At 60.4% G+C, this 230,686-nt stretch carries 202 protein-coding genes, 1 tRNA gene and 2 pseudogenes (2 of these 205 only partly in view); 104 read left to right on the top strand and 101 right to left on the bottom strand.

All coding sequences use genetic code 11. From position 1 onward, the window contains the following. The 4 genes in view from ACODTD_RS11115 to ACODTD_RS11100 are tightly spaced (at most 8 nt apart) and all read right to left on the bottom strand, a layout consistent with a single transcriptional unit that may run on beyond the window. Positions 1–153, bottom strand: partial view of a heavy metal sensor histidine kinase gene (locus ACODTD_RS11115; protein ID WP_489104836.1) — the 5' portion only. Its footprint begins 1,212 nt before the window's first position; the window shows 153 of its 1,365 coding nt (coding positions 1–153); its start codon is at positions 151–153; its stop codon lies beyond the left edge, outside the window. Continuing rightward, on the bottom strand, positions 143–820 hold the full coding sequence (locus tag ACODTD_RS11110) for a heavy metal response regulator transcription factor (protein ID WP_011335857.1): 678 nt from the start codon (positions 818–820) through the stop codon (positions 143–145). Before ACODTD_RS11110 ends, ACODTD_RS11115 begins: the two co-directional genes overlap by 11 nt. 8 nt (positions 821–828) lie before the next feature. Continuing rightward, on the bottom strand, positions 829–3,930 hold the full coding sequence (locus ACODTD_RS11105) for a multidrug efflux RND transporter permease subunit (protein WP_489104835.1): 3,102 nt from the start codon (positions 3,928–3,930) through the stop codon (positions 829–831). Then, on the bottom strand, positions 3,927–5,087 hold the full coding sequence (locus tag ACODTD_RS11100; protein ID WP_489104834.1) for an efflux RND transporter periplasmic adaptor subunit: 1,161 nt from the start codon (positions 5,085–5,087) through the stop codon (positions 3,927–3,929). Before ACODTD_RS11100 ends, ACODTD_RS11105 begins: the two co-directional genes overlap by 4 nt. A gap of 983 nt (positions 5,088–6,070) precedes the next feature. Between ACODTD_RS11100 and ACODTD_RS11095 the strand changes: the two genes are divergently transcribed. The 4 genes and pseudogenes from ACODTD_RS11095 (at position 6,071) to ACODTD_RS11080 (ending at position 8,529) form a co-directional block, all read left to right on the top strand. Continuing rightward, the gene (locus ACODTD_RS11095; RefSeq protein WP_011335854.1) at positions 6,071–6,430 is read left to right on the top strand and encodes a DUF6124 family protein; all 360 of its coding nucleotides are present in this window, start codon (positions 6,071–6,073) and stop codon (positions 6,428–6,430) included. A 134-nt stretch (positions 6,431–6,564) separates the two neighbouring features. Next, a complete protein-coding gene (locus ACODTD_RS11090; RefSeq protein ID WP_039765632.1) occupies positions 6,565–6,792 on the top strand; it encodes a hypothetical protein in 228 nt (75 codons plus the stop codon). Positions 6,793–6,939: 147 nt separating this feature from the next. After that, positions 6,940–7,221, top strand: a pseudogene (locus ACODTD_RS11085) (PAS domain-containing protein); the annotation flags it as partial. A gap of 243 nt (positions 7,222–7,464) precedes the next feature. After that, positions 7,465–8,529, top strand: a complete 1,065-nt coding sequence (locus ACODTD_RS11080) for a methyl-accepting chemotaxis protein (RefSeq protein ID WP_371857950.1) — start codon at positions 7,465–7,467, stop codon at positions 8,527–8,529. On the opposite strand, the gene ACODTD_RS11075 is transcribed toward ACODTD_RS11080, so the two are convergent. From ACODTD_RS11075 to norR, 5 genes are all read right to left on the bottom strand, one after another. Further along, complete coding sequence (locus ACODTD_RS11075; RefSeq protein ID WP_011335851.1) at positions 8,526–9,275, bottom strand: YkgJ family cysteine cluster protein; 750 nt, start codon at positions 9,273–9,275, stop codon at positions 8,526–8,528. The genes ACODTD_RS11080 and ACODTD_RS11075 overlap by 4 nt on opposite strands. A gap of 87 nt (positions 9,276–9,362) precedes the next feature. Next, on the bottom strand, positions 9,363–9,680 hold the full coding sequence (locus ACODTD_RS11070) for a hypothetical protein (protein ID WP_011335850.1): 318 nt from the start codon (positions 9,678–9,680) through the stop codon (positions 9,363–9,365). Between the two features lie 61 nt (positions 9,681–9,741). Further along, on the bottom strand, positions 9,742–10,200 hold the full coding sequence (locus ACODTD_RS11065; RefSeq protein ID WP_011335849.1) for a GNAT family N-acetyltransferase: 459 nt from the start codon (positions 10,198–10,200) through the stop codon (positions 9,742–9,744). A 27-nt stretch (positions 10,201–10,227) separates the two neighbouring features. Continuing rightward, entirely contained in the window at positions 10,228–11,130 is a 903-nt protein-coding gene (locus tag ACODTD_RS11060; protein WP_011335848.1) for a chemotaxis protein CheV, read from the bottom strand. Positions 11,131–11,254: 124 nt separating this feature from the next. Beyond that, positions 11,255–12,808: a nitric oxide reductase transcriptional regulator NorR gene (gene norR / locus ACODTD_RS11055; protein WP_011335847.1), complete on the bottom strand. Its 1,554-nt coding sequence runs from the start codon at positions 12,806–12,808 to the stop codon at positions 11,255–11,257. Between the two features lie 163 nt (positions 12,809–12,971). Between norR and hmpA the strand changes: the two genes are divergently transcribed. The 9 genes from hmpA to ACODTD_RS11010 all read left to right on the top strand — a co-directional run bounded on the left by hmpA (position 12,972) and on the right by ACODTD_RS11010 (position 21,798). Next, a complete protein-coding gene (gene hmpA, locus ACODTD_RS11050) occupies positions 12,972–14,153 on the top strand; it encodes an NO-inducible flavohemoprotein (protein WP_011335846.1) in 1,182 nt (393 codons plus the stop codon). A 164-nt stretch (positions 14,154–14,317) separates the two neighbouring features. Then, positions 14,318–14,878: an ester cyclase gene (locus ACODTD_RS11045; RefSeq protein ID WP_011335845.1), complete on the top strand. Its 561-nt coding sequence runs from the start codon at positions 14,318–14,320 to the stop codon at positions 14,876–14,878. Positions 14,879–14,903: 25 nt separating this feature from the next. After that, positions 14,904–15,413 (top strand): disulfide bond formation protein B, encoded by a 510-nt coding sequence (locus tag ACODTD_RS11040; RefSeq protein WP_007956723.1) that lies wholly within the window; start codon positions 14,904–14,906, stop codon positions 15,411–15,413. 824 nt (positions 15,414–16,237) lie between these two features. Further along, positions 16,238–17,179, top strand: a complete 942-nt coding sequence (gene cyoA, locus ACODTD_RS11035) for a ubiquinol oxidase subunit II (RefSeq protein ID WP_221615265.1) — start codon at positions 16,238–16,240, stop codon at positions 17,177–17,179. Between the two features lie 3 nt (positions 17,180–17,182). Then, positions 17,183–19,213, top strand: coding sequence for a cytochrome o ubiquinol oxidase subunit I (gene cyoB, locus ACODTD_RS11030; protein ID WP_007956721.1), 2,031 nt, complete (start codon positions 17,183–17,185; stop codon positions 19,211–19,213). Positions 19,214–19,216: 3 nt separating this feature from the next. Beyond that, the gene (locus ACODTD_RS11025) at positions 19,217–19,843 is read left to right on the top strand and encodes a cytochrome o ubiquinol oxidase subunit III (RefSeq protein WP_007956720.1); all 627 of its coding nucleotides are present in this window, start codon (positions 19,217–19,219) and stop codon (positions 19,841–19,843) included. Then, positions 19,843–20,178, top strand: coding sequence for a cytochrome o ubiquinol oxidase subunit IV (gene cyoD / locus ACODTD_RS11020; RefSeq protein WP_011335842.1), 336 nt, complete (start codon positions 19,843–19,845; stop codon positions 20,176–20,178). Before ACODTD_RS11025 ends, cyoD begins: the two co-directional genes overlap by 1 nt. 10 nt (positions 20,179–20,188) lie before the next feature. Then, the gene (gene cyoE, locus ACODTD_RS11015) at positions 20,189–21,076 is read left to right on the top strand and encodes a heme o synthase (protein ID WP_007956716.1); all 888 of its coding nucleotides are present in this window, start codon (positions 20,189–20,191) and stop codon (positions 21,074–21,076) included. Between the two features lie 230 nt (positions 21,077–21,306). Further along, entirely contained in the window at positions 21,307–21,798 is a 492-nt protein-coding gene (locus ACODTD_RS11010) for a RidA family protein (RefSeq protein WP_011335841.1), read from the top strand. A gap of 69 nt (positions 21,799–21,867) precedes the next feature. On the opposite strand, the gene ACODTD_RS11005 is transcribed toward ACODTD_RS11010, so the two are convergent. The 6 genes from ACODTD_RS11005 to ACODTD_RS10980 all read right to left on the bottom strand — a co-directional run bounded on the left by ACODTD_RS11005 (position 21,868) and on the right by ACODTD_RS10980 (position 27,509). Further along, on the bottom strand, positions 21,868–22,572 hold the full coding sequence (locus tag ACODTD_RS11005; protein WP_011335840.1) for a hypothetical protein: 705 nt from the start codon (positions 22,570–22,572) through the stop codon (positions 21,868–21,870). 173 nt (positions 22,573–22,745) lie between these two features. Next, a complete protein-coding gene (locus tag ACODTD_RS11000) occupies positions 22,746–23,270 on the bottom strand; it encodes a DUF6622 family protein (RefSeq protein ID WP_011335839.1) in 525 nt (174 codons plus the stop codon). Between the two features lie 78 nt (positions 23,271–23,348). Further along, a complete protein-coding gene (locus tag ACODTD_RS10995) occupies positions 23,349–24,476 on the bottom strand; it encodes an alginate O-acetyltransferase AlgX-related protein (protein ID WP_011335838.1) in 1,128 nt (375 codons plus the stop codon). 10 nt (positions 24,477–24,486) lie between these two features. Then, complete coding sequence (locus ACODTD_RS10990) at positions 24,487–25,968, bottom strand: MBOAT family O-acyltransferase (RefSeq protein ID WP_489104833.1); 1,482 nt, start codon at positions 25,966–25,968, stop codon at positions 24,487–24,489. Positions 25,969–26,153: 185 nt separating this feature from the next. Beyond that, a complete protein-coding gene (locus ACODTD_RS10985; protein ID WP_011335836.1) occupies positions 26,154–26,558 on the bottom strand; it encodes a GNAT family N-acetyltransferase in 405 nt (134 codons plus the stop codon). A gap of 45 nt (positions 26,559–26,603) precedes the next feature. Next, positions 26,604–27,509 carry a LysR family transcriptional regulator gene (locus ACODTD_RS10980; protein WP_011335835.1) on the bottom strand — a complete coding sequence of 302 codons (906 nt, stop codon included), beginning with the start codon at positions 27,507–27,509 and terminating at the stop codon, positions 26,604–26,606. A gap of 102 nt (positions 27,510–27,611) precedes the next feature. Here ACODTD_RS10980 and ACODTD_RS10975 point away from each other — a divergent pair, with 102 nt between their 5' ends. After that, positions 27,612–28,799, top strand: a complete 1,188-nt coding sequence (locus ACODTD_RS10975; protein ID WP_489104832.1) for an aspartate aminotransferase family protein — start codon at positions 27,612–27,614, stop codon at positions 28,797–28,799. Here ACODTD_RS10975 and ACODTD_RS10970 read toward each other — a convergent pair. The 4 genes from ACODTD_RS10970 to ACODTD_RS10955 all read right to left on the bottom strand — a co-directional run bounded on the left by ACODTD_RS10970 (position 28,793) and on the right by ACODTD_RS10955 (position 32,235). Continuing rightward, on the bottom strand, positions 28,793–29,047 hold the full coding sequence (locus ACODTD_RS10970) for a Txe/YoeB family addiction module toxin (RefSeq protein ID WP_011335833.1): 255 nt from the start codon (positions 29,045–29,047) through the stop codon (positions 28,793–28,795). The two genes, ACODTD_RS10975 and ACODTD_RS10970, sit on opposite strands and share 7 nt — an antisense overlap. Then, on the bottom strand, positions 29,044–29,298 hold the full coding sequence (locus tag ACODTD_RS10965; RefSeq protein WP_039765667.1) for a type II toxin-antitoxin system Phd/YefM family antitoxin: 255 nt from the start codon (positions 29,296–29,298) through the stop codon (positions 29,044–29,046). Before ACODTD_RS10965 ends, ACODTD_RS10970 begins: the two co-directional genes overlap by 4 nt. Before the next feature lie 199 nt (positions 29,299–29,497). Next, entirely contained in the window at positions 29,498–31,417 is a 1,920-nt protein-coding gene (locus ACODTD_RS10960; protein ID WP_489104831.1) for an alkaline phosphatase D family protein, read from the bottom strand. 71 nt (positions 31,418–31,488) lie between these two features. Next, a complete protein-coding gene (locus ACODTD_RS10955) occupies positions 31,489–32,235 on the bottom strand; it encodes a hypothetical protein (RefSeq protein ID WP_285354165.1) in 747 nt (248 codons plus the stop codon). Positions 32,236–32,365: 130 nt separating this feature from the next. On the opposite strand from ACODTD_RS10955, the gene ACODTD_RS10950 reads away from it, so the two are divergent. Continuing rightward, positions 32,366–33,115 (top strand): hypothetical protein, encoded by a 750-nt coding sequence (locus ACODTD_RS10950; protein WP_221615433.1) that lies wholly within the window; start codon positions 32,366–32,368, stop codon positions 33,113–33,115. 24 nt (positions 33,116–33,139) lie between these two features. Here ACODTD_RS10950 and ACODTD_RS10945 read toward each other — a convergent pair whose 3' ends face one another. The 3 genes from ACODTD_RS10945 to ACODTD_RS10935 all read right to left on the bottom strand — a co-directional run bounded on the left by ACODTD_RS10945 (position 33,140) and on the right by ACODTD_RS10935 (position 34,123). After that, the gene (locus ACODTD_RS10945; RefSeq protein WP_221615270.1) at positions 33,140–33,505 is read right to left on the bottom strand and encodes a hypothetical protein; all 366 of its coding nucleotides are present in this window, start codon (positions 33,503–33,505) and stop codon (positions 33,140–33,142) included. Positions 33,506–33,615: 110 nt separating this feature from the next. Continuing rightward, on the bottom strand, positions 33,616–33,945 hold the full coding sequence (locus ACODTD_RS10940; RefSeq protein ID WP_007956700.1) for a hypothetical protein: 330 nt from the start codon (positions 33,943–33,945) through the stop codon (positions 33,616–33,618). A 93-nt stretch (positions 33,946–34,038) separates the two neighbouring features. Continuing rightward, positions 34,039–34,123, bottom strand: a tRNA-Leu gene (locus ACODTD_RS10935). A 108-nt stretch (positions 34,124–34,231) separates the two neighbouring features. Between ACODTD_RS10935 and queA the strand changes: the two genes are divergently transcribed. The 6 genes from queA (at position 34,232) to ACODTD_RS10905 (ending at position 40,320) form a co-directional block, all read left to right on the top strand. Then, positions 34,232–35,281: a tRNA preQ1(34) S-adenosylmethionine ribosyltransferase-isomerase QueA gene (gene queA / locus ACODTD_RS10930; protein WP_085610925.1), complete on the top strand. Its 1,050-nt coding sequence runs from the start codon at positions 34,232–34,234 to the stop codon at positions 35,279–35,281. A 14-nt stretch (positions 35,282–35,295) separates the two neighbouring features. Continuing rightward, positions 35,296–36,411: a tRNA guanosine(34) transglycosylase Tgt gene (gene tgt / locus ACODTD_RS10925; RefSeq protein WP_161794909.1), complete on the top strand. Its 1,116-nt coding sequence runs from the start codon at positions 35,296–35,298 to the stop codon at positions 36,409–36,411. A 43-nt stretch (positions 36,412–36,454) separates the two neighbouring features. Beyond that, positions 36,455–36,790, top strand: a complete 336-nt coding sequence (gene yajC / locus ACODTD_RS10920) for a preprotein translocase subunit YajC (RefSeq protein WP_007956696.1) — start codon at positions 36,455–36,457, stop codon at positions 36,788–36,790. A gap of 64 nt (positions 36,791–36,854) precedes the next feature. Beyond that, a complete protein-coding gene (secD, locus tag ACODTD_RS10915; RefSeq protein WP_011335820.1) occupies positions 36,855–38,726 on the top strand; it encodes a protein translocase subunit SecD in 1,872 nt (623 codons plus the stop codon). Positions 38,727–38,735: 9 nt separating this feature from the next. Continuing rightward, on the top strand, positions 38,736–39,650 hold the full coding sequence (gene secF / locus ACODTD_RS10910; RefSeq protein WP_064383915.1) for a protein translocase subunit SecF: 915 nt from the start codon (positions 38,736–38,738) through the stop codon (positions 39,648–39,650). Positions 39,651–39,771: 121 nt separating this feature from the next. Beyond that, on the top strand, positions 39,772–40,320 hold the full coding sequence (locus ACODTD_RS10905; RefSeq protein WP_011335818.1) for a glycine zipper 2TM domain-containing protein: 549 nt from the start codon (positions 39,772–39,774) through the stop codon (positions 40,318–40,320). 96 nt (positions 40,321–40,416) lie between these two features. On the opposite strand, the gene suhB is transcribed toward ACODTD_RS10905, so the two are convergent. Continuing rightward, entirely contained in the window at positions 40,417–41,235 is an 819-nt protein-coding gene (suhB, locus tag ACODTD_RS10900; RefSeq protein WP_007941397.1) for a type III secretion system regulator SuhB, read from the bottom strand. 145 nt (positions 41,236–41,380) lie between these two features. Here suhB and trmJ point away from each other — a divergent pair, with 145 nt between their 5' ends. The 21 genes from trmJ to ACODTD_RS10795 all read left to right on the top strand — a co-directional run bounded on the left by trmJ (position 41,381) and on the right by ACODTD_RS10795 (position 60,132). Further along, positions 41,381–42,151, top strand: a complete 771-nt coding sequence (gene trmJ, locus ACODTD_RS10895) for a tRNA (cytosine(32)/uridine(32)-2'-O)-methyltransferase TrmJ (protein WP_007956692.1) — start codon at positions 41,381–41,383, stop codon at positions 42,149–42,151. A gap of 2 nt (positions 42,152–42,153) precedes the next feature. Beyond that, entirely contained in the window at positions 42,154–42,930 is a 777-nt protein-coding gene (gene cysE, locus ACODTD_RS10890; protein WP_011335816.1) for a serine O-acetyltransferase, read from the top strand. Between the two features lie 168 nt (positions 42,931–43,098). Next, complete coding sequence (gene iscR / locus ACODTD_RS10885) at positions 43,099–43,590, top strand: Fe-S cluster assembly transcriptional regulator IscR (RefSeq protein WP_007956690.1); 492 nt, start codon at positions 43,099–43,101, stop codon at positions 43,588–43,590. A gap of 50 nt (positions 43,591–43,640) precedes the next feature. Further along, entirely contained in the window at positions 43,641–44,855 is a 1,215-nt protein-coding gene (locus ACODTD_RS10880) for an IscS subfamily cysteine desulfurase (protein WP_007956689.1), read from the top strand. 101 nt (positions 44,856–44,956) lie between these two features. Then, positions 44,957–45,343 (top strand): Fe-S cluster assembly scaffold IscU, encoded by a 387-nt coding sequence (gene iscU, locus ACODTD_RS10875; protein ID WP_003227907.1) that lies wholly within the window; start codon positions 44,957–44,959, stop codon positions 45,341–45,343. Positions 45,344–45,377: 34 nt separating this feature from the next. Then, entirely contained in the window at positions 45,378–45,701 is a 324-nt protein-coding gene (gene iscA / locus ACODTD_RS10870) for an iron-sulfur cluster assembly protein IscA (RefSeq protein WP_003227904.1), read from the top strand. Positions 45,702–45,709: 8 nt separating this feature from the next. Beyond that, positions 45,710–46,231: a co-chaperone HscB gene (gene hscB / locus ACODTD_RS10865; protein WP_011335815.1), complete on the top strand. Its 522-nt coding sequence runs from the start codon at positions 45,710–45,712 to the stop codon at positions 46,229–46,231. Between the two features lie 51 nt (positions 46,232–46,282). Further along, entirely contained in the window at positions 46,283–48,148 is a 1,866-nt protein-coding gene (gene hscA, locus ACODTD_RS10860) for a Fe-S protein assembly chaperone HscA (protein ID WP_221615272.1), read from the top strand. Further along, positions 48,148–48,489 carry an ISC system 2Fe-2S type ferredoxin gene (gene fdx, locus ACODTD_RS10855; protein WP_007956685.1) on the top strand — a complete coding sequence of 114 codons (342 nt, stop codon included), beginning with the start codon at positions 48,148–48,150 and terminating at the stop codon, positions 48,487–48,489. The genes hscA and fdx overlap by 1 nt, the downstream gene beginning before the upstream one ends. Before the next feature lie 14 nt (positions 48,490–48,503). Further along, the gene (iscX, locus tag ACODTD_RS10850) at positions 48,504–48,704 is read left to right on the top strand and encodes a Fe-S cluster assembly protein IscX (protein WP_011335813.1); all 201 of its coding nucleotides are present in this window, start codon (positions 48,504–48,506) and stop codon (positions 48,702–48,704) included. 88 nt (positions 48,705–48,792) lie between these two features. After that, positions 48,793–49,218: a nucleoside-diphosphate kinase gene (gene ndk / locus ACODTD_RS10845; protein ID WP_039765715.1), complete on the top strand. Its 426-nt coding sequence runs from the start codon at positions 48,793–48,795 to the stop codon at positions 49,216–49,218. A 28-nt stretch (positions 49,219–49,246) separates the two neighbouring features. Then, positions 49,247–50,395, top strand: a complete 1,149-nt coding sequence (gene rlmN / locus ACODTD_RS10840; protein ID WP_011335811.1) for a dual-specificity RNA methyltransferase RlmN — start codon at positions 49,247–49,249, stop codon at positions 50,393–50,395. A 12-nt stretch (positions 50,396–50,407) separates the two neighbouring features. Then, on the top strand, positions 50,408–51,166 hold the full coding sequence (gene pilW / locus ACODTD_RS10835) for a type IV pilus biogenesis/stability protein PilW (RefSeq protein ID WP_011335810.1): 759 nt from the start codon (positions 50,408–50,410) through the stop codon (positions 51,164–51,166). Beyond that, positions 51,166–52,224, top strand: coding sequence for a RodZ domain-containing protein (locus ACODTD_RS10830; protein ID WP_011335809.1), 1,059 nt, complete (start codon positions 51,166–51,168; stop codon positions 52,222–52,224). Before pilW ends, ACODTD_RS10830 begins: the two co-directional genes overlap by 1 nt. 3 nt (positions 52,225–52,227) lie before the next feature. Then, complete coding sequence (ispG, locus tag ACODTD_RS10825; protein WP_007956680.1) at positions 52,228–53,337, top strand: flavodoxin-dependent (E)-4-hydroxy-3-methylbut-2-enyl-diphosphate synthase; 1,110 nt, start codon at positions 52,228–52,230, stop codon at positions 53,335–53,337. Positions 53,338–53,359: 22 nt separating this feature from the next. Next, positions 53,360–54,649: a histidine--tRNA ligase gene (hisS, locus tag ACODTD_RS10820; protein WP_011335808.1), complete on the top strand. Its 1,290-nt coding sequence runs from the start codon at positions 53,360–53,362 to the stop codon at positions 54,647–54,649. Positions 54,650–54,690: 41 nt separating this feature from the next. Further along, complete coding sequence (locus ACODTD_RS10815; protein ID WP_011335807.1) at positions 54,691–55,332, top strand: tetratricopeptide repeat protein; 642 nt, start codon at positions 54,691–54,693, stop codon at positions 55,330–55,332. Beyond that, on the top strand, positions 55,325–56,476 hold the full coding sequence (gene bamB, locus ACODTD_RS10810; RefSeq protein WP_085610920.1) for an outer membrane protein assembly factor BamB: 1,152 nt from the start codon (positions 55,325–55,327) through the stop codon (positions 56,474–56,476). The genes ACODTD_RS10815 and bamB overlap by 8 nt, the downstream gene beginning before the upstream one ends. Positions 56,477–56,612: 136 nt before the next feature. After that, positions 56,613–58,085, top strand: coding sequence for a ribosome biogenesis GTPase Der (gene der / locus ACODTD_RS10805; protein WP_007956675.1), 1,473 nt, complete (start codon positions 56,613–56,615; stop codon positions 58,083–58,085). Positions 58,086–58,204: 119 nt separating this feature from the next. After that, a complete protein-coding gene (locus ACODTD_RS10800) occupies positions 58,205–59,353 on the top strand; it encodes a pyridoxal phosphate-dependent aminotransferase (protein WP_011335805.1) in 1,149 nt (382 codons plus the stop codon). After that, positions 59,341–60,132, top strand: a complete 792-nt coding sequence (locus ACODTD_RS10795) for an amidohydrolase (RefSeq protein ID WP_041475425.1) — start codon at positions 59,341–59,343, stop codon at positions 60,130–60,132. Before ACODTD_RS10800 ends, ACODTD_RS10795 begins: the two co-directional genes overlap by 13 nt. Before the next feature lie 110 nt (positions 60,133–60,242). On the opposite strand, the gene leuA is transcribed toward ACODTD_RS10795, so the two are convergent. Continuing rightward, positions 60,243–61,922: a 2-isopropylmalate synthase gene (gene leuA / locus ACODTD_RS10790; RefSeq protein ID WP_108563179.1), complete on the bottom strand. Its 1,680-nt coding sequence runs from the start codon at positions 61,920–61,922 to the stop codon at positions 60,243–60,245. Between the two features lie 165 nt (positions 61,923–62,087). Between leuA and ACODTD_RS10785 the strand changes: the two genes are divergently transcribed. After that, a complete protein-coding gene (locus tag ACODTD_RS10785; protein ID WP_201816550.1) occupies positions 62,088–62,288 on the top strand; it encodes a hypothetical protein in 201 nt (66 codons plus the stop codon). Here ACODTD_RS10785 and ACODTD_RS10780 read toward each other — a convergent pair. Genes ACODTD_RS10780 through ACODTD_RS10770 form a run of 3 tightly spaced genes read right to left on the bottom strand, consistent with a single transcriptional unit; the run spans position 62,266 to position 65,368 of the window. After that, positions 62,266–63,087, bottom strand: coding sequence for a peptidoglycan DD-metalloendopeptidase family protein (locus ACODTD_RS10780; protein ID WP_489104830.1), 822 nt, complete (start codon positions 63,085–63,087; stop codon positions 62,266–62,268). The genes ACODTD_RS10785 and ACODTD_RS10780 overlap by 23 nt on opposite strands. A gap of 3 nt (positions 63,088–63,090) precedes the next feature. Further along, the gene (gene xseA / locus ACODTD_RS10775; RefSeq protein WP_007956669.1) at positions 63,091–64,470 is read right to left on the bottom strand and encodes an exodeoxyribonuclease VII large subunit; all 1,380 of its coding nucleotides are present in this window, start codon (positions 64,468–64,470) and stop codon (positions 63,091–63,093) included. Between the two features lie 10 nt (positions 64,471–64,480). Next, positions 64,481–65,368, bottom strand: coding sequence for a LysR family transcriptional regulator (locus tag ACODTD_RS10770; RefSeq protein WP_011335801.1), 888 nt, complete (start codon positions 65,366–65,368; stop codon positions 64,481–64,483). Positions 65,369–65,468: 100 nt separating this feature from the next. On the opposite strand from ACODTD_RS10770, the gene ACODTD_RS10765 reads away from it, so the two are divergent. From ACODTD_RS10765 to guaA, 4 genes are all read left to right on the top strand, one after another. Continuing rightward, positions 65,469–66,236: a sulfite exporter TauE/SafE family protein gene (locus ACODTD_RS10765; RefSeq protein WP_011335800.1), complete on the top strand. Its 768-nt coding sequence runs from the start codon at positions 65,469–65,471 to the stop codon at positions 66,234–66,236. 73 nt (positions 66,237–66,309) lie between these two features. After that, positions 66,310–66,858, top strand: a complete 549-nt coding sequence (locus ACODTD_RS10760; RefSeq protein WP_011335799.1) for a hypothetical protein — start codon at positions 66,310–66,312, stop codon at positions 66,856–66,858. 115 nt (positions 66,859–66,973) lie between these two features. Further along, positions 66,974–68,443 (top strand): IMP dehydrogenase, encoded by a 1,470-nt coding sequence (gene guaB, locus ACODTD_RS10755; protein ID WP_011335798.1) that lies wholly within the window; start codon positions 66,974–66,976, stop codon positions 68,441–68,443. Between the two features lie 82 nt (positions 68,444–68,525). Further along, complete coding sequence (guaA, locus tag ACODTD_RS10750; protein WP_011335797.1) at positions 68,526–70,103, top strand: glutamine-hydrolyzing GMP synthase; 1,578 nt, start codon at positions 68,526–68,528, stop codon at positions 70,101–70,103. Between the two features lie 78 nt (positions 70,104–70,181). Here the strand turns inward: guaA and ACODTD_RS10745 are convergent, their stop codons facing one another. After that, positions 70,182–73,325, bottom strand: coding sequence for a membrane-targeted effector domain-containing toxin (locus tag ACODTD_RS10745; RefSeq protein ID WP_489104829.1), 3,144 nt, complete (start codon positions 73,323–73,325; stop codon positions 70,182–70,184). Between the two features lie 134 nt (positions 73,326–73,459). On the opposite strand from ACODTD_RS10745, the gene ACODTD_RS10740 reads away from it, so the two are divergent. Further along, on the top strand, positions 73,460–74,836 hold the full coding sequence (locus ACODTD_RS10740; protein ID WP_285354230.1) for a multicopper oxidase family protein: 1,377 nt from the start codon (positions 73,460–73,462) through the stop codon (positions 74,834–74,836). Further along, positions 74,836–75,333, top strand: coding sequence for a tRNA adenosine(34) deaminase TadA (tadA, locus tag ACODTD_RS10735; protein WP_011335794.1), 498 nt, complete (start codon positions 74,836–74,838; stop codon positions 75,331–75,333). Before ACODTD_RS10740 ends, tadA begins: the two co-directional genes overlap by 1 nt. Before the next feature lie 133 nt (positions 75,334–75,466). Here tadA and cmoB read toward each other — a convergent pair whose 3' ends face one another. From cmoB to ACODTD_RS10695, 8 genes are all read right to left on the bottom strand, one after another. Continuing rightward, on the bottom strand, positions 75,467–76,423 hold the full coding sequence (gene cmoB / locus ACODTD_RS10730; RefSeq protein ID WP_011335793.1) for a tRNA 5-methoxyuridine(34)/uridine 5-oxyacetic acid(34) synthase CmoB: 957 nt from the start codon (positions 76,421–76,423) through the stop codon (positions 75,467–75,469). Then, on the bottom strand, positions 76,420–77,127 hold the full coding sequence (cmoA, locus tag ACODTD_RS10725) for a carboxy-S-adenosyl-L-methionine synthase CmoA (protein WP_218888027.1): 708 nt from the start codon (positions 77,125–77,127) through the stop codon (positions 76,420–76,422). Before cmoA ends, cmoB begins: the two co-directional genes overlap by 4 nt. Positions 77,128–77,248: 121 nt before the next feature. Beyond that, positions 77,249–77,893 (bottom strand): lysoplasmalogenase, encoded by a 645-nt coding sequence (locus ACODTD_RS10720; RefSeq protein WP_011335792.1) that lies wholly within the window; start codon positions 77,891–77,893, stop codon positions 77,249–77,251. A gap of 2 nt (positions 77,894–77,895) precedes the next feature. Continuing rightward, positions 77,896–78,288, bottom strand: coding sequence for a protease inhibitor I42 family protein (locus tag ACODTD_RS10715; protein ID WP_011335791.1), 393 nt, complete (start codon positions 78,286–78,288; stop codon positions 77,896–77,898). A gap of 110 nt (positions 78,289–78,398) precedes the next feature. Further along, positions 78,399–80,822, bottom strand: a complete 2,424-nt coding sequence (gene lon, locus ACODTD_RS10710) for an endopeptidase La (RefSeq protein ID WP_011335790.1) — start codon at positions 80,820–80,822, stop codon at positions 78,399–78,401. 705 nt (positions 80,823–81,527) lie between these two features. After that, entirely contained in the window at positions 81,528–81,896 is a 369-nt protein-coding gene (locus ACODTD_RS10705) for a DUF6124 family protein (RefSeq protein WP_011335789.1), read from the bottom strand. A 406-nt stretch (positions 81,897–82,302) separates the two neighbouring features. Further along, positions 82,303–84,714: a glucose/quinate/shikimate family membrane-bound PQQ-dependent dehydrogenase gene (locus ACODTD_RS10700; protein WP_221615276.1), complete on the bottom strand. Its 2,412-nt coding sequence runs from the start codon at positions 84,712–84,714 to the stop codon at positions 82,303–82,305. Between the two features lie 136 nt (positions 84,715–84,850). Then, on the bottom strand, positions 84,851–86,212 hold the full coding sequence (locus ACODTD_RS10695; protein ID WP_011335787.1) for a carbohydrate porin: 1,362 nt from the start codon (positions 86,210–86,212) through the stop codon (positions 84,851–84,853). A 300-nt stretch (positions 86,213–86,512) separates the two neighbouring features. Between ACODTD_RS10695 and ACODTD_RS10690 the strand changes: the two genes are divergently transcribed. After that, complete coding sequence (locus ACODTD_RS10690; protein WP_007956650.1) at positions 86,513–86,743, top strand: VF530 family protein; 231 nt, start codon at positions 86,513–86,515, stop codon at positions 86,741–86,743. Position 86,744: 1 nt separating this feature from the next. Continuing rightward, positions 86,745–87,383, top strand: coding sequence for a Pr6Pr family membrane protein (locus ACODTD_RS10685; protein ID WP_011335786.1), 639 nt, complete (start codon positions 86,745–86,747; stop codon positions 87,381–87,383). Positions 87,384–87,401: 18 nt separating this feature from the next. On the opposite strand, the gene ACODTD_RS10680 is transcribed toward ACODTD_RS10685, so the two are convergent. Both ACODTD_RS10680 and ACODTD_RS10675 read right to left on the bottom strand, forming a co-directional pair. Then, entirely contained in the window at positions 87,402–88,187 is a 786-nt protein-coding gene (locus tag ACODTD_RS10680; RefSeq protein WP_011335785.1) for a siderophore-interacting protein, read from the bottom strand. After that, complete coding sequence (locus ACODTD_RS10675; RefSeq protein ID WP_011335784.1) at positions 88,184–88,759, bottom strand: PadR family transcriptional regulator; 576 nt, start codon at positions 88,757–88,759, stop codon at positions 88,184–88,186. Before ACODTD_RS10675 ends, ACODTD_RS10680 begins: the two co-directional genes overlap by 4 nt. A gap of 503 nt (positions 88,760–89,262) precedes the next feature. On the opposite strand from ACODTD_RS10675, the gene ACODTD_RS10670 reads away from it, so the two are divergent. From ACODTD_RS10670 to ACODTD_RS10645, 6 genes are all read left to right on the top strand, one after another. Beyond that, complete coding sequence (locus ACODTD_RS10670; RefSeq protein ID WP_011335783.1) at positions 89,263–89,757, top strand: CS1 type fimbrial major subunit; 495 nt, start codon at positions 89,263–89,265, stop codon at positions 89,755–89,757. An 83-nt stretch (positions 89,758–89,840) separates the two neighbouring features. Next, complete coding sequence (locus ACODTD_RS10665; RefSeq protein WP_489104828.1) at positions 89,841–92,363, top strand: CS1-pili formation C-terminal domain-containing protein; 2,523 nt, start codon at positions 89,841–89,843, stop codon at positions 92,361–92,363. A gap of 3 nt (positions 92,364–92,366) precedes the next feature. After that, the gene (locus tag ACODTD_RS10660) at positions 92,367–93,590 is read left to right on the top strand and encodes a hypothetical protein (RefSeq protein WP_011335781.1); all 1,224 of its coding nucleotides are present in this window, start codon (positions 92,367–92,369) and stop codon (positions 93,588–93,590) included. A gap of 33 nt (positions 93,591–93,623) precedes the next feature. Continuing rightward, positions 93,624–94,364 carry a molecular chaperone gene (locus ACODTD_RS10655; RefSeq protein WP_201816410.1) on the top strand — a complete coding sequence of 247 codons (741 nt, stop codon included), beginning with the start codon at positions 93,624–93,626 and terminating at the stop codon, positions 94,362–94,364. Between the two features lie 59 nt (positions 94,365–94,423). Next, on the top strand, positions 94,424–94,927 hold the full coding sequence (locus tag ACODTD_RS10650) for a CS1 type fimbrial major subunit (RefSeq protein WP_011335779.1): 504 nt from the start codon (positions 94,424–94,426) through the stop codon (positions 94,925–94,927). A 52-nt stretch (positions 94,928–94,979) separates the two neighbouring features. Further along, positions 94,980–96,242 (top strand): hypothetical protein, encoded by a 1,263-nt coding sequence (locus ACODTD_RS10645; protein ID WP_108563159.1) that lies wholly within the window; start codon positions 94,980–94,982, stop codon positions 96,240–96,242. Positions 96,243–96,294: 52 nt separating this feature from the next. Here ACODTD_RS10645 and ACODTD_RS10640 read toward each other — a convergent pair whose 3' ends face one another. Further along, positions 96,295–101,349: an NEL-type E3 ubiquitin ligase domain-containing protein gene (locus ACODTD_RS10640; protein WP_489104827.1), complete on the bottom strand. Its 5,055-nt coding sequence runs from the start codon at positions 101,347–101,349 to the stop codon at positions 96,295–96,297. A 151-nt stretch (positions 101,350–101,500) separates the two neighbouring features. After that, entirely contained in the window at positions 101,501–104,626 is a 3,126-nt protein-coding gene (locus ACODTD_RS10635) for a transglycosylase domain-containing protein (protein WP_041475421.1), read from the bottom strand. 313 nt (positions 104,627–104,939) lie between these two features. On the opposite strand from ACODTD_RS10635, the gene ACODTD_RS10630 reads away from it, so the two are divergent. The 3 genes from ACODTD_RS10630 (at position 104,940) to ACODTD_RS10620 (ending at position 111,517) form a co-directional block, all read left to right on the top strand. After that, entirely contained in the window at positions 104,940–108,119 is a 3,180-nt protein-coding gene (locus ACODTD_RS10630) for a dermonecrotic toxin domain-containing protein (RefSeq protein WP_489104826.1), read from the top strand. A gap of 301 nt (positions 108,120–108,420) precedes the next feature. Next, the gene (locus ACODTD_RS10625) at positions 108,421–109,842 is read left to right on the top strand and encodes an amino acid permease (RefSeq protein ID WP_011335773.1); all 1,422 of its coding nucleotides are present in this window, start codon (positions 108,421–108,423) and stop codon (positions 109,840–109,842) included. A gap of 169 nt (positions 109,843–110,011) precedes the next feature. Continuing rightward, complete coding sequence (locus tag ACODTD_RS10620) at positions 110,012–111,517, top strand: glucosyltransferase domain-containing protein (protein WP_011335772.1); 1,506 nt, start codon at positions 110,012–110,014, stop codon at positions 111,515–111,517. A 32-nt stretch (positions 111,518–111,549) separates the two neighbouring features. Here ACODTD_RS10620 and ACODTD_RS10615 read toward each other — a convergent pair whose 3' ends face one another. Then, a complete protein-coding gene (locus ACODTD_RS10615; RefSeq protein ID WP_011335771.1) occupies positions 111,550–113,169 on the bottom strand; it encodes an FMN-binding glutamate synthase family protein in 1,620 nt (539 codons plus the stop codon). Between the two features lie 36 nt (positions 113,170–113,205). Beyond that, a complete protein-coding gene (locus tag ACODTD_RS10610; protein ID WP_011335770.1) occupies positions 113,206–114,006 on the bottom strand; it encodes a helix-turn-helix transcriptional regulator in 801 nt (266 codons plus the stop codon). 125 nt (positions 114,007–114,131) lie between these two features. On the opposite strand from ACODTD_RS10610, the gene ACODTD_RS10605 reads away from it, so the two are divergent. Then, positions 114,132–114,953: a carbon-nitrogen hydrolase family protein gene (locus ACODTD_RS10605; RefSeq protein WP_489104825.1), complete on the top strand. Its 822-nt coding sequence runs from the start codon at positions 114,132–114,134 to the stop codon at positions 114,951–114,953. A 207-nt stretch (positions 114,954–115,160) separates the two neighbouring features. Further along, the gene (locus tag ACODTD_RS10600) at positions 115,161–116,486 is read left to right on the top strand and encodes an APC family permease (RefSeq protein ID WP_011335768.1); all 1,326 of its coding nucleotides are present in this window, start codon (positions 115,161–115,163) and stop codon (positions 116,484–116,486) included. 7 nt (positions 116,487–116,493) lie between these two features. On the opposite strand, the gene ACODTD_RS10595 is transcribed toward ACODTD_RS10600, so the two are convergent. Genes ACODTD_RS10595 through ACODTD_RS10575 form a run of 5 tightly spaced genes read right to left on the bottom strand, consistent with a single transcriptional unit; the run spans position 116,494 to position 124,790 of the window. After that, on the bottom strand, positions 116,494–117,897 hold the full coding sequence (locus tag ACODTD_RS10595; protein WP_011335767.1) for an ATP-binding protein: 1,404 nt from the start codon (positions 117,895–117,897) through the stop codon (positions 116,494–116,496). Continuing rightward, positions 117,894–119,708 (bottom strand): DAHL domain-containing protein, encoded by a 1,815-nt coding sequence (locus ACODTD_RS10590; protein ID WP_489104824.1) that lies wholly within the window; start codon positions 119,706–119,708, stop codon positions 117,894–117,896. The genes ACODTD_RS10595 and ACODTD_RS10590 overlap by 4 nt, the downstream gene beginning before the upstream one ends. After that, a complete protein-coding gene (locus ACODTD_RS10585; RefSeq protein WP_489104823.1) occupies positions 119,705–120,649 on the bottom strand; it encodes a cytochrome-c peroxidase in 945 nt (314 codons plus the stop codon). Before ACODTD_RS10585 ends, ACODTD_RS10590 begins: the two co-directional genes overlap by 4 nt. Further along, positions 120,646–122,520 carry a putative bifunctional diguanylate cyclase/phosphodiesterase gene (locus ACODTD_RS10580; RefSeq protein ID WP_489104822.1) on the bottom strand — a complete coding sequence of 625 codons (1,875 nt, stop codon included), beginning with the start codon at positions 122,518–122,520 and terminating at the stop codon, positions 120,646–120,648. The genes ACODTD_RS10585 and ACODTD_RS10580 overlap by 4 nt, the downstream gene beginning before the upstream one ends. Further along, positions 122,517–124,790, bottom strand: coding sequence for an EAL domain-containing protein (locus ACODTD_RS10575; protein ID WP_489104821.1), 2,274 nt, complete (start codon positions 124,788–124,790; stop codon positions 122,517–122,519). Before ACODTD_RS10575 ends, ACODTD_RS10580 begins: the two co-directional genes overlap by 4 nt. 255 nt (positions 124,791–125,045) lie before the next feature. Here ACODTD_RS10575 and nosR point away from each other — a divergent pair, with 255 nt between their 5' ends. From nosR to ACODTD_RS10555, 4 genes are read left to right on the top strand one after another with little or no spacing between them, the layout of a single operon-like run. After that, positions 125,046–126,401, top strand: coding sequence for a response regulator c-di-GMP phosphodiesterase, NosR family (gene nosR, locus ACODTD_RS10570; RefSeq protein ID WP_201816395.1), 1,356 nt, complete (start codon positions 125,046–125,048; stop codon positions 126,399–126,401). A gap of 60 nt (positions 126,402–126,461) precedes the next feature. Further along, on the top strand, positions 126,462–126,896 hold the full coding sequence (locus ACODTD_RS10565; protein ID WP_489104820.1) for an NUDIX hydrolase: 435 nt from the start codon (positions 126,462–126,464) through the stop codon (positions 126,894–126,896). Between the two features lie 23 nt (positions 126,897–126,919). After that, on the top strand, positions 126,920–127,558 hold the full coding sequence (locus ACODTD_RS10560; RefSeq protein WP_011335760.1) for a LysE family translocator: 639 nt from the start codon (positions 126,920–126,922) through the stop codon (positions 127,556–127,558). Between the two features lie 2 nt (positions 127,559–127,560). Beyond that, positions 127,561–128,091 (top strand): GNAT family N-acetyltransferase, encoded by a 531-nt coding sequence (locus ACODTD_RS10555; RefSeq protein WP_011335759.1) that lies wholly within the window; start codon positions 127,561–127,563, stop codon positions 128,089–128,091. Here the strand turns inward: ACODTD_RS10555 and metR are convergent. Further along, entirely contained in the window at positions 128,075–128,992 is a 918-nt protein-coding gene (metR, locus tag ACODTD_RS10550) for a transcriptional regulator MetR (RefSeq protein ID WP_007953158.1), read from the bottom strand. The genes ACODTD_RS10555 and metR overlap by 17 nt on opposite strands. A 111-nt stretch (positions 128,993–129,103) precedes the next feature. On the opposite strand from metR, the gene metE reads away from it, so the two are divergent. Continuing rightward, positions 129,104–131,416 (top strand): 5-methyltetrahydropteroyltriglutamate--homocysteine S-methyltransferase, encoded by a 2,313-nt coding sequence (gene metE, locus ACODTD_RS10545; RefSeq protein WP_489104819.1) that lies wholly within the window; start codon positions 129,104–129,106, stop codon positions 131,414–131,416. Positions 131,417–131,458: 42 nt separating this feature from the next. Here the strand turns inward: metE and ACODTD_RS10540 are convergent, their stop codons facing one another. After that, complete coding sequence (locus ACODTD_RS10540) at positions 131,459–136,993, bottom strand: dermonecrotic toxin domain-containing protein (protein ID WP_489104818.1); 5,535 nt, start codon at positions 136,991–136,993, stop codon at positions 131,459–131,461. A 205-nt stretch (positions 136,994–137,198) separates the two neighbouring features. Here ACODTD_RS10540 and ACODTD_RS10535 point away from each other — a divergent pair, with 205 nt between their 5' ends. Further along, positions 137,199–138,230: an alpha/beta fold hydrolase gene (locus ACODTD_RS10535; protein WP_489104817.1), complete on the top strand. Its 1,032-nt coding sequence runs from the start codon at positions 137,199–137,201 to the stop codon at positions 138,228–138,230. Between the two features lie 175 nt (positions 138,231–138,405). Continuing rightward, a complete protein-coding gene (locus ACODTD_RS10530; RefSeq protein WP_146615285.1) occupies positions 138,406–138,855 on the top strand; it encodes a hypothetical protein in 450 nt (149 codons plus the stop codon). 42 nt (positions 138,856–138,897) lie between these two features. Here the strand turns inward: ACODTD_RS10530 and ACODTD_RS10525 are convergent, their stop codons facing one another. From ACODTD_RS10525 to ACODTD_RS10475, 11 genes are all read right to left on the bottom strand, one after another. After that, positions 138,898–139,227, bottom strand: coding sequence for a GlpM family protein (locus ACODTD_RS10525; protein ID WP_162831789.1), 330 nt, complete (start codon positions 139,225–139,227; stop codon positions 138,898–138,900). 20 nt (positions 139,228–139,247) lie between these two features. Then, entirely contained in the window at positions 139,248–140,576 is a 1,329-nt protein-coding gene (gene aauR / locus ACODTD_RS10520; RefSeq protein WP_085606770.1) for a two-component response regulator AauR, read from the bottom strand. Next, the gene (aauS, locus tag ACODTD_RS10515) at positions 140,573–142,486 is read right to left on the bottom strand and encodes a two-component sensor histidine kinase AauS (RefSeq protein WP_489104816.1); all 1,914 of its coding nucleotides are present in this window, start codon (positions 142,484–142,486) and stop codon (positions 140,573–140,575) included. The genes aauR and aauS overlap by 4 nt, the downstream gene beginning before the upstream one ends. Positions 142,487–142,550: 64 nt before the next feature. Further along, positions 142,551–143,285 carry an amino acid ABC transporter ATP-binding protein gene (locus tag ACODTD_RS10510; protein WP_221615288.1) on the bottom strand — a complete coding sequence of 245 codons (735 nt, stop codon included), beginning with the start codon at positions 143,283–143,285 and terminating at the stop codon, positions 142,551–142,553. Next, positions 143,282–143,953 (bottom strand): amino acid ABC transporter permease, encoded by a 672-nt coding sequence (locus ACODTD_RS10505; RefSeq protein ID WP_007953172.1) that lies wholly within the window; start codon positions 143,951–143,953, stop codon positions 143,282–143,284. The genes ACODTD_RS10510 and ACODTD_RS10505 overlap by 4 nt, the downstream gene beginning before the upstream one ends. Then, a complete protein-coding gene (locus tag ACODTD_RS10500; RefSeq protein WP_007953174.1) occupies positions 143,953–144,699 on the bottom strand; it encodes an amino acid ABC transporter permease in 747 nt (248 codons plus the stop codon). Before ACODTD_RS10500 ends, ACODTD_RS10505 begins: the two co-directional genes overlap by 1 nt. Positions 144,700–144,893: 194 nt before the next feature. Beyond that, a complete protein-coding gene (locus ACODTD_RS10495; protein ID WP_011335750.1) occupies positions 144,894–145,808 on the bottom strand; it encodes a glutamate/aspartate ABC transporter substrate-binding protein in 915 nt (304 codons plus the stop codon). Positions 145,809–146,147: 339 nt separating this feature from the next. Continuing rightward, positions 146,148–147,686, bottom strand: coding sequence for a glycerol-3-phosphate dehydrogenase (gene glpD / locus ACODTD_RS10490; protein WP_011335749.1), 1,539 nt, complete (start codon positions 147,684–147,686; stop codon positions 146,148–146,150). 199 nt (positions 147,687–147,885) lie between these two features. Next, positions 147,886–148,641: a DeoR/GlpR family transcriptional regulator gene (locus ACODTD_RS10485; RefSeq protein WP_007953179.1), complete on the bottom strand. Its 756-nt coding sequence runs from the start codon at positions 148,639–148,641 to the stop codon at positions 147,886–147,888. Positions 148,642–148,736: 95 nt separating this feature from the next. Next, positions 148,737–150,239 (bottom strand): glycerol kinase GlpK, encoded by a 1,503-nt coding sequence (gene glpK, locus ACODTD_RS10480; RefSeq protein WP_011335748.1) that lies wholly within the window; start codon positions 150,237–150,239, stop codon positions 148,737–148,739. 78 nt (positions 150,240–150,317) lie between these two features. Further along, a complete protein-coding gene (locus ACODTD_RS10475; RefSeq protein WP_489104815.1) occupies positions 150,318–151,169 on the bottom strand; it encodes an MIP/aquaporin family protein in 852 nt (283 codons plus the stop codon). Positions 151,170–151,529: 360 nt separating this feature from the next. Between ACODTD_RS10475 and ybaK the strand changes: the two genes are divergently transcribed. Both ybaK and ACODTD_RS10465 read left to right on the top strand, forming a co-directional pair. Next, positions 151,530–152,000 carry a Cys-tRNA(Pro) deacylase gene (gene ybaK, locus ACODTD_RS10470; protein WP_011335746.1) on the top strand — a complete coding sequence of 157 codons (471 nt, stop codon included), beginning with the start codon at positions 151,530–151,532 and terminating at the stop codon, positions 151,998–152,000. Positions 152,001–152,089: 89 nt separating this feature from the next. After that, entirely contained in the window at positions 152,090–152,872 is a 783-nt protein-coding gene (locus ACODTD_RS10465; protein ID WP_011335745.1) for a PhzF family phenazine biosynthesis protein, read from the top strand. A 50-nt stretch (positions 152,873–152,922) separates the two neighbouring features. Here the strand turns inward: ACODTD_RS10465 and ACODTD_RS10460 are convergent, their stop codons facing one another. After that, positions 152,923–154,032: an ABC transporter ATP-binding protein gene (locus ACODTD_RS10460; RefSeq protein WP_011335744.1), complete on the bottom strand. Its 1,110-nt coding sequence runs from the start codon at positions 154,030–154,032 to the stop codon at positions 152,923–152,925. Then, positions 154,029–154,949 carry an ornithine carbamoyltransferase gene (argF, locus tag ACODTD_RS10455; protein ID WP_039765834.1) on the bottom strand — a complete coding sequence of 307 codons (921 nt, stop codon included), beginning with the start codon at positions 154,947–154,949 and terminating at the stop codon, positions 154,029–154,031. Before argF ends, ACODTD_RS10460 begins: the two co-directional genes overlap by 4 nt. Before the next feature lie 406 nt (positions 154,950–155,355). On the opposite strand from argF, the gene ACODTD_RS10450 reads away from it, so the two are divergent. The 3 genes from ACODTD_RS10450 to grxD all read left to right on the top strand — a co-directional run bounded on the left by ACODTD_RS10450 (position 155,356) and on the right by grxD (position 158,320). Further along, positions 155,356–155,646 carry a hypothetical protein gene (locus ACODTD_RS10450; protein ID WP_007963969.1) on the top strand — a complete coding sequence of 97 codons (291 nt, stop codon included), beginning with the start codon at positions 155,356–155,358 and terminating at the stop codon, positions 155,644–155,646. A 129-nt stretch (positions 155,647–155,775) separates the two neighbouring features. Beyond that, positions 155,776–157,881 carry a molybdopterin oxidoreductase family protein gene (locus ACODTD_RS10445; protein ID WP_489104814.1) on the top strand — a complete coding sequence of 702 codons (2,106 nt, stop codon included), beginning with the start codon at positions 155,776–155,778 and terminating at the stop codon, positions 157,879–157,881. A gap of 97 nt (positions 157,882–157,978) precedes the next feature. Continuing rightward, entirely contained in the window at positions 157,979–158,320 is a 342-nt protein-coding gene (gene grxD / locus ACODTD_RS10440) for a Grx4 family monothiol glutaredoxin (RefSeq protein ID WP_011335741.1), read from the top strand. Between the two features lie 105 nt (positions 158,321–158,425). Here the strand turns inward: grxD and bfr are convergent, their stop codons facing one another. Together bfr and ACODTD_RS10430 are read right to left on the bottom strand one after the other, a co-directional pair. Further along, positions 158,426–158,902 carry a bacterioferritin gene (gene bfr, locus ACODTD_RS10435; RefSeq protein ID WP_011335740.1) on the bottom strand — a complete coding sequence of 159 codons (477 nt, stop codon included), beginning with the start codon at positions 158,900–158,902 and terminating at the stop codon, positions 158,426–158,428. Positions 158,903–159,101: 199 nt separating this feature from the next. After that, on the bottom strand, positions 159,102–159,320 hold the full coding sequence (locus ACODTD_RS10430) for a bacterioferritin-associated ferredoxin (RefSeq protein WP_007953193.1): 219 nt from the start codon (positions 159,318–159,320) through the stop codon (positions 159,102–159,104). Between the two features lie 291 nt (positions 159,321–159,611). Here ACODTD_RS10430 and ACODTD_RS10425 point away from each other — a divergent pair, with 291 nt between their 5' ends. After that, a complete protein-coding gene (locus tag ACODTD_RS10425; RefSeq protein WP_007963972.1) occupies positions 159,612–160,214 on the top strand; it encodes a peroxiredoxin in 603 nt (200 codons plus the stop codon). Between the two features lie 74 nt (positions 160,215–160,288). Here ACODTD_RS10425 and rnt read toward each other — a convergent pair whose 3' ends face one another. Together rnt and pyrC are read right to left on the bottom strand one after the other, a co-directional pair. Continuing rightward, positions 160,289–160,963, bottom strand: coding sequence for a ribonuclease T (rnt, locus tag ACODTD_RS10420; RefSeq protein WP_011335739.1), 675 nt, complete (start codon positions 160,961–160,963; stop codon positions 160,289–160,291). Further along, entirely contained in the window at positions 160,960–162,006 is a 1,047-nt protein-coding gene (gene pyrC, locus ACODTD_RS10415; protein ID WP_011335738.1) for a dihydroorotase, read from the bottom strand. Before pyrC ends, rnt begins: the two co-directional genes overlap by 4 nt. 160 nt (positions 162,007–162,166) lie before the next feature. Between pyrC and ACODTD_RS10410 the strand changes: the two genes are divergently transcribed. Beyond that, positions 162,167–163,075, top strand: a complete 909-nt coding sequence (locus tag ACODTD_RS10410; protein ID WP_007953200.1) for a flagellar protein MotY — start codon at positions 162,167–162,169, stop codon at positions 163,073–163,075. A gap of 129 nt (positions 163,076–163,204) precedes the next feature. Continuing rightward, entirely contained in the window at positions 163,205–164,422 is a 1,218-nt protein-coding gene (locus ACODTD_RS10405) for an argininosuccinate synthase (RefSeq protein WP_011335737.1), read from the top strand. Between the two features lie 189 nt (positions 164,423–164,611). Here the strand turns inward: ACODTD_RS10405 and ACODTD_RS10400 are convergent, their stop codons facing one another. Continuing rightward, positions 164,612–165,169 (bottom strand): hypothetical protein, encoded by a 558-nt coding sequence (locus ACODTD_RS10400; protein WP_489104813.1) that lies wholly within the window; start codon positions 165,167–165,169, stop codon positions 164,612–164,614. Between the two features lie 398 nt (positions 165,170–165,567). Between ACODTD_RS10400 and ACODTD_RS10395 the strand changes: the two genes are divergently transcribed. After that, the gene (locus tag ACODTD_RS10395; protein ID WP_011335735.1) at positions 165,568–166,194 is read left to right on the top strand and encodes a response regulator transcription factor; all 627 of its coding nucleotides are present in this window, start codon (positions 165,568–165,570) and stop codon (positions 166,192–166,194) included. A gap of 88 nt (positions 166,195–166,282) precedes the next feature. On the opposite strand, the gene ACODTD_RS10390 is transcribed toward ACODTD_RS10395, so the two are convergent. From ACODTD_RS10390 to metG, 8 genes are all read right to left on the bottom strand, one after another. After that, a complete protein-coding gene (locus tag ACODTD_RS10390) occupies positions 166,283–166,462 on the bottom strand; it encodes a PA3496 family putative envelope integrity protein (RefSeq protein WP_011335734.1) in 180 nt (59 codons plus the stop codon). 107 nt (positions 166,463–166,569) lie between these two features. Continuing rightward, positions 166,570–167,208 (bottom strand): endonuclease III, encoded by a 639-nt coding sequence (gene nth / locus ACODTD_RS10385; protein ID WP_007953205.1) that lies wholly within the window; start codon positions 167,206–167,208, stop codon positions 166,570–166,572. Continuing rightward, on the bottom strand, positions 167,205–167,786 hold the full coding sequence (locus tag ACODTD_RS10380) for an Rnf-Nqr domain containing protein (RefSeq protein ID WP_011335733.1): 582 nt from the start codon (positions 167,784–167,786) through the stop codon (positions 167,205–167,207). The genes nth and ACODTD_RS10380 overlap by 4 nt, the downstream gene beginning before the upstream one ends. Continuing rightward, positions 167,783–168,388: an RnfABCDGE type electron transport complex subunit G gene (locus tag ACODTD_RS10375; RefSeq protein WP_011335732.1), complete on the bottom strand. Its 606-nt coding sequence runs from the start codon at positions 168,386–168,388 to the stop codon at positions 167,783–167,785. The genes ACODTD_RS10380 and ACODTD_RS10375 overlap by 4 nt, the downstream gene beginning before the upstream one ends. Further along, positions 168,385–169,368: an RnfABCDGE type electron transport complex subunit D gene (locus ACODTD_RS10370; protein ID WP_221615290.1), complete on the bottom strand. Its 984-nt coding sequence runs from the start codon at positions 169,366–169,368 to the stop codon at positions 168,385–168,387. Before ACODTD_RS10370 ends, ACODTD_RS10375 begins: the two co-directional genes overlap by 4 nt. Further along, positions 169,355–170,569, bottom strand: coding sequence for an electron transport complex subunit RsxB (gene rsxB / locus ACODTD_RS10365; protein WP_489104812.1), 1,215 nt, complete (start codon positions 170,567–170,569; stop codon positions 169,355–169,357). The genes ACODTD_RS10370 and rsxB overlap by 14 nt, the downstream gene beginning before the upstream one ends. Then, positions 170,566–171,135, bottom strand: coding sequence for an electron transport complex protein RnfA (locus tag ACODTD_RS10360; protein WP_285354180.1), 570 nt, complete (start codon positions 171,133–171,135; stop codon positions 170,566–170,568). The genes rsxB and ACODTD_RS10360 overlap by 4 nt, the downstream gene beginning before the upstream one ends. 131 nt (positions 171,136–171,266) lie before the next feature. Next, positions 171,267–173,318, bottom strand: coding sequence for a methionine--tRNA ligase (gene metG / locus ACODTD_RS10355; RefSeq protein ID WP_285354181.1), 2,052 nt, complete (start codon positions 173,316–173,318; stop codon positions 171,267–171,269). A gap of 155 nt (positions 173,319–173,473) precedes the next feature. Between metG and apbC the strand changes: the two genes are divergently transcribed. Beyond that, complete coding sequence (gene apbC, locus ACODTD_RS10350) at positions 173,474–174,568, top strand: iron-sulfur cluster carrier protein ApbC (protein ID WP_011335727.1); 1,095 nt, start codon at positions 173,474–173,476, stop codon at positions 174,566–174,568. A gap of 68 nt (positions 174,569–174,636) precedes the next feature. On the opposite strand, the gene ACODTD_RS10345 is transcribed toward apbC, so the two are convergent. Further along, positions 174,637–175,395, bottom strand: a complete 759-nt coding sequence (locus ACODTD_RS10345; protein ID WP_011335726.1) for an SDR family oxidoreductase — start codon at positions 175,393–175,395, stop codon at positions 174,637–174,639. Between the two features lie 160 nt (positions 175,396–175,555). Between ACODTD_RS10345 and ACODTD_RS10340 the strand changes: the two genes are divergently transcribed. From ACODTD_RS10340 to groL, 4 genes are all read left to right on the top strand, one after another. After that, entirely contained in the window at positions 175,556–176,287 is a 732-nt protein-coding gene (locus ACODTD_RS10340) for a HugZ family pyridoxamine 5'-phosphate oxidase (protein ID WP_201816371.1), read from the top strand. 65 nt (positions 176,288–176,352) lie between these two features. Then, positions 176,353–176,829: an FxsA family protein gene (locus ACODTD_RS10335; protein WP_007953217.1), complete on the top strand. Its 477-nt coding sequence runs from the start codon at positions 176,353–176,355 to the stop codon at positions 176,827–176,829. Positions 176,830–177,088: 259 nt separating this feature from the next. Next, positions 177,089–177,382, top strand: a complete 294-nt coding sequence (locus ACODTD_RS10330) for a co-chaperone GroES (protein WP_011335724.1) — start codon at positions 177,089–177,091, stop codon at positions 177,380–177,382. A 51-nt stretch (positions 177,383–177,433) separates the two neighbouring features. Then, on the top strand, positions 177,434–179,080 hold the full coding sequence (gene groL, locus ACODTD_RS10325) for a chaperonin GroEL (protein ID WP_011335723.1): 1,647 nt from the start codon (positions 177,434–177,436) through the stop codon (positions 179,078–179,080). A 75-nt stretch (positions 179,081–179,155) separates the two neighbouring features. On the opposite strand, the gene ACODTD_RS10320 is transcribed toward groL, so the two are convergent. Together ACODTD_RS10320 and ACODTD_RS10315 are read right to left on the bottom strand one after the other, a co-directional pair. Further along, a complete protein-coding gene (locus tag ACODTD_RS10320) occupies positions 179,156–179,899 on the bottom strand; it encodes a phosphatase PAP2 family protein (protein WP_201816368.1) in 744 nt (247 codons plus the stop codon). Positions 179,900–179,950: 51 nt separating this feature from the next. After that, positions 179,951–181,900: an LTA synthase family protein gene (locus ACODTD_RS10315; RefSeq protein ID WP_285354182.1), complete on the bottom strand. Its 1,950-nt coding sequence runs from the start codon at positions 181,898–181,900 to the stop codon at positions 179,951–179,953. A gap of 203 nt (positions 181,901–182,103) precedes the next feature. On the opposite strand from ACODTD_RS10315, the gene colR reads away from it, so the two are divergent. The 5 genes from colR to ACODTD_RS10290 all read left to right on the top strand — a co-directional run bounded on the left by colR (position 182,104) and on the right by ACODTD_RS10290 (position 185,829). Beyond that, entirely contained in the window at positions 182,104–182,787 is a 684-nt protein-coding gene (gene colR, locus ACODTD_RS10310; protein WP_007953224.1) for a two-component system response regulator ColR, read from the top strand. After that, entirely contained in the window at positions 182,777–184,051 is a 1,275-nt protein-coding gene (locus tag ACODTD_RS10305) for a sensor histidine kinase (protein WP_011335720.1), read from the top strand. The genes colR and ACODTD_RS10305 overlap by 11 nt, the downstream gene beginning before the upstream one ends. A 161-nt stretch (positions 184,052–184,212) precedes the next feature. Further along, positions 184,213–184,881 carry a class I SAM-dependent methyltransferase gene (locus ACODTD_RS10300; protein WP_011335719.1) on the top strand — a complete coding sequence of 223 codons (669 nt, stop codon included), beginning with the start codon at positions 184,213–184,215 and terminating at the stop codon, positions 184,879–184,881. A gap of 4 nt (positions 184,882–184,885) precedes the next feature. Then, entirely contained in the window at positions 184,886–185,599 is a 714-nt protein-coding gene (locus tag ACODTD_RS10295) for a lipopolysaccharide kinase InaA family protein (RefSeq protein ID WP_201816343.1), read from the top strand. A gap of 2 nt (positions 185,600–185,601) precedes the next feature. Further along, on the top strand, positions 185,602–185,829 hold the full coding sequence (locus ACODTD_RS10290; protein WP_011335717.1) for a hypothetical protein: 228 nt from the start codon (positions 185,602–185,604) through the stop codon (positions 185,827–185,829). A gap of 72 nt (positions 185,830–185,901) precedes the next feature. Here the strand turns inward: ACODTD_RS10290 and ACODTD_RS10285 are convergent, their stop codons facing one another. The 10 genes from ACODTD_RS10285 to ACODTD_RS10240 all read right to left on the bottom strand — a co-directional run bounded on the left by ACODTD_RS10285 (position 185,902) and on the right by ACODTD_RS10240 (position 199,769). Further along, positions 185,902–188,931, bottom strand: a complete 3,030-nt coding sequence (locus ACODTD_RS10285) for a multidrug efflux RND transporter permease subunit (protein ID WP_201816342.1) — start codon at positions 188,929–188,931, stop codon at positions 185,902–185,904. Positions 188,932–188,944: 13 nt separating this feature from the next. Further along, the gene (locus ACODTD_RS10280; protein ID WP_064383816.1) at positions 188,945–190,093 is read right to left on the bottom strand and encodes an efflux RND transporter periplasmic adaptor subunit; all 1,149 of its coding nucleotides are present in this window, start codon (positions 190,091–190,093) and stop codon (positions 188,945–188,947) included. A 146-nt stretch (positions 190,094–190,239) separates the two neighbouring features. After that, positions 190,240–191,340 carry a DUF1513 domain-containing protein gene (locus ACODTD_RS10275; RefSeq protein WP_201816339.1) on the bottom strand — a complete coding sequence of 367 codons (1,101 nt, stop codon included), beginning with the start codon at positions 191,338–191,340 and terminating at the stop codon, positions 190,240–190,242. Between the two features lie 14 nt (positions 191,341–191,354). Then, positions 191,355–192,419, bottom strand: coding sequence for an imelysin family protein (locus ACODTD_RS10270; protein ID WP_285354183.1), 1,065 nt, complete (start codon positions 192,417–192,419; stop codon positions 191,355–191,357). A gap of 26 nt (positions 192,420–192,445) precedes the next feature. Continuing rightward, on the bottom strand, positions 192,446–193,873 hold the full coding sequence (locus tag ACODTD_RS10265) for a di-heme oxidoreductase family protein (protein WP_489104811.1): 1,428 nt from the start codon (positions 193,871–193,873) through the stop codon (positions 192,446–192,448). 155 nt (positions 193,874–194,028) lie between these two features. Then, positions 194,029–195,384 (bottom strand): imelysin family protein, encoded by a 1,356-nt coding sequence (locus ACODTD_RS10260; protein WP_201816335.1) that lies wholly within the window; start codon positions 195,382–195,384, stop codon positions 194,029–194,031. A 197-nt stretch (positions 195,385–195,581) separates the two neighbouring features. Next, the gene (locus tag ACODTD_RS10255; RefSeq protein WP_064383811.1) at positions 195,582–197,633 is read right to left on the bottom strand and encodes a putative bifunctional diguanylate cyclase/phosphodiesterase; all 2,052 of its coding nucleotides are present in this window, start codon (positions 197,631–197,633) and stop codon (positions 195,582–195,584) included. A 354-nt stretch (positions 197,634–197,987) separates the two neighbouring features. Beyond that, complete coding sequence (locus ACODTD_RS10250) at positions 197,988–198,584, bottom strand: superoxide dismutase (protein ID WP_003227660.1); 597 nt, start codon at positions 198,582–198,584, stop codon at positions 197,988–197,990. Positions 198,585–198,759: 175 nt separating this feature from the next. Next, positions 198,760–199,362, bottom strand: a complete 603-nt coding sequence (locus ACODTD_RS10245) for a LysE/ArgO family amino acid transporter (RefSeq protein ID WP_011335710.1) — start codon at positions 199,360–199,362, stop codon at positions 198,760–198,762. Between the two features lie 5 nt (positions 199,363–199,367). Further along, complete coding sequence (locus ACODTD_RS10240; protein ID WP_011335709.1) at positions 199,368–199,769, bottom strand: ACT domain-containing protein; 402 nt, start codon at positions 199,767–199,769, stop codon at positions 199,368–199,370. A 96-nt stretch (positions 199,770–199,865) separates the two neighbouring features. Between ACODTD_RS10240 and ACODTD_RS10235 the strand changes: the two genes are divergently transcribed. The 4 genes from ACODTD_RS10235 to ACODTD_RS10220 all read left to right on the top strand — a co-directional run bounded on the left by ACODTD_RS10235 (position 199,866) and on the right by ACODTD_RS10220 (position 203,772). Further along, positions 199,866–200,759, top strand: a complete 894-nt coding sequence (locus tag ACODTD_RS10235; RefSeq protein ID WP_085606712.1) for a LysR family transcriptional regulator ArgP — start codon at positions 199,866–199,868, stop codon at positions 200,757–200,759. A gap of 54 nt (positions 200,760–200,813) precedes the next feature. Then, complete coding sequence (locus ACODTD_RS10230) at positions 200,814–201,806, top strand: NAD-dependent epimerase/dehydratase family protein (protein ID WP_489104810.1); 993 nt, start codon at positions 200,814–200,816, stop codon at positions 201,804–201,806. Between the two features lie 117 nt (positions 201,807–201,923). Continuing rightward, positions 201,924–202,799, top strand: a complete 876-nt coding sequence (locus ACODTD_RS10225) for an ATPase (protein WP_201816331.1) — start codon at positions 201,924–201,926, stop codon at positions 202,797–202,799. 124 nt (positions 202,800–202,923) lie between these two features. Further along, the gene (locus tag ACODTD_RS10220) at positions 202,924–203,772 is read left to right on the top strand and encodes a cache domain-containing protein (protein WP_011335705.1); all 849 of its coding nucleotides are present in this window, start codon (positions 202,924–202,926) and stop codon (positions 203,770–203,772) included. 44 nt (positions 203,773–203,816) lie between these two features. On the opposite strand, the gene ACODTD_RS10215 is transcribed toward ACODTD_RS10220, so the two are convergent. Both ACODTD_RS10215 and pobA read right to left on the bottom strand, forming a co-directional pair. After that, positions 203,817–205,334, bottom strand: coding sequence for an MDR family MFS transporter (locus tag ACODTD_RS10215; RefSeq protein WP_221615298.1), 1,518 nt, complete (start codon positions 205,332–205,334; stop codon positions 203,817–203,819). 79 nt (positions 205,335–205,413) lie between these two features. Further along, positions 205,414–206,607: a 4-hydroxybenzoate 3-monooxygenase gene (gene pobA / locus ACODTD_RS10210; protein WP_221615299.1), complete on the bottom strand. Its 1,194-nt coding sequence runs from the start codon at positions 206,605–206,607 to the stop codon at positions 205,414–205,416. Between the two features lie 178 nt (positions 206,608–206,785). Here pobA and ACODTD_RS10205 point away from each other — a divergent pair, with 178 nt between their 5' ends. Then, on the top strand, positions 206,786–207,682 hold the full coding sequence (locus tag ACODTD_RS10205) for a helix-turn-helix domain-containing protein (protein WP_011335702.1): 897 nt from the start codon (positions 206,786–206,788) through the stop codon (positions 207,680–207,682). A 9-nt stretch (positions 207,683–207,691) separates the two neighbouring features. Here ACODTD_RS10205 and ACODTD_RS10200 read toward each other — a convergent pair whose 3' ends face one another. Together ACODTD_RS10200 and ACODTD_RS10195 are read right to left on the bottom strand one after the other, a co-directional pair. Further along, on the bottom strand, positions 207,692–207,868 hold the full coding sequence (locus ACODTD_RS10200) for a hypothetical protein (RefSeq protein WP_007953274.1): 177 nt from the start codon (positions 207,866–207,868) through the stop codon (positions 207,692–207,694). A gap of 86 nt (positions 207,869–207,954) precedes the next feature. Then, positions 207,955–208,860: a LysR family transcriptional regulator gene (locus ACODTD_RS10195; protein WP_201816327.1), complete on the bottom strand. Its 906-nt coding sequence runs from the start codon at positions 208,858–208,860 to the stop codon at positions 207,955–207,957. A 115-nt stretch (positions 208,861–208,975) separates the two neighbouring features. Between ACODTD_RS10195 and ACODTD_RS10190 the strand changes: the two genes are divergently transcribed. Both ACODTD_RS10190 and ACODTD_RS10185 read left to right on the top strand, forming a co-directional pair. Then, positions 208,976–209,854, top strand: coding sequence for an MBL fold metallo-hydrolase (locus tag ACODTD_RS10190; RefSeq protein WP_201816325.1), 879 nt, complete (start codon positions 208,976–208,978; stop codon positions 209,852–209,854). A gap of 46 nt (positions 209,855–209,900) precedes the next feature. After that, positions 209,901–210,515: an NAD(P)-dependent oxidoreductase gene (locus ACODTD_RS10185; protein ID WP_285354186.1), complete on the top strand. Its 615-nt coding sequence runs from the start codon at positions 209,901–209,903 to the stop codon at positions 210,513–210,515. 227 nt (positions 210,516–210,742) lie between these two features. Here the strand turns inward: ACODTD_RS10185 and ACODTD_RS10180 are convergent, their stop codons facing one another. Beyond that, positions 210,743–211,621 carry a LysR substrate-binding domain-containing protein gene (locus ACODTD_RS10180; protein WP_201816323.1) on the bottom strand — a complete coding sequence of 293 codons (879 nt, stop codon included), beginning with the start codon at positions 211,619–211,621 and terminating at the stop codon, positions 210,743–210,745. Between the two features lie 139 nt (positions 211,622–211,760). Here ACODTD_RS10180 and ACODTD_RS10175 point away from each other — a divergent pair, with 139 nt between their 5' ends. The 6 genes from ACODTD_RS10175 (at position 211,761) to ACODTD_RS10150 (ending at position 219,063) form a co-directional block, all read left to right on the top strand. Continuing rightward, complete coding sequence (locus tag ACODTD_RS10175; RefSeq protein WP_201816320.1) at positions 211,761–213,398, top strand: 5-guanidino-2-oxopentanoate decarboxylase; 1,638 nt, start codon at positions 211,761–211,763, stop codon at positions 213,396–213,398. Next, positions 213,398–214,846, top strand: a complete 1,449-nt coding sequence (locus ACODTD_RS10170; RefSeq protein ID WP_201816318.1) for an aldehyde dehydrogenase family protein — start codon at positions 213,398–213,400, stop codon at positions 214,844–214,846. Before ACODTD_RS10175 ends, ACODTD_RS10170 begins: the two co-directional genes overlap by 1 nt. 216 nt (positions 214,847–215,062) lie before the next feature. Then, on the top strand, positions 215,063–216,166 hold the full coding sequence (locus ACODTD_RS10165; protein ID WP_011335694.1) for an ABC transporter substrate-binding protein: 1,104 nt from the start codon (positions 215,063–215,065) through the stop codon (positions 216,164–216,166). Between the two features lie 71 nt (positions 216,167–216,237). Then, positions 216,238–217,146: an ABC transporter permease gene (locus ACODTD_RS10160; RefSeq protein ID WP_201816315.1), complete on the top strand. Its 909-nt coding sequence runs from the start codon at positions 216,238–216,240 to the stop codon at positions 217,144–217,146. Beyond that, on the top strand, positions 217,143–217,991 hold the full coding sequence (locus ACODTD_RS10155) for an ABC transporter permease (protein WP_007960165.1): 849 nt from the start codon (positions 217,143–217,145) through the stop codon (positions 217,989–217,991). The genes ACODTD_RS10160 and ACODTD_RS10155 overlap by 4 nt, the downstream gene beginning before the upstream one ends. A 16-nt stretch (positions 217,992–218,007) precedes the next feature. Continuing rightward, on the top strand, positions 218,008–219,063 hold the full coding sequence (locus ACODTD_RS10150; protein WP_011335692.1) for an ABC transporter ATP-binding protein: 1,056 nt from the start codon (positions 218,008–218,010) through the stop codon (positions 219,061–219,063). Here ACODTD_RS10150 and ACODTD_RS10145 read toward each other — a convergent pair whose 3' ends face one another. Beyond that, positions 219,064–219,993: an AraC family transcriptional regulator gene (locus ACODTD_RS10145; RefSeq protein WP_011335691.1), complete on the bottom strand. Its 930-nt coding sequence runs from the start codon at positions 219,991–219,993 to the stop codon at positions 219,064–219,066. A 335-nt stretch (positions 219,994–220,328) separates the two neighbouring features. Between ACODTD_RS10145 and ACODTD_RS10140 the strand changes: the two genes are divergently transcribed. Both ACODTD_RS10140 and ACODTD_RS10135 read left to right on the top strand, forming a co-directional pair. Next, complete coding sequence (locus tag ACODTD_RS10140) at positions 220,329–220,682, top strand: putative quinol monooxygenase (RefSeq protein ID WP_201816313.1); 354 nt, start codon at positions 220,329–220,331, stop codon at positions 220,680–220,682. Positions 220,683–220,725: 43 nt separating this feature from the next. Beyond that, complete coding sequence (locus ACODTD_RS10135; RefSeq protein ID WP_007960172.1) at positions 220,726–220,968, top strand: hypothetical protein; 243 nt, start codon at positions 220,726–220,728, stop codon at positions 220,966–220,968. 17 nt (positions 220,969–220,985) lie between these two features. Here ACODTD_RS10135 and ACODTD_RS10130 read toward each other — a convergent pair. After that, a pseudogene (locus tag ACODTD_RS10130) lies at positions 220,986–221,603 on the bottom strand (flavin reductase family protein); the annotation flags it as partial. Positions 221,604–221,727: 124 nt separating this feature from the next. Continuing rightward, the gene (locus ACODTD_RS10125; protein WP_011335688.1) at positions 221,728–222,045 is read right to left on the bottom strand and encodes a hypothetical protein; all 318 of its coding nucleotides are present in this window, start codon (positions 222,043–222,045) and stop codon (positions 221,728–221,730) included. Between the two features lie 348 nt (positions 222,046–222,393). Here ACODTD_RS10125 and ACODTD_RS10120 point away from each other — a divergent pair, with 348 nt between their 5' ends. Then, positions 222,394–223,152 (top strand): COG4705 family protein, encoded by a 759-nt coding sequence (locus ACODTD_RS10120; protein WP_201816310.1) that lies wholly within the window; start codon positions 222,394–222,396, stop codon positions 223,150–223,152. A gap of 63 nt (positions 223,153–223,215) precedes the next feature. Here the strand turns inward: ACODTD_RS10120 and ACODTD_RS10115 are convergent, their stop codons facing one another. The 5 genes from ACODTD_RS10115 to ACODTD_RS10095 form a co-directional block, all read right to left on the bottom strand. Next, positions 223,216–224,535: an MFS transporter gene (locus ACODTD_RS10115; protein ID WP_011335686.1), complete on the bottom strand. Its 1,320-nt coding sequence runs from the start codon at positions 224,533–224,535 to the stop codon at positions 223,216–223,218. 214 nt (positions 224,536–224,749) lie between these two features. Then, a complete protein-coding gene (locus ACODTD_RS10110; protein WP_489104809.1) occupies positions 224,750–226,078 on the bottom strand; it encodes a sigma-54-dependent transcriptional regulator in 1,329 nt (442 codons plus the stop codon). Beyond that, positions 226,078–227,838, bottom strand: coding sequence for a sensor histidine kinase (locus ACODTD_RS10105; RefSeq protein ID WP_489104808.1), 1,761 nt, complete (start codon positions 227,836–227,838; stop codon positions 226,078–226,080). The genes ACODTD_RS10110 and ACODTD_RS10105 overlap by 1 nt, the downstream gene beginning before the upstream one ends. A 76-nt stretch (positions 227,839–227,914) precedes the next feature. After that, positions 227,915–230,590, bottom strand: a complete 2,676-nt coding sequence (locus ACODTD_RS10100) for an RHS repeat domain-containing protein (RefSeq protein ID WP_489104807.1) — start codon at positions 230,588–230,590, stop codon at positions 227,915–227,917. Between the two features lie 6 nt (positions 230,591–230,596). Further along, on the bottom strand, positions 230,597–230,686 hold the 3' end of the coding sequence (locus tag ACODTD_RS10095; RefSeq protein ID WP_489104806.1) for an RHS repeat domain-containing protein. It continues 2,745 nt past the right edge of the window; the window shows 90 of its 2,835 coding nt (coding positions 2,746–2,835); its start codon lies off the right edge, out of view — the gene reads right to left on this strand; the stop codon is at positions 230,597–230,599.

Raw genomic sequence — 230,686 nt, 5'->3', positions numbered from 1 at the left:
CACGCTGTAACGTGCATCGAGTTCCGCTTCCGGCAGCAGGCCCAGGCCTTTGTCCACTTGTTGATACAGCGCGCCGCCGATCAACAGGAACACCAGCAACGCCACCAGCGTGAACATCCCGCTCAGGCGCAGGGCGATGGAATTACTGGACACCACGGCTCTCCAGCACATAACCCATGCCCCGGATCGTGTGCAGCAGCTTCTCGTCGAACGGCCCGTCGAGCTTGGCTCGCAGGCGCTTGATCGCGACTTCGACCACATTGGCGTCGCTGTCGAAATTGATGTCCCAGACCATCTCGGCAATCGCGGTTTTCGAGAGGATTTCGCCCTGACGCCGGGCCAGCACGCTGAGCAGTGAAAACTCCTTCGCGGTCAGATCCAGGCGGGTGCCGGCGCGGGTGGCCTTGCGGCTGATCAGATCGATCCACAGGTCGGCGATGCTCACTTGCACCGGTTCGTGGCCGCCACTGCGCCGGGTCAGCGCTTGCAGGCGCGCCACGAGTTCGAGGAAGGAGAACGGTTTGCCGAGGTAATCGTCGGCGCCATCGCGCAGGCCGCGGATCCGGTCTTCGACCCGTTCGCGGGCGGTGAGCATGATCACCGGTGTCTGCTTGCGCGCACGCAACGCCCGCAATACGCCGAAGCCGTCGAGGCCCGGCAGCATCACGTCGAGGACGATCACCGCGTAGTCGCTTTCCAGCGCCAGGTGCAGGCCCTCGACGCCGTCGCGGGCCCGATCCACGGTGTAACCCTGTTCCGTCAGGCCGCGGTGCAGGTAGTCCGCGGTTTTCTCTTCGTCTTCGATAATCAGAACGCGCATGACCCGCCTCAGTCTGTCGTTGCCAGCGCCGCGACGGGCGCAGGTTTGGGCTTGTGGAACAGCCGCTCAAGCCACAAGTATATGACCGGCGTGGTGAACAGCGTCAGCATCTGGCTGACCAGCAGCCCACCCACCACTGCGATCCCCAGCGGCTGGCGCAGTTCGGCGCCGGTGCCGTAACCGAGCATCAGTGGCAGGGCGCCGAGCAGGGCGGCGAGGGTGGTCATGATGATCGGCCGGAACCGCGTGATACATGCCTCGAAAATCGCATCCTGCGGCGACAAGCCGCGATGACGCTGCGCTTCCAGGGCGAAGTCGATCATCAGAATACCGTTCTTCTTGACGATACCGATCAGCAGCACCAACCCGATCAACGCCATGATCGAAAAGTCCTGGCCACAGATCCACAGCATGATCACCGCACCCAGCCCCGCCGCCGGCAAGGTCGAAATGATCGTCAGCGGATGGACGAAGCTCTCGTAGAGCACGCCGAGAATGATGTACACCGCCACCAGCGCCGCGAGAATCAGCCACGGCTGACTTTTCAGCGAACTCTGGAACGCCTGCGCCGCACCCTGGAAGTTGCCGCTGATCGCGGTCGGCATGCCGATCTCGGCCTTGGCCTGATTGAGCAAAATCACCGCGTCGCCCAATGCCACGCCGGGCGCCAGGTTGAAGGACAGGTTGGCGGCCGGGAACATGCCGTCGTGGGCAATCGACAGTGGGCCGATGGTCGGCGCGTCGAATCGGGCCAGCGCCGACAGCGGCACCATCTCTCCGCTCAGCGGTGAGCGCAGGTAGAAATAGTTGAGGCTTTCGGCCTTGCCGCGCTGTCTGGTGTCCAGTTCCAGGATCACGTTGTACTGGTTGACCTGGGTCTGGAACTCGTTGATCTGCCGCTGGCCGAAGGCGTCGTACAGCGCCTCGTCGACATCACTCGCCGTCAGGCCGAAACGCGCGGCGGCGCTGCGGTCGATGCTGATGTGGGTGATGCTGCCGCCCAGTTGCAGGTCGTTGGAAATGTCACGGAACGCCGGGATGCTGCGTAGCTTTTCGGTGAGTTTCTGGGTCCAGGTGGCGAGGGTCGGCCCGTCGTTGCTCTTGAGCACGTATTGATACTGCGCACGGCTCGGGCCGGAACTGAGGTTGATGTCCTGGCCGGCGCGCAGGTAAAGCACGATGCCGGGGACTTTCATCAGTTGCGGACGAATACGGTCGATGAACTGGCTGGCTGAAACATCGCGGTCACCGCGTTTTTTCAGGGCGATCCAGAAGCGGCCGTTGGCGATGGTCTGGTTGCTGCCGGACACGCCCACCGAGTGGGAGAACGCCTGCACGGCCGGGTCGGCGGCGACGATTTCGGCCATCGCCAGGTGTTTTTTCACCATGTCGCTGTAGGAAATATCGGCGGCGGCTTCGGTGGTGCCGAGGACGAAACCGGTGTCCTGCACCGGGAAGAAACCCTTGGGGATAAACACGTAGCCGCCAATCGCCAGTGCGACGGAAATGCCGAACACGCCGATCATCAATTTCTGGTGAGCGAGGGCGCGGCGCAGGCCTTTTTCGTACCAGCCGAGCAGGCGTTCGCTGAAGCCCGGTTTGTCATGGGCGTGATGCACCGGTTTGCGCATGAACAGCGCCGCCAGCGTCGGCGCCAACGTCAGGGATACCACCACGGAAATCATGATGGTCGAGGTGGCCGTCAGGGCGAATTCCTTGAACAGCCGCCCGACCACGCCGCCCATGAACAGCAACGGAATGAACGCCGCCACCAGCGAGAAACTGATCGAGACCACGGTAAACCCGATCTCGCCGGCGCCCTTGATCGCGGCGTCGCGCATGCTGTCGCCGGCCTCCAGATGACGGTGGATGTTTTCCACCACCACGATGGCATCGTCGACCACGAATCCCACCGCCACCACGATGGCCACGAGGGTCAGATTGTTCAGGCTGAAACCGAGCAAATACATCAAGGCGAAACTGGCGGTCAGCGACACGCCGAGCACCGCCGAGACAATCATCGTCGCCGACAGCTGACGCAGGAACAGCGCCATGACCGCCACCACCAGCAGGATCGCGATCAGCAGGGTGATTTCCACCTCATGCAGCGAGGCGCGGATGGTCTGGGTGCGGTCGATCAGGGTTTTGACCTGCACCGAGGCCGGCAGCATGGCTTCGAGGCCGGGCAGGGCGGCTTGAATCCGGTCGACGGTTTCGACGATGTTGGCGCCGGGCTGGCGCGAGATCACCAGATTGACCCCCGGTCGATCGCCGGCCCAGGCTTGCACGTAGGCATCTTCTGAACCGTTGACGACTTTGGCGACATCCTTGAGGTGAACCGGGGCGCCGTCCTTGTAGGAAACGATGAGCTGGCTGTATTCCTCGGGGTGGAACAACTGGTCGTTGGTCGACAACGTGGAAATGCTCGAGTCGCCGTACAAGGCGCCCTTGGCGAGGTTGAGGCTGGTCTGCTGGATCGCCACACGAATGTCGGCGAGGGTCAGGCCGATGGCCGCCAGTTTGTCCGCCGAGGCCTGCACGCGGATTGCCGGACGTTGCTGACCGGTGATGTTGATCTGGCCTACACCGTCGATCTGACTGATCTGACGCGCAAGCAGGGTTTCCACCAGGTCGCTGAGTTCAGTGCCGGGCATTTGCGTGGAGCTGACGCTGAGGATCAGCACCGGGCTGTCGGCCGGGTTGACCTTCTTCCAGGTCGGCAGGGTCGGCATGTCTTTCGGCAGTTTGCCGGCGGCGGTGTTGATCGCGGCCTGCACTTCCTGGGCGGCGGTGTCGATGCTCTTGTCGAGGGTGAATTGCAAGGTCAGCAGGGTCGAGCCCAGCGCACTGCTGGAGGTCATCTGGGTCATGCCGGGGATGGCGCTGAATTGCACCTCCAGCGGCGTGGCCACGGAAGAAGCCATGGTGTCGGGGCTGGCGCCGGGCAGTTGGGCGGAGACCTGGATCGTCGGAAATTCCGCTTCCGGCAGCGGGGCAATCGGCAGGCGCGGGAAGGCAATCACCCCGACCAGCACCAGCGCGATGGTCAGCAGAATCGTCGCCACCGGGTGATCGATGCACCAGGTCGAAACGCCTTTGTGCTGCTTCATGGCTTGGGCTCCGCTTGCACCACCTGCGGCGGTTCGCTCATGACCTGCACGGTCGAACCGGGCTTGAGCCGCGACTGGCCGTCACTGACCAATACGTCGCCGGGTTTCACGCCTTTGATGATGTCCTGACCGCTGCCCTGATAAACCATTTGCACCTGCACCGCTTCAACCTTGTCGCCGTTGACCCGGTACACGAAGTGCTGATCGAGTCCGCGTTGTACGACAGTGGGCGGGACCACCAGTGCATCTTTATCCAGCGCTGTCTGAATCTTTACCGTCACCAGCAGGCCGGGCCAGAGCTTCTGGTTGGGATTGTCGAACTCAGCCTTGGCGCGGATGGTGCCGGTGTTGGCGTTGATCTGGTTGTCGATCAGGGTCAGGTGACCTTCGCCGAGCAGGTTGCCGGTTTCGCCATCGGTGTCGGCGCCGATGTAGGCCTTGACCTGCGCGCGCTGCGGGTCGCTGATCAGGCCTTGCAGGGTCAGCAGCATTTGCTGGGGCAGGGAAAACTCGACGGCGATCGGGTCGATCTGGGTCACGGTGAACAGACCCTGGGTGTCGGTCATGCGCAGGAAGTTGCCTTCGTCGACCGTGCGAATCCCGACGCGGCCGGTGACCGGGGAACGAATCTGGGTGTAGGAAAGTTGTACCTGTGCCGCGTCAATCGCGGCCTGATTGCCCTGGGCGGTGGCTTTGAGCTGGTTGACCAGTGCCTGCTGCTGGTCGTAGGTCTGCTTCGATACACCGTCGTCGACGCTGAGCAGTTTGTAGCGCTTGAGGTTGACCAAAGCGACTTGCAGTTGCGCCTGGCTTTCGCCCAGTTGCGCCCGGGCCTGGTCGAGGCTGGCGCGGATCGAGCGGTCGTCGATGGTGGCGAGCAGGTCGCCCTGTTTCACCAGCTGACCCTCTTTGACCAAGAGCTTGGTGAGGATGCCGTCGATCTGTGGGCGCACCACGACGCTGTGCAACGAGAGGACCGAGCCGATGCCGCTGGTGTAGCGGGGGACGTCTTTTTCGCTGACGGCGACGACCCTGACCGGGATCGCAGTCGGGGCGGCGAGTTTGGCCGGTGCGGGTTTTATCGCATACCACAGGCCGGCGGCTGCGAGGGCGATCAGCAGGGTGGCGAGCAGGGCTTTTTTCTTCTGGGTTTGCATGCTTGTGGGGCGCCAGGGGGACGGGGTTTGGGCAGGTTGGTTCTTTATAAACTTGTTTGGGGGTCAGGAGGGTGACGGCTAGCTGACGGCGCTGTCAGTTTCGGCTTTTGACTTGGCGGCCTTTGGGCCGACCATGCTGTTTTGGGTTTGGGTGAATATCCGTTTCTTCGGGTGTTGCGGATGGCGGTTTCGCTCTTACAGCGAGTCACTTTTGCAGACGCCCAAAAGTAACCAAAACGCTGGGCCCCGGCGTTCGGCGCCTCGCTGTGGCTCGGCGTTCCTTCGTTCCGGGATTTATCCGGGGGCATCGCCTACGGTTTGCTTCGCTGCACCTCCTCTCGATGCATGCGGCTGCGCCGCACGGTCGCTGCGCTCCCCCCCCGGATGAATCCCTCCACTCAGCCTTCCGATGGGGCCGGCACGTCAAGAGCGGTACTCGAGCTAACGCTCATCGTGCTGAGTGGTGAAGGGCGTGCGGTCGGCTTTTGGTTTTTGTTGGGTTTGCTCACCTCGGCCCTTTCTCGAGGGAGTGGAGGACAACACAGGAGCTTTTCAAAAGCTGAATTCACCTCGGTCTTTCACGTCGGCGTACCTCCTCCAAACACCTCGGTCAGTCCCCTCTCCCTCTGGGAGAGGGCTAGGGTGAGGGGGCTTTTGAGGTTGTTTAAATCTCAACAACCAAACCGGATACTTCCCACAATGTTTTCAGGTTGTCCGTCGGAAGCACGCTCTCTAGTCTTTGGCTGTCGCTGCCAATTCAGCGAACAGGCGTGGAAACCTGATTTCAAGTAGTTGCAAAGCATCTCCCCGTAATCGTTGCCGATGTCTTCTTTCGTCTGCAAACTGCGTCGCGGCGGCTGTGCGCAGGCAGACTTCGGTCTGGCCGGTTGCCTACTTATCGGTTTTCCACCCTGCGTACAGCTGCCACCTTTTGTCGTGTGGAAACGACAAGGGATGGCTCCATAGCCAAGTAGGAGCTTTTCATGGACAAACTGATACCCGACCCACCCCTCGAATCACCCACCCCTCTCGAAGAGGCCATGCGCGCCGAAGACCTCGCCCGTAACCGCGAAGCAATCAAACGCGCCCTCGACTACTACCTCTGCCCCAACCCCACCAAGCCGCGCCCGAGCACGATGTACATGGTCACTCCTAACGTCGACACCGAAAGCCTGCTGGCCAATGCCTGCGAGTCCCTGGCGTCGGCCAGTACCATCGCCAGCAATTTCGCCAATGAGCTTTCGGGCCCGCAGCGCAGTACGGCGCTGGGAATCCAGCAGATCATCATGCTGGCGGAGCTGGCGGTGAACAGAGCGCTGGATCGGGTTGATCCGCAAACGTGATCCGCTAGTCGAAGAGTCCCCAAAAGGGACCAGTCGTACCCTTTTGGGGGCTCTTTAAAGTCCGCTCACGCAGGTATACTGCGCGCTTTCGCGGCTCGTCCACCGGGCCGGACTTTTTGCTTCGCGGAGCTTTCATGACTTCCCCAATCGACAACGCTGTGAGCGATGTCCCGGCAGAGCTGGCCGAGGCCGGCGAATCCAAGCCGACCATTCCTGCGTTCAAGTTTCCGTTCAAGCCAGGTGAGCTGGCGGCTGCCAAAGCGGCGAAGCAGCCGCAGTTCAAGGGCAAGGACGGTGATCGTCATGCCAAGATTCCGGGTGTGGCGCCTTCGGGGACGCGTCGTTCGATGGGCAAGCGCTGATTCATTCCCGCCTCGGCCGTCGCTGTGATTTTCGGTCACAGTGATGGCTAATTGCTCAGTTCCTGAGCCAGATCAACGTTTCACCAGTGAGTGCGCTTAGAGTCAGCAGCCCTGCCGACTCTTTCCAATAAAACGAGCGCGCTTTCCATGAAGATCAATCTCCCGGTGACCGGGCGCAATGTCGATGTTGCGCCGGATGCGAACATTCTCTCGACCACCGATCTGACCAGCGCGATCACCTACGCCAACGACGACTTCATCAGGATCAGCGGTTACAGCCGCGACGAGCTGCTGGGTGCGCCGCACAATTTGCTGCGTCATCCGGACATGCCCGCGCAGGCGTTTGCCCATATGTGGCAGACGCTCAAGGGTGGGCGGTCGTGGATGGGGCTGGTCAAGAATCGTTGCAAGAACGGTGATCACTACTGGGTCAGTGCTTATGTCACGCCGGTCACGCAGAACGGTGCGGCGGTGGAGTATCAGTCGGTGCGCACGCGGCCGGATACGCGGCAGATTGCGGCAGCGGAGCGGGCGTATGCGCAGTTGCGCGAGGGGCGGGTGGCGCGGTGGCCGCGGCTGCCGAGCCTGAGTTTGCGGGCGAAGATCATGGCGTTGACCAGTTCGTTGCTGGCGCTGGTGCTGGGGATGGAAGCCTGGCTGCGGCCGGAGTCCATGGGCATCGAAGCCGCTGCGCTGGTGGCCGGCAGTGGCGCGTGTGCGCTGGGCGTGGGTTGGTTATTGCGGCCGCTGGAGCATTTGACCGAGCGTGCCCGGCTGATTGCCGATAACCCGTTGAGCCAGGGCATTTATACCGGGCGGCGGGATCAGTTCGGGCAGATCGAGTTTGCCTTGCAGATGCTTGAAGCGCAGGTCGGCGCGGTGGTGGGGCGGATCGGTGATGCATCGCAGCGGCTGGCCGGGCATGCGGCGCAATTGGTGGATCATCTGCACAGCAGTCACACCAGCACGTTGGCGCAGCAGGCGGAAACCGATCAGGTGGCGGCGGCGATTCATCAGATGGCGGCCAGTGTGGCCGAGGTGGCCAGCCATGCGCAGCAGGCGTCGGTGGCGGCGGACATGGCGGGTACGGAAACCCGTGAGGGGCATCTGCTGGTGGGCGAGAGTCGCAGTGCTGTGTTGCGGCTGGCCGAGGAGTTGGGGCGGGCGACCGAAGTGATTCATCAACTGGAAGGCCACAGCAGCGAAATTTCCGGGGTGCTGGAGGTGATTCGCAGCATCGCTGAGCAGACCAACCTGCTGGCGCTCAACGCGGCGATCGAAGCGGCGCGGGCCGGGGATGCCGGGCGTGGGTTTGCGGTGGTCGCCGATGAGGTGCGTGGTCTGGCTCAGCGTACTCAGCAGTCGACCAACGAGATTCAACGGATGATCAGCACCCTGCAAAACGGCGCGCGGGATGCGGTGCTGGTGATGCAGCAGAGCAGTGAGCATGTGGATAACAGCGTCGAACAGGCCCAGCGTGCGGCCCGGGCCCTGGACGGGATCAGCGGCCGGGTCGAGCAGATCACCGAGATGAGTCTGCAGATTGCGGCGGCGGTTGAAGAACAGAGCGCGGTGAGCGAGGACATCAACCGCAACATCGTCAGTATTCGCACGGCCTGTGAACTGACGGTGGATGAGGGGCGCCAGAGCCAGCTCAACTCACAGGATGTGGCGGGGCTGGCGGGGGATTTGCGTTCGCTGGCGCGGGAGTTCTGGGGGCGGCGGCAGGGCGCTTAGGCTGCTCGCAACGAGATGAACGCGTAGGTCTGCGGCGGTTCGGACACCACGTGTGCCCCGGCCGCCCGTACTTGCCCGGCGATGTCGTCGCCGGAGACATGGAACAGCCATTCACTGGAAACTTCGCTCAATGGCTGCGCCGTGACCTGATCGATCACCGAGGCGAACGCGCCCATGTCCGGCAGGTACGCGGTAAACCCGTCGCCCTTGAGCGCGGTGGTGCGGATGCCGAGCAGGCCGCAGATCGCGTCCTTGATCCGGATGTCGTCGCGATCGGCCTGACGGGAGCGCTGGATCAGCGTCACCAGTTCCTGATCCACCAGTTCACCGCCGACGATCAGGTCTGGCCCTTGCTCCCAGGACTCTGGCGGGCAGTCCTTGGCGGCGGGGTTGAGCGGGATGTGCGGATTGATTTCGGCGGGATAGATGCGGCACACAAGTGGCCGGCGCTCGTAGATGCGGCACAGCTTGTCTTCGTCAAGATTCCGGCAGGGGCCGACGTTGTAGGCGGCGAAAGTGATCGCCACATGGGCGTCGGACATTCCGCTGCGGACAACTGCAGAACGGCGTTGCGCATGCTCGCGCTGCTGCTCCGGCAGCCCAAGGCCGTTGGCAAGAAACGCCTCCACCAGCACGATCACCTGACCGCCGTCGGCCGCCCACATGCGGGCTTCCGCCAGGGTCAGGGGCACATGGTGATCGGTGCAGCATTTGCCGCAGCCTACGCAGGAAAAGGTCGTATTCATTGAGCGGGCAATCTTCAATCAGGGTGTGAATCGGCGACATAAGGCCGCCGTACAGGCCCGAAGTGAAGCAAGTTGTGCGCCATTCGCTCAGGGTTTGGCGGTGGGGCGGATCGAGTCCCATTCGGTGACGAACGCGGTTTTCGACTTTTTGTTGTACAGGCACAGCTCGGTGCCTTGCTGGCCCTTCATGTGCTTTTGCGGGTACTGGCCTTGCAGCAACAGCGCGGTGTAGCCGACGCGGTCATCGAATTGCGCGGCGTTGCCGACCGGTTTGGCGTTTTTCAGGCCGCTGGCCTTGGTGCAGCTGGTGAGCACGGCTTTGTCGTAGGCCGCCCAGGCGTCGGGGCTGGAGGCGTGGGCAAGCGGGGCGATGAGGCAAAGTACGGAGAGGGCGAGGCGTTTCATGGTTCGGGCATCCTTGGAAGTTGATCGCCAAGGTTGGAGTATGCCGCAGGATTTTAGTTTGTCAGTCCGGCACCAGTTCCCGGCGAACCACATACATTCCAGACATTTCGTACAAGCGCTGCGCTCGCTGATTGCTCTCCAGCACCTTCAGGTCGACAAATCCTTCACGCCGATCCTGAAACGTCTTGAACGCATGAAGCAGCAACGCCCGACCCAATCCCCGACCTTGCCCCCGAGGATGCACCACCAGATTCTTGATATAGGAACTGGTCCAGCACTGCGCCAGGCCAATGACGCCTTCGGCATCGCTGGCGATGAAACACAGTGCCGGATCGTATTCCGGATCGGTTTCGAACTGCTGTTGCCAGACGTCCGGCGCCGGCACCCGGCCACCGCCTTCGCGGTAGCCGATCTGCATCAGTTCATGCACGGCGGATGCGCGTTCGGCGCTGTAAGTCGTGAGTTCGATGCCGTTCGGCCATTCGATGGTCGGCACGTCCTGGCTCAGGTCGCGCCGCATCAGGAAGCAGAACGTCTCGCTCAAGACTCAGTGACCCTGAGCAGCGACATGCTTGGCCGCTTCGATCAGGCAGTGGGTCAGCTCCGGCGAGGAGAACTTGGTCAGCACGCCGTTGGCTCCGGCGAGGCGGGCCTTTTCGCTGTTCATCGCGCTGTCCAGCGAGGTGTGCAGCAGCACGTAGAGGTGGGCGAAGTCCGGGGTTTCGCGCAGGGTACGGGTGAAGGCGTAACCGTCCATCTCGGACATTTCAATGTCGGAGACGATCAGGTTGATCTGCTGCGCCGTGCCTTGCAGGTCCAGCAGGCAGTCGATGGCTTCCTTGGCGCTGCGCGCAGTGTGGCATTGCAGGCCGAGGTTGCGCAGGGTGTGCACCGATTGCTGCAACGCCACCTGACTGTCGTCGACCACCAGGATCCGCGCGTTGCCCAGCACTTCGGCGTCTTCCATGCTCAGCTCGGTCGGGGCCATTTCGATCTGTGCCGGGGCGATGCCGTGGATGACTTTTTCAATGTCCAGCACCTGCACCAGCGTGCCGTCCACCGAGGTCACGCCAGTGATGTAGGCGCGCGAACCGCCGGAACCGAACGGCGGCGGTTTGATGTCGGTGGTCAGGCAATGCACGATCTTGCTCACTGCCTGCACGTGCAGGCCCTGTTTCGAACGGCTGACGTCGGTGACGATCAGGCAGCCGCCGTTCGGGTCTTCCAGCGGCCGCTCGCCGATGGCGCGGCTCAGGTCGATCACCGACAGCGAAGCGCCGCGCAGGGTGGCGATTCCTTTGACGTGCGGGTGCGACTCCGGCAGCTTGGTCAGCGGCGGGCAGGGGATGATTTCACTGACCTTCAGCAGGTTGATCGCCATCAGCTTGCCGCTGCGCAAGGTAAACAGCAGAAGCGAAAGTGAATCTGCGCGGGCTTTGTTGGAAGACATAAAAACCTTCTGTGGAAAAAGGTGAGCGGCGATCGCACGGATCGCCAGCAGGTATCGATGCCGGGTTATCGACTTGTAACCGGCAGGCTTTAGGGATTCTGGCGCCAATCCGACGGCGGGACTTTTATTTCATCCCCAAGCGCTTGGCCATCCGCCCCAGATTCGCCCGGTCCAGCCCCAGTTCACGGGCGGCACTGGCCCAGTTGTCCTGATTGCGCTCAAGCGCTGCACTGATCAACTGCCGCTGATACTGCTCGGTGGCGGTGCGCAGATCGCCGCTGATCAAGGGCAGAGCGGCAGTCGCTTCGGACGGCATCGGCGAGTTATCCACAACCTCGCGCGGCAGATCGAGGTCCATCGCGCTCAGGCTGAGAATCTTCGGTCGCACCTTGCAGTTGCCCAGCGCCTTCAGCGCGCTGCGTCCGATCAAGTGCTCCAGTTCCCGCACGTTGCCTGGCCAGGTGTAGGTCAGCAGCGCCTCCTGGGCATCGCTGTTCAGGCGCAGGCTGTTGAGGCCCATGCGCGAGCGGTTCTGTTCCAGGAAATAGCCGCTGAGCAACAACACATCGCGCCCCCGGTCACGCAGCGCCGGCACTCGCAATGGGTAGACGCTGAGGCGATGGTAGAAGTCGGCGCGGTAGCGGCCGCTGCGCACTTCTTCGGCCAGGTCGCGGTTGGTCGCGGCGATCAGGCGCACGTCGACCTGATGCTCCTTGTCCGAACCCAGACGCTGCAACTGGCCGCTCTGCAAAACCCGCAACAGTTTGGCCTGGACGGTCAGCGACAACTCGCCGACTTCATCGAGAAAAAGCGTGCCGCCGTTGGCCAGTTCGAACTTGCCGCGCCGGTCGCTGGTGGCGCCGGTGAAGGCGCCGCGCACGTGGCCGAACAGTTCGCTTTCCACCAGCGTGTCCGGCAGGGCCGCGCAGTTGAGGCTGATGATCGGTTTGTCGGCGCGCTTGGAGGCGGCGTGGATCGCCTGGGCCACCAGTTCCTTGCCGACCCCGGTTTCGCCGGTGATCAGCACGGTCAGGTCGCTGCCGCCCACCAGATTGATTTCTTCGACCAGCCGTTTATGCGCTTTGCTCTGGCCGATCATTTCGCGATTCTGCTGACCGCTGGCCTGGCGATAGACCTCGGCGCGCTGGTGTTCGTCTTCGGCGCGGGTCGCCAGACGCTCGATGCGTTCGGCGGCGTTGACCGTGGCCGAAGCGAGGCTGGCGAAGGCTTGCAGGGCGTCGAGTTCGATCGGTTCGAAGCGCTCCGGATCGAGGGCGTCGAGGGTGATCAGCCCCCACAGCTTTTCATCGACGAACAACGGACAGCCGAGGCAATCGTGAACTTCAAGATGATCGTCGAGGCCGTCGACCAGTCCGTCGTACGGATCGGGCAGATCGCTGTCGGCGGCGAAACGGGTCGGCCCTTCGCCGGCCAACAGCACTTCAAAGCGCGGGTGTTCGCTGACCTTGAAACGGCGGCCGAGGGTGTCGGTACTCAAGCCGTCCACGGCCAGCGGCACCAGCCATTCACCGTCGAGGCGCAACAATGCGGCGGCATCGCAGGGCAGCAGGGCGCGCATGGCTTCGAGCAGGCGTCGGTAGCGCTCGCCTTCGGGCAATTCGCGGGACAGGTCGGAGACCAGTGGGAGCAGGGCGGTGAGCAATGATTTGGCGGACATAGGCTTGTAGTCAAAGAGACATGTTGTAGTCGAAGCGACTATAGAGGTGCTTGTGTCGATCTGACTACATAATTTTCAAGCTATTGATTTATATAGAAAAAATAGTTGGCACGAATACTGGAATGGATAAGGCACTTTTAGAGAAGGCTCAGGAGTCACCCTTATGCTTAGCGTCCAGGATCGTGCCATCGTCAAATCCACTGTGCCTCTGCTGGAAAGCGGCGGTGAAGCGCTGATCACCCATTTCTACCGGATGATGCTCTCCGAGTACCCGGAAGTCCGCCCGCTGTTCAACCAGGCCCACCAGGCCAGCGGTGACCAGCCTCGCGCCCTGGCCAACGGCGTGTTGATGTACGCCCGTCACATCGATCAACTCGACCAGTTGGGCGATCTGGTGGCCAAGATCATCAACAAGCACGTGGCGTTGCAGATTCTGCCGGAACACTACCCGATCGTCGGCACCTGCCTGCTGCGCGCCATCTCCGAAGTGCTCGGCGAAGAAATCGCCACGCCGGAGGTGATGAGCGCCTGGGGCGCGGCTTACGGTCAGTTGGCCGAGATTCTGATCGGTGCCGAAACCGCCATTTATGACCAGAAAGAGCAAGCCGTCGGCGGCTGGCGCGGGGCACGGGAGTTCATCGTCGCGGCCAAGGTCGAGGAGAGCGCGGAAATCATTTCGTTCTACTTTGAACCGGCGGACAAAGGCCCGATCCTCGCAGCCGAACCTGGCCAGTACATCGGCATGAAGCTGGTGCTCGACGGTGAGGAAATCCGCCGCAACTATTCGCTGTCGGCCCTGGCCAACAAAGGCCAATACCGCATCAGCGTCAAACGCGAACCGGGCGGCCGTGCCTCCAATTACCTGCATGATCAACTGCATGTCGGCGCCAGTATTCAGCTGTTCCCGCCATCGGGTGAGTTCACCCTGACTGCCAGCGACAAACCGCTGGTGCTGATCAGCGGCGGCGTCGGCATCACTCCGACACTGGCGATGCTGGAAGCGGCGCTGGAAACCGAGCGTCCGGTGTACTTCATCCACAGTGCGCGCAATGGCAGCGTGCATGCGTTCCGCGACTGGATCGACGGGCTGGCCGCGCGTCATCCGCAGCTCAAGCGCTTCTATTGCTACGCCGAAGATGATGGTGTGAGCCCGGCGGCGGACAAGGTCGGGTTGTTGAGCGAGGAGCAACTGGGCGAGTGGCTGCCGGCGGAGCGTGATGTGGACGCTTACTTCCTTGGGCCGAAAGGTTTCATGGGGGCGATCAAGCGTCATCTGAAGGCGCTGGGTGTGCCTGAGAAGCAGAGCCGGTATGAGTTCTTCGGACCGGCTGCTGCTTTGGAATGATCTGAAACCGGGTTGCCTTCATCGCGGGCTTGCCCGCGATGGGGGCATCGCTAACTTGATTCTTAAATTCTGTTTAAAGGTTAATCGTTTCTTAACCGGTTTATCGTTTATTCCCCGATGCTGATGATAGGCGCTCGTTCGTTTACATGATCAGGATCGCCCCCATGTCGCACTTCGCCTCTTCCCGTCGTTTCAGCCTGGCCACTTTGGGCCTGTCGGTTGCCTTGCTGTCCAGTCCGTTCGCGTTCGCCGAATCCGCCTTGATCGAACCCCAGACCCTGATCGTCGATCAGAGCCTGCCCAAGGCGCAGCGAGATGCAATGGAACTGGCGGCGCGGCGTTACGGCAGTTTCTGGAACACGGGCGAAGAGGCGCTGGCCACCGCCGCCCTGTCGCCGCAGTTCGTCGACAAGACCCCGCCGGAAGGCCGGGTGCAGGGGCCGACCGGGCCGCTGCTGGCGTCCAAGTTCTTTCGTACGGCGGTGCCGGACTTGAGTTGCGAGATCGAGCAAATGATCGTCGCCGGGGATCGCGTGGTGGTGCATCTGCACTTTCGCGGGCATTTCACCGGCACGTTCAAGGCTCTCAAAGGGCAGGGCCAGCGTGTAGACTTCCGGGCAACCGATATCTATCAGATCGACAACGGTCGCATCGCGGCCAATTGGCATATCGAAGACAACATCAGCCTGATGGCGCAACTGCAAGCGCAGCCGCCGGCCAGCTGAACCATGGACATGAAAGGGAAACGCGATGAGCGAGGAAACGATTCGATTGGGACGTGAGCGGCGCTATCTGGTGTTGCTGGGCATCATCTGCCTGGCACTGATCGGCGGCGCGCTGTACATGCAGATCGTGCTGGGCGAGGCGCCGTGCCCGCTGTGCATCCTGCAGCGTTATGCGTTGCTGCTGATCGCGCTGTTCGCGTTCATCGGCGCGGCCATGCGCACCCGGCGCAGCATCACGGTGTTCGAGGTGCTGGTGGTGATTTGCGCCATCGCCGGGGCCGGTGTCGCCGGGCATCACGTGTACACCCAGTTCTATCCGGCGGTGAGTTGCGGCATCGATGTGTTGCAGCCGATCGTCGATGACCTGCCGCTGGCGAAGATCTTCCCGCTGGGCTTTCAGGTCGATGGTTTCTGCTCGACGCCGTACCCGCCGATCCTCGGCCTGTCGCTGGCGCAATGGGCGCTGGTGGCCTTCGTGCTGGTGGTGATTCTGGTGCCGCTGCTGACCTCGCGTAACCGAAAAGCGTTGCGCTGAATCAACTTTTCGGCGCCTGCGCCGATAAAACAAACGCCTCGATTTGCGGTGATGCAAATCGAGGCGTTTTGCATTTCAGGGTCTGTGTGAAAACACCGTGACGAACGGCAAGGAAGGGTGCGACAGGTGTGCGACATGTTGTCACACACGCACTGTCGCAGCACGTTTCACAGGCCCGGATTGGAGTGCGGTTACAAAAAAGGATTGGTCTGTTTCAGCGTTTTTTGGTTTTTGCACGGGTGTGCCGGATCAGGCAGTTTTAACAGACTCTGGTAGATGGCCAAAAGCCTTGGCATATCGGGCTTTGCGCGGATCGCGCCGTGGGAAAAAGCTCTCGGAGCTGTCTGAACTGAGGCCGATAGACTTACATTTTTTGGTGTTTTTGTTGAGAATCGATTTCGATAACATGGGTCACTTTTGCAAAAACAGTGATGGATTGTTGCTCTGAGCGATAAAAATTATTTCGGGATAAGACATGGTGTATAGGGCGCTACCTATCTACAATCGCCCGCACTGAATTCCCGGCACTGTTCAGCCTTTATTAAGGAGGCGAGCAGGAAGTCGGGTGTCGAGCGGCCGAGAGGCTTGCGAGACACCCAGGTGTCGGTGCCTTCCAACTTTCCGCACCAAATGGAATTGGTCTGTAACAAGGCCTTTGACCACGAATTCGAATAAGAACTGACCGCTGTCCCAGGTTTTGTCGAGCGTCTGACGCGCGACGGGCAGCCCTTATTCAATCCAAAGAAAATGCCAACCCTTGGCAGGGTGAAGTGTTGGCGATCAAAACCCAACTGCATTGCGCAAGCTGCTTTAGAGGTCGTGAGATGAGTAAAAACAGGTACCCCAGATTACTAGGCCTAGTGCCGCTGCTCGGCACGTTGTTGCTGGGAGGCTGCAACATGACCTTGCTCAATCCAACGGGCCAGGTCGGCCTGGAACAGCGCAACCTGATCATCACCGCCACGCTGCTGATGCTGTTGGTTGTTGTGCCGGTCATCGTCATGACCTTCCTGTTCGCCTGGAAGTACCGCGCCTCGAACAAGAACGCCGTCTACACCCCGAAATGGTCGCACTCGACCAAGATCGAAGTGGCCGTCTGGACCATCCCGATCCTGATCATCATTGCCCTGGGTTACATCACCTACAAGTCGACCCACTCGCTGGATCCGTATCGTCCGATCGAATCCGACGTCAAGCCAGTGACTATCGAAGTGGTCGCGCTGGACTGGAAGTGGCTGTTCATCTACCCGGAACAAGGCATTGCCACGGTCAACAAGATCGTGTTCCCGGCGCACACGCCAGTTAACTTCCGGATCACTTCGGACGCGGTGATGAACTCGTTCTTCATCCCGGGCCTGGGCGGCCAGATCTATGCGATGGCGGGCATGACCACCAAGCTGCACCTGATCGCTGACCGCAACGCTGAAATGGACGGTATCTCCGCCAACTACAGCGGCGCTGGTTTCACCGGTATGAAATTCAAAGCGATCGCAACTTCTCAGGAAGATTTCGACGCCTGGGTAAGTGAAGTCAAAAAGGCACCTAAACAGCTTGAAGCCGCTGAATACGCAGCCCTTGCCAAGCCAAGCCAGAACAATCCAGTCGAGCTCTACTCCTCGGTCACGCCGAACCTGTTCCAGACCATCGTCGACAAGTACGAAGGCATGAAACCAGGCAAGCCGCTGAAGCACGAGAAGAAAGAGAAAGAAGTGGCGGCAACGGATATGGACTCGAATTCGCATTCAGCTGCCGGGGCAGAGGAGTAAACGATGTTTGGTAAATTAAGTTGGGAAGCGATCCCTTTCCACGAGCCGATCGTGATGGTCACCATCTCGATGATCGCGCTCGGTGGTCTGGCGTTGTTCGCTGCAATCACCTACTTCAAGAAGTGGACTTACCTGTGGACCGAGTGGCTGACGTCGGTCGACCACAAGAAAATCGGCGTGATGTACATCATCGTCGCCATGGTCATGCTGCTGCGCGGTTTTGCCGACGCCATCATGATGCGTACCCAGCTGGCCATGGCCACCGAGGGTTCGCCTGGCTATCTGCCACCTGAACACTATGACCAGATCTTCACCGCTCACGGTGTGATCATGATCATCTTCATGGCGATGCCATTCTTCACCGGCCTGATGAACCTTGCAGTGCCGCTGCAGATCGGCGCACGTGACGTTGCGTTCCCGTTCCTGAACTCCCTGAGCTTCTGGCTGCTGGTGTCCGGCGTCGTGCTGATCAACCTGTCCCTGGGCGTCGGCGAATTCGCCAAGACCGGCTGGGTTGCCTATCCACCGCTGTCGGGTCTGCAATACAGCCCTGGCGTGGGGATGGACTACTACATCTGGGCGCTACAGCTATCGGGTCTGGGTACAACGTTAACCGGGGTCAACTTCCTCGCGACCGTGCTGAAAATGCGTACCCCTGGCATGAAACTGATGGACATGCCGATCTTCACCTGGACCTGCACCTGGGCAAACGTTCTGATCGTGGCTTCGTTCCCGATCCTGACCGCTACCCTGGCACTGCTGACCCTTGACCGTTACATGGATTTCCACATTTTCACCAATGAACTTGGTGGCAATCCAATGATGTACGTCAACCTGTTCTGGGCATGGGGCCACCCTGAGGTTTACATCCTGATCCTGCCGGCATTCGGCATTTTCTCGGAAGTCATCTCGGCCTTCACCGGCAAGAAACTGTTCGGCCACCACTCGATGATCTACGCCTCGGGCGCGATCTCGGTACTGGGCTTCATGGTTTGGCTGCACCACTTCTTCACCATGGGTTCGGGTGCCAGCGTCAACGCCTTCTTCGGTCTGGCGACGATGCTGATTTCCATCCCGACGGGTGTGAAACTGTTCAACTGGCTGTTCACCATCTACCAGGGCCGTCTGCGCTTCACCAGCCAGGTTCTGTGGACCCTGGGCTTCATGGTGACCTTCGCCATCGGCGGCATGACCGGCGTACTGCTGGCCATCCCGGGTGCTGACTTCGTTCTGCACAACAGCCTGTTCGTGATCGCTCACTTCCACAACGTGATCATCGGCGGCGCGGTATTCGGCTACATCGCAGGTTTCGGCTTCTACTTCCCGAAAGCGTTCGGCTTCAAGCTGCACGAAGGCTGGGGTAAAGCAGCGTTCTGGTTCTGGATCTCGGGCTTCTTCGTCGCGTTCATGCCGCTCTACGCTCTGGGCTTCATGGGCATGACCCGTCGTCTGAACGCCACCACCAACCCTGAATGGGTACCGTACCTGTACGTTGCCATGTTCGGTGCGGTGATGATCGCTGTGGGTATCGCCTGCCAGCTGATCCAGCTGTACGTGTCGGTGCGTGACCGCAACAAGCCGGAAAACATGTGCGAACACGGTGACCCGTGGAATGCCCATACCCTGGAATGGTCGACCTCGTCGCCACCTCCGTTCTACAACTTCGCTGTACTGCCAAAAGCAGACTGCATCGATCCGTTCACCGAGGCCAAGGAAAACGGTACCGCGTACAAGGCACCAGCCAAGTACGAACCGATCCACATGCCGAACAACACCGCCACTGGCGTGGTGATGGGCGCACTGCTGACCGTGTTCGGTTTCGCGATGATCTGGCACATCTGGTGGTTGGCGATCGCCAGCCTGGCCGGCACTGTCATCTACTTCGTGATCCACGCAGCACGTGACGATCAGGGCTACATGGTGCCGGTTGAAACAATCGAGCGCATCGAAGCCGAGCAGCACAAGCGTCTGGTAGCGGCCGGGAAGATCCCTGCTTCCGCAACCCGTGTTGAAACCAAGTTGGAACAGGCTTAAACAATGTCGAACTTAGTGACCAATGCTGGACACGCCCATGGTCATGACCATGGGCACGATGACCATCACCACGACTCGGGCGAGATGACCGTATACGGTTTCTGGCTCTACCTGATGACCGACTGCATTCTGTTTGCGTCGATCTTCGCGGTGTACGCGGTACTGGTAAACAACGTCGCCGGTGGCCCGTCGGGCCACGACATCTTCGAACTGCCATACGTGCTGGGCGAAACCGCTCTGCTGTTGTTCAGTTCGATCACCTACGGCTTCGCCATGCTGGCGTTGTACAAGGGTAAAAAGCAGCAGGTTCTGGGCTGGTTGTTCATGACCTTCCTGCTCGGCGCAGGCTTCATCGCCATGGAGATCAACGAGTTCCACCTGCTGATCTCCGAGGGCTTCGGTCCTAGCCGTTCGGGCTTCCTGTCGGCGTTCTTCACGCTGGTCGGTACCCACGGTCTGCACGTGTCCGCCGGTCTGATCTGGATGGGCATCATGATGTACCAGGTCAACAAGCACGGCCTGACGGCGACCAACAAGACCCGTCTGAGCTGCCTGAGCCTGTTCTGGCACTTCCTGGACGTGGTGTGGATCTGCGTATTCACCGTTGTTTACCTGATGGGGACCCTGTAATGGCTAATGCACACTCCCATGACAGCCATGATGCTGGCCACGGCAGCGTAAAGTCGTACGCCATCGGCTTCATCCTGTCGGTAATCCTGACCGTCATCCCGTTCGGCCTGGTGATGTACCCGACCCTGCCGAAGTCGACGACGCTGGCAATCGTCCTGCTGTTCGCGGTGATCCAGGTGATCGTTCACCTGTATTACTTCCTGCACCTGGACCGTTCCATCGCTCAACGTAACAACGTGATTGCGTTCGTCTTTACGGCCATCGTGATCGTGCTGCTGGTCGGTCTGTCGCTGTGGATCATGTTCAGCATCCACACCTACATGATGGCGAAGTGAGGTAAACCCGATGTCGCTCAAGCACTTTATCCAAATCACCAAACCGGGGATCATTTTCGGTAACGTGCTTTCTGTGGCAGGCGGGTTCTTCCTGGCCTCGAAAGGGCATGTCGATCTGGCCGTGTTTCTGGCAGCCATGATCGGCACTTCCCTGGTTGTGGCCTCCGGTTGCGTGTTCAACAACTGCATCGACCGCGACATCGACCTGAAGATGGAACGCACCAAGAACCGGGTGCTGGTCCAGGGCTTGATCTCCCTGAAACTGGCCCTGGTCTATGCAACCGTCCTGGGTGTCGCCGGCGTAGCGTTGCTGTACAAGGTGGCCAACCCGTTGGCCGCATTGTTCGCCGTGATCGGCTTCATCATCTACGTCGGCTTCTACAGCCTGTACCTCAAGCGCAAGTCGGTTCACGGCACGCTGGTGGGCAGTCTGTCGGGCGCCATGCCGCCGGTGATCGGTTACGTGGCCGTGACCAATAGCTTCGACATGGCCGCGCTGACCCTGCTGGTGATGTTCAGTCTGTGGCAGATGCCGCATTCCTACGCCATCGCGATCTTCCGCTTCAACGATTACCTGGCCGCATCGATTCCGGTGCTGCCAGTGAAGCGCGGAATCCAGGTGGCCAAGAAGCACATCCTGATCTACATCCTGGCCTTCCTCGTGGCGACCTTGATGCTGACCTTCAGCGGTTACGCCGGCATGAGCTACCTCGCCGTCGCCGCGGCCATGGGCATGTACTGGCTGTACATGGCCTGGACCGGCTACAAGGCGGTGGATGACACGGTCTGGGCACGCAAGCTGTTCGTCTTCTCGATCTTCACCATCACCGCGTTGAGCGTCATGATGTCTCTGGACTTCAAGGTGCCGACCGAGCTGCTGCTGACGTACGCGCCGTAAGGTTCGAACGTTGTACGAGAAACCCCGTTCATCGAGAGATGAGCGGGGTTTTTTGTTGCTCGGATGATGGAGAAACGACGTCCTTTGTCGTTAACAGACTCTCTCCCAAAAGGGTGGGGTAATCAGCCATTCCATCGAAACGACTAGCTAGAAATCGACAGGTTGCGGTCGATAGGCAAAAGCCCTAGATTCGGATCCAACTACATGCATCGATCAAGAGGCTGGGCGAAATGACTGAGAGGATGACCTGCGACGAGCGCTTCATTGCCCTGGCAAAAGAGCTGAATTACGACATCAACGGTGAGAACACGGTGGGTGGCAATTACGCGCCATTGATCCGTCATCGCGATGAAATCTACATCAGCGGCATGGTGCCGCGCACCGAGGGCAAGATTCAGTATCCTGGGCGAGTGGGGCAGGAGTTGACGCTCAAGGATGCGCAGGCGGCGGCAAGCATCAGCGCGATGCGCTGTCTGGCCTTTATCGTCGATGCAGTCGGTTCGCTGGACAAGGTCAGGTCGTTGTTGCGGGTCACGGTGTACGTGAAGTCCACGCCGGATTTCGTTGACCTCAGCGAAGTCGCCAACGGCGCATCGGATGTATTCAGTTATGTGTTGGGCGATGTCGGGCGACACACCCGCACCACCGTCGGCGTCTATCAGTTGCCGAAAAACGCAGCCATCGAAGTCGATATGATCGCCGCAGTGCATCCTTCGGCGTAATCGCTGAAAGCCGCACAACAAAAAGCCCCGCCTGAATGTCAGAGCGGGGCTTTTTCGTCAGCGCCGGTATTACTGGGCGGCGATGCTGTAGCCATCAAACGCGGTCTGCTGTTGCAGCGCGGTGATGATGTTCTTGCGGTTGATTGCGTGCTCGGTGCCGGCGTTGTCGACGAAGGTTTCGCCTTCGATTTCCGCCTCGTCGCCTTCGCCGACGAAGGTGAAGCCGAGGAATTCCAGTGCCTCGCGATCCACGCTCAGGCGCGAACGCGGTGTGCGCATTGGCAGGGTCACGCTGATGCCGTCCTTGCTGATGCTGAACACTTCGACGTCTTTCTTGGCGCGTGCGGTCTTGCTCTTGCCGCCGCTCGGGTTGCTGATCGCTTGATGGGTCTGGTTCAGCACCTTGAGTGCCAGGCCATAGACGATTTCCTGGAACGCCGGATCGTCCTTGAAGCTGGACAGGATGCGGCTGATCGGGAACTTGCTGCTGAGGTCTTCGAGGGCGGCGATGTCGGCAGCCTCGGCGTCCTTCAGACGCTTGAGTTCGCCCATCAGCTCGTAAGCCTGGTCGTCATCGAAGCGGTCGTGGGCCTGACGGATCGCGGCGCGCAGTTCGCGGATCTGATCGCTCTCGCGGCTCGACTGGAACGCGTCCAGCACCATCTCGCTGATGATCTTCGCCTGTGGGATGTGTTGTGAAAGATTGATGGAGTTTTCGTATTCCGCTTTGGACGACAGAGTGACTACGGATTCAGCGGTGTTGAAATCGGACATTGAAATTTCACTACTTTTTTAACTTGAGATGAGACGAGAAAGCGCTGGGGGCTTTTTCAGGCCGACTAATTTAGGGGAGCGCGACGGCGTTGTCACGGAACAAGGGGCCGGTGGTGCCGATTATTTATCCGGATGATTTGTGATGAGCAACCAGACACCGCGCGTGCCTTGTCTCATTCATTGGCGACAGCGTTCTCGGGTAGTCGCCGGGACGTCAGGTCACGCAACGTCCAGTAGAGCTTCAGAGAACGGGTGCTGATCAGGCCGCACATGAAACCCGCAATGCCGGACTTGAGCAGCAGCATGTCCGGGGACGCGGAACGCTCCGGATTCACGTCATGCTGGTAACCGAAGTAGTAGTTCGCGGAAAAGAACATCAGGTACATGATCAGGATTTTTACCGTGCCCGGCATGATCAGCCCTGTCGCAGAGTCGTCGAGCACCACGCCCCGCCGAGAGAACACCAGCCATGCCGAGAGACCGCCCAGCAACAGCGCGGCGAGCCAGGTGCTGAAAAACAAGACCGGGTTGATCGACAGGTTCAGGGAATACAGCGACCACGCCAGAAACGCCGGGGGTGTTATCAGCATCGAGGCACGGCTCTCTCGGCGGGGAGAGAACGCCTTGATGCCGAAATAAACCAGCAGGAGAAAAATCAGGTAAACCCGTATCGGGGTGTTTTGCAGAATCGTGAGCATTGCGCAGCATCCATGCTGGAAAGAGAGAGACGAGCATAGCCGTTGCCGAGTTCAAGGCAAACGCATCTGCCTGTTGGGCTAGTTGATCACGGCTGCATCGACGTGGGTGACGGGAGGGCCCGACTGGAAAAAATCACCGCGAATATCGCGCTCGACACTGGTGATGAACACATAGTCCGGTTGAAACCGTTCAACGAGGGCGACAAGTGCTTCGGGTTTGAGCAGCAAGTAATACACATGCAGCGTCTCGGTGAAGGTCGCGGTCATCAAGGGAGTCATGGCTGTGCCAAACGAATCACGTAGCCAAAGCACTTTTTTCGAGTTCAAGGCTTGCGGGGAACTGACCAGAAGGGGCGACGCCGGGGATGCGATACCGATGTTCTGACCGGAGAAGGTCATTTCACCGGAGTTGAAGTCATGGTGTTCGACCGGCAGCGAGTACTCGTCGGGGAAGTTGAGTAGGACTTCATTGTCGCTCAGCGACTCCTGGATCCGTAGAAAGTGCGCGAGGTCGCCGCCAGCGCGCTTGTGAGTGGTCAGGGTCAGGGGTTCCCGGGCCTGTGGCCAGGTCAGCCGAGCCTGGGTTTTATCCAGGCTCTTGCGTAACTCATCGAAGGCTATCCAGGCTCCGGCGTTGTTCCAGTGCGTGTCGGTCTGGTAGTAGAGCGGATGAGCGAACTGTAGTTTGGCTTGTACCACCGCCTTTGTGGGGTCGACATAAATATTGCCCCGGGCGTGGCGCAGTAGCACGTCGGTTGGTCTGGGGCTTGTGTGTGACGACCATTCCGGAAGGTATTCCGGATATACGGAGTCTTTGTCCGGGCCTATGACAATGCGAAAGGCAGTTACGCCTTTGCTGCTTAGCCACTGATCCCAGGACTCCATGGATCGGGCGACGCTTTCGATGATTTGCGTTTCTTTCTGGTCAACACCTGCGCGTTTTACAGAAATCTTGTCGGCATATTCATCGCCGAGAAACAGCCAGCCTTCCTTTCCGATGATGACCTTGCCCGGATGAATCGATATCCCCATGGGATAGATCAACTTGCTGATGAGTCCATGAAACAGGTCCATGTTGTACAGCACCTTGGCCTTCCACCATTTCACGTCGCTCTGTGTCGTAAACACCTGGTACAGATTGACGGTTGGAACAGTGCACATGATCAATGCAGTCAGGGTGAGTGCCGCATATAACTGTCTTTTCACAGGCGAGCCCCTAGAAGTTGAAGTAGAGGAAAACGGGGCTTTTGCTTTGCACGCTGGCGTACAGCGAAAGACAAAACAGCGTGGACATGGCGAGCGTCTTCGCCTTGCCAAAATCAGTGTGAGAGGTGAGTTCGAAAGCGTTTTTACAGCGGATGATCAACAGCGCGACGGCAATCATCAATGTCGGAGCAAGATTGGCTGTCAGGCCTGTGGGAAGGGTCTCGAGCAAGCGATCGGATAGCGTCCCTCCCCAGGCAAGGTTGGCAGTCGGGACGGTGTTTACGGAGAGCTGATCGATAGAGTCGAAATCAATCATCCCGTGCAATATGCGCAGTGCGTCGTCAACGGAATCGGCTCTGAAAAACACCCATGTGATGTTCACGAACATGAACGTGACGAACCATCCGACAGGGTCGGGCAGCGACAGGCCCACTTGTTTCCAGATCCGGTGCATGACAATGGCGCCGCCATGCAATGCCCCCCAGATGATGAACATCCAGCTCGCACCATGCCAGAGCCCGCCGAGAACGAAAGTCACCATCAGATTGAAATACAAGCGCTGCCGGCCGCACCGGTTACCGCCCAGCGGTACGTATAGGTAGTCGCGAAGATAACGGCTCAACGTCATGTGCCAGCGCCGCCAGAAGTCCTGGATGTCCAGCGCCTTGTAAGGTGAGTTGAAGTTCAGCGGCAGCCATATGTTGAACAGCAACGCGGCGCCTATTGCCATGTCGCAGTAACCGCTGAAGTCGAAGTAGAGCTGAAAGGTGTAGGAAAGACTGGTCGTCCACGCGCTGAAAAAATCATGACTGACACCCTGAGCGAATCCGGCATCCGCCCAAATGGCAAAGGTGTCGGCAATCATCACTTTCTTGAACAGACCGATGCTGAAAATGAACAGGCCCATGACCACGTTTCTGTGGCGAATGACGAGCGTCCAGCGTGACTGGAACTGACTCATCATTTCTTTATGGTGAAGAATCGGCCCGGCGATCAGGTGAGGGAAGAACGTCACGAACAGCGCATAGTTGACGAAGCTGTACTCTTTCGCGAGGTTCTTGTAGCAGTCCACCAGAAAGGCGATTTGCGTAAACGTGTAGAAGCTGATGCCCAGAGGCAAAATGACCTGGTAGAAAAACAACTCGGTTCCGAGCACCGAGTTGATGTTGTTGACCAGGAAATTGGTGTATTTGAAATACCCGAGCAAGGTCAGGTCAGTGACTATTCCAATGCCCAGAATGGCCCTTTTCGACAGGCCTGACGGCAGGGTGTTGTCGGGGGCGGCGAGGGCTTTTCCGACAATGAAGTTGAAGCCGATGGAGAACATGAGCAAGGGAATGTAAGCGACGCTCCAGCGCCCATAGAAAATCAGACTGGCAATGACAAGCCAGACTTTTCCAGCTGTGACCAGCCGCTGACGATTCAGGAAGAAGTACACAAAAAAGACAATGGGCAGGTAGATCAGGAAGAACTTGGGTGAGCTGAAGGTCATGAGGGGCCTTGAATGCGTCCGCGCTTTCAGAAGTCGGCGGATTGTATTCAGGCTCGATGAGTGTGCGAATGCCGAAAATGCAGGTCGAGACGGTTCCTACGGACATCTCGGAAATGGCATTCAAGGTTGTTGAATAATTGAATAAACGCAGTGAACGATCAGTGTTTAAGCGTCGATTGTGCAGGCTATTTCAGCCGTAAACGCTCCATCGCGATCACCGACGTTTCAAACCCCAGGCTGGCAAAAAACGCCTCCGCACCTTCGCGCCCGGCACGCAAAACCCAGGTAATGTCGCTGTTATCCCCCATCACATGTTCGACCAGCGCCCGCCCGATGCCCGCGCGCCGATGTTGCCCGTCGACCACCACCATCGACAGGTAACCGTTGGACAAACCATCGGTGATGCCACGGGCGAAACCGACAATTTGCTGGCCGCTCAATGCCACGGCGGTGCGCTGAGAGTTCTGAACAAGCTGTGCGAAATGTTCGGCGGTACCGGTGCGATGAGCCCAGCCGTGCCGCTCAAGAAACTGCCTTGCCGCCTCCACTTCCGTGGGCAGGAGGTCGCGTATTGAAATGTCTTTGTTCATTCCTTGATCCCGTCCCTGGTGTACTTCCAACAGTAGTCGCGTTGCTTACGGTCTGCCCCACATCTGCAGGGCGAACTCGACGAAGCGACGCAGTTTAGGCAGCCGATAGCGATCCGGCGCATAGAGCAGATGCATCGGGCGGTTCGGCGGCTGGTAGTCAGGCATCACGACGACCAGCCTGCCATCGCGCAGGTCCTGTTCCACCAGCGCATCCGGCAGCATCACGATGCCCATACCGGTGCGTGCAGCCTGATGCAGACCGGCGGAGCTGTTGATCAGCATCGGACCTTTGACGTCGACCATGATTTCGCCGTCCGGGCCGCTGAGGCGCCACTGTTTTTCCACCGATTGCCAGTCATCGCCAGCGGGGTAGGCGAAGGACAGGCAATCGTGCTGACGCAGTTCCTCAGGGGTGAGCGGCATGCCGCGTCGGGCCACGTACTCCGGGGAGGCGCAGACCGTCAGGGTGTAGTCGATCAGGGGGCGGGCGATCAGGTTGGACTGGTCGAAGTGGCCCAGTCGGAAGGCCACGTCGAGACCGCTTTCCAGCAGATCCGGACGGCGGTTGGTCAGGATCACGTCGAGTTTGACCTGCGGACATTGCAGGGAAAACTCACTGAGTGCCGGGGCCAGGCGTTCGACACCAAAGGTCAGCGGCGCGGTCACCCGCAGGATGCCGCGCGGTTCATCCAGCGTCTGCTCGGCGAGGCGTTCGGAGTCGGCGACCAGGCCAAGTACTTCCAGACAGCGCTGGTAGTAAACGCTGCCGAACTCGGTCAGCCGCTGGCGGCGGGTGGTGCGTTGCAACAGTTGCACGCCGAGCCGTTGCTCCAGCGCCCGCAGGTGATTGCCCACCATGGTCGTGGACATTTCGCACTGCAGCGCGGCCGCCGTCATGCTGCCGGACTCCACAACCTTGACGTACACGCTCATCGACTGGAACAGATCCATTATCAAGCCCGGCTTTTAAATGATTGAAGTTTTGCCGAGTTTATCCAGTTCAGGTGGATAACCATACTGCCAGCACCTCTCACCTCGCTGGAGTTTGCCGACATGACCGCCGCCCTGATGAACACCTATCAACCGCTGGACTTGAGCTTCATCAAAGGCCTGGGCACCCGACTCTGGGATCTGTCGGGCCGCGAGTATCTGGACGCGGTGGCGGGCGTGGCGGTGACCAATGTCGGCCACTCGCACCCACGCATCGTGTCGGCGATCAGCGAGCAGGCGGGATTGCTGCTGCACACCTCCAACCTCTACAGCATCGACTGGCAACAGTCGCTGGCGCGGAAGCTGACGCAGCTGGCGGGGATGGAGCGGGCGTTCTTCAACAACTCCGGTGCCGAGGCCAATGAAACCGCGCTAAAACTGGCGCGTCTGTACGGCTGGCACAAAGGCATCAAGCAGCCGCTGGTGGTGGTGATGGCCAACGCGTTTCATGGCCGTACCCTTGGCACCTTGTCCGCCAGCGATGGCCCGGCGGTGCGCCTGGGTTTCAATGAGTTGCCCGGGGATTTTGTCAAGGTGCCGTTCGGCGATCTTGAGGCGCTGGAGCAAGTGCAGCGCAAGCATGGCCAGCGGATCGTGGCGATTCTGGTCGAGCCGATCCAGGGTGAAAGCGGCGTGCAACTGGCGCCTCCCGGCTACCTCAAGGCCCTGCGTGAATTGTGCAACCGCCACGCCTGGCTGTTGATGCTCGACGAAATTCAGACCGGCATCGGTCGCACCGGTCGCTGGTTCGCGTTTCAGCACGAAGGCATCGTTCCCGACGTCATGACCCTCGCCAAGGGCCTGGGTAATGGCGTGCCGATCGGTGCCTGCCTGGCACGGGGCCGGGCGGCCGATCTGTTCACCCCCGGCAGCCATGGCAGCACCTTCGGCGGTAATCCACTGGCGTGCCGGGTGGGTTGCACCGTGCTCGAGATCATCGAAGAACAGGGCCTGCTGGAAAATGCCAGGGTCCAGGGCGAGCGCCTGCTGACCCGCCTGCGTGCAGAGCTGGCGGACAATCCGAATGTGCTGGCGATTCGTGGGCAAGGGCTGATGATCGGCATCGAACTCAAGCAGCCGATCCGCGACCTGACACTGATTGCGGCACGGGATCATGGACTGCTGATCAACGTCACGCGCGGCAAGACGATCCGGCTGCTGCCGCCGCTGACGATTGATGAGCGGGAGGTGGGGATGATTGTCAGAGGTGTTGGCCGTTCCCTGAGCCATGTCTCATCCCTCGGTCAGTAGTGAAATCTGCAAGTTATGACGCAGATTTCGCCGTCTACGATCGCATAGACCAAGCGATGCTCGGCAGTTATCCGCCGTGACCAGAAGCCGCTCATGTTGTGCTTGAGCGGCTCCGGTTTGCCCAAGCCTTCAAAGGGTTGGCGCTGGATCGCTTTGATCAAAAGATTGATTCGTTTGAGACCGGCCTTATCGTTTTGTTGAAACCATAAGTAGTCTTCCCAGCCCGTTGGCGTGAACTGGATTTTCATTCTTCAATCAGTTGCCTGACTTTGGCTTTTCCAGCGCGCATTTCGCCAATTGATTTGATCAAGCGCTCGGCATTGGCCGGAGAACGCAGCAGATAAGCCGTTTCTTCCAGCGCGTTGTATTCGGCCAGAGACATCATCACTACAGGCTCGCCTTTTTGTCGGGTTACCAGAAGCGGGGCGCAGTCTTCATTCACGCGATCCATGGTTTCAGCCAAGTGCGCACGAGCTGTGGTGTAGTTGATAGTGTCCATGTTGTAGTCCTCGCTTGATGCAAAGAACGTACAGAAATGAGTACAGGATGACAAGGCGATACCTATCATTGGTTGTGCCACAGACGGGCTGCCTGCGGTGTGCTGAGTATCACCGAAGTCTCGTCGAGACGTTTCTGGGTCTTTTGTAAGCTGATTCCGACGCGCCTGCCATCCCTCTCACTCTCTACGTGAGATTTTTCTAATCAGGGTAGTCCGACAAATCCGGCGCCAGCATCCGGGTCTTCGGTGCGCCGTTCGCGTTGTGCTGGATGATGTCGCTCGGCTGTCCCTGATGATTGAAAAATACCTGGCCGATCCCCGCCGAATTCCACAGTCGCTCACCCGCTTCTGCGTGTTCCGGCACGTACGGGACGATGCGCATGCGGCGGCGTTTGGTCAGCCAGTTGAGCGGCGAGCGTGGTGAGTAGAGCCAGCGGTTGAGACGGTCGAACCATTCCAACAGGGTCGGGGGAAATTCGTTCTTGATGCCGCTGCTGGTGATTTGCCAGATGCGCGGGCCGGCCTTGCGGTGTCGGATCAAGACTTCGTAGACGAAGGAATAATGCACGTCGCCTGACAGCACCACGTAGCTGCCCGGTGTACGCGAGTGTCGGAAAATGTTCAGGATCACCTGGGCGGCGCCGCGATGGGCCATCCAGTTTTCTGCGTCCACCAGCAGTGGATAACCGCACCAGCTGAATACTCGCTGCACGGTTTCGATCAGCTTCACGCCGAAGATCGGTGCCGGCGAAACGATGATCGCCGAAGGATGGTCGAGCAGTTCCTGCTGCAGTTCGCTCAAGGCTTCCCAGTCCAGCAGGCCCGACGGCTGCTTGAGTGCCATTTCGCTGCGCCAGCGTCGGGTGCGGGTATCGAGCACCACCAGCGCCGGGCTGGTCGGCAATACGAAATGCCATTGCTGAAAGCGCAGCAATTCCTCAATCAATTCGTCCTGCACGGGAGCGTCGAGGTAGCGGTCGTCACCGTTGGCGCTCAGGCCGCGGGTTTTCTCCAGCACTGCGCTGAATGCATCCGGATTGTTGCCCCAACCCTGACACAGCATGTAGGCGATCAGCGCGTTGCCGATGATGCGTTTGGAGAACGGGTGGCCGTAGGCCGTTTCCTCCCATTGCGCGGAGAGGTTCCAGTCATCGGTGATGTCGTGGTCATCGAAGATCATCAGGCTCGGCAGATGCGCCAGTGCCCGGGCCACCTGGCCGAGGCCGGCCTTGAACCCGTCGATGCGGGTCTGTTCAAGGGCATAGCGCTTGAGGCGTTCAGGCGTCAGTGCCGGTGGCTGCGGATTGACCAGTGTCCAGGGTGTTGGCGACCACACCAGCAAATACATCGCCATGACTTCGGCAAACGTCACGAGGTGATTGTCGGCGCTGCTGCTGGTGAAAATCGGCTTGCGCGCACCGCCGAAGAAACGCTCGCGCAGTGTCTCGTTGCTTTCCAGTGCCGGCAGCAAATCCGCGCGATGGTAGTAACTGGCCGGGTGTTCGTAGAGTTTCGCGCTGTCGCTGACTACTGCGCCTTCGAGGTGTTCACCGAACAGACCGAGGCGCTCGATCAAGGCATGAATCGCCCGCAACATCGGACCGGCCACATCGTCGGCGTAAACCTGATCACCGCTCATCATCAACAGGGCGGGACGTTGCTGCGGATCGGTTTCGGCGGCCAGCAACCGGTCAACACAGAGCAAACCGTCGGCGGCCGGATGATGGGGCTTGCGGCAGGAACCGTGGAGCAACTGGTCGATGCGCGAGCGCAGGACGAAGTTCGGGCCGGTGGCGTCGTCGTAGAGCAGGTGCGGCGCCCAGTCGGCGATCGGCTGCTTGCCATCGATCAACAGGTCGTAGTCGATGCGGGTGTCGCAGGGCAGGGCGGTTTCGAGGGGGACATCGATGAGGTGAACAAACGCCCGGGTACCTACCGGAATGACGTTGCATTTCCCGCTATCGAGAGGAATGTTCCCTACGCCTTGCAGACGCAAGGTCAACGACAGCTCGCGGCTGCCGACCAGCCAAAGAACGATGCGCGTCGGTTCGAGCCGTCGCAGCAACGGCCCGGCCAGAACAGCGGGCAACGGGCTCAGGTCATCAGGTGTCGGAGGCATCGGGGGAAAAGCTCAAGGCGCACAGGCCGGCGATGATAGCGCAGCCGGCGCCTCGAACCCTTAAACCAGGCTTAAGAGCCCGTTTTTTCCAGCTTCAGCGCCAACAGGCGCCATTCGGCAGGTGTCGCGTCGACGCTTGGCTGTTCCTGTACGGAGCAGTCGAAGCGGTACGTCACATCGTCGCCATTCATGTTCCGCGCGGTGACGGTGTTGCTGAAGGTGTAGACCTGATCCTTGAAGCGTTGCGGCGTCAGGCTTTTGCTGTCGGCAAACCGGGCAGATGCGGGGAAGCGCAATGTGCTGGTCACGAACGGGCTGCACATGACATACGCGAGCATCGATTTGTCGCCCTGGGCGTCGGCGCGCAGTTTTTTGCTCAGCGCCGTCAGGGCCTTGCGCCCCTCATCGTCACTCTGGTCGATCACGGTTTGCACCGACATCGTCTTCGGCGCCCGACTGGCGTAGTTCGGCAGCAACGCGGAATCCGCTGGAGAGGGCTTGTTGTCCGGCACGATAGCGGCAAACACCGGCGCATCTTTCAGCGCAGCAGGGCTCGCAACCGCCTCGGCTTCCGGCAGCAACGAGGTCGGCTTGGCTTCCCGCTGCGCCACGACGTTTTCAGTCTGCGCGGCTTCGTAGCGATGCGCCGACGGGAACAGTGAAAAAGTGATCGCCAGCACCACCATCGAAACAATGAAACCGCCCGCGACACCGACCAGGTTGGCGTAAAACAGATTCCAGCTGCCGCGGTTTTTCACCACCCAGCGCCACATGAAACCCCAGGCCGCGACAAATGCCAGAAAACGCAGAAACTCCATTCGATCCTTTCCTTAATCCTGCAAAAAAACTGAAATCAGTGCGTCGCGCAGATTGACTACTGACGATGGACGGCAAGATAACAAAATAGTAGCTTCGCGCCACTTTCCTGATTCCTGTAATGGACTACTCATGTCAAAAGTCGCCCCTGTTTTGCGTCTGCTATGTGCAATCACTTTCGCCAGCGCCATGACCCCGGCATTCGCCGCCTGGAAAGAGCACCCGGAAAACAGCTGGAAGTATTACCTCGCCAACTGTCAGCGCATGCAGGAAAAAATGGCCGACGTCCAAAGCGGTCGCGTGCCCGGTGCCTTTGAGGTGATGGGCGATCTGGAGAACAGTCAGGGGAGCATGAATGAGCACCGCCCAAATCTGCCTCCCCAATACCTTGCCTCCGGGGAATTCGCTCAATGCGAAAACGTGGCGGCCGAGGCCGATGCGATGATTGCCCGTGGCAAAGCCGAGTTCGCCGACAGAATGAACCAGGCCGCCGAGCAAGGCCGCATTGCCCACCAGAACTCCCCCGAATACCAACGCGCCCGTTCACTCGGCTACAGCGATGTCGGCGAAATCTCCTTCCTCAAACTTCACGAAGACATGGACGGCGCAGCGCGCCTGAAAACCATGCTGATTACCGTCGATGAAGTCTGCGGCCAATACTTTCGCGCCACGCAGTATGTGAAGCCGTATGTGATCTACACCGTTCGGCCGTCGGATGGCGGGTGTGGTGAGGAAAAGCGCGTGGCGATCGTCGGTGGCAGGTCGGTGGAGAAGGGCGATTACATCGATGAGCGGGGCGAGTTTCAGTATGTGGGCTGGAAGAAAATTGTCGGTGCCGACGGATTTGCGACGGATATTCGGGTGTTGAAGGCTCGGCGCTGACTGCAAAACAGCCGCGCCGTCCACTCAGGTGTGGGGGAAAAAATTCACCGCCAGAAACACCAGGGTCGCCATGCCGGCGGCCAAGCCACACACCGCGCCGAGCAACTGACGTGCAACCGGATGTTCGGGTTGACGGCGATTGGCAATCCACAGCCATACCCCCGCCAGAACGCCCGCGCTGGTGATGAACACCACCAGACTGCGATTCAGGTTGGGTGTCGCCATCGACGTACCAATGACTGCGTCGTAAATCAGCGTGAACACAATGCCGGTAACCACGCCACTTCCGGCGCCGGCAAGGTTGGCCAGCAACAGGTTCCACTCACCCCGTTGCTTCACCACCCAGAGCCAGGTTCCAGCCATCACCAGCAAACACAACACAGCATCCATTTTGGTTTATTCCCGAGTGCGCGATAACAGAGGCGGTTGACAGGCCTCTAGCGAGTGGACGGCAAGATATCAAAATAGAAGCTTTGCGCCACTTTCTTCATCTGCGTAGCTTAAAGAATGTCCTTCAAATAACCCTTGAGCGCGAGGAGCGGCTGATCCAGCTGCTCCAGCGACTGCGCCTGACTGAAGTCGGTCGACAACTTGTGCAGTTCCCGCCCCAACGGTTTCTCGACGCCACCCAACGCATCCATCGCCAGCGCCAGACACTCGTTCATCTTGAACTGGATCGTCTCGACATCACCCCGGCGCACCAGCAGTTCGAATACGTCTTTCTGATAATCGCCCATGACCATGTCATCGCGCAGGATCGGGCTCAGGCCTTCTTCCTCGTACGCGAGTTTGAGGGAGAACAGGGCGACGGTTTCCAGTGACGTTTCCATGTTGTGAACCTGTGTGAGATTTCGCCGGAGGGCCGGCGACACTTTCCGACAGACGAAAAAAAAGGCCTTGCTAAGCAAGACCTTTTCTAATTTTGGTGCCCCGAGGGAGACTCGAACTCCCACTCCTTTCGAAAACGGATTTTGAATCCGCCGCGTCTACCAATTCCGCCATCAGGGCTCAATGGCGGCGAAGTATAGAGAGGTGCCTACCGTTGGTCAATCACGTTTCATGGTCAATTTTCGATATTTCCGCTAGACTTTCCGGCCCTGCTAGACGAACCCCATCATGCGCGTTGCTGACTTTACCTTCGAGCTTCCTGATTCGCTGATTGCCCGCCATCCTTTGGCCGAGCGTCGCGGTAGTCGCCTGTTGACCCTGGATGGGGTCAGCGGCGCCCTGGCACACCGTCAATTCACTGATCTGCTGGAGCATTTGCGCCCCGGCGATCTGATGGTGTTCAACAATACCCGGGTGATTCCGGCGCGCTTGTTCGGGCAGAAGGCGTCCGGCGGCAAGCTGGAAATCCTCATCGAACGCGTGCTCGATACCCACCGCGTGCTGGCCCATGTGCGTTCCAGCAAGTCGCCGAAACCGGGTTCGAAGATCCTGATCGACGGCGGCGGCGAAGCCGAGATGCTGGCGCGTCACGATGCGCTGTTCGAGCTGGGATTTGCCGAAGAAGTGCTGCCGCTGCTTGATCGCGTCGGGCACATGCCGTTGCCTCCTTATATAGATCGCCCGGACGAAGGTTCGGATCGCGAGCGCTATCAGACCGTGTATGCCGAGAAGCTCGGCGCGGTGGCGGCGCCGACCGCCGGGCTGCATTTCGATCAGACGCTGATGGAAGCGATCGCCGCCAAGGGCGTCGAGACTGCGTTCGTCACGCTGCACGTCGGCGCCGGCACGTTTCAGCCAGTGCGCGTCGAGAAGATCGAAGATCACCACATGCACTCCGAGTGGCTGGAAGTCGGTCAGGATGTGGTCGATGCCGTCGCCGCTTGCCGTGAGCGTGGCGGTCGCGTCATCGCTGTCGGCACCACCAGCGTGCGTTCGCTGGAAAGCGCCGCCCGCGATGGCGTACTCAAACCGTTCAGCGGCGACACCGACATCTTTATCTACCCGGGCCGGCCGTTCCATGTGGTCGACGCTCTGGTCACCAATTTCCATTTGCCCGAGTCCACGCTGTTGATGCTGGTTTCGGCGTTCGCCGGTTATCCGGAAACCATGGCCGCCTACAAAGCCGCCGTGGACAACGGATACCGCTTTTTCAGCTACGGTGATGCGATGTTCATCACCCGTAATCCCGCGCCGCGCGGCCCAGAGGAAACAGTATGAGTCGCACCTGTCGTATGTCGTTCGAGCTGCTTGCCACCGATGGCAAGGCCCGTCGTGGTCGTCTGACCTTCCCCCGTGGCACCGTCGAGACCCCGGCGTTCATGCCGGTGGGCACCTACGGCACGGTCAAGGGCATGTTGCCGCGTGACATCGTCGCCACGGGCGCGGAGATCATTCTGGGCAACACCTTCCACCTGTGGCTGCGCCCGGGTACCGAAGTGATCAAGGAGCACGGCGACCTGCACGATTTCATGCAGTGGAAAGGCCCGATCCTGACCGACTCCGGCGGTTTCCAGGTGTTCAGCCTTGGCGCCATGCGCAAGATCAAGGAGGAAGGCGTGACCTTCGCCTCCCCGGTCGACGGCTCGAAAGTGTTCATGGGCCCGGAAGAGTCGATGCAGGTCCAGCGCGACCTGGGCTCGGACATCGTGATGATCTTCGACGAATGCACCCCGTATCCGGCTGACGAAGACGTGGCCCGTGTGTCCATGGAACTGTCGCTGCGCTGGGCCCAGCGTTCGAAGAATGCCCATGGCGACAACACGGCGGCACTGTTCGGCATCGTTCAGGGCGGCATGCACCAGGACCTGCGCATGCGCTCGCTGGAAGGCCTGGACAAGATCGGTTTCGACGGCCTGGCCATCGGCGGTCTGTCGGTGGGCGAGCCCAAGCACGAAATGATCAAGGTGCTGGACTACCTGCCGGGCATGATGCCGGCTGACAAACCTCGTTACCTTATGGGCGTTGGCAAACCGGAAGATCTGGTTGAGGGTGTGCGCCGCGGTGTGGACATGTTCGATTGCGTGATGCCAACCCGTAATGCCCGCAACGGGCATCTGTTTATTGATACAGGCGTGCTGAAGATCCGTAACGCGTTCCATCGCCATGATGATTCGCCACTGGATCCGACCTGCGATTGCTATACCTGCCAGAACTTCTCCCGCGCTTATCTGCATCATCTGGACAAGTGCGGCGAAATGCTCGGCAGCATGCTCAATACCATCCACAATTTGCGCCATTATCAGGTGCTGATGGCTGGTTTGCGCGAGGCTATTCAACAGGGTACATTGGCCGCCTTTGTCGATGCCTTCTACGCCAAACGCGGGCTTCCCGTTCCGCCTTTGGACTGAGTTTTCTGACCCCAAGATTCAACATTTGCAACTGGAGTGCTAAATGAGCTTTTTTATCTCTAATGCCATGGCTGACGCGGCTGCACCGGCTGCAGCGCCTATGGGCGGCGGCTTCGAGTGGATTTTCCTGGTCGGCTTCCTGGTCATCTTCTACCTGATGATCTGGCGTCCACAGGCCAAGCGCGCCAAAGAGCAGAAGAACCTGCTGAGCAGCCTGCAGAAGGGCGACGAAGTGGTCACCACCGGCGGCATCGCCGGCAAGATCACAAAAGTGGCCGATGACTTCGTGGTTCTGGAAGTTTCCGACACCGTGGAAATGAAGTTCCAGAAGGGCGCCATCGCCGCCACGCTGCCAAAAGGCACGCTGAAAGCGATCTAAGGTTCCAACTTCTACTCAATCGACGGGGCGCGCAAGGCGCCCCGCGTTCATAACGGGCGGCGTGATGCTGAACAAATATCCTCTGTGGAAATACATTCTGATCCTGGCGGTGCTGGCGATCGGTCTGATTTATTCCGCTCCGAATCTATACCCCGATGACCCGGCCATTCAGATCAGCGGCGCCAGCACGGCCCTGCAGGTCAATCAGGCCGATCTGGATCGCGTGAGCACCGCGCTCAAGGAATCCGGGATCAACGTCAAGGCTTCGAGCCTGGCAGCGAACGGCAAAGGCGGTCTGATCCGTCTGACCAAGGCTGAAGACCAGCTGCCGGCCAAGGACGTTGTCCGCAAGGCATTGGGTGATGACTACGTCGTCGCGCTGAACCTGGCACAAACCACCCCGCAATGGTTGCGCAACCTGGCCGCGCACCCGATGAAGCTGGGGCTGGACTTGTCCGGTGGTGTGCACTTCCTGCTGGAAGTGGACATGGACAAAGCCCTCGACGCCCGCCTGAAAGTCTACGAAGGCGACGTCAAGAGCCTGCTGCGCAAAGAGAAACTGCGTTATCGCAGCCTGCCGCAACTCAATGGCGCCATTCAGCTGGGCTTCAGCGATGCTGATTCCCGCGAACAGGCCCGTGCGCTGATCCGCAAGAATTTCAACGATTTCGACATTGTTCCGGCCGACCTCAACGGTCAACCGGTGCTGCGTCTGGCGATGACCCCGGCCAAGCTGGCGGAAATCCGTGAATACTCCATCAAGCAGAACCTGACCACGGTCCGTAACCGCGTCAACGAGTTGGGTGTAGCCGAACCGATCGTCCAGCGTCAGGGCGCCAACCGTATCGTGGTTGAGCTGCCGGGCGTGCAGGACACTGCCGAAGCCAAGCGTATCCTCGGCAAGACGGCCAACCTGGAATTCCGTCTGGCTGCAGAGCCGGGCGCTTCGAAAGCCACTTCCGAGACCTTCGAGTTCCGTGAAGGCAAGCGTCCTCCTGCGCAGATCGAGCGTGGCCTGATCATCACCGGTGACCAGGTGACTGACGCCAAGGCCGGTTTCGATTCGCAGCACGGTACGCCTGAAGTGAACATCCGCCTGGATGGTCACGGTGGCGATCTGATGAACCGCGCGACCCGCAGCAACGTCGGTCGCAGCATGGCGGTGATCTTCATCGAACAGCGCCCGGTCACGACTTACGTCAAGCAAGTGGTCGACGGCGTCGAAAAAGACGTGCCGGTGCAGACCTTCAAGGAAGAGAAGAAGATCATCAGCCTGGCGACCATTCAGTCGCCGCTGGGTGCGCAGTTCCGTATCACCGGCCTGAACGGCCAGGGCGAGTCGTCCGAACTGGCGCTGTTGCTGCGTGCCGGTGGTCTGGCTGCTCCGATGTACTTTGCTGAAGAACGCACCATCGGCCCGAGCCTGGGTGCGGACAACATCACCAAGGGTATCGATGCTTCGCTGTGGGGCATGTTGTTCGTCTCGCTGTTCATCATCGCCATCTACCGCTTCTTCGGCCTGATCGCCACCGTTGCACTGGCGGTGAACATGGTGTTGCTGCTGGCGCTGATGTCGCTGCTGGGGGCTACGCTGACCCTGCCGGGTATCGCCGGTATCGTGTTGACCATGGGTATGGCGGTCGACGCCAACGTGCTGATCTTCTCGCGGATTCGTGAAGAGATCGCCGCCGGCATGACCGTGCAACGTGCAATCAACGAAGGCTTCGGCCGGGCATTCACTGCGATTCTCGACGCCAACCTGACCACCTTGCTGGTCGGCGGCATCCTGTTCGCCATGGGCACCGGCCCGGTGAAAGGCTTTGCAGTGACCATGTCCCTCGGGATCTTTACCTCGATGTTCACGGCCATCATGGTGACCCGCGCAATGGTCAACCTGATCTTTGGCGGACGTGACTTCAAGAAGTTGTGGATTTAAGGGGCTGCCATGTTACGTACAATCAACTTCATGGGCGTCCGCAACTTTGCGTTCGGCGTCACCGTATTTCTGACCTTGCTGGCAATCTTCAGTGTGTTCCACAAGGGCATGAACTGGGGGCTGGACTTCACCGGTGGTACGCTCATCGAGCTGACCTACGAGCGTCCGGCTGACGTCACCAAGGTGCGCGAGCAGCTGGTGACCTCGGGTTACCACGAGGCCGTCGTGCAGAACTTCGGTGCAACCACCGACCTGCTGGTGCGTATGCCGGGTGAAGACCCGCAACTGGGTCATCAGGTGGCAGAAGCGCTGCAAAAGGTCGGCGGCGATAACCCCGCTACCGTCAAGCGTGTCGAGTTCGTCGGCCCGCAGGTCGGTGAAGAGCTGCGTGACCAGGGCGGCCTCGGCATGCTGCTGGCGCTCGGCGGCATCCTGATCTATCTGGCTTTCCGCTTTCAGTGGAAGTTCGCGGTCGGCGCCATCGTATCGCTGATCCACGACGTGATCGTGACCATCGGTATCCTGTCGTTTTTCCAGATCACCTTCGACCTGACGGTGTTGGCGGCGGTGCTGGCGATCATCGGCTACTCGCTCAACGACACCATCGTCGTATTCGACCGGGTGCGTGAGAACTTCCGTGTCCTGCGCAAGGCTTCGCTGATCGAGAACATCAATATCTCGACGACTCAGACCTTGCTGCGGACCATGGCGACGTCGATCTCCACCCTGCTGGCGATCGCGGCGCTGCTGTTCTTTGGTGGCGATAACCTGTTCGGCTTCTCCATCGCCCTGTTTATCGGTGTTCTGGCGGGTACCTACTCGTCGATCTACATCGCGAACGTGGTGTTGATCTGGCTGAACCTGAGCACTGAAGATCTTATTCCACCGGCCAACACCGAGAAGGAAGTCGACGACCGTCCATAACGGCCATCGATTTTCCGGCGGTCAGTCAAAAAAGACGCGAGTTGAACTCGCGTCTTTTTTTTTGCTCCAAGGCTGGGAGAAGCGCGGGCGCGTTCCCGCATGTGATGGTCAGGAGGTTCATGTGAACAAGTCGTTGCTGGTTGGTGCGGTATTGGGTGCTGTCGGTGTAACTGCCGGGGGTGCTGTTGCCACCTACAGCCTGGTTAAAAGCGGCCCTGAGTATGCGCAAGTGCTGGCCGTAGAGCCGGTCAAAACACAGATCAAGACTCCACGTGAAGTGTGCAAGGATGTGACGGTGACCCGGCAGGCACCGGTGAAAGATCAACACCAGATCGCCGGCACCGTGGTCGGTGCGTTGGCGGGTGGTCTGCTGGGTAATCAGATCGGCGGCGGCACCGGCAAGAAGATTGCCACGGTGGCCGGTGCGGTCGGTGGTGGTTACGCCGGCAACAAGGTTCAGGAGGGTATGCAGGAGCGTGATACCTACACCACGACTCAGACTCGCTGCAACACGGTGAATGACATCAGCGACAAGGTCGTGGGCTATGACGTCCGGTATTCGCTGGACGGCAAGGAAGGCAAGGTGCGCATGGATCGTGATCCGGGCAACCAGATCCCGGTCGACAAGGAAGGCAAGCTGATCCTGTCGCAGAACCAGCCAGGCCAGTAATTGGCTGACGGCTTATAAAAAAAGCACCCTTCGGGGTGCTTTTTCATGCCCATAAAAAAACACCCCGAAGGGTGTTTTTTTGGTTTCGCGAAACGCTTAGCGCTTCAGCGAGGCCGGCAGGTGCGGCTGGATCGCCGTCAGAACTGCCTTGAAGCATTTGGTGTTGCCGGCAACGACGTGGCCTTTTTCAAGGAAGTCGTGACCGCCGGTGAAGTCGCTCACCAGGCCGCCTGCTTCCTGAATCAGCAGGGCGCCAGCGGCCATGTCCCACTCGGACAGACCCGACTCCCAGAACGCGTCGAAACGGCCGGCGGCTACGTAAGCCAGGTCCAGGCTTGCCGAACCGGCGCGGCGGATGCCGGCAGTCTGGCCAACCAGGGCGCGGAACATGCCCAGGTAGTTGTCGAGGTTGTCCATCTGGTCGTCACGGAACGGGAAACCGGTGCCGAGCAGGGCGCCGTCCAGGCTGGTGCGACCGCTGACACGCAGGCGACGACCGTTCAGTTGAGCGCCGCGACCACGGCTGGCGGTGAATTCTTCCTGACGAACCGGATCCAGAACAACGGCGTGTTCCAGGCGACCACGGTATTTGCAGGCAATGCTGACAGCGAAGTGAGGAATGCCGCGCAGGAAGTTGGTGGTGCCGTCCAGTGGATCGATGATCCACAGGTATTCTTCGCCTTCGATGCCGGTGCCGGCATGCAGGCCGGTCTCCTCCCCCATGATCGAGTGATTCGGGTAAGCCTTGCGCAGGGCGTCGATGATTTTCTGTTCGGCGGCGCGATCGACCTCGGATACGTAATCCTTGGCGTCTTTTTCGTCGACCTTGATGGTATCCAGGCGCTCGATGGAGCGGAAGATCAGTTCACTGGCGCTGCGGGCGGCGCGCAGCGCGATATTCAGCATGGGCTGCATGGATGTGTCACCTAAGGTTGTTAAAGAAAGCCGCGCATTCTATCAGAACTTTTCTTCAGGTGAAGGTCGCTGTTCGCTTTCATAGCTTAACGGTAGGCTGTTCTGTAAGATTTGCACCCCTTTGCCGAGTCCGAGAGCGCCCGCCGTGCTGCAAAATATTCGTGTCGTCCTGGTCAACACCAGCCATCCGGGAAACATCGGCGGGACCGCGCGCGCCATGAAAAACATGGGCCTGTCGCGGCTGGTGCTGGTTGATCCGCGAGTCTTCCCGCATCACGAAGCCGATGCCCGTGCTTCCGGTGCCGGTGACATCCTTGAAAACGCGCAAGTCGTCGCCACTTTGGAAGACGCCTTGGTCGGTTGCAATCTGGTGCTCGGCACCAGTGCCCGTGACCGGCGCATTCCCTGGCCATTGCTGGATCCGCGCGAGTGCGGGACCAAAGTGGTCGAGGAGGCCGGGCAGGGCGCGGAAATCGCGCTGGTGTTCGGTCGTGAGGATTCCGGCCTGACCAATGACGAGCTGCAGCGATGTCACTATCACGTGCACATCCCCTCCGATCCTGAATTCAGCTCGCTGAACCTCGGGGCGGCGGTGCAGGTGTTGAGTTATGAAGTGCGCATGGCGTGGCTGGCTGCACAAGGCCAGCCGACCAAGATCGAGAAGGAAGAAGTGGCCTCCGTGAAAAGCGCAGAGCTTGCGACCATGGATGAGCTGGAGCGGTTCTATGAACACCTGGAGCAGACCCTGGTGGCCATCGAATTCCTCGATCCGGAAAAGCCGCGGCACTTGATGGCGCGCCTGCGCCGGTTGTATGGACGCAGCTCGGTCAGCCGGGCGGAAATGAATATTTTGCGTGGCATCCTCACGGAAACCCAGAAAGCGGCCCGTGGCGAGCTCCTTAAGCGGAAGGATTAATGATGTTCGAGCGTTTGCGTGAAGATATCCAGAGCGTATTCCACCGAGACCCGGCGGCGCGTAACGCTTTTGAAGTCCTGACCTGCTACCCCGGCATGCATGCGATCTGGATTCATCGACTGGCCGGGATGCTCTGGCGCAACGATCTGAAATGGCTGGCGCGGCTGGTGTCGAACTTCGGTCGCTGGCTGACCGGGATCGAGATCCATCCGGGTGCCAAGGTCGGTCGACGCTTCTTCATCGACCACGGCATGGGCATCGTGATTGGCGAAACCGCTGAAATCGGCGATGACGTGACGATCTATCAGGGCGTGACGCTCGGCGGCACCAGCTGGAACAAGGGCAAGCGTCATCCGACCCTCGGTGATGGCGTGGTGGTGGGCGCAGGTGCGAAGGTGCTCGGCCCGTTCACTGTGGGTGCCGGCGCCAAGGTCGGGTCCAATGCTGTCGTCACCAAAGAAGTGCCACCGGGTGCCACCGTGGTCGGGATTCCGGGACGGATCATCGTCAAGTCCGATGATGAGGCCGACGCCAAGCGCAAGGCGATGGCCGAGAAGATCGGCTTCGATGCCTACGGCGTCAGTGAAGACATGCCCGATCCGGTGGCGCGTGCCATCGGCCAGTTGCTTGATCACCTGCAAGCGGTGGATGGGCGTCTGGAAGGAATGTGCGGCGCGCTGAAGGATCTGGGCAGCAATTACTGTGCGAAAGATCTGCCCGAGCTGCGTGAAGAAGACTTCGCCTGCGTCAAGGGCAAGGGCGAATCCAAGCTCCACTGACGCACTTGCAGGGCTGCTGCCGACCGGTGTGCCATTAGGCCGCAGACCCTGCTATCATTCGCGCGCTCTTTTGCGGGTAAACCCGACTAAAGCACTAGGTCTTATAGTTGACTTAAATGCTCGGGAATTGCATACTCCCGCCCATTCCGAACTCCGTGGTAATTGTCCATGCGACTGACTACAAAAGGCCGATACGCCGTGACCGCCATGCTTGACCTGGCGTTGCACGCGCAACACGGGCCGGTGTCCCTGGCCGATATCTCCGAGCGCCAAGGCATCTCCCTGTCCTATCTCGAACAGCTTTTCGCCAAGCTGCGCCGCAGTAACCTGGTTTCCAGTGTTCGCGGTCCGGGCGGTGGCTACCAGTTGTCCCGCGACATGCAGGGCATCCAGGTGGCTCAGGTGATCGATGCGGTGAACGAATCGGTCGATGCAACAAAATGCCAGGGCCAGGGCGACTGCCACTCCGGTGACACCTGCCTGACCCATCACCTGTGGTGCGACCTGAGCCTGCAGATTCACGAATTTCTCAGCGGTATCAGCTTGGCCGACCTCGTAACTCGCCGTGAGGTGCAGGAAGTGGCCCAGCGTCAGGATCAGCGTCGTTGCAATGGCAAGGCGCCGCGCCTGGACAAGATTGAAGCGTCCGCCGTCGAATGACAGCCAGAGAGCTAGCGGCACGCCAGCCAGCCTGATTTAGGAGATAGTCCATGAAATTGCCGATTTACCTTGATTACTCTGCGACCACCCCGGTCGATCCGCGCGTTGCGCAAAAAATGAGTGAATGCCTGCTGGTCGACGGAAACTTCGGTAACCCGGCGTCCCGTTCCCACGTGTTCGGCTGGAAAGCCGAAGAGTCCGTCGAAAACGCCCGTCGTCAGGTGGCCGATCTGGTCAACGCCGACCCGCGTGAAATCGTCTGGACCTCCGGTGCCACCGAGTCCGACAACCTGGCAATCAAGGGTGCGGCACATTTCTATGCCTCCAAGGGCAAGCACCTGATCACCTCCAAGATCGAACACAAGGCTGTTCTCGACACCATGCGCCAGCTGGAGCGTGAAGGTTTCGAAGTCACCTACCTCGACCCGACCGAAGATGGCCTGATCACCCCGGCCATGATCGAAGCCGCGCTGCGCGAAGACACCATCCTGGTGTCGGTAATGCACGTGAACAACGAAATCGGCACCGTCAACGACATCGCCGCCATCGGCGAGTTGCTTCGTTCCAAAGGCATCCTGTTCCACGTTGACGCCGCTCAGTCCACTGGCAAGGTCGAAATCGACCTGCAGAAACTGAAAGTCGACATGATGTCGTTCTCCGCCCACAAAACCTACGGCCCTAAAGGTATCGGCGCGCTGTACGTTAGCCGCAAGCCGCGTGTGCGCATCGAAGCGACCATGCACGGTGGCGGTCACGAGCGTGGCATGCGTTCTGGCACCCTGGCGACTCACCAGATCGTCGGCATGGGCGAAGCGTTCCGTGTGGCCAAGGAAGACATGGCTGCCGAAAACGTCCGTATCAAGGCATTGAGCGACCGCTTCTACAAGCAGGTCGAGCACCTGGAAGAGCTGTACGTCAACGGCAGCCTGACCGCCCGCGTTCCGCACAACCTGAACCTGAGCTTCAACTACGTTGAAGGCGAGTCGCTGATCATGGCGCTCAAGGATCTGGCGGTTTCGTCCGGTTCGGCCTGCACCTCGGCGTCGCTTGAGCCTTCGTACGTACTGCGCGCCCTGGGCCGCAACGACGAACTGGCACACAGCTCGATCCGTTTCACCTTCGGCCGTTTCACCACCGAAGAAGAAATCGACTACGCCGCGCAGAAAGTCTGCGAGGCCGTTACCAAGCTGCGCGCTCTGTCGCCGCTGTGGGACATGTACAAAGACGGCGTCGATATCTCGAAGATCGAGTGGGCGGCACACTAAATATAGAAGCCGCCGGATACAGATCCTGTAGCGACGCGGCGGTTTACGCAGCGCAGTTGCAGGGTCTCAAGAGCGGCCCTGATGAGTGAGGATTGAGAATCATGGCTTACAGCGAAAAGGTCATCGACCACTACGAAAACCCGCGCAACGTCGGCAAGATGAACGCGGAAGATCCTGATGTCGGCACCGGCATGGTCGGCGCTCCGGCGTGCGGCGACGTGATGCGTCTGCAAATCAAGGTCAACGATCAGGGCGTTATCGAAGACGCCAAGTTCAAGACCTACGGCTGCGGTTCGGCTATCGCCTCCAGCTCCCTCGCTACCGAGTGGATGAAGGGCAAGACTCTGGACGAAGCTGAAACCATCAAGAACACTCAGCTGGCCGAAGAACTGGCTCTGCCGCCAGTGAAAATCCACTGCTCGGTTCTCGCTGAAGACGCTATCAAAGCGGCCGTTCGCGATTACAAGCAGAAGAAAGGCTTGATCTGACTTTCAAGATTTGGCGACGAGTAAGGAGTCAACGATGGCTATCAGCATGACAGAAGCGGCTGCTCGACACGTGCGGCGCTCCCTCGACGGGCGCGGCAAGGGTGAAGGGATTCGTCTGGGTGTTCGCACCACAGGCTGTTCCGGCCTTGCCTACGTGCTGGAGTTTGTCGACGAGGTGGTTGCAGAAGATCAGGTGTTCGAAAGTCACGGCGAGAAAGTGATCATCGACCCGAAAAGCCTGGCCTACCTCGACGGCACCGAGCTCGACTTCGTCAAGGAAGGATTGAACGAAGGCTTCAAGTTCAACAATCCCAACGTACGCGGTGAATGTGGCTGCGGCGAAAGCTTCAACATCTGAGGCTTGTCGTGGGTATTCCTTGTCATTTCGCTTTATTCGAGCTGCAACCGGGCTTTCGTCTGGATCTCGAGCAGTTGGCCACGCGCTATCGTGAGCTGGCGCGCGGTGTTCATCCTGACCGCTTTGCCGATGCTTCCGAGCGCGAGCAGCGGTCAGCGCTGGAGCAGTCTGCGCGGCTCAACGATGCCTACCAGACACTCAAGAGTCCGGCCCAGCGTGCACGCTACCTGCTGACCATCAGCGGGCATGAAGTGCCGATGGAAGTCACTGTCCACGATCCCGAGTTTCTTCTGCAGCAGATGCAATGGCGCGAAGAGCTCGAAGATCTGCAGGACAGTGCCGACCTGGCCGGTGTCGCGGCTTTCAAGCGTCGCCTGAAAACCGCCCAGGAAGAGCTCAACGAAAGCTTCGCAGCCTGTTGGGATGATGCAGCGCAACGCGAACAGGCCGAACGCCTGATGCGGCGCATGCAGTTCCTCGACAAGCTCACCTACGAAGTGCGCCAGTTAGAAGAGCGCCTCGACGATTAACCCAGTGCCGCTCCGGTCGCACGCCTGATATACAGATAAGTCCTGATCACGATGGCCCTACTGCAGATCGCCGAACCCGGCCAAAGTCCTCAACCGCACCAGCGTCGTCTGGCTGTGGGGATCGACTTGGGTACTACCAATTCGCTGGTCGCTGCGTTGCGCAGTGGTCTTTCCGAGCCGCTGGCCGATGCCGAAGGGCGGGTCATCCTGCCTTCCGCCGTGCGTTACCACGCCGATCGCATCGAAGTCGGCGAGTCAGCCAAACTGGCTGCATCCTCCGATCCCCTGAATACCGTGCTGTCGGTCAAGCGCCTGATGGGTCGTGGTCTGTCCGACGTCAAGCAATTGGGCGATCAGCTGCCGTACCGCTTTGTCGGCGGCGAATCGCACATGCCGTTCATCGACACCGTGCAGGGCCCGAAAAGCCCGGTCGAAGTGTCCGCCGATATCCTGAAAGTATTGCGTCAGCGCGCTGAAGCCACCCTTGGCGGTGAGTTGGTGGGCGCGGTGATCACCGTTCCGGCGTACTTCGACGATGCTCAGCGCCAAGCTACGAAGGACGCGGCGAAACTTGCCGGTCTGAACGTGTTGCGTCTGCTCAACGAGCCGACCGCTGCGGCGGTGGCATACGGTCTGGATCAGCATGCCGAAGGCCTGGTCGCGATTTATGACCTGGGCGGCGGCACCTTCGATATTTCGATTCTGCGCCTGACTGGCGGTGTCTTCGAAGTCCTGGCCACTGGCGGCGATAGCGCGCTGGGCGGCGATGATTTCGATCACGCGATTGCCGGCTGGATCATCGAGAGCGCCGGTTTGTCCGCCGACCTCGATCCGGGCGCACAGCGCAGCCTGCTGCAAGCTGCCTGCGCAGCCAAAGAAGCCCTGACGGATTCTGACAGTGTTGAAGTTGCTTACGGCGACTGGAAGGCTCAGCTGACTCGCGAAGCCTTCGATGCGCTGATCGAGCCAATGGTCGCCCGCAGCCTGAAAGCCTGTCGCCGCGCCGTTCGTGATTCCGGCGTCGAGCTGGAAGATGTGCACGCCGTGGTCATGGTCGGTGGTTCGACCCGGGTTCCACGTGTTCGCGAAGCCGTCGCCGAAGCCTTCGGTCGTCAGCCGCTGACCGAAATCGACCCGGATCAAGTGGTGGCCATTGGTGCTGCGATCCAGGCCGATACGCTGGCCGGCAACAAGCGCGATGGCGGCGAACTGCTGCTGCTCGACGTGATTCCGCTGTCCCTGGGGCTGGAAACCATGGGCGGCCTGATGGAGAAGGTGATTCCGCGCAACACCACCATCCCCGTCGCTCGCGCCCAGGACTTCACCACTTATAAAGACGGCCAGTCGGCCATGGCGATCCACGTGTTGCAAGGCGAGCGTGAGCTGATCAGCGATTGCCGCTCTCTGGCTCGCTTCGAGTTGCGCGGCATCCCGGCGATGGTGGCCGGTGCGGCGAAAATTCGCGTGACCTTCCAGGTCGATGCCGACGGTCTGCTCAGCGTCTCTGCCCGTGAATTGGGTTCGGGCGTTGAAGCGAGCATTCAGGTCAAGCCATCCTATGGCCTGACCGATGGCGAAATCGCCAAGATGCTGAAAGATTCGTTCCAGCACGCCAACGATGACAAAGTCGCCCGCGTTCTTCGCGAGCAACAAGTCGATGCCCAGCGCCTGATCGAAGCGGTGCAGGGCGCTCTTGAGGCGGATGGCGAGCGCTTGCTAGATGCCGAAGAGCGCATGGTCATCGATCTGCAGGTGCAGGAACTGACCGAACTGATGAAAGGCACTGATGGTTATGCCATCGAGCAGCAGACCAAGCGTCTGTCGCAAGTGACCGATGCTTTTGCAGCCCGTCGTATGGATCAGACGGTGAAAGCCGCTCTGTCGGGGCGCAATCTGAATGAAATCGAGGATATCTGATGCCGCAGGTCATTTTTCTGCCCCACGAGAAGTTCTGCCCTGAAGGCATGGTCGTCGACGCTGCGCCTGGCACGTCGATCCTCGAACTGGCTCACGAGCACCACATCGAGATGGAAAGCGCCTGCGGCGGCGTCTGCGCCTGCACCACTTGTCACTGCATCATTCGCGAGGGTTTTGACTCGCTGGAAGAGGCCGACGAGTTGGAGGAAGATTTCCTCGATCGTGCCTGGGGTCTGGAAGCCCAGTCGCGCTTGGCTTGCCAGGCGATCGTCGGTGAAGAAGACATCACCGTCGAGATTCCGAAATATTCGCTTAACCATGCGGCCGAAGCGCCGCACTGACTGGTAAGACTGTCATGAGCTACGGTTGGAATGATGTTCAACGTATTGCAGAAGAGCTGGCTGAGGCCAAGCCGGGTGTAGATCCGTATTCTGTCAATTTCGTCGAGTTGCAGCAGTGGATCCAAGAGCTGCCGGACTTCGACAATACCTCTGGTCGTGTCGGCGAGAAGGTATTGGAGGCGGTTCAGACTCTCTGGGCCGATGAATTGGACTGATCGTCCTCGCAGGTTAGGCAATACCCAAGAACCCGCGTATAATTCGCGGGTTTAATTTTTCGCAAATTACCGTTTCTGGAGTTACACCATGGCTGTTCAACGTACTTTCTCCATCATCAAGCCTGACGCCGTTGCTAAAAACGTGATCGGCAAGATCACCACTCGCTTCGAAGACGCTGGCCTGCGCGTTGTAGCTTCGAAACTGAAGCAACTGTCGAAAGCCGAAGCCGAAGGCTTCTACGCTGAGCACAGCGCTCGTGGTTTCTTCGGCGACTTGGTTGCCTTCATGACTTCGGGTCCTGTTGTCGTTCAGGTTCTGGAAGGCGAAAACGCCATCGCTCGCAACCGTGAGCTGATGGGCGCTACCAACCCTAAAGAAGCTGCTCCAGGCACCATCCGTGCTGACTTCGCTGAATCGATCGACGCCAACGCCGTTCACGGTTCGGACTCCGAAGCCGCTGCTGCTCGCGAAATCGCTTACTTCTTCGCAGCTACTGAAGTAACCACTCGCTAAGCATTGGCTTAAGAGTGAAGGTGAATCCATGACGACATCGACTGTTAAAAACAACCTGCTGGGTCTGACCCAGCCGGAAATGGAAAAATTCTTCGACTCAATCGGGGAGAAGCGTTTCCGTGCCGGTCAGGTAATGAAATGGATTCACCACTTTGGCGTCGATGATTTCGACGCCATGACGAACGTCAGCAAGGCCTTGCGCGAAAAGCTCAAGGCTGTTGCTGAGGTCCGTGGTCCCGAAGTGGTCAGCGAGGACATTTCCAGCGACGGCACCCGCAAATGGGTGGTGCGCGTGGCGTCCGGCAGCTGCGTCGAGACCGTTTACATTCCCCAGGGCAAACGCGGCACTCTGTGCGTTTCGTCCCAGGCAGGCTGTGCCCTGGACTGCAGTTTCTGCTCCACCGGCAAGCAAGGCTTCAACAGCAACCTCACCGCCGCCGAAGTCATCGGCCAGGTGTGGATTGCCAACAAATCCTTCGGCAGTGTTCCGGCTACCATCGACCGCGCCATCACCAACGTGGTGATGATGGGCATGGGCGAACCGCTGCTGAACTTCGACAACGTCGTGGCCGCCATGCATCTGATGATGGATGACCTGGGCTACGGGATCTCCAAGCGCCGCGTGACCCTGTCCACTTCGGGTGTGGTGCCGATGATCGATGAGCTGGCCAAGCACATCGACGTATCCCTGGCGTTGTCCCTGCACGCACCGAATGACGCATTGCGTAACCAATTGGTGCCGATCAACAAGAAATATCCGCTTAAGATGCTGCTCGAGTCGTGCCAGCGCTACATGTCCGCCCTTGGCGAGAAACGTGTGCTGACCATCGAGTACACCTTGCTCAAGGACGTCAACGACAAGCTTGAGCACGCGGTGGAAATGATCGAGCTGCTCAAGGATATTCCGTGCAAGATCAACCTGATTCCGTTCAACCCGTTCCCGCATTCCGGGTACGAGCGGCCGAGCAACAACGCCATCCGCCGGTTCCAGGATCAGCTTCACCAGGCCGGTTTCAACGTCACCGTGCGCACCACCCGTGGTGAAGACATCGACGCGGCTTGTGGTCAATTGGTAGGGCAGGTGCTGGATCGCACCCGTCGCAGCGAACGTTACATCGCCGTCCGCGAATTGAGCGCCGACAGCGATCTGGCACAGAACGCCGCGAACACTAACTAAGAGAGGATCTCTATGTCCCTGCGCTTTGCGCTGCTGTTGCTGTTGGCCAGCCTGTGTGCTGGTTGTGTCCTGTCGGGCGACTACAACCCGATGAAGACCAGCAAGGGCCGTGACGAAGCGCGAGCTGCCTACGTGCAGCTGGGATTGGGATACTTGCAGCAGGGCATGACCGAACGGGCCAAGGTTCCACTGAAGAAAGCCTTGGAGCTGGACGGGTCGGATCCCGACGCCAACGCCGCGCTGGGGCTGGTGTTCCAGGCCGAAATGGAACCTGGGCTTGCTGACGAACACTTCCGCAAAGCCTTGTCCTCCCGTCCCGCCGATGCGCGCATCCTCAACAACTACGGCAGTTTTCTCTACGAAGAACAGCGTTACAAGGAAGCCTACGAGCGTTTTGAACAGGCGGCCGCCGATACCCTGTATCCTGAGCGTTCGCGGGTGTTCGAGAACCTCGGCATGACGGCGGCAAAGCTCGGTCAGCGTGATCTGGCGCAGCAGCAGCTGGAAAAGGCGCTGCGTTTGAACCGCCAGCAGCCACGGGCATTGCTGGAAATGGCTGAGTTGTCATTCGAAGACAGGCATTATGTGCCCGCGCGTGACTATTACGACCGTTTCAGCCAGCTCTCCGAGCAAAATGCACGTAGTCTGTTGCTCGCCGTTCGGTTGGCAAAAGTATTTGAAGATCGCGACAAGGCCGCCAGTGCGGGCCTGCAATTAAAACGACTCTATCCCGGTACGCCGGAATATCAGCAATACCTGTCGGAGCAATGATGAAAGCGGCGCATCCCGAAGTTGTAGCAGCGAATCGCGTTAACCCCGGTGAGACCCTGCGCCAGGCCCGCGAAAGCAATGGCTGGTCGCTGGCCGAAGTGGCCCTCAAGCTCAACCTCACCGTGACTTCCCTGAGCAATCTTGAAGCCGGCGCATTCGACAAGTTGCCCGGGCATACCTTCGCTCGCGGCTACATTCGCGCCTACGCCAAATTGCTCGGCATGGATCAGACCGTTCTGGTCCAGCAATTCGACCAGTCTACCGGCACCGATTCCCAAGGCAGCAACGTCCACGCTCTGGGCCGTATCGAAGAGCCGGTACGGGTTTCCCACACCATTTTGCGTATCGTCAGCCTGTTGCTGCTGATCGCAGTCATCGGCGGTGGTTTCGTCTGGTGGCAGGATCAGACTTCGCAGCGCACCAAGGACCTGATTGGCCTGGCCCCGGAGCACGTCGAAGTCGAAGGCGCCGATGGCACCACCCAGATTCATCCGCTCGACGAGCCGGAAGATCAGGCAGTCGCGGAAGGCGAAGCCGAGGGCTCGACCGCTCTGGCACTGCCTCAATCGGAATCCACGGCTGAATCGACCGGCGCCGAGACCGATGCCGCGGCTCCAGCGACTGCACCGGTTGCTCCGGCACCTGCTGCGCCAGCCGCTACTCCGACTGCACCGGCTCATACGCCAGCGCCTGTGGTTGCTGCTCCTGCAAATCCGGCACCTGCCGCTCCGGCCACGCCTGCACCGACCGTTACTGCCCCGGCAGCTCCGGCCGTCGCGGCACCCGCGCCGACAGCGCCCGTTGCTCCGGCTGCTGGTCAAGGCCAGGTTCAGGTGCAGTTCATCGCCGATTGCTGGACTCAAGTGACCGATGGCAGCGGCAAAGTGCTGTACAGCGGCCTCAAGCGTAAGGGCGACAGCTTGTCTGTCGTCGGCAAGCCTCCGTTTGCCGTGCGTCTGGGCGTTGCCCGTGGCGCGCAGGTCAGCTACAACGGCCAGCCGGTCGATGTCGCTCCGTTCACCAGTGGCGAGACTGCTCGCCTGAAGTTGGGTCAATAAGTCATGCACGGCGAATCTCCAATCAAACGTCGCGAATCGCGCAAGATCTGGGTCGGTAACGTGCCCGTGGGCGGCGATGCCCCTATCGCTGTGCAGAGCATGACCAACAGCGACACCAATGACGTCGCTGCCACCGTCGCGCAGATCAACCGTCTGGAAGCCGCCGGCGTCGACATCGTCCGCGTTTCGGTGCCGGACATGGACGCCGCCGAGGCGTTCGGCAAGATCAAGCAACTGGTCAAGGTGCCGTTGGTTGCCGACATCCATTTCGACTATAAGATCGCTCTGCGCGTGGCCGAACTGGGTGTGGACTGCCTGCGCATCAACCCGGGCAACATCGGTCGCGAAGACCGCGTGCGTGCGGTGGTCGATGCCGCCCGTGACCGCGGGATCCCGATCCGCATCGGCGTCAACGCCGGCTCGCTGGAAAAAGACCTGCAAAAGAAATACGGCGAGCCGACGCCGGCCGCGCTGGTCGAGTCCGCCCTGCGTCACGTCGAGCATCTCGAACGCCTGAATTTCCAGGACTTCAAGGTCAGCGTGAAGGCTTCCGACGTGTTCATGGCCGTTGAAGCCTACCGTCTGCTGGCCAAGGAAATCGTTCAGCCACTGCACCTGGGCATCACCGAGGCCGGTGGATTGCGCTCTGGTACAGTGAAATCCGCCGTGGGCCTAGGTATGCTGCTCGCCGAGGGGATTGGCGATACTATCCGCATCTCGCTGGCGGCCGACCCGGTCGAGGAAGTGAAGGTCGGTTACGACATTCTCAAGTCTTTGCATCTGCGTTCCCGTGGCATCAACTTCATCGCCTGCCCGAGCTGCTCGCGGCAGAACTTCGATGTGGTCAAGACCATGAACGAGCTGGAAGGGCGCCTTGAAGACCTGCTGGTGCCGCTGGATGTCGCGGTGATCGGTTGCGTGGTCAACGGCCCCGGCGAAGCCAAGGAAGCCCATATCGGCTTGACCGGCGGCACGCCAAACCTGATTTACATCGACGGCAAGCCGTCGCAGAAACTGACGAATGACAATCTGGTGGACGAGCTGGAAAAGCTGATCCGCGAGAAAGCGGCCGAGAAGGTCGAAGCTGACGCAGCGGTTATCGCGCGCGGCTGATCGAACGAATTAAGGAATTTCTGTGAGCAAGTCTCTGCAAGCCATTCGTGGCATGAACGACATCCTGCCGGAACAGACGCCGGTATGGCGTTATTTCGAAGGCACCGTTTCGCGTCTGCTGGATAATTACGGTTACAAGCAGATCCGCATGCCAATCGTCGAGTTCACCGAGCTGTTCAAACGCTCGATCGGTGAAGTGACCGACATCGTCGAAAAAGAGATGTACACCTTCGAAGACCGCAACGGCGACTCGCTGACCCTGCGTCCGGAAGGCACGGCCGCGTGCGTACGTGCGGTGCTCGAACACGGCATCACCGGCGGTGGCCAGGTACAGAAACTCTGGTACATCGGCCCGATGTTCCGTCACGAGCGTCCACAGAAAGGCCGTTATCGCCAGTTCCACCAGATCGGTTTGGAGGTGTTCAACCTCGACGGTCCGGACATCGACGCCGAACTGATCATCATGACCTGGCGCCTGTGGGGCGAGCTGGGCATCCGCGATGCGGTCAAGCTTGAACTCAACAGCCTCGGCACCAGCGAATCCCGCGGCCGTTATCGTGAAGCGCTGGTCGAGTACCTCTCGGCGCACCACGACAAACTGGACGAAGACAGCCAGCGTCGCCTGAAAACCAACCCGCTGCGCGTGCTCGACACCAAGAACGCCGACACTCAAGCGGTGTTGGTCGATGCGCCGAAAATGGCCGACTACCTGGATGACGAATCCCGTGCCCACTTCAAAGGCCTGAAGGCCCGTCTGGATGCCGTCGGTATTCCTTACGTGCTGAACCCGAAGCTGGTGCGTGGTCTGGATTACTACAGCAAAACCGTATTCGAATGGGTCACCGACAAGCTCGGCGCCCAGGGCACCGTTTGCGCGGGTGGGCGCTATGACGGTCTGGTCGAGCAGATGGGCGGCAAGCCGACCCCGGGCGTCGGTTTCGCCATGGGCATTGAGCGTCTGGTACTGCTACTGGAAACCCTGGAGCAGATCCCGGAAGAAATCTCCCGTCAGGTCGACGTCTATCTCTGCGCCTTCGGCGAAGAAGCAGAGCTGGCCGGTCTGGCCCTGGCCGAGCGTGTACGCGACCAACTGCCCAACCTGCGCCTGCAAGTCAATGCCGGCGCCGGCAGCTTCAAGAGCCAGTTCAAGAAAGCCGACAAGAGCGGTGCGCTGTACGCACTGATCCTCGGTGACGACGAAATGGCCCAGCAAGTGGTAGGTTTCAAACCCCTGCGTGGCCAGGGCGAACAACAAAGCATTGCCTGGGATGCGCTCGCTGCACACCTGGCCACCTGCGTCGTGCAGGGTTGAAGCTGTCCAAACAGCCGATTTAGCGATTAAGGAGTATTGGGGTGTCGAGTACCGAAGACGAACAGTTGGCGGATTTGAAGGACTGGTGGACACGCAACGGCAAACCTCTGGTCACCGGCGGCCTGTTGGCGCTGGTCATCGTGTTCGGCTGGCAGGCTTATCACAAGTATCAGAGCAACCAGTCGCAAGGCGCCTCGGTGCTCTATCAGCAATTGCTGGAAACCACGCTGACCCCGGACGGCAAGCCTGACGCCGCGCGCGTTGCGGATCTGGCCGGCAAGCTCAACAGCGAATTCGGCGGTTCTGCCTACGCGCAGTACGGCAGCCTGTTCGTGGCCAAGGTAGCGGTCGACAGCGGCAAGCTGGACGACGCGGCGACCGAACTCAAGGCCATCGTTGCCAAACCGGCCAACCCGGCGCTGGGCGAAATCGCCCGTCAGCGTCTGGCGCAGGTACTGGGCGCACAGAACAAGGCCGACGAAGCCCTGAAACTGCTCGAAGGCGATGCCGACAAGTCGTTCCTGGCCACTCGCGAAGAACTCAAGGGCGACCTGCTGGTACAGCTGGGCCGTACCGACGAAGCGAACGCGGCGTATCAAAAAGCCAAGGCAGCACTGTCGGATGAAGCGGCGGTCGGTGGCCTTCAAATCAAGCTGGACGACCTGGCCAAAGGGGATGCGTGACGTGATCCGTTGGAAGCATGCAGCATTGCTGGCTCTGGCCATTCTGGCCGCGGGTTGCAGCAGCAACAGCAAAAAAGAACTGCCACCGGCCGAGCTGACCGACTTCAAGGAAGAAGTGGTCCTGCACAAGCAGTGGAGCCGCTCGATCGGTGACGGTCAGGGCGAAACGTACAACATGCTGGTGCCGGCGATCGACGGTGACACCATCTACGCGGCCGACGTGACCGGTATCGTGATGGGCCTGGATCGCGGCAACGGCGACGTGAAATGGAAGAAAGACCTCGAACTGCCTGTGTCCGGCGCCGTTGGCGTGGGTTACGGTCTGGTCATGGTCGGCACCCTGCGCGGTGAAGTCGTTGCCCTCGACGCCATCAACGGCGAAGAGAAGTGGCGCTCGCGCGTCAACAGCGAAGTCCTCGCGCCACCGGCCAGCAACGGTGACGTGGTGGTGGTACAGACCCAGGACGATCGTCTGATCGGTCTGGACGCGGCCACCGGCAACCAACGTTGGGTGTATGACAGCACGCCAGCCGTACTGACCCTGCGCGGCACCAGCGCACCGATCGTCACCAACCGCCTCGCGGTGGCTGGCCTGTCGACCGGTAAAGTGGTCGCGCTCGACATTTCCAACGGCGTGCCGGTCTGGGAACAGCGGATCGCGATTCCACAAGGTCGTTCGGAACTGGAGCGCGTGGTCGACATCGACGGCGGTCTGCTGCTGTCCGGCGGTACCCTGTACGTCGCCAGCTATCAGGGTCGCGTTGCGGCACTGGATCTGGAAAGCGGCCGTCAACTCTGGCAGCGCGACGCGTCGAGCTACGCCGGTGTTGCCCAGGGTTTCGGCAACGTCTACGTAAGCCTGTCGTCGGGTACCGTTGAAGGCGTCGACGAGCGTTCCACCACAGCACTGTGGAGTAACGACTCGCTGGCCCGTCGTCAACTGTCGGCGCCGGAAGTGTTCTCCAGCTACGTTGCAGTCGGTGACCTGGAAGGTTACCTGCACCTGCTGAGTCAGGTGGACGGTCGCTTCGTCGGCCGCGAGCGCATCGACAGCGACGGCCTGCGTGCCCGTCCGCTGGTGGTGGGTGACACGATTTATGTGTATGGCAACAGCGGCAAACTGGAAGCCCTGACCATCAAGTAACAACTATGCTTGGGGTTAATTCCCCAGGCGGCCTTGCTTCTGCAGGGTTTGCAGCACCCACGGGTGTTGCCCCGAGCACCAGCCGCTGCCTCGCAGCGGCTTTTGTATTTTCTGAAATAACGAAGTGGAGAGCCGCATGGTTCCCGTAATCGCCCTGGTGGGCCGACCGAACGTCGGCAAGTCCACCTTGTTCAACCGCCTGACCAGGACTCGCGACGCCATCGTCGGCGACTTGTCCGGTCTGACCCGTGATCGCCAGTACGGTGAGGCCAAGTGGCAAGGGCGTTCCTACATTCTGATCGACACCGGCGGTATCTCCGGTGACGAGCATGGTATGGACGAAAAAATGGCCGAGCAGTCGCTGCTGGCCATCGAAGAAGCGGATGTCGTTCTGTTCCTGGTAGATGCCAAGGCCGGTTTCACCGCCGCCGACCAGATGATCGCCGAACACTTGCGCAAACGTAACAAGCGCTCCCACGTGGTGGCCAACAAGGTCGACAACATCGACCCGGAAATGGCCCGCGCCGAATTCGCCCCGCTGGGCATGGGCCACGCGATCCCGATCGCCGGCGCCCACGGTCGCGGCATCACGCAATTGCTGGAAGCCGCCCTGAGCGACTTCCCGCGCGATGATGACGAGCCGGCCGAAGGTGAAGAGGAAGAAGTGGTCGCCGAAGGCGAGGAAGCCAAGCGCATTCCTGGGCCGAGCGAAAAAGACGGGATCAAGATTGCCATCATCGGCCGTCCGAACGTCGGCAAGTCGACCCTGGTCAACCGCATGCTTGGTGAAGACCGGGTAATCGTCTACGACCAGCCCGGCACCACCCGCGACAGTATCTACATCCCGTTCGAGCGTAACGACGAGAAGTACACGCTGATCGACACCGCCGGTGTGCGCAAGCGCGGCAAGATCCACGAAGAAGTCGAAAAATTCTCCGTGGTCAAAACCCTGCAGGCGATCAAAGACGCCAACGTGGTGATCTTCGTGATGGACGCCCGCGAAGGCGTGGTCGATCACGACCTCAACCTGCTGGGCTTCGCCCTTGAAGCAGGTCGTGCGCTGGTGATCGCGATCAACAAATGGGACGGCATGACCCCGAGCGAGCGCGACTTCGTGAAGGTCGAGCTACAGCGTCGGTTGTTCTTCGTTGACTTCGCCGATATCCACTTCATCTCGGCACTGCACGGTACTGGCGTGGGCAACCTCTACGCCTCGGTGCAGAACTCGTTCAAGTCCGCGGTCACCCGCTGGCCGACCAGCCGCCTGACGCAGATTCTCGAAGACGCGGTCAGCGAGCACCAGCCGCCGATGGTCAACAGCCGCCGGATCAAGCTGCGTTACGCTCATCTGGGTGGTGCGAACCCGCCGATCATCGTGATCCACGGCAACCAGATCGAGAAAGTGCCGAAGTCGTACGTGCGCTATCTGGAGAACACTTATCGCCGTGTGCTCAAACTGGTCGGTACGCCGATCCGTATCGAGTTCAAGGGTGGCGAGAACCCGTACGAAGGCAACAAGAACACGCTGACCGACCGCCAGGTCAACAAGAAGCGTCGCTTGATGTCGCACAACAAGAAAGCCAGCAAGAAGCGCCGCGACAAGAAGTAAGGTCGTTGCGAACAAAGAGAAGGGGCGCCGTTTGGCGCCCTTTTTTTATGGGCGCCGGATGGGCTATCCTCGGGCTCTCCCGCGCCGTCGTCAGAGCCGGGGCAGAGCAGGGAACCCCGATGATCACCAGCAAGCTGCCGAATGTCGGCATCACTATTTTCACGCAGATGTCTCAGCTCGCGGCGCAGACCGGAGCGATCAACCTTTCCCAGGGTTTTCCCGATTTCGACGGCCCGCAGGCACTGCGCGATGCAGTCGGTCGACACATCGCCAGCGGCCATAACCAGTATTCGCCCATGACCGGCCTGCCGGCGCTGCGCCAGCAGATCGCTGCGAAAATCGCCCGCAGTTATGGCGCCAACGTCGATGCCGACACTGAAGTGACCGTGACCCCGGGCGCAACCCAGGCGATCTTCTGCGCTATCCAGGCGGTTATCCGCACTGGCGACGAAGTCATCGTGTTCGACCCGGCCTACGACAGCTACGAGCCGGCGGTGGAACTGGCCGGCGGGCGCTGCGTGCATGTGCAGCTGGGCCTGAAAGATTTCTCCATCGACTTCGACAGACTCAGCGCAGCCCTGAGCCCGCGCACGCGGATGATCATCCTCAACACCCCGCATAACCCGAGCGGTGCTTTGATCAGTCGCGCCGAACTGGATCAGTTGGCGGCGTTGATCCGTGATCGCGACATCTATGTGATCAGCGACGAAGTCTACGAACACCTGGTGTTCGACGGTGTGCCGCACGTCAGCGTGCTGGCCCATGAAGAGTTGTATCAGCGCGCATTCGTGGTCAGCTCGTTCGGCAAGACCTATCACGTCACAGGCTGGAAAACCGGTTACGTCGTGGCGCCGCCGGCCCTGACGGCGGAGCTGCGCAAGGTGCACCAGTACGTCAGTTTCTGCGGTGTGACACCGTTGCAGTATGCCCTGGCCGATTACATGGCCGAGCATCCGGAACACGTTGAAGAGCTGCCAGGCTTCTATCAGGCCAAGCGCGATCTGTTCTGTGATTTGCTCGCGCCGTCGCGATTCAGCTTCACCCGGGTCACCGGCACTTATTTCCAACTGGTCGATTACTCGCAGATTCGCCCTGACCTGAACGATGTCGAGATGGCGATGTGGATGACCCGCGAGCACGGCGTGGCAAGTATTCCGGTGTCGGTGTTCTACCAGCATCCACCCGAAGGCCAGCGCTTGGTGCGCCTGTGCTTTGCCAAACGTGAGGAGACGCTGCGGGAAGCGGCGGCCAAACTATGCGTGATTTGAGTGCGTTGCCCGATCTCAATCTGGCGCTGATCCAGACCAGCCTGGCCTGGCATGACCGTCAGGCCAACCTCGAGCATTTCGACGCCTTGCTGGAGCAGGCGCGCGGTGCGGATCTGATCATCTTGCCGGAAATGTTCACCACCGGATTCTCCATGGCGTCCGAAACCCTGGCCGAATCCGAAAACGGCCCGACCAGCAAATGGCTGCGGATCCAGGCGGCGAAACTGAACGCGGTCGTCACCGGCAGCGTGATCATCCAGGCCGCCGACGGCAGTCATCGCAACCGCTTGCTGTGGGCGCGGCCGGACGGCGAAGTGCTGCATTACGATAAACGTCACCTGTTCCGCATGGCCGGCGAGCACAATCACTACACCCCCGGCGAGCGTCAGGTGCAGTTCGAGCTCAAGGGCTGGCGGGTGCGTCCGCTGATTTGCTACGACTTGCGCTTCCCGGTGTGGAGCCGCGACGCTCAGGACACCGATCTGTTGCTGTACACGGCCAACTGGCCGGGCGCGCGGCGTCAGCACTGGAACCGCTTGCTGCCGGCCCGGGCCATCGAAAACCTGTGCTATGTGGCGGCGGTCAACCGGGTTGGCACCGATGGCAAGGGCTTTGCCTATACCGGCGACAGTCAGGTGCTGGATTTTCAGGGCGAGACGTTGCTGGCGGCGGGAGAGGCTGACGGGGTGTTCAAGGTGGTTCTGGAAGCGGCTTCACTGGCGGCTTACCGCGAGCGGTTCCCGGCGAATCTGGATGCGGACACCTTCGAGTTCACCTGATAGTCACGAGGCGCCTGATCGTTCCCATGCTCTGCGTGGGAACGATCAGAAGAAGCAATAAAAAGGCCCCGAGGTGCAAACCCCGGGGCCTTTTGCATTGCAGCGGTCAGTTACGCCGCTTTCGCTTCCGGCTGGCTCAGCGAGCGGTTCAGCGCGCTGAACAGTGCCTTGAAGCTGGCGGTGGTGATGTTTTCATCGATGCCCACGCCGTGCACCGCACGTTCGCCGTTCACACGCAGCTCGATGTAGGCTGCCGCCTTGGCGTTAGTGCCCGCGCCGATGGCGTGTTCGTTGTAGTCCATGATTTCCACCGGAATCGGCAGACCGGCCACCAGGGCTTCCAGCGCGCCGTTGCCCTTGCCGCGCCAGTGCAGATTGGTTTCGCCCTGACCTTTGCTCGCCACTTCCACTTCGACGGCGCTGTTACCGTTTTCTTCCTGCAGGCGATGGCTGACCAGCGCGTACGGGGTGTTGGCTTGCAGATATTCGCTGTGCAGCAGCGCGTGGATTTGCTGCGCGGTCATCTCCAGGCCCAGGCGATCGGTTTCACGCTGCACGACCTGGCTGAATTCGATCTGCATGCGACGTGGCAGGCTGATGCCGTATTCCTGCTCCAGCAGGTAGGCGATGCCGCCCTTGCCCGACTGGCTGTTGACGCGGATCACCGCCTCGTAGCTGCGGCCGATGTCGGCCGGGTCGATCGGCAGGTACGGCACTTCCCACAGGGTGTCCGGTTTCTGCTGGGCGAAGCCCTTGCGGATCGCGTCCTGGTGGGAGCCGGAGAACGCTGTGTGCACCAGGTCGCCGACGTACGGGTGACGCGGGTGAACCTGGATCTGGTTGCACTCTTCGACGACTTTGCGCACGCCGTCGATGTCGGAAAAGTCCAGCTCAGGATTGATGCCCTGGGTGTACATGTTCAGTGCCACAGTCACGAGGTCGACGTTACCGGTACGCTCGCCGTTGCCGAACAGGCAGCCTTCGACGCGATCGGCGCCGGCCATCAGGCCCAGCTCGGTGGCGGCCACGCCAGTGCCGCGGTCGTTGTGGGTGTGCAGGCTGATGATCACGCTGTCACGGCGGTTGATGTTGCGGTGGAACCACTCGATCTGGTCGGCGTAGACGTTCGGGGTCGCACATTCAACGGTGGCCGGCAGGTTGAGGATGATCTTGTGCTCAGGCGTCGGGTTCCAGACCTCGATCACCGCGTCACAGACTTCCTTGGCGAATTCCAGTTCGGTGGCGCTGAAGGTTTCCGGCGAGTACTCGAAGGTCCACTCGGTGTCCGGCTGCATGGCCGCGTATTTGACGAACAGCTTGGCGGCGTTCACGGCGATGGCCTTGATCCCGTCCTTGTCCTGGTTGAAAACGATGCGACGGAAAGAAGGGGAGGTGGCGTTGTACAGATGAACGATGGCTTTCTTCGCCCCGCGCAGGGATTCGAAGGTGCGCTCGATCAGGTCTTCACGGCCCTGGGTCAGCACCTGAATGGTGGTGTCGTCCGGGATGTGGCCGTCCTCGATCAGGGTACGCACGAAGTCGAAGTCGGTTTGCGAAGCGGCCGGGAACGACGCTTCGATTTCCTTCACGCCCACCTGCACCAGGGTTTTCCAGAAGCGCAGCTTTTTCACCGCGTCCATTGGCTCGATCAACGACTGGTTGCCGTCACGCAGGTCGGAGCTGCACCAGATTGGCGCGGCATCGATGGTTTTCGACGGCCACGTGCGATCCGGCAGGTTGATCACTGGAAACGCGCGGTATTTCGAAGACGGGTCTTTGAGCATGCTCATCGGGAAATTCCTTATTGTCTGGGCCGAAAAGAGGCGGCCTGCCGGTGGAACGAACGTTCTTGGAAAAGCGTGGGACGAGGTGCAGCGATTCAGCCCGGCAGTCGTGCGCTGACGAGGCACAGGCTGCGGTGCTGGCGAAGCTGAATGAGGGTGTGAGAGGTTTTCATGCCTTCAACCCTAACCGCGGGGGATGAGGATGGCAAGCAGTCGAAAAAAATTGAGAGGAATACCCGGAAAGCGGTTTTTTCCGAGATTTTATTCTTGATATGGCTGTATTTGTTTGCGGGGATTGCGCGGACCAATCGTCGTGCGCAATCCCTGCTGGAAGGGCTTCAGCCTGAAATCAAGGCTGGAAAGCCCCAATGAAAATCGCCGGATCGACCCGCGCATCGTTCAGGCTGACGTTCCAGTGCATGTGCGGCCCGGTCGCGCGACCAGTGGCGCCCACCTTGCCAACCACCGCGCCGCGCGCCAGTTGCTGGCCGTTCTGCACATCGATTTTCGACATATGACAGAGCATGCTGATGAAGCCCTGGCCGTGGTCGACGAACACGGTGTTGCCATTGAAGAAGTAGTTACCGATCAGGATCACCTTGCCCGCTGCCGGAGTCTTGATCGGCGTGCCGGCCGGCACCGCGAAGTCCAGACCTGCGTGCGGATTACGCTCTTCACCGTTGAAGAAACGGCGCACGCCGAACTTGCTCGACAGCGGCCCGTTGACCGGTTTGTCCAGCAGCAGGTTGCTCGGGGTGTTCGGGCTGAAACTGCGGTAGGCCTTGATCTGTTCGGCCAGCTCGCCCTCGATACGCTTGAGGTTGGCCGGGTTCGGATTGACCTGCTGGGTGTTCTTCAGGGTGATGTGCTGTTCCGGGTATTTCTTGTTGCCGACACTGAAATTGAGGTTGCGGCCGCCACTGCTGATCTGCTGAATGCCGGGTTTGACGGTCAACGCAAGGCCGACAATCGCCAGCCAGTTGTTCTGTTCCTTGACCACCAGCACCGGTTTGCCCTGATACGTGGCTTTCGGCGCTTGCGCAGCGGTGCCCAGATCGACGACAGCCACGCCGCCCGGCACCGGTTTGTTCAGCAGGCGGGTGATGTAACTGTCGGCGTGAGCGTTGAAGGTCAGGCACAGCAACAGCAGCGGAGCGAGAAAGCGCGGCATGGATCAGTCCAGTAAAGAGAGAGTGACGGGCGTCAGGTGATTGTCCTCGACGCGCACTTGCAGTTCGCCTTCGCCCAGTCTGGCCTTGAGGCGCTGACCGGTGTGAGTTTGCGCGGCGTTGCGGATCGCGTTGCCGCGTTCATCCAGCAGAATGCTGTAGCCACGGCCGAGAGTCGCCAGCGGGCTGACCACGTGCAGGGTCTGCATCTGGCTTTGCAACTGCAGGCGACGGCGTTTCAGGCCTTCGTTCATGGCGCGTGGCAGGCGCTCGGCGAGGCTGTCGAGGCGTTGGCGCAGCAGCGCGAGTTGGCGTCCCGGATGTTGCCCGGCGAGGCGGGTTTCCAGGCGGATCAAGCGTTCGCGACGGGTATTGAGCTGGCGCTCGAAAGCGCGGCGCATGCGCATGTCCAGGTCATCCAGACGCTGTGCCTGCTGGCGCAGACGTTCGCCGGGATGGCGCAAGCGGCGGGTCATGCCTTCGAGGCGCAATCGATCGCGCATCAGGCGATCACGCATGCGCATCACCAGCCGGCGATGCAGGCTTTCGACCTGTCGGATCAGGTGGCTGGAATCCGGGGCAAGCAGTTCAGCAGCAGCGGACGGTGTAGGCGCGCGCACGTCAGCCACAAAGTCGCTGATCGACACATCGGTTTCATGCCCGACTGCACTGACGATCGGCGTAACGCAGGCATCCACCGCCCGGGCCACCGCCTCTTCATTGAAGCACCACAGGTCTTCCAGCGAGCCGCCGCCACGGGCCAGGATCAGCGCGTCGAAGCCACGGGCATCGGCCAGTTTCAGGGCGCGGACGATCTGCGCGGTGGCTTCGCGGCCCTGAACGGCGGTGGGAATCAGCGTCAGTTGTACTTGCGGCGCGCGGCGGCGGAACACGCTGATGATGTCGCGAATCACCGCGCCGGTCGGCGAACTGATGATGCCGATGCGCTGCGGATGGGCCGGCAGCGGCACCTTGCGCTCGGCACTGAACAGGCCTTCGGCGCTGAGCTTTTCCTTCAGGGCATCGAAAGCAAGGCGCAGCGCACCGTCGCCGGCAGGCTCCACGGTGTCGAGGATCAGTTGATAGTCGCCACGCCCTTCGAACAGCGAGACCTTGCCGCGCACCTTGACTGCCAGGCCATCCTTCAGCGCCTGACGCACCCGCGCGGCGTTCTGCCGGAACAGTGCGCAACGCACCTGCGCGCCGCTGTCCTTGAGCGTGAAATACACGTGGCCGGACGCCGGGCGGGCGAGGTTGGAGATTTCGCCTTCGACCCAGATGTTGCTGAACACGTCTTCGAGCAACACCCGCGCGCGGCCGTTGAGCTGGCTGACGGTCAGGACTTCGCGGTCGAGGCCGAGTCTTGCAAAGGGATCTTTAATCATGGGGCGCAGTTTAAAGGCATTCGCCGGTGAATGTCTGGAGGAAGTGTTGCACCAGAGGTGTGGGATTTTGCCGAGAAGCGAGGGCGACAGTGCTTTGGCAATCGCCGGTCAGCGGCAGAAATCTCACACCAGCGGGCGCGATGTCCTGCATCGATTCCGGCAGTAGAGCGATGCCGAATCCGGCCTGGATCAACTGCAATTGCGTGGTCTTGCGCGACATCACCCTCGCAGCCTGGGGGAAGAAACCGTGACGCATGCACAGATCGGCGCACAAATAGCTCAGCCCGCCGCGCTGCGGATGCGGGATGGAGATGAATGCTTCGTCCTTCAATTGCGCCAGATCGACTGCCTCCATCAAAGCCAGTCGATGATCCGCCGGCACGGCAAGCAGCAAGCGTTCGTTATAGAGCGGCACAACCTGAACGCCCTCGCGCTGGCGCAGCACCGGCAGGCGCAACAGTCCGATGTCGAGCCGGCCTTCGGCCAGTTCTTCAAGTTGCGCCTCCGAGGAGAGCGTGCCGATGTCCAGCGAAACGCCGGGCTGCTGCTCCAGATATGCGCTCATGTCGCGCAACAGTCGGCCACTGATCGGCACGGTGCTGGAGTGACAAAGGCGCAAGGTGCCGCGCTGCCCTTGGCCGATTTCCGTGGCCAGGGTGCTGGCCTTGTTCAGTTCATTGAGCAGATTTTTCGCCCGGGGCAGGAACGCTTCGCCAGCGGCGGTGAGTCGGGGCTGGCGCGCGGTGCGTTCGAACAGCGGCGTTTGCAGGCGGGTTTCCATGTCCTTGATCTGTCGGCTCAACGCCGATTGAGCAATGAACAGCCGTTCGGCTGCAGCACTGAAGCTGCCGCTCTCGGCGATTTCCACGAAGTAACGCAATTGACGGGTTGAAAGCACGAGACATGCCTTTTCGAGATGGCTTGGCGGTTTCGAAGATATTAGTCGCAACCCTCGGCGCTGGCTAAAGTCATCGCAGGCTTATAAAGGAAGCGAGCGAATGAGCGTGGCGGGGTTGTTGAGCGAATGGTCGTGGGGCGCGCAGGGCTGGGTGGTGATCGGACTGGCCATCGCGCTGGCCTACATCGTGTTCGGGATTGCCGGTTTCGGCACGGCGCTGGTGGCGGGGCCGATTCTGATTCTGTTCATGCCGCTGTCGAAGATCGTGCCGTTGCTGGTGCTGCTGGATTTCGTCGCGGCGTTCGGCAATCTGCTGCCGTCGCGGCGGGATGTGGCGAAACCGGAGTTGCTGCGGCTGCTGCCGTGCATGGCGGTGGGCTGCACGCTGGGGGTGATTTTCCTGCTTAACCTCAAGTCCGATCTGCTGTTGCTGCTGATGGGGTTGTTCATCAGTGCCTACGCGGTTTACAGCTTGTGGATCAAGGCACGACCGGCGCAGTTGTCCGCTGGATGGGCGTTGCCGATGGGAACCGTGGGCGGGTTGTTCGGGGCGTTGTTCGGCAGCGGCGGCTTTCTTTATGCGATCTACCTCAACAGCCGACTGCCCAAGGACGCGGCACGGGCCACGCAGAGTGCGCTGATCAGTTGCAGCACGGTGGTCCGCTTGAGTCTGTTTGCCATCGCCGGGGTGTATGCCGAGCTACCCTTGTTGATGCTTGCAGTGTGTCTGTTGCCAGCCATGGCGCTGGGCTTGTGGGGCGGGCGACGTTTGACCATGCGCCTGTCCCGCGAGGCCTTCGTGCGGCTGGTGACCTGGCTGGTGCTGGCGAGCGGGATTGCGCTGATCGGCCGCTATTTAAGCACTTGACCGGATTTTGTCAGGGATTAAGCTGCCGGCCGCGTTCGTCGCAGAACATCCTTTGACGCAGCAGGCTTGCACCATGAATTCCCAAAGCATCATCGTCCCGAAAATCTCCAACCTGCCGGTGCACGAGCCCCGCGCCCGGGCGATTCTGCGCTGGCTGGTGCGCAAGAACATCGTCAAGGAAGAACTGAGCACCTGCGGACGCACCGGCAATCGCATGGCCTACGCCATCGCCGATGGCGCCCGCGCGGTGGTGCTGCATCCCGAGGCGTTACCGTTCGGTGAGCCGATCAATGGGCTGGAAGTCATCACCAAGCGCTGCATCTACACCCCGGCCAAGGGTTTTCTCGAAGAGGCCGGTTGCGCCGAGTGCCGGCAGGAGATCGGCGAAGCGCTGTTCGAAAGTCTGGAAGACTGGATGCCGGGGCGCACCGACAACTTCACCTGCCCCGAATGCGGGCATGAAGACGATATCAACGGTTTTCTGTATTTACAGGAATGCGGGTTTTCCAACCTCGGTTTCATCTTCAACAACTGGCTCGAGGCGGGGTTCAAGCAGAGTTTCATCGACGAATTCGCCGACTGGCTGGATCAGCCGGTGAGCTGGGTCAAGGTCGAGTTGTAAGGGGCGTTTTTCCCGTACATCAGCAACATTGATATAAGACAAGTTTTACATTGAGCCCGGTAGGGTGTCTGAGTATAATGGCGCGCTTCCATTTTCCCGCTCGGGAGCCCCCGCGATGCTGCGTATCAGCCAAGAAGCTCTGACCTTCGACGACATTCTCCTAGTGCCCGGTTATTCCGAGGTACTTCCTAATGAAGTCAGTCTGAAGACCCGCCTTACCCGTGGCATCGAGCTGAACATTCCTCTGGTTTCTGCCGCCATGGACACCGTCACCGAAGCCCGTCTGGCAATCGCCATGGCTCAGGAAGGTGGCATCGGCATTATCCACAAGAACATGACCATCGAGCAGCAAGCTGCCGAAGTTCGCAAGGTCAAGAAGTTCGAAGCCGGTGTGGTCAAGGACCCAATCACCATCGAGGCTGACGCCACGGTTCGTGATCTGTTCGAACTGACCCGCATGCACAACATTTCCGGCGTTCCGGTGCTGCACGATGGCGACCTGGTCGGCATCGTCACTTCCCGTGACGTGCGTTTCGAAACCCGTCTGGACGCCACCGTTCGTGAAGTGATGACGCCTAAAGAGCGTCTGGTCACTGTTCGCGAAGGCGCCGACAAGAACGAAGTCCGCGAGCTGCTGCACAAGCACCGCCTGGAAAAAGTCCTGATCGTCGACGACAAGTTTGCCCTCAAAGGCATGATGACCGTCAAAGACATCGAAAAAGCCAAGGCCTACCCGCTGGCCAGCAAGGATGATCAAGGTCGTCTGCGTGTCGGCGCTGCGGTCGGTACCGGTAAAGACACCGGTGACCGCGTTGCAGCCCTGGTCAATGCCGGTGTGGACGTGGTGGTGGTCGATACCGCACACGGTCACTCCAAAGGTGTGATCGACCGCGTTCGCTGGGTCAAAGAGAACTTCCCTGAAGTGCAGGTGATCGGCGGCAACATCGCCACCGGCGCAGCCGCCAAGGCCCTGGCCGAAGCCGGCGCCGACGCGGTCAAGGTCGGTATCGGCCCTGGCTCGATCTGCACCACCCGTATCGTCGCCGGTGTCGGCGTTCCGCAAATCAGTGCCATCGCCAACGTTGCCGCTGCCCTTGAAGGCACCGGTGTTCCGTTGATCGCCGACGGCGGCATCCGTTTCTCCGGTGACCTGTCCAAGGCCATCGTGGCCGGTGCGTCCTGCGTGATGATGGGCTCGATGTTCGCCGGTACCGAAGAAGCACCGGGCGAGATCGAACTGTTCCAGGGCCGTTCGTACAAGGCTTATCGCGGCATGGGTTCGCTGGGCGCCATGTCCCAGGCTCAAGGTTCCTCCGACCGTTACTTCCAGGACTCCTCGGCAGGCGCCGAGAAACTCGTTCCGGAAGGCATCGAAGGCCGTGTGCCTTACAAGGGCACCCTGAGCGCGATCATTCACCAGTTGATGGGCGGTCTGCGTTCCTCGATGGGTTACACCGGCAGCGCCAACATCGAAGAAATGCGCACCAAGCCTGAGTTCGTGCGGATCACCGGTGCCGGCATGGCCGAATCCCACGTTCACGACGTGCAGATCACCAAGGAAGCGCCAAACTACCGCGTAGGTTGAGGCTTCAAGCAAAACGTTAAATGACCGGGGCTGTTTTATTCAGCCCCGAGTCGTTTCTGAATTACTTAGACGAGACTGAATCATGGCCCTCGACATTCACGCTCACCGCATCCTGATCCTCGACTTCGGTTCGCAATACACCCAACTGATCGCCCGCCGCGTGCGCGAGATCGGTGTGTACTGCGAACTGCACCCGTTCGACATGGACGAAGATGCGATCCGCGAATTTGCGCCAAAAGGCGTGATCCTCGCCGGCGGTCCCGAGTCCGTGCACGAAGCCAACAGCCCGCGCTGCCCGCAAGCGGTGTTCGACCTGGGCGTACCGGTCTTCGGTATCTGCTACGGCATGCAGACCATGGCCGAGCAACTGGGCGGCAAGGTTGAAGGCTCCGAACTGCGTGAGTTCGGTTATGCCCGCGTTGACGTGGTCGGCAAGAGCCGTCTGCTCGACGGCATCGAAGACCACATCGACGCCGACGGCCTGTTCGGCCTCGACGTGTGGATGAGCCACGGTGACAAGGTCACCAAGATGCCAAGCGATTTCCACATTCTGGCCAGCACCCCGAGCTGCCCGATCGCCGGCATGTTCAACGACGAACGCGCTTACTACGGCGTACAGTTCCACCCGGAAGTGACCCACACCAAGCAGGGCGGTCGCATCCTGTCGCGTTTCGTTCTCGACATCTGCGGCTGTGAAGCCCTGTGGACCCCGTCGAAGATCGCCGAAGACGCCATCGCCAACATTCGCGCGCAGGTCGGCACTGACAACGTGCTGCTGGGTCTGTCCGGCGGTGTGGATTCCTCGGTGGTTGCGGCGCTGCTGCACAAGGCCATCGGTGATCAACTGACCTGCGTCTTCGTCGACAACGGCCTGCTGCGCCTGCACGAAGGCGAGCAGGTTATGGCCATGTTCGCCGAAAACATGGGCGTCAAGGTGATCCGCGCCAACGCTGAAGACCAGTTCCTCAACAACCTGGCCGGCGAAGCCGATCCGGAGAAGAAGCGCAAGATCATCGGCCGCACCTTCATCGACGTGTTCGATGCCGAATCCTGCAAGCTGGACAACATCAAGTACCTGGCTCAGGGCACCATCTACCCGGACGTGATCGAGTCGGCTGGCGCGAAAAGCGGCAAGGCCCACGTGATCAAGTCGCACCACAACGTGGGCGGCCTGCCGGAAGAAATGAACCTGAAACTGGTCGAGCCACTGCGCGAACTGTTCAAGGACGAAGTCCGTCGTCTGGGTCTGGAACTGGGCCTGCCGTACGACATGGTCTACCGTCACCCGTTCCCGGGCCCGGGCCTGGGCGTACGGATCCTCGGTGAAGTGAAGAAGGAATACGCCGACCTGCTGCGTCGCGCCGACCACATCTTCATCGAAGAACTGCGCAAGGCCGACTGGTACCACAAGGTCAGCCAGGCGTTTGTCGTGTTCCAGCCGGTGAAATCGGTGGGCGTGGTCGGCGATGGCCGCCGTTACGCCTGGGTCGTGGCCCTGCGTGCCGTGGAAACCATCGACTTCATGACCGCACGTTGGGCACACCTGCCTTACGAACTGCTGGAAACCGTTTCCGGCCGCATCATCAATGAAATTGAAGGCATTTCGCGCGTGACTTACGACGTGTCGAGCAAGCCGCCGGCGACGATTGAGTGGGAGTGATCCCGCGACACCGGTTGTATTGATGCAATGAAAAACCCTGGCTTCGGCCAGGGTTTTTTGTTTGTGGCAATGGGCAGGTCAGTGGGGAAGGCGGCTTTGCAGTTGCAGCCCCATCTGTTTCAGTGCGCTGGATAACTGCTCAAGATTATCGTAGGGGACGCGGTGTACCGGACTCCAGGACGGGCGATCAATGTAATAGCGCCCGTCTGCGAAGGTCTGGACAGGGGTTTGTACAATCTCGCCGTTCACACTTCTGTGGAACAACCGATAGGTACCTTGCGAACGTTCGAAAACATACATGCCCGCGCGGTACAGGAGTCGGTGTATTTGCAGTTCGCTTCGGCTGACCGGCGCCGCTTCCAATTGCACCAGCGCGTCGACGTAATGGGTATCGAAAGTCCCGCGTTGTACCAGCGTTTCTGAATGCGGGCCCCGTTCTATATCGATACCTGGGTCCGGTGAGACACGTTCGCCCAGTCCCGGATCAACTTCTTCAATGCGCAAACCAATGCCGCCTTCCAGTTCGCTGATGCCGGCAACGCCCCTGAACGTATTGGTGTTTTCCACGCCTGTCAGTACCACCCACTTGCCGACGTCATTCAGGTTCTTGTCGATAAACATGATGTCGGCTGTCAGGTGATTGGTCATGATTTGTTCCTCGGGCCGTGCGAGCGTATCGGGCCTTTTGTAGGAAGCCGCGCAATCGGTCGCCTGGACTCGAATACCGTTTTCTCGGGCACTTTTGACCAGTGCCAGTTCGTCGAACCGCCCTGCCGGATCGGTACCGAGGCGACTCAGGTACTGCTGCAAGTCCTCGGACATGACGCCGGACTTGAAGTATGCATTCAGGTCAGCCTGGGCAAAGTCGCTGAGCAGTCGGCGCACATAAAGCGTCTTGACGCCTTCGCGCGCCAGAGCAGGCATGTTTTCAATGATCAGTCGCATGCTGGTGATACGGCCGGGCGTTTCGCCGATCACCAGACCGGGCGCTTCCTTGAGTGCCTGTGCTACGAATTCCATGAAGGTCATTGAAGAGGTAATTGCAGGTATCGGCGGGCGTGGCGGCAGGTTTGCCCATGGCAGATTCTTGTAGAAGCGCCTGGCGGAGATCCGAAGCGCGCGGGCTTTATCGGCGAAATACAGGGCATAGCGATCCGGAGCGATCAGCCCGCCGTCAGGACCAATTCGCAGTTGAATATGGGTTTCACGTAATTGCAGGGCCCAACGCCTCAGTTCGAACTCCCGCTGCGGATCGACTGCGTAAGGCGTCTTGACCAGTCGGATGTTCAGGGGCTCGCTGGGCGCAGGGTTTGACGGTCCAGGTTGTGTGACCAACGGCTCCGGCTCAGCGGGCGAGGGTTCGCGTGTATCAAGTTCAAGTGCCACATCGACGGTGCATTGCCTGCCCAGACACTGACCGCCCCCCTTGAGTCCCAGTTGAGTCATGCGCTCCCACAGACCTTCACTGTTCAAGCGCACGGGTATTGCGTGGATCAGCTGGTTCGGTTTTGCCGGGTCGATGATCGCCCAGAATCCGCCACCCAGTGAGTCGTTGAAGTAACGGACGCAGTAGGCCGTGTCGTTCATCTGGATGGCGTAGGGAGGATCGGTGTCGAGTCTGTAGATGCCGCGATATTTGCCCGGCTCCGTAACCGGATCAAGACCGTCGAGGATTGCGTTGGATTGAAAGCGTTGCGGGATTTGTGAAGCTTGCACTGGTTCGGATATGACCGAGGGCTGTTCTGGCAGAACAGGCACGATGTCATTCGGTTGTTCTGGCTCCAGTTCCGCTGCTGTATCGGCTTCTGTCAGTTCGCTTGCTTCGATGGCTTCTGACGGCATGTCGAGCTCCGCCAGTGAGCCTGTGCCCTTGAGAAACGGAATATTGAACAGCGCATCGATACCGCTGAAAACGGCCCCCAGGACACCTTCCTTGCGCTCCGCGGAAGTCTTGCCGTTGACGGCCTTGTCGATGTTCAGCCCCATGTCGGCGAGGCTGGCGCCAATCACCGGCAATGCAACAGGCCAGCCCACCACGGCCATCGGGCCGAAGACTTTCAGACCAGCGCTCAGATAGCCGATCCAGAGTTTCTTGCGCAGATCACCGTTCGAGGTCAGGGAAAGATCCGCTTCGGCGAACATCGCGCTATGGGCACAGTCACGCAGCCAGCTGAATGCATCCACCGTGACCGTGTGATCGTTACGGTTGATCAGATGATGATCCGAATGCCCCCAGGTGCTGACCAGTCGATTCATCAGGTCACTGATGTGTTCGGTCATCCAGTGCCGGTCAGCCAGCGAGAAGTGTTTGAGGAACAGTTCGCGCGGTGCTTTCTCGTTCAGCTGTTGCAAGGCCCACCAGTGCATGTCAGTGGGGGTGTCCAGCACATGAAATGGTTGGTTGTCGCCGGGCACATAGAGGATCTGCCGGCCTGTCGAGTCAATGATGCGCAGGATATCGGTGGCCATACGGCCGTCGATATCCAGCGTGCAAACCCGCAGGCCATGGCCGGGGATGAACTCGGTTTGCAGACTGTGCAGGCTCACTGGCCAGCTCAGCGGGCCGATGACCGCGCTGATTGCAGTCTGGAAGTCCTCGTCGTTCAGGTGGCCGAATTCCCGGGCTTCAACGGCTTTGCCGAGAAAGTTGCATTTGGCCAGCGTGCGGAATTCACGGGAGTGCTGATCCCAGAACGACTGCAGCTCGTTGCGGTAACGCTCGCTGAAGTTGATGTTCCAGAAGTCGTCGAGTACCTCGTTACCGTGCAGCCGGACTTCGTTGGTTGTATCGAAGTTTTCGGTGTCCGGCCCTGCGCTGTAAAACCCGCCGTATACATCGAGCAAGTCGGCGTTGTCCTGATCCGTGGCGCGGAACCGGTGTATCACCAGTTGCGTCAGGGTCAGGCTTTCATAGGGTTTTTCACCATAATGCTGCCAACCGGTGAATGATGTGGAAAGACTCTGAGCAGTTCTGAATCGATGGTAATAGACGTGATCGGGATCGAGGCCGGTAAGGCCATGTCTGGCGAGCATTTCAATGGCAATCTGACGGGCCGTGTCGTTCAGGCTCGGGCACGCCGTGATCACCTGTGTGGCCATGACCTTGAGTGCAGCTCTGTCGGCGTCGTTGGGCAGCGGACGTTGTTCTGTCGGGTTCATTCGTTCTATTCCTTGAGAGGGAAGAGAAGGGTGATCCACTCGCTCAAGGGGTGTGCGGTACATGATTACCACCCGATATTGTCCCGGATGTGCGGCCATCCGCCGCGCCGCCCTTACTGTTTCCCAGGCGCAGGTGTATCGTATTCGCCTTTTGCGGGCGCCCAGGCCCGCGGCTGATACGCGAGGTCGTTGTGTCCATATCCTTTACCCGTCGACAGATACTCGGTGGTCTGGCCGGTCTTGCAGTGGTTGGTGCGGGAGCCGGTGGGGCGACGCGTTACTGGTTGGGCAAGGTGGCGGATGCCAACGCGGGACACGACTACGAACTGATCGCTGCGCCTCTGGACGTCGAGCTGGTGCCGGGACACAAGACCGAGGCCTGGGCGTTCGGTCCGTCGGCGCCGGGCACCGAATTGCGTGTGCGTCAGGGCGAGTGGCTGCGGGTGCGGTTCATCAACCATCTGCCGGTGGCGACGACCATTCACTGGCACGGCATCCGCCTGCCGCTGGAGATGGACGGCGTGCCTTACGTATCGCAACTGCCGGTGCTGCCGGGCGAATACTTCGATTACAAATTCCGTGTGCCGGACGCCGGCAGCTACTGGTATCACCCGCACGTCAGCAGCAGCGAAGAACTCGGTCGCGGGCTGGTCGGGCCGTTGATTGTCGAGGAGCGCGAGCCGACCGGGTTCAAGTACGAAAAGACCCTGAGCCTGAAAAACTGGCACATCGACGACGAGGGCAACTTCGTCGAGTTCAGCATTCCCCGTGAAGCGGCCCGAGGCGGTACGGCGGGGCGGCTGTCGACCATCAACGGCGTGCCTTCGCCGGTGATCGAGTTGCCGGCGGGGCAGATCACCCGCGTACGCCTGCTCAACCTCGACAATACCCTGACCTATCGCATCAACATTCCCGGCGTCGAAGCGCAGATCTATGCGCTGGACGGCAACCCGGTCGAGCCGCGCCCATTGGGCAAGGAATACTGGCTCGGCCCGGGCATGCGCATCTGCCTGGCGATCAAGGCACCGCCGGCCGGTGAAGAACTGTCGCTGCGCAACGGCCCGGTTCGCCTGGGCACCCTGCGTTCAGTGGCCAACACTGACGCGCCGACCGACTGGCCGAAAGCACTGCCGGCCAACCCGGTGGCCGAGCCGGACCTGGCCAATGCCGAGAAACTCAACTTCAATTTCGAATGGGTCGGTTCGGTGTCGGTCAACGTCGACAACGGCAAGCCACCGAGCCTGTGGCAGATCAACGGCAAGGCTTGGGACATCACCGACAAGACCTGCGCCGACCGGCCAATCGCCAGCCTGAAACTCGGCCAGAGCTATATTTTCGAACTGAAGAACATGACTCAGTACCAGCACCCGATCCACTTGCACGGCATGAGCTTCAAGGTGATTGCGTCGAACCGGCACAAGATCGTGCCGTACTTCACCGACACCTACCTGCTGGGCAAGAACGAGCGCGCGCAAGTGGCGCTGGTGGCGGATAACCCGGGGGTGTGGATGTTCCACTGCCATGTGATCGACCACATGGAAACCGGCCTGATGGCCGCCATCGAGGTGAAGTGATGCGCCAGATTCGCCCCGCGGCGATCATCGACCGCAGCCGTGACCGCGACTTCATGCGCGAGGCGCTGGAGTTGGCAGCCCAAGGCGCGGCCCTCGGCGAAGTGCCGGTGGGCGCGGTGCTGGTGCAGGATGGCGAGATCATTGGCCGTGGTTTCAACTGCCCGATCAGCACCAGTGATCCCAGCGCGCACGCAGAAATGGTCGCGATCCGCGCTGCCGCGCAAGCGGTGGATAACTATCGACTGCCGGGCAGTACGCTCTACGTGACGCTCGAGCCGTGCAGCATGTGCGCCGGGCTGATCGTGCATTCGCGGGTTTCGCGGGTGGTGTTCGGCGCGCTGGAGCCCAAGGCCGGGATTGTGCAGAGCCAGGGGCAGTTCTTCACTCAGGGCTTTCTCAACCATCGAGTGTTGTATGAAGGTGGGGTGTTGGCGGAGGAGTGTGGGGCGGTGTTGACCGAGTTCTTCAGGGCACGGCGGGCAAAACCCGCAGACTGAAGAACAACACAAACCCTGTGGGAGCTGGCTTGCCGGCGATGGCGTCGGCACATCAAGCATTGATGTCGACTGATCCACCGTTATCGCTGGCAAGCCAGCTCCCACAATTTTTTGCAGTGTCTGGAAGGGATCGTTACTTCTTCGCGACGATGACCGCCCGCATCGGCGCCGGCAGCCCTTCAATCGTCTTGCTGTGGTCATCCGGATCAAGGAAATCACTCAGCGACTGATACTTCATCCACTCGGTCCCACGCTGTTCATCGACCGTTGTCATGCTGACATCCACGCAACGAACGTCGGTGAACCCCGCACGACGCAGCCACAATTCCAGCGCCGGCACCGACGGCAAGAACCACACGTTACGCATCTGCGCATAACGATCTTCCGGCACCAGCACCTGATGCTTGTCGCCTTCGACCACCAGCGTCTCCAGCACCAGTTCGCCACCCTTCACCAGGCAATCCTTCAGCGCCAGCAAATGCTCGATCGGCGAACGACGGTGATAGAACACACCCATCGAAAACACCGTGTCGAAGCCTTCCAGATTCGGCGGCAGGTCTTCGAACGGGAACGGCAGGTGCCAGGCATTCGGCTCTGACAGATAACGCTGTACCGCTTGGAACTGGCAGAAGAACAGCCAGTTCGGATCGACACCGATCACGCTGTCGGCGCCGGCACCGAGCATTCGCCACATGTAATAGCCGTTACCACAACCGACATCGAGGATGCGCTTGCCCTTCAGATCCAGATGCGGAGAGACCCGCGACCACTTCCAGTCCGAGCGCCATTCGGTGTCGACGTGCACGCCGAACAGATCGAACGGCCCCTTGCGCCACGGCGACAGCCCCATCAGCGCCGTACGCATTTGCGCGCGGGTTTCGTCGTCGCAATTGGTGTCCAGCTTCAGGCCGTCGAGCAGGTCGACTTCGGTCGGCTGGATCTTCGGCAGGGCGTCCAGCGCACTTTGCCAGCGCTCCAGATCGCCGTGGCCTTTCTCCATTTTTTTGTCGAGCTGCACTTGCAGGGTGTTGGCCCATTCGGCCAGCGGCGTGCCGGCCAGACGGCGGGCGAGGGGGGACAGATCAATCATGGCAAGGCAATCAACGAGGCAAAGTTAAGACACTGGAACCACGGCACGACCTTCGAGAACCCGGCGGCCAGCAGGCGCTCGCGGTGTTCTTCGAGGCTGTCGGGCTTCATGACGTTTTCGATGGCGCTGCGCTTCTGGGCGATTTCCAGTTCGCTGTAACCGTTGGCGCGCTTGAACGCGACGTGCAGATCGGTCAGCAGCGCATGTTCTTCGGCATCGTTGAAGCGCAGCTTCTCCGACAGAATCAGCGCGCCGCCCGGCAACAATGATTGGCGAATGCGCGACAGCAATGCCGTACGCTGATCCGGAGCGATGAATTGCAGGGTGAAGTTCAGCGCCACCACCGAGGCCGGTTTGAAGTCGAGGGCGAGGATGTCGCCTTCGATCACCTCGACCGGCAGCAACTCCTGGAACATCGAATCCTGACCGTTGAGGTACTCGCGGCAGCGCTCGACCATCGCCGCCGAGTTATCCACCGCGATCACCCGGCAACCGTCGGTGCGCACGTGGCGACGTAATGCCTGGGTCACCGCTCCGAGGGAGGCGCCGAGGTCGTAGAGCACGCTGTTCGGCTGAGCAAATTGTGCCGCGAGCACGCCGAGATTTTCGACGATGGTCGGATAACCCGGCACCGAGCGCTTGATCATGTCCGGGAACACCCGCACCACGTCTTCGTTGAAGGCGAAGTCAGGCACCTGGGCCATCGGCTGGGCGAAAATGCGATCGGGTTCTTTGCTCACGGCGGTTCCGGCGGTGTCGATGAAAAGGCCGGCATTTTAGCCAAACTGGCGCGCAGATGCGCGGGTTGTCTGATAAACCGCTGGTTCAAAGCTCCGGACGTTTGCTCTGTGAAAACGCCGACGCCGCAATCCCCCACTGCCCCAGCCAGTAACTGAGAATGATGATGTAGGGCGCTGCATTGAACGGTGAGACAAACCGGTTGATGCCGATCACGCTGTCGGAGAACACGAACGCTACTGCGCCGCCCGCCGCCAGCAGTGCCGAACGTTGCGGTACGTCGCTGCCGAGGCGGGCGAGAGCGCGCCAGAGCATGGCGCTGATGGCCGTTCCGTAAACGATCACCGGCACGGTCAATGGCCCGAGTCCACTGGAAATCAGAATGCCCAACAACACGGCACCCACGCTGAGCGCCAGAACCAGCGGCAGTAATGCCGGGCGCCGGCAATCGCTGAGGTAAGCCTTGAGGTACGCCAGATGCGCGACCAGAAACGCGCCCAAACCGAAGACGAACAAATCCCCCGGCCACGCCAGCAGTACATCACCGACCAGCGAGAAAATCAGACCGAGGCTGATCCAGCGGCGATAGTCGCTGGGTGGCGCGTCATGCAGCCAGCCGAGCAACGCCAACACCGGCAACGGTTTGACCAGCAGACACAGCAGCGCCGCATGGGTACTGAGGCCATAGAGAAAGGTCACTGCGCCCATCAGCGCGAGGATCAGCCAGCCCACGATCAGTTCACCGAAATGGCGCAGTCAAAAGTTTCCACCGGCAACACTTCCGGCGCCCACGGTTGCTGCGAAGTCAGGCGCAGGCGCCCGGTGCCGGTGGCGAAGGCCTGGAAGCGCCAGGTCGAGAGCCCGGCCGCGCCGACCACGCCGGCATCCTCCGGATTGCTGTAGACCTCGGGGCTGAGGGCGCGCAATACGCCACCGGCAGAATCCTGGATGGCCCAGCGGTAGCCGGTAGTGGGGTTGCTCGGGAGCATGACGATCAGGTTTTGCCCGTTGGTCAGGCGCACCGGGCATTCGCTTTGTTTCTCCACGGTCACGTTGGTTTTCGGTTGCGTGGCGCAGGCGGCCAGCAGGGCGAGGGACAGGGGGACAAACAGGCGAAGGTAGGACATGGATTCAGTGGCTCCAGCGTTGGCGACGAACGGCGAGCATAACTGAAGATGAGGCAAAGTGTGACGGTGAGGGGGAGCGATGGCAGCCCCCTCGATAGCTCAAGAAGAAATCAGAAAAGCACCTTCGCCACATCCGAAAACTTCTTGGCGAAGTGCACGGTAATGCCTTCCTTCAAGTAATCCGGCAGTTCCTCGAAGTTACCACGATTGGGTTCCGGCAGAATCAACTCGAAAATCTTCTGCCGCCGCGCCGCAATCACCTTCTCGCGCACCCCGCCAATCGGCAGCACATGGCCGGTCAGCGTCAGTTCACCGGTCATGGCCACGCCTTTTTTCGGCGGCTGATTACGGGCGAGGGAGAGCAGGGCGCTGGCCATGGTCACGCCGGCGCTTGGGCCGTCTTTCGGTGTGGCGCCTTCCGGTACGTGCAGGTGGACGAAAGCTTCGTCGAAGAATTTCGCGTCACCGCCGAACTGTTTCAGGTGCGAGCTGACGTAGCTGTAGGCGATCTCCGCCGACTCCTTCATCACATCGCCCAGTTGCCCGGTGAGTTTGAAACCTCGATTGAGCGTGTGAATCCGCGTCGCTTCAATCGGCAGTGTCGCGCCGCCCATGCTGGTCCAGGCAAGTCCCGTGATCACGCCAGTGCCGGACAGCACTTGCTCGTTGCGGAACACCGGATGGCCGAGGGACGCTTCGAGGTCTTTCGGGCCGATCTTGATCGCCGCTTTCGGGTCGTCGATCAGCTTCATCACCGCTTTGCGCACCAGTTTGCCCATCTGTTTTTCCAGCTGGCGCACGCCGGCTTCACGGGCGTAACCGTCGATCAGAGCCTTGAGCGCCGTGTCGCTGATGCTCAGGCTGCCTTTGGACACGCCAGCCTTTTCCAGCAGTTTCGGCCACAGGTGACGCTTGGCGATGGCGACTTTTTCTTCGGTGATGTAGCCCGACAGGCGAATCACTTCCATCCGGTCCAGCAACGGGCCGGGAATCGAATCCAGGGTGTTGGCGGTGCAGACGAACAGGACTTTCGACAGGTCCATCCGCAGGTCCAGATAGTGGTCGAGGAATTCGACGTTCTGTTCCGGGTCGAGGGTTTCGAGCAGCGCCGAGGCGGGGTCGCCCTGGTAGCTCTGGCCCATCTTGTCGATCTCGTCGAGCATGATCACCGGGTTCATCACTTCGACGTCTTTCAACGCCTGCACGAGTTTGCCCGGCTGCGCGCCGATGTAGGTGCGGCGGTGGCCCTTGATCTCGGCTTCGTCGCGCATGCCGCCGAGGCTGAAGCGGTAGAACGGCCGGCCGAGGGATTCGGCGATGGATTTGCCGACACTGGTTTTACCCACGCCCGGCGGGCCCACCAGCAGCACGATGGAGCCACTGATCTCGCCTTTATAGGCACCGACCGCTAGGAATTCGAGAATCCGGTCCTTGATGTCGTCGAGGCCGGCGTGGTGTTTGTCCAGCACCTTGCGCGCGTGCTTGAGGTCGAGTTTGTCCTCGCCATACACGCCCCACGGTACCGAGGTTGCCCAGTCGAGGTAGTTGCGGGTGACCGCGTACTCCGGCGATCCGGTTTCGAGGATCGACAGTTTGTTCATTTCTTCTTCGAGGCGCTTTTGTACCTGCGTCGGCAGGACCTTGCCTTCCAGACGCTGCTCGAACTGCTCGAGGTCGGCGCTGCGGTCGTCCTTGGTCAGGCCCAGCTCTTGCTGGATGACCTTGAGCTGTTCCTTGAGGAAGAACTCGCGCTGATGCTCGCCGATCTTGCGGTTCACTTCGGCGGAGATTTCTTTTTGCAGACGCGCGACTTCGACTTCCTTGCGCAGCATCGGCAGGACTTTTTCCATGCGCTTGAGCATCGGCACGCAGTCGAGCACTTCCTGCAGCTCATTGCCGGTCGCCGATGTGAGGGCGGCGGCGAAGTCGGTCAGCGGCGACGGATCGTTGGGGCTGAAGCGGTTGAGGTAGTTCTTCAGCTCTTCGCTGTACAGCGGGTTGAGCGGCAGCAGTTCCTTGATCGCGTTGATCAGCGCCATTCCGTAGGCCTTGACCTCGTCGGTCGGCTCGGTGGGCTGGTGCGGGTATTCGACTTCAACGAGATACGGCGGGCGATGGTGTTTGAGCCAGGTCTTGATGCGTACGCGGCTCAGGCCCTGCGCGACGAATTGCAGTTTGCCGTTTTCGCGGCTGGCGTGATGCACCTTGACCAGGGTGCCGTATTGCGGCAACGCCTTGGTGTCGAAGTGGCGCGGGTCTTCCTGGGGTGTGTCCATGAAGAACAGGGCCAGGGAGTGGTGTTCGGATTTGCTGACCAGTTCGAGGGTTTCGGCCCAGGGCTCTTCGTTGACGATGACCGGCAGGACCTGGGCCGGGAAGAACGGGCGGTTGTGGATCGGGATGATGTAGACCTTGTCCGGCAGGTTCTGGCCGGGCAGGGCCAGGCCTTTGCCGGGGACGTGGTGTTCGATGTGTTCGGCGTCGGTTTCGGTGATGTCGTCGGGGTTTTCGGGGAATTCTTGCTGGTCGCTCATGGGGCACCTGCGCAATTGGGTATGGCTGTTAGATGGGGCAGGGGTTGGGTGGTTTCAATGGGGGGGGTGTTTCTGCTTGTGTGTTCAGGGTTTTGACAGGGTTTTGAGCTTGGCGGCCTTTGGGCCGACCATGCTGCGGTTTTATCGAGTACATATCCGTTTCTTCGGGTGCGCCCGCTGGCGGTTTCGCCCTTACGGCGAGTCCCTTTGGCAAACGCCCCAAAGGAACCAAAGGTCTGGGCCCCTGCGTCCGGCGCCTCGCTGTGGCTCGGCGTTCCTTCGCTCTGGGATTCATCCGGGGGCATCGCCTACGGTTTGCTTCGCTGCACCTCCTCTCGATGTGTTTGGCTTCGCCAAACGGTCGCTGCGCTCCCACCCCCGGATAAATCCCTCCACTCAGCCTTCCGATGGGGCCGGCAGGTCAAGAGCGGTACTCGAGCTAACGCTCATCGTGTTGAGTGGTGAAGAGCAGGGAAGAGCAGGGAACAGCAGGGAACAGCAGGGAAGAGCAGAGTGAGAAGGTGATGGTGAGAGGAGGGAGCCGATTGGGGCTCTAAAACCTGAGTTCGACTCGGTATCTCACGTCGGCGTACCTCTCCCAGACAACGCGGTCAGTCCCCTCTCCCTCCGGGAGAGGGCTAGGGTGAGGGCAGCGTCCTGACTGACTCACCACAAGCCTGGCTCCCGCAGAAACCTCATCAGCATTTACGCCGGATATCGACTGACCTCGACATTATCCAGCACCCGATTCACCGCCAGTTCCGCCAGCATGATCACCTGCTGAATGCCCAGGATCCGATGCCGCTGCGGCGTATCGACAAAAGCCGCTACATCACTGGCCATGACACTTGCGGTAGCCAGGGACTCACAGGCATGGGCCAACAGGCTTTCATCGTCCATGTCTGGCGAGATCTGGAACATCTGGCTCGGTCGGCGACCGGGGCATTTTTTTGGAATGGGATTGAAGTGATGGTCGAGCGCGCGTTCGGCGGCGTCGTGGAGTTTCATTGAATCAGGGGATTCGTATGGCGAGGTGTCGTTTGATTCGGGGGGATTGGGTGTTGGTTTTTTCATGGTGAATACTCAGTTGGTGAAATTGGAGCTGCCTTCGATTGCCGCGACGCAATCTGAGGTGGCAGCTGTACGCGGGTTCGCGGACCGATAACTGAGGAATCGGCATACCTCCAAGGAAGGTATCCCGCGCACAGCCGCCATGAAACAAACAACAGGCACCGAGGTGCCGTGAGGTTGGCGATTATGCATCAGTTATCGGGCCGCGACGCCCGTTCGCTGAATTTGCAGCGACCCCCAAAGCCGATCCACCCCGTTTCCGAGCGACAACCGACGCGACATGTCAGAAACATCCCCTGCAAACACCCCGTCTGTAGGACATAAACACCTCGTGTAAAAAAACCGCAGTCCACAAAAAAAGGCGACACCCCTCACAGGGCATCGCCTTTTTCCTTACCGCCGCTAAAGCTTATTCCGGCAGTTTGTAGGCAATCACATAGTCACCCATCTTGGTGCCCAGCGAGCCGTGACCACCCACCACGAGCAGGACGTATTGCTTGCCGTCCTTGCCGGTGTAGGTCATTGGGGTCGCCTGGCCGCCGGCCGGCAGACGCGATTTCCACAGTTCTTTACCGGTGTTCACGTCGTAGGCGCGCAGGTACTGGTCCAGCGTGCCGCTGAGGAAGCCGACGCCGCCGGCAGTGACGATCGAGCCGCCCATGCTTGGCACGCCCAGGGTGAAGCCGATCGGGATTGGCGAGCTGTCGCGGCTGGTACCGTTTTTGCGTTTCCAGACGACTTTGCCGGTGGTCAGGTCGATACCGGCGACGTAGCCCCAGGCCGGGGCCTGGCACGGTACGCCCAGTGGCGACATGAACGGGTGCATGGTCACGGCATACGGCGCACCGGTGTTTTTCTGGATGCCGGAAGTTTCGCTTTCGCGCTTGCTGTCGGCGGGTACGTCGGCACGTGGGATCATCTTGGAGACGAAAGCCATGTAGTTCGGGCTGGTGAACAGCATCTGGCGAACCGGGTCGACAGAAACACCGCCCCAGTTGAACACGCCGACGTTACCCGGGTAGATCAGGCTGCCCTGTTCCGACGGAGGCGTGTATTGGCCTTCGTAGCGCAGTTCCTTGAACTGGATGCGGCACAACATCTGGTCGAACGGGCTGGCGCCCCACATGGCTTTTTCGGTCAGTTCCGGGGCCAGCAGGTTCAGGTCCGAACGGGCCTGGGTCGGGGCGGTGTGGTCGCCTTTCACGGCGCCTTGCGGCACCGGGATCTCGCGGATCGGGATGATCGGCGTGCCGTCACGACGGTCGAGGACGTACAGGCTGCCCTGCTTGGTCGGGGCGATCAGCGCAGGCTTGATGCCGTCGGCGGTTTTCATGTCCAGCAGGGTTGGCTGGCTGCCGACGTCCATGTCCCACAGGTCGTGGTGGGTGAACTGGTAGTTCCAGCGCACCTTGCCGGTCGCCAGGTCCAGCGCGACCAGGCCGGCGCTGAATTTCTCGGCACCGGGGGTGCGATCGCCGCCCCACTGGTCAGGCGTCTGGTTGCCCAATGGCAGATAGACCATGCCGAGTTTTTCATCGACGCTGGCCAGCGACCACATGTTGGCCGAGTTGCGGCTGTAGGTCTGGCCCGGGGCCAAGGGTTCGGTGGCGTCCGGGTTGTTGCTGTCCCAGTTCCAGACCAGATGGCCGTCGCGCACGTCGTAGGCGCGGATCACGCCGGACGGCTCGTTGGTCGATTCGTTGTCGGTGACGTGACCGCCCATGATCACCAGATCACGGGTGATCGCGGCAGGAGAGGTGGAGTAGTAACCGCCAGCGGTGAACGGGCCGATGCCCTGGGTCAGGTCAACCACACCGTTGGTGCCGAAGCCTTCGCAGATCTTGCCGGTGTCGGCGTTCAGTGCGATCAGGCGGGCATCGGCGGTAGGCAGGTACAGGCGACGCGGGCAGGCCTGGGCGACGGCTTTGCCGGCCTCGGAGATCACGGTGGACGCCGCGTTTTCAGACTTGGCGTAAGCGGCTTCGTCGTAGTACGACACGCCACGGCAGGTCATGTGGGCGAAGCCCTTGAAGCCTTCCGGGCTTTTGATCTGCGGATCGAAGCGCCACAGTTCCTTGCCGGTGTCCGGGTCCAGTGCCAGCACTTTGCTGTGGGCGGTGCAGGCGTAAAGCATGCCGTTGGCTTTCAGCGGGGTGTTTTCGTTGGTCAGCTCGACCGGATCATCGGCAGTCGGCAGGTCGCCGGTCTGGATGCGCCAGGCTTCTTGCAGCTTGCCGACGTTGGCCGGGGTGATCTGCTTCAGCGGCGAGTAGCGGTCACCGAACTCGGTGCGGCCATAGGCCTGCCAGTCGCCATCAGGCATGGCTGGCGCGGTGCTGGTGGTGTCGGCGGTCTCGCGACCCAGTTCGCCAAAGGTTTCGCCCGGATGGGTAAACAGGCTGGCCAGGGCGGTGACGCCGGCCAGAATCACGGCCACGGTCAGGCCGCCGGTGCCCATCGGCGCAGGACCGTTGAGCAGCAGCGGGCGACGGAACCACGGCAGCAGCATCACGAAACCGAGGACAAACCACAGCGCCAGACGCGGCACCAGTTGCCACCAGTCCAGACCGACTTCCCACAGCGCCCAGACGGTGCTGGCAAACAGCACGATGGCGTACAGGCCCAATGCTGCGCGACGGCGCATCAGCATCAGAATGCCGGTCAGCGTGATGCCGATACCGGCCAGCAGGTAATACAGCGAGCCGCCGAGCGTACTCAGCTTGATTCCCCCGGCCAGCATGGCCAGGCCCATCAGCAGAAGCAGAATGCCGAGCAGGTTCGGCAGAAGACGGCTTCGACTCGAAGCACCTTCAGTGCTCATAGTGTGGTTCTCCGTGACGTTTCAAGTAGTCCCGCGCTGTAGTCACTGTAGATGACGATTTGGCGCGGGCAGGGTTCAGATAAAAACTTGTCTTGCTATCGAATTTCTTTCGCAGGGCTGAGCCGCGTGCGCTGGGTCAGAACGACGACTGGATCTTGATCCCGCCAATCAGCGCGTCGTCGACCTTGTCCACACCGCCCGGATGGCGGATGTATTGCAGGTTCGGGCGCACGGTCAGCCAGTTCGTGACGTGCACGCCGTAGTAGAGTTCGGCGCTGTATTCGGTGTCCTGCGGTGGCAGGAACGACGGATCGTCGTAGTCGTAGACGGCGCGGGCCTGGTTGGTCGCTTCGGCGTTCTTGCGGTACGCCGGGTTGACGTGAACGCGAGCCAGAGCGAAACCGATGTCGTCCCTGGCGCGGGCGTCGAACAGGCCTTTGTAGACCAGGCCGGCCTGGACGTAGTTGTCGATGGCGTTGGTCTTCTTGTCGTGCATCGTGCCGTTGGCGAACACGCTCAGACCACGGGAATTGTCGCTGGCGACGCTGGTGATCTGCTGCTGCACACCGAGCCACACACCGTGTTTGCTCGAAGCGCTGCGATAGGCTTCGCCGCTCAGGGCCGCCGGCTGGCCGTTGCTGTCTTTATAGGCATCGGTGGCCTTGGCGTTGCTGTAGTAGTAACCGGCGCGGTATTCGCCCGGCAGGCCGTTGAGCTTGGGCTTCCACACCAGTTCGATCGGCAGGATCGCGCCCTGGGTGCCGCTGCCGCTGAGCTTGAAGCCGTTACCGCGATCGAGGTTCGACGGGTTTTGCTCGTAGGCGCCGACCTGCGCGTACAGCTCTGGCGTCAGGTGATATTTGACGCGCAGTGCCCATTGGCTGACCGGCCAGTTGTACCAGATGCCACCGACCCAGTTGCCGACCTGCGAGCCGCAGAACGCCAGGTTCTGGAAGTCGCACGGGAAGCTGTTGAAGTCTTCGCCTTCGCCGAAACGGCCGACCTTGATGTCGAGCTTCTGGTCGAAGAATTTCTGCTGGTACCACATTTGTGTCAGGCGGGTGGTCTGGCCACGGCCCCAGACTTCCTGGGCCGAGGTGAAGCCCCCGACGCGCGGGTCGTTGATGCGGTCGTTGCTGATGTTGTTGCCGCTGCGCTTGGTTACGGTCAGCTGGAATTCAGCGTCGTTCCAGCCGAGCAGTTTTTGCAGGTCCAGATGAGTGCCGAGGCCCCATTGGTCGCTGTAGCGCGCGGTGCGGTCGTGGTCGTAGCCGCCGTGCAGGTTGCTGCCCATTTCGCCGGTGTAGTCGAGCTTGAAGTCGATGCCTTTTGCCGCGAGTTCGTTACGGGTGCCGTTCCAGTCACCGAGCATCCACGGTGATTCACTGTCGAAGGCCGGAGCGGCCTGGGTGCAGGTGGCGAGGCCAAGGGCGGTGCAGCCGCCGATCAGGCGCAGGGTTGAGATAGCGCTGTCTCGGGAGAACGGAAAATCGGGCATTGAATAGGTCTTTCTTGATCTTTTTGGGGGATAAACTGGCCGCTACGATTTGACGCAGGCAGTGAAGCGGTTCAGCAGAAGGGCGGCAGGATAATGTCCTGTTACAAAAACACAAAGGGCTTTTGCTGACATGAACCCTTTCGGATTCGGTAACAGTGCGGCAATACAGCGCATTGCAGGTGTTAGCGCAGGCTGCGATCTTCTCCGGTTGGCCTACATTTAACCCAAGGCCTTCCACCCGCCCATGCCCTCGGCTAAGGTGCGCGGCTTCTGCATTTTTACTTCGCCCAAAGGCCCGGCATGAACGACCACAACCCCGATCCGCTGCACGGCGTGACCCTCGAACAGATCCTCAATGCGCTGGTGACCCACTACGAATGGTCGGGCCTGGCCGAGCGCATCGACATCCGTTGCTTCAAGAGCGATCCGACCATCAAGTCGAGCCTGACCTTTCTGCGCAAGACGCCTTGGGCGCGGGAGAAAGTCGAGCGGCTGTACGTGAAACTGATGCGCACCAAGCGTCCGCTCTGAGATGAACGCCGTCTTGCGGCGACGCCTGATCACTTCGGTTGCGGTGCTGGGCTGGGCCGGGCTGGGAATTCAGCTGTACCTGATTTTCTTCGCACGCCTGAGTGTCGGCGCCAGCCTGCTCGGCGGGCTGGTGAGTTTCTTCAGCTATTTCACCGTGCTCACCAACACCCTGGTGGCGGTGGTGCTGACCTGCGCGGTGACCGATCGTGAATCCACCGCGCGGCGCTGGTTTCTGCAACCTTGGGTCAGCAGTGGAATTGCCGTCAGCATTGCGGTGGTTGGCCTGGCCTACAGCATTCTGCTGCGGCATCTGTGGCATCCGCAGGGCTGGCAGTTTATCGCGGACGAATTGCTCCACGATGTGATGCCGCTGCTGTTTCTGGCTTATTGGTGGTTGTGTGTGCCCAAGGGCAGCTTGCGTCTGAAGCACCTGCCGCTGTGGCTGATCTATCCGCTGGTGTACTTCGCCTATGCATTGCTGCGCGGGCATTTGCTGGGGGCTTACGCGTATCCGTTCATTGACGTGGCACTGCTGGGTTATCCACAGGTGTTCATCAATGCCGGGGGCATTCTGCTGGGGTTTGTGCTGATGGCGTTGCTGGTGATCGGGATTGATCGCTGGCAGGGGCGGCGCCTTTAGCAGCGCCGCCGCGCGTATTCACTCCTCTTCGGAGCCCTCGGCGCGCCAGTAACCGACCGCTTTGACGAACTTCTCGTCGAGTCCGTGTTCATCGAGCAGCACCCGGCGGATCTGCCGCGAGACTTTCGTTTCCGTCGCCACCCACGCATACAGATTGCCCTTGGGCACCTGCAATTGTTTGACGGTCGCCAGCAGGTTGTCCTTGCCGCCCTCGCGCAGTACCCAGATCACATTGACCTGTGCCGCGCTTTCCAGCGTTTGCTGCTCCTTGCCGTTTTCCACTTCGATCACCACCAGCGCCTTGCGATTGGCCGCCAGGCCTTCGAGGCGGCGGGCGATGGCGGGCAGGGCGGTTTCGTCGCCGATCAGCAGGTAGCTGTCGAAGATGTCCGGCACGATCATCGAACCGCGCGGGCCGCCGATGTGCAGGAACTGTCCCGGTCTGGCCTGTTCAGCCCAGGTCGAGGCAGGGCCGTCGCCGTGCAGGACGAAGTCGATGTCCAGCTCAAGCTTGTCGAGGTCGTAACGGCGCGGGGTGTAGTCGCGCATCTCCGGCATCGGCACATCGCTCTTGCCGGCACCCAGCACCAAAGTTTCCAGCGCGGCGGCCTGTTCGGCGTTCTGCGGGAACAGCAGTTTGACGTGATCGTCGGTACCGAGGCTGATGAACCCGGCCAGTTCCGGACCGCCAAGAGTGATGCGGCGCATGCGCGGGGTCAGATCGACCACTCGCAAAACCTCGAGTCGGCGGCGTTTGATTTCATGCATCACACGGTGGATGCCTTGGGTCTGGACTTCAGTCATTCGGCTTTCTCCGGGGCAGATTGAACGGCGGGGCCGTCGACGATGGCTTTGGCGGTGTCGTTGAGCAGGTCGCGCACTCGCAGGATTTCTTCCGGGCTCCAGCGCCCGTGGTGCATTTGCAGGGCGTGGCGCAGGTTGTGCACCGCTTCATGAATTTCCGGCGGCCGGTCGTGGCCGCGAAGCGAGCGCTTGCTGACGTCGATGCGCATGCGCACGCCGTCCAGCGCCACCGCCTGTTCGCTGAGGGATTGGCGGCCGGCATCGGTCACCGCGTAGCGCTTTTTGCCGCCCTCGGCGTCGCCGGTGATCATTTCGCTCTCTTCGAGGAATGTCAGGGTCGGGTAGATCACGCCGGGGCTGGGGCTGTAGGCGCCGTCGAACATGGTTTCGATCTGGCGGATCAGGTCATAGCCGTGACACGGCTGTTCGGCGATCAGCGCCAGCAGCAGCAATTTCAGATCGCCCGGGGCGAATACCCGCGGGCCGCGACCTCCGCGTTCGCGACCATGGCGTTTTTCGAAGCCGTCACGGCTGTCGCCGTGGTCGCGGTGGGGGGAATGATGGTCTCTCATTTAAGTCTTCTCTCGTCGTATTTAGATACAACGTAAGATATATCTTTTGCAGTGAGCAAGCGGTTTTTTACTGAGCGCGCGTCCGCCCTGACCAACGGTAAGCAGATCTGGAGACGCATTTTCGTAATTCGGAAACACCACGAAATATCTGTATCAATGACCAAAAAGTTAAAGTTTAAACTCTACAGGTGGTTGAGAAGATGCTCTGGAAAGTGCAATTATCCCGCGTTGATTAGTTGAAAGTGCTGTATGGTTTTTTATCTTTAACTGTATGTAGTCTTAAACTTACAGCTATTGTTTTGAATATTGAAAATATCGCGTTTTTTCTTTCTGGTCATAAGCTGGTTTAACTACAAGCTTGTGGGAAGTTGCCTGCTTACATTCCAGAGTGAACAGTCGATCATGCCCCGGCGTTGAAACTTCAGGTCAATACGGCCCTTGTCGGCTTGAATGACTTGAAAGTTCAACGCTTCGATCCTTTAAAAGAAGACAGGTACTGACCGATGTTCAAGAAAATCGCTTTCGCTGCCCCACTGGCTGTTCTGGCTCTGAGCTCTTCCGTGGTCTTCGCCGCCGGTGAAGCACGTCACTCCATCAGCCTGGTGGCGCATGTGCCAACCAATGGTTTCTATGTGGTGCCAACGGATGCTGACCTGGTCAACAAGGATCAGGACATGAGCTTCAGCCCGATTACCGGAACCATGAAACCCGTGGAAGGTTTCTTCGATGTGCGCAACACCAACGGTTCGGTTCATGGCTATCTGGAAGGCGTGCCGAAACTGGTCGGCGGCTCAAGCATCATTGATCTCAAAGTCGAGTTCAATAACAAGGTTCTGACCCAGACCCCGCAAATGGTTGTTGGCGAGGCCGAGTCCGATGTGAACTACCGTGCACCGCTGCGCATCACCGCCGCCGGCACCAACTTCACCCCGGGCGATTACACCGGCGCAGTCACCATGATGTTCGACGCTGTTCCTCCCGTCGGCGCCGCGCTCTAACCCGTGAAGTAACAAAAGCCGGCTGGCTGACGCGAATGTCTGTCAGCCGGACTTTTTTCCGTTCGCAATCAGAGTCCGTGTTCATGTTCCCGATGACCCCCGTCGCGGCTGCGCTTGCGCTGTTGTTGTGTGCTGGCGCAGTAGTGGCTTCCGAACCTGCCGGTACGACGCCGCGTAGTTTGCTCGCGCAAGCCAAAGGCTTGCCGAAAGACTTCGAGGAGCACTTTTTTGATGTCCCTCTGGCTGTTCGGGTCGAACTCGACCAGCAGCCGTTGGGCGAAGCGATGATTGTGCTGTCTCGTGATGACCGCCTCACCCTGCTCGAATTCACCGACACCAGCGAGAACCGTTTCGGCGCTGTCGAACGGGAAAAGTGGGCGAGCTATCTCAAGCCCGGCGTGGCGCTGGGATCATGCGCCGGTCAATGCCCCGAGCAAATGCTGGCGGTGCATTACAACCTGGAAAACTCCCTCGTCTCCATCCTGACCGAGAATGCCGAACGCGACGTCGAAGCCAAGCGTTTCTACGACCAGCCGGAAAATGGCAGCACCGGTCTGATCGTGCGTAACCAGCTCAACCTCAACGGCGGCCAGGAGCAGGATCTGGGTGGGCGTTTCGGCCTGGAGGCCAACGGCAGCCTGGGCAACTGGAGCCAGACGTTCAACATGCAGCTGGCCCGTCTCGGTGGTCCGGACGACAAGCTCTATCACGCCGTCTACGAGCTGCATACCCAGCGCGAGCTGCAAGGCAGTTTTCTGCGACTGGGCTATTTCACCCCCACGTCGGAAGGCTTGACCCGTCAGCTGCGCTCATTCGGCACCAGCCCCGATACCACCGTGGGCTTGATGTACGGCAGTTCCGACAGCCTGGCGATCGACCTGCAAAACCCGAGCGTCTACCCGATCTATGTCACCGCCAACCGTCAGGCCTCGGTGGAAATCTACCGCGACGGTCTGCTCATCAACACCCAGTCGGTGCCCGCCGGTTTGCAGACCCTCGATACCCGGCCCTTGCCCGGCGGGATTTATGAAGTGGAAGTGCGCCTGATCGAGGACGGTCAGACGACATCGAGCACCCAGGAGCTGGTCTACAAGCCGAGCAACTGGCGTAACCCCGACGAGCGCTGGCGCTACAACCTGTTTGCCGGTCAGGAAACCAAACTGCTCAGCAACTGGGACAAGCAGGCCAGTGGCGACGCCACCGCAGGGGCTTCGCTCAACTATTTGCTGCACCCGCGGGTCATCTTCGGGCTGTCGGCGCGTCAGGTTCGGGAAAAGCTGCAATACGGCACCTCCATCGACTGGACCCTGGCCAACAGCACCAGTCTGTACGCCAACTTCTACCAGACCGAAGACCATGGCACCGGCATCGATCTGCAGGGCCTCTACAACTATGGCGCCGGCAGTCTGGTGATCAGTCACAACCGCAGCTGGCTGGACACCACCAATATTTACGACACGCTGCCGGACGGCACGCGCATCCGTCAGCGCAACGTGTTCACCGGGCAGACCAGCAATTCCTCTCTGGCCCTGAACCATCGCGTCAGCCGCAACAGTTCGCTAAATGCCCGGGTTGCCCACAGTGAAGGTAACGTCGAAGGCATTGGCGTCGACCTGGGCTGGACCCAGCGCACGACGGTGTTTGGCAGTGATTCGAACTGGCGGCTGTCGGTGTTCGACCGGCCGGGCAGTTACAGCAGTGGCGATGCGCGCAACCGGGGTATTGATCTGAGCCTGAACGTGGCGCTCGGCGGACCGGGGCAGCAGATTTCCGGCAGCATCGGCACGCGCACCGCACGGGACGGCAGCCGGGACAACAACGCTTCGCTGGGTTACCGCAAAACCCTTGAGGATCACGTGCTGCAAAGCGTGGCGGCGACCATGATCACCGACACCTACGGAATCGGCTTGAACGGTCAGGCTTATTTCAGCACCGACACGGTCAACGGCGATGGTTTCGTCCAGCGCTCGTCCTATAACGGCAATTACACCGGTGGCCTGAACCTCGACAGCACTGTGGCCATCGGTAGGCAGCAGATCGTGATGACCAGCCAGCACCAGGGGCGCGGAGCGGGAATGATCGTGGATGTCGAGTCCGATATCGACGGCATCGCTTTGCGCGCCGACGACTTGAGTGGTGGCAGCGCATCCCTGCGGCCGGGACGCAACTTCATTCCCCTTACGGCCTACAAGAACAGCTCGGTCAGCTTCGACTTCGAAGGCAACGACGTGCCGGCAGCGTCCATCGAACCGCCGCGCGCCCGTTATCACTTGAACAAGGGCGGCGTGGAGTATCGCAAGGTGAAAGTGATGAAAACCCTGACCGTGCTCGGCCGTCTGCTCGACCCCCAGGGGCGACCGCTCAAGGGGCACCACGTCATCAATCACGCCAGCCGCGGGGTGAGCGAAGTGGACGGGTTCTTCTCCATGGAAATGAACGAGGGTTCTCCGACGCTGGAGGTTCGCTACGCGGACCAGTTGCTGTGCCAGTTCCGCCTCGATCCGCAACAGGGGCGAGTGGAGAACAACGTGCTGATGATTGGTGACCTGCGTTGCAGCCCCGACACCCTGGCCGATGCCACATTCACCGAACAGAAGGCGGGCTGAGCGATGAAGAAAACAGCGTGTTGGCTGGGTTTGCTGACAGTGCTGGGCATGTCAGGGGCGCAGGCAGCGAACCAGGAGATCCGGGCGCTGTTCCAGCCCGATCCGTCGCAACCCAATAAAAACGTGTTCATCAACAAGACGCCGAACAGTGGTTATTGCGCCAGTCATCCGGCCCAATGCGCGGACAACAACATGTTCAGTATTCAGGTGCCGATTCGCTTCAGCACCTTCACGCCCATGTTTTCGGGTAACGGCGTGTGGGTAAAAGTGCCGTCCGAATGGCGACAGTTGAACGTGATCAATCATGAAACTCAGCAAACAAGCATCGTTGAAGTCCGTATCAGCGGTATCGGGTCGAAGTTTCAACTGAGTAAACCGGTCACCGAACTGACGGGACAGACCGATGTGCTTGAGGGGCATCGAAAGTTGTGGACCGGCAATTCCTGGGTATACGCACCGCCGCCATGCGAGTACAGCGGCGTTGGCTATTACAGCCCGACCACTTACCAGTTTTTCTGGAAAACGCCGCAGCCGGGAACCTGCATCAAGACGGCGGCGTTCGACGTGGGGCACATGTCCTTCGACTACCTCGATATCGCCTATGAGTTGCGCACGCCTGATCCCTTGAGCATGTCGTCCGGGTTGTACACCGGATCGTTGACCTACAGCGTCGGTCGAGGCAGCGCCGATTTCACGATGGGGCCGTTCATGGGGGCGGATGACGGCAACCTCACGCTGGATTTCGTGCTGGACGTACAGCACACACTGAAGGTGGATCTGCCACCGGGTGGCAACCGGATTACCTTGCAGCCCGAGGGCGGGTGGCAGCGCTGGTTGAATTCAGGGCGGGCCCCGGAACGCCTGTTCAGTGACCAGACCTTCCACATCTCGGCCAGCTCCAGATTCAAGATGTACCTGGAGTGCGGCTCCGGAACGGTAACGGCCTGTGGATTATGGAATGAGGGGACCAACTACGGCACACCGATCATCGTCAGTGTGACCCTGCCCAACGGTTTGACCGACACCAGTGGACGGCCAGTCAAGCGACAGGAACTGTTCCCGCAGGAGTCGAGGGCCATCTTTTTTCAACCGGGAATCTATGTCGATCGCAAGCCCGGAACCCTGCATTTCGAAATCGACAAGGCCAACACCGAACGAATACTCAAGGCTGATCGTGGAAACAGGTATTCCAGTACGGTCGTGGTGATTTGGGATTCGGAAATCTGATCGAGTCACTGTACTCAAATCGAGGTTCTGCTGATGAAACAACTCGTTGCTCTGCTGGTGGCAGGTTTGCTTTTTCAAAGTGCGTACGCCGGTCCGAACATCAATATCGGCGTCGTCTACGACTATCTGGCCGGTGATAAAAGCACGTATCTGAAACGTGTCTACAACAGCGGTGACAGCACGGCATTCGTCAAGATCAATGTGCTGGAAATCATTTACAACGCCGATGGCACATCCTCCGAAGTGCCCGTGAAAGTCCAGGCCGATGCCAGTGCGCGGGACGGTCTGATGGCCAGCCCGGCCCGCTTGATCATTCCGGCCCAGGGCATGCAGGGCACCCGGTTACTGTTTATGGGCGAGCGGGACAAGGAGCGTTATTTCCGGGTGCGGTTCGTGCCGGTGGTGCCGGAAAAGGAAGACGAATTCGCGGTTTCTCAGGAAGAGCGCGAGGACTACAAAAAGACGCTGACGGCGGGCGTGAACGTCATGGCCGGCTTCGGCACCATTTTCTTCGTGCGTCCGGCCAATACGCGTTTCGACAGCGTGATCGAAGACAGTGCCGGTGCTTACAAGGTGCGTAACAACGGCAATACGGTGGTGGTGATCGACGAGTTCAAGAGCTGTTCGAAAACCGATGAAACCGACTGCGAGCCAACTACCAAGCACCATGTCATGGCGGGCAAATCATTCGAATTCGAAAAGAAGCCGGGACGTGAGTACCGCTTCATCCTGGTCGAAGGTGAGGCGAAGAAAAACCTGCGTGTCACCGGCTGACAGCGCCCGAAGGCACAGGCAATTGCTCTTCATTCATGCAAGTAACGGGTATCGGAAAAATGATCAGACAATGGATCGCTCTGACCTCAGCCAGCGGGTTGGCGTTGACGGGCACCTGGGCATTCGCCGCACGCGAGGAAATCGAATTCTTCGTTTCGGTGGATATCCCCACCTTGAACTTCTATGTCATCCCCAGCGAGCCGGACTGGATACATCGTGAACAGCGCCTGCACTGGAATGTGCACACTTCGAAGCTGGGAACGCTGCGTCGCAACTTTGATGTGAAACATGACAGCAGTGCCATAGAAGCACGCCTGGAGAGTTTTCCCTATCTGACCAATGGCCGCGATTCTCGGGAAAACATCAATTTGCGGGTGACATTCAACGGCAAGGAACTCACCAACAATCCGTTCCCCCAACAAGTGGTGTCGGCCGAAGAGGCAAAGCTCGGCGTGCGGGTGCCCCTGGAGATCGAGCCCAGGGAGCAGGCCGGAGGCTACAAGCCGGGTGATTACTACGGCACCGTCAACATCATGTTCAGCGCGGCAGCTCCGGCGGGGTAATTGAAGGACAACCTCAAGCAATCACCACGGCTTTCAGTGCAAGGAAGGGTCAATGGATTTCAGCTTTGGAACAGTCAGGACGTTCGGTAAAGGATGGTTTTTTGTTCACGTGCTCGCAGGAGTGTTTTCGTCCTCGGCGCTGGCGGTCACTCAAGAGATTCGCGCCAGTTTCATTCCCGATCCCGCCAATCCGCAAAACAATCAATTCATCAACCAGACCCCGCAGAGTGGTTATTGCGCCACGTACGTCAATGATTGCAAGGCCTACAACCTGTCCGGTCTACGGTTGCCACTGCGTTTTTCCGCAATCCACGCCATCGAACCCGGAGCGCCCGAACGGGCCGGGGCGACGCTCAAGGCGCCAGCGCAGTGGCGAAGTCTGAACGTCTCGAATGTGGTGACGGGGGAGTCGCATCCCGTGGAAATCCGGATCGGAGCCCTTGGATCGCAATATGTCCTGAGCGACACCGTGACCGATCTGACGGGTGCCTCGAACGATCTGGAGGGTCACAATCGATTGTGGGTCGGTGGCTCATGGGGAGGTGCGCCCGGCTCCTGTCAGCATGGCGCGATGGCCACCTACGGGCCTGACAGTTATACGTTTTTCTGGCGGACCCCGAGCGATTCGGCGTGCAGCAAGGCAGCAGCCTACTCCATTCCGTGGATGACCTACGACTACCTGGATCTGGGTTACGAACTGCGCACCCCCGATCCCTTGGTCATGTCGGCGGGGCTGTACACGGGGGAACTGAGTTATTCCATCGCGCCTGGCGGCGACTTTGACATGGGCGACAACATGCTGCCGGACAATTCGAGCCTGACCTTTCGCTTCGTACTGGATGTCCAGCATGTACTCAAGGTCGCTCTGCCGCCGGGTGGCAACAGGATCGAACTGGTGCCGCAGGGCGGCTGGCAGGCCTGGCTGCAGGAAGGACGCCGGCCTGCACGACTGTTCCGGGATCAGACCTTCAACATTTCCGCCTCTTCGAAATTCAAGATGTTCTTCCAGTGCGAGTATGGCGGTATCGGCGCCTGTGCCCTGCGTGATACCGAAACCGGCTCGACGTTCCCGCAGGTCTACCTCAGCGTGAGCCTGCCTCACGGCATCACCGACATGGCCGGTCAACCGGTCAGACAAAGGCCTCTGACGGACGATTCGCAGGGGACGATCTTTCAACCCAAGCGCTTTCTGGAGCGGGCGGCGGGCACCTTGCACTTTGAAATACCGGCGTTCTACGTGGAGCAGATGTTACAACCCGGCAAGGCCAGACGGTATGCCGGTAACATCACCGTGATCTGGGATTCGGAGGTCTAGGTCGCGCCTGTGCCACGCCCTGAAGGCAGCTGTCTTCAGGGCGTGGCGAGGGTCAGATCCTCGCCCGGCTCATGGCCTCGCGGGTCAGCCTTCTGCTCAGTTCCTTCTCCTGATAGCCGATGTCTCGCAGCAAGCGTTCGTAGGTCTGGTCGCTCATCGGTTCTGGTGTGAAGACTTCCTCCTCGGGTACGGACAGTTTGCGGGCAAGCTCACTGAGGGCATGCCTGCGCAAATAACGTTGCTCCGGCGGCAGGTGTGCCGAACGAACCCAGTCCTCCTGGGCCGAGCGCAGATCCTCCAGCAGATCGAATTTTTCCAGGTGAACACGTTTATTGCTTTCGTATTCTCCAGGCCAGGTCTCACGCAAGTACGCTTCCCAGAACGGCTGCTCGATCATCTGGTTGACCAGACCGTCGCCTGTCTCGCGCTCGATCACTGTGTCGTACGCACGGTCGATGGTCGCGTCATCGACCCCGGCGACCGGGCGAAACTTCATGGCTTCGGACTGCCAGGGCAGTTCCAGGCGTTTGGCCAGACCGGTTTCATAGGCCAGATGCACCTCGACCTCATCGGGGTTGCCCTCGCGCGCCCGGATGTCTGCCCGGGCGATCTCGCCGACTTGTCCAAGGCGCGCCGAGCCCTTGGCCAGCGTTACCAGCTTGCTTTCCAGTTCCGCGCGGTGGGTGGAAAACGAGCGGGCCTCGGAGGCAAGTACCTTGACGCCCATGTTGTTGAACAGTTGGGCGCCGGCATCCTCGCAGCCTTCAGGATCGGTCGACATGAGGAACAGGTCTTCGCGCAGCGGCGTATCGATGTCCATGGCACCTATCATTCGCCATACACGGTCGGTCAACTGGTCCTGCGCCTCTCCCCCCTGCTCGTAATCGGCGGAACGGGTCAGGTCTTGCAGAACCCTGAAAAATCCGTCGGAACCGGGTTCGCTGGCCACCGCATGCCAGGCTTCCGCCCGGTAGGCACCCACGCCCGCCGTTTCTTCCATAAAGGACGTGTCGACAGAGACGGGCCACCGTTCGAGCAGGTCATCGGCGACAGTGGAATAGGTGTCGTGAGGGGCCCTGCCCACCGACGTTCTGTACGCCTCGAATGTGGCGCGCGCGGACGACGACAACCGGTCCCCGTGAAGTCGGGAACGTGCAATCAGCTGCGCTTCATTGGAGCCCAGAGGTACCTGGGGGACATCCCTGATCGTGTTCATCCGCAGGTCCAGAAAGAAGCCTCGAGGCCGGGCCTTCGCAAACAAACCCTCGGGCCAGGCGTCGATATGGGCGTTCACCAGGCTCAACACCTTGAGTCTGGGCATCCGCTCGATATTCGGCGGCGTGCCCAGAGGGTTGTCATCCAGCCTGAGGGTTTCAAGGCGTGTCAGATTACGCAGTTGCTCGAGGGCGGGAGGCGTCAACCGGATCTGATTGTCGTTCAGGCGCAGTGTCTCGAGCAGCCGCATCTTGCCGACGCTTTCAGGGAGTGCGGGCAATCCACAGCCTCTGGCGCTGAACTGACGCAGATGATGAAAGTCCTTGAGCAGACCGTTCGGTGCCGGGGAGAACCGTGAGCCATCCAGGTTCAGGGTCGTGACCTGTTCGAGCCAGGGCTTGAGCTCGCTCGGCATCTCCCGCCACCAACGTTCAAGATCATGGGCGAGAAACTCCTTGGACAGATCCAGCGCATAGCCGCTCTCCAGGCTCGTGGAGCGCTCGCCGAACACTTCGGACTTTCTTTCGAAACACTCCAGCAGCCGGTCGGCGATGAAGCGTCCGCCCTTGCGATGATAGTCCCAGTAGCCTTGAGGCAGGTTGGTATCGGCGGCATCGGGATCCCAATTGCTAAGGTAGCGTTGTCGCCACTGTTCGAGTTCCTGCTTCAACGTCTTGAGCTCGCGTTCAAGCCGATCGATATGCGCATGAGGATCGCCATTGGCATGCAGCGATCGGCTGAAAGCCGCTACTTCGTTTTCGTTGAAATGCGGATAGAGGTTCCTGACTTTTTCTTCCACGGTCCGGGCATCTCTGGACAGTCCCCCTCCGCGCAGCAGCAACTCGGTTTCCAGTGGTACGACCGGGCGGATCGGGGGCCGGGCGAGTAATGTCCTGCGCTCGGCGGGCGCCTGGGTTTTGGCCATCACCCATTGCCTGAACATTTCTCCCTGCCCGGTGCGATAGCCCAGGGCCGCGCGCTTGTCAGCAGGCAGCGCCAGCAGGATGGCCTCATACAAGTCGCCGGCCTCGTGCAGTTTATTGTTCGTGCCGTCGCGCACTTCATATTGGCCATGTTCGTCCCTGATCAACACACGTCGGGTCGTGGCCTCTGTACTGCCTGCGCTGCAGCGTAGCGGACCGTCGTAAGTGCCTTCGCGCACATCCATGCGTAAATCGGCAAACGTGTCGGTATGAAACTTCAGGGCATTGAGGGTCAGGCGTTCGGTGTCGACCCCGCTCAGTGCCGGCTCATGCAAGCCTTCAGCCGCGCGCGCAGCGCTGATCTCAAAAGCGCTTTCCCGGGCCTGGTCCTTAAGGCGCAGCGGGATGCGTCGCTCCTCGAGCATGACCTGCTGTTCATCGGGAGTCGCTCTTGTCAGCAGGGTTTCAGCGACCCTGGAAGGCAGTTGCGGATACTGCTGCTGCAGCAGTTGAACCCGGGCATCGCTGTTGTGATCCTTGAGTCGGTACTGGTACTGGAAGATGTCCGGCGTGCGGGTTTCCACGATATCCGCCAGTTGGTTGCGCAAGACCTGTGCCCGCTGGTTTTTCGGATACTGGTTGCCGAGCAAGGTCTTCATATCGGCATCGTCCAGAAAATTCACGAGCCGCTCCGGGAGCTTGCCGGCCATCATGTCGGCCAGGCTGATGCCGAGCGTCTGCCGGTCCGTGGCTTGCCGGTTGCCGTACTGTCGATAACTACCGCTCAGATCGGCATTTTCATAAACCTTCAGGGCTTTGTCGGCCGGCCAGCCGGGCATGTCCGGCACCATTCGTTCAAACCAGTACGAGGCCGGGTCCAGCGGCTGCCCCGAGCGGATCAGCCGACCCACGTTTTTGGCCTCATTCCAGGTGTTGAAGCGTGTGAGCGTGTCGGTCAACAGGGGCGGGGGAGCGGCATTTTCGACGTGCATGCGGCGCAGCGAAGCTTCCGGCGTCCCGCTGATATTGCGCAGGTGATCCTGTTCGGCGGTGGTATAGCCATCGACGCTATGACCAAGGCGTTGCATGAGCCTGGGCCCGTGCCAGTCTTGCGGTTTTTCGCCCTCATGGACCCAGGCTCCCTGACCGTTATGGCGCAGCTCGGGCGAATAGGCGTTTGGGCGTGTCGGGTGGCGAATCCGATGAAGTCCGCTGCGCGGGTCGCGCTGCACTTCGTAGTGCTTGCCCTCGAGTGGCAAAACAATCTTGCCGGCATGCCTGTGCAGCCCCAGTGCATCGGGGCGTGATGTCTTCGGTGGCGCCAGCTGCGGTTGTTCGTAAGGTCTGAGGTCCGGGTGCCAGAGACGGGTTTTGCCGTCGAACGACTGTACCGGTTTCATCCCCTCGACCAAGAGTGACGGTTTGAGCCCCAATGCGTGACCGGTTTCGGAACCGGCGGCAAAGATTTCCAGTTGCAGGACATCGGTCAGGACTCCCACCACATATTCTGCCGCCTCGACCCAATGCCCCTGGATCATGTCCACCACGCTCTCGACGGCGTCGTTGACTATCTGATAAGCGGTATAGGCCATCATCAGTTCGCCCAGTCCCGGAACAAAGGGCGTCATCACCAGTAGCGCGGCATTGAAGATGTCCGAGGCGATCTTCTTGAAGTTCTCCCACCAGGCCCAGCGCGCCTGGCTGTCGGCATCGGCGGTCGATACTGCGAGACCGCGCGCGTCGTTGAGAATTTTATTGAGTCGTTGCTGGTACAGATACTTCCACAGGGGGGCTGTGATCGGCGGTGCGCTGAATTGCAGCTGAGGTTTCTCGACCGGAGTTTCCCGCCAGGACGGTCGCGGATCCCCCGGTTCCCTGGCGTACCACTTGACATACGTCAGGCGCTGCTCGAGCCCGGCGAAAAAGTGCCCGCGCTGTTCCTGATCAACAAACTGGCTGAAAAACTGGCGATAGCTGATACCGGAAGACGGCAGCGTTCTGTTTGCCCGTAACTGGCGTGTCAGCTCGTCCATGAACGCCAGTGTGGAGGCATATTCCTTGAGCGGGTGGTCGGGGTCGTGCGGCACGTAGGCAATCATTTTCCGAGAGTGTTGTGCCTGTGCCGGGTCGGGGCGAATGATCAAGATCCCCGTCAAGGTCAGGTCCATCAGGCCCAGATCGCAGACGCACATGGCCTGACCGTCCAGTACCAGATTCTGCCGGCCCAGCAACAGCTCGCGAATCAATACGTAGGCATCGGGGCCAATGTCCTTTTTGATCTGCGCCATGCGGGCGGCAGCCTTCAGCGCAGCTTGCTGACTTTGCTCGACCCGTGTGCGCAGATAGGTCTCGGCGACTGGCTCCTTGTTCAGCAGGAATGTTTCGAGATGTGCCCTGTACCGGGCCCCGATGTCCAGTTCCCGGCACAGCGTCTGAAACTGGCTGATGCTGATTGTTTTGCCAATCGGCGAGACGTCGAACAAGTCGCGGGCCGCATCGGTTTTGATAATGAATGTTGAGTAGTGTTGATAGGTTTCACCGTGCGCGAAGTTGTGCAGTGCGGCATCGAGCATTGAAACGGTGCGGGCCCGTGACGCTTCCGTGATATCAATCACGTACCAGGGGGTTGTCGCCGCCGCGTAGAGTCTGACGTATGTATTTCTCACATCGACTTCGATATTGAACTGTTCGAGCAACTTCTTCTTCAGCAAAGGCTCGGCAAATGCATAAACGTCCTGCAGGCGCCCGAGCAGTCGATCAATGCGGTTCTGCGCACCCCAGGCGCGACGGTTGTCGGCTGACAGGCGTTCCAGCTCGGTTGCCGGCGCCGTCATCATCCAGGGCTCACGGTTGAACGATGTCTTTCTCAGCGTTCGGGCACGGTGCAACTGCATATCGCGGAATACCGGATCGATGCGCGATTTAATTAAATCGTAATGTTGCCCTTTATATGTGGATGTTGCTGTCATTGTGCAGGCCTTGAACAAGTAATGAATTCTCAGCCTAACGTTCAATGTCTCGATTAATTAGTTTAAATGCCTGTTGTCTCCGTGTCGGGTTGATACGTTAATCATTGAATATTGATATGTATAAAACACATAACTACCGCCCACTATCGGTTCAATCTGAAGCCAGGGCCACGGTCGTTGTCTGCGTGGCACGGCACTGTGAGTCGCTGCCCGGTTGCAGGTAAGGCATCAGAATCGGCGCCATGCCCTTGAGGACCTGTACCGGCAAGGCCGAGGTGAACTTGAAGTTCTCCGCCGAACGCCCCGGCACGAACGCGGTGAGCGTGCCGAAATGGTGGTCGCCGATGTAGAACACGAAGGTCGCCGTGCGGTTGATCGATTTCGAGCTGAGAATTCGCCCGCCGGAGCCGATGGCCTCGATCCGGTTGTCACCGGTACCGGTTTTTCCACCCATGGTCAGCGGTGTTCCATCAGCCAGTTTGAAACTGCCGGAAACACGTTTGGCCGTTCCCGAGTCCACCACCTGCGACAGCGCTTCACGCATCGCCGTGGCCACTTCGGACGGCATCACCCGTTTGCCGACGTGAGGATCATTGACCAGTTTCGTTTCGTAAGGCGTGCCGGCGGCAAAGTGCAGACTGTCGATGCGCAGGGTCGGCATGCGCACACCGTCGTTGAGGATGGTGCCGATCAGTTCGGCCAACGCCGCGGGGCGGTCGCCGGAGCTGCCGATGGCGGTGGCCAGCGACGGCACCAGGTGATCGAACGGATAGCCGACTTTCTGCCAGCGCTGATGGATCTCGAGGAACGCCTCGATCTCCAGCATCGTGCGGATGCGACTGTCACGGGCACCCTTGTGCCTGCTCTTGAACAGCCAGCTGTAGACTTCCTGACGCTCGAACTGGCTGGCCTTGACGATGTCCTTGAAGGTCGCGTCGGGGTGGTTGAGCAGGTAGCCGATCATCCACAGGTCCAGCGGGTGAACCTTGGCGATGAAGCCCTGATCCGGTAGGTCGTAGGTGCCGGGACCGTAGGCCAGATACAGCCGTTCCAGGCGTTCGTCGGTGAGTTTTTCGGTGATTTTGACGCCCTTGAGGTGCGAGCGCACAAAGGTGTTGAAGTCTTCCTGGCTGGCGTTGGGCAGCAGGTAACGGTGCACGGCGGCCATGCGGATCGGGGTCGGGCGCATGCTGTCGAGGAAGGTGTCGAGCCGGGCCTGGGTGTCCTTGTTCCGGTACTTTTTCCAGAACTTGAGCAGGAACGAGGTGCCCTCTCGGTCGGCAAACGAGGCGAGGTATTCCTGACGTCTTGGGTCGCGGTCGTCCTTGAGCAGTTCGGCGCTGTTGTTGGGACCTGAGTAGGTGGTGTAGCGCACCAGATCGCGCATCAGGCGAATGAACGGCAGGTTGATCGATTCGCGCAGGGCATCGCGCAGCGTCGGCAGGCGACCGTTGTCTTCCTTGCGAAAGTTATGGAACACATGCAGGCCGCCACCGGTGAAAAACGCCTCGCCAGGACTGGCCGAGTATTTGCGGTCGAGGGCGGAGGAGAGCATCTTCGACAGGTCGTGATCCTTGTTCTGGATCAGGTAGTCGATCACCCACTGGCTCAGGCGATCCTGATCCGGTACCTCGACTTTCTTCAGTTCCGGCACGCTCATGGCGCCGTACTTGTCATGCAGCTCCGCGATGATTTGCAGGTAGGTGGTGAGCACCCGCATCTTGGCGGTGGAGCCCAGTTCCAGTTTGCTGCCCTCATTGATGTCGAACGGCTGATCAGTGCTGTCGGTCTGCACCCGCACGCGTGAACCGTCCGGGGTCAGCTCGAACAATGTGAAGCTGTAGCGCACCTGAGTGGTGCTGGTGGGCGTCAGGAGGCGTTCGCCCATCAGGCCGATTTCAGCGGCATAGGCCGGGTCGGCCAGTCGTTTCAGGTATGCAGTGGCCTGGGTTTGCAGCTCGCCTTGCAGGGTGCTGGTAGCGGACAAGTCGAGGCGGTCAAGGTCGTACAGCGGACGGTTGAGCATCGACGCCAGCCGGCTGCGGGCGACACTGATGCCCTTGTTGGTTTCGATCGGCTGAATCGTCGGCTGGGTCTGCCAGTCGCGGTAGCTGATGGTGCTGGCCAGCGCGGCATCGGCCAGGGCAGCGTCGATCACGCCGTTCTGCTTGAGCAGGCGCAAGTGGCTGTTGGTCAGTTCGACCAGTTCTTCACGACCCTTGGTCAGGTAATGCGAAGGGCGGCGCTGGGCGATCATCAGCGAGAGCATCTCGCGCAGGGCCAGGCCCTTGTCCGCCATGGATTTCGGATCGGTGGCGGTACTGGCGAGTGTTCGGTTGGCCTCGTTGAAATCGGCGCCATACCAGACCCGCAGGCCCTCGGCCATGCCATGTACCTCACCATGCCCCGGCACCGCCGACAGCGGCACGCTGTTGAGATAATCGCGAACGATGTTCTGCCGCGCCGGCAAGGTGTCCGGGCCACCCTGATAGGCGCGCACGCTGGCGGAAATCATCTGGCGGATTTTCTCCGCGCCGGACACCGTCAGGCCATCGGGTGAATGGCGGTATTTCTCCAGTTGCGTGGCCAGGGTACTGCCACCGGCCGACTGCCCCGGCAAGTGCAGCAGCTTGGCAACTTGCGACCACGCGGCCATGCCGAAGCGCGGCCAGTCCACCGCCGGGTTGGCCATCGGTTGTTTTGGATCAAGTAGAAAACGGTTTTCGATGAACAGCAGGCTGTTGACCACCACCGGCGGGATCGAATCGAAACTCGCGTACAGCTGCTGCGGATAGTTGTACTGATACAGCGGCGCGGCGCGGCAATCGGTGATCGACAGCCCGGCCTGGATCTTTTCGGAATAGGGCACGAACAGGCCCTTGTCGGTGTAGTTGAGCAGGGCCGGGGAGAAGCGCGTCTGCTCGGTGATCACGTAGTTGCGCTTGATCAGCCGCGGCAGGAACTCGTCCAGCGAGCTGTAGCCCAGACGCAGATCGAACGGCCCGTTGCCCGGATAGCGGATCGCTTCGCTGGGCCCCGGTTGCAATTCGTACTTGAGTTTGGCGGCGTACTGGCTGACCTCGCGGGACTGAAAACGCGAGGTGCGCATTTCCTTCATCGCGGCCAGGCCCACGACAATCGCGATGATCACCAACAGGAGCCAGAAAGCCTTCCACCCATGCCGGTTGCGACGGGGTTTCTCAGGTACAGGCGCTTCATCCACACGTTCAGTCGGAACCACTTTTTCACTCGAATCGGTTTGCCACAAAGCGCCCATAGTCGATTGATCCATTCACGCAGATTGATCGGACTTGACTGAAGCTTAGTCGCTGGTTGGCGTCGGTGAAAAAATTGTGAAGGTCATCGAGCGGTGACAGGACCGAGCGACGGGGCGGTGAGGATCCGAAGCGCACAGGTATCGTCGCGCCTGTATCGGGAAACATAACAAGGTGAGCAAAAAGCTTCTGACTGACGCTCGCCAATCTGAAAAAAGTTGTCTGGATTTGCAATTGGTTGATGTTTTTTTCAAGTGTCAAATTCAAGTTGAGTGATGTTTATTAAAGTCTCATTTCTTGATTTGGAGTTGCATCGTGGGTACGTACTTCCGGTCTTTTGCACGCTTCGCGCCTGCAGTAGTTAATAATCTTGAAAGTTTAAACGATGAGTATTCCGAGGTGGTGCTGGCAGCAACTCCACCTGCACTTGTTAATATGTCGAAGTCCAATCTTGAGATGTTGAAAAAGATTACGCCGTCGAGACCTGATTGGCTGACAAGCGCGTCGCCTCAACAACTGGCGGAGGCACGCAGGGCCATAGAGGAAAGCGTGGCCGCGCATACTGCTTTCAGTGCCCTGATGGACCAGGTCAAGTCCCCGGAGGCGTTCGCCGAGCCACTGCTCAGGGCGAAGCTGAAGGGCGAGACGGGATCTGATATCGAGGTGCAAAGCTTGTGGCTGGCTTTCTCTCCTTCTTCGATATCCCCTTCGCGTCCGCCGACTGAACGTTATACGTTTTTGCAAGCTGCCCTTCATAACTTCGATGAAGCAGAAACGGACTTCAGGTCATTTTCCCGTATCGGCTGGGAAGGCGATCAACCGACCGATAGGAGGATCAGTGCGCTTCGTTTCATCGAATTGTGTCGAGAGCTGGATGTCGGCCGGCTTTATCAGGCCCATATCCGGCAAGCACTGAAGCTGGATGATGCGACGGGTCTTAAAGCGCTGAGTGATGCCTTCACTGCTTATCAGAGCGCTTCGTTGAAAGCGTCAAGTCATGTTGCTGTGCTCAAGGGCGATATTGAGGCCAGACATCATCGGGCCCTGCTTGAAGTGGCTAACGGCAAAAAAGATGTGAAGGTTGACGGCAAGTCGCTCTGGTATCGCGGCATGAGCTTCATGAATATGCCATTGCACGGTTGCGCGATTTTCGAGATTGCCGATCCGGAAGACGATAGCGTTCTCGATAAATTGCTGCCAACAGTTGATGGATTCTGGCCAAACGACTTGATCGCCTGGATTCCGGATGATCCCGATCATCCGCTGAAACTTTATCCGAAGTTGACGGCACTCAAGACTCAACTTGTCAGCCAGTTTGTGCGCAAGCCCCAGGATGAAAAGGCCGACCCGCAAGCACCGACCGACTATCAGGTGTTTTTTAGTCGCTTCGTAAAACATAAAGACCGGCCGAAGTTTTTTTCCAGCTTTACCGAACTCGTCACTGCGAACGATCCGAGAACCCGTCGTCAAAAAAAGGCGCCGGACTTTCTCCTGCAGGAGCTGATAGTGAGCCCTTCAGGCGATCGCTGGGATACGAGCCTCGACATCTGGCAGGTGTCTTTCAGACGCTTCAGGCATCGATTACTGGCTGATGCACGCAGTGCCGCTGTGCCTACCGCTGACGCTGATGCTCGCGGGCGCCGTGCCTGGTTTGCACAACTCCTGGACATTGGTTTGATGGCGTTGAACCTGCTGTCCTTCACGGTACCCGCAGTCGGAGTTCTGATGCTCGGCGTCACGGCGATCCAGCTGATGGATGATGTTTTGGAGGGGCTTGAGGATTTGAGTCTCGGCGACCGGGAAAATGGCTGGCGGCTGATCAACGGGGTTCTGGAGAATGTGGCGATTGCGGCGGCTGGGGGCGCGTTGACAGGGAGCATTGCATCGGGAGGCCGCACGGAGTTCTTGCCGATCAAACTTGAGAGCGGACAGAAACGTTTGTGGAAACCAGACCTGACGGAGTACCGGAGCAACGTGTCGCTCGCCGATATCGAGCCCAATGTTCGCGACCAGTTTCTTGTCGCGAACAAACTGTATGTGCGTGTCGAGGGGCACGTTTATGAAAAACGTTTCGATCCAGCAACCAACACCTGGCGTATCATCCACCCCCGCAATGCCAGCGCGTATCAACCTTTCCTTACTGAAAACATGAACGGCTGGAGCCACAGTCCGCATCGGCCCGTACCGGTGCTATCGCCCGAATCCGCATCTGACGCATTCGTTTACGGTCCGCTTGTAACAGGCGAAGCGGCTTCGCTGGATGTCGCTGCCGCACATCCCGCTGCGGCGTCGGGCATCGATAATCGATTCAATGCCCGATATGCAGTCGAGGAGTCACTGATTCTGGGCCTTCAACCGAGTAAAGGCATTTACCGCAGTGTCGACGGACAATGGTGTTACATCCGCAATATCGACGACAGTGGGGTTGTGGCGGTGTATCAGATTCGTGATGCGTTCAATCTCAATGCCGAGATCGTGGACGTCAACATTGTCGATCCGCAGAGCAATCGGGCGACGGAGCTGCGCCTGCGGGAAGTAGCGCCCGACCGATGGCAGCCTCTGTCATTGAGAGGGGGCGCCAGGTCTGACAGTTCACTGGCTGACGGTCCTTCCTTCTTGCGCAAGCGACTGCCCAATGGTTTGTGGGAGCCGGAAATCGAAGTGGTTTCCAGCGCCGACGTGAGGCACCTGCCGTTTGATTGGGGGGAGATGCATCAGCTTCCCTATTCCATCGAACCGACCAGCATTCATCAGGCGCTTGAGATGCCCGAGTTGGGTCGACTGCCCATTGCAACCGATCTGATGGAAGAAATCACGGGGGGATTGTCGAAGGGGACTGCGTCGCAACTCGACATGCGAAAAGGCGGGGGCAGCTTCCTGTTTACCATGCAGCGCATGAAGTATTCAGGTGCCGTGGAAGGGGAGTTCAATGCACTCAAAGTCCTCGATCTTGAGGCGGGTGATCTCCCTGAGCGTACGAACGCGATTTCCGCATACTGGTCGCCGCAGGGAGGTTACGTCGATATCCCCGTTCACCCTGGATGGGCGCAACCGGATCATGTCTTCACACCCGGTTTCAGCGGTTGCTCCCTGGTGGTGGATCAGATGGATGAAAACCTGCTTCGGGTCCGGCATGTCGAGGGCGGCAAGGAAGCTGCCCAATACAACGATCTGGCCCGGGAAGAGCATGGATGGGGACTGAGTGTCGCCATGGAGTATCCGGACTACGGACTCCGTCTGGACCAGAACGGCAATCCCGACTCGATCCTGACGGGCTTCGCCTTCATGAGGTACGACCGAACGGCTCGCGTCTGGAAACTGCACTATCAATCCAATCAGGGGGCGACCGCCATTGCCCGCTATTCGATGGCGCAACCGGGCTGGTTTTCCCGTCCCGATACGCTGGCTCGAGTCTTTGGCCGGACGAAAGTCTGGAGGGTCGAGACCCGGCCAGTGACGACCATCGAAAGGTCTGTCGCACCGGCCGGCCTGTGACGTTGCACCATTGCTGTGCAATACTCGGCGCCCATTTGCGCGGTGAATAATCCTCGAAATGCAGGATGGTTTGTCTCGTAAACCTGTTAATTGACGAGGTTTACGTCTGAATCAGATGCCTTATAGAGTGAAAAAACCTGTCGCAAGCTTTTTATACTGCACGCCCCGCTGATCCCGCAGGTTGCTTCTGCGGGACGGTTCTGCCCACGAAGCAGGGCCGGTATTTACCCAGGCGCAGGCTTATCGGCCGACGCTTGAACACTCGGTGGTCACATCCAATAACAAGACGAGGAAGTCCCCCATGCCAGTCGGCAATCACCCGCCCCATGGCGAAACCGCTCAAGGCGGTCCGCTCAAACGCGAACTCGGTGAACGGCATATTCGCCTGATGGCGCTCGGCGCCTGCATCGGTGTCGGTCTGTTTCTCGGTTCGGCCAAGGCCATCGAAATGGCCGGCCCGGCGATCATGCTGTCTTACATCATCGGCGGTCTGGCGATCCTGGTGATCATGCGCGCCCTCGGCGAAATGGCCGTACACAACCCGGTCGCCGGCTCCTTCAGCCGTTACGCACAGGATTATCTCGGCCCGCTGGCGGGCTTTCTCACCGGCTGGAACTACTGGTTCCTGTGGCTGGTGACCTGCGTCGCCGAAATCACGGCGGTGGCGGTGTACATGGGCATCTGGTTCCCCGATGTCCCGCGCTGGATCTGGGCGCTGGCGGCGCTGGTCAGCATGGGCTCGATCAACCTGATCGCGGTGAAAGCCTTCGGTGAGTTCGAGTTCTGGTTCGCCCTGATCAAGATCGTCACCATCATCGCCATGGTGCTCGGCGGCATTGGCATCATCGCCTTCGGTTTCGGCAACGACGGTGTGGCACTGGGGATTTCCAACCTGTGGGCCCACGGCGGCTTCATGCCCAACGGTGTGACGGGCGTGCTGATGTCCCTGCAAATGGTGATGTTCGCCTATCTGGGCGTGGAGATGATCGGCCTGACCGCCGGTGAAGCGAAGAACCCGCAGAAGACCATCCCCAATGCAATCGGCTCGGTGTTCTGGCGGATCCTGCTGTTCTACGTCGGCGCGCTGTTCGTGATCCTGTCGATCTACCCGTGGAACGAAATCGGCACCCAGGGCAGTCCGTTCGTGATGACCTTTGAGCGTCTGGGCATCAAGACCGCCGCCGGCATCATCAACTTCGTGGTGATCACTGCAGCGCTGTCGTCGTGCAACGGCGGCATCTTCAGCACCGGTCGCATGCTCTACAGCCTGGCGCAAAACGGCCAGGCGCCGGCCGGTTTCGCTCGCACCTCGAGCAACGGCGTACCGCGTCGGGCGTTGCTGCTGTCGATCTTCGCGCTGCTGCTGGGCGTGCTGCTCAACTATCTGGTACCGGAAAAAGTCTTCGTCTGGGTGACGTCCATCGCCACCTTCGGCGCGATCTGGACCTGGGTGATGATCCTGCTGGCCCAGCTGAAATTCCGCAAAGGCCTGAGCGCCAGCGAACGGGCGGGCCTGAAGTACAAGATGTGGCTGTTCCCGGTCAGCTCGTATCTGGCGCTGGCGTTCCTGGTGCTGGTGGTCGGCCTGATGGCGTACTTCCCGGATACTCGCGTGGCGCTGTATGTCGGCCCGGCGTTCCTGGTGCTGCTGACCGTGTTGTTCTACGTGTTCAAGCTGCAACCGAAGGATTCGGTACAGGGCGCGATGCGTTCGGCTTCGTAATTCGTTGTCGCTGAAACCTGAAAGCCCCGGTCGAAAGTCCGGGGCTTTTTCATGGGTGTGAGTTGATGCCGCTGGTCTGAAATCAGCGCAAAAAACGACTTCTGATTCAGAGTCATGTTCGAAGGTTTATCTACTTCGTTTCCAGCGCAGCCGTGAACAGAGGCGCAGTATGAGGATCAGCGATTTTCTCGTACGAGAACTCGGCCGCCGTCAGGTCGTGCTGTTCTTCCTGCTTGCCACAATGCTGTACATCCTGCCGCTGATCCTCGCTGACTTCCCCTACATCGATGACAACTGGCGCACGCTGGCAGCCGGCAACGCCTGGGCCGGGCAGGGGCGGTTGTTCATGGACTGGCTGTATCAGGCGCTGACCTTTACCGGCGCTGCACCGAACATTTTTCCATTGCCGCTGTTGCTCGCCACCGTAGCGATGTCGTTCGCTCTGACCCGGCTGACCTTCCACTATTTTCCCGAACCGACGGTGGCCTGTTGCCTGGTGCCCTTGCCGCTCTGGTACAACCCGTTCCTGTTGCAGAACCTGTCCTATCAATACGACGGGGCCGGCATGGCACTGAGTCTGGTCGCGGTGATTTACGCGATCACTTTTTGCGGCGCTTCACGCATTCAGCGATGGCTGGTGCCGTCGGCGTTGCTGGCGCTGGCGATCGGGCTGTATCAGATCAGTCTCAATGTGTTTCTCGGTCTGTGCTGCCTGGAATTGCTGCGCAATGTCCATCGGCGAGTACCGTGGTCGGAGCTCTGGCACCAGTCAGGCTGGCGGCTGGCGCAACTGCTGCTGGCAGTGTTGATTTACAGCGTCACGGCCTATCCGTTCACTGACCACGGACGCACGCAATTGCTGAAGGCAAGCGCTGATCCGTTGCTGCAGATCGGCATCAATATCGCTCGGGTGATGGAGAAGGTAGCGCTGCTGTTTCACGGCGGTTACACGGCGGTTTTTATTGCGCTGGTGCTGTGTGCTGTGATCGGCGCCGTGCAGTTGGGGCGGCAGATTCGCGAGCGCCACCTGTCGCGCGCCAAGGGCTTGCTGCTGAGCTTCAGCTGCCTGCTGGCAATGCCGCTGATTGTGCTGCTGGTGCCGGGCATGACGCTGCTGTTTCGCGACTTCAATGAAGGCGCGCGCACCCTGATGGGGTTCGGCGTGCTGCTGATGTTGCTGTTCTATCTGGCCTATGTCGGATTGACGTCGCTGCACTCGCGATTGCCCCTGTTGTTGGCAATTCCGCTTCTGGCAACCTTGTCGCTGTCCTTCGCTTACGGGCGGGTGCTGATGATGGAAAAAACCTTTGCCAATAGCGCCCTGTTCAGCCTCAGTCAGGACATTTCCTCTCATCGCGAACTGCGCGAAGCCAAACGTATTTACCTGTCGGTCACTTACTCCGACCGTTGGCTGGCGGGTGCGGAGGGCACCTTCAAACAGCTACCGGTGCTGCGCTATCTGTTGAACATCGACTACTTCATGCTCGCCGAAAACCTGCCGTCGGCCGGCATCACCAACGTGGTTGCAGAGCGCGAACGGCGCAATGCCACCCGCGTCGGCTATCAGGGGTTTCCAGCCTTGGTGGATCGCCTCTATTACCGCATCTATCTGACCGGCGATTACGGTTTCATCGTCATGAAAGAGCCGCCCCATGGTCGGCTCTTGAGTTGGTGAGTATCCGAGGTGCTATGCCCTGAGCGTTACTGCTAGGCGGCCGCGATCTCCTGCGGCTCAAAACTGTCCGCCCTAGCCATCTGCCACATCCGCGAATAGAACTCGCCGTTCACTTCCCCGGTGAGCAACTCACCCGGTTTCAGGAACACATGCAGCTGCGAGAACAGTTTGATTTCGGTGGCCGACATGCGCCGCACCAGATGCTTGGCCGACAGTTGCGACGGGTGATCGAGGCCGGCGGCGGCGAGCATTTCCGCCAGGGCCTTGAGCGTATTGCGGTGGAAGTTGTAGACCCGCTGGGCCTTGTCCGGCACCACCAGCGCACGCTGGCGCAGGGTGTCCTGAGTGGCGACGCCGGTCGGGCATTTGTTGGTGTGGCAGCTTTGCGACTGGATGCAGCCGATGGCGAACATGAAGCCGCGCGCCGAGTTGGCCCAGTCGGCGCCGATGGCCAGCACGCTGGCGATGTCGAAGGCGCTGACGATCTTGCCGCTGGCGCCGAGTTTGATCTTGTCGCGCAGATTCAGACCGACCAGGGTGTTGTGCACGAACAACAGGCCCTCGCGCATCGGCACGCCGATGTGGTCGGTGAACTCCACCGGCGCGGCGCCGGTGCCGCCTTCCTTGCCGTCGACCACGATGAAGTCCGGCAGGATGCCGGTTTCCAGCATGGCCTTGGCGATGCCCATGAACTCCCATGGATGGCCGAGGCAGAACTTGAAGCCCACCGGTTTGCCGCCGGACAGTTCACGCAGTTGCTGGATGAAATGCATCATTTCGATCGGCGTGGAGAACGCGCTGTGGCGCGACGGTGAAATGCAGTCTTCACCCATCAGAATTCCACGGGTATCGGCGATTTCCTGGGTGACCTTGTGCTTGGGCAGGATCCCGCCGTGGCCGGGTTTGGCGCCCTGGCTCATTTTGATTTCGATCATCCGCACTTGCGGGGTCTGCGCCTGGGCGGCGAAGCGTTCCGGGTCGAAGCGGCCGTCGCTGGTACGGCAGCCGAAATAGCCGCTGCCCAGTTCCCAGGTCAGGTCGCCACCGTGTTCGCGGTGATAGGGGCTGATGCTGCCTTCGCCGGTGTCGTGGGCGAAGTTGCCGAGTTTGGCGCCCTGGTTCAGCGCGCGGATCGCGTTGGCGCTGAGCGAGCCAAAACTCATGGCCGAGATGTTGAACACTGACGCCGAGTACGGCTGGGTGCACTGCGGGCCGCCGACGGTGACGCGGAAACTGCTCGGGTCGCTCAACGGCGCCGGGCGCATCGAGTGGCCGATGAATTCGAAACCGGATTGATAGACGTCGATCAGGGTGCCGAACGGTTTGTCGGCGGTTTCATTCTTGGCCCGCGAGTACACCAGCGAACGCTGGGCGCGGGAGAAGGGCAGGGCGTCGCTGTCGGATTCCAGCAGGTACTGGCGGATTTCCGGGCGGATGCCCTCGACCAGATAACGGATGTTGCCCAGGATCGGATAGTTGCGGCGCACCGCGTGCGGGCTCTGCATCAGGTCGAACAGACCGATCAGGCTCAATACGCCGGTGACCGCGGTGATCGGCCACAGCCAGTCGTGTTCGAGAAAGGGCAGGCTGGCGAGGGTGAACATCACGCAGACGGCAAAGAAGGCGTAGCGGCTCAGGAGTGACAGGCTCATACGGTTTCCTTGGTTCGGACGGTTTTTTTGCGGCAGTCAGGCGTTCTGCGCCTGCAGAAAGATCGAAAACAGCTCCGACTGGGATTTGATCCCCAGCTTGCTGTACATGTGTTTCTTATGGACTTTCACGGTTTCAACAGAGATTTCCAGCTTACGGGCGATTTCTTTACTGGAGCAACCGCTGAGCATCAGGCGCCCGACGTCCAGTTCCCGGGCGGTCAGTTGCGCGCCCTTGAGCTGCTGCACCGACGCTTCGAGCTGTACCCGCCAGTCCGGTTGCGCAGGCGCCGGGGCGAGGGCCACGGTTTCGTTGATTTCATAGGGCAGGCGCTGGCGCAACAGGCCGAGCACCCACGGCTGGATCAGCGACAGCAGGGCAATCTGCTCGCCGGTGAAGCGTTGCTGGCTGCCCAGTGACAGACACAGCGTGCGGTCGCCCTCGAGCTGGCAATTGAACTGGATTTCGTCGGCCACCACATTCAGACGAAAGTATCGCTGGTAATACTCGGTCAGTTCGAAGTGCTCCGGTGCGACCTCCGACAGGCGATACAACCCGGTGCGCGATTGCTCGCGGCAGGCGATGTAGAACGGGTCGAGCAGGTACAGACCGCGCAAGTAGTCCTGAAACAATTGGTCGGGACTGCCGTCGGCACCGGGGCATTCGGCGAACACCTGCGGGTGGCGGTCGGCGCTGAACAGCAGCGCCACCCAGCTATCGAACGGCACGTACTGGTCGAGCAGGCGCACCAGTTGCGCCCAGAAATTCGGCTTGTCGAGGGCGTCGATCAACTGCCCCACGGCGCGGTGCCAGGTGATGTCGTCAAACGAAAGAGTCATGCCTCTACCCCTATCGGGTTACCCCGGCCGCGTAATTCCCGGGCCGGTCGAATGCGAAGCATACTGGCCCACAGACAGCCGCCGGGCAATCTTTCGGCGCCCGGCGCTCATAACAAGGACTACCCATGAAAGTCGAACTCGCCCAGTTGGCGGGCCGTGACAAAGACACGGCGTACAACCTCGAACGCGCCCTCGCGGCGATGGCGGCCTGCGCCGCCGACACGCAATTGATCGTGTTCCCCGAGACCCACCTGATGGGCTTTCCGACCGCCGACACCGTGGCGCAGATCGCCGAACCGCTGGACGGCCCGAGCGTCAGCACCGTGCAGGCTGCCGCCCGTGAGCGCAACATTGCCGTGGTGATCGGCATGGCCGAAAACGACAACGGCCGCTACTACAACACCACGCTGCTGATTACTCCCGAAGGCATTGCCCTGAAATACCGCAAGACCCACCTCTGGGCCTCTGATCGCGGTGTGTTCGAGGCCGGCGACCGTTACGCCACGTGCCTGTGGAACGGCGTGCGGGTCGGTCTGCTGATCTGCTACGACATCGAGTTCCCGGAGTCGGCCCGTGCCCTGGCGCAACTGGGCGCCGAATTGCTGATCGTGACCAACGGCAACATGGACCCCTACGGCCCGACCCACCGCACCGCGATCATGGCCCGGGCCCAGGAAAACCAGGCGTTTGCGCTGATGGTCAACCGTGTGGAAGCCGGGGATGACGGGTTGATGTTTGCCGGCGGCAGTGCGCTGGTGGATCCGCTGGGCACGCTGCTGTTCGAAGCCGGGCGTGAGGAAGGGCGGTTCAGTGTCGAGCTGGATTTCGGCCAGCTGGAGCTGGCGCGCAAGGATTATCGGTATCTGGATGATCAGCGGTTGAGGTTGCCGGGGGAGGTGGTTGAACACGCCTGCGGAGTACGTGAGCTGCTGATCCCCTCGCGCTGATCCTGATCCTGTGGCGCCACGGCTGGCGCCATCGCGAGCAAGCTCGCTCCCACAGGGGAACGCGGTCACTGTTGGAGCGAGCTTGCTCGCGATGGGGCCCGTCCAGACAACACATCTGTTTGACCCAAGAACAACAACGCAACACCCGAAACATTCGCCGAACTCGGCCTCTGCCATAAATCCAATAAAATCCGGAGTAAGTCGCCCATGGCTCGTTTGCAACGCACCCTTTCACTAGGGTCGGTGGTGCTGTTCGGCATCGCCTACATGACGCCGATCATTGTCCTTGGCACGTTCGGCATCCTCGCCCAGTCCACCGCCGGCATGGTGCCCGCCGCGTATCTGGCGGCGCTGGTGGCGATGTTTTTCACCGCCATGAGCTACGGGCGCATGGCCGCCGCGTTTCCGGTGGCCGGCTCGGCCTACAGCTACGTGCGCAAGGCCATCAGCCCGAAACTCGGCTTCATCGCCGGTTGGGCAGTGCTGCTCGATTATCTGTTTCTGCCGATGGCGATCTGGCTGATCGGCGCCGCGTACCTCGCGTCGGCCTTCCCGTCGATCCCGCAGTGGATCTGGGTGCTGGCGTTCATCGGCATCACCAGCGCGATCAACATCATCGGCCTGAAGCTGGCCAACGGCATCAACGCCTTGCTGATGCTGGTGCAGTTCCTGGTGCTGATCGCCTTCGTCGGGCTGTGCGTGCATTACGTCGGCGGCGATGCCAGCCAGCCGCTGTGGTCGATCAAACCGTTCTTCAATGGCGACATGCAAATGCCGCTGATCATGAGCGGCGCGGCCATCGCTTGCTATTCGTTCCTCGGTTTTGATGCGGTCAGCACCCTCACCGAAGAAACCCGCGATCCACGTCGCACCATCCCTCGGGCAATCATGTTGATCACCCTGATCGGCGGGCTGATTTTCGTCGGCGTCTCGTACTTCGTGCAGATCGCCCATCCTTCGTTCCAGTTCGACAGCGTCGACTCGGCGGCCTACGAGATTGCGCGCAACATTGGCGGTGATCTGTTCGTGTCGATCTTCCTGATCGGCCTGATCGTCGGTCAGTTCGCCTCGGGTCTGTCGGCGCAGGCCAGCGGTTCGCGTTTGTTGTTCGCGATGGGCCGTGACGGTGTGCTGCCCAAGTCATTCTTCGGCACCTTGCACGAGCGCTTCGGCACGCCGGTCAACAGCATCCTGCTGTGTGCGGTGGTGGCCTTGCTGGCGCTGAAACTCGACGTGACCACCTCGACCTCGTTCATCAACTTCGGCGCGTTTCTGGCGTTCAGTCTGGTCAACCTGTCGGTGATTTTTCACTACTGGATCGGCGGCGAGAAAAAAGGCTTGCGCGAGTTGATCCTGTTCCTGATCTTCCCGTTCATCGGCCTGGCGGCGGACTTGTGGCTGATGGTCAGCCTCGATCACCTGGCGGTGTATCTGGGCCTGAGCTGGCTGGCGATTGGCGTGGTGTACCTGGCGGTGCTTACGGGTGGCTTCCGCCGACAACCGCCGGAGATGGATTTTCAGGAAGCTGCCTGACCCGGCATCAGGCGGCCGGGCGGGTCTGGCGCAACGGCAACTGCACGCGGAACGTCGTGCCGGCGCCCAACGTGCTGCGCACGGAAATATCGCCGCCGTGTTTCTTCACGATGCCATACGACAGGGACAGGCCCAGGCCTGTCCCCTGGCCCACCGGTTTGGTGGTGAAGAACGGGTCGAAGATTTTCTGCAAGGTCTCGGGGGCGATGCCCGAACCGGTGTCGGCCACTTCGATGATTGCCGTTTCGCCCTGCACGCCGGTGCGCAGGGTGATGGTGCCGCGCTCCGGGCCCATGGCCTGCGCCGCGTTGACCACCAGGTTCATGATGACCTGATTGATTTGCGAGGGCAGGCATTCGATGTCCGGCAGATCCTGATATTCCTTGACCACATCGGCCTTGTACTTGAGCTCGCCGGCGACGATATTCAGGGTCGATTCGATGCCTTGTTGCAGATTGGCCCACTGCCATTCCTGATGGCTGTCGACTCGGGAGAAATCCTTGAGATCCCGGACGATCTGTCCGACCCGACCAATGCCCTCCTTGGATTCGCGAATCAGCGTCGGGATGTCTTCCAGCAGATAGTCCAGTTCAAGACGCTCGCGCAATTGCTGCAACTGCGCGGCGGCTTCGGCGGGCAAGTTCTGCCCGGCGGTGTGATAGGCGCCGAGCATCGCCAGCAGTTGCTGGAAGTAGCCGTCGAGCGTACCGAGGTTGGAGGAGATGAAGCCGATCGGGTTGTTGATTTCATGGGCCACCCCGGCGGCCAGTTGACCCAGCGAGGCGAGTTTTTCCGACTGCACCAGTTGGCCTTCCAGCTGTTTGCGCTCATCGATTTCCCGCTGCAAGGCTTCACTGGCCTGCCGGAACTGGGCGGTGCGCTGATCCACCAGATGTTCCAGGTGATGCATCTGCAGGGACGCGCGTTCGGTCATCTGCCATTTGGTCAGCAGGGTGTTGGCCATCTGCTGGACTTCGATGTTGTCGAAGGGCTTTTTCAGGATCAGCAGTCGGTCATGGGCGTGCAGACGATCCAGCAGTTCGTCCCAGGAGTAATCCGAATAGGCGGTGCAGACCACCACCTGCAACTGCGGATCCTGCTTCCAGAGTTCTTCGATGGTGCGCGCTCCGTCCCAACCGTCCGGCATGCGCATGTCGACGAAGGCCAGGGCATACGGGCATTGCTCCTGCAGGGCCAGGTTGAGTTTGGCCAGGCCTTCCTCTCCACCGTAGGCCGAATCCAGCTCGAAAGGTGCTTGCCGGGGTTTGGCGGGCACGCCGAACAGGGCGGCTTCCATCTCGTCCAGTTTTGCCGAGTGCGCCGGCGCCGGGGCGAGGATCTTGCGAAAGTCCTCGTGAATCGACGGCATGTCATCGATCAGCAGGATGCGGCGGTTAGACAGCTCGCTCATGCGTTCTCCGTAACGGTGATCAGCGGAATCTGCAGGGTGAACAAGGCGCCCAGCCCCGGTCCGTCGCTGTGGGCGGTGAGGTGGCCGTTCATCTCGATGGCCGCCAGCGCGCAGCTGTGCAGGCCGAAGCCGTGGCCTTCCTTGCGGGTGGTGAAACCGTGGGCAAAGATCCGCGTCATGTTTTCCGGTGCGATGCCTTCGCCGTCGTCCCTGACGCTGATTTCCAGAAAACTGTCGTCGACGATCTTTACCCCCAGGGTCATGGTGCGCGGGCGGTTGCTGAGGTCGGACATCGCGTACTTGGCGTTGCTGATCAGGTTGATCAGGATCAGCAGCAAACGGTGTTTGTCGCCCATCACCTGGGGGACTTCGGCGTATTCCTTGACCACCGTGACGTGGTGCCGGGTGAGGGCGCCGGCGTTCATGCGCAGCGCGTCTTCGAGCAGCTCGTTGATGTACAGCGGCTCGGTCATGCTGTTGGCCCCGGCATAGGATTGCTGGGTGGCGACGATGTCCTTGATGTGATCGACGCTTTTGTTCATCTGGTTCAGTTCGTCGACCATCTCCTGCTGCTCCTGGGCGATGGCGCCGACCAGTTGATTGAGGTAGCCGGGCAGCAGCTTGCCCTTGGGGTCTTCGCTGAGGAAATGGCCTAGATCGTCCGGGTGTTCGTTGATCAGTTGCATGGCCTTGCCCAGCCCCTGCGCCTTGCTGCTGCGCAGTTTGCGCGAGATCAGGTCGGAGGAGATGTTCACGCTGTTGAGCACGTTGCCGACGTTGTGCAGCACGTTGGTCGCGATCTCGGCCATGCCGGCCTGGCGCGCGGCGTCGAGCAGTTCGCTCTGGGCGTTCTTGAGCTCCCGAGTGCGCTCGTCGACCCGTTGCTCCAGCACATCGTTGGCGGTTTGCAGGGCCGCGTTGACCCGGTTGATCTCGGCAAAGCTGCGGATCAGGCGGATGGCCAGCCACAACAGCGACAACATCAGCAGGACGGAAAACAGCAGCAGATAGAAGTGATATTTACGGTCGATTTTTTCGGCCTGTTGCTGATCCTGGTTGAGCATGGTGGTGATGTTGTCCAGACGCTCGGCCACGGGGATCGCCTCTATTTCTTCGAGCAACCGGTTGACGATTGGCTGCTCGCGCAGAATCAGGCTGATGTGATTGCTCAGGATCCGGATCGGGGCCTGGAAGTCCTGGGGCAGGCGTTGCGCATTCACCGCCAGTTTGTTCAAGCCCAGTACGATGTCGGCGGCCTTGTCGTCGGAGGTGACCTGGGAAAACTCCAAGGCGCTGAGCAGCAGGTCATAGGTGTCGGTGGCGATGTTATGCACCTGGATCTTGTCGAGGTCGGACAGGTCAGCCAGTTGCGCCTGAATGTCATCTTCGGCTGTGGGCAGAAACGCCAGGGAATTGCGCAACAGGGCGTTGTGCGACTTGAACTGTTCCACCAGCCGGGTCTTTTCCTGCATGGCCGTGAGAAAAGTGTCGTGAGCCTCGTTCCATTGTTGCGAGTCGCTGCGCCCGTGGCCGGACTCCATGGTGTCAAAGCGTTCCCACAAACGGTTCATTTCGTTCATGGGTGAAATCAACGGATCGTAATTGTGCGAAAGCGCCACCCGGGCCTTGAGGATTTCGTTTTCCCACAACGAATCCTGTTGCTTGATCTGGCGGATCAGATCCCGGGATTCGGTATAGGCCGTCGTCTGCTCGGAACTCGATTTCAGGTACAGAAACACCAGAATCGAGGCCAGCAACACGGTGACGAGACCGAGCAACAGCAGGCTGACACGGCGTGAAACCTTCATCATGGCTTGCCCTCCCACTGGCCGGTCAGGGTCTTGAGAAACAGGATGATCAGGGTCTTGTCTTCTTCGCTGGGCATGCGCCCCAACTGATACTGGAACATCACGTCAACCGCCCGTTCGAGGGTGGGCGCCGAACCGTCATGGAAGTACGGTGCGGTCAGGGCGACATTGCGCAGACTCGGCACCTTGAACACGGCGCGATCGGCTTCGTCACCGGTCACGTTGAAGCGGCCCTGGTCGGCTACTGTCGGGTTGCCGCGATCGGCGATGTAGTCGCCGAACACGCCGAACTTCTGGAACATGTTGCCGCCAATGTTGACGCCCTGATGGCAGGCAATGCAGCCGTACTCCTTGAAACGCTGATAGCCGTATTTTTCTTCGAGGGTCAGGATATCGGTATTGCCCAGCAGGTACTGATCGAAACGGGAGCCGGGGGTCAGCAGCGTGCGCTCATAGGTGGCCAGCGCATTCTGGATATTGGCCCGGTTCACGGCATCGGGGTAGGCGGCACGAAAGCTTTGACCATAGGCTGCGTCGTCAGCGATCCGTTGCACGACCGTGTTCCAGTCGCTGCCCATTTCGTGGGGGCTGGTGATCACGACGTTGCTCTGTTCTTCCAGGGTTTCGACGCGACCGTCCCAGAACTGGCGGAAATTGAGGCTGGCGTTGAACACGGTCGGTGTGTTGACGGCGACCGGTTGTCCACCGAAACCATTGGAGAAGGCGCGGGTGTCGGCGCCGCCTTTATCCAGTTGATGGCAACTGGCGCAAGACAGCGTGTTGTTGATCGACAGCCGTGGGTCATGGAACAGCTGACGTCCCAGTTCGACCCGCTTGGGGTCTTGTGACGGGATGGCCGGCAAGGGCTTGAGCGGCTCGTCCAGTGGCGCGGCGAGGGTGTTTGCGCATAGCGCGAACAGTAGAAACAACGCCGGGCAATTCATGAACCACCCCACGGACCAGGTTGGGCGGACGCCAGCAATCGGGCAAAGGCGTCCACCGGCAAGGCTTTGCTGAAGTAGTAGCCCTGACCTTCCTCACAGTGGTGATCCTTGAGGAACGCCAATTCTTGCGCGGTCTCCACCCCTTCGGCGATGACGTTCAGGTTCAGGCTCTTGCCCAGGCTGATGATCGCGCCGACCAGCGCCGCATCGCTGCTGTCGTGACTCAGACCGCGAATGAACGACTGATCGATCTTCAGCACATCGATGGGAAACCGGCGCAGATAGCTCAGGCTGGAATAGCCGGTGCCGAAGTCGTCGATCGCCAGCCGGACGCCCAGCGCCTTCAGCCGGTTCAGCGCGCTCATCGTCGCGTCGACGTTCTGCATCAGCACGCCTTCGGTAATCTCCAGTTCCAGCAGACGGGGATCCAGTCCGGTCTCTGCCAGCACCTGCTCGATGCCCTCGACGAAGTGGCGCTGACGAAAGTCGATGGCCGAGGTGTTGACCGACATGCGAATCGGCGGCAAGCCCGCCTGTTGCCATTCACGGGTCTGACGACAGGCCTCGGCCAGCACCCATTTGCTCAGCGGCACGATCAGGCCGCTGTCTTCGGCCACCGGGATGAACTCCGAGGGATAGACCCAGCCATGCCCCGGTTTCTGCCAGCGCACCAGTGCCTCGGCACCGACCACCCGGCCGCTGGCCAGATCGATTTTCGGCTGGTAGTGCAAGACGAATTCCTGGCGTTGCAGGGCCTGGCGAATGCCCGACTCGATGCTTTGCTGTTCCCGGGCGCGCTGGTTCATGGCTTCGATGAAGAAGCCGATTTCGTTCGGTCCGTTTTCCTTGGCGCTGCGCATGGCCGTTTCAGCTTTCTTGATCAGCTCGATGGCCTCGAGCCCGTCATCGGGGTAGAGGCTGATGCCCAGACTGGCCGTGACGCTCACGTCATGCCCGACGATTGTCTGTGGAGCGCGGATGGCGCTCAGTAGTTTCTCGGCGATGCTGCGCGACTGCTGCGGGTGATTGATGTCGCTGAGCATCACCACGAATTCGTCGGAGCCATAACGAAAGACCGAATCCGATTCGCGCACGCAGGCGAGCAATTGCTGGCCGACCCGTTTGAGCATCTCGTCGCCCGCCGGATGGCCCAGGGCATTGTTGATGCGCTTGAAGCGATCCAGCCCGAGAAACATCACCACCAGTTGTTTGTCATGGCGCCGGCAAGCGGCCAGCGATTGAGTCAGACGGTCACCGAGCAAGGTGCTGTTGGGCAGCCCCGTGAGGCTGTCGTACTGCAACAGGCGCGAGACCTTGAGTAATTCGTGCACGCGGGCCTCGATGGTCTGCTCGAGGTTGAGCATCTTCAGTGCCGCGTCCTGAGCGAGCTGCCATTTCCACGTCAGGGCATTGGCCATCTGGCGGATTTCCAGGGTGTCGAACGGCTTTTTCAGGATCAGCAACTGATCGCCGAACTCCAGGCGTTCGGCCATGGCCTCCCAGCTGTAGTCGGAATAGGCGGTGCACAGCGCAATTTGCAGATTGGGGTCGACTGCCCAGAGTTTTTCGATGGTTTCCAGGCCGTCCCAACCGGGCGGCATGCGCATGTCGGTGAAGGCGAGGGCATAGGGCCGGCCTTCGTCCAGTGCGTTTTGCACCAGTTTCAGTGCTTCCTGGCCCTGATAGGCGGAGTCGAGCTGGAACGTCAGGTGCGGCGATTGGCGGGTGCCGAACAGCGTTTGCTCAAGCGTGTTCAGATCCGCTTCACCGTGGGTATCCGGGGTCAGGATCTTGCGAAAGTCGGCATGGATCGCCGGGGTGTCATCGACGATCAGAATGCGCCGGTTGGTCTGGGGAAAAGGTGTTTTCATCCCTCATCCTCCCTGGGCAGCGGGGCAGTCGCGTTCCCGCCCTTCAGCAGACGCGCCGCTTGTTCGGGGCTGATCGCTTCCCTGAAGCAAACGCCTTGCACGTTTTTCAGCGGTGCCGACGAGGCCAGGGCGTCATCCCGATCTGTGGGCCGGACGCCTTCGGCGCTGATGTCGATCGCCAGATCCCGGGCGAAATTGACGATCGCGCGCAGGGTATTGGCGCTGCCTTCATCCTGGGCCGCACTGTCGATCAGGGATTGGGAGAGTTTGAGGTGATTGACCCGGTAGGTTTTCAGATAATCGAACGATGAGTATTCGGTGCCGAAATCGTCGATGGCGATCTTCACCCCTAGCTCACTCAGGCGCGGCAGCACATCGTTGTGAGTCCATTTGGTCTGGGCCAGGGTCGCTTCGGTGACATCGAAACGCAGATCCCACGGTGCCAGCTCCCAACGGGCGGTGGTGCGCAGCACGTCATAGATGAGCTCGGGCCCGCTCTTGAGTTGCGCCAGGGAAATCCTGATCGCCATCACCGGAGGCGCCACTCCCTCGTTTTGCCATTGGCGCATCTGCCAGCAGGCGTGATCCAGTATCCAGCGACCGAGCGGGATGATTGCACCGGTCTTTTCCGCTGCCGGTACAAAGGCCGACGCCGGCAGCAGACCCAGCCTGGGATGTTGCCATTTGACCTGCGCGGCCATGCCGAGAATCCTGCCGCTGTGCATGTCCACTTCCGGCGTGTAATCGAGCTTCAGTCCTCCCTGAATGAGCGCTGTCGTCAACTCTTCGGCAAGGGTAATGCGCTCGGCCACTTCCCGGGTGATTTGCTCGGAGTAGAACTGGTACTGATTGCGCCCGGTTTCCTTGGCGCGGTACAGCGCCATGTCGGCGCCGGCCAGCAGGCTGTCGGCATCCAGACTTGTGGCCCGGTAGAGGCAGATGCCGATACTGACGGAGGTGTGCACGGCATTGCCCGTCAAGTGGTAAGGCTGCGACAGTGCATCGCGGATCTTGGTGGCAACGGTGGCGGACTGGGTCGGGTCGCTGACATCCAACTGCAGGATCGCGAATTCGTCACCGCCCAGCCGCGCGACTACGTCGTTTTCCCGCACATTCGATTTGATCCGCTGCGCCACTTCCTGCAAAAGCAAATCGCCGACCGGATGGCCTAGGGTGTCGTTGATCCGCTTGAAATGGTCCAGATCCAGATAAAACACCGCAAAAGGTGCCGCGCCCCGACGCGCGGCGGCGAAGGCCTGATGCAGACGCTCGATCAGGGTGGCGCGATTGGCCAGCCCGGTGAGACCGTCGGTACGGGCCAGCAGGTTCATCTTTTCTTCGGCCAGACGGCGTTCAGTGATATCGAGAATGATCCCCTCGACTTCCAGCAGTCGGCCGTCGTGATCGCGTACCGGGATGTAGCGGTTTTCCACCCAGCGCCAGCCACCCTCGCCGGTTCGCAGGCGAAACTCGATGGAGGCGCCCTCTGCATGGCGATCGAGCACCCGGCCCATGGCGGTATCGACACTGACCTGATCGTCCGGGTGAATCAGCGTCTGCGCCCAGTTGGCCGAACCCACCAGATCAGCCGCGACATGCCCGTATCGGGTGATGTTGTGGGAGATGTACATCAACGGAAACGACGGCTCGCCGCGCAGCCGGTACAGGATGGTCGGGCTGTTCTGCACGATGATGTTGGCGTCGGACAACTCCCGCGTGCGTTCCTGAACAGCCTGCTCCAGCAGGTTCATTTTCATGGCGGCGTCTTCGGTCATCTGCCACTTGACCGTCAGGGCACTGGCCAGCTGCCGGATCTCGATCGCATCGAAGGGTTTTTTCAGGATCAGCAGGCGATCGGTCAGGGCCAGCCGCTGGTCAATGTCCTCCCAGGAGTAATCGGAATAAGCGGTACACAGGGCCACTTGCAGCTTGGGGTCGACCTGCCACAGTCGCTCGATGGTTTCCAGGCCATCCCAGCCCGGCGGCATGCGCATGTCGATGAAGGCCATGGCGTAGGGACGCCCCGCGGCCAGTGCGGCTTCGACCTTGTCCAGCGCTTCGCGGCCCTGATAGGCCGAGTCCAGCTCGAAAGGATCCCTGGGGGCGGCGGGAGCGGAGGTCGGATCGCCGAACAGCAGGTTTTCGGTTTCGTCCAGACTGTCGTCTGTAACTGTGGCCGACTTGAGGATTTTCGCGAAATCCTCATGGATCGACGCGGTATCGTCGACGATCAGCACACGACGGTTGATAGGGCTGGGTTGCGCACTCATGACGCAATACCCGCCTGTACACGCACATTCGTCATCGGGAGCATCCCTTTCCCCTCATCCCATGCCTGCGCGCAGGCCGATGGTGTCGTCCCGCCACTTGAGCATAGTTGCAGGGACGCAACTTCGCCTGTCGCGGTGTAACAGAGGATTTACACGGCCCCGGCGAAAATCATCTAGCCTTTGGTTCAGGCGCGGGCAAGCGGGGAGGTCTGTCGGCGCATCAGTCATGTCCAACGTTTTTCACGAGGCTTCGCCATGGAAGAGCCGTCCGCCCCGATTTCGCCGCCCCGGCCCAAAGTGCTGCTGGTCGATGACGAGGAACCGATCCTCAACAGCCTGCGCCGTCTGCTGCGCGGCCAGCCTTATGACGTGTTGCTGGCCACCAGCGGTGCCCAGGCTCTGGAAATCCTTGAGCAGCAACCGGTGAATCTGGTGATGAGCGATGCGCGCATGCCCAACATGGATGGCGCCACGCTGCTGGCTCGCGTTCATGAGCTGTACCCGGCGACCGCGCGGATCATGCTCACCGGCTACGCCGACCCTTCGGCGATCATCAAGGCCATCAACGAAGGGCAGATCCACCGTTACATCAGCAAACCCTGGAACGACGAGGAAATGCTCCTGACCTTGCGTCAGGCCCTCGAGCATCAGCATCTGGCACGCGAGCGCGAACGTCTGGAAAAACTGACGCGAGTGCAAAACGAACAATTGAAATTGCTCAACAGCACCCTGGAAAAACACGTTGCCGCCCGTACCGCCGAACTGCAGCAGACCGCCGACATGCTCGACCTGGCCTACGAGGAGCTCAAACACAGTTATGTGACCGGCACCGAAGTGTTCTCGCTGCTGGCGAATTTGCGTCTGCCGCCGGCCAAGCAGACCAACCGGCAGATCATCGAGCTGGTACGCGGCTACTGCAAGGTTCATCGGCTGGACGAAGCCGCCAGCCGCGACCTGACCATGGCGGCGGCGCTCTACAACATCGGCAAACTGAGCTGGACTGACAGCATGATGACCACGCCCTCGGACCTGCTGCACTCCACAGAGCGCGACCGCTACCGTGCCTATCCGAAACAGAGCGAATCGCTATTGATGACCCTCGACCCGATGAAGGACGCGGCGCGGCTGATCCTGCACCATCAGGAACACTGGGACGGCACAGGCTTCCCGGACCGGCTCAAGGGCGAGGCCATTCCCCTGGGCTCGCGGCTGTTGAAACTGGCGGTGGATTTCGTCGAGTTGCAGCGCGGGCTGATTCTCGAACGGCAGATGAACAGCGATGAAGCGCTGTTGTACCTGCGCCAGTACGCCGGCAAAGTCTATGATCCTGAGCTGATCGAGGACTTCGTCAAGGTGTGTGCGACGGTCAGCGATATCACGCTGATCGATCCGAGCGTCAGGGTGCTGGGCACCCGGGAGCTGGCAGCGGGGATGATCCTGGCGCGCAATCTCAACGCCGACAACGGCATGTTGCTGCTCAATGCCGGCAAGGTGCTGAGTGCTTTGCTGGTGGACAAACTGATCAGTTTCGAAGCCATGGAGGGCGCTAAATACAAGGTGTTCGTGAAAGTGCCGGAGGAGGGGGAGAGCGTGCTTCTGGCCCAGGGGTGATGACGCTGACGCGACCGGCATGGGATCCTTGCGGTTTTTCTCAAGGCCGGTGGCTGCCCCATGACCTCTGTATTCGCTGTTTCCCCTCGCATCATTCGTATTGCCGCCGCGCTGCTGCTCAACTCCGCCGGCCAGACCCTGCTGGTGCGCAAGCGCAACACCACGGCGTTCATGCAACCGGGCGGCAAGATCGAGGCCCACGAGCTGCCGGTGCATGCGCTGGCCCGTGAGCTGGAAGAAGAGCTGGGGCTGGTGATTGATCCGGCGCAGGCGAGCTTTCTCGGCCTGTTCTCGGCACCCGCCGCCAACGAGCCGGGATTCGTCGTGCAGGCCGAGATCTTTCAGCTGACCATCGACGCCGAAGTCTCCCCGGCCGCCGAGATCGAAGAGGTGATCTGGATTGATCCTGCCACCGACGGCGATGTGGTTCTCGCCCCATTGACACGCGACCTGATCCTGCCGTTTTATCGAGCCTCGCTGACCGCGATCGCCTGATCATTCGTGCAAAGGACTTCATCATGATCCCGCTTCAAGACCTGCTGATTTTTGCCGCCGCCGCCCTGCTGATGGTACTGACGCCAGGGCCGAACATGATCTACCTGATCTCGCGGTCGATCTGTCAGGGGCGGCGCGCCGGGGTGACCTCGCTGCTCGGCGTGGTGGCGGGGTTCTTCGTGCATCTGTTCGCGGCGGCGGCCGGTTTGACCGCGGTGTTTCTTGCGGTGCCGATGGCCTATGAAGTGTTGAAGTGGGCCGGTGCGCTGTACCTGTTGTGGCTGGCGTGGCAGGCGGTGAAGCCCGGCGCCCGTTCGCCATTCGAGGCGCAGCAACTGCCGGCGGATTCGTCGCGCAAACTGATCACCATGGGCTTTCTAACCAGCGCGCTGAACCCGAAAATCGCGGTGTTCTACCTCTCGGTATTTCCGCAGTTCATTACCCCGGAACACGGCTCGGTGTTCACTCAAAGCATCATTCTCGGCCTGACCCAGATCAGCGTCAGTTTCAGCGTCAATCTGTTGATCGCGCTGTTCGCGGCGGGCATCGCTTCGTGGTTCGTCAGCAATCCGACCTGGCTGGCGGCGCAGCGTTATTTCATGGGGTTTGTGCTCGGCGGTCTGGCCGTACGGCTGATGCTTGAACAGCGCCGGTCGGCTTGAGCATGTGGATCGAACGGCTGGACGCCAGTCATGCGCTGGCTTATCGCGAACTGATGCTGGAAGCCTATGACCGGCATCCGCAGGCGTTCACCTCCAGCGTGCGCGAGCGCGCAGTGATGCCGCTGAGCTGGTGGGAATCACGCCTGACCAGCAAGCTCGACGCGGTGTTCGGCGCGTTCGAGGACGGCCGGCTGGCGGGCATCGTCGGCCTGGCGTTTGAGCCTCGTGAGAAGGCCCGGCACAAGGCAACGGTGTTCGGCATGTATGTGTCGGCCGAGTATCGCCAGCGCGGTCTGGGTTTGAAACTGATGGAGGCGGTGCTGGGTGAAGCGCAGCAGCATCCGGCGCTGAAAGTCATTCAACTGACCGTCACCGCCGGCAATGACGCGGCGTTCAAGTTGTACCAGCGCTGCGGCTTCATCCAGTTCGGCCTCGAACCGATGGCGGTGCGGGTCGGCGAGGACTACTTCGACAAGATCCACATGTGGTGCGCGCCTTTCGTGCCAACCGCCAGCCTCAACGAACCGCGCTGACCCCATCCAGGGTCGAGAACGAAGTGTCCTTGGCCGTCAGCAGGAAGTCGCGCATGTACGGCGCATCCAGCATGTCGGCGCGGATCGCTGCGTACAGCGTGGCAAACAGACCTTTCTCGCCCAACCGCTTGCCCTTCACGTAACCCCGCGAGCTGTATTCATGCAGCGCCCAGTGCGGCATGCCGCACACGCCACGGCCGCTGGCCACCAGTTGCATCATCATCACCGTCAGCTCCGAGGTGCGTACCTGCGCCGGTTCGATGTCGGCCGGTTCGAGAAAGCGGGTGAAGATGTCCAGCCGGTCGCGTTCCACCGGATAAGTGATCAGGGTTTCGGTCAGCAGGTCTTCGGGAACGATGTACGGTTTGCTAGCCAGCGCGTGCTGATTGGCGACCGCAAGCATGGCTTCGTAGGTGAACAGCGGCACGTAGGTGATGCCGGCGATTTCCAGCGGGTCGGACGTCACCACCAGATCCAGGTCGCCCCTTGCCAGCGCCGGCAGCGGTGCAAACGAGAAACCCGAAGCGAGGTCGAGTTCGACTTCCGGCCACGCATCGCGGAACTGGTCGATGGTCGGCATCAGCCACTGGAAGCAGCTGTGGCATTCGATCGCCATGTGCAGACGTCCGGCAGTGCCACCGGCCAGACGCCCGATGTCACGTTCGGCGGCACGCAGCAGCGGCAGGGTCGCGTCGGCCAGTTGCAGCAGGCGCAGGCCGGCGCTGGTGAAGCGCACCGGTTTGGTCTTGCGCACGAACAATGGCATGCCCATGCGCTCTTCCAGCTCCTTGAACTGGTGGGACAGCGCCGACTGGGTCAGGTGCAGGCGGTCGGCTGCGTCCACCAGGCTGTCGGCTTCGCGCAGGGCATGCAGGGTTTTCAGGTGACGGATCTCAAGCACTGCCGGCTCCATGAGGAAAATTTGTGATCAACACGAAAAGGTTGAGTTTGTCTCATGTTGCCCTGGCTGTCGACAATGGCGCCATCTTTTACGCAATGGAGAACACTCGACATGGCCGTGGCACACACCCTGGGTTTCCCGCGCATCGGCGCCGACCGCGAACTGAAAAAAGCCCTCGAAGCCTGTTGGAAAGGTGATCTTGATCAGGCCGCCCTGAATCAGGTCGGCCGCGAACTGCGCGCCAGACACTGGCAACTGCAGAAGGACGCCGGCATCGACCTGCTGCCGGTCGGCGACTTTGCCTGGTACGACCAGGTGCTGACCCACTCGCTGACCTTCGGTGTGATCCCTGAGCGCTTCGACGCTGTGCGCGACGAGCGCGGCCTGCCGACCCTCGACACCTTGTTTGCCATGGCCCGTGGCGCCACGTCGTCCTGCTGCGGCGGTGAGCACGGCAAGACTCAATTCGCCCAGGAGCTGACCAAGTGGTTTGACACCAACTACCACTACCTGGTCCCGGAATTCAGCGCCGACCAGCAGTTCAAGCTGAGCTGGGAACAGCTGTTCGATGAAGTCGAAGAGGCCAAAGCCCTCGGTCACAACGTCAAACCGGTGATCATCGGCCCGCTGACCTACCTGTGGCTGGGCAAGGCGAAAGGCAACGACTTCGACAAACTCGATCTGCTCGAGCGCCTGCTGCCGGTGTACAACCAAATCCTCGGTCGTCTCGCGGCACAGGGCGTGGAGTGGGTGCAGATCGATGAGCCGATCCTCACCCTCGACCTGCCGCAAGCCTGGAAAAGCGCTTTCGAACGCGCCTATCACATCCTTCAGTACTCGCCATTGAAGAAACTGGTGGCGACCTATTTCAGCGGTCTGCAAGACAACCTCGGTCTGGCCGTCGGCCTGCCGGTGCAAGGCCTGCACATCGATGCGGTGCGTGCACCGGAGCAACTCGGTCAGGTGCTCGATCGCCTGCCGACCTACAAGATTCTGTCGGTGGGTCTGGTCAACGGACGCAACGTCTGGCGCTGCGAACTGGAGCAGGCGCTGGCGCAACTGCAACCGGCGCAGGAGCGTTTTGGCGATAACCTGTGGGTCAGCAGTTCCTGCTCGTTGCTGCACAGCCCGGTGGATGTCGAGCGTGAAGACAAGCTCGATCCGGAACTGAAAAGCTGGCTGGCGTTCGCCGTGCAGAAGTGCAGCGAAATCTCGGTGTTGCGTGATGCGCTGAACGACCCGCAAGCGCCGAACGTGCAAAGCGCACTGGCCGCAAGCCGCGCCATTCAGCAAAGCCGCGCCCGTTCGCCGCGCATTCACAAGGCCGAAGTTCAAGCGCGGATCGAGGCGATCAACGCCAGCGACAGCCAGCGTCATTCGCCGTTCGCCAAACGCATCGCCGCGCAACAGGCTCGCTTGAAGTTACCGACGTTCCCGACCACCACCATCGGCTCGTTCCCGCAGACCGGTTCGATCCGCCTGGCCCGTCAGGCGTACAAGCAGGGCAAGCTGTCGGCCAACGATTACCACGATGCCATGCGCAGCGAAATCCGCCACGCGGTGCAGGTGCAGGAACGCCTGGGCCTGGATGTGCTGGTGCACGGTGAAGCCGAGCGCAACGACATGGTCGAGTACTTCGCCGAACAGCTAGACGGTTACTTGCTCACCCGCTTCGGCTGGGTGCAGAGCTATGGCTCGCGCTGTGTGAAACCGGCGGTGATTTATGGCGATCTGTCCCGTCCTAACGCCATGACCGTGGACTGGATCACTTATGCCCAGGGCCTGACCGACAAGGTCATGAAAGGCATGCTGACCGGTCCGGTGACCATGCTGATGTGGTCGTTCCCGCGCGAAGACGTGTCGCGCAAAGTCCAGGCGCAACAACTGGCGCTGGCCCTGCGGGACGAAGTGGTGGACCTGGAAAACGCCGGGATCAGGATCGTGCAGATCGACGAAGCCGCGTTCCGCGAAGGCCTGCCGCTGCGCCGTGAACAATGGCAGGAATACCTCGACTGGGCGGTGCAGGCGTTCCGCCTGACAGCCTCGGGCGTGAAGGATGAAACGCAGATTCATACCCACATGTGCTACAGCGAATTCAACGATGTGATCAAGGCGATTGCCGACATGGACGCCGACGTGATCACCATCGAAACCTCGCGTTCGGACATGGAATTGCTCGAGGCCTTCGAAGCGTTCGACTACCCGAACGACATCGGCCCGGGTGTCTACGACATCCACTCGCCGCGGGTGCCGGACACTGCCGAGATGGTCAAGTTGATGAGCAAAGCCGTAAAACGGATTCCGGCCAAGCGCCTGTGGGTCAACCCCGACTGCGGGCTGAAAACCCGGGCCTGGCCGGAGACCGAAGCAGCGCTGGTCAACATGGTCGCGGCGGCGCGGCAGTTGCGCAGTCAGTTGGCGTAACACGCAAGAGACAGGGAGCGGCGAACCGCTCCCCGGGTCGTGTCAAAGCGCTTCGAACCAGGGCAGCACTGGCGAACGCTTGCCGATGTCGGCGTAGGGCAACGTTTGATCGTCAGCGTGGGTTTTGCCACGGTGTTCAGGCAGTTTCAAATGGGCTTTTTCGAAGTCGCCGAACGCTGGCCTGGCCTTGCTGTAGTGAAAATGTGCATACCACAACAGCCTGGGGGGCTGGAGGCTCAGATCGCGAATTTCGTATTCCTGCAGGTAGTCTGGCCGGCCGTCGGTGCGATTGCGCAGTTGCTTCATCAGCGCGACCTTGCGGACCTCCACGGCATTTTGTTGCAGCAGATCTTCGAGCATGCCATCGGTGGGGCTTCGGCTGGCAAGGGTTTGCCGGGTACGCATTTGCCGTCCTTGAATACGCATTCGGGCCGCCATGGCGTTCAGTTCTGCGACCACCGGATGTCCGGCGGACAGGGCTTCGATATCTCTGGCCCGGCGCGACAAGTCATTGGCTTCACTGACCATCATGTGTTCCAGATCCACCGGGAGCATGTCGTGTTCGGCATAGGTCTGCACCTTTGCCTGATAGGCCGGTTGTCCATCAAGCCGCTTGCGCGCATCGGCCAGCAGTGACGGCAGATGGCGGGGCGCCGGCGGCAGTGTTTGTGGCTGTGGAGTCACCTGGCGATACCGGCCGTTGGTTGCCTGCTCCCAGACTTGCTGCCCGGCTTTGCCGTGGTTCAGGACAAATTGCCGTTTGCGGGTTCTGAGTTCCCAGTTCTCCACCCCGATCAGCCACTGATCGTTTTCGGTCCGGAAGATTTTCTTGTCGCGCTGCCCGCCAGGGCGAGCGGGTACCGGAAGGTCGATGGCCTTTCTGGCACGCTCGGCCATGGCTTCCACGCCGGCCATCAACGGTTCGAACTCTTCCATATGAAAGTACTGGGGGTAACTGGCGGTCCACTGGTTCATTTCCCGGCGGTATTTTGCATAGGTGTCGAGGCAGTCAGTCAGTATCTGCATGCGCTGCGCCCGCGTGGCGCTGACTTCCGAAAGACTGAACTGAGTGAACAGGGCTCGGTCCATGTCGGCCCGCAATTGCCAGGCACTTTGTTGCAGATAACGCCAGGAGATATCGCCGGTGTGTTCGAAGTTCTGCACTGTCTCCAGGCGTTGCGAAGTCTTGACGTACCCGAGATTGAAATCGGTCATGCGTCGGTTCATGTCATCGACCACCGCCCTCAGTCTGGCCCTGTCCGTTTGCACGGTGATGAGGCTGTACCAACGGTTGAGATCGCTCATGAATCCTTCTACGTCCTCGATAGCGCTGATGATCTCGAGACGGGTCCGGTGCATGTCCTGACGCTGTCTCCAGCGCGCGTCGATCGACTCCGCCGGCAGCGCATCGAGGGCCTCATGCTGTGCATCGAGGTCATCCAGTCTTTTCCTGATGCGCTGGTTGGTGATCAGCGCGCGGTGTTTGAGGCGGTCGGTGATCAGTTTGGCGTCGCGGCTCTGTATATCCAGCAAGGCACGCAGCTTGTTGCCGTGGGAAAGGGGACGCAGCTCGGCCACTGTCTGAAACTGACGCTTGGCCAAGGCAATGTCATCCCGGCAGCATTTTTCTGCGGCCAGTCTGAACAGCAGATTATCGGGGTTCTGATAGTGGGTATTGATCACCACATCGCTTCTTCGGACCTGGGCGTCGATGCGGTTGCTCAAGCTGTCACATTCAAGGGTCAGCCGATGGTGCAACCGATAAGCGCGGTCGACCCACCGGCGCGGCAGGCGGTTGCGGATGGCTTGCGGCCAGACCGGATCGAGGGTGTCGGCGATGTACCCCAGCACATTGCCGCCACCGAGTCCCCCGCCCTCGAACGTGGTGCCGTAGACACCGAACCAGGTATCCCACTCACCTGCCTCGTTCAGGGCGATGGGTTGTTTATAGGTCTTGCGGGGGGTGCCGCTCAAACGCCAGTTGCGTGAATCACGACTCCATTCGACCTTGTAGACCCTGCCCTGGCGGACGATGAAATTCCCGTCGGCATGCCGGTAAATGTTTCGCCACACGCCACTGTCGACCGGTTGCACACCGGCCAGCGAGAGCGGGTTCTCATATTCGTATCCGGCGAATCGTTCGACGATGCGGCGCGTCTGGGTTTGATTGCGCAGCATCAGCGCTGCTGAGTCTGTCGCCAGGTTCCGAAGCAGGCGGGTGCGGGTCGCCGAACGAGCTTTGAGGCTCGCGCCGGCGCCGGGCAAAAGATCGATGGCGGCATCGATCAGGCACAGCAGTAGCGATTCGACCTCGGCCAGCCCATCGCCGACCTTGCCCCGCAGAAACGCCGCGACGGCCTGATTGCCGGCGATCCAGGCGTCATACAGCGCAATTGCCGTACCCACGAAGGGCACCAGCCCCAAGGCCATTTTCAGGTAGTTGAATACTCGGGGACCATTGAGGGCATAGCGCTCTTGGTACAGCGCTTCATTTGAGCGCGAGGTGCCGCGATGGGCCTCGATCAGGCGACCCATGTGGGCATCGAGCAGGTGCGCAGCGAGCGATGTGGTGGGTGGCCATTTCAGTCCGACGCCGATCATGCCGTCAAAGCGTTTATCCACTGCTTCAGCGATACGTTTTTCGTGGGCTCGGACGCTGCCCTGCAAGGCGCGGCCGGCGAGATAGCGGATCATCGTGTCCTGGCTGCAGCGATGGAACAGATCCTTGCGAGCCGCTTCGAGGCTGTCGTAACCACGCAGGAATCGACCGTCGGGCGCATCCGGCAGGTACAGCAATGTCGTGCCGCCTGCCTGTTCTTCGATAAAGGTCACGCCGGACAGCGTAGCGGGCCCTTCGCCCGGTGTGTCCGGACCACCGGCGGACAGGAACGCCGGGCGCAGCACAATACATCGATCACCATGGTTCCAGGCTTCGTCGGTGTCGGCGTCGATGGCCGTATCGAAGATCTGCAACGCAGATTGGTCGATCTGATGTTGCAGCCATGCGCATCGACCTTGCAGCCTGAGCATCAGGCGCCAGGGTTCGAGCAGGCATTCGCGCCGATGATCCCGCCGGAACGGCGGCTCGTCGGTCGCGCCTTTGAAGGTGCAGTAGATCAGTTGCTCGTAGGCCTTGGGCAGATCCAGCTCCGGCAGCAGCTTGCGCAGGTAGGGAAGGGTGATCCCCTCAAGCAGGACGGAGCGTTCGCGGTCGTCGCTGGCACTGACTTCGACCTGCATGAAGTCCAGGCGCATCAGCAAGGGTTCCAGATTCATCGACGGTGTATTGTCGATGTTGAGCTGCGCCAGGGTCTCCAGCGACAGGCGGCTGCGGGTGGCGCTGGGTATCGCCACCAGCTTCTGAGGTGTGCCGGGGGCGCCGGGCGCGTTGAATGTCTGTTTCTGCAGTGCCACCGAATCCGGCAGGTTCAGTTGCACCGAAAAATGCCCTTCAAGGGAAAAGTCCCGACGCAGCCGTTCCTGCAGACGCTGGCGGGTGAAATCCTCACGAGGCGGCAACGTGACGGCCAGCAAAGCGTGACTGCGGTTCATCGCAACGATCCAGGCCTGGATCAGTTCCTTGAGGGGGCGTTGTTCGGTTTGCGGCAGATTGCGCAGCCAGTCGGGCAACTGTGTGGCGAGGGTGGCGCTGCGTTGCTGATCCAGTCGAAAGTCCATGGCCAGCCGTCGGGCTGCGTGGATTGGCACTTGTAGAAGGGCAAGCGTCTGGCTGCGCAGGTGTTGCAGCTCATCTGCACGCTGTCGTGCCCGCGAGGGTTCGCTGTTGCGTTGGCGAATGGTAGCCGCCCGGGTTTCGAACTCGCCGGTCAGCTGATTCAACGCGTATTGCAGCGGATCGCCTGAGAGGGGTGTCAACGCCAGCGCCGGGCTGTCTGCATTTGCATGCACCTTGAACAACTGCTGTTCCAGGGCCTGGCGATCGGCGAACCGTTGCAGTCCGCCGCCGCTGCCGGGCCAGTAGAGCATCAGGCTTTGCGCGTGGTCTGGCGGGCGCTGCCCGCGCATCAGCACGAACGCGCCGTTGATCTCTTGATGGTTGATCGTGGTCCTGTTTTCCTCGGACTCGGTCAGCGACAGAGTGAGGCTGGCTGCTACAAATTCGCTATCGGCGCTGTCGGCTGTGCCAAGCATTGCTGTGAGCAGGTGATGTTCTTCAACGCTGATCTGATTCAGCGCCCTTTGCATTTGCGCTTCGGCAATCAGCCCTTGTCTGTGGGCGTTGTACAGCGCGGTGAACTGCCGATTGAACGTGGGGATGTCCAACGTTCGCTCGCGCTCGAGCAGTGCCCGCGCGGCGAGGTCGGCGGCTTGCTCGGCGTTTTCCTGCATCGTTTGCAGCGCTCTGAACGATCGCAGGGCTTCATCATCCGCCAATGACTCCAGTGCATCGAACGCTCGCTTGACGGCAACCTGTCGCAGGGACCAGGGCACATCGGCCTGCAGGTTGCCGAACAGTGACGGTTCATCTTCGCTCTCCGGCGTTGGGGCCGGGCTGTCCAGGCCGGGAGGCGCACTGAACGTGGCGAGGTTGCGCTGTCGGTCGATCCGCTCGGCGACGTCCAGCGAGCGAGGACCGTGTTCGGCCAGATTGCGTTTGCCGTCCGATCCGTTGCGCAACGCAGCGACTTGGGTCATTTGCTGCTGCGACAGCCACTCGTTGAAGACCATCGTCAGTGAGCGGCCGACCGCGGCATATTCGACCTGGAGGTTCTCGACCGGCAGTCCGGCGGGCACGAATGGCGGCTGCGCCAGCCAGGTCTGCACATCACTGCGTCGGGCGAAGGCCTGGATCGCATCCGCCTGGTCGGGCACGTACAGCAAGTGCGCAGCGTCGTCTGCGCGACTGATGACCCAGGCGGCCGCCGGTCTGACCCGCACGCCGTTGTGCAGTCGCAGGGTCGGCAGTTCGATGCGCAGGGTATCGTCCGAAGCGCTGCGTGTTTGCGCCCCGTCCATCAGCGCCCACAGGGGTTCCAGCTGTTCAGCCGTTACCGTGCGCCGGGCAAAGGCCATTTGTGCGGCGGCCTCGACATGTCCCCGATACAGACGATCGGCCTGATCCCGGCGGGACAGCGGCGTGCCAGGCGCTCGGGAGCTCCAGTAAGCCTGCCAGCGCTCATCGAGCGCCAGTGCCGGTTCGAGAGCCTTGATTTGTTCAAGCAATTGCGACGGGGTGAGTGTCGACAGGGCGTGGGCGCTGTTCACACCGGTCATCCGGCATCGGTTGTCGAGCCATTCTTCCAGTCGCGGATGCTGGACGACGAAGGCGCAGGCTGCCGTGAGACTGACAAAACGCTGCGCATGCCTGTTGGTCGGGTGAAACAGCAAGCCGCACTGCTGACCGTCCAGCCCCAGTTTCTCGTGGAGCAAGCGGTCGAGGGTATCGCGTACCGAGGGCGCGCCGGCGCACAGTTGGCGCAGCCCTTCGCTGCATGTCCGCCGACGGATTGCCGCGCTCTGTAGCAGGCTTTCATCGACAGAGACGGGCAGACGGGGGAACTCGTGCTGCAGGTTCAGCGGGGCAGGGAGATTTTCTAAAAAGGATCGTTCGACCATGGCGACAAGCTCAGACAAAGAGCGGCGGATCCGCTCATTCAGGCGTCATTCAAGAGCAATGGTCAGGGAGCGGGTGGTGCATGGTTATCGGGTCCAGCCGACCGCTCGGCACTCTTCATCAAACTGTCATCGAACTGTGGCAGCGCGCTTGAACAAACTTCATCAGACTCGCGCTCTACTGGGGTTCTGCGTTTCGGTGTTTTTCATGTTCAAGGGATTTTTTGCAGTCGCGGCGTTGTTGGCCGCGGTTTTTTTAGTTCCGGCGTCCTATGCGGCGTCGCGTTGCGACGTCAATGTACCGACCGAACGGGTCGATCTGGAGCAGGTGAGCCTGGCGTACCAGAGCATCGGCCGTGCGTCGGATCCGGCGTTGCTGCTGGTGATGGGGCTGGGCGGACAGTTGATCCACTGGCCGGATGAAGTGGTGGTTGCGCTGTGTCAGCAGGGGTTCCGGGTGATCCGCTATGACAACCGCGATGTCGGTCTTTCGACCTGGCGCCAGGCGCCGGCCGACGCCAACCTTACCTTTGAAGTGCTGCGCTACAAACTCGGCCTGCCGGTGGCGGCGCCTTACAGCCTTACAGACATGGCCGACGATGCGCTGGGCCTGATGGACGCGCTGCACGTCGAGCAATTCCACGTGCTCGGCGCGAGCATGGGCGGGATGATCGCTCAGCACATGGCGGCGATGGCCCCGCAACGGGTCGAGAGCCTGACGCTGATCATGACCAGCTCCGGCGCCGAAGGGCTGCCGGCGCCGAGCGCGGCGTTGGTGCAGTTGTTGTCACGGCGCGGTGCTCCCAATCGCCAGATCGCCTTGGAGCAACAGGCGGATCTGCTGGCGGCGCTGGGCAGTCCGACGGTCACTGATGATCGCCAGATGTTGCTGCATCAGGCGGCGCTGTCCTATGACCGGGCGTTCAACCCTGAAGGCGTGAAGCGCCAGATCATGGCGATCCTCGCCGAACCGAGTCGGGTGGCGTTGCTCAATCAACTGCGCGTCCCGACCCTGGTGGTGCATGGCACGGCGGATCCGCTGCTGCCGGTGATGCACGGCGTGCACCTGGCGGCGCACATTCGTGGCAGTCAGTTGCGACTGATTCCGGGGCTGGCGCACCGTTTTCAGGAAGCGTTCAAGGAGCCGTTGCTGGCGGCGGTGTTGCCGTATTTGCGCGAGCATCGCGAAGACACGTCGCACTGGGCGCAGATTTTAGGCTCGGGATCTGATTTTCTCTGAATGTAGATCGTTAGTTTTATTTCTATAATTTTAGAAAGTTAGTTGGATTTGCTCTTAGCAAGGGTTTCTTATTTCATTTTTATCTTGCGAACTGTTATTTCTGACAGTGGCGTGCTTGTGGTTGTCCGTTTATTTTTATATTGCGATGACGCATTGGTTTTATAAGGAAAGTGACATGAGAAATGGAAAGTTGTGGATGCTGGTGTTGTTTTTGCTGCAGGTAATATCGGGTCACGCTTATGCCATGACGGAGGATGAAATGGAAGAGGCGTATTGGGCTGATCCCGGAAAGTTTGATGCGGCCGCAGCAGCGTGGGATGAAGCTAGAAAGCCAAAACCACCAAATGCGTGTGAGACTGCCTGGAATAATAACACTGCTAATCATAGTTGCCTGACACATACGATTGCGGTTGAGCCAAATGGCAAATGCACTTTTGACTCAATTACGTGCAAGGATGGTGGGACTAATCCGACTAGTAATTGGACAGGCAACACAATTAGTGAAGCTCTTTCGGTAGTGCATGTGAATTCTTCTACCACCTATCTGGATTTAACAACTACACCCGAAATAGTTGGTCATTTGAACAACTGCCATGGGGCCCTTACAACTAGTCAATGTAAATAGCTGGACTCACGGTAAACGGTAAACGGTGACGAGCGTGATTTTTTATGCATGCAGCCGCACCCACACCGACACCAGCACCGTCGCCGCCATCAGCCACGCCACTGCCGCGACCGCCAGCGAAGCTTCGAGGCGCATGCGGTCGACCATCACGTACAGCGTCGCCAGATAGACGAAGTACGGAATGATCGACCACATGCCGAAGACGATGGTGGTCTTCAGGTCGTCGATCGAACGGCCCTTGCCGACGATGTAGTGGGCGATCAGGGCGAAGGTCGGGAACAGCGGCACCAGCCCGGCAATGTAGTAGTTTTTGGTCTTGGCCAGCATGGCGAGGATCACCACCACGGCCGCACCGAGCATTGCCTTGAAAATCAGATCCACGTTGTTCTCGCTTAATGGCTCAGGCCGTATTTTTTCACTTTGTCGAACAGCGTGGTCTTGGCCATGCCCAGTTCCAGGCTGGCCTGGGTCAGGTTGCCGCCGCTGCGTTGCAGGGCGTCGCTGAGCAGGTTGCGTTCGAACGCTTCCACCGCTTCGGCGAACGCCAGGCCCTGACCTGCGCTGCCCGCGCCGGTTTTCTTGAACGCCGGCAAACCGAGGGCAAAACGCTCGGCGACGTTGCGCAGTTCGCGCACGTTGCCCGGCCAGTCGTGGCTCATCAGGCTCGACAACGTCTGGTTGTCCAGCTCCGGCAGCGCCCGGTCGAAACGCAGGGCCGATTGCTGGGTGAAGTGTTCGAACAGTTGCAGGATGTCTTCGCGGCGTTCGCGCAGGGGCGGCAGTTCCAGCGTCACCACGTTGAGGCGGTAGTACAAGTCACTGCGAAATTCCCCGGCCTTGCTCGACTCGTCGAGGTCGGACTTGGTGGCCGCAATCACCCGGCAATCCACCGCCACGCTCTGGTTCGAGCCGAGGCGTTCGAGGGTGCGCTCCTGCAACACCCGCAGCAGTTTGATCTGCAACGGCAGCGGCATGCTTTCCACTTCGTCGAGGAACAGCGTGCCGCCGTCGGCGTGCTCGATCTTGCCGATCCGCCGTTTGCCGGCGCCGGTGAAGGCGTTGGCTTCGTGACCGAAGATTTCGCTTTCGAACAGGTTTTCCGGCAGACCGCCGCAGTTCAGCGCGACGAACTGTTTGGTGTGGCGTCGGCTGAAATCGTGCAGGCAGCGGGCGACCAGTTCCTTGCCGGTGCCGGTCTCGCCTTCGATCAATACGTTGGCCGAGGTGTCGGCGACGTTGGCGATCAGTTCGCGCAGGTTCTGCATGGCCGGCGAACGCCCGATGATCCGCCCTTCAAGGGAATCGCGTTCGGCCAGTTGCCGGCGCAGGGACGAAACTTCGCGATTGAGGCTGCGTTGCTCCAGCGCACGACGGGCCACGTCCACCAGTCGTTCAGGGGAGAACGGTTTTTCCATGAAGTCGTAGGCGCCTTTCTGCATCGCGCCGACGGCCATGGAGATGTCGCCGTGGCCGGTGATCAGCACCACCGGCAGGCTGCGGTCGCGTTGCTTGAGCCGGGTCAGCAGTTCCAGGCCGTCGATGCCCGGCAGGCGAATGTCGCTGATGACGATCCCGGCGAAGTTGTCGCCGACCTGCTCCAGCGCTTCTTCGGCACTGCCCACGCCGATGCAGGGGATGTCTTCGAGGGTCAGCGCCTGCTGGCAGCCGAGCAGGACATGGGGGTCGTCTTCGACGATCAATACACTGAGGTCGTTGTTCATATTGGCTCGGCAGGAGTAGGGCTTACCAACGGTAAACTGAGGACGAAAGTGGTACCACCGCTGGCCGGGTGCTCGACACCCAGATGCCCGCCGGTGGCGGCGGCGAGGCTGGCCGACAGGGTCAGGCCGAGGCCCAGGCCCTGTTCGCCGGGTTTGGTGGTGAAGAACGGTTCGAAAAGGTGCTTGCGCGCTTCGGCGTCGATGCCGTGGCCGTTGTCGCGCACTCGCAGGCGATATTTGCCGTTGAATTCTTCACCTTCGAGCCACAGTTCCGGCAGCGGTTGCGCCTGCATGGCGTCGAGGGCGTTGCCGATCAGGTTGACCAGAATCTGTTCCAGGCGGGTCTGGTCGATCTGCACCTGCGCATCGTCGAATTGCCGATGCAATTGCAGTGAAGCACTTTCAACTCGGGCGCCGAGCACTTGCAGCGCAGCATCCACCGCTTTGCCGAGGCTGGCGCGGCCCTTGTCGTCACCGCGCCGGGCGAAGGAGCGCAGGCTGGCGGTGATCCGGCCCATGCGGTCGATCAGGTCGTTGATGGTCTTGAGGTTGGTGCTGGCGACATCGAGCTGGCCGCGCTCGAGGAAGCGAATGGTGTTGCCCGACAGCGTGCGCATCGCCGCCAGCGGCTGGTTCAGTTCGTGGGCGATGCTGGTGGACATCTGGCCGATGGCCGCGAGTTTGCCGGCCTGCACCAGTTCGTCCTGGGCGCGGCGCAAGGTTTCTTCGGCCTGACGCCGTTCGCGGATCTGGCTCTTGAGCCGGTCATTGCTGGCGCGCAGGTCGGCGGTGCGTTCGGTAATCCGACGCTCCAGCTGATTGTTGGCTTCCTGCAGGGCTTCGCGGGCGGCGAGGCGGGTGGCGATGACCTTGCGCCGTTCGTTCCAGGCGATCAGCAGGAACGCCACCAGGGCAAACGCCACGGCTACCAGAATCCCCTGATTGATCGCTTCGCGCCGCAGATCCTGCAACGGGGTGAGCAGGGTGAAATTCCACGGGGTATCGCTCAGCGGTCGGGTTTGCGCCAGATAGCTGATGTTTTCCTCATCGCCATCCTGTTGGCTCGGCACTTCGCTGTTGGCCGGGAAGGTGAGCTTTTCCACGCCTTCGGACAGGGTTTCCCGGGCCAGCGGTTGCAGTTCGTTCAGCGGGAACCAGTAGTACTGCAGGCTGCGGGCGAGTTTTTCCTTGGTCTCGTCGCTCAGCGGTATCACCGATTTCAGGCGCCGGGCCGGATCGCTGGACAGAATGATGATGCCGTTTTCATCGCTGACGAACGCTTCGAGGCGCGCCCGCTGCCAGCGTTCCTCCAAGGCTTCCAGGCGCACCTTGACCACCGCGACGCCGATGATCTTGCCGTGTTCTTCGAGGCCGTGGGCCAGGTAGTAACCGGGTTCGCCGTTGGTGCTGCCGATCCCGTAGAAACGTCCGGGCTGGCCGCGGATGGCGTTCTGGAAGTAGGCGCGGAACGACAGGTCTTCACCGAGATAACTGTCGACGTCGCGCCAGTTGCTGGTGGCCATGACACGGCCGGTGGTGTCCATGACGTAGATGGCCCGACTGCGGCTGCGCCGGTTCAGGCCTTCGAGGTAATCGTTGACCGTTTGCCGGTGTTCCGGGGTCGGGTCGTCCAGCAGCAGCGAAACGCTCGACTCGAGTTCCAGCAGGCTGGGCAGGTAGGTGTATTTGCTGATCTCGCTTTCGACCGCGCGGGCGTGCAGTTCCAGCTGGCGCTGGCCGTTTTCGCCGAGGCTGCGGATGCCGAAATGTTCACTGGTCCAGAAGCCGATGTAACCCAGTCCGATCATCAGGGCGATGACCAGCGGCGGCAGGAACAGGTGGCGGATCAGACGGGGTTTCACGGCAAGTGATGGCGGCGTGGCGCGATAGAGAGTGGGGTCGCATTTCATCACAGATGCCTTGGGTCAACCACCTGCATTCCCCGACAGAGGATGTCGGGGAATGCAGCCGTTTTTAGTGCTGCAGGATTTTCTCGAGGAAATGCTGCGCGCGTTCGGAGCGTTGGCTGATGTTGCCAAAGAACTCTTCTTTCTTGCAGTCTTCGATGATCTTGCCGGCGTCCATGAAGATCACGCGATCGGCCACTTTACGGGCGAAGCCCATTTCGTGGGTCACGCACATCATGGTCATGCCTTCGTGGGCCAGTTGCACCATTACGTCGAGCACTTCGTTGACCATTTCCGGGTCCAGCGCCGAGGTCGGTTCGTCGAACAGCATGACGATCGGGTCCATCGCCAGCGCACGGGCGATCGCCACACGCTGTTGCTGACCGCCGGACAACTGGCCCGGATGTTTGTGGGCATGAGCCGACAGGCCGACGCGCTCGAGCAGTTGCAGGCCTTTCTTGGTGGCTTCTTCCTTGCTGCGGCCCAGCACCTTGATCTGCGCGATGGTCAGGTTTTCGGTGATGGTCAGGTGCGGGAACAATTCGAAATGCTGGAACACCATGCCGACGCGCGAGCGCAGTTTCGGCAGGTTGGTCTTCGGATCGGCAATCGACGTGCCGTCGACCACGATGTCGCCTTTCTGGAACGGCTCCAGTGCGTTGACGCACTTGATCAGGGTCGACTTGCCCGAACCGGACGGACCGCAGACCACGATCACTTCACCCTTTTTGACCTCGGTGCTGCAATCGGTCAGCACCTGGAAGTCCCCATACCACTTGTTGATGTTCTTGATAGAGATCATACGGCGAACCTTTTTTGCAGACGCTTGACCAGCACCGAGGCGGCAAAGCTGATGGTGAAGTACACGAGACCTGCGAAGATCAGGAACTCATTCGAGCGGCCAATGATGTCGCCACTGGCGCGCGAGGCGTTGAGGAAGTCCACCAGGCCCACGGTGTAGACCAGCGAGGTGTCCTGGAACAGGATGATGCTCTGCTGCAGCAGCAGCGGGGTCATCTTGCGGAACGCCTGGGGCAGGATGATCAGGCGCATCATCTGGCCGTAGGTCATGCCCAGTGCCTGCGCCGCGCCCATCTGGCCTTTCGGGATCGACTGCACGCCGGCCCGGACGATTTCGCAGAAGTAGGCCGCTTCGAACATCATGAAGGCCACGATGCACGAGGTGAACGCACCGATCGGGGTGTCTTCGCCGGTAATCCAGCGCAGCACGAACGGCACTGCCAGGTAGAACCAGGTGATCACCAGCAGCAGCGGGATCGAACGGAAATAGTTGACGTACGCACCAGCGATGCTCGACAGCAGTTTGCTGTGGGACAGGCGCATCAGCGCGAGGATGGTGCCGAGGATGATCCCGCCGACCACGCCCAGCGCCATCAGCTTGAGGGTCATCAGCATGCCGTTCCACAGGCCGGGAATGGCCGGAACGATGCCACTGAAATCGAATTCCATTATTTACCCCCCACGGAGATCAGGCCGGGCACGGCGACTTTCTTCTCGACCATGCGCATCAGCAGCATCAGGCTCATGTTGAGGGTGAAATAGATCAGGGTCGCCAGGGTGAAGGCTTCAAACAGGTTGGCCGAGAATTCGGCGGTCTGTTTGGTTTGCGCCAGCAGCTCCATCAGACCGATCAGGGACGCCACGGAGGAGTTCTTGAACACGTTCAGGAATTCCGAGGTGAGCGGCGGAATGATGATCCGGTAGGCTTGGGGCAGCAGCACGTTCCAGTAGATCTGCGGCAGCTTGAAACCCATGGCGCGGGCGGCGGATTCCTGGCCGCGTGGCAGTGCCTGGATACCGGTGCGAACCTGTTCGCAGACCCGGGCGGCGGTGAACAGGCCCAGGCACACGACAACACTCAGGTAGGCCGAAGTGGTCGGGTTCAGGTCCTGCTTGTACCATTCCTGCAGATCCGGCGGCAGCAGATCGGGCACCAGGAAGTACCAGATGAACAGCTGAACCAGCAGCGGCACGTTGCGGAACAGTTCGACGTAGCAGGTCGCGATGCCCGACACGATGCGGTTCGGCACGGTGCGCATGATGCCCAGCAGCGAGCCGAGCAACAGGGCGATGATCCAGGCCACGATGGCGATGGCGATGGTCCAGCCCAGACCGGAAATGAACCAGTCGAGATAGGTCTCGCTGCCCACGCCGGTGGACTTGAAGAACACGCCCCAGTCCCAGTTGTAATTCATTAGGGTCTCCCCTCGATTCGATCGATGTACAAGTGCCCGCCTGGGGAAGCTCCGTTCCCACCCTGATTGTGAAAATCAGGCACACGCGATCGGCTCGACAGCCACCGGTTCGAGTGTTTCCAATAAGTGCCAGCAGGGAGTGACCATCCCCTGAGAAGGCAGGCGCCTCCTCAGGGGATAAGGTTAGTCAGAAATCAGGATTTCTTGTCGTCAGCCGCTTTGTCGGTCGGATTGGCGATCAGGGCCTTGAGCTCGTCGCTCATCGGGAAGTTCAGGTTCAGGCCTTTTGGCGGAATCGGCTGCATGAACCATTTTTCGTAGATCTTGTTGATCTCACCCGAAGCGTAGGTCGCCTTGATGGCGTCGTCGACAGCCTTTTTGAACGGCTCGTCGCCCTTGCGCATCATGCAGCCATAGATTTCGTACGACTGTGGAGTGCCGGTCACGGCCCAGTCGGAGGCTTTCTTGGCTTTGGCGGCTTCGCCGGCCAGCAGGGCGTCGTCCATCATGAACGCGACGGCACGACCCGATTCCAGCATCTGGAAGGATTCACCGTGGTCCTTGGCGGAGATCACGTTCATGCCCATCTGCTTGTCGGCGTTCATTGCCTTGAGGATGCGCTCGGAAGTGGTGCCGGCGGTGGTCACGACGTTCTTGCCTTTCAGATCGTCGAAGTCCTTGTACTTGGAGTCAGCCTTGGACAGCAGGCGGGTACCGATTTCGAAGATGCCGACGGAGAAGTCGACCTGTTGCTGACGCTCGACGTTGTTGGTGGTGGAGCCGCACTCGACGTCCACGGTGCCGTTCTGCACCAGCGGGATACGGGTTTGCGAAGTGACGAGGTTGTATTTGACCTGCAGGTTTGGCAGGTCGAGGTCTTTCTTGATCGCTTCGACGATGGCCAGCTGGATATCGTGGGAGTAGCCGACCGGCTTGCCGGAAGCGTCAGCGATGTAGGAGAAAGGAATGGAAGCGTCACGGTGGCCCAAAGTAATGACGCCGGACTCTTTGATCTTCTTAAGGGTGCCGGTGAGTTCGGCAGCGAAAACTGGTGTGCTGATCAGAGCGGCAGCAATGGCTGCGCCCAGGATATGGGGAACGATGCGCATCAAATTTTCCTCGACATTGTTTTTTTTATGGAGCCGGTTGAGCGGGCCCTTTGTACTTCGAATGCCTGACGGCTCCTGCTGTGTTGGCGCAACAGGCATTCGTCGAAGGAGTGTAGAGCATGAGTCGTGCCAGACCAGTCGATAGGCGTTAATGCATTGATTTATAACGTTATTAAAGTTTTGTGATGGTGTTTTTCCATCAATCTGATCCGGTTAACCGAATTGACCGTCAGGTCGCGTTCGGAAAACCGAACGTCTTCGCTGCGCCTTGTTTCAGCCTGAATGCAAAAAGCCCCTGAATCTCTCGATTCAGGGGCTTTTTGTTCAACGACGAACGGATCAGGCCGCTTCGATCTTGCTGCGGTTCTGCTCGACCTTGTTCAGGTACGCCGCCAGTCTTTCTTGCTCGGCTGGCGTGGTGAACAGGCCCAGTTTGCTGCGACGCCACAGAATGTCACGCGCGGTGGTGGCCCACTCTTCAGTGCACAGGTAATCGACTTCACGGGTGTAGAGCCCGCCGCCGATGTGTTCGCCCAAGTCGGCCAGGGTGTCGACGCCTTCGAGCATGCGCCAAGTGCGGCTGCCGTAGGTGGTGGCCCAGCGGCGGGCAATTTCGGTCGGTACCCAGTCGAACTTGTCGCGGATCAGCGCGCTCAGGGCCTGTGGCGTAGTCATGTCTTCGCCGCCGGGCAGGGTGGCGGTGGCGGTCCAGCTCGGGCGCATCTGGGTGAAGAACGGCATCAGCTGCGCCATCGCCGACTCCGCGAGCTTGCGGTAGGTGGTCAGCTTGCCGCCGAACACCGACAGCAGCGGCGCCTCCTCGGTGCTGCCGGACAACGCCAGGGTGTAGTCGCGGGTCACGGCCGAGGGGTTGTCGGATTCGTCATTGCACAGCGGGCGCACGCCCGAGTAGGTGTGCAGGATGTCGCCACGGCTGATCTGCTTCTTGAAATGGGCATTGACCACTTTGAGCAGGTAATCGGTTTCGCCGTCGGTGATCGCCACTTTGGCCGGATCGCCGGTGTACTCGCGGTCGGTGGTGCCGATCAGGGTCAGGTTGTTCAGGTACGGGATGGTGAAAACGATGCGCTGATCTTCGTTTTGCAGAATGTGCGCGTGATCGCCTTCGTACAGCTTCGGCACGATGATGTGGCTGCCCTGGATCAGACGGATGCCGTACGGCGATTCCATCTTCAGGTCGTCACGGATGAACTTGGCGACCCACGGGCCTGCAGCGTTCACCAGCGCTTTGGCGGTGATCGAAAACAGGCTGCCGTCGGCACGCTCCAGGTTCAGGTGCCAAAGACCCTTGGCGCGGCGGGCGCTGACACAACGGGTCTGGGTGTGAATATGCGCGCCTTTTTCACGGGCGGCCATGGCGTTCAGCACCACGAGGCGGGCGTCGTCGACCCAGCAATCGGAGTATTCGAAGCCTTTGCTGATTTCGCTTTTCAGTGCGCTGTCGGCGCCGAACTTCAGGCTTTTCGAGCCAGCCAGTTTTTCGCGCTTGCCGAGGTGGTCATAGAGGAACAGACCCGCGCGGATCATCCATGCCGGACGCAGGTGCGGACGGTGCGGCAGCACGAAACGCATTGGCTTGACGATGTGCGGGGCTTTGGCCAGTAGCACTTCGCGTTCGGCCAATGCTTCGCGCACCAGACGGAATTCGTAATGTTCGAGGTAGCGCAGGCCACCGTGGATCAACTTGCTGCTGGCTGACGAAGTGTGGCTGGCCAGGTCGTCCTTTTCGCAAAGGAACACCGAAAGACCGCGACCGGCGGCATCCGCTGCGATCCCAACGCCATTGATCCCGCCGCCGATGACAGCGATGTCGTAGATCTCGGAGATAGGGGGCGTACGCAAGGTAGATGTGGACATCGGCTGGCCTCGGGCTCTTTTGATTTTCTGTCTTGGAAATCGAACATTAATGTTCATTTGCGAAAATGGTAGCCCATAAAGACGCGCGCAGCCAGTCGACTTCGATTGAAAAAACTCATCGAAGGGCCGAGAAAGGAAAATATTCGAACATCAGATGCGCATAGGGCGCCGGTGCAGGCGCCTTATGCGGAGGAGAGGGTTAAACGACTTCCAGGCGAATCTTGTGCTGGCTCAGCAGTTGCGCCAGGGCTGGCACCGGCTGCTGATCGGTCACCAGGCAATCGATCAGGCTGATCGGGCCGAGGCGGATCATCGCGTTACGGCCGAACTTGCTGGAGTCCGCCGCCAGGATCACCTGCCGGGCATTGGCGATGATCGCCTGGGACACCCGCACTTCCTGGTAATCGAAGTCGAGCAGGCTGCCGTCTTCGTCGATGCCGCTGATGCCCACCAGCGCAAAGTCGACCTTGAACTGATTGATGAAGTCCACGCTCGCCTGGCCCACCACGCCGCCATCGCGACGCACATTGCCGCCGGTCAGCAGCACATCGAAATCATCCTTGGCACTGAGCATCGAGGCGACGTGCAGGTTGTTGGTGATGATCTTCAGATGGCTGTGATTGAGCAGGGCGCGGGCAATCGATTCGGTCGTCGTGCCGATATTGATGAACAGCGAGGCGTGGTCGGGGATCTGCGCGGCGATTGCTTCGCCGATGCGTTGCTTTTCATCGCGCATCTGATCGGCGCGCATCGCGTAGGCAGTGTTTTCGACGCTGGAATCATAGGCGGCGCCGCCGTGGTAGCGACGCAGCAGATTGGCTTCCGCCAGTTGATTGATATCGCGGCGGATGGTTTGCGGGGTAACAACGAACAGCGTGGCCATTTCCTCGATGCTCACATAGCCGCGTTCGCGGACCAGTTCGAGGATTTGCTGCTGACGGGGAGGCAGATTCATGGGGCTTCCTTTGGGCTGCCGTGCAAAATTTGCCCATGATGCCGCAGGAATCCGCTCCCTACCAGTTACATACGGATACGAGTACTCAGGTTGGCTTATTCAGCGTCTTCACGCGCCCAGTCACGGGTACGGCTGACAGCTTTTTTCCAGCCTTTATACAGCTTCTCTTTCTCGACTTCGTCCAGGCTCGGTTCGAATTCGCGCTCGATCACGGCCTTGCCGCGCAGTTCTTCCAGGCTGCCCCAGAATCCGCACGCCAGACCGGCCAGATAAGCTGCGCCGAGCGCCGTGGTTTCGCGCATTTTCGGACGCTCGACCTGGGTGCCGAGGATGTCGGCCTGGAACTGCATCAGGAAGTTGTTTGCCACCGCGCCGCCGTCCACGCGCAGGGCCTTGAGGCGTTCGCCGGAGTCCTGTTGCATGGCGTCGAGGACGTCGCGGGTCTGATAGGCAATCGATTCCAGAGCAGCGCGGATGATGTGATCCACGCGCACGCCACGGGTCAGGCCGAACAGGGCGCCACGGGCATACGGATCCCAGTAGGGCGCACCGAGGCCGGTGAAGGCTGGCACCAGATACACGCCGTTGCTGTCCTTCACTTTATTGGCGAAGTATTCGGTGTCGTGGGCGTCGTTGACGATCTTCAGTTCATCGCGCAGCCACTGCACGGTCGAACCGCCGTTGAACACGGCACCTTCCAGGGCGTAGGCCACTTCGCCGCGCGGGCCGCAGGCGATGGTGGTGAGCATGCCGTGCTGGGATTTCACCGCTTTGTCGCCGGTGTTCATCAGCAGGAAGCAACCGGTGCCGTAAGTGTTTTTTGCCTGGCCCGGCTCGACGCACATCTGGCCGAACAGCGCAGCCTGCTGGTCGCCGGCGATACCGCCGATGGCGATGCCACTTTTGGTACGGCCGTAGATTTCCGAAGAGGCTTTGACTTCCGGCAGCATCTCGCGCGGGATGTCGAGGATCTCCAGCATCTTCGCGTCCCACTCCAGGGTGTGGATGTTGAAGAGCATGGTGCGCGAGGCGTTGGTGTAGTCGGTGACGTGGACTTTACCGCCAGTGAATTTCCAGATCAGCCAGCTGTCGACGGTGCCGAACAGCAGTTCGCCGTTGCGCGCGCGCTCACGGCTGCCTTCGACGTTGTCGAGGATCCACTTCAGTTTGGTGCCGGAGAAGTACGGGTCGGTGACCAGTCCCGTAGTGTCGCGGATGTAGTCTTCATGACCGTCGCGCTTGAGCTGCTGGCAGATCTCGGTGCTGCGCCGGCATTGCCAGACGATCGCGTTGTACACCGGGCGGCCGGTGGTCTTGTCCCAGACCACGGTGGTTTCGCGCTGGTTGGTGATGCCGATGGCGGCGACCTGGTCATGGTGCAGGCCGGCCTGGGCCAGCGCTTCGACCATCACCGCGCTCTGGGTGGCGAAGATTTCCATCGGGTCGTGTTCGACCCAACCGGCTTGCGGGTAGTGCTGGGCGAATTCGCGTTGTGCGGTGCAGACCACGTTCGCGTCGCGGTCGAAAATGATCGCGCGGGAGCTGGTCGTACCCTGATCGAGGGCAATGATGTAGTTCTTATTCTCAATGTCGGTCATGTCGATTGCCTTGGACGAAATAAGGGAGAGTGGGCCGTGGCGCGGTCTCTATCAGGGCAGGAGTCCGCGCCGACTGTTTCAAGAAGTTCTTGGTTTGCCGTCAATGGCCGGTTCTGCATCCTTTGTAGCAGGTGTGGCGCCGGTCAGGTGACGGGCAATCAGCCCGCGATACCCGGCAGCGCCGAGGCAGGCACCGACAATCGGTGCAAAAATCGGAATCAGGAAGTACGGGATTTCACGTGCGCCGGTGAAGGAAATTTCACCCCAGCCGGCGAAGAAAGTCATCAGTTTCGGGCCGAAGTCCCGTGCCGGGTTCATCGCGAAACCGGTCAGCGGGCCCATCGAGCTGCCAATCACGGCAATCAGCAGACCGATCAGCAGTGGCGCCAGCGGGCCTTTCGGCAGGCCGTTGTTGTCGTCGGTCAGGGACATGATCACGCCCATCAGAATCGCAGTGATGATCACCTCGACCAAGAACGCTTGCGCAGTCGACAGCGCAGGGTTCGGGAAGGTGGAGAACACCGATGCCAGTTCGAGGCTGGCTTCAGTGCCGCGAACCATATGGTGAGTTTGTTCGTAATCGAAGAACAGGTTGCTGTACAGCGTGTAGACCAACAGCGCGCCGCAGAAGGCGCCGGCGACCTGGGCCAGAATGTAGAACGGCAGTTTGCGCTTTTCGAAGTCGGCGAAAATGCTCAGGACGATACTGACGGCAGGGTTCAGGTGCGCGCCGGAAACGCCGGCGGTGAGGTAGATCGCCATGCTGACGCCGACGCCCCAGATGATGCTGATTTCCCAGAGACCGAAGCTGGCGCCCGCGACCTTGAGCGCGGCGACACAACCCGTGCCGAAAAAGATCAGGAGTGCAGTACCCAGAAACTCGGCCAGGCACTGGCTCGAGAGCGAAGGTTGCTGTAACGCAGTTGTCATTGAAAACCTCGGTTTTTGTTGTTGTCTGGCGCGTTGCCGACAGGGCAAGGCGCGATTTTCGCCGAGGCAGGATCCCCATCCTGTTCCCGGTTTACTGCTGGGTGCTGCGATGACCATAATTCTTACATTATTCAGATTCGAAAAAATATAGACAAGAAACAAACCTGTCAAAGGTCGAAAGTGAACCACCAGTCACAAATAAACTATCAGTCATGTGAATGATCCTGCGGATCACCCGGCCTGCCCGGCTGTTATCCGCCCGCAAACCCCGGGAAACGTGGCGCGTGGTAGAGCCTTTTGCCCAGCGATGGCCTAAAATCCGCCGCAGGATTTTTTGCCACTGCCGAGCCCGGAGCTGCCATGACCCCTGCGTTGGACTTGTTGAAAAAAGTTCGTGCCGAACATCACGTGCACAGTTACGAACATGACCCGAAGGCCGCGTCATATGGCCTGGAGGCCGCGGAGAAACTGGGGCTCGATCCGGCGCAGGTATTCAAGACGCTGCTGGCGGCCAGCGAGAAGGGTGAGTTGCTGGTGGCAGTGGTGCCGGTCGTCGGAAGTCTCGACCTCAAGGGGCTCGCCCACGCCGCCGGCGTGAAAAAAGTCGAGATGGCCGACCCGGCCGCCGCGCAACGCTCCACCGGTTATCTGTTGGGCGGCATCAGTCCGCTGGGGCAGAAAAAACGCCTGCGTACCTTCATCGATAATTCGGCCCAGCCTTTTGCGACCATTTATGTCAGTGCCGGCCGGCGAGGGCTGGAAGTGGAACTGGCGCCGGCAGTATTGGCAGAACACACCCAGGCGAAATTTGCCGACATCGGTCGCCCTTGACGTCTGTATGAAGAAAATTGGCCGGCACTGTCACTGGCGCTGATCCGGCCGGCGCTGCATGCTCGTTCGACTGACACAGGGAGAAGGTTATGCAGCTCGAGTTTCATCAGGTCGACGCGTTCAGTGATCGGCCCTTCAGCGGTAATCCGGCAATGGTCTATCGGCTCGACGCGTGGCTCGCGGACGAACTGATGCAGAAGATCGCCGCCGAGCACAATCTGGCGGAAACCGCGTTTCTGGTGCGCGAGGGGCAGGTGTGGCACATCCGCTGGTTCACGCCGACCACCGAAGTGCCGCTGTGTGGTCACGCGACCCTGGCCAGCGCCTACGTGCTGTTCGAGATCTATAAGGAAACGGCCGAGCGTCTGGACTTCACCTGCAAGTCCGGGCCGTTGAGCGTCAGCCGCGAAGGCGACAGGCTGTGGCTCGATTTCCCGGCCATCGAAGCGGTGGAGAAAGGCGTCACCCTGGAGATCGAGCGGGCGCTGAATGTTCAGGCGGTGGACGTCCTGAGTTCCAACGAACTATTTGTGGTGCTGGAGTCCGAGCAGGCGGTGCTCGATTGCACGCCGGACATGATCGCCCTCGCCAAGCTGCCGTGGCTGGGCGCGATCGTCACCGCGCGGGGCAATCAGCATGATTTTGTCTCGCGCTATTTCGCCCCGGCGATCGGTATCAATGAAGACCCGGTCACCGGCTCGACCCATTGCAGCCTGATTCCGTACTGGTCGAAACGTCTGGGCAAATCCAGCCTGACCGCGTGCCAGCGTTCGGCGCGGGGCGGTGAACTGTTCTGTCGGCTGGAGGGCGAGCGAGTGAAGATCGGTGGGAATGCGACGCTGGTGGCCAGCGGCACATTGATGCTGGGCTGAGAGCAAAAAAACAAGGGAGCCATCAGGCTCCCTCATTGTTTGGGTGCAGATCAGTGCGCAGTACTGTAACGGCGGACGCCGTTTTCCACCGCCGGAATCTGCGCCGCCGTGCTGCCGGAGGCCTGGAACAACACCAGATGTTCCGCTGCCACTCGAATCCCGACATCCGCACCCACCTGATGGTCGGCATGGCTTGGGAAGATCGATTCCAGCTGCGCACCGGTCGGCAGTTGCAGGCGATACAGGGTCGAGGCGCCGAGGAACGTCTTGCCGACGATCCGCGCTTTCAACCCGCTGTCCGGCGCGTAAACGATGTCGTCCGGCCGCAGCAGCACATCCACTGCGCCACCGACCGGCCAGGTGTAGGCGCGATTGCCGCGCAATTCGCCGAGTTCGGTCTGCACCGATTCCGGGCTGCCGAGCTGGCCGCGAATGAAGTAACCCTGACCGATGAAGCTTGCGACAAATGGCGTCGCCGGCTCGTGATAGAGGTTGTACGGCGTGTCCCACTGTTCCAGCCGGCCTTCCTTGAACACGCCGACGTGATCGCTGACGGCGAAGGCTTCTTCCTGGTCGTGAGTCACCAGAATCGCGCTGGTGCCACGGGCCTTGAGGATGTCGCGCACTTCATGGCTGAGCTTGCGGCGCAACTCGCCATCGAGGTTGGAGAACGGCTCGTCGAGCAGCAACAGCTGCGGCTCCGGTGCCAGGGCGCGGGCGAGAGCGACACGTTGTTGCTGGCCGCCGGACAGCTCATGGGGGAAGCGCTTGCCGAGGTTCTTCAGGTTGACCAGTTCCAGCAGCTCTTCGGTGACGCGCTCCTTGTTCGGGTGCTTGCGGATACCGAAGGCGATATTGTCCGCGACACTCAGGTGCGGGAACAGCGCGTAGTCCTGGAACACCATGCCGATCCGGCGCTTTTCCGGAGCGAGGGTGAAACCGGCGCTGGAGATCACTTCACCGCCGAGAGAGATTTCCCCTTCGTGCACCGGCTCAAAACCGGCAATCGCGCGCAGGGTGGTGGTCTTGCCACAGCCGGACGAGCCGAGCAGGCAGCCAATGTCACCGGCGTTGAGGTGCAGGTTGAGGTTCTGCACCACACGTTGATCTTGATAGCCGCAAGCGAGGTTGCGCAGGTTCAGCAGTAATTCATGACTCATGCGTGGTGATATGCCGGTTCGACGAGGAACTCGAGCAGGGCCTTCTGTGCGTGGAGACGGTTTTCTGCCTGATCCCAGGCGACGGAGCGCGGATCATCGAGCAGGTCGAGGCTGATTTCCTCACCGCGGTGAGCGGGCAGGCAGTGCATGAATAGCACGTCATCGGCAGCCAGGTCGAGCAGGGCGCGGTTGACCTGAAACGGCGCGAACAGTTTGAGGCGCTTGGCGGTTTCCTCTTCCTGCCCCATGGAGGTCCAGACGTCGGTGCTCACCAGATGCGCGCCGCGCACGGCGTCTTTCGGGTCGCGGACGATGGTCACGCGGTCACCGGCCTTGGCCACGAATTCAGGGTTTGGCTCATAGCCTTCCGGGCAGGCCACGCGCAACTGGAAGTCGAACTGGATCGCCGCTTCTATATAGCTGTTGCACATGTTGTTGCCGTCGCCGATCCAGGCCACGGTCTTGCCCTGGATCGAGCCGCGGTGTTCGAGGAAGGTCTGCATGTCGGCCAGCAACTGACACGGATGCAGGTCATCGGACAGGCCGTTGATCACCGGCACGCGGGAGTTGGCAGCGAATTCGGTCAGGGTGCTGTGGGCAAAGGTACGGATCATCACTGCGTCGAGCATGCTCGACATGACGATGGCGCAGTCGCCGATCGGCTCGCCACGACCCAGTTGGGTGTCGCGCGGCGACAGGAAGATCGCCTGGCCGCCGAGCTGGATCATGCCGGCCTCGAAGGAGATCCGGGTACGGGTCGAGGATTTCTCGAAGATCATCCCCAGGACGCGGTTTTTCAGAGGCTCGAACAGTACGCCGCGGTTACGCAGGTCCTTGAGCTCAACGCCTCGACGGATCACGCTGACCAGCTCTTCGGGCGTGCAATCCATCAGGGAGAGAAAGTGCCTTGCGCTCATCATTGACTACCTTTTTGCTACAAACCGCAGATGCTCAAAGCCTTGTTTATCGGAACAACGGGCGAGACCTGCGGCGTAAGCCGCACGGGGGCGACGAAATAGGGGAAGGCGCGATATTGACACTAAATGTCGCGTTTTTCCAATAGGCTACGGTTTTTGCAGAAATGCGCCGGGGTTGGAACAGTGCGAACACTGTGATTTCCGGTAAGTTTTCGAGAGGGCAGCAAGGCATTTGTACACTGGCCCCACCGGGCTTGGCAATCAGGCGCGGCGGGGATGGCACGGCTCTGGTCGGTTTGCGACCGGTGAACCACCGATTCGCTTGGTCGGATGCGCAGGTTGAAACATTTGCTAAAGCAAAGTGCTGGGTTATAAATAAATCACGAGCGACGCAGGAAGCCTCCGCATGGAATCGAAAGAAAAACTGTTAATGGAACTGCTGGGCCACACGGCACGCTCATTGACCCACCTCACCGCCTCGATGACTTCGATGTCCTTCGAACTGCTGCGCAGCGAAGACGACGTGGTCAAGGCCGCCAGCCGGCAGATGATCGACCGCATGGCGACCATCAGCGCCGGGCTCGACGAGCATTGGCGACTGATCGGCGAACTCACCGGCGTCCACGTCGCCCACGAGCAGATCGAGACCATCCAGGAAATCCAGCTGGCCGCGCCGCCACAGCTTCCGGCGAACTGACGCGTCTATCGGCGGGCCTGATGGCCGCCGATTCACAAGACGAACGTCGCTGGCGCTGCACCGGGTCGCGGGCCATAGTTTTGTTCCCGCAGGCGTGATTGCCTGCCCAGAACAAGACAGAGACTGGCCATGACCAAGACTCTCCACCACCGTGCCTGCCACCTGTGTGAAGCCATCTGCGGCTTGACCATCGAAACCACCGAAACCGACGGCCAGGTGCAGATCACCTCGATCAAGGGCGATGCCCTGGACACGTTCAGTCGTGGGCACATCTGCCCCAAGGCCGTCGCGCTGCAAGATATCCAGAACGATCCGGATCGCCTGCGTCAGCCGATGCGCCGGGTCGGCAGCGAATGGCTGCCCATCGAGTGGGACGAGGCGGTCGAGCTGGTCGCCGAAAAACTCTCGGCGATTCAGGAGCGTTATGGGCAGAACGCGGTCGCCGTGTATCAGGGCAACCCCAGCGTGCACAACTACGGGTTGATGACCCACAGCAATTACTTCCTCGGCCTGTTGAAAACCCGCAACCGCTATTCGGCGACGTCGGTCGATCAACTGCCCCATCACCTGACCAGCTACCTGATGTACGGCCACGGCCTGCTGCTGCCGATCCCGGACATCGATCACACCGATTTCATGCTGATCCTGGGCGGTAATCCACTGGCCTCCAACGGCAGCATCATGACTGTGCCGGATGTCGAGAAGCGTCTGAAAGCGATCCAGGCCCGAGGCGGCAAAGTGGTGGTGGTCGATCCACGGCGCAGCGAGACGGCGGCGATGGCCGATCAGCATCTGTTCGTGCGCCCCGGCGGCGATGCGGCGTTGTTGTTTGGTGTGCTCAATACGTTGTTCAGCGAAGGACTGACGTCTGACAGTCATTTGCCGGTGGACGGTCTGGACGACGTGCGCGCGGCGGTGGCGGGATTCACCGCTGAAGCCATGAGCCCGTTGTGCGCCGTTCCCTCCGAACAGATCCGCCAACTGGCCCGGGACTTCGCCGCTGCGCCAAGCGCCGTTTGCTACGGTCGGATGGGGGTTTCCACTCAAGCCTTCGGCACGCTGTGTCATTGGGTTGTGCAGTTGATCAATCTGGTCACCGGCAACCTGGACCGCGTCGGTGGTGCCTTGTGTACCGAGCCGGCGGTGGATCTGGTCGCCTCGACTTCAGGCGGGCACTTCAATAAATGGCAGAGCCGCGTGTCCGGACGTCCCGAGTACGGCGGTGAGCTGCCGGTCTCGGCGCTGGCTGAAGAAATGCTCACCGAAGGCGAGGGGCAGATTCGCGCGTTGATTACAGTGGCTGGCAATCCGGTGTTGTCCACGCCCAATGGCCGGCAACTGGAGCAGGCGCTGGACGGGCTGGAGTTCATGGTCAGCGTCGACCTGTACATCAACGAAACCACGCGCTATGCCGACCTGATCCTGCCGTCGACTTCGGCGCTGGAGAACGATCACTACGACACCACTTTCAATCTGTTTGCGGTGCGCAACGTCACTCGATTCAACCGGGCAATCCTCGCCAAACCCGAAGGGGCGCTGCACGACTGGGAAATCTTCGTCGGCCTGGCCAAGGCCTTCGCCGCGAAGACCGGCAAGGAGCTGAAACCGACGATGCCGCCGTCGAAGATGATCGACACGGGATTGCGCATGGGCGCCTATGGCGATGCGTCCGAGCATAAATTGTCGCTGGCGACGCTGTTCGATCATCCGCACGGTGTTGACCTGGGAGCGCTGAAACCCAACCTGACACCGCGATTGAAGACCTTCAATCAACGAGTTCAGGCGGCGCCGCCGGAAATCCTCGCCGACCTGGCGCGCTTCGCCGCGTTGCAGGCGCCGGCCGCCGATGAGCTGTTGATGATTGGTCGCCGTCATGTACGCAGCAACAATTCGTGGATGCACAATTACCACCGGTTGGTGAAGGGCAAGCCGCGTCATCAGTTGTTGATGAATCCGGACGATCTCGCCAGTCGCGGGCTCAGTGATGGTCAGCTTGTCCGGGTCAGTTCGCGGGTCGGGCAGATCGAGGTCGAGGTGCTGGGCAGCGCGGACATGATGAAGGGCGTGGTCAGTCTGCCGCACGGATGGGGCCATGCCCGGCCGGGTGTGCAGATGTCGATCGCCAGCGGTCAGCCGGGCTCCAGCGCCAATGACCTGACCGATGAATGCCAGCTCGACGAGCTGTCAGGCAATGCGGCGCTCAATGGCGTGCCGGTGAAGGTGGCGGCGGCTTGAGCAAGTCTGTCGGGGAGACCGAGCAGGGCGCTCGGGATTCCGTTACAATGCGCCACCGTGCCGACCCATGAGTCGGAAAGTTCAGCCGAGGTGCTCCATGGATATCATCGAAACGATTAAAGAGCAGATTGCCAACAACACCATTCTGCTTTACATGAAAGGCTCGCCGAATGCCCCCCAGTGTGGCTTCTCCGCGAAAGCTGCGCAGGCTGTGATGGGCTGCGGCGAGAAGTTCGCCTACGTCGACATCCTGCAGAACCCGGAAATCCGCGCCAACCTGCCGAAGTACGCCAACTGGCCGACTTTCCCGCAGCTGTGGGTAGCCGGTGAACTGGTCGGCGGCAGCGACATCATGGCTGAAATGTTTGCCAACGGTGAGCTGCAGACCCTGGTCAAGGAAGCATCCGCCAAGGCTGCTGCGGCCAAGTCCCAAGCCTGATTGGCTTCTGCCCGGATTTCGGCGAGCTGAAGTCCGGGCAATAAAAAGCCCCGCCTCTCGAAAGAGGGCGGGGCTTTTTAGTGTCGCGAGTTTAGCGCTGGCTAATTACTCGTCTTCGCCCATCTGCGATTGCAGATAGTTCTCAAGACCGACTTTATCGATCAGGCCCAGTTGGGTTTCCAGCCAGTCGATGTGTTCTTCTTCGGATTCGAGGATGTCTTCGAGCAATTCACGGCTGCCGAAGTCACCCACCGATTCGCAATGCGCGATGGCGGCTTTCAGGTCAGCGTGGCCGGTCTTCTCGATACGCAGGTCGCACTCCAGCATTTCCTTGGTGTGCTCGCCGATGTGCAGCTTGCCCAGGTCCTGCACGTTCGGCAGGCCTTCGAGGAACAGGATGCGCTTGATCAGCTTGTCCGCGTGCTTCATCTCGTCGATGGATTCGTGATACTCGTGCTTGCCGAGCTTGTTCAGGCCCCAATCTTCATACATGCGCGCATGCAGGAAGTACTGATTGATCGCGACCAGCTCATTGGCAAGGATCTTGTTGAGATGCTGGATGACTGTTACGTCGCCTTTCATGATGGGAGTCCTGCCCTAAGTAACGGTATATAAGGCAGAGTTTGAGCTTGGTATTTATAAGTGTCAAACCTAAGTTATTGAATAATAAATGAAAATTAATCTGAATAAGAATGTTTGTGTTCCGCGTCTAGACGCTAAGCAGTTGATTTTCAGGCATAAAAAAACCGGACATAAGTCCGGTTCTTCGAATTCTGGATAATTACGCGGCGGTAAATTCTGCCGGGTAGGGGATCGCAGCCTGGGCGGTTTGCAGCTTGGTCAGGGTTTCGCGGACCACTTCCTTCGCCAGGCACGCACATTTGCCGCATTGGCTGGCGACGCCGGTGGCCTGACGGACTTCTTTATAGCTGCAGCAACCTTCATAGATCGCTTCGCGGATCTGTCCGTCGGTGACGCCAGTGCAGAGGCAAACATACATAAGTGAGAACCGTCGCTGGTTGTGACTCAATTGCGATGGATCTTAATGTTAACGAGAATGATTGTCAAAGTGCTTTCCCAGTGGTTTTCATCGCCACAGCCTGTGACTGACGAACGGTGGTGCATGGCCGGATGCCAGCCGGGATTTCGCGAAAAACCTTTAAGGACAGTCGAAAAACGCAGTGTATGATGGTCGGCCCTTGCGAAGGGGGTTCGTGTCACAGGGCTGTCGCCTGAGGGTGGCAGGCTGGCCCGAACCCTGAACTTCAAGTTTCTACACCAGGAGATATCAATGAGCGTACTCGTAGGCAAACAAGCCCCTGACTTCACCGTCCCGGCCGTACTCGGCAATGGCGAGATCGTTGACAGCTTCACCCTGTCCTCGGCCATCAAAGGCAAATACGGCCTGGTGTTCTTCTACCCGCTGGACTTCACCTTTGTCTGCCCGTCCGAGCTGATCGCTCTGGACAACCGCATGGCCGACTTCAAGGCACGCAACGTTGAAGTAGTCGCCGTTTCGATCGACTCGCACTTCACCCACAACGCCTGGCGCAACACACCGGTCAACAATGGCGGCATCGGCCAGGTGAAATACACCATGGCTGCCGACATGAAGCACGAAATCGCCAAGGCCTACGACGTTGAGTCCGAAGGCGGCGTGGCTTTCCGTGGCGCGTTCCTGATCGATGACAAAGGCGTTGTCCGCTCGCAGATCATCAACGACCTGCCGCTGGGCCGTAACATGGAAGAGCTGATCCGTCTGGTCGACGCTCTGCAATTCCACGAAGAGCACGGCGAAGTCTGCCCTGCCAACTGGAAAAAAGGCGACAAAGGCATGAACGCTTCGCCAGAAGGCGTTGCGGCTTACCTGACCGAGAACGCTGCTGCCCTGTAAGGCGCAACGTCGAGGTACAAAAAAACCGGCTCTTGAGCCGGTTTTTTCATGCGCGGGATTTAACCCGACGACCCTCAGTCGTCGAAGTCTTCCCAGCCGCCCATCTGTTTCCAGCGGTTGACGATGCCGCAGAACAGCTCGGCCGTCTTCTCGGTGTCGTAACGCGCGGAGTGCGCTTCACGGCCGTCGAAGTCGATGTCGGCTGCCTGACAGGCCTTGGCCAATACGGTTTGACCGTAGGCCAGACCCGCGAGGGTCGCAGTGTCGAAGCTGGAGAACGGGTGAAACGGATTGCGCTTCATGTCCAGCCGCGCGACGGCAGCATTGAGGAAGCCGAGGTCGAAGCTGCTGTTGTGGCCGACCAGAATCGCCCGCTTGCAGCCGTTGGCTTTCAAGGCCTTGCGCACGCCACGGAAGATGTCGGTCAGCGCTGTTTCTTCGCTGACAGCCATGCGCAACGGATGATCGAGCTTGATCCCGGTGAACTCCAGTGCCGCCGGTTCAACGTTGGCGCCTTCGAACGGCTCGACGCGGAAGAAGTAGGTGTGATCCGGATAGACGAAACCCTTTTCATCCATGGCGATGGTAGTCGCGGCAATCTCCAGCAGAGCGTCGGTGGCCGAGTTGAAGCCACCGGTTTCTACGTCGACGACAACCGGCAGGTAGCCGCGAAAGCGTGCTGCCATTGGATGACGGGAACCGCCGCCACCTTGACCGTCCAGTTCGTCGTCGAAATGGTCTTCACTCACGCGTGTTCCTCCAGCAGGCGCCAGCGCAGTTTTTCACCGGCGCGCAGCGGGATAACGGTCAGCTCGCCGAAAGGCAGGCTGGTCGGGGCGGTCCATTCGTCACGAACCAGTGTGATGCGATCGGTGTTCGCCGGCAGGCCGTAGAAACGCGGGCCGTTGAGGCTGGCGAAGGCTTCGAGCTTGTCCAGCGCGTTGCGCTGTTCAAAGGCTTCGGCATACAGCTCGATGGCGGCGTACGCGGTGTAGCAGCCGGCGCAGCCGCAGGCGGCTTCCTTGGCGTGCTGGGCGTGCGGTGCCGAGTCGGTACCGAGGAAGAACTTCGCGCTGCCGCTGGTGGCGGCGTCGAGCAGGGCTTCCTGGTGAGTGTTGCGTTTGAGGATCGGCAGGCAATAGAAGTGCGGCCGGATCCCGCCCACCAGCATGTGGTTGCGGTTGTAGAGCAGGTGATGCGCGGTGATGGTCGCGCCGACGTTGGCCGAAGCCTCGTTGACGAACTGCACGGCATCGCCGGTGGTGATGTGTTCGAACACCACTTTCAGTGTCGGGAAACGCTCGACCACGCGGCGCATGTGCTCGTCGATGAAGATTTTTTCGCGGTCGAACACGTCGACGTCGCCACGGGTGACTTCGCCGTGGATCAACAGCGGCATGCCGGCTTCGGCCATGGCTTCCAGCACCGGGAAAATCTTGTCGATGCTGGTGACCCCGGAATCGGAGTTGGTGGTGGCGCCAGCCGGATACAGCTTGGCGGCGTGCACGAAACCGCTGGCCTTGGCCTCACGGATTTCTTCGGGCTGGGTGCGGTCGGTGAGGTACAGCACCATCAGCGGTTCGAAACGACTGCCGGCCGGGCGGGCAGCGAGAATCCGCTGGCGATAGCCGTCGGCTTCAGCGGCGTTGCGCACCGGAGGTACCAGGTTGGGCATGATGATGGCGCGACCAAAGGTGCGCGCGACATCCGCAACGGTATTGGTCAACACGGCACCATCGCGAAGATGAATGTGCCAGTCGTCGGGACGCAGCAGGGTCAGGCGGTCGGACATGAGGGGATTCCAGGCGGGTCAAACTGAGGCGAATGCTACCGGAAAAGACTCTTGCAGGCACTCGCTATCAAGTTTTGCGACGAGCGTCCGATATCCCATAGGTATGCCGTAAAGATGTATGTCTCGGTCTTTTTCGTTGTAGAAGCCAATGGAGCCTCCCGTGCGCCAGCGATATTTAGCCTTGCTCAGTGTGTTTGCCAGCCTCCCCGCGATGGCACTGACCTACCAGACCCGTCTGGAGAACATTGAGTGGACGGTCGAGGGCGACAAGTTCGAGTGCCGTCTGACGCAGCCGATCACTGATTTTGGCTCAGGGCAATTCGTGCGCAAGGCCGGCGAGCAGGCGACCTTCCGCCTGAACGCCTACAACGCCATGCTCGGCGGTGGTTCGGCGACCTTGCTGGCAGCGGCTGCGCCGTGGCAGCCGGGTCGTGGCGACATCAATCTGGGCACGGTTCGACTGGGCAGCGGCAACGTGCTGTTCAACAGTTCTCAATCCCAGGCCGGGCAGTTGATCAGCGGGCTGATGGACGGTCGCAGCCCGGTGGTGCGCCGGGCATCGGGCGATGGTCGGGTGTCGGAAGTGCGCCTGTTGCCGGTCAAGTTCAGCAAGGCGTTCAATGACTATCAGACCTGCGTGGCGAAACTGCTCCCGCAGAATTTCGATCAGGTCAAGCAATCGCAGATCGGCTTCCCCGGCGAAGGCATCGAACTGGACGCCGCCGCCAAGGCCAAGCTGCAAGTGATGCTCGAGTACATGAAGGCCGATCCGACGGTCAATCACATCGAACTCGACGGCCACTCGGACAACAGCGGCAATCGCCTGACCAATCGCGAACTGTCGCGCCGCCGCGCGCTGGCCGTGGTCGACTTCTTCAAGGCCAACGGCATCCAGGAGTCGCAGATCACCGTGCGTTTCCATGGTGAGCGTTATCCTCTGGTGCCGAACACCAATGCCGCCAACCGGGCCAAGAACCGTCGGGTCAATGTGCACCTTGCGCGGGTGGCACCGACGACTGCTCCAGCGCCTCAGGCCAGCACACCTGCCAACACTGCGGCGACTTCCTGACCTGCCGGTCATCGTCGCTCTCTCGACAGATTCTGTCGCTTTGTCGTCTTAAGCTGTCGCGCCTCTGTAAATTATCGCGTTTGAGCGGTAGACTCCTCGGCTTTCCGTAGAACCCCGTGGAGTGATGGCATGGCGGACGTAAACAAGGTCGTTCTGGCGTATTCCGGCGGCCTGGACACTTCGGTGATCCTCAAGTGGCTGCAGGATACTTATAACTGTGAAGTCGTGACCTTCACCGCTGACCTGGGTCAGGGCGAAGAGGTCGAGCCGGCTCGCGCCAAGGCGCAGGCCATGGGCGTCAAAGAAATCTACATCGACGACCTGCGCGAAGAATTCGTGCGTGACTTCGTGTTCCCGATGTTCCGCGCCAACACCGTTTACGAAGGCGAGTACCTGCTGGGTACTTCCATTGCGCGTCCGCTGATCGCCAAGCGTCTGATCGAAATCGCCAACGAAACCGGCGCCGACGCCATTTCCCACGGCGCAACCGGCAAGGGCAACGACCAGGTGCGTTTCGAACTGGGTGCCTACGCGCTCAAGCCAGGCGTGAAAGTGATCGCCCCTTGGCGCGAGTGGGACCTGCTGTCCCGCGAGAAACTGATGGACTACGCCGAGAAGCACGCGATCCCGATCGAGCGTCACGGCAAGAAGAAATCCCCGTACTCGATGGACGCCAACCTGCTGCACATCTCCTATGAAGGCGGCGTGCTGGAAGACACCTGGACCGAGCACGAAGAAGACATGTGGCGCTGGACCGTCTCCCCGGAGAAGGCTCCCGACACCCCGCAATACCTGGAACTGACCTACCGCAACGGCGACATCGTCGCGCTGGACGGCGTCGAAATGACTCCGGCCACCGTACTGGCGACCCTGAACAGGATCGGTGGCGAGCACGGCATCGGCCGTCTGGACATCGTCGAGAACCGTTATGTCGGCATGAAGTCCCGTGGCTGCTACGAAACCCCGGGCGGCACCATCATGCTGCGCGCTCACCGCGCCATCGAATCGATCACCCTGGACCGCGAAGTCGCTCACCTCAAAGACGAGCTGATGCCGAAGTACGCCAGCCTGATCTACACCGGTTACTGGTGGAGCCCTGAGCGTCTGATGCTGCAACAGATGATCGACGCTTCTCAGGTCAACGTGAACGGCGTTGTGCGCCTTAAGCTGTACAAGGGCAACGTGATCGTGACCGGCCGCAAGTCCGACGATTCGCTGTTCGACGCCAACATCGCGACCTTCGAAGAAGACGGCGGCGCCTACAACCAGGCCGACGCGGCGGGCTTCATCAAGCTCAACGCACTGCGCATGCGTATTGCTGCCAACAAGGGCCGCAAGTTGTTCTAAGTTCTTCGGGCCTGATGGAAAGAACGGCCTTGTCGTAGCGACAAGGCCGTTTTTTTTTGGAGCGGGGGCTCGTTTGACTTGATAGGTACCTGTCAGCGTTACTGTCATCATCGGCTGTACATCGTGCATTGCATGGATGTCTTCCTCCACGCTTTATCTCCTTTCATATCTTTCCCAATACAGATGTATTCAACGAATGAGTGTTGTAAACAATACAGAAGGTTGTTCCTTGTGTTCTTTTGAGTTTTTTTCCAGATTGTCGATATGTTCTTTAAGTAAAATATCTGACACAGCGTCGGTTAAAAACAGAAACAGCCTCAGCGAATGCTTGTTTGGATGTGGGAACTTTTCCAGTAGCTCCGCTATTACCGAACTCGTGTGTATCTGTCGAATGTCAATGATGTACACCCTGTCCAACGGTTTTGGTAGTTTGACAGCGTGTAAATCGACATTCGGCTGAGTGGGTGCAACCTTGTTCGGAAGATTGATTTCTTCTTCGAAAGCCTTGAGAAAGTTCTTGTCGTTGTCGAAGTCGGATGGAGCATACAGAGAGCGATAGTTGAAGTTCAGGGTGATGAAGAACAGAAACAACAGGTAGAACGGAAAACTGATCAGGAACCAGACGTACAGCTCCCGTTCATTATTATTAAGAAATGGCAGTGATACGGCGGCGGAGGTTTCCGATATAAAAGCGAAGATGGCAATGACGGTAATGGGGTTGGGGATCTTCCTGTTGATTTTTAGCATGGTATTTACTCATGAATGGTCTTTCTCGTCGTCTTGATTGAGTGAGTGGTCGAGTTTCAAGTTGTCGGATAAACAGGATTCTCGGTGTTTGGTGTTTATATTAAATTCCAGGAGTGCGATATGTGTAAGGTGTTTCTGTTTTTTAATGTGTGGTCGCTGATCTTCGTTTCGGTGTTTAGCCTGTCATGAACGCTATCGAGAAGGGCGGGGTAGGAGCCGAACTTCCGGATGGGAGTTCATGTTTTTCTGTGAGTGAGTCTTTTCTGTAGGAATAATCTTTATTGGCTGTAGGAGGCGTCTCTCGGTGCTGGTGAAGAGGAACTTATCCATGCCATGGAGGAAATGACTGAGTTATTGTGCCGGTTCTAAAAATTCGAACAGCGAAACTGGACTTGCCCATGAATAAAGTGCTGATCGTGGATGATCACCCCGTCATTCGTCTTGCGGTACGTATGCTGATGGAACGTCATGGCTACGAAGTCATTGCAGAAACGGATAACGGCGTGGATGCATTACAACTTGCTCGTGACCAGATGCCGGATATCGTCATTCTGGATATCGGCATACCGAAACTGGATGGTCTGGAAGTCATTGCGCGTCTTACGACCATTGCAATGCCATTGAAGGTGCTGGTGCTGACGTCCCAGTCACCGGGACATTTTTCCATGCGCTGCATGCAGTCGGGGGCGGCGGGCTATGTCTGCAAGCAACAGGATCTGACGGAGTTGCTGAGTGCCATCAAGGCGGTACTGTCCGGATACAGCTATTTTCCGAATCAGGCGCTGCATACCGTGCGGACCAGCCTTGGAAACGCCAGCGAAGCGGACATGGTCGATCGCCTGTCCGGGAGGGAAATGATGGTGTTGCAGCAGTTGGCGCGCGGCAAGACCAACAAGGAAATTGCCGACGGAATGTTCCTCAGCAACAAGACCGTGAGTACCTACAAAACCCGGTTGCTATTGAAGCTCAACGCGCGCTCGCTGGTGGATCTGATCGAACTGGCGCAGCGAAACGGTCTGGTCTGAGAGTTTCAGTGGCTGACGGATCATGGGCGGATCGGAATCAGCGTGTGACTGAAACAGAAAAGCCTCCGTTTCGGGAGGCTTTCAAATGTCAGAGATCAAAATCGTAATCGGCCAATTGCTTTTGCAGTCGGCGCTCCTCAAGCAGGTTGTCGATGGTTCGGCGTTTGCTCAAGTTGGTCTTGGCGACTTCAACCACAGGATCGGCATCATCGGCCTCCGTGGCGATAAAGTCGTCATCCGCTTCCAATTGCTCTTTGCTGGTGCTCATAAGGTCAACTCCAGGCTAAGACTGCCTTTGGCGCTCCTTATATCGATATTCCAGCAGATGGTAAAAAAGATTTTTTCAATCGATAAATCAATAAAACCAATAGTCGCTCAATCGTCAGAAGTTTTGTGCTTGTAATCGCACAGATCTTCAATCCGACAGCTGCCACAACGGGGTTTGCGTGCCAGACACACATAGCGTCCGTGAAGAATGAGCCAGTGGTGCGAGTCGAGCAGGTATTCTTTTGGCACAAACTTCATCAGCTTCTTTTCCACCTCGACCACATTTTTACCCGGTGCAATGCCGGTGCGGTTGCTGACCCGGAAGATGTGGGTGTCCACGGCCATGGTCAACTGGCGGAACGCGGTGTTGAGCACGACGTTGGCGGTCTTGCGGCCAACGCCGGGCAAGGCTTCCAGTTCTTCACGCGTCTGCGGGACTTCCCCGTTGTGTAATTCGACCAGCAGGCGGCAGGTCTCGATCACGTTTTTGGCCTTGCTGTTATAGAGGCCGATAGTCTTGATGTACTCGGACAACCCTTCGACGCCCAAGGCGTGAATGGCCGCCGGTGTGTTCGCCACCGGAAACAGCTTCGCCGTCGCCTTGTTCACCCCGACGTCCGTGGATTGCGCGGACAGAATCACCGCAATCAATAGTTCGAAGGGCGAGGAGTAGGCCAGTTCGGTCTTGGGCTCGGGGTTGTCCTCGTGAAGCCTGCGGAAAATCTCCAGACGTTTTGCGGCATTCATGGGTGATGCGTTTCCTCGGGTAAGGCGGCAGGGCGAGTCCAGGCCTGACGGGCGGCCAGTAACAATCCAAGCAATATGAAGGCGCCGGGAGCCAGCGTCGCGAAATGCAGGCCGTCGCCGAACAGAATCAAACCTTGCCAGTGTTCGGACAGATGATGGCCGATGCTGCCCTGACCGATCAGCTCACGCAACACTGCGAGCACAATCATCAGCGCGGTAAACAGGCCGCAAAGTTTTAGTCGATTACGGACAGGCCGGCGAAAAAATCCATTGTGTTCCAGCACGACGCACTGCAAGCCAATCAGCCCGGCATAAAGACTGATCAGTTGATGCCACTGCATCGCAACGCGTTGCAGAAAAATATCGGCGCAGCCGGCCAGAGTTGCGGCCAGTATCAGGCTGACCGGCAACAGGCTCTCGCTGCTCAGGCGCGAGCGCAGCGGTGTCATGCACAAACCGTAAACGCCCACGACAACCGCAAACATCAACAGAGTCGCCAGCGCACCTGCAACGGAGTCGGTGGCACCGATCAGCAGCACCAGCATCATTGAGTTCGACAGAGTCGCTGACGTATTCATGGAGCGCTCCCGAGCAGGGTCGTCCGGTGTTCATCGAAGTAACGCAGGGCATCGTGAATGGCATTGATCGCCGCGCGAGAGGTAATGGTTGCGCCCGCGATCTGGTCGAATTCTCCCTGATTCTTTTTCAGTGCCCATCCGGCGTCGGTCGGTTGGTTGCTCGATTTTCCGCTAAAAGTCTCAAGCCAGCCATTTGGCCAGTCGCCGATATGCCCACCCAGCGAAGGCGTTTCGTTTTGCTCGAGGGTTTTGACTCCGAGCAATCGGCCGTCGGCATCGATGGCAATCAGCAACTCGATATTGCCGGCATAACCTTGGGTCCGGCTGCGCAACAGTGCCGCCACGGGGTGGCCGCTTTTGGTCGCCCGATAACCGCCCAGCATCAGACTGTGGCTCAGGTTGATGTCGGTCAGCGTCAGAGGTTGTTCCAGCGGCTGATTGTCGTAAGCGTCGACCGGCAGCACGTCCAGCAATTTACGATTCTCGAACAGACGCTGTGCGGCGGCAATCTGCGGTGCGTTGCTGCGTTGCACCAGCCACGTCACGCCGATGCCCAGCGCGGTAATCAACGCTAGTGTGATCAGGCTGTTCGTTCGGTTCATGGTGTCACCTGCGCCTGACGGGCCATCGCGAAGCGCTCCAGCGCCGGCACGCACAGGTTCATCAACAGCACCGCAAACGCCACGCCGTCGGGGTAACCCCCCCAGGTGCGAATCACGTAAGTCAGCAACCCCACGCCGATGCCGAACAGCAGGCGGGCGAGCGGACTTTTTGCCCCCGAGACCGGTTCAGTGACAATAAAAAATGCCCCGAGCATGGTAGCGCCACTCAGCAGGTGAAACAGTGGCGAGCCGTGGGAGTCCGATCCCGAACCGTTCCAGCACAACAGGCTGATCACGAACAGGCTGGCGAGCATGCCGACCGGCGCGTGCCAGCCAAACACCCGGCGCTGCAACAAAAACAGCCCACCGGCGAGGAACGCCAGATTGATCCATTCAACGCCGTGCCCGCCAAAGCGACCGAATGCCGGATTACCGGCAAACAATTCGTTCATGGTCAGGCTTTTATTGATGCGCAGACTGTCCAGCGCGGTGGCCTGAACCCAGGCATCCGGTTGCGCGCCCAGACTGAACACCTGACCAAAAGCCGCCGTCAGATCCATGCCATGGGCCGGCCAATGGGTCATCGGCTGAGGAAACGTCACCAGGGCCAGCGCGAAGCCGAGCATGGCCGGATTAAATGGATTTCGGCCAACACCACCGTAGAGATGTTTGCCCAGCAGCAGGCCCGAGGCGATCGCCGTAACCGTCAGCCACCACGGGCAATAAGGCGGCAGGGCAATCGCCAGCAGCGTGGCGCTGACCACCGCGCTGCCATCGGTCAAGGTGGCCTGCATGGGTTGCTGACGCAGGTGTGTCACGGCGGCTTCAACACCCATAGCCGTGACGACGGACAGGATCAGGTTGATCAGCACGCCCCAACCGTAAAACCAGAACAACGCCAGCCATCCCGGCAATGTCGCCAGCAAAACCAGCTTCATTGCCTGTTGCAGGCGCTCGTCTCTGGTTTCAATGGATGACATGGGCTTTTACCTGCCGCTCTGCTTCTTGCAGGCGGGCGCGGGCTTTTTCGAGGATGTCGGTGGGCGTGCCGTCGCGCCGTTGCAGTTTGTTAAGGTCGGCGCGAGCGTAGGCCAGTTCGGTTTTCAGCTGGCGCAACTGGTCGTCGATCGGACGTTTCTCGACACGCACAAGCTCCGGCGCCGGTTGATTGCTGGCGGCTTCGGCATTGTGCAGCGCCTGTTCGGCGTCACGCAGCGCTTGCTCCAGCGCGGCGATCTCGGCTGGCGGGGCCTCTGCGGTTTGCGCCTTTTTCAGCTCGGCGCGGCGCATCGCCAACTGGATTTTCGCTTTTTTCAGATCGGCGTCCTTTGCAGGGGCGGCTACGACTGGCGCAGGTGCCGCGCTTTTTTCCAGCTGCGCCAGTGCCTGTTCGGCCGCTTCGAACTGCTGTTGAAGGACGATCAACTGCGATTGCTGATCGTAGGTCGGCGGATGACCAAACGCCTTCAGCGACTTGTTCAATTGCGCTCGGCTCATGGCCACGTCGATCTTGGCTTTTTTCAGTGCAGCATCGGCGGTCGCGGCTTTTTGTGCGCGCACCCGTTCGAGCGCTGCTTGCACTGGATCGAGCGTGGTGGCGGCGACTTCGGCCTGTGCCGCGCGCTGCGCCCGGGCCTCACGTTCGGCTTGCTTCTGCTGTTCTTCGCGTTGCAGGCGAGCATTGCGCCGTTCAAAGCGCTGACGGGCGTGATCGCGTTTGGCCGCGCGGGCCTGCTGTTCTTCAAGGCTGATGGCCAGACCACCCACCACCGGCAGTGTGCCCAAAGGCAGCGGGTGCATCTCGATGCAATCGACCGGGCAGGGTGCCACGCACAGATCGCAACCGGTGCATTCGTCGATGATGACGGTGTGCATCAGTTTTGCCGCGCCGACGATGGCGTCGATCGGGCAGGCCTGGATGCACTTGGTGCAGCCGATGCATTCGGCCTCGCGGATGTAGGCCACTTGCGGCGGCGCCGAACCACGACTGATGTCCAGCTCCAGCACCGGGATTTTCAACAGTTCGGCCAGCGCCGCGATGGTTTCGTCGCCACCCGGCGGGCACTTGTTGATCGGCTCGCCGTCGGCGATGCCTTCAGCGTAGGGTTTGCATCCGGGATGGCCGCACTTGCCGCATTGGGTCTGCGGCAGCAGGGCATCGATGCGTTGAATCAGACTCATGTTTTGATCAGTCCACTGAATCCGAGAAAAGCCACGGCCATCAGTCCGGCGCCGATCAACAGGATCGGCAGGCCACGAAAGGGCAGGGGAATATCGTTGTCGGCCGTGCGCTCACGCAAATCGCTGAACAGGCTCAACACCAGCCAGAAACCCAGGCCGGCGCCAAGGCTCAGCGCAATTGCATGAAACAGGCCTTTGTCCGCTTGCGCGTTGATCAGTATCAGCCCCAGCACACCGGCATTGCCCAGCAGCAGCGGCCACAAACCATCGAATGGCAACGCCGGGAGCCAATGCGCCAACAGCTTCAGCAACGGCGTGATCAGCAAGATGCTCAACGGCATAAACACAAACAGGCGCAGGAATTCCAGTTGCAACGGCACCAGTAGCCAATGCCAGAGCACGTAACCCGCCACACCGACAAGCAGCATCAGACACAACGTTGCCAGCCCCAGCGCATGCACTTGTCGACGCTCACTGCCCAGCAGCGGATCGACGCCCAGCGGCCAGTGCAACACGAAGTTGTTGATCAGTGCAGCACTGAAGAGCGTAAGCACGAGTTCGGTCATGGTTCTGCCGGTGGCAACGGGCGTGTGTCATTTAAGGTTAGGCATTATCCGGCAGCCGTGGAGGGCGGGCCAGATATGAAAAATCCCACAGGCGCACGGAGCACGCCTGTGGGATCTGTCAGGGCAGAACCTTACTTGATGCGCTGACCCGGCTTGGCGCCGCTGTCCGGGCTCAGCAGGTAGATTTCTTCACCACCAGGGCCGGCTGCCATCACCATGCCTTCGGAGATGCCGAACTTCATTTTCCGTGGCTTGAGGTTGGCGATCATCATGGTCAGGCGACCGTCGAGCTTGGACGGATCCGGGTAGGCGCTCTTGATCCCCGAGAACACGTTGCGTTGCTCGTCACCGATGTCGAGGGTCAGACGCAGCAGCTTGTCCGCACCTTCAACGTGTTCGGCCTTGACGATCAGCGCCACGCGCAGGTCGACCGCGGCGAAGGTGTCGAAGTCGATTTCCGGCGACAGCGGATCCTTGGCCAGTTCGCCATTGCCGGTAGGCGCGGCGGCACCGGTGTCGGTCTGGCTGGCGGTCAGGTCTTCTTTCGAGGCGTCGGTCATGGCTTGCACTTTTACCGGGTCGATGCGGGTCATCAACGGCTTGAATTCGTTCAACTGGTGGTTGGCCAGCAGGGTGGTGTGGTCGTTCCAGGTCAGCGGGGCGACGTTGAGGAACGCCTCGGCATCGGCAGCCAGCACTGGCAGCACCGGTTTGAGGAAGATCACCAGCTGGCGGAACAGGTTGATCGCCGTGGCGCAGACCGCCTGGACTTCATCCTGCTTGCCTTCCTGCTTGTTCAGCGACCATGGCGCCTTGTCGGCGATCCAGGCGTTGGCGCGGTCGGCCAACGCCATGGTTTCGCGCATGGCACGGGCGAAGTCGCGGGCCTCATAGGCGTCGGCGATGCTCGGCGCAGCGGCCAGGAAAGCTTCGGTCAGTTCCGGTGCGGCGTTGGTGTCCACCAGCAGACCGGCGTTGCCCTTCTGGATGAAACCGGCGCAACGGCTGGCGATGTTGACGACTTTGCCAACCAGGTCGGAGTTGACCTTCTGCACGAAGTCTTCGAGATTCAGGTCGAGGTCGTCCACGCCACGGCCGAGTTTGGCCGCGTAGTAGTAGCGCAGGTATTCCGGCGACAGGTGATCCAGGTAGGTACGGGCCTTGATGAAGGTGCCGCGGGACTTGGACATCTTCTGACCGTTGACGGTCAGGTAGCCGTGCACGTTGATTCCGGTCGGCTTGCGCAAACCCGCGCCTTCAAGCATCGCCGGCCAGAACAGGGCGTGGAAGTTGACGATGTCCTTGCCGATGAAGTGATACAGCTCGGCGGTGGAGTCCTTGCCCCAGAACGCGTCGAAGTCCAGCTCCGGCGTGCGGTTGCAGAGGTTCTTGAAGCTGGCCATGTAGCCGATCGGCGCGTCCAGCCACACGTAGAAGTACTTGCCTGGCTCGCCCGGGATCTCGAAACCGAAGTACGGCGCATCGCGGGAGATGTCCCACTGTTGCAGGCCGGCGTCCAGCCATTCGGCGATCTTGTTGGCCACGGCGTCCTGCAGGGTGCCGCTGCGGGTCCAGGCCTGGAGCATTTCCTGGAAGTCCGGCAGCTTGAAGAAGAAGTGCTGGGAATCCTTGAGCACCGGAGTGGCACCGGAGATCGCCGACTTCGGATCCTTCAGGTCGGTCGGCGCGTAGGTCGCACCGCATTTTTCGCAGTTGTCGCCGTACTGGTCTTCGGTGCCGCATTTCGGGCACGTGCCCTTGATGAAGCGGTCGGCCAGGAACATTTTCTTTTCCGGGTCGAAATACTGGGTGATCGAACGTTGGGCGATGTGCCCGGCGTCACGCAGCTTCAGGTAGATCTGGCTCGACAGCTCACGGTTTTCTTCGGCGTGAGTGGAGTGGAAGTTGTCGAAGTCCACCAGGAACTCGGCAAAGTCGGCGCTGTGTTCGGCCTGGACGTTGGCGATCAGTTGTTCCGGGGTGATGCCTTCCTTTTCCGCGCGCAGCATGATCGCCGAACCGTGGGCGTCGTCGGCGCAGACATAAATGCACTGATTGCCGCGATGCTTCTGGAAGCGCACCCACATATCGGTCTGGATGTATTCCAGCATGTGGCCAAGGTGGATCGAACCGTTGGCATAGGGCAGGGCGCTGGTGACGAGAATCTTGCGTGGTTCGGACATGTGGGGCTTCGCTACTTGATGAAACGGAGGTCGGCCACTATAAAGCGCCGGGAAAGATATTTCACCTCTGCAAATCGTTGCCGGACATGCCGTCCGGAGGGCAGAAGGGGTAGGATACCCGCCATCTTTTCCCAGTCTTGTTATCGGAGTTGCCCATGAGTGCCGTCACTCGCGCAGCGGTGGAAGCCGTCCTCAGCCAATACACCGACCCTTACCTGAACCAGGATCCGGTCAGCGCCGGTTGCGTGCGCAACATCGAAATCACTGGCGATCGCGTCAGCGTGCAGCTGGAAATCGGTTATGCCGCCGGTCTGTTCAAGAGCGGCTGGGCGCAATTGCTGCAACTGGCCATCGAAAACCTCGACGGCGTGGTGACTGCCAGGGTCGAGGTCAACAGCGTGATCGCCGCGCACAAGGCCCAGGCGCAGATTCCGGGGCTGGCCAACGTCAAGAACGTGGTCGCCGTGGCCTCCGGCAAGGGCGGTGTGGGCAAATCCACCACCGCTGCCAACCTGGCGCTGGCGCTGGCTCGCGAAGGCGCGAAGGTCGGAATTCTCGACGCCGATATCTACGGCCCGAGCCAGGGCATCATGTTCGGCATCCCCGAGGGCACCCGTCCGCAGGTCAAGGATCAGAAATGGTTCGTGCCGCTGCAGGCCCATGGCGTGGAAGTGATGTCGATGGCGTTCCTGACCGACGACAACACACCGATGGTCTGGCGCGGGCCGATGGTCTCCGGCGCGCTGCTGCAACTGGTCACGCAAACCGCCTGGGGCGATCTGGATTACCTGGTGATCGACATGCCGCCCGGCACCGGCGACATCCAGCTGACCTTGGCGCAGAAAGTCCCGGTAGCTGGCGCCGTGATCGTCACCACACCGCAGGATCTGGCGCTGCTCGACGCGCGCAAGGGCGTGGAAATGTTCCGCAAGGTCAACATCCCGGTGCTGGGCGTGGTGGAAAACATGGCCGTGCACATCTGCTCGAACTGCGGTCATGCCGAGCATCTGTTCGGTGAGGGCGGTGGCGAGAAGCTGGCGACCCAGTTCGGCGTCGAGCTGCTGGCTTCGTTGCCGCTGTCGATGCTGATCCGCGAACAGGCCGATGGCGGCAAACCGACGGTGATTTCCGAGCCGGACAGCCAGATCGCCATGGTTTACCAGGAACTGGCTCGCCATGTCGGCGCGCGGATCGTATTGCAGGAAGCAGCCTCGCCGGCGATGCCGAACATCACCATCAGCGACGATTGATGCCTGCGGTTTAAACAAAAACGCCCCGGTGCCTGTGCACCGGGGCGTTTTTCATTGCGTGGCAGGGGTCAGATGCGCAACCCACCGTCCATCTCCAGAATCCGGCCGGTGTAGTAGTCGTTCTCGAAGATGTACGCCGCCGAATGGGCGATCTCTTCCGGCTTGCCCATGCGCTTGAGCGGAATGCCCGAGGTCATTTTCTCCAGCGCTTCCGGCTTCATGCCCAGGGTCATCTCGGTTTCGATGAAGCCCGGCGCGATACCGGCCACGCGAATGCCGTAGCGCGCCAGTTCCTTGGCCCAGGTCACGGTCGCTGCAGCGACGCCGGCCTTGGCGGCGGAGTAGTTGGTCTGGCCGACGTTGCCCGCGCGGGAGATCGACGAGATGTTGATGATCGCGCCGCTGTTCTTCAGCTCGACCATTTTCGCCGCCACTTCACGGGTGCAGAGGAACACGCCGGTCAGGTTGACGTCGATCACCGCCTGCCATTGGGCCAGGCTCATCTTGGTCATTTCGCCGTCCTTGACCTTGAGCAGCAGGCCGTCGCGCAGGATCCCGGCGTTGTTGATCAGGCCGTGGATCGCGCCGAAGTCTTCGGCGACCTGAGCGACCATGTGCGTCACCTGCTCTTCGTTGGCGACGTTGCACAGATAGCTGCGTGCCTCGACACCCTTGGCCTTGCAGGCCGCGACGGCGTCATCGAGTTTTTCCTGGTTCAGGTCGACCAGCGCCAGCTTCGCGCCCTTGCCCGCGAAATACTCGGCCATCGAGCGGCCCAAGCCTTGGCAACCGCCAGTGATAATGATTACTTTGTCGTTGAGTTGCATTCGCATGCCCCCGAGAGCAGGTCAGAGTGGTCCTTATAGGTAGCCTCTCGATCTGCACCGGCCTGGGGCCTGTTGCACATGAGAACTGCCCGATGGCGTGTGGAACAAATTCCATGCGCCTGTCCGTTTTTTCGACGGATTCTATTTAAGGAGTCATAAATTGAGCGTTGAAGCGGCTAAGAATGCCCGAGAATTGCTTCTCAAGGAATACCGTGGCGTGCTGTCGACCCACTCCAGATCGATGCCCGGTTTTCCATTCGGCTCCGTGGTTCCCTACTGCCTGGACGAGCAGGGCCGGCCGCTGATCCTGATCAGCCGTATCGCCCAGCACACCCACAACCTGCAGAAAGATCCGAAATGTTCGCTGCTGGTGGGTGAGCGCGAGGCCGACGATGTGCAAGCCGTTGGTCGCCTGACCTATCTGGCCGAGGCGGAAAAACTCGAAGACGCGGCCGCCATCGAAGCTGCCGCCGAGCGCTACTACCGTTATTTCCCCGATTCGCAGAATTACCACAAGGCCCACGATTTCGATTTCTGGGTGCTCAAACCGGTGCGTCATCGCTACATCGGCGGTTTTGGCGCGATCCATTGGGTCGATCACCTGACCCTGGCCAACCCGTTCGCCGGCAAGGCCGAAGTCAGCATGGTCGAGCACATGAACAGCGACCACGCCAAGGCCATTGCGCATTACGTCGACCTCGCCGGCCTGCCGAAAACCGTCCCGGCGCAACTGGCCGGGATCGACACCGAAGGCATGCACTTGCGCATCGGTCAGGCGCTGTACTGGCTGCCGTTTCAAGCGCCTTGTCATACGCCGATACAAGTGCGCGAGGCCTTGGTTTCTCTGGCTCACGCCGAGGTCTGGCCAAAAAATGCGGTGGCCGACGCTTGAATTCACGAAAGGGCGACGTCATCTAAGGCTTACTGCAAGGCATTTCTTGCGTTGAGGAAACTTTGATGCGCCCTTTTTTGTTGCTCTTTCTGCTGTTCCCGGTGTTGGAGCTGTTCGTATTCGTCAAAGTGGCAGGATCGATCGGATTTTTCCCGGCCCTGCTGCTGATCATTCTCGGCTCGATGTTCGGCGTGTTCGTGCTGCGCGTCGCCGGGCTGGCCACCGCACTGCGTGCCCGTGAAAGCCTGAACCGCGGCGAGCTGCCTGCGCAAACCATGCTCGAAGGCCTGATGCTGGCCCTGGCCGGCGGCCTGCTGATCCTGCCGGGCTTCATCAGCGACGTGGTCGGTCTGGTGCTGTTGTTGCCGTTCAGTCGTCGACTGGTCGCCAACAAAATGCGTCAGCGCGCCGAAGAACAGGCCATGCGCCAGCGAGCGTTCGCCGATGACCTGCAACCTCGCGGCGGTCCTGCGCCGCGCCAGCCTCTGGGACGCGAAGGTGATGTGATCGAAGGCGAATTCGAACACCGCGACACCAAGTAACTTCTGCATCGACACGGCACCTTCGGGTGCCGTGTTCGTTTGTGGAGCTAATTCATGCAGCTTGCGTGAAAATTTTTTAGCCCCCGCCCTTGTAATAAGCTTATGCGCCCTTATGTATCGGTCACCGAAAGGTTTCCGGTATTTGAACCGGACAGACTTCCGCGGTTCGCTCGACGAGCCGCAACCGGCGCAGGCCGGATTCGTTAAACCCGCCGGGACTACACCGGCCGATGAAAACCACAATTAGGAGAGATCGACAATGAAGCTTCGTCCTCTGCATGACCGCGTCGTCATCCGTCGCAGCGAAGAAGAAAAGAAAACCGCTGGCGGTATCGTCCTGCCAGGTTCGGCTGCTGAAAAAGCCAACCACGGTGAGATTCTGGCTGTAGGCCCGGGCAAGGCACTGGAAAGCGGTGAAGTGCGCGCACTGTCCGTGAAGGTAGGCGACAAGGTTGTGTTCGGTCCGTACTCCGGCAGCAACACTGTGAAAGTCGACGGCGAAGACCTGCTGGTAATGAGCGAGAACGAAATCCTCGCCGTTATCGAAGGCTGATTACCCCCGTTCATTTTCCCGCTACTACAAAGTATTTAAGGAATATCGATCATGGCTGCTAAAGAAGTTAAATTCGGCGATTCCGCCCGCAAGAAAATGCTGGTTGGCGTAAACGTCCTGGCTGACGCGGTAAAAGCGACCCTGGGCCCGAAAGGCCGTAACGTGATCCTCGAGAAGAGCTTCGGCGCTCCGACCATCACCAAGGACGGCGTTTCCGTTGCCAAGGAAATCGAGCTGGAAGACCGTTTCGAAAACATGGGCGCGCAGCTGGTCAAAGACGTTGCCTCCCGTGCCAACGATGACGCTGGTGACGGTACTACCACCGCTACCGTTCTGGCTCAGTCGATCGTCAACGAAGGCCTGAAAGCCGTCGCTGCCGGCATGAACCCGATGGACCTGAAGCGCGGTATCGACAAAGCGACCATCGCTGTCGTTGCCGAGCTGAAAAAACTGTCCGCACCATGCACCGACACTAAAGCGATCGCTCAGGTTGGCACCATCTCCGCCAACTCCGACAACTCCATCGGCGACATCATTGCCGAAGCCATGGAAAAAGTCGGTAAAGAAGGCGTGATCACCGTTGAAGAAGGCTCGGGCCTGGAAAACGAACTGTCGGTTGTAGAAGGCATGCAGTTCGACCGTGGCTACCTGTCCCCATACTTCGTCAACAAGCCGGACACCATGGTCGCCGAGCTGGAAGGCGCGCTGATCCTGCTGGTCGACAAGAAGATCTCGAACATCCGCGAAATGCTGCCAGTACTGGAAGCCGTTGCCAAAGCCGGCCGTCCACTGCTGATCGTTGCCGAAGACGTTGAAGGCGAAGCCCTGGCGACTCTGGTAGTGAACAACATGCGTGGCATCGTTAAAGTCGCAGCCGTCAAGGCTCCAGGCTTCGGCGACCGTCGCAAGGCCATGCTGCAGGACATCGCCGTTCTGACCGGTGGTACCGTTATCTCCGAAGAGATCGGCCTGAGCCTGGAAAGCACCACCCTGGAACACCTGGGTAGCGCCAAGCGCGTGACCCTGTCCAAGGAAAACACCATCATCGTTGACGGTGCTGGCAATGACGGCGACATCCAGGCGCGTATCGCTCAGATCCGTGCCCAGGTTGCCGAGACTTCCTCGGACTACGACCGTGAAAAACTGCAAGAGCGTCTGGCCAAGCTGTCCGGCGGCGTTGCAGTGATCAAGGTTGGCGCCGGTTCCGAAGTTGAAATGAAAGAGAAGAAAGCCCGCGTTGAAGACGCCCTGCACGCAACCCGCGCAGCCGTTGAAGAAGGCGTGGTACCTGGCGGTGGCGTTGCGCTGATCCGCGCTCTGAACGCGATCATCAACCTCAAAGGCGACAACGCCGACCAGGACGTAGGTATCGCTGTTCTGCGTCGTGCCGTTGAAGCACCGCTGCGTCAGATCGCTGCCAACAGCGGCGACGAGCCAAGCGTTGTGGTCAACGAAGTCAAGAACGGCAAAGGTAACTTCGGTTACAACGCTGCGACTGGCGAATACGGCGACATGATCGAAATGGGCATCCTGGACCCAACCAAGGTAACCCGTTCCGCTCTGCAAGCTGCATCGTCGATCGGCGGTCTGATCCTGACCACCGAAGCTGCTGTTGCTGACGCACCGAAGAAAGACGGTGCTGCTGGCGGCGGTATGCCAGACATGGGCGGCATGGGTGGCATGGGCGGCATGATGTAAGCCAGCCTTACCCAGTAACGAAAAACCCCGTCTGCGTGAGCAGACGGGGTTTTTTATTGCCCGCGTTTCAGAGTTTCATGCATTGACCGGACGGGCCTGTGTCGCTGTTTCACCCTTTACTGCCGGACGATACAGAATCCAGTAATACGACCCCAGACAGATCAGCCAGCAGAAGATCGCCGTCCACACGTTGTGGGAAAAGAAGTGCGCGCCCTGCATCATCCGGCTGATCGAGAACACCGACCCCAGTGCAAAGGCAAAGATGAACGCCTGACGGGCCAGCCGCGGGCGACGGTCACGCAGCACGAAGAACAGCGCAAACAAGGTAAAACCTGTAGCCGCATGACCACCCGGCCAGCAACGACCGGGCTTGTCGGTAGGCGGGCGATGCTCCAGCAGTTTGCTGTAGGTTTCGTGGCCGCCGAACTGTTCGAGGCTCCATGGGCATTGCACTGCCGTCACCGCTTTCACCGGCGTGACAAACGAGGTGGCCAGCCCCAGCGACAGCACCAGGCAGCCCAGCTCACGCTTGAACGGTTTGAGCCGCTCGATGAAAAACGCACCGATGAACCCGAGGATGGCAAACACCGAAAAGGCGATCACCACTTGTTTGGCGCGGTCGTGGAGGATGTTTTCCAGGAAGTAACTGTGGCGGCCGATGAAGTCGCCGGCAGCCGGGTCATAGAAAAGCCGGGCCAGATCCATGTCCAGATCGGTCAGCTCCAACAAAACCAGAATGACGGCCGCCACGACGGGAATCCCCAGGCACAACCAGAAATTCAGCGGGCGAGGGGCAGGGCGTACAACGCTTGATGACATGACATATCCAGAGCGGGAAACGCCCCGGGGCATCAGCCCGGGGCGCTTCAATTAACGTTCGCTGACTTGCTCGGCGCCCTCCTTGGGCGCTTTCCAGCCAAGCAGCTGTTGCTTGAAGCCATAACTGGCGGTTTGGTAATAGGTGATGGCGCGGCTGATCAGCGGGTCGTCGCTGGCGGCTTTGGACTCGCGGCTTTCGGTCAGTGCATCGTCATGCCGACGCAGGCCCTGGCGCGGGCTGAGGATCGCCAGATCCTTGCCGTCGAACAGTCCCAGATGTTGATAGTTGCCGACCACGACCCGGGGTGGCAGCGGGTTGTCCTGCAGCAGGTTGCGACCGAAGAACGTCGATTGGTAATCCAGGTTCAGCAACCCCAGCAGGGTTGGCGCTAGATCGATCTGGCTGGCCAGTTGCGCGTTTTCCCGTGGCTCGATCAACTTCGGTGCATAGATGAACAGCGGGATCTGGTAGTTGCTGATCGGCAAGTCTTCCTTGCCCGCGCTGCCGGCGGTGTGGTCGGCGACGAAGATGAAGATCGTATTGTCGAACCACGGTTTCTGCCGCGCCTGCTCCAGGAACTGGCCGATGGCGTAGTCGGTGTATTTCACCGCGCCGTCGCGACCGTTGCCGGACTTGATGTCGATCCGGTTGTCCGGATAGGTATAAGGACGGTGGTTGGACGTGGTCATCAGCTGCAACAGGAATGGCTGCTGTCTGGCGTGATCGGCATCGGCCAGTTTCAGCGTCTGCTTGTACAGATCCTCGTCGGCCATGCCCCAGGCATTCTTGAAATGAATTTCCGATTCGTCGACGCTGCTCTGATCGACGACGCGGTAGCCGTTGCCGCTGAAGAACGCGTTCATGTTGTCGAAATAACCGCGCCCGCCGTAGACGAACACGCTGTCGTAGCCGACGGCGCTGAGTTGCTGGCCGAGGCTGGCGAAGCCGCTTTCGCGGCCGATGCGCTTGACGATCGAACGGCCGGGCGTCGGCGGAATGGCCAGGGTGATGGCTTCCAGGCCGCGATCGGTGCGGGTGCCGGTGGCGTAGAAATTGTTGAAGTACAGACTCTGCTTGCGCAAGGCATCCAGATTCGGTGTCAGGTTGCGTTCATCGCCATTGCTGCCCAGGTACTTGGCACTCAGGCTTTCGATGGTAACCAGCACGATGTTCGGTTTACGCACAGTGCCCGGGTTGTCGATCAACCGGCGGATGTCCTGTGGATCCTGACCGATGAAGCGCGCGTTGGGTTCGCTCAATTCAGCGCGAATCTGGCCGGCGACTTTTTCCGGCGACAGACTGCTGTAGAACTGGCCATAGTCCAGTTCATTGTTACGGAACGCGGCGAAAAACTGATACGGGCCATTGCTCGCCAGTTCATTCTGATAGGCATTGCCGCCCTGAGCGCGCGGCGCGTCCTGACTGAGCAGTTGCAGGCTCAGTCCCGCGACCACCAACAGACCGAGGGCATTGAGCAGGCGACCGCGCAGTGGCGGCAGCGGGGCGTCCAGCGCCGCGTTAAAAGGTTTGCGCAACGCGAAACTCAATGCGACGGCGAGCAGCGCAAGGATGCTCAGCAACATGCCGATGGGATACGACTCCAGCACGTTGTTCAGGACTTCATCGGAATACACCAGATAGTCGACGGCGATGAAATTGAAGCGCACGCCGAACTCGTCCCAGAACAGCCATTCGGCCACGGAGGTGAACAGCATGGCGAACAGACTGACCGTCAACAGTCCCTGAAGGAACCAGCGATGACCGCGCCGGCGCCACAAGGCCGGCGGACACAGCAGTAAATACAGGCCCATCGGCAGCGCGGCATAGGCGAGAAAGCCCAGGTCATACAGCAAGCCGATGCCGAACACGGAAAGCGCGACGCCGCCGGCCTCGTCCAGATGAGTCAGCAACAGCACGCTTCGGGTCAGGAGAAACACCACCAGCCAGGCGCCGGTGACCAGCAGCAAAAAGCGCACAGGCGCCGTCTTGAGGAAGTCCATTGTCTAAATTCCTTATATCTAATGGCGCGAGAGTCTCGCGTTGTCACTGTAGTCAGGTTGTGAACCGATAGTGAAAAACTTGTTAAGGGATGAATTTGGTTGAAAGACTCGATTTGTGGGGCTTGCCGCCCTAGCCCTGAGCCGGCGATGGTCGTAAGCTGCGCGGGCCAAGACGGCCGCTACCGTGTACGGAGGAGGTGCCCATGCGAATTCTATTGGTCGAAGACAACCGCGATATCCTGGCCAATCTGGCCGATTACCTGGGGCTCAAAGGCTACACCGTCGATTGCGCCCAGGACGGTCTGTCGGGCCTGCATCTGGCCGCCACCGAGCATTACGACCTGATCGTGCTCGACATCATGCTGCCGGGCATCGACGGCTACACCCTGTGCAAGCGCTTGCGCGAAGACGCCCGTCGCGATACGCCGGTGATCATGCTCACCGCCCGCGATCAGCTCGACGATCGCCTGCAGGGCTTCAAGTCCGGGGCCGACGATTATCTGGTCAAGCCGTTCGCGCTGTCGGAACTGGCGGCGCGGGTCGAAGCGGTGATGCGTCGCACCCAGGGCGGCGGTCGCCGGGCCCTGCAGGTCGGCGATCTGAGCTACGACCTCGATACCCTAGAAGTGACCCGCGAAGGCAAATTGCTCAAGCTCAACCCGGTCGGCCTCAAGCTGCTGGCAGTGCTGATGCAAAAGAGCCCGCATGTCCTGCGTCGGGAAATTCTCGAAGAAGCGCTGTGGGGCGATGACTGCCCGGACAGCGACAGCCTGCGCAGCCATGTCCACCAGTTGCGCCAGGTGATCGACAAACCGTTCGCCAAGCCATTGCTGCACACCGTGCACGGCGTGGGATACCGCTTGGCCGAGGGCCGCGATGGAGTTTAAGCAAAGCCTTGCCCAGCGGATCATCATCGCCTTTGCGTTGATGAGTGCGCTGGTGGCCGGGGCGTTTGCCATGGGCATCGTCGCGACCGTGCATCTGGTCGAGGAAAAACTGATTTCCGCCGGGCTCGGCGGCGACCTGCAACGACTGCTGTTGATGGACAATGTTTCGGACTGGAGCCACCGGCCGGAACCGGATCAGTTGTTCTACTTCAGCGGCGGGCCGGGCGACTTCGAGCTGCCCAAGGACCTGCGTCACCTGGATTCAGGTTTCCATGAAGTCTTTCGCGAGCAGCTGTCGTACCACGCGATGGTCGAGGTGGTCGACGGTCGCCGCTATGTGCTGCTGCAGGATCAAAGCGATTTCGAGGAGCGCGAGCGTGTGCTGTTCGCCGTGGTGCTGGTGGGCTTTGTGCTCAGTCTGGCACTGGCGGTGTTCCTTGGCTGGGTGCTGGCGCGCAAGGTGATGGCCCCGGTGGTGCGGCTGGCCCGCCAGGTACGTCATCGCGATCAGTTGCTCGGACTGGCGCCTCCGCTGGCGCCGGATTATGCGGCAGACGAGGTGGGTGAACTGGCGGTGGCATTCGACGCTACGCTCGGGCGCCTGCGTCAGGCGCTGACGCGGGAGCGTTTGTTCACCAGTGACGTCAGCCACGAATTGCGTACACCGCTGATGGTATTGGCCAGCTCCTGTGAACTGCTGCTGGAAAATCCAGGTATCGATCAGCGCGGCAAGGCTCAGGTTCAGCGCATTGCGCGGGCCAGTGAGGAAATGCGTGAACTGGTGCAGACCTTCCTGATGCTCGCCCGTGCCCAGCGTGAGGACGCAGGCGCGGCACCCCAGCATAACCTCTCGCAAGTGGCTGAGAGTTTGCTGTGCCTGTGGCGCGAGCCCATCGAAGCCAAGGGCTTGCAGCTGATTTTCGAGCCGGGCAATCCGCCCGACACCCGTTACAACGCGACGCTGCTCAATGCCGTGATGGGCAATTTGCTGCGCAACGCCTTGCATTACACCGAGCAGGGGTTCATTCGCCTGACGCTCAACGAGAATGGTTTCGTGGTCGAGGATTCGGGTGTAGGCATTCCCGAAGAAAAACGCGAAGCCATGTTCCAGCCGTTTGTACGTGGCAACGAAAAACGCGGCGAAGGGCTGGGGTTGGGTCTGTCATTGGTTCAACGCATCTGCGAGAACCAGGGCTGGAGCGTCACCCTGAGCACGATGGAGCCCAATGGCTGTCGTTTCAAGGTCGATCTGGGCAAGCGCTGAGAGCATTGAATCTCACACGAGAGTGCCGCCAACCTGTCTAATTCCTGTATAACCTTGAAATAGTTTGCCGATTTACATGACGTTTTTTTCACAAAGGGATGACCTGACGCTGACACGTCACTGCTTAAGGTGGCGTCATCAGTAATTCAGGAGTCCTGGTGATGGCCGGCCCGATCAAACTCGATTTTTCCGAAAAGTACGACGACAACCATGCGCAGAAATACTTGCGCAAGCATCAGGACGGTCTGGGTCGTCGTTTGTCCAACTGGCGGGATCAGCAGTTGGCCCGCAAGGCGTTGACCCTTGTCGGCGAGCCGGGACTGGTGCTCGACCTGCCATGCGGTGCAGGGCGTTTCTGGCCATTGCTGGCGGAAAAGCCCAACCGGGTGATCATCGGAGCGGATAACTCCGAGTCGATGATCAAGACCGCCATGCAGGCACAACCGGCGGATGTGGTGAAACGGGTACAACCCTTGCACACGTCTGCGTTCGACATTGCCTTGCCTGATAACGCCGTCGACAGCATTTTCTGCATGCGACTGCTGCATCACATCGGCGAAGCCGAGCACCGTCGGGCGATTTTGCGCGAATTCGAGCGTGTCACCCGCGACAGCGTGATCATTTCGCTGTGGGTAGACGGCAATTTCAAGGCCTGGAAACGCAAGCGCGCCGAACGCAAGCGTGGGCAGGAGGGTTACCAGAACCGGTTTGTGTTACCGGCCGCAACAGTTGAAAAGGAATTCGAGGAAGCAGGATTCCGGATCCAGGAACAACTGGACTTTATTCCGCTCTATGCCATGTGGCGAGTCTACGTATTACGCAAGAGGTAAGAGGATGGCAGTGCAATTTGCAGCAGAAACGGAAGTCGCTCCCGAGGATCGCTTCGACTACTACTGGAACCAGCGCGGTGAGTGGGTGGAAGAACCCAACGTGCGTCGTGGTGGCGAAAGTGGTGTGCAGCGGGTGGTGGGGCGCGATGGTCAACTGCTGTATGCCAAACGCCAGACCGGACATATTTATCGCAGTTGGCTGCATCCGTTCGGGCGACCGACCGTGTTGCGTGAACTGGATGCGCTGACCGGGGTTTCCCGTCTCGGGGTCCGGGTGCCAGAAATCGTCTTTTGCGGTGCTCAACCCGATCCTCAGCACAAGTGGCGGGCGCTGTTGGTGACCAAATCCCTCGATGGCTTTCAGGAGCTTGAGCAATGGGTGGCCGCCGGCGGTCGTGAGCAATATGGCGAAGCCGTCTATGAACGCGTGCTCAAGGACCTCGCCGAAAACCTGGCTCGCATGCACAAAGGTCGCTGGCAGCACAGTTGCATCTACATCAAGCACGTCTTTGTCAGCGTGACCGGCGAAGGTGAATCGGCCAAGGTCGAAGTCGCTCTGATCGATCTGGAAAAATGCCGTCAGCGTCTGACCGCTCATCGCGCGGCCGCCCATGACATGAAGCAATTACGCCGCCACTCGTCGTTCAGCGCTACCGACTGGAAAAAACTCGTCTACTTTTATGAGACGGCGTTTGGCAGCGCTATCAAAGGTTTATAGCGATGAAACTAGAAATTGCACGAGGTTTGTTTCTGGTAGGAGCCTTGGCAGTTGCATCATTGGCGGTGGCGGCCTGGGAACAGCCACGCATGCAGGTCATTGGCGCATCAGCCAGCGACCCGCATTGCCCGATGCCACGGGTGGCAAAAGCCGCCGTGGCGACTCAGCCGGACCATGATCTGTTGCTGTTCATGTTCGGACTTTCTCAAGGGATGAGGCCGCAGAGTTGAATCGTTCGACAAGAGCCAAAGGCCTCGCCAATGCGAGGCCTTTTTTATTGCGTCATGGCTCGTGTTACTGCGTCATGCCTTGGGATCGGGTTTCGCCAGCACGGTATAAACGCACGGCAGGACAAACAGCGTAAACAGTGTCCCGATCGACATCCCCGTGGCAATCACCGTCCCGATGTCGAAGCGGCTGACCGCACCGGCGCCGGTAGCCACGATCAACGGCACCATGCCGAACACCATCGCCGCCGTGGTCATCAACACCGGGCGCAGACGAATCGCCGCCGCTTCCTCCACCGCCTCCCGAGGCGTGAGGCCCTTCTCCTTGCGCAACTGGTTGGCGAACTCGACGATCAGGATCCCGTGTTTGCTGATCAGCCCGATCAGTGTCACCAGCCCGACCTGAGTGTAGATGTTCATGCTCGACCAGCCGAGGAACAGCGGAATCAGCGCCCCGCAGATCGACAGCGGCACGGTCACCAGAATCACCAATGGATCGCGGAAGCTTTCGAACTGCGCCGCCAGCACCAGGAAAATGATCGCCAGTGCTAACGCGAAAGTCACCCACAGCGCACTGCCTTCCTGGACGAACTGCCGGGAGGCGCCGCCGTAATCGAAGGCAAAACCGGCCGGGGCTTCCTCCCGGGCGATCTGCAGCACACTGTCGATGGCTTCCCCCATGCTCACCAGCGGGAACCCGGACAGCTTCGCCGCGTTGAGTTGCTGGAACTGGTTGAGTTGTCGCGGTCGCGCGCGGTCGGTCACGGTGATCAGGGTCGACAGCGGCAGCAGTTCGCCCTGGGTGTTTTTCACGTAGTAATTGTTCAGCCAGTCCGGGTTGTCGCGGTAGGCCCGTTCGACCTGGGCGATGACCTTGTAACTGCGGCCTTCGATGGTGAACCGGTTGATCTCGGCTTCGCCGAGCAAGGTCGCGAGGGTGCCGCCCAGATCCTGCATCGACACGCCCATCTGCGCTGCCTTGGCGCGGTCGATGTCAACCACCACTTCGGGTTTGTCGAAGGCCAGGTCAAGGTCGACGAAGGCGAACTTGCCTGACTCCATGGCGCGCTTCTTGATCCGGTCGGCCACTTGCAGCAACAGCTCGTAGTCGTTGGCGGTGTTGATCACGAATTCGAACGGCAGACCTTCACCGGTGCCGGGCAGGGATGGCAGGTTGAAACCGAAGATCTGCAGGCCCGGAATGCCCTCGAGTTTGCCCTGCACCTCGGGGAGAATTTCCATTTGCGTGCGGCTGCGCTCGTTCCACGGCTTGAGCAGGAAGCCGCCGATGCCGCTCTGCACGCCGTTATAGCCGTTGATCTGGAACGATGAATAGTACTCCGGGAACTCCTTGAAGATCTTGATGAACTCGTCGGTGTAGGTGTTCAGGTAGTCGAGGTTGGTTGGCTGCGGCGCGTTGGCCATCATGAAGATGATGCCCTGATCCTCGTCCGGTGCCAGTTCCGACTTGGTGAACTTGAGCAGCACCGGAATCAGGCACAGCACGATCACCGCAAACACCAGCACCACCGGCCGGGTGTTGAGCGTGCCGTGCAGCATGCGCTGATAGCGCCGCTTGAGGCTGTCGAAAATCCGGTCGAGGCGGTGGGCCAGACCCGTGGGATTTTCGTCATGGCGCAGCAGCATGGCGCACATCATCGGCGACAGGGTCAGGGCGACGACGCCGGAGATCACCACCGCCCCGGCCAGGGTCAACGCAAATTCCTTGAACAGCGCCCCGGTCAGCCCGGTCAGGAAACCGATCGGTGCGTACACCGCCGCGAGGGTGATGGTCATCGACACCACCGGCATGGCGATTTCCCGGGCGCCTTCGAGCGCGGCTTCCAGTGGTGTCTTGCCTTCCTCGATGTGCCGGTGGATGTTTTCCACCACCACAATCGCGTCGTCGACCACCAGCCCGATGGCCAGCACCATCGCCAGCAGGGTCAGCAGGTTGATCGAGTAGCCCATCATCTGCATGAAGAACATCACGCCGATCATCGACAGCGGAATGGTCACCACCGGAATCACTACCGAACGCAGGGCGCCGAGGAACAGGAACACCACCACGATCACGATCAGCACCGCCTCGAACAGGGTTTTCACTACCTCGTCGATGGAGGCCTGAATAAACAGCGTGGCGTCGTAGGCGATTTCGCTCTTGAGGTTGGGCGGCAGCTGGGCTTCCAGCTCCGGCATGATCTTGCGCACTTCCTTGATCACGTCCAGCGGGTTGGCGCCGGGCGTGGCCTTGATCCCGATGTACACCGAAGGCGTGCCGCCGAACGAACTGATCGAGTTGTAGTTTTCCGCGCCCATCTCGACCCGCGCCACATCGCTGAGCAGTACCCGGCTGTCACCGCTGACCTTGAGCGGGATCTTGCCGAAGGCTTCGGCGGACTTCAGTTCGGTGTTGGCGTTGATGCTGGTGACCACGTACTCGCCTTTCACCTCGCCGGCGGCGGAGAGGAAGTTGTACTGGCGCACCGCGTTGGTCACGTCACTGGCACTGAGGCCGAAGCCGGCGAGTTTCACCGGGTCGATCCACAGGCGCATGGCGAACACCTGGTTGCCGAGAATCTCTGCCTCGGCCATACCCGGCAGGGTCGCCAGTTTCGGCTGTATCACCCGCGACAGGTAGTCGGTGATCTGCGGATTGTTCAGCTCCTTGCTGAAGAAGCTGATGTACATCAGCGCCGAGGCATCGGCGGCTTCTTTGCTCAGTACCGGGTCTTCGGCATCCTGAGGCAGTTTGTTCTTTACCTCGTTGGCCTTGGCCAGCAGTTCGGTGAACAGGCGGTCGCTGTTGGAGCCGATGCGCGCGTAGATCGAAATCACCGAGAAGTTCTGGCGACTGACCGAGGTCATGTAGTCGATGCCCTCGGCGCTGGCCAGGCTCTGTTGCATCGGCTGGGTGATATAGCCCTGGATGGTTTCGGCGTTGGCCCCGGGGTACGCGGTGGTCACCGTGATCAGGGCGTTTTCCATTTGCGGGTACTGGCGCAGCGGCAGCTTGCTCCAGGCCTGAAAGCCCAGCAGCACAATCAGCAGGCTGACCACGGTGGCTAGCACCGGGCGGCGGATGAACGGATCGGTAAAAGCCATGGGGTTTCCTTGATCAGTCGGCGCGGGGCGGACTGTTCTGCTCGCCGAGGGTCTTGTCGTCGCTGATGGCAATGTGGGCGCCGTTGTCCAGTTTGATCTGGCCGGCCGTCACCACCTGTTCGCCGCTCTGCACGCCCTTGTTGATCATCACCTGGCCATCGCGGCGTTCGCCGGTCTCGACGAACCGACGCTCGGCGATCAGCACCGGTTGGCCCTTGTCGTCTTTCTCGACGGTACCGTCTTCGGCTTTCTTCTGGGTGACCACGTACGTTGAGTTGCCGTAGAGGGTGTAGGTGATCGCGCTTTCCGGGACCACGATGTGTTTCTGCGGATCCGGCAGCAGCACTTCGACGCTGGTGAACATGCCCGGCAGCAACTTGCCATCGGGGTTGGCCAGGGTGGCGCGCACCAGAATGTTGCGGGTGGTGCTTTCGACGATCGGGTTGATCGCGCTGATGGCACCGGTGAAGTTCTGGCCGGGATACGCCGCGACCGTAATCTGTACCGGTTGCCCGATGGCCAGTTTCGGCACCGACTGTTCGGGCACGTAGAAGTCGGCGTAGAGGCTGCTCAGATCCTGCAGGGTGGCGATCTTGGTACCGCTGGCGAGGTAGTCGCCGATGTCGACAAGGCGGATGCCGATGGTGCCGCTGAAGGGCGCGACGATGCGTTTTTTGGCCAGCGCCGCATTGAGTTGATTGACCGTGGCCTTGTTCTTTTGCAGCTGCGCCGAGAGCCGGTCGAATTCGCCTTTGGAGATGGCGCTGCTGCCGACGAGCTGGCTGCCGCGACCGTAATCCAGCTGCGCGAGGCCGAGATCGGCCTTGGCGGTTTCGAGGAAGGCGGCTTCGACGGCGCTGTCCAGTTGCAGCAAGGGTTGGCCGGCCTTGACCTTCTGCCCCGATTCAAACTTCAGCTCGGTGACGGTGCCGGCGTTCTCCAGACTCAGGTCGACGCCTTGCAGCGCTTTCAGCGTGCCGACGGTGGGCAGACGCATCTGCCACGGGCGCTCGACGGCGGTGGCCACGGCGACGCTGATCGGCGGCTTCGGTTTTGAAAAGCCCTGGATCATCGTATAGATCGAGAAGGCCTTGTAACCGGCGAGAAGCAGAACGATCAGCAGTACAACACCCAACATGATCAGCATGCGGCGACGCAGCATATTTCCAGTTCCTTGGAGAAAATCAGGCGAGACAGGCGGGCACATTACCGCGAGTCCGGCAGGGATTCCAACTGCCAGTTTTACCGGGTGTAAGGGAAGAAGGTGGAGAAAAGCGGGGCCGCCGACCGAACGGTCGGCGGCGAATTTCAAGCCATCAGATGAAGATGGTTGTCCCAGAGCCCTGCGGGCAAATCCAGCGGTTTGGCCAGCAGATCGTCCTGACGGCAATCGTAGTAGCGGCAACGTCCCTGACCGGAGGTCACGACAAACCCGTCCTTCACCGCACCGACGCCGGCGCAGTCGGGCAATGGGGCGTCGAGGCGCACTTCGCCGCTGTCCAGGTCCCAGATGAAGAAGCGGTTGCCGCGCGGTGCGGTCAGTGCCACCAGACGCAGGTCGCTGTGCACGGCGACGCTGGCGGTGTAATGCCCCATCGACTGCAACTGATGCTCCGGCACCGGGAACGCCACGAATGGCTGGCCCGGTCGCTTGATCGCCAGCAGCTCCGAGCGCTCGTGGGAAGGCCCCATGAATTGCTGGCCGGCAACGATGGTGCCGTCGCTGGCGATCCCCAGGTGGCGCACGCTGTTCATCTGCTGGGCGAGGGTTTCCTTGCTCAGCAGGGTGCCATCGCGCTGCATCAACACCAGGCTTGGTTCCATGGCGTCGAGGTTCATGTCGACCCGGCTTTCGGCCTCGGTGCGGATCCCGCCGTTGGCCACCACCAGGGTTTCACCATCGGGCATCCACGACACCTGATGCGGGCCGAGACCGTGGGTGGAAATCTCGCCGCTGTGCACCAGCCGTTCGCCTTCGAACTTGTACACCCCGAGCAGTCCACGGCCCGGATCGGTGGTGTCGTTTTCGGTGGCGTACAGGTAGTCGCCGCTGTGGTGGATCACCGCGTGGCCGTAGAAATGCCGGTTCGGCTGCGACGTCACGGTTTGCAGCAATGCACCGCTGCGCAGGTCGATCAGGTAGCTCTCGGTGCCCGGCCGGCGGGCGACGAACAGCGCGATCGGCAGCGTCGGGTGATTGATGATGTCGTGGCAGCGCTGGCCGACTTCGGTGGCGAACACCTGGGTGCCGTCCAGCCGATAGCCGACGGCGTAGTGCTTGCCGTCGGTGTCGTCCCGCGCCGACAGCAGCAGCGGGCTTTGGTCCTTGCGTTTGAGCAGCGTCCAGCCGCCCAGTGTCACTGCTCCCAGCAGCAAACTACCTAAAGTCAGAGCCTGGCGTCGCAGCATGGCACGTGCCCTCATCAGTCACCGTCGTTGGCGTTGAAGCCCAGTTGGATGCCCAGCGCCTTGGCCAGCTCGCCTTCGTGCAGGCGGTGGACGACGTTGAGGCTGTCGTAGATGTCGTTGAGCTGCTGGCGACCGGCGTCATCGTTGAGCATTTCGGTCAGCGAGCGCTGAGTGCTGCCGAACAGTTTGAGCGACGCCGCGTAGGCAGCATCGATCTTGTCCGCCAACGGCTTTTGCTCAGCCGGCAACAAGCCGCGCAGGCCTTTGTTGTCGACGCCTTCCCAGACGGTTTTGGCCGCTGCGAGGCTGGCTTCCAGCGACTCCATGGACGACTGGCTGCGCCATGCGTCAGCCTGGAACGGCTGAGGTACGCCCTTGCTCTGGCGGCCCATCGGCGTGCCGAGTTTTTTCTTCAGGGTGTCGAGGGCGGTGACCTGTACCCGCAGCAGATCGGCGATCGCTTCGTGGGAGTCGGCGTAGCGCTGGTTCGGGAACTTGCTCATCTGCGCGAGCATGCCGTCGGTGTTGTTCCAGCTGCTGAGGATCTCTTCGGCCAGTTGTTTCTGACGCTCGCCGATGGCCACCAGCAGTGGGCAGTATTTGGCTTTCTGCTCGTCGTTGGCGACGTCAGGCTTGGCGTCGAACAGGATGTACTCGTAAGCGGACAGGCCTTGAACCACAACGCTGGACTTGGCCAGTGCGGCGGCGTCGATCTGTGGCTGCGCGGTGACCAGTTGCTCGACCTGACGGCCGACCAGGTTTTTCTTGTCCGGCCAGAACTGCACCTGCCACGAACGGTTGCCCTCCGCCAGCGGGCCGATCAACAGCGGTTGCAGCTCGGCCCAGGCTTTCTGCGCATGCAGGAAGTCGGCACGGGCGGTGTCCAGGGACTCTTTGCCCTGGCAGTAGGCGAGGGCGCTGACGGCCAGTTGCTTGTCAGCCTCGACCCAGCGGGTGTAGGTCGGCAGGATCACCGATTTGGCGATGGCCGCCGAGGTGACGGCTTGCGGATCCTGTGGCGAGCACGCGCCGAGGGCCAATGCGGCAAGGCTGGTGAACAACAGCTTGGGACGGAACATGTCGGGCTCCCGATTCGTTCAAGTGTTTAAAGTGAGTTCAAGAACGCCAGCAGCGCGGCACGCTGCTCGGCGTTGAAAGACAAAACCAGTTGCTGCGCCGCTTTCGCTTCGCCGCCGTGCCAGAGCACGGCTTCGAGCAGATTGCGGGCGCGGCCGTCATGCAGAAACTGAGTGTGGCCGCTGACCGTCTGCGTCAGGCCGATGCCCCACAGCGGCGGGGTGCGCCAGTCGCGGCCGGAAGCCTGGAATTCAGTGCGGTTGTCCGCCAGACCTTCGCCCATGTCGTGCAGCAGCAGATCGCTGTACGGGCGAATCACTTGATTGGCCAGTTCAGGTTCGGCCGCGTTGGCGGCGGTGGTGTATTTCGGTGTGTGGCAGGACTGGCAACCCGCCTGGAAAAACAGATTCTTGCCGGCCAGCACCTGCGCATCATTGACGCCACGGCGGGCGGGAACGGCGAGGTTGCGGCTGTAGAACAGCACCAGGCGCAGGATGTTGTCGCTGACTTCCGGTTCGCCGACCGGGCCATTGCCGTTCGGCGCCTGTTTGCAGGCGGTTTGCGCGTCGGTGCAGTCATCAAACGGTCTCAGGCTGGTGGTGAGGCCCATATCACCAGAAAACGCGTGAACATTTTGTTGATTGAGGTTCGGTTGGCCGGCTTTCCAGCCAAATCGGCCCATGACGGTCTTTTGCTGCTCATCGTCCCAGACCCGGTTTGGCCGGCCGTTGATGCCGTTGTTTTCTTTGGCCTGCGCGGCGGCGTTGGCGAGGATCGCTTCTTCCGGGATCGCTTCAAGCAGGCCCAGGCCGATCATCGGCGGCGCAACGCGGGCCGAGAAACGTGTGTCCGGGTGCATCGGGCCGTAGCCGAGCTGGGTGATCTGCAAGACCGGTTTACGCAGCTCAACCTCGGTGCCGTCCTTGAAGCGCACCGGCACCGGCGTGTAATCGACCCGCACCTTGCCTTCCGGCGCGACACCGGGGACGGCCATGTCCTGGAACTGGCCGCCGTAAACCGGCTCGGGCACCACGCCCACCTGTTCGATAACTTTGGCATAGGCCGGCGCATCGGGAATCGACAGACGCACCAGCATTGAAACCGCGTTGGCCGCATCCGGCGTCGGCGGATGGCCGCGGCCGTCCTTGATATGGCAGTTCTGGCAGGCGTTGGTGTTGAACAGCGGGCCGAGGCCATCGCGGGCGGTGGTGGTCGACGGCGCGATCACCCACGGGCTGCGAAAGAAACTGTTGCCGACACTGAAGTCCACCCGCCGCGAAGGCGGCAGGTTGGCCGACGGCAGGGAAAACGCGTTCTGATCGCTCTTGCGCACGGTCGCCGCGCCGCCGGAACGGGCCTCACCCGGCTCGGCCTTGGTGAAACGCGGGGCGTCATCGCAGGCACTCAGGCCCAGGGCCAGAAACAGTGCGGACAAGCGAAGAGGCAGCGAGGGCATCAGACTTCCTGCAAGAGGGGCGAATTTAAAGGCGCAAAGTCTAACAGGGCGAGGGGGTTTGAATAAGAGGAATTATCGTTTGCTTGATGCACGTCAGGTCAGCCAGAACGAAAAAGGCGACCCGAAGGTCGCCTTTATTAACGCGGACGCTGTGATCAGAACTCGTGATCGGCGTTGTCCGGGTTCAGGTCGCTGATGCCCAGTTTGCCGGCAGCGGCTTCGATCGAACCGGTCTGCTTGACCAGCGAAGCGATGGCGTCGCGGACGATCTGGTTGCCGGCGGTGTTGCCGGCCGCGATCAACTGGTCGTAGTGCTCACCCTTGTTGGCGTGATCGACCATGACCTGGATCTTGGCTTCGGTGGCGGCCAGATCGGCTTTCAGCGCGGTGTCGGCAGCCGGATCAACCTTGGCCACCAGCGACGACAGGCTCGCGCCGGTCATTTTGGTGCCGTCGACGCGGGTGTACTCGCCCAGGTAAACGTTACGAATGCCCTTGGCATCGTAGAAGTGCGAGTTGTGGGTGTTGTCGCTGAAGCAATCCTGTTCGTCTTCCGGGGAGTTTGCTTCCAGGGACACCTTCATGCGCTCGCCGGCCAGCTCGCCCAGGGACAGGCTGCCCATGCCGAACAGCATTTTGCGCAGGCCGCTTTCAGCCGGTTCGGCTTCCAGGGTGGCGCGGTAGTTGTCGGCCACGTTCGGCTTCCAGTTACCGACCATTTCTTCCAGGTCGCTGACCAGCAGCTGGGTCACGGATTTCAGGTAGGCACGACGACGATCGTTGTGACCGCCAGTGGCGCCTTTGCCTTCCAGGTAGTCCGAGGCCGGACGGTTGCCGGCGCCAGGGCCGGTGCCGTTCAGGTCCTGGCCCCAGAGCAGGAATTCGATGGCGTGGTAGCCGGTGGCAACGTTGGCTTCGGAACCGCCCAGCTCGTTCAGGCTGGCGAGTTTTTCCGGGGTGATGTCTTTGACGTCGACCTTGTCTTCGCCGACCTGTACTTCGGTGTTGGCGATGATGTTGGCGGTGGCGCCCGGGTTGCCCAGTGCGTGCTCGTAGGACTTGTCGACGTAGTCGATCAGGCCTTCGTCCAGAGGCCAGGCGTTCACTTGACCTTCCCAGTCGTCGATGATGGTGTTGCCGAAGCGGAACACTTCGCTCTGCAGGTAAGGAACGCGGGCGGCGACCCAGGCAGCCTTGGCGGCTTTCAGGGTGTCGGCGTCCGGCTTGGCGAGGAACGCGTCGATGGCGGTTTGCAGGGTTTTCGCGGTGGATTCGGCATCGCTGTAAACGGCGAAGACCATGTCGGCGTAGTGCGAGACAACGGCTTTGCCGGCGGCCTCGTCGACTTTACCGGCAGCAGCAGCAGCAGCAGGCGCAGCCGGTGCAGCGGTGCTCGCAGCCGGAGTCGGCGCAGGAGCGGCGGCCTTTTCTTTGTCTTTACCTTCGCCGCAACCGGCGAGGGAAATAGCGATGGCCAGCAGACTGGCGGTAGCCAGAGGCATACGAATCATGGCGAACATCCTGCTTCGGTAATTGAGTGGACAGGCGCGGGGGTGCGCAAAAGCTGCGACATAATGCAAATCTTTCGCATTATGTGTAAAGGGTTGTAGCTGGAAATATTTCCTATTTGCGCGGGGGTTGCGCTGGATCAACAGCGTAGAGCACGCCCGGCGGATCAAGGGGTTTGCCGGGCTTCGCAGGGGAGATTTCAGAGAATGGCCGCGTTGCTGCGCTGGGCCTGCTTGAGGTAAATGCTCAACTCGCGTGCCGGCAGCGGTTTGCTGTAGTGGTAGCCCTGACCTTCGTGGCAGCCTTCGGAGATGATGTAGGTTTCCTGTTCGGCGGTTTCCACGCCCTCGGCGATCACCTGCATGCCCAGGCTCTTGCCCAGTTGAATGATGGCGCGAACGATGGTCGCGTCATCGTCGTCATCCAGCAGGTCCTGGACGAAGCTCTTGTCGATCTTGATCTTGTCCAGCGGCAGACTCTTGAGATAACTCAGCGACGAATAGCCGGTGCCGAAGTCGTCGATGGCGATCAGGGCGCCGGAGCGGCGCAGGCTCAGCAGGTGCTGGGCGGCGGTGCTGATGTCTTCCATCAGGCCGGTTTCGGTGACTTCCAGCTCCAGGCTGCGCGGTGGCAGGCGGTACATCTGCAACAGGTTGTTGACCACGCGGGGCAGCTCGGCGTGGTGCAGTTGCACGGTGGACAGGTTGACCGCCATGCGCAAATCGACGAAGCCCTGATCGTGCCAGTCGCGCAGTTGCTTGCAGGCCTGATCCAGCACCCATTCGCCGATGGCGATGATGGTGCCGTTCTGTTCCGCCAGCGGGATGAACAGGTCCGGCGGCACCAGACCGTGTTCCGGATGCTGCCAGCGGATCAGGGCCTCGACCCCGACCACGCGATGATCGCGGTAGCTGATCTGCGGCTGATAGACGAGGTAGAACTGATCGCGCAGCAAAGCGTCGCGCAGGTCTTTTTCCAGCTCGCGACGGCGGCGCATCTCGCTGTCGACGCTGGCGATATAGAACTGATAGCGGTTGCGCGATCGGGTCTTGGCCAGGGTCATGGTCTGCTCGGCTTTCTGCAACAGCTTCTCGGTGCTGTCGCCGTCCTCCGGGAACAGGGTGATGCCGATGGTCGCGCGCAGGCGAATTTCTTGATGATCAAGGGCGAACGGCGCTTCCAGGTCATCAAGGATACTTTGCGCCAGTTCCGCCGCTTCGTAGGGTTGCTCGATATCGGCCTGCACCAGCGCGAACTGGTCGCCGCCGAGACGGGCGAGGGCGCCGAGGCGACCGCTGTGGGCGCGTAGCCGGTCAGCCAGGGCGAGCAATAACTGATCGCCGGTCTGGTAGCTGAATTGTTCGTTGATGCCTTTGAAATCGTCCAGACCTACGCAAAGCACGGCGACCCTGCGTTGCAGCTTTCCGGCATCCACCAGGATCTTGTCCAGTTGCTGCTGTAATTGCTGGCGGTTCGGCAGGCCGGTGAGGAAATCGTACTGGGCCATGCGCAGCAGGCTGTTTTCCGCTTCGTGGCGCAGGTGGGTATTGCGTTCGATGGATTCGAGCAACTGATTGGCGGTGTTGATCCAGATCCCCAGTTCGTTTTTCTCGTGGCCCTTGAGCTGCGGAATCTTGTGTTCGCTGGGGCGGTCCGGGTTGATCTCGGTGAGGTGTTCGATGATCCGCGACAGCGGTTTGGTCAGCAGCCAGTGATAGACCAGATACAGCACCAGGCCCATGGCCAGGGCGCGCAATACACCGGAAATGAAGATGATCACCGAGCTGACGATGAAACCCTGACCGTAGGTGGCCGTGTCGAGGGTGATGCTCAGATCGCCGTAATATTCGCTATACGGCCCACGTCCCACCAGTTGGGTGGTAAACGTGCGTTCCTGGCCGAGGATCAGGTCGGTCAGCCAGCGGCTGTTGGATTGCTGCAGCTCACGGGATTTTTGCGCGAGCATCGCTTCGTTGGGATGACCGATGGACGCCTGACGCACAGCGTCGTCCTGGAACAGACCTTCGATCACCTGCATGCCCATCTCCCGGTCCAGGCTATAGACCGCCTGGGTGGAGGGATCACGGAACATGTCGAGGATGCGTTCGGCATCGCCGGCGACGGCCTGGCGTGTTTTATAGGCATCGAAAACGATCTGCGCGCAGCTCAAGACCACACCGACGATCAATGCCGACAGGAGCACGACCCGGAGCAACTTCACCGACAAGCTGTTCTTGAGTTCCAGCTTCAAAGGGTTATTCCTTGTTCCGTGCGGGTAGCGTCAAGTTGCCATGAGTATTGGCAATCCCGTGTTGGCAGTCAAAGGGACAATCGAGCCGCGGAAAATTTGTCCGTGGCCTTGGCCGAAATGCTGCTGTCTGGAGTATTTGCCCTGGTTGTACTGTGTCGGTAGTTTTGGCCTCCAACTTGAGGGGTGTCGGACAATTTTTCCTCTTTTGATGGTAGTTCGCCGTGGCTTGGGAGCAAGGCGAGAAGGGCTGCTTTGCGTGTGGGAAAAGGCCTGTTTGTGATGGGACGCACCCGAGATGATTTCTGCGGGCAGAAAAAAACCCGGCAATGGCCGGGTTTTTGTCTGGCGTGCAGCTTAAGCGGTGAAGGTCTTGCCTTCGAACTGCTCGGCCACGAACTTCCAGTTGACCAGGTTCCAGAACGCCTCGACGTATTTTGGACGCAGGTTACGGTAGTCGATGTAGTAAGCGTGTTCCCACACGTCGCAGGTCAGCAGCGGGGTGTCGCCGCTGGTCAGCGGGTTGCCGGCGCCGATGGTGCTGGCCAGAGCCAGGGAGCCGTCAGCCTTTTTCACCAGCCAGCCCCAGCCGGAACCGAAGGTGCCGATCGAGGTTTTGCTGAATTCTTCCTTGAACTTGTCGAACGAACCGAAAGCCGCGTTGATGGCTTCAGCCAGTGCGCCGGTTGGTTGACCGCCAGCGTTTGGCGCCAGGCAGTTCCAGTAGAAGGTGTGGTTCCAGACCTGAGCGGCGTTGTTGAAGATGCCGCCCGAGGAAGTCTTGACGATTTCTTCCAGGGTCTTGCCTTCGAACTCGGTGCCTGGCACCAGGTTGTTCAGGTTCACGACATAGGTGTTGTGGTGCTTGTCGTGGTGGAATTCCAGGGTTTCCTTGGAAATGTGCGGCTGCAGGGCATCGTGTGCGTAAGGCAGCGGCGGCAATTCGAAAGCCATGATGATTCTCCTAATCAGGTCTGTTGCGGTGAGCGCAAGGCCGATCACGGGCGGCCAGAAATGCACCGGCGAGTTTTTACTCTTTGCGGCGCAGGGTTCGGATCATAGCACCGGGGGTGCGGCTTAACCACGCAACAACTGTGTGGGATAGAGGTTCCAGAGCTGTTTGGAATAATCACGAAGCCAGAATGAGCTGACCCGCTACCGTGAACATCATCACCGCCACCAACAGATCCAGAATCCGCCAGGTACTCGGCCGTGCCAGCCACGGCGCGAGCCATGCCGCGCCGAACGCCAGAGTGAAGAACCACAGCAGTGAAGCACTCGCCGCGCCGACCACATAAGCGCCGGGCACCGACTGTTGCGCACCGAGGGAGCCGATCAGCAAAACGGTGTCGAGATAGACGTGCGGGTTGAGCAGGGTCACCGCCAGAGCGCTGAGCATCACCGCCCGCAGCGAACGTACGGTCTGGTTTTCACCCTGTTGCAGGCTCTGTTTCGAACAGGCCCGGCGCAGCGCCTGGCTGCCGTACCAGATCAGGAACACCGCGCCGCCCCAGCGGGCAACCGCCAGCAAGGTCGGGTTCTGCGCCAGCACCGTGGCCAGACCGAACACACCTGCCGCCACCAGCAGCGCATCGCAGGCGACGCACAATGCAGCGACCGGCAGGTGATGTTCACGCCGCAGGCTCTGCGCCAGGACAAAGGCATTCTGGGTGCCGATCGCCATGATCAGCCCGAACGCCACCAACAAACCGTTGGTATAGCTTTGCCACATGACGGTTACTCCGCGTTGGCTGCGAGATCGCGCAGCACTTGCATGGCTCGTTCGGCGTCGGCCTGACCGACGAACAAATGATCGTGGTAGTAGCCGGCAATCACATTGCAGCTGATCCCGGCCTTGCCCAGTGCGGTGGCGAATGCGGCGGTCAGACCAACGGCTTCCAGCGCCGAATGCACGTTCAAGGTGATCCACGCTGCGACATAGTCGAAGCTGAAACCGGCGCGTTCGGCGTGGGAACGTTCCAGGATCACCGTCAGGCCTTCCTGTTCACGGAAACTGCCGACGACTTCCAGGCCGCTCGGCAACTCGCCGTCGGACAAGGTGCAGAACACGTATTCGCCGGCATTGAGCTGCGGGCTCATGCTGCGCAGCAGGGTGGTCAACGAGGTTTCGCCAGCCATTGTGGGAGTCCTTGATAAAGAGTGCTTGCTGGCTATTCTCCCGGTTGACGCTGTATAAGAAAAACCAATAGTGCTGATCGCTCATTAGGAAAACTGATGTTCGACTACAAATTGCTTTCCGCTCTGGCCGCCGTGGTCGAGCAGGCCGGCTTCGAACGGGCGGCGCAGGTGCTGGGCCTTTCGCAATCGGCGATATCCCAGCGGATCAAACTGCTGGAAGCACGGGTCGGCCAGCCGGTTTTGGTGCGCGGCACACCGCCGTCGCCGACCGAAATCGGCCGGCGCCTGCTCAACCATGTGCAGCAGGTGCGTCTGCTTGAGCGGGATTTGCAGACGCTGGTGCCGGCACTGGACGAAGAGGGCCTGCCGGAACGCCTGCGCATCGCCCTGAATGCCGACAGCCTCGCCACCTGGTGGGCCGAAGCGGTGGGTGATTTCTGCGCTGAACAACATCTGTTGCTCGATCTGATCGTCGAAGACCAGACCGTCGGCCTCAAACGCATGCGCGCCGGTGAGGTGGCCGGTTGCCTGTGTGCCAGCGAGCGTCCGGTAGCAGGCGCGCGCAGCGTGCTGCTCGGGGCGATGCGCTATCGGGCACTGGCCAGCCCGGCGTTCATCGAGCGGCATTTTCCCGACGGTGTGCGGGCCGAACAATTGCCGCGCACCCCGGCGCTGGTGTTTGGCCCGGACGACTTTCTGCAGCATCGATACCTCGCATCCCTCGGCGTCGATGGCGGTTTCGAGCATCACCTGTGCCCGTCATCCGAAGGCTTCATCCGCCTGACCGAAGCCGGGCTCGGCTGGGGACTGGTGCCGGAATTACAGGTGCGCGAGCAACTGGAGCGCGGCGTACTGCGCGAACTGTTGCCAGATAAACCGATCGATGTGCCCTTGTACTGGCATCATTGGCGCAATGGCGGTCAGTTGCTCGGGCTGTTGACCGAGCAATTGGTGCGCTCGTCGGCGCAATGGCTGGTGCCGTTGGACTGACGGCCAGCGTCAAGACTCACGAATCAGGCAAAACGAAAGACAGCGGAGCTCTACATGAAAATTCTGGTCACCGGCGCAAGCGGCTTCATTGGCGGACGCTTTGCGCGTTTCGCCCTGGAGCAGGGCCTGGACGTGCGGGTCAACGGTCGCCGGGCCGAGGGTGTCGAGCATCTGGTACGTCGCGGTGCCGAGTTCGTTCAAGGCGATCTGAGCGATCCGGATCTGGTGCGTGCGCTGTGCAGCGATGTCGAAGCCGTGGTGCATTGCGCCGGTGCGGTCGGCTTGTGGGGCCGTTATCAGGACTTCCATCAGGGCAATGTGCAGGTCACCGAAAACGTGGTCGAGGCCTGCCTGAAGCAACGGGTTCGGCGGCTGGTGCATCTGTCGTCGCCCTCGATCTACTTTGACGGTCGCGACCATCTCGGCCTGACCGAAGAGCAAGTGCCCAAGCGCTTCAAGCATCACTACGCCGCGACCAAATACCTGGCCGAGCAAAAGGTCTTCGGCGCCCAGGAATTCGGCCTCGAAACCCTCGCTCTGCGCCCGCGTTTCGTCACCGGCGCCGGCGACATGAGCATCTTCCCGCGCTTGCTGAACATGCAGCGCAAAGGTCGTCTGGCAATTATCGGCAACGGCCTGAACAAGGTCGATTTCACCAGCGTGCACAACCTCAACGAAGCATTGCTCAGCAGCCTGCTGGCCGATGCCTCCGCGTTGGGCAAGGCCTACAACATCAGCAACGGCGCTCCGGTTCCGCTGTGGGATGTGGTCAATTACGTGATGCGCAAGATGGAAGTCCCACAGGTCACCAAGTACCGTTCCTACGGTCTGGCCTACAGCGTGGCGGCGCTCAACGAAGGTGTGTGCAAGCTCTGGCCCGGGCGTCCCGAGCCGACTCTGTCGCGCCTGGGCATGCAGGTGATGAACAAAAATTTCACCCTCGACATCAGTCGCGCCCGGCATTATCTGGACTACGATCCGAAAGTCAGTCTGTGGACAGCTCTCGATGAGTTCTGCAGTTGGTGGAAAGCCCAGGACATTCGTTGAAACGAATCGGCCGGCCGGCAATGAACCGCCCTGCCGCTTGAGGGTCAATCCTTGCGGCTGAGAGGTTTATACTTCGCCCCCAATCTGCCATCACTGCGTTTCACAAAGGTTGCCTCAATGTCCATGCGTAACGATGCCCACGACGATTTCGACGATGTACCGAGCCTGCGCGCCGATACTCTCGATGACGACGATTTTCCAGCCACCGCCCGGACCACCGTGCATTCGCGCACGCCGCCGGCGGTCAAGGTCAAGGCCGCCAGCACCGGGCCGTTGTGGGCATTGGTCGGTGCATTGTTCTTCGCATTCATTGGTCTGGCCTGGTGGAGCTTCCAGCAGATTTCACTGATGGAGCAGCAACTGGTGGCGACCCAGGAAAGTTTCGCGCGCATCAGTGAGGAAGCGGCGGGGCGTTTGCAGGACATTTCCGGCAAGGTCGTGGCCAGCCAGACCAATGTCACCACCGACAGCGAAGCCCTGAAGCTGCAGATCAAACAGCTGCAAAGCGCCCTTCAGGATCAGAGCAAACAGCAGCAGGGCGTGGCCGGGCAGGCGACGGATCTGGACAAGCGTCTGGCGCAGATGACCGCCCAGGCCAGCGAACAGCAGAGCGCCAACACTCAGTTGCAAGCCCAGGTCAAAGCCCTGAGCGCCGAGCTGGCAACGCTGAAAAGCACGCCGGCCGACACCAGCAAGGTCGACGCCCAGCTCAAGAGCTTCGATGCACAGGTGAAGGGGTTCGATGCGCAGTTCAAGAGTCTCGGCGCGGACATCACGGCCCTGAAGAAACAAGGCAACCCGAGCGCCGCGATTGATCGTCTGGAACAGGAAATCGTTGTACTCAAGAGCGAACAGGACAACCGTCCGGCCGCTGCCCAGGGTGGCACCAACACCGCCGAATTCGACGCGTTCCGTGGGCAGATGACCCGCAACATCAATACTCTGCAAGCGCAGATCCAGAACCTGCAACAGCAACTCAACGCCCGTCCGTAAGCCTCTCGTGTGGCGAGGGAATCAACACCCTCGCCACAGCAACATTCAGAAGCCATCTGAATATCCATACATGCCTTCAGGCCGTCTACGCTCTTGAAACACCAACAAGAACGAGGGATGCGTCATGGGGTTTGTGCACAAGCTGGCCTGGCTCGGCGCGGTGCTGCTGTTGAGTTTCGGTCAGGCCAACGCGGCCATTACGGAAAAAGACGACAGCAAGGCCGCCATCGCCTTGCTGGAAAAGGCTCTGGCCTATTACCACGACAACGGCGACAAGGCGTTCGCGGCGTTCAGCCGCCAGGGCGAATTCGTCGACAAGGACCGTTACGTGTTCGTGGTCGACACCAAGGGCGTGATGCTCGCCAGCGGCGGGCCGTCGTCGGCATTGATCGGGCGCGACGTCAGCGAAGTGCTCGGGCCGGACTTGCAGAAGTCCTTCAAGGACGCCTTGAAAGTGCCGGAAGGCAACGGCATCCAGCAGGCCGAATACCGCTGGCAGAACTGGTCCGACGGCAAGGTCGAGCGCAAGCACGTTTACTATCAACGCATCGGTCAGCGGATTCTGGCGGTAGGTTATTACTTGCCGCGTGCGTCGGCGGAACAGGCGAAAGCGTTGCTCGACAAAGCGGCCACCGACCTGGCCAAAGACGAGAAGGGCACGCTGTCCGCGATCAACTCGCTCAAGGGCGGATACTTGCAGGATGACCTGTATGTGTTCGTGGTCAATCTCGACAACAAGCGCTACGTCGCCCACGGCACCAATCTGCGGTTGATCAACACCGATTTCGCCAAGGTCGATGACCCGGAAGGCAAACCGGTGGGCGAACCGATTCTGGCGCTGATTGGCAAACAGGATGAGGGCGAGTACGAGTACCGCTGGAAAAACCCGGTGACCGGCAAGGTCGAGGACAAGCATGCCTACCTGAAGAAGGTCGGGAACATGCTGGTGGCGGTCGGTTACTACAGTGCCTGATTCGTGAGCGCTCCCACGCAGCGCGTGGGAGCCATCGGCATCAATCAGCGGGCGCCGTGCTCACGGCCCCGCAGCAACCGGTTCGGCATCGCGATCGCCGCCGCCAGCCCAAGCAGCGAAACCGCCGCGCTGACCATCAGCAAATGCCGGAACGTCACCAGCAATTCGGCACGCAAGGCATTCTGCGCATCGCCGGGTGCCGCGTTCAGGCCATCGAGCAACACGTTGCCGGAATGCCCTTCGCTCATCAGCGAGCTGCCGGCCAGGTGCGCGAAACTGGAGTCCTGCAACAACGCCAGCAACAGCGCCGACATCAACGCTACGCCCACCGCGCCGCCCAGGGAGCGGAACAGGTTGGTGGTGCTGGTGGCGACGCCAATGTCCTTTTGCTCGACCGAGTTTTGGGTGCCGACCAGCGAGGTCGGGAACTGCATGCCGCCGGCGATCCCGCTGAGCAACATGAACAGGCTGCTGAGCAGCGTCGCATCGGGCGGGCTGAAGGCCATGCCGAGGATCGAGACCGGCATCAGCAGCGCGCCGGTCAGAATCTGCGGTTTGTAGCGCCCGGTGATCGAAGTACGACGTCCGGCGAAATACGCGCCGATCGGCAAACCCATCGCCAACGGCAGCAAGTGCAATGCCGCGCTGTCGGCCCCCGCGCCAGTCACGCTCTGAAAGCGCAGCGGCATCAGCACGATCAGGGAAATCGCCTGGAAGCTGCAAAAGAAAATCGTGCACCAGCACAGCAGCGCGCTGCGATTGGTGAACAAGTGCATCGGCAGCAACGGCTCCCGAGCACGTCGCTCATGCCAGACGAACACCGCCAACACTGCCATCGCGCAAGCGAACAGACCGAGCACTTCACTGCTGCGCCACGCATGGCCCTGGCCGACCTGAGTGATCGCCAGCAACAGTGCCGTCAGGCCGATGATCATCAACAGCGTGCCGAGATAATCGATGACTGGTTTGCGCTGCGGAATCGGCAGGCCGATCAGATTGCGTCGCGCCACCCAGTAAGCGCCAAGGCCCAGCGGCAGGTTGATCAGAAACACCCAGCGCCACGACAGGTACTCGGTCATGTAACCGCCGAGCACCGGGCCGGCCACACTGGCCACCGCGTACATGCTGGAGAAATAGCCCTGATAACGCCCGCGTTCGCGAGGTGGCACGATGTCGCCGATGATCGCCTGGCTCACCGAAATCATCCCGCCGGCGCCGATGCCCTGGAAAATCCGCGCCAGCACCAGTTGCTCCATGCTCTGGGCCATGCCGCAGAACAGCGAGGCGAGGGTGAACAGGCCCATGCCGAACAGCATCAGTTTGCGCCGCCCGTACAGGTCACCGAGCTTGCCGTAGATCGGCACCGCCACGGTCATCGCCACCATGTAGCCGGAAATCACCCATGCCAACAGGCTGACGTCCTTGAACTGGGCGGAGATGGCCGGCATGGAAACGGCGACGATGGTCTGGTCCAGCGCGCCGAGAAAGATCGCCATCATCAGCGCGACCAGCACGCTGCGAATGGCCGGTTTGGGCGTTTCGGGATGGTTGAGATTGGTCACGGGCAAAACCTGCGGGCAGTGAGGGTCCCGCAGATCGCCAGGCGAGCGGGGATGCTCGCCAGTGTAAGTCGGTAGGAAGCTATTCGATAGCCTCATAAGGAAGCCCGACGTAATTTTCTGCAATGGTTTTTTGGCCGGCCTCCGAGCTGACAAAGTAGTCCAGTTCCGAAGCACAGATCCGCTGACTGAAATCATCGTGCTCGTCGAAGCGGTGCAGCATCGAAGTCATCCACCATGAAAACCGCTCGGCTTTCCACACCCGGCGCAGGCAGATCTGCGAGTATTTCTCCAGCAACTCAGTGCGACCTTCGCGGTAGACCTTCAGCAGAATCCTGAATAACGTGCTGACGTCGCTGGCTGCCAGGTTCAAACCCTTGGCCCCGGTCGGCGGAACGATATGCGCCGCGTCGCCCACCAGAAACATCCGTCCGTACTGCATCGGTTCGACCACAAAACTGCGCAGCGGCGCGATGCTCTTTTCAATCGACGGACCGGTTACCAGCTTATGCGCCAGATCCTCCGGCAGACGATTGCGCAGTTCATCCCAGAAACGCTGATCCGACCAGTCGTCGACGTTTTCTTCGGCCGGCACTTGCAGGTAATAACGGGTGCGAGTCGCCGACCGCATGCTGCACAGGGCGAAGCCGCGCTCGTGGCGGGCGTAGACCAGTTCATCGTGAATCGGCGGCGTGTCGGCGAGAATCCCCAGCCAGCCGAACGGATAAACCCGTTCGAAGACTTTCAGGCAGTCCTCGGGAATCGACTGCCGGGCCACGCCGTGGAAACCGTCGCAACCGGCGATGTAGTCGCAATCGACGCGCCAGGTTTCGCCGTCCTTTTCGAAGGTCACATAAGCTTCGTCGCTTTTCACGTCACAGGGAACGACATGGCGGGCTTCGTAAATTGTCTGCCCACCGGTCTCCCGACGAGCGGCCATCAGGTCGCGGGTGACCTCGGTCTGGCCGTAGACCACCACGGTTTTTCCATCGGTCAGAGCTTCCAGATCAATGTGGATCCGGCGCCCGTCGAGGGCCAGTTCGAATCCACCGTGCACCAAACCTTCGGCGTCCATCCGCTGACCCACGCCAGCTTCGCGCAACAGCTCTACCATGCCCTGTTCAAGCACGCCGGCGCGGATTCGGCCGAGCACATAGTCAGGTGTCTGACGCTCCAGAATCAGGGTGTCGATGCCGGCGTTGTGCAGCAGTTGGCCGAGCAATAATCCGGACGGACCGGCGCCGATGATGGCGACTTGGGTTTTGAGCGTTTTCATTGTTTTTATGACTCGCAAGCTTCACGCGACAAACGCCGGTGAATGATTTTCAGGATTCGAGTGCTTGCATTTTTCCCTTGCGGGTCTGTCAATTGAAGGTGAAAACTGAGCCGATACCTGTACATTCTGCCAATCGGTGCGATTATCGCCCGCAAACCTCGAGGCCTGGATTGAAGTGATGAACAAGCCTGACCTGCCTTCGATTCCGGTGTTCAAGCTCTACGGTGAAAGCCTGGACTGGCCGACCCCTGACTTGCTGCACTGTGAAACCATTTCCAAACGCAGCCGCGAACACCATTGGGAAATCAAACCCCACCGCCACGCCGATTTGTGCCAGTTGCTCTTCGTATTCAAAGGTCAGGCAGAGCTTGAAATCGAAGGCCAACGCACGCAACTGAACGAAGCCGCGATCCAGATCCTGCCGCCGTTATCGGTGCATGGATTCCGTTTTTCCGAGGACGTCGAAGGATTCGTCGTCACCCTCGCTACACCATTGATCAACCATTTGCAGGCGCAACTGGGCAGCGCGGTGCAGGCCCTGGCCCAGGCCGAGAGTTATCCGGCGGGCAAGGACGCGGAGTACCTCAACAGTCTGTTTGCCGCGTTGCAGGCCGAGTACAACGGCCATCAACCGGCGCGGGAAATGCTCATGCATTCGCTGGTCAGCGTGATCATGGTCTGGGTCAGCCGTCAGGCGATCCGCCGTCACAACGCCACGCAACGGCCGCAACGCCAGCGCGAATACCTCAACGGATTCATTCAGCTGGTGGAAGAGACCTACCGCCAGCACGTCAAGGTCGAAGACCTGGCCCATCGCCTGGGGATTTCCGTCTCGCACCTCAACGGCACCTGCCGTGAACTGGCGGGGCAGCCGGCGTTGCAGATCATGCACGAGCGTCAATTGCTGGAAGCCAAGCGTCTGCTGACTTACACCAGCATGACGATTTACGAGATGTCCGAGGTGTTGGGGTTTTCCGATCCGACCAACTTCACGCGCCTGTTCCGGCGTCGGGTGGGGATCTCGCCAAAGGCGTTCCGCGACCGCTTGAAGGCCGAGCAGAACGACGACGCCTGACGTCCTGTGTTACCGCAGGGCGTTGAGGGTGGCGTTGTGAGGGATGCAGCGCTCGAAGTTGCAGCTCGCGTACTCACGGGGCAGTTGCCGCAACTGCTCCACGCGCCACGCCGCGGTGCCGTACAGCGCCAGCGTGGCCGCGCAGGTGATGAAAATCGCGAGGTATCTTCTTGTTCTGGTGTTCATGGCGTTGACCTCTGAACGAATACCCTTGGGTACTACTTTCAGCATAGGTCAGCGCCGTGGAGTTGCCAGCGGCTCTGTGAACGGCTTTACAGTCCGATATCCCACTGCGGGTTTTCGGGAAAACGCTGCACCAGAAAGTCCAGCATGCAGCGCAACGCCGCCGGCATGTGCTTGCGCGAGGCATACACGGCATAGATGCTCATCTGCCGGGGCTCGGCGTGGGGCAGCAGGCGCACCAGTTCGCCGCTGTGAATATGTGCCCCGGCCAGATAGGTCGGCAGCATCGCCACGCCGGCGCCGGCCAGGGTCGCGCGCAGCAGGGTGCTGGCCTCGTTGGCGCTGATGTTGCCCTGCACCGGCACCGAGACCGGTTCGCCATCCTCCTCGAAATGCCACAGGCTTTTGCCGAAATAGGAATGGGTCAGGCAGTTGTGCCGGCTCAGATCTTCAACCCGCTGCGGCTGCGGATGCTCCTGCAGATAGGCAGGTGCGGCGCAGACTACCGAGCGGCACACCGTCAGGCGCCGGGCGATCAGGTTGGGGTCGAGGTCGTTGCTGGTGCGGATCGCCAGGTCGATGCGCTCGTCCACCAGGTTCACGGTGCGATCGAGCATTTGCAGGTCGATGTTCACCCCCGGATAGGCTTTGACAAACGCCGCCATGGCATCGGCCAGTTGCGCCTGACCGAACGAGGTGCTGACGCTGATTCGCAGCAATCCTCGCGGGGCATCGGCAGGTTCGCTGACAGCGGCCTGCATGTCGCCGGACAGTTCCAGCATCTGCCGGCAGCGCGGCAGGATTTCGTTGCCGGCGGCGGTCAGGCTCAACTTGCGCGTGGTGCGGTGCATCAGGCGCGCGCCGACCCAGTCTTCCAGTTCCGCCAGATAGCGCGACACCACCGGCCGTGACAGGTCCAGGTGATCGGCCGCCGCCGACTGGCTGCCCAGATCCACTACCGTGACGAATACCCGCATTGCTTGGAGACGATCCATGATTTGCCCGCTTTCAGAAACAAACTATGTCCAAGCATCGCATTTTTTGTAACGAGTCTGGCAACTAAGCTTTGTCCCCATCGCCAAGCACGGCATACGAACAGCGGAGCAACCCATGATCGGCTTCACCACCCTCAAGCGCGTTTTACTGGCCACCGCCACCCTCGGCTTTGCTGCCCACGCAGCGGCCGCGAATCTGACCCTCGATGTCTACAACCCAGGCACCCATGCGATCTTCCCGGTGACTTCGGTGCTGGTCAGCGGCGAGAAAGACGCGATTCTGGTGGACGCCCAGTTCGGCAAGTCCCAGGCCGAGCAAGTGGTGGAAAAGATCCGCGCCAGCGGCAAGCAACTGACCACCATCTACATCAGCCACGGTGACCCGGATTACTACTTCGGTCTCGACACCCTGACCAAGGCCTTCCCGAATGCCAAGGTGCTGGCCTCGCAGCCGACCGTTGATCACATCAAGCAAACCGTCGACGGCAAACTGGCTTTCTGGGGTCCGAAAATGGGCGCCGACGTGCCGGCCAAAACCATCGTGCCGGGCGTGCTCAAAGGCGACACCCTCATGCTTGAAGGGCAGAAACTGCAGGTGGTCGGCCTGGACGGCAAGCAACCGAATCGTAGCTTCGTGTGGATTCCTTCGTTGAAAGCCGTGGTCGGTGGTGTGGTTGTCGCCGAGAACATTCACGTGTGGATGGCCGACACCCAGACCGCGCAATCCCACGCCGACTGGCTGCAAACCCTGCACTCGATCGAAACCCTGAAACCGAAAACCGTGGTGCCGGGTCACTACCTGGGTGACAGCGCCCGTTCGCTGGCAGCGGTGAAATTCACTGCCGACTACATCAAGGCATTCGATGCCGAAACGGCCAAGGCCAAGGACTCTGCCGCGCTGATCGCCGCGATGAAAAAACGCTACCCGACACTGGGCGAAGAAAGCTCGCTGGAGCTCAGCGCGAAAGTCGCCAAGGGCGAGATGAAGTGGTAACCCGATTCTGAAAAACGCAGCACTCTCAAGCCAACTGGAGAATGTCATGAGCAAGATCGCAATCATTGGTGCCACCGGCCGTGCCGGCAGCCAACTGCTGGAAGAAGCCCTGCGTCGCGGCCACAGCGTCACCGCCATCGCCCGGGATACCTCGAAGATCGGCGCCCGCGCCGGTGTGGTCAGTAAGAATGTCGACGTGCTGAATGCAGCCGCGCTGCAAGACGCCGTCGCCGGTCACGATGTGGTCATCAGCGCTGCGCATTTCGCCACGGTGCCTGCCAGCGCGCTGATCGGTCCGGTGAAACAGGCCGGGGTGAAACGTCTGCTGGTGGTCGGCGGTGCCGGCTCGCTGTTGCTGCCGGACGGCACCCGCGTGATCGACAGCGCTGGCTTCCCGGCCGAGTACAAGGCAGAGGCCAGCGCTGGCGCGGCGTTTCTTGAGGCCTTGCGTCAGGAGAAGGAACTGGACTGGACGTTCCTGTCGCCGTCGGCGCTGTTTGTCGAAGGCGAGCGCACCGGTAAATTCCGCGTGGGCAAGGATGACTTGCTGGTGAGTGCCGAAGGTCAGAGCTCGATCACCTTTGCCGATTACGCGATTGCGATGATCGACGAAGTGGAAACGCCGAAGCATTCGCGTCAGCGGTTTACTGTCGGTTATTGAGGGGTTGGGTGGTTTTCGGGATTTGTGTCTGATCCGAGAACTACCCCTCACCCTAACCCTCTCCCGGAGGGAGAGGGGACTGATCGTGGGATGCTTGTGAACTCCGCCGACTTGAACGGGGTGTATTGAATCCATAATCGCCCAGATTTTTCAGGTCGATGTATTACGTAAGACACTTCGGTCAGTTCCCTCTCCCCCTGGGAGAGGGTTAGGGTGAGGGCAAGGCGTCACCGCGTATGAGCCTGCTCCACCAACCACCCCATCAATTCCTGCAATTTCGCCGACGGCTCCGACGCCGGCGCCACGATGTAATAGCCCAATCCCGTCTTCACCTTCAGATCGAACGGCATCACCAGTCGCCCGGCGTTCAAGTCGTCGCCGATCAGTGACCAGTCGCCGATCGCCACCCCCGTCCCGTGGGACGCCATCGACATCGCCTGATCCAGCGTCTCGAAATGCTGACCGCTGGCGATATTGCTCAAGTGCAGTTCGGCGGCTTTGAGCCAGAGCGTCCAGTCGTCATCCGTATGAGTCGGGTGCAGCAGCAGATGCTGTTGCAGATCTGCCGGTGTATGCAGGGCCGGCCATCCGTTGAGCAGTGTCGGCGAACAGACCGGCGTCAGTTGTTCATCGAACAGATGCAGGGTCGCAGGCGAATCGTGGGGCGCGCTGCCGTAGATCACCGCCGCGTCGAACTGCTCGCGATGAAAGTCCACCCCGTGTTGCAACGACGCGGTGAGTTTCACCGGCACGTCCGGGCGCTCGCGCTGCCATTGCAGCAGGCGTGGCAACAACCAGCGCATCACGCAGCTCGGCGCCTTGAGTTGCAGGGTTTCGCGTTTGGCGCCGATCTGCTCCACCGAGTCGCCGATCAGGCTGAACACCTGCTGCACCCGTGGCAGCCATTCGCGACCTTCGGCCGTCAGCTCCAAACCCCGGGCCAGGCGAATGAACAGCTCATAACCCAGATGTTCCTCAAGCCCGGCGATCTGCCGGCTCACCGCGCCCTGGGTGATGTGCAACTGCTCGGCGGCCCGGGTGAAGTTGCAGCACTGCGCGGTGATCAGAAACGTATGCAGAGCGGGCAGGGGAGGCAGTCGTTTCATGTGGATCCAAGGTATGACGTGAGGACATGGCTAGTATGAGCTTTTATCGATTGTTGCGGCTACGGGTCGCCCGTTTCAATGAGGCCAATCACCGGTTCCTTTACAGCCCGGTGCCTCAACGAACAAGAAGGGCAAAGACATGGCGACGTGTGGCGAAGTACTGGTCAAGTTACTCGAAGATTATGGGGTCGAGCAGGTGTTCGGCATTCCCGGGGTGCATACCGTGGAGCTGTATCGCGGGCTGGCCCGTTCGAGCATCAACCACGTCACGCCGCGCCATGAACAGGGCGCCGGCTTCATGGCCGACGGCTACGCCCGCACCAGCGGCAAACCGGGTGTGTGCTTCATCATCACCGGCCCGGGCATGACCAACATCACCACCGCCATGGGCCAGGCGTACGCCGATTCGATCCCGATGCTGGTGATCTCCAGCGTGCAGTCGCGCAGCCAATTGGGCGGCGGTCGCGGCAAGCTGCATGAACTGCCGAACCAGAGCGCACTGGTCGGCGGCGTGGCGGCGTTCTCCCACACCCTGATGTCGGCGTCCGAATTGCCGGGTGTGCTGGCCCGTGCGTTTGCGCTGTTCCAGGCCGGGCGTCCGCGTCCGGTGCACATCGAAATCCCGCTGGACGTGCTGGTCGAAGAAGCCGACGAACTGCTGACCAGCGTGCCGGTCCACATCGACCGCGCCGGTGCTGCGCCGGCCGCCGTGAGCCGCATGACCGAACTGCTGGCCGGCGCCCGGCGTCCGCTGATCCTCGCCGGTGGCGGTGCCATCGATGCCGCTGCCGAACTCACCGAACTGGCTGAGCTGCTTGATGCACCAATGGCTCTGACCATCAACGCCAAAGGCATGCTGCCGTCCAGCCATCCGCTGTTGATCGGTTCGACTCAGAGCCTGGTGGCGACCCGTGCTCTGGTGGCCGATGCCGACGTGATCCTGGCGATCGGCACCGAGCTGGCGGAAACCGACTACGACGTGACCTTCGCCGGCGGTTTCGAAATCCCCGGCAAGCTGCTGCGTGTGGACATCGATCCCGACCAGACCGTGCGCAACTACCCGCCTCACGTGGCGCTGGTGGCCGACTCGCGCAATGCCGCACAAGCGTTGCTCAGCGCGCTGTCGCACAAACCGCTGGCCGAGCGCCGCAACGATTGGGGCCAGGTACGCGCCGCCCGTCTGCGTGAAGACCTGGCCGCGACCTGGGACGCGCCGACCCTGGCCCAGACCCGGTTCCTCGAAACCGTGCTGCACGAATTGCCGAACGCAGTGTTCGTCGGCGACTCCACGCAACCGGTGTACACCGGCAACCTGACGTTCAACCCGGAGCGTCCGCGCCGCTGGTTCAACTCGTCCACCGGTTACGGCACCCTCGGTTACGCCTTGCCGGCGGCGATTGGCGCATGGCTCGGCGGCTCTCTGGAACATGGCGCGCGTCCGCCAGTGGTGTGCCTGATCGGCGACGGCGGTCTGCAATTCACCCTGCCGGAACTGGCCAGCGCCGTGGAAGCGCGCACCCCGGTGATCATCCTGCTGTGGAATAACCAGGGTTACGAAGAGATCAAGAAATACATGGTCAACCGTGCCATCGAGCCGGTGGGTGTTGACATCTACACCCCGGACTTCATCGGCGTGGCCAAGGCCCTGGGTTGCGCGGCGCAAGCGATCAGCTCCGCTGAACATCTGCGCGGTGCACTGCGCGCCGCCACCGATCGTCAGGGCCCGACCCTGATTGAAATCGACCAGACCCAATGGATGAAGGCGGTGGCCCAATGATGAATTTCCCGACCACACTCGACGGCCTGTACATCAACGGCCAATGGTCCGCCGGCCGCGAACACCTGCGCGTCATCAATCCGGCCACCGAAGCGCTGTTGACCACGGTCAACGGCGGTGACGAACGCGCCGTCAATCAAGCGGTAACGGCGGCGACCGAAGCCTTCAAGGGCTGGTCGAAAACCACCGGTGCCGAGCGCGGCGCGATCCTGCGCAACATCGCCAATGGCGTGCGCAACGGCCGCGAACATTTGATGAACTTGCAGTCGAGCAACAACGGCAAACCGCAGTTCGAGGCGGGCATCGATGTCGACGACGTGATCGCCACGTTCGAGTACTACGCCGAACTCGCCGAAGGCCTCGACGCCAAACTCGACAGCAACGTGCCGCTGCCCAGCGACGATTTCAGCGCACGTCTGCGCCGCGAGCCGTGCGGTGTGGTCGGGCTGATCGTGCCGTGGAATTTCCCGATGGTCACCACCGCGTGGAAACTCGCGCCAGCTCTCGCCGCCGGTTGCTGCGTGGTGCTCAAACCGTCTGAAGTCACGCCGCTGCCGGAGCTGGAACTGGCGACCATCATCGCCGAATCCGGTCTGCCCAAAGGCGTGTTCAACCTGGTGTGTGGCACCGGTCTGGCGGTCGGTGCGCCGCTGTCGGCGGACCCGCGCATCGCCAAGGTTTCCTTCACCGGCAGCAACGCCGTCGGTGTGCAGGTGATGCAGCGCGCCGCTGAAACCGTGAAGGGCGTGAGCCTGGAACTGGGCGGCAAATCCTCGCTGCTGATTCTGGAAGATGCCGACCTGGATCTGGCGGTGGAGCTGGCCTGCGGTGGTGGTTTCTTCAACGCCGGGCAGATGTGCTCGGCCACCAGCCGGGTACTGGTCGCCGATGAACTGGCCGATGAATTCCTGATTCGTCTGAAGGCCCGCGCGGAAAAAATCCGTGTGGCCGATCCGTTCGATCCTGAAGTCGAGATGGGCGCGCTGGTCAATCAGGCGCAGTACCAACGCGTACTCGGCCACATTGACCGTGGCCTCAGTGCCGGGGCCAAGCTGATCTGTGGCGGCAACCGTCCTGCCGATCTGCCGCGCGGCTATTTCTTGCAGCCGACAATCTTCACCGAAGTGCCCCTCGACAGTGCGCTGTGGTGTGAAGAGATTTTCGGCCCGGTGATCTGCGTGCGCAGTTTTGCTACGGAAGCCGAGGCGATTGCCCTGGCCAACGACAGTCAGTTCGGGCTGGTCGCCAGCGTGGTCACGCGCAATGCCGAGACCGCGGATCGGGTCGCCAACGCCTTGCAGGCGGGGTTGGTGTGGCTCAACGCGCCTCAGGTGATCTTCCCGCAGACGGCGTGGGGCGGCTACAAACAGAGCAGCATCGGCCGCGAATTGGGGCCGTGGGGTCTGGCGGCATTTCAGGAAATCAAGCACGTGATCCGCGCGCTCTGAATGCCCGAAAAAGGTCAGCGCATGCCTCGCAACGAGGCATGCGCCGGCGTCATGGCTTCAATGAGTTTTTATCGATAGTCAGGTGTTTTGCACGACCTCAGGATGAACCCGCTGATCACGTTCAAGCCCTTTGAAATCGGGGGGTTGGGCGGTTCCGATCACGCACGGCAAGGGTTGCGGTCAATCTCATACTTACAAAAATAATGGGAGTCCTAAATGGGCGAGCACGATCTGAACAGGCGTCAATTCATCAAAACCGTCGGCGTGGCCTCGGTGGCTGCGGCGGCCATGAGCATGCCCTTCATCCGGGCCAGTGCCAGCGACACCCGTTTTGCCGGCAAGACCCTGCGCCTGTTGACCTGGTCCGATGACACGGGCCTGGCCGCACTGCGCAATATCGCGGCAACGTTCGAAGCCAAGACTGGCGCCAAAGTGATTGCCGACCGCACTGGCAGCACCTCGGAAATGGTCGCCAAACTCAAGGCCGGCGGTGATCGTCCGCAGTACGACATCATCACTCTGGCTGGCGTTGGCGCCGAAGGTCTGGCCGCTGCCGGGCTGCTGGAAAAACCCGACCTCAACCGCATTCCCAACCTGATCGATGTCCCGGAAAAATACCGCACCGGGGCCAACGGTCACGGCATCGGTTACCTGTTGTGGTGCAACAGTCTGGTCTACAGCACCCGCACTCAGAAGGAAGCGCCGGACAGTTACGCCGCGCTGTGGGACGCCGATCTGGCACCGAACATTTTCCTGCCACCGCCGAACTGGACCGAGGCGATGGACCTGATCATCATTGCCGCCAAACTGGCCGGTGGTGACGAGCACAACATCGAGCCGGGCTTCAAGAAACTCGCGGAGCTGAAAGACCGCGTGGTGACCCTGGGCGAAAACCCCAACCAGATCGCCGAGCTGTTCCGCACCGGCTCCCTGGACATGGGCGGCCTCTACGCCCCGGCGTTTTTCCCCAAGCAGATCCGCGACCCGAACTATGGCCTGGGCGCCACGTTCGGCATGAAAGAAGGTTTCTACACCGACCTGATGCTCTCGGTGATGCCGAAGAACCGTCCGGGCGACACCGACCTGGCCTACGCCTTCATCGATCACTCCCTCGACCCGCTGGTGCAGGGCAAGATGGCCGAAGACATCTTCAACGGTCCGGTCAACGCCAAGGCGATCATCTCCGCCGAAGCACGCAAGAGCCCGTTCATCCTCACGCCGGAGCAGATCGCGGAGAAGGCGATCATGCACGACAACGCCTTCCTGGCGACCGTGCATGACCAGTGGATTCGTCGCTACACGGAAATCTTTTCTTCCTGACGCCGACCTTCCGGGGCACCGCATGATCGGGGTGCCCGGGAGATTCGTTTTCCATTGACGAGATCATTGCTATGGAACATCAATCCCTGACCCAACCGGTCGGCGCGGGTGACGTGCGCCCGGCGCGCGGTGTTTCGCCGACGGCGCGGGCGTGGTTTTTCCTCACGCCGTCGATGCTGTTTCTCGGCGTGCTGATTGCCGCCAGCCTGCTGGTGCTGCGCATGAGCGTCGGCACCAAGGGCGCGGAGTGGTCCGGTTTCAGCCTGGCCAGTTACGCGCAGTTGCTTGAACCCTACTACCTCAAATCGTTGCTGCTGACCTTGCGTCTGGCGCTGATCAGCGCGGTGGTCGCGGTGGTGCTGGCGATCCCGGTGGCGTACACCATGTCGCGCCTGACCTCGCCATTCGTGCGGCGAATTTTTCTGGCGGCGGTGTTGTTGCCGCTGCTGGTCAACCTGCTGCTGCAAAGCTATGGCTGGCTGGTGATCCTCGGTCCCGGCGGCATGCTCAACCAGACCCTGATGGGCCTCGGTCTGATCAAGCGCCCGATCATGTTGCTGTACAACCAGAACGGCGTGCTGATGGGCCTGGTGCAGACCGCGTTTCCGCTCGCCGTGTTGCCGATTGCCAGCGCCATGCGCGGTGTCGCCCGCAGCTACGAAGAAGCTGCCGCGACCCTCGGCGCCAGTCGTTTTCAGGTGTTCCGCCAAGTGGTGTTGCCGATGAGTCTGCCAGGCATCATCACCGGCGCGACCCTGGTGTTCGCTTACAACGCCAGCAGCTTCGTGGTGCCGCTGTTGCTCGGCGGTCGGCGCGTGCCGATGCTCGCGGTGATGGTGCATGACCAGATCGCCCCGCTGATGAACTGGCCTGCCGCGTCCGCCGCCGGGGTGGTGCTGATCGTCACTACGCTCGCCATCATGACCTTGTCCGAATACATCACCGGCCGCCGTCGCCGTCTGCTGGAGGCTTCGCAATGAGTGCCCTGATCAAGAAGCGTCAGTCGCTGTTGCCGGGCGACACCGGCAAGTTCGCCGGCATCCTGTCCGGGATCATTTTGTTCCTGGCCGTGTTGCCGATCCTGACCATGATCGTGATGTCGTTCAGCGGCGCGTCGAACCTCGACTTCCCGCCGAGCAGCTACAGCCTGCAGTGGTACAAGGCGGCGTGGCACACCTTCGTCTCGCCGGATGCCAGCGATGTGCTGAGCCTCGGCCAGGCCATGGGCACCAGTTTGCTGGTGTCGTGCCTGACGATGATTTTCGCCACGCTGATCGCGGTGCCGGCCGCCTACGCGCTGACCCGCTGCGAGTTCCGTGGCAAGGGCGTGGCGCTGCAATTGATGTCGCTACCGCTGGTGTTCCCGATGGTGGTGCTGGGGCTGGCCTTGCTGCTGGTGTTCGACAGCCTGCCGTTCCACATGACCACCTCGCGGCTGGTGATCGCCCACGTGATTCTGGCGCTGCCGTTCGTGGTGAAGAACTGCACGGCTGCGATGCTTTCGATCGGCAGCGAAGTCGAAGAGGCTGCGCAGATGCTCGGCGCTTCGCCGCTGCGGGCCATTGTCGACGTGGTGGTGCCGCTGATGAAATCGGGGATTCTGGCGGGGATGCTGCTGGCGTTCATCGTCTCGTTCAACGAATTCACCGTGACCTATTTTCTCTACACCATCGACGTCATGACCGTGCCGATCTGGATGTACAGCCGCACCGTGTCATCGCTCGACCCTACCGTGTTCTCGTTTGCCGTGCTGATCGTGCTGATCGACTTCGTCCTGATCTGGGCGCTGGAGAAGCTGGTCGGTGAGGGTGGCGTTTCGTTTTGATTTCTTGAGGTGATTTATGTCTGGTCTGATTCTGGAAAACGTCGAGAAACACTACGGCTCGGCCTGTGCGGTAAAAGACGTCAATCTGCATTTGCCCGAGGGCAAACTGGTGTGTTTCCTTGGCCCGTCGGGCTGCGGCAAAACCACGTTGCTGCGCATGATCGCCGGGCTGGAAACTCTCACTGGCGGCGAGATCCGCCTGGACGGCGAGGACATCGGCCACACCCCGGCGCACCTGCGCAACTTCGGCATGGTGTTCCAGTCGCTGGCATTGTTCCCGCACATGACCGTGGGCGAGAACATCGCCTATCCGCTGAAACTGCGCGGTGTGAGCAAGTCTGATCAACAGACACGGGTGGTGGAGTTGCTTGAGTTGATCCAGCTGCAACCGATGATCGATCGCCCGGTGGCCAAGCTGTCCGGCGGTCAGCGTCAGCGGGTGGCGATTGCCCGGGCGATTGCCTCGCATCCGAAAATCCTGTTGCTCGACGAACCGCTGTCGGCGCTGGACGCCAAATTGCGTGAGTCGATGCAGGTGGAAATCCGCCAGCTGCAACAACGCCTGAACATCACCACCATCATGGTGACCCACGATCAGCGCGAGGCCATGACCATGGCCGATATCGTGGTGGTGCTGGGTGAGCATCGGGTGCAGCAGGTGGGGACGCCGATTGAAATCTATCGGCATCCGGCCAACGAATTCGTCGCGGATTTTATCGGCTCGGGGAATATTTTTCCGGCCACCGCGCTGGGCGATGGCAAGGTTGTGCTGCCGGGCGGCGATGCCCTGCAAGTGCCGATCTGCAGCAGCATCGTGGTCGGGCAGAAGGTGAAAATGCTGATCCGCCCCGAAGACCTGCAACTGTCACCGCCCCAGGCCACGGCGGGCAATCGTCTGCTGGGCAAGGTGACGTTCGTGCGGGATATTGGCGCGACGATCGAGACTACGGTGGAGTGTTCCGGCGTGACCTTCACGGCGCTGAGCACGCCGTGTCAGGGCTTCGGGCTGGGGATCGGGCATCCGGTGTCGGTGACATTGCCGAGTGAGGCGTGTCGGGTACTCGGCGCCTGATCAGACACTCAATCGCAGGCGCGCCAGATCCCGCAACGGCGGCGCGCCAAACAACCGGCTGTACTCGCGACTGAACTGCGACGGACTTTCATACCCCACCCGATACCCCGCCGCCGAAGCCTCCAGCCCCTCAGCCAGCATCAACCGCCGCGCCTCTTGCAGGCGCAGCTGCTTCTGATACTGCAACGGGCTCATCGCCGTCATCGCCTTGAAGCGGTGATGCAAGGTCGAGACGCTGAGGTTCACTTCCTTCGCCAGGTCATCAATACGCAGCGGTTGCTCGAAGTTGCCGTTGAGCCATTTGATCGCCTGGCTGATGCGGTGGCTCTGGCTGTTGGCGATGGCGATTTCGTACAGCCGATGGCCCTGAGGACTGCGCAGCAGACGATAGAGAATCTCCCGACGGATCAGCGGCGCAAGCATGGCGATGTCTTTCGGTGCGTCGAGCAGGCGGGCCAGACGCAGCACCGCATCGAGCATCGCACTGTCGATTTTCTCGACATACAGACCACGTCCGGTCGGCCGGGTCGGTACGCCCATCGGGCCGGCGTCGGCGATCAGCGCGGTGATTTCCGCAGGATCAATGTCCAGGCGTACGGCGAGGATCGGCTCTTCGGGCGAGACATTCACCACCCGACCGCTCAACGGCATCGAAACCGACACCACCAGGTAATTCAGCGGATCGTAATTGAAGAATTCGTCCGCCAGCCGTACCTCTTTGCGACCCTGGGCCATGATGCACAGCGCCGGTTGCGCGAGCACCGGGGCGAAATCATGGGACTGGGTGTGGCGCGACATGAACAGCGAGCCGACGGCAGTGGCATAACTGCCATCTTCGGACGTGTTGCGGCGAATGATGGCCGCCAGTTCCGCGCGCTGCTTTTCCATGTCGGCATCGGGGGGCCCCTGAAAACGATCGAATGACGTCATGCACAGCCTCCTCGGCAAGGGATGGAATGGGAGCAGAGCATAAGTTTGTGCAAGCGCGAGCGGTAGACACATCCTGTCAAATGCTTGCCTGATCCTGCATGGGTTTGTTGGCTCGTCCAGCCATAGCAGGACGCAGGTCGGCAGAGTTGCCCGAAACCGGTGTGACAGGACGGTGACAGCAATTCACGACTTGTTACAGGTCTGCAAGACAGTCTCGCAGGATTGTGCAACGCGACGGCAGGAATCGACTAACGGCGAGCCGTGCCCGGCCCTTAACCTTGGATCCTGTCGCAGCACGTCCCCGGCTGCCACGCAACTTCCTGGGAGGGTTGAACATGTCCAAGCAGATTCCCGTCAGTCATATGGCCTTCGTTCGAGCGCGTGCCGGACGCTCGGCGGAACTCGGCATGCGCTTGAGCGCCCTGATCGAGCCATCCCGCGCCGCCCCCGGTTGCCTGAGCTTCGCCTTGCAGCATTCGCAGTGTGATCCGGAGTTGTGGCTGGTCTCCGGTTTCTGGAGCAACCAGCACTCGATGACCGCTTATTTCAGCAGCCCGTCGATGGAAATCTTTGCCGAGCTGGTGCAGGACCTGGTGGTCAACAGCCTGGATTTCCACACGTTCAAGGAAGTCTCGGCTGCACAGGCCGTAGGGCAATGCACTGCGCCGATACACAAACTCGCCGGTTGAATGTTTAATGTCCGGCTTATCTGACTGAGCCAGGACCTGCGATATGGCACGTAAAGAGTTCGAACACTTCGAAGCGGTTTCCGCTGTCGTCCCCGTCGAGTTGGGCGGCAACAAGGGTTATCACGCGGCGATTGCCGTCAAGGCCCTGGTCGACGGCGGCGCACCGCGCTTTCACAAACTGCTGAACGATCAGGTTTTTCCCGGCGCCATCGCCGCCGATGAAGCCGCGATCAATGAGCTGGACAAGCTCAAGGGCGTCACCGACGACGCCGAGCTGATCTGGTAAGCGCTTACTTCGTCGCCCCCCGGGCGCCACATCTTGAACAACGCCTCCGGCCCCAGCTGGAAGTAGTCCGCCGGCCCGCCGCCCCGCAGTATCGGTTCGGCGGCGGCGGTGTCGTAGATCCCGTCCTTCAACAGCCATTTGGCAATGTGCACGGCAACCACTTCGCCGAGCACCAGCCAGCTCGGCACGGTCTCGCCGTCGGCGCGCTGCAACTGAATGATCTGGGTGACCTTGCATTCGAAGGACACCGGGCTTTCGGCCACGCGCGGCACGGCAATCACTTTCGACGCCACCGGCGTCAGCCCCGCCAGTTCGAACTCGTTGACCTCCGGCCCGACCATCGCGCAGCTCTGGTTCATCTGCTCGGCCAGCGGGCGGGTGGCGAGGTTCCAGACGAATTCGCCGGTCTGCTCGATGTTGTTCAGGCTGTCTTTGCGACCGACGCTGGAGAACCCGATGATCGGCGGAATGTAGTTGAACGCGTTGAAAAAGCTGTAGGGCGCCAGGTTCAGCCGGCCCTCGGCATCCTGCGAAGAAATCCAGCCGATGGGACGCGGGCCGACGATGGCGTTGAACGGATCGTGCGGCAGGCCGTGGCCGTTGGCCGGTTCGTAGAAATGGATGTCATCGGGCATGGCGGGTGTTCCTGGAAACGGCTGTCAGAGAGCGGCCATAGTGCAAGGACGGGCGGCTGATTTCCAGCCCTCCAGACATGACTAAGCCCGGCCGAAGCCGGGCTGTGGTGTGTGTATTTGATGATCAGCCGATGGCTTCGGCAGTTCCGGTTTTATCAAAGCCGTCAGCGGCGATGGCGTTGGCGGTACCGGTCTTATCGAAACCGTCAGCAGCGATGGCGTTGGCAGTGCCGGTTTTATCGAAACCGTCAGCGGCAACGGCTTTGCCGACGTTGGTCTTGTCGAAGCCGTCGGCAGCGTAGGTGCCGGTGTGGCTGGTTTCGATGGCAGCGCTGGCGCCGGAAATGAAGTCGGCGGATTTGGTTTTGTCCGAACCGTCGGCGGCAAAGGTGTTGGCGGCCAGTACGGACAGGGTCAGGGCGAGGATCAGTTTGGTTTTCATGGTCGTTCTCCAGATTCGGAATTCGTTGGCGATGTGTTTCGCATGGGGTTCATGCTACGCCAACTAAATTGATTAAAAAGCGCAAAATAATGCTAAAAACAATCGATTAACTTGATATTAAGGGCGACGCATTCAATTCGCTTTCGTCGTCGGAGCGAGCGTCGCGCAGGTAATCGATCAGGTAGGTGCAGGATGCGGCAGGGGCATTAACCGGTGATTAATCGCCGTTTTTTGCGTGCGTGACAGATTTTTCATGGATTCCCGACCGGTTTTTCACCCGAGCAACGCCAGTCTGCCCACGGCCATAAAGCCAAAAACCGGCCGTCACACACTGGAGCGTTGCCCGCGATGAATAAACTGCCTCAAATCACCCTGGCCTTCTGGGTCATGAAAATCTGCGCGACGACCCTGGGGGAAACCGCGGGGGATTTGTTGTCGATGACCCTTAACGTCGGCTACGCCATCAGCTCGCTGATCCTGATCAGCGTGTTTGTCCTGACCCTGATCACGCAATTGATGTCCAAGACCTACAAGCCGCTGCTGTACTGGATCGTGATCCTGTCGACCAGCACCGCCGGCACCACCATGTCGGACTTCATGGATCGCACGCTGGAACTGGGTTACGCCACCGGTTCCATGATTCTGATCGCGATCCTGCTGGCGATCTTCGCGGCATGGCGCCTGAGCGGCGACTCGCTCAACGTCACCAAGGTGCAGAGTTTTCGCGGCGAGATGTTCTACTGGATGGCGATTCTGTTCTCCAACACCCTGGGCACCGCGCTCGGCGATTACCTGGCGGACGACTCCGGCCTGGGCTTTGCCGGTGGCGCGCTGTTGATCGGTTCGGCGATTGGCGTGGTCGTGCTGCTCAAGTACTTCACGAAGATTTCGTCGGTGGCGCTGTTCTGGGTGGCGTTCGTGCTGACCCGGCCGTTTGGCGCAACCCTGGGCGACTTGATGACCAAGTCCCATGAGAAGGGCGGTCTGGACTTCGGCACCATCGGTTCGTCGGCGGTACTGGCGGGGATTCTGCTGGTGATGATCGTCGGGGCGTCGTATGCGCAGAAGCGCTATGGCAGCAAACAGGGCGTTGCCGAGTTGTCCTGATCGGGAAATCGGACAGGAAAGAAAACGCGCGAAGGTCTTGCACCTTCGCGCGTTTTTTTGTGATCAGTCAGTGACGATCCGAGAATGTTTCTGCGTGTCTTTCATGGTGATGTACACCAGCAGGGACACCGCGATGCACGCGGTCACGTACCAGTAGTAACCGGTTTCCATGCCGATGCTCTTGAACCACAGTGCGATATATTCGGCGGTGCCGCCGAAGATCGACACGGTGAGTGCGTACGGCAGGCCGACGCCCAGGGCGCGGATTTCGGTCGGGAACAGCTCGGCTTTCACCACGGCGTTGATCGAGGTGTAGCCGCTGACGATGATCAGCGCCGCCATGATCAGGAAGAACGCACCCCACCAGGTCTGGATGGTGTGCAGGGTCATCAGGATCGGCACGGTGAAGATCGTCCCGAGCACGCCGAAGGCGATCAGGATCGGGCGACGCCCGATTTTATCGGAAAGGCCGCCGATGATCGGTTGCAGGCACATGAACAGGAACAGCGTGGCGGCGGAAATGGTGGTGGAGTCGGAGATGCTCATGCCGACGGTGTTCACCAGGTATTTCTGCATGTAGGTGGTGTAGGTGTAGAACGCCAGCGTACCGCCCATGGTCAGGCCGACCACGGTCAGCAGTTCCTTCGGATGACGAAGCAAGGTGCGCATGGCGCTTTCCTTGGACTTCTCTTTCTTGGTGAACGACTCGGTTTCTTCCATGCCACGACGCAGGTACAGCGCCACGATTGCGCACAGCGCACCGATGGCGAACGGAATACGCCAGCCCCACGCGTAAAGCTCTTCGGTGGTCAGGAACTGTTGCAGCACGATCAGCACGCCCAGCGCGATGAGCTGGCCGGAAATCAAAGTCACGTACTGGAAGCTGGAGAAGAAGCCGCGACGATCCTTGGTCGCCATCTCCGACAGGTAGGTCGCCGAGGTGCCGTATTCGCCACCGACCGACAGGCCTTGCAGCAGGCGGGCGAACACCAGCAGGATCGGCGCGCCGACACCGATGGTTTCATAGCCCGGGCTCAGGGCGATGATCAGCGAGCCGAAGCACATCAGGTAAACCGAGGCCATCAGGGCTTTTTTGCGTCCGACCTTGTCGGCGTACAGCCCCATCAGCCAGCCACCGATCGGGCGCATCAGGAAGCCCACGGCGAAGATCGCGGCGGTGTTGAGCAGTTGGGCGGTGGTGTCGCCTTTGGGGAAGAAGGCTTTGGCGAAATACAGCGAGAAGGCGGCATAGACGTACCAGTCGTACCACTCGACCATGTTGCCGACGGAACCGCTGAAGATCGACTTGATGCGACTGGCGGTGGTTCGTTCTTTGGCCGGCACGGCAGCCGACCCAAGAGGCAGGGCGTTGGAGTTATCCATTGAAGGATCCTTCGTTTAATTGTTTTTGTGGAGCGCGTTGGAACGCAGCCTGCGAGGGCTATAGCAGGAGCTGTGCCAACGGGGGGAGGGCCGGTTTAGAGGGGTTGGGGAGATGGGTTGAGCGGGATTTTGCCGATAGGAACTTGGCGATGAGCGGATTTCCGCCTATCTGATCGTTCCCACGCGGAGCGTGGGAACGATCAATCAAGAAGGATCAATCGGGAATAAACATTTCCCGGGTCAATCCATGGCGCTGCATCTTTTCATTAAACGTACGACGCGGCAGTTGCAGTTCCTCCAGCACGGCTTTCACATCGCCCTTGTGCCGGGTCAAAGCAGCCCGCAAACACTGCGCCTCAAACGCCTCTTGCTGCGCCGCCAGCGACTGCCCCGGATCGATACCCTGCACCGGTTCATCCAGCCCCAGCACCTGCCGCTCGGCCACGTTCGCCAACTCGCGCACATTGCCCGGCCAGTCGTGACTGAGCAGGTGGCTCAACTGCGCGCCACTGAGCGGCGGAAAGGTCCGGCCCAAACGCTGGGCGGCACTCTGGGCGAAGGATTCGAACAACAGCGGAATGTCTTCCCGACGATCACGCAGCGGTTGCAATCGCAGCTCTGCGACGTTCAGCCGATACGCCAGGTCCTCGCGAAAACGCCCGGCCCGCGCTTCATCCAGCAAGTCGGGTTTGGTCGCCGCGACAATCCGCAAGTCCACCCGAATGCTCTGGTTCGACCCCAGCCGCTCCAGCTTCTGCTCCTGCAACACCCGCAGCAGTTTCACCTGCTGGGCCAGCGGCATGCTTTCGATTTCATCGAGAAACAGCGTGCCGCCATCGGCGTATTCCAGCTTGCCGATGCGCTTGCCTGATGCCCCTGTGAACGCGCCGCTTTCATGCCCGAACAACTCGGCTTCGAACAACTGCTCGGGGATCGCCGCGCAGTTCAGCGCCACGAACGGCTTGTCGGCGCGTGGGCCGAAGTCGTGCAGGCAGCGGGCGACCAGCTCCTTGCCGCTGCCGGTTTCGCCACGGATCAGCACATTGACCGGCAGCGTCGCCAGATCAAGTACCTGCCGGCGCAAGGTCTGCAAGCCACGGGACACACCGAGCAGTGTCGCATCCAGTCTGGCGCGGTTGTCGGCCTGCTCGTGCAGGGCACGGTTTTCCAGCACCAGCCGACGCTTGTCGAGCGCCCGGCGCAGGCTGCCGAGCAGAGTCTCGGGGCTGAACGGTTTTTCCAGAAAATCGTAGGCGCCGTCGCGCATCGCTTCGACCGCCATCGGCACATCACCGTGGCCGGTCAGCAGAATCACCGGCAGATCGGCATCCCGGCGCTGCACTTCGGCCAGCAGTTCAAGACCGCTGAGGCCGGGCATGCGCACGTCGCTGACAATCACCCCGGCAAAATGCGCCGGCAGCGCCTCCAGGCATTCCTCGGCGCGGCTGAACAGCTGCACCTCGAACCCGGACAGGCTCAGCCATTGCTCGACGGCACTGCGAATGCTGCTTTCGTCATCCACCACCATCACGGAATTGAGCATCAGATGTGCGCCTCCAGATCGATCGGCAAGGTCAGGCTGAACACTGCGCCATTGTCACCATTTTCGACGCACAGGCGCCCGCCGGATTCATGGACGATGGCGAAGGATACCGCCAGTCCCAGGCCCAGTCCGTCACCCACCGGTTTGGTGGTGAAGAACGGATCGAACACCTGACCCAGATGTTCGTCGGCGATGCCGCCGCCGTTGTCGATGACGCTCAGGCGCCACAGTTGCTCGTCGGCTTCCAGGCGGATTTCCAGACGCTTGCACGGCTTGCCCTGCATGGCATCGAGGGCATTGCGCAGCAGATTGATCAGCACCTGCTCCAGGCGGATCGCATCGCCGCGCACCCAGGCCGGACGGGTCAGGTGCAGCACCAGACTGACCTGCTCATCGCGAAGACGCGCATCGAGCAATTGCAGGGCCTGATCGACCACCGTCGCCAGATCCAGCCGTTCGCGCAAACCGCTGGGGCTCTTGCGGGCGAAGGTTTTCAAGTGGCCGGTGAGGGCGGCCATGCGCGTGAGCATGTCATCCACCGGTTTGAGTGCCTTGTAGGCGTCATCGACCCGGCCATGATCGAGCAGCAGGCGCAGGGTCGCCAGTTGCATGCGCTGGGCGGTCAACGGCTGATTGATTTCGTGGGCCAGCGCGGCGGACATCTGCCCCAGTGCCGCCAGTTTCGCTGATTGCACCAGACCGTCCTGGGCGGTGCGCAAGTCGCGGGTGCGTTCCTCGACCAGTTGCTCAAGCTCTTCGCGGCTGCGCTGGCGCATCTTCGCCAGACGCCAGCGCTGGTTGAGGAACAGCAACAGGAACACCAGCGCCAGCCATACCCCGGCAGCGGCGAGCCCGGCATTGCGCTGATCCTCGAAGGACAGTTGCGGACGGCGCAGCAGATGCAGGGTCCAGCCTTCGGCGGTCAGCGGCAGCGATTCCCACAGGTAATCCGCCGTGCCTTGCGGGCCTTCGACGCGGCGCAGATCACTGTTGTCGTCGAAGCTGCGCAGCGCCAGATGCGTCAGCGGCACCAGCGACTGTTTGTCGTATTGGCGGGTGGCCTTGATCTCGCGGTAATCGGCCGGGCTCAGCGGGTGCAGCAGGCGATAGCGCCAGCCGGGCTGGTTGGCGATGAAGATGATCCCGCGTGCATCGCTGACCAGCAGGGTGTCATTGCCCTGGCTCCATTCGCGTTCGAGTTCGGGGAATTCGAGCTTGACCACCATCGCCCCGAGGAACTCGCCGTTGTCGCCGAGCACCGCGCTGGACAGGAAGTAACCGGGAATCCCGCTGGTCACACCGACTGCGTAGAAACGCCCGGTGCCCTGAGTGCGGGTCTGACTGAAATAGGGGCGAAAGCCGTAGTTGTGACCGACGTAACTGCTGGGCAGACGCCAGTTGCTGGCCGCCACCGCCAGGCCGGTGCGGTCGAGCAGTTCAAGGGTCGAGGATTGTGCAGCGCCGTTGATCTTTTCCAGCTTCAGATTGAGCGCCGTTTGCTGTTCGGTGCTCACAGGACCGGCCAGCGCCGCGCGCAATTGCGGGTCCAGCGCCAGCACGGCGGGCAGGGCGCGATAGCGGTCGATCAGGGTATGCAGCGAGTTGGCGTACAGCGCCAGTTGCTGATTGGCCCGCGCGGCGTCTTCTTCCAGCGCCTGGCGCTCGGCGTGGCGGATCGCAAGCGTCGCGGCGAGGGCGGCGCCAGCGATGATCAGCAGGGTATACAACGACAGACGCAAGGTACGGGAAGTCGGCAGCATGCTGGGTCAAAGGGGTGGCAGGACGGGCGGGCACGATAGCATGTGCCCGCTCGGTACGGCGTATTGTCGAAGCGACTCAGACGTACGTTTCGCTCATCCTGCGTTGCAATTGCGGCTGCATTTTTGTCCTGGGTTTGGGGATCGGCTTTTTCAGTGGCCGATGACTGTCTTGCTGTGCCGATTGGAGCAGTTCGGCCAAGCGTGCCGTTACCCCGTCTGCTTCGCTCGGGGAGTCGACAAGCTGGCGCGCGGTACTCAATACCTGATCAATGGCGTCAAACGGATCGAGCCCGGTTTTGAGCAGTTTCATGACTTCGCGTTGTTGATCGCCCATCAGGTCATCCAGCTGACGATAGAACATTTCCTGAAGCCGTTGCGGATAAGAACCGAGATTGTCAGCTGCAGCCTTGATCCTCTGCTGGAGTTCACCGGCACCGTTGATCAGGTTCTTCGTCCCTTCCACAACATTGGCTGCGGTATCGGCGACAGCTGTCACTCCCGCGGCGATTTCCCGGGTGCGAAGGGTTTCCACGGCCTTCAGGCTTTTTTTGAAAAAGTGGTAACGCAACAGCGGAAAAGCGATGGCCCCGACGAGCGTGCCCACGGCTGTGCCGATCAGGTTGCCAATACCCGGTAAAGCGGTGCCTAAAACCGCGCCGACACCCGCACCTTTTGCCGCGCCGTAGAGGGCAGATTTGATCCCGTGCCGGGACTTCATGAATGTGCCAAAAGTGATGCTTTCGCGCAGTTCGTTGATGTCGGCGTCTTCGGGAACAAGGCCGTCGAATTCTCTCGCAAGGTAGTCCAACTGACCTGCTGCGGTTGCCGCTTTGTCGAGCACGCCGATAAAGCCTTTCGCCACATCAAAAAGCACCTTCACATTGCCCGTTTTGTCGACATGGATAATCGGATTGTTCCCCACGAACGCATAGAGATTCAGTCCGTCGACAGTGCCCGCCCGATCGGCACTGACCCAGCGCCCCAGCCAATCGGCGTAGTAGCGGGCGCCGTAGTAATACAGCCGGGTGACATCCATTTCCTTGCCCGAGTAACGGACGGTCTTGTAATCGAGCTCCACGGCGGAGTGCCTGGTATAAACGGCTGTGCCGCCGAATGGCAGATAGCGCTCGTCGGTGATCAATCGCGCCTGTGCATCGAGTTCCCTGACAGCCGAACCCAGGTGATCGGGCAGCGCGAATCGCAGCTGGTCGGCACCGATTTTTGCCGGATCCTTCTTCCAGTGCAGGCAGCGCGCTGCGCCAGATCCGATATCGAGCGTGATGACGTGCAACTCCTCGCCGTTGTCCTTGGTGCGGATCTCCAGCCCCGGCAAATAGCGCACTTCATGAAAGTGACTGACTTTCGTTGTGTGGGTGTCGTGGCGTTTGTAGACCCGCTGGCCCCGGCTGTAGCGGTAATACTCTTCATCGTTGGCGCTGCTGCCGTTGCGATCGACGAGCGTCACCTTGTCCAGTTCGCCATGGGCGTTCCAGTGCATCGGCACGCCGGGTTGCAGGGCCCGCAGGTTGCCGGCAGGATCGAACCGTTGGCTGAAATCCGGCGGCGGATCGCCGGGTTTCCAGCGCACGCCGCGATTGCTGGCGGGGTCGATGCACATCTCGAAGGTGTGGCTGGTGCCGTCGCGCACGTGGATGGTTTTGACAAGATTGTCGCCGTGGTCGTAATCGTAGTGCTCGACGTAATTGCGTCGGTCATCGGGATTGGTCGACTGGGGCAAACCGAGCCTGTCCGAGGGCGGGGCGTCGCTGTAGCCGGTGGCGCGAATCAGTCGGTACAGCGTGTCGTAATCGAACTCCTGATGGCCATCGACCCGCTGGTTGCTGAAGTAGGTCGGCGTGTAGGCGTGATCGAGAATGCGGACGATATTGCCCACCCGGTCGTATTCATACTTGAAGTCCTGAAGCACCGGTCCCGAGCCCTTCTGCGCGCGGTGACAGTGCAGGCGCCCATCGGCGGCGCGGTAGTGCCAGTGGCTGGTCACACCGTTGCCGGCCTGTTGTTCGATGAGCTGTCCGGAGGCGTTGTACTGCGCATCCTGCAACACGGTTTGCCAGGTGGTCTGTCCGTTGATCTGCAATTGCACGCGATTGAGTTGACCGGCCACGTCGTATGTCGACTGTTGCTGGTGTCCCCCGGCATCGGTCTGCGTCAACACCGCGCCCAGCGGGCTATAACGGCGACCGCTGACGAACGCGTTGCCATCGTGAAAGGTGCGGGTCTCGCGCAGTGCCTGACCGGACAGTCCAAAGCTGCGAACATCCACGGAACCCGACGGATCTTCCCGCCGGATCAGTTGCCCGCGCAGGTTGTGTCCGGGATCGGCCGAGCGATCAGCGTAGGTGAAGGTCTCGATATCCGGCGTGCCGTTCTCTTCAACGGTCAACGGGCGCAATTGGTTGTCGTAGGTCGTAAGCCAGTGATTGCCCCGTGCATCCCAGCGCCGAGTTTCTTCTCCCGACCGACCGGGCAGAACCAGGCTTGTGCCGGCATCGACACTCTGAACCCTTAGTGGCTGGCCACTCAGCGCAAAAACGGTCACCTGACTGGCAATGGACAGACGCGGATCGCGTTCAGTCACGGTTCGTCCGCCAACATCATGGTGTTGACGGGTAATGAGTGCCTGCGCGTCCTCGCCCGCCACCTTGCGCAGGTAGGCAATTTGTCTGATGGCCTGACCTTGAGGGTGAGTGGCCGACACTGATGGTGTGTACGAGTCAATGGATGGGTTCATTTGAGTTCACGCTGCAGCTTTTTGGCTGGCCCGGTGGTGTCGAACCGTGTCAGCCAGACCATGGAGCATGTCAGTGATGTGCCTTGTCTGCCGATC

It is taken from the genome of Pseudomonas sp. FG35, from assembly GCF_057809295.1.
The sequence above is the reverse complement of the archived record's forward strand: the minus strand, read 5'-3'. Positions and strand labels throughout refer to the sequence as shown.

Coding starts and splice junctions, on each gene's coding strand:
- ACODTD_RS10580 (WP_489104822.1), bottom strand. CDS start 122,520: ATGAAAACACCTTTTCCCCAGACCAACCGGCGCATTCTGATCGTCGAT.
- ACODTD_RS10590 (WP_489104824.1), bottom strand. CDS start 119,708: ATGATGAAGGTTTCACGCCGTGTCAGCCTGCTGTTGCTCGGTCTCGTC.
- iscA (WP_003227904.1), top strand. CDS start 45,378: ATGGCTATCAGCATGACAGAAGCGGCTGCTCGACACGTGCGGCGCTCC.
- guaA (WP_011335797.1), top strand. CDS start 68,526: ATGGCCCTCGACATTCACGCTCACCGCATCCTGATCCTCGACTTCGGT.
- ACODTD_RS10405 (WP_011335737.1), top strand. CDS start 163,205: ATGGCGGACGTAAACAAGGTCGTTCTGGCGTATTCCGGCGGCCTGGAC.
- tadA (WP_011335794.1), top strand. CDS start 74,836: ATGCGCCAGATTCGCCCCGCGGCGATCATCGACCGCAGCCGTGACCGC.
- ACODTD_RS10540 (WP_489104818.1), bottom strand. CDS start 136,993: ATGGTCGAACGATCCTTTTTAGAAAATCTCCCTGCCCCGCTGAACCTG.
- ACODTD_RS10560 (WP_011335760.1), top strand. CDS start 126,920: ATGATCCCGCTTCAAGACCTGCTGATTTTTGCCGCCGCCGCCCTGCTG.
- ACODTD_RS10970 (WP_011335833.1), bottom strand. CDS start 29,047: ATGAAAATCCAGTTCACGCCAACGGGCTGGGAAGACTACTTATGGTTT.
- iscU (WP_003227907.1), top strand. CDS start 44,957: ATGGCTTACAGCGAAAAGGTCATCGACCACTACGAAAACCCGCGCAAC.
- leuA (WP_108563179.1), bottom strand. CDS start 61,922: ATGAGCATGCTCAAAGACCCGTCTTCGAAATACCGCGCGTTTCCAGTG.
- ACODTD_RS10375 (WP_011335732.1), bottom strand. CDS start 168,388: ATGAACCGAACGAACAGCCTGATCACACTAGCGTTGATTACCGCGCTG.
- cmoB (WP_011335793.1), bottom strand. CDS start 76,423: ATGATTGATCTGTCCCCCCTCGCCCGCCGTCTGGCCGGCACGCCGCTG.
- ACODTD_RS10645 (WP_108563159.1), top strand. CDS start 94,980: ATGGATTTCAGCTTTGGAACAGTCAGGACGTTCGGTAAAGGATGGTTT.
- ACODTD_RS10395 (WP_011335735.1), top strand. CDS start 165,568: ATGAATAAAGTGCTGATCGTGGATGATCACCCCGTCATTCGTCTTGCG.
- ACODTD_RS10240 (WP_011335709.1), bottom strand. CDS start 199,769: ATGGCTGGCGAAACCTCGTTGACCACCCTGCTGCGCAGCATGAGCCCG.
- xseA (WP_007956669.1), bottom strand. CDS start 64,470: ATGATTAAAGATCCCTTTGCAAGACTCGGCCTCGACCGCGAAGTCCTG.
- ACODTD_RS10345 (WP_011335726.1), bottom strand. CDS start 175,395: ATGCAACTCAACGACAAAGTAATCATTATCACTGGCGGTTGCCAAGGC.
- hmpA (WP_011335846.1), top strand. CDS start 12,972: ATGCTTAGCGTCCAGGATCGTGCCATCGTCAAATCCACTGTGCCTCTG.
- ACODTD_RS10185 (WP_285354186.1), top strand. CDS start 209,901: ATGAGCAAGATCGCAATCATTGGTGCCACCGGCCGTGCCGGCAGCCAA.
- ACODTD_RS10175 (WP_201816320.1), top strand. CDS start 211,761: ATGGCGACGTGTGGCGAAGTACTGGTCAAGTTACTCGAAGATTATGGG.
- ACODTD_RS10235 (WP_085606712.1), top strand. CDS start 199,866: ATGTTCGACTACAAATTGCTTTCCGCTCTGGCCGCCGTGGTCGAGCAG.
- ACODTD_RS10155 (WP_007960165.1), top strand. CDS start 217,143: ATGAGTGCCCTGATCAAGAAGCGTCAGTCGCTGTTGCCGGGCGACACC.
- ACODTD_RS10200 (WP_007953274.1), bottom strand. CDS start 207,868: ATGAACACCAGAACAAGAAGATACCTCGCGATTTTCATCACCTGCGCG.
- metE (WP_489104819.1), top strand. CDS start 129,104: ATGGCCGTGGCACACACCCTGGGTTTCCCGCGCATCGGCGCCGACCGC.
- lon (WP_011335790.1), bottom strand. CDS start 80,822: ATGAGCGACCAGCAAGAATTCCCCGAAAACCCCGACGACATCACCGAA.
- ACODTD_RS10690 (WP_007956650.1), top strand. CDS start 86,513: ATGAACGACCACAACCCCGATCCGCTGCACGGCGTGACCCTCGAACAG.
- ACODTD_RS10260 (WP_201816335.1), bottom strand. CDS start 195,384: ATGATTCGTATGCCTCTGGCTACCGCCAGTCTGCTGGCCATCGCTATT.
- rlmN (WP_011335811.1), top strand. CDS start 49,247: ATGACGACATCGACTGTTAAAAACAACCTGCTGGGTCTGACCCAGCCG.
- ACODTD_RS10745 (WP_489104829.1), bottom strand. CDS start 73,325: ATGTACCGCACACCCCTTGAGCGAGTGGATCACCCTTCTCTTCCCTCT.
- ACODTD_RS10115 (WP_011335686.1), bottom strand. CDS start 224,535: ATGGATAACTCCAACGCCCTGCCTCTTGGGTCGGCTGCCGTGCCGGCC.
- ACODTD_RS11095 (WP_011335854.1), top strand. CDS start 6,071: ATGGACAAACTGATACCCGACCCACCCCTCGAATCACCCACCCCTCTC.
- ACODTD_RS10390 (WP_011335734.1), bottom strand. CDS start 166,462: ATGAGCACCAGCAAAGAGCAATTGGAAGCGGATGACGACTTTATCGCC.
- ACODTD_RS10295 (WP_201816343.1), top strand. CDS start 184,886: ATGGCAGTGCAATTTGCAGCAGAAACGGAAGTCGCTCCCGAGGATCGC.
- ACODTD_RS11005 (WP_011335840.1), bottom strand. CDS start 22,572: ATGTCCGATTTCAACACCGCTGAATCCGTAGTCACTCTGTCGTCCAAA.
- ACODTD_RS10145 (WP_011335691.1), bottom strand. CDS start 219,993: ATGACGTCATTCGATCGTTTTCAGGGGCCCCCCGATGCCGACATGGAA.
- iscR (WP_007956690.1), top strand. CDS start 43,099: ATGCGACTGACTACAAAAGGCCGATACGCCGTGACCGCCATGCTTGAC.
- ACODTD_RS10660 (WP_011335781.1), top strand. CDS start 92,367: ATGAAGAAAACAGCGTGTTGGCTGGGTTTGCTGACAGTGCTGGGCATG.
- ACODTD_RS10945 (WP_221615270.1), bottom strand. CDS start 33,505: ATGGATGCTGTGTTGTGTTTGCTGGTGATGGCTGGAACCTGGCTCTGG.
- ACODTD_RS11075 (WP_011335851.1), bottom strand. CDS start 9,275: ATGAATACGACCTTTTCCTGCGTAGGCTGCGGCAAATGCTGCACCGAT.
- ACODTD_RS11100 (WP_489104834.1), bottom strand. CDS start 5,087: ATGCAAACCCAGAAGAAAAAAGCCCTGCTCGCCACCCTGCTGATCGCC.
- ACODTD_RS10600 (WP_011335768.1), top strand. CDS start 115,161: ATGGCTCGTTTGCAACGCACCCTTTCACTAGGGTCGGTGGTGCTGTTC.
- ACODTD_RS10300 (WP_011335719.1), top strand. CDS start 184,213: ATGGCCGGCCCGATCAAACTCGATTTTTCCGAAAAGTACGACGACAAC.
- ACODTD_RS11065 (WP_011335849.1), bottom strand. CDS start 10,200: ATGCGGCGCGACCTGAGCCAGGACGTGCCGACCATCGAATGGCCGAAC.
- ACODTD_RS10665 (WP_489104828.1), top strand. CDS start 89,841: ATGTTCCCGATGACCCCCGTCGCGGCTGCGCTTGCGCTGTTGTTGTGT.
- ACODTD_RS10675 (WP_011335784.1), bottom strand. CDS start 88,759: ATGAGAGACCATCATTCCCCCCACCGCGACCACGGCGACAGCCGTGAC.
- ACODTD_RS10575 (WP_489104821.1), bottom strand. CDS start 124,790: ATGAGTGCGCAACCCAGCCCTATCAACCGTCGTGTGCTGATCGTCGAC.
- aauR (WP_085606770.1), bottom strand. CDS start 140,576: ATGAACAACGACCTCAGTGTATTGATCGTCGAAGACGACCCCCATGTC.
- cyoA (WP_221615265.1), top strand. CDS start 16,238: ATGAGTAAAAACAGGTACCCCAGATTACTAGGCCTAGTGCCGCTGCTC.
- ACODTD_RS10125 (WP_011335688.1), bottom strand. CDS start 222,045: ATGAAAACCAAACTGATCCTCGCCCTGACCCTGTCCGTACTGGCCGCC.
- grxD (WP_011335741.1), top strand. CDS start 157,979: ATGGATATCATCGAAACGATTAAAGAGCAGATTGCCAACAACACCATT.
- ACODTD_RS11025 (WP_007956720.1), top strand. CDS start 19,217: ATGTCGAACTTAGTGACCAATGCTGGACACGCCCATGGTCATGACCAT.
- cmoA (WP_218888027.1), bottom strand. CDS start 77,127: ATGGCCCAGGTGCCTGACTTCGCCTTCAACGAAGACGTGGTGCGGGTG.
- ACODTD_RS10695 (WP_011335787.1), bottom strand. CDS start 86,212: ATGCCCGATTTTCCGTTCTCCCGAGACAGCGCTATCTCAACCCTGCGC.
- yajC (WP_007956696.1), top strand. CDS start 36,455: ATGAGCTTTTTTATCTCTAATGCCATGGCTGACGCGGCTGCACCGGCT.
- ACODTD_RS10190 (WP_201816325.1), top strand. CDS start 208,976: ATGATCGGCTTCACCACCCTCAAGCGCGTTTTACTGGCCACCGCCACC.
- ACODTD_RS10425 (WP_007963972.1), top strand. CDS start 159,612: ATGAGCGTACTCGTAGGCAAACAAGCCCCTGACTTCACCGTCCCGGCC.
- guaB (WP_011335798.1), top strand. CDS start 66,974: ATGCTGCGTATCAGCCAAGAAGCTCTGACCTTCGACGACATTCTCCTA.
- ACODTD_RS10615 (WP_011335771.1), bottom strand. CDS start 113,169: ATGAGCCTGTCACTCCTGAGCCGCTACGCCTTCTTTGCCGTCTGCGTG.
- ACODTD_RS10555 (WP_011335759.1), top strand. CDS start 127,561: ATGTGGATCGAACGGCTGGACGCCAGTCATGCGCTGGCTTATCGCGAA.
- hscA (WP_221615272.1), top strand. CDS start 46,283: ATGGCCCTACTGCAGATCGCCGAACCCGGCCAAAGTCCTCAACCGCAC.
- ACODTD_RS10585 (WP_489104823.1), bottom strand. CDS start 120,649: ATGAATTGCCCGGCGTTGTTTCTACTGTTCGCGCTATGCGCAAACACC.
- ACODTD_RS10565 (WP_489104820.1), top strand. CDS start 126,462: ATGACCTCTGTATTCGCTGTTTCCCCTCGCATCATTCGTATTGCCGCC.
- ispG (WP_007956680.1), top strand. CDS start 52,228: ATGCACGGCGAATCTCCAATCAAACGTCGCGAATCGCGCAAGATCTGG.
- ACODTD_RS10495 (WP_011335750.1), bottom strand. CDS start 145,808: ATGCGCATCGTTCCCCATATCCTGGGCGCAGCCATTGCTGCCGCTCTG.
- ndk (WP_039765715.1), top strand. CDS start 48,793: ATGGCTGTTCAACGTACTTTCTCCATCATCAAGCCTGACGCCGTTGCT.
- ACODTD_RS10315 (WP_285354182.1), bottom strand. CDS start 181,900: ATGGACTTCCTCAAGACGGCGCCTGTGCGCTTTTTGCTGCTGGTCACC.
- ACODTD_RS10760 (WP_011335799.1), top strand. CDS start 66,310: ATGAATTCCCAAAGCATCATCGTCCCGAAAATCTCCAACCTGCCGGTG.
- ACODTD_RS10110 (WP_489104809.1), bottom strand. CDS start 226,078: ATGCTCAATTCCGTGATGGTGGTGGATGACGAAAGCAGCATTCGCAGT.
- ACODTD_RS10265 (WP_489104811.1), bottom strand. CDS start 193,873: ATGCCCTCGCTGCCTCTTCGCTTGTCCGCACTGTTTCTGGCCCTGGGC.
- bfr (WP_011335740.1), bottom strand. CDS start 158,902: ATGAAAGGCGACGTAACAGTCATCCAGCATCTCAACAAGATCCTTGCC.
- ACODTD_RS10700 (WP_221615276.1), bottom strand. CDS start 84,714: ATGAGCACTGAAGGTGCTTCGAGTCGAAGCCGTCTTCTGCCGAACCTG.
- ACODTD_RS10245 (WP_011335710.1), bottom strand. CDS start 199,362: ATGTGGCAAAGCTATACCAACGGTTTGTTGGTGGCGTTCGGGCTGATC.
- ACODTD_RS10100 (WP_489104807.1), bottom strand. CDS start 230,590: ATGAACCCATCCATTGACTCGTACACACCATCAGTGTCGGCCACTCAC.
- ACODTD_RS10980 (WP_011335835.1), bottom strand. CDS start 27,509: ATGGATCTGTTCCAGTCGATGAGCGTGTACGTCAAGGTTGTGGAGTCC.
- ACODTD_RS10705 (WP_011335789.1), bottom strand. CDS start 81,896: ATGAAAAAACCAACACCCAATCCCCCCGAATCAAACGACACCTCGCCA.
- ACODTD_RS10430 (WP_007953193.1), bottom strand. CDS start 159,320: ATGTATGTTTGCCTCTGCACTGGCGTCACCGACGGACAGATCCGCGAA.
- metG (WP_285354181.1), bottom strand. CDS start 173,318: ATGTCCGAACCACGCAAGATTCTCGTCACCAGCGCCCTGCCCTATGCC.
- ACODTD_RS10955 (WP_285354165.1), bottom strand. CDS start 32,235: ATGGAGTTTCTGCGTTTTCTGGCATTTGTCGCGGCCTGGGGTTTCATG.
- ACODTD_RS10250 (WP_003227660.1), bottom strand. CDS start 198,584: ATGGCTTTCGAATTGCCGCCGCTGCCTTACGCACACGATGCCCTGCAG.
- ACODTD_RS10285 (WP_201816342.1), bottom strand. CDS start 188,931: ATGGCTTTTACCGATCCGTTCATCCGCCGCCCGGTGCTAGCCACCGTG.
- ACODTD_RS10625 (WP_011335773.1), top strand. CDS start 108,421: ATGCCAGTCGGCAATCACCCGCCCCATGGCGAAACCGCTCAAGGCGGT.
- ACODTD_RS11060 (WP_011335848.1), bottom strand. CDS start 11,130: ATGTCTTCCAACAAAGCCCGCGCAGATTCACTTTCGCTTCTGCTGTTT.
- argF (WP_039765834.1), bottom strand. CDS start 154,949: ATGAGCGCAAGGCACTTTCTCTCCCTGATGGATTGCACGCCCGAAGAG.
- ACODTD_RS11040 (WP_007956723.1), top strand. CDS start 14,904: ATGAGCGAGGAAACGATTCGATTGGGACGTGAGCGGCGCTATCTGGTG.
- ACODTD_RS11000 (WP_011335839.1), bottom strand. CDS start 23,270: ATGCTCACGATTCTGCAAAACACCCCGATACGGGTTTACCTGATTTTT.
- ACODTD_RS10380 (WP_011335733.1), bottom strand. CDS start 167,786: ATGAATACGTCAGCGACTCTGTCGAACTCAATGATGCTGGTGCTGCTG.
- ACODTD_RS11045 (WP_011335845.1), top strand. CDS start 14,318: ATGTCGCACTTCGCCTCTTCCCGTCGTTTCAGCCTGGCCACTTTGGGC.
- ACODTD_RS10305 (WP_011335720.1), top strand. CDS start 182,777: ATGGAGTTTAAGCAAAGCCTTGCCCAGCGGATCATCATCGCCTTTGCG.
- ACODTD_RS10715 (WP_011335791.1), bottom strand. CDS start 78,288: ATGTCCTACCTTCGCCTGTTTGTCCCCCTGTCCCTCGCCCTGCTGGCC.
- ACODTD_RS10465 (WP_011335745.1), top strand. CDS start 152,090: ATGCAGCTCGAGTTTCATCAGGTCGACGCGTTCAGTGATCGGCCCTTC.
- ACODTD_RS10445 (WP_489104814.1), top strand. CDS start 155,776: ATGACCAAGACTCTCCACCACCGTGCCTGCCACCTGTGTGAAGCCATC.
- ACODTD_RS10460 (WP_011335744.1), bottom strand. CDS start 154,032: ATGAGTCATGAATTACTGCTGAACCTGCGCAACCTCGCTTGCGGCTAT.
- ACODTD_RS10605 (WP_489104825.1), top strand. CDS start 114,132: ATGAAAGTCGAACTCGCCCAGTTGGCGGGCCGTGACAAAGACACGGCG.
- ACODTD_RS10120 (WP_201816310.1), top strand. CDS start 222,394: ATGAATAAACTGCCTCAAATCACCCTGGCCTTCTGGGTCATGAAAATC.
- ACODTD_RS10510 (WP_221615288.1), bottom strand. CDS start 143,285: ATGATCTCTATCAAGAACATCAACAAGTGGTATGGGGACTTCCAGGTG.
- ACODTD_RS10170 (WP_201816318.1), top strand. CDS start 213,398: ATGAATTTCCCGACCACACTCGACGGCCTGTACATCAACGGCCAATGG.
- ACODTD_RS10655 (WP_201816410.1), top strand. CDS start 93,624: ATGAAACAACTCGTTGCTCTGCTGGTGGCAGGTTTGCTTTTTCAAAGT.
- cyoD (WP_011335842.1), top strand. CDS start 19,843: ATGGCTAATGCACACTCCCATGACAGCCATGATGCTGGCCACGGCAGC.
- cyoE (WP_007956716.1), top strand. CDS start 20,189: ATGTCGCTCAAGCACTTTATCCAAATCACCAAACCGGGGATCATTTTC.
- ACODTD_RS10800 (WP_011335805.1), top strand. CDS start 58,205: ATGATCACCAGCAAGCTGCCGAATGTCGGCATCACTATTTTCACGCAG.
- ACODTD_RS10880 (WP_007956689.1), top strand. CDS start 43,641: ATGAAATTGCCGATTTACCTTGATTACTCTGCGACCACCCCGGTCGAT.
- ACODTD_RS10105 (WP_489104808.1), bottom strand. CDS start 227,838: ATGCTGCCGACTTCCCGTACCTTGCGTCTGTCGTTGTATACCCTGCTG.
- ACODTD_RS10225 (WP_201816331.1), top strand. CDS start 201,924: ATGTCCATGCGTAACGATGCCCACGACGATTTCGACGATGTACCGAGC.
- der (WP_007956675.1), top strand. CDS start 56,613: ATGGTTCCCGTAATCGCCCTGGTGGGCCGACCGAACGTCGGCAAGTCC.
- ACODTD_RS10620 (WP_011335772.1), top strand. CDS start 110,012: ATGAGGATCAGCGATTTTCTCGTACGAGAACTCGGCCGCCGTCAGGTC.
- ACODTD_RS10990 (WP_489104833.1), bottom strand. CDS start 25,968: ATGACCTTCAGCTCACCCAAGTTCTTCCTGATCTACCTGCCCATTGTC.
- ACODTD_RS10785 (WP_201816550.1), top strand. CDS start 62,088: ATGCCTTCAACCCTAACCGCGGGGGATGAGGATGGCAAGCAGTCGAAA.
- ACODTD_RS10140 (WP_201816313.1), top strand. CDS start 220,329: ATGTCCAAGCAGATTCCCGTCAGTCATATGGCCTTCGTTCGAGCGCGT.
- ACODTD_RS10165 (WP_011335694.1), top strand. CDS start 215,063: ATGGGCGAGCACGATCTGAACAGGCGTCAATTCATCAAAACCGTCGGC.
- ACODTD_RS10950 (WP_221615433.1), top strand. CDS start 32,366: ATGTCAAAAGTCGCCCCTGTTTTGCGTCTGCTATGTGCAATCACTTTC.
- ACODTD_RS10535 (WP_489104817.1), top strand. CDS start 137,199: ATGTTCAAGGGATTTTTTGCAGTCGCGGCGTTGTTGGCCGCGGTTTTT.
- ACODTD_RS10330 (WP_011335724.1), top strand. CDS start 177,089: ATGAAGCTTCGTCCTCTGCATGACCGCGTCGTCATCCGTCGCAGCGAA.
- iscX (WP_011335813.1), top strand. CDS start 48,504: ATGAGCTACGGTTGGAATGATGTTCAACGTATTGCAGAAGAGCTGGCT.
- norR (WP_011335847.1), bottom strand. CDS start 12,808: ATGTCCGCCAAATCATTGCTCACCGCCCTGCTCCCACTGGTCTCCGAC.
- ACODTD_RS11070 (WP_011335850.1), bottom strand. CDS start 9,680: ATGAAACGCCTCGCCCTCTCCGTACTTTGCCTCATCGCCCCGCTTGCC.
- ACODTD_RS10650 (WP_011335779.1), top strand. CDS start 94,424: ATGATCAGACAATGGATCGCTCTGACCTCAGCCAGCGGGTTGGCGTTG.
- ACODTD_RS10940 (WP_007956700.1), bottom strand. CDS start 33,945: ATGGAAACGTCACTGGAAACCGTCGCCCTGTTCTCCCTCAAACTCGCG.
- ACODTD_RS10150 (WP_011335692.1), top strand. CDS start 218,008: ATGTCTGGTCTGATTCTGGAAAACGTCGAGAAACACTACGGCTCGGCC.
- ACODTD_RS10680 (WP_011335785.1), bottom strand. CDS start 88,187: ATGACTGAAGTCCAGACCCAAGGCATCCACCGTGTGATGCATGAAATC.
- ACODTD_RS10160 (WP_201816315.1), top strand. CDS start 216,238: ATGGAACATCAATCCCTGACCCAACCGGTCGGCGCGGGTGACGTGCGC.
- ACODTD_RS10635 (WP_041475421.1), bottom strand. CDS start 104,626: ATGGGCGCTTTGTGGCAAACCGATTCGAGTGAAAAAGTGGTTCCGACT.
- ACODTD_RS10475 (WP_489104815.1), bottom strand. CDS start 151,169: ATGACAACTGCGTTACAGCAACCTTCGCTCTCGAGCCAGTGCCTGGCC.
- ACODTD_RS10685 (WP_011335786.1), top strand. CDS start 86,745: ATGAACGCCGTCTTGCGGCGACGCCTGATCACTTCGGTTGCGGTGCTG.
- aauS (WP_489104816.1), bottom strand. CDS start 142,486: ATGAAATGCGACCCCACTCTCTATCGCGCCACGCCGCCATCACTTGCC.
- glpK (WP_011335748.1), bottom strand. CDS start 150,239: ATGACCGACATTGAGAATAAGAACTACATCATTGCCCTCGATCAGGGT.
- ACODTD_RS10370 (WP_221615290.1), bottom strand. CDS start 169,368: ATGTCATCCATTGAAACCAGAGACGAGCGCCTGCAACAGGCAATGAAG.
- ACODTD_RS10335 (WP_007953217.1), top strand. CDS start 176,353: ATGCGCCCTTTTTTGTTGCTCTTTCTGCTGTTCCCGGTGTTGGAGCTG.
- ACODTD_RS10670 (WP_011335783.1), top strand. CDS start 89,263: ATGTTCAAGAAAATCGCTTTCGCTGCCCCACTGGCTGTTCTGGCTCTG.
- pobA (WP_221615299.1), bottom strand. CDS start 206,607: ATGAAAACGCTCAAAACCCAAGTCGCCATCATCGGCGCCGGTCCGTCC.
- ACODTD_RS10485 (WP_007953179.1), bottom strand. CDS start 148,641: ATGAATCTGCCTCCCCGTCAGCAGCAAATCCTCGAACTGGTCCGCGAA.
- apbC (WP_011335727.1), top strand. CDS start 173,474: ATGAGTGCCGTCACTCGCGCAGCGGTGGAAGCCGTCCTCAGCCAATAC.
- ACODTD_RS11105 (WP_489104835.1), bottom strand. CDS start 3,930: ATGAAGCAGCACAAAGGCGTTTCGACCTGGTGCATCGATCACCCGGTG.
- groL (WP_011335723.1), top strand. CDS start 177,434: ATGGCTGCTAAAGAAGTTAAATTCGGCGATTCCGCCCGCAAGAAAATG.
- ACODTD_RS10280 (WP_064383816.1), bottom strand. CDS start 190,093: ATGCTGCGTCGCCGCATGCTGATCATGTTGGGTGTTGTACTGCTGATC.
- ACODTD_RS10360 (WP_285354180.1), bottom strand. CDS start 171,135: ATGACCGAACTCGTGCTTACGCTCTTCAGTGCTGCACTGATCAACAAC.
- suhB (WP_007941397.1), bottom strand. CDS start 41,235: ATGCAGCCCATGCTGAATATCGCGCTGCGCGCCGCCCGCAGCGCCAGT.
- fdx (WP_007956685.1), top strand. CDS start 48,148: ATGCCGCAGGTCATTTTTCTGCCCCACGAGAAGTTCTGCCCTGAAGGC.
- ACODTD_RS10450 (WP_007963969.1), top strand. CDS start 155,356: ATGGAATCGAAAGAAAAACTGTTAATGGAACTGCTGGGCCACACGGCA.
- ACODTD_RS10985 (WP_011335836.1), bottom strand. CDS start 26,558: ATGAACAAAGACATTTCAATACGCGACCTCCTGCCCACGGAAGTGGAG.
- ACODTD_RS10960 (WP_489104831.1), bottom strand. CDS start 31,417: ATGCCTCCGACACCTGATGACCTGAGCCCGTTGCCCGCTGTTCTGGCC.
- ACODTD_RS10595 (WP_011335767.1), bottom strand. CDS start 117,897: ATGAGCGAGCTGTCTAACCGCCGCATCCTGCTGATCGATGACATGCCG.
- ACODTD_RS10135 (WP_007960172.1), top strand. CDS start 220,726: ATGGCACGTAAAGAGTTCGAACACTTCGAAGCGGTTTCCGCTGTCGTC.
- ACODTD_RS10320 (WP_201816368.1), bottom strand. CDS start 179,899: ATGTCATCAAGCGTTGTACGCCCTGCCCCTCGCCCGCTGAATTTCTGG.
- cyoB (WP_007956721.1), top strand. CDS start 17,183: ATGTTTGGTAAATTAAGTTGGGAAGCGATCCCTTTCCACGAGCCGATC.
- nosR (WP_201816395.1), top strand. CDS start 125,046: ATGGAAGAGCCGTCCGCCCCGATTTCGCCGCCCCGGCCCAAAGTGCTG.
- ACODTD_RS10205 (WP_011335702.1), top strand. CDS start 206,786: ATGAACAAGCCTGACCTGCCTTCGATTCCGGTGTTCAAGCTCTACGGT.
- queA (WP_085610925.1), top strand. CDS start 34,232: ATGCGCGTTGCTGACTTTACCTTCGAGCTTCCTGATTCGCTGATTGCC.
- secD (WP_011335820.1), top strand. CDS start 36,855: ATGCTGAACAAATATCCTCTGTGGAAATACATTCTGATCCTGGCGGTG.
- ACODTD_RS10400 (WP_489104813.1), bottom strand. CDS start 165,169: ATGCTAAAAATCAACAGGAAGATCCCCAACCCCATTACCGTCATTGCC.
- ACODTD_RS10765 (WP_011335800.1), top strand. CDS start 65,469: ATGAGCGTGGCGGGGTTGTTGAGCGAATGGTCGTGGGGCGCGCAGGGC.
- secF (WP_064383915.1), top strand. CDS start 38,736: ATGTTACGTACAATCAACTTCATGGGCGTCCGCAACTTTGCGTTCGGC.
- ACODTD_RS10195 (WP_201816327.1), bottom strand. CDS start 208,860: ATGGATCGTCTCCAAGCAATGCGGGTATTCGTCACGGTAGTGGATCTG.
- pyrC (WP_011335738.1), bottom strand. CDS start 162,006: ATGTCCGACCGCCTGACCCTGCTGCGTCCCGACGACTGGCACATTCAT.
- ACODTD_RS10290 (WP_011335717.1), top strand. CDS start 185,602: ATGAAACTAGAAATTGCACGAGGTTTGTTTCTGGTAGGAGCCTTGGCA.
- ACODTD_RS11110 (WP_011335857.1), bottom strand. CDS start 820: ATGCGCGTTCTGATTATCGAAGACGAAGAGAAAACCGCGGACTACCTG.
- cysE (WP_011335816.1), top strand. CDS start 42,154: ATGTTCGAGCGTTTGCGTGAAGATATCCAGAGCGTATTCCACCGAGAC.
- ybaK (WP_011335746.1), top strand. CDS start 151,530: ATGACCCCTGCGTTGGACTTGTTGAAAAAAGTTCGTGCCGAACATCAC.
- ACODTD_RS10180 (WP_201816323.1), bottom strand. CDS start 211,621: ATGAAACGACTGCCTCCCCTGCCCGCTCTGCATACGTTTCTGATCACC.
- bamB (WP_085610920.1), top strand. CDS start 55,325: ATGCGTGACGTGATCCGTTGGAAGCATGCAGCATTGCTGGCTCTGGCC.
- ACODTD_RS10975 (WP_489104832.1), top strand. CDS start 27,612: ATGACCGCCGCCCTGATGAACACCTATCAACCGCTGGACTTGAGCTTC.
- ACODTD_RS10275 (WP_201816339.1), bottom strand. CDS start 191,340: ATGCTGCGACGCCAGGCTCTGACTTTAGGTAGTTTGCTGCTGGGAGCA.
- nth (WP_007953205.1), bottom strand. CDS start 167,208: ATGAATGCCGCAAAACGTCTGGAGATTTTCCGCAGGCTTCACGAGGAC.
- ACODTD_RS10530 (WP_146615285.1), top strand. CDS start 138,406: ATGAGAAATGGAAAGTTGTGGATGCTGGTGTTGTTTTTGCTGCAGGTA.
- ACODTD_RS10610 (WP_011335770.1), bottom strand. CDS start 114,006: ATGACTCTTTCGTTTGACGACATCACCTGGCACCGCGCCGTGGGGCAG.
- ACODTD_RS10780 (WP_489104830.1), bottom strand. CDS start 63,087: ATGCCGCGCTTTCTCGCTCCGCTGCTGTTGCTGTGCCTGACCTTCAAC.
- glpD (WP_011335749.1), bottom strand. CDS start 147,686: ATGTCCACATCTACCTTGCGTACGCCCCCTATCTCCGAGATCTACGAC.
- ACODTD_RS10500 (WP_007953174.1), bottom strand. CDS start 144,699: ATGAATTACAACTGGGACTGGGGCGTGTTCTTCAAGTCCACCGGCGTG.
- tgt (WP_161794909.1), top strand. CDS start 35,296: ATGTCGTTCGAGCTGCTTGCCACCGATGGCAAGGCCCGTCGTGGTCGT.
- ACODTD_RS10220 (WP_011335705.1), top strand. CDS start 202,924: ATGGGGTTTGTGCACAAGCTGGCCTGGCTCGGCGCGGTGCTGCTGTTG.
- ACODTD_RS10965 (WP_039765667.1), bottom strand. CDS start 29,298: ATGGACACTATCAACTACACCACAGCTCGTGCGCACTTGGCTGAAACC.
- ACODTD_RS11080 (WP_371857950.1), top strand. CDS start 7,465: ATGGGCATCGAAGCCGCTGCGCTGGTGGCCGGCAGTGGCGCGTGTGCG.
- pilW (WP_011335810.1), top strand. CDS start 50,408: ATGTCCCTGCGCTTTGCGCTGCTGTTGCTGTTGGCCAGCCTGTGTGCT.
- ACODTD_RS10640 (WP_489104827.1), bottom strand. CDS start 101,349: ATGACAGCAACATCCACATATAAAGGGCAACATTACGATTTAATTAAA.
- ACODTD_RS10830 (WP_011335809.1), top strand. CDS start 51,166: ATGAAAGCGGCGCATCCCGAAGTTGTAGCAGCGAATCGCGTTAACCCC.
- ACODTD_RS11010 (WP_011335841.1), top strand. CDS start 21,307: ATGACTGAGAGGATGACCTGCGACGAGCGCTTCATTGCCCTGGCAAAA.
- ACODTD_RS10230 (WP_489104810.1), top strand. CDS start 200,814: ATGAAAATTCTGGTCACCGGCGCAAGCGGCTTCATTGGCGGACGCTTT.
- colR (WP_007953224.1), top strand. CDS start 182,104: ATGCGAATTCTATTGGTCGAAGACAACCGCGATATCCTGGCCAATCTG.
- ACODTD_RS10270 (WP_285354183.1), bottom strand. CDS start 192,419: ATGTTCCGTCCCAAGCTGTTGTTCACCAGCCTTGCCGCATTGGCCCTC.
- ACODTD_RS10795 (WP_041475425.1), top strand. CDS start 59,341: ATGCGTGATTTGAGTGCGTTGCCCGATCTCAATCTGGCGCTGATCCAG.
- ACODTD_RS11090 (WP_039765632.1), top strand. CDS start 6,565: ATGACTTCCCCAATCGACAACGCTGTGAGCGATGTCCCGGCAGAGCTG.
- ACODTD_RS10505 (WP_007953172.1), bottom strand. CDS start 143,953: ATGGAATTCGATTTCAGTGGCATCGTTCCGGCCATTCCCGGCCTGTGG.
- rsxB (WP_489104812.1), bottom strand. CDS start 170,569: ATGAGTCTGATTCAACGCATCGATGCCCTGCTGCCGCAGACCCAATGC.